At 64.5% G+C, this 222,193-nt stretch carries 210 protein-coding genes, 2 tRNA genes and 1 riboswitch (1 of these 213 cut by a window edge); of the genes, 112 read left to right on the top strand and 100 right to left on the bottom strand.

Annotation, left to right across the window (positions count from 1 at the left end):
- Positions 1-3,265, bottom strand: partial view of a carbamoyl-phosphate synthase large subunit gene (carB, locus tag ACRARG_RS06355; protein WP_432689150.1) — the 5' portion only. The gene continues 11 nt to the left of window position 1, outside the view; the window shows 3,265 of its 3,276 coding nt (coding positions 1-3,265); the start codon lies at positions 3,263-3,265; its stop codon lies beyond the left edge, outside the window.
- 239 nt (positions 3,266-3,504) lie between these two features.
- Between carB and ACRARG_RS06350 the strand changes: the two genes are divergently transcribed.
- Complete coding sequence (locus tag ACRARG_RS06350) at positions 3,505-4,086, top strand: GcrA family cell cycle regulator (protein ID WP_432689149.1); 582 nt, start codon at positions 3,505-3,507, stop codon at positions 4,084-4,086.
- Between the two features lie 34 nt (positions 4,087-4,120).
- Here the strand turns inward: ACRARG_RS06350 and ACRARG_RS06345 are convergent, their stop codons facing one another.
- Entirely contained in the window at positions 4,121-5,041 is a 921-nt protein-coding gene (locus ACRARG_RS06345) for a DUF726 domain-containing protein (RefSeq protein ID WP_432689148.1), read from the bottom strand.
- Positions 5,042-5,160: 119 nt separating this feature from the next.
- Positions 5,161-5,237, top strand: a riboswitch (SAM riboswitch).
- 75 nt (positions 5,238-5,312) lie between these two features.
- On the opposite strand from ACRARG_RS06345, the gene ACRARG_RS06340 reads away from it, so the two are divergent.
- From ACRARG_RS06340 to ACRARG_RS06280, 13 genes are all read left to right on the top strand, one after another.
- Positions 5,313-6,491 (top strand): aminotransferase class V-fold PLP-dependent enzyme, encoded by a 1,179-nt coding sequence (locus ACRARG_RS06340; RefSeq protein ID WP_432689147.1) that lies wholly within the window; start codon positions 5,313-5,315, stop codon positions 6,489-6,491.
- Positions 6,492-6,612: 121 nt separating this feature from the next.
- Positions 6,613-7,704, top strand: coding sequence for a GTP cyclohydrolase FolE2 (folE2, locus tag ACRARG_RS06335; protein WP_432689146.1), 1,092 nt, complete (start codon positions 6,613-6,615; stop codon positions 7,702-7,704).
- A gap of 102 nt (positions 7,705-7,806) precedes the next feature.
- Entirely contained in the window at positions 7,807-8,673 is an 867-nt protein-coding gene (locus ACRARG_RS06330) for an urease accessory protein UreD (RefSeq protein ID WP_511261975.1), read from the top strand.
- A 1-nt stretch (position 8,674) separates the two neighbouring features.
- The gene (locus ACRARG_RS06325) at positions 8,675-8,977 is read left to right on the top strand and encodes an urease subunit gamma (protein ID WP_432689144.1); all 303 of its coding nucleotides are present in this window, start codon (positions 8,675-8,677) and stop codon (positions 8,975-8,977) included.
- A 36-nt stretch (positions 8,978-9,013) separates the two neighbouring features.
- A complete protein-coding gene (locus ACRARG_RS06320; RefSeq protein ID WP_432689143.1) occupies positions 9,014-9,109 on the top strand; it encodes a PA1414 family protein in 96 nt (31 codons plus the stop codon).
- Complete coding sequence (locus ACRARG_RS06315) at positions 9,106-9,411, top strand: urease subunit beta (RefSeq protein ID WP_432689142.1); 306 nt, start codon at positions 9,106-9,108, stop codon at positions 9,409-9,411. The genes ACRARG_RS06320 and ACRARG_RS06315 overlap by 4 nt, the downstream gene beginning before the upstream one ends.
- Positions 9,411-9,782, top strand: a complete 372-nt coding sequence (locus tag ACRARG_RS06310) for a lysozyme inhibitor LprI family protein (protein ID WP_432689141.1) — start codon at positions 9,411-9,413, stop codon at positions 9,780-9,782. The genes ACRARG_RS06315 and ACRARG_RS06310 overlap by 1 nt, the downstream gene beginning before the upstream one ends.
- Before the next feature lie 30 nt (positions 9,783-9,812).
- Entirely contained in the window at positions 9,813-11,555 is a 1,743-nt protein-coding gene (gene ureC, locus ACRARG_RS06305) for an urease subunit alpha (protein ID WP_432689140.1), read from the top strand.
- A gap of 183 nt (positions 11,556-11,738) precedes the next feature.
- Positions 11,739-11,960, top strand: a complete 222-nt coding sequence (locus ACRARG_RS06300) for a hypothetical protein (protein WP_432689139.1) — start codon at positions 11,739-11,741, stop codon at positions 11,958-11,960.
- Positions 11,961-11,994: 34 nt separating this feature from the next.
- Positions 11,995-12,537, top strand: a complete 543-nt coding sequence (locus tag ACRARG_RS06295) for an urease accessory protein UreE (protein ID WP_432689138.1) — start codon at positions 11,995-11,997, stop codon at positions 12,535-12,537.
- On the top strand, positions 12,527-13,165 hold the full coding sequence (locus ACRARG_RS06290; RefSeq protein WP_432691325.1) for an urease accessory protein UreF: 639 nt from the start codon (positions 12,527-12,529) through the stop codon (positions 13,163-13,165). The genes ACRARG_RS06295 and ACRARG_RS06290 overlap by 11 nt, the downstream gene beginning before the upstream one ends.
- Positions 13,166-13,176: 11 nt before the next feature.
- Positions 13,177-13,815 carry an urease accessory protein UreG gene (gene ureG, locus ACRARG_RS06285; protein ID WP_432689137.1) on the top strand — a complete coding sequence of 213 codons (639 nt, stop codon included), beginning with the start codon at positions 13,177-13,179 and terminating at the stop codon, positions 13,813-13,815.
- 154 nt (positions 13,816-13,969) lie between these two features.
- Positions 13,970-15,418, top strand: coding sequence for a TrkH family potassium uptake protein (locus tag ACRARG_RS06280; protein ID WP_432689136.1), 1,449 nt, complete (start codon positions 13,970-13,972; stop codon positions 15,416-15,418).
- Between the two features lie 190 nt (positions 15,419-15,608).
- Here ACRARG_RS06280 and ACRARG_RS06275 read toward each other — a convergent pair whose 3' ends face one another.
- Entirely contained in the window at positions 15,609-17,420 is a 1,812-nt protein-coding gene (locus ACRARG_RS06275) for a trypsin-like peptidase domain-containing protein (RefSeq protein WP_432689135.1), read from the bottom strand.
- Positions 17,421-17,585: 165 nt separating this feature from the next.
- Here ACRARG_RS06275 and ACRARG_RS06270 point away from each other — a divergent pair, with 165 nt between their 5' ends.
- The 10 genes from ACRARG_RS06270 (at position 17,586) to ACRARG_RS06225 (ending at position 29,426) form a co-directional block, all read left to right on the top strand.
- Positions 17,586-18,533, top strand: a complete 948-nt coding sequence (locus ACRARG_RS06270; RefSeq protein ID WP_432689134.1) for a glycine--tRNA ligase subunit alpha — start codon at positions 17,586-17,588, stop codon at positions 18,531-18,533.
- Positions 18,533-19,060: a DUF6446 family protein gene (locus ACRARG_RS06265; protein ID WP_432689133.1), complete on the top strand. Its 528-nt coding sequence runs from the start codon at positions 18,533-18,535 to the stop codon at positions 19,058-19,060. The genes ACRARG_RS06270 and ACRARG_RS06265 overlap by 1 nt, the downstream gene beginning before the upstream one ends.
- Before the next feature lie 96 nt (positions 19,061-19,156).
- On the top strand, positions 19,157-20,014 hold the full coding sequence (locus tag ACRARG_RS06260; RefSeq protein WP_432689132.1) for a DUF1206 domain-containing protein: 858 nt from the start codon (positions 19,157-19,159) through the stop codon (positions 20,012-20,014).
- A gap of 106 nt (positions 20,015-20,120) precedes the next feature.
- The gene (gene glyS, locus ACRARG_RS06255; protein ID WP_432689131.1) at positions 20,121-22,196 is read left to right on the top strand and encodes a glycine--tRNA ligase subunit beta; all 2,076 of its coding nucleotides are present in this window, start codon (positions 20,121-20,123) and stop codon (positions 22,194-22,196) included.
- Between the two features lie 82 nt (positions 22,197-22,278).
- Positions 22,279-24,804, top strand: a complete 2,526-nt coding sequence (locus ACRARG_RS06250; RefSeq protein WP_432689130.1) for a putative PEP-binding protein — start codon at positions 22,279-22,281, stop codon at positions 24,802-24,804.
- 182 nt (positions 24,805-24,986) lie between these two features.
- Positions 24,987-25,628, top strand: coding sequence for a cell wall hydrolase (locus tag ACRARG_RS06245; RefSeq protein ID WP_432689129.1), 642 nt, complete (start codon positions 24,987-24,989; stop codon positions 25,626-25,628).
- A 126-nt stretch (positions 25,629-25,754) separates the two neighbouring features.
- Positions 25,755-26,645 (top strand): dihydroneopterin aldolase, encoded by an 891-nt coding sequence (locus tag ACRARG_RS06240; protein ID WP_432689128.1) that lies wholly within the window; start codon positions 25,755-25,757, stop codon positions 26,643-26,645.
- Positions 26,642-27,658, top strand: coding sequence for a dihydropteroate synthase (gene folP, locus ACRARG_RS06235; RefSeq protein ID WP_432689127.1), 1,017 nt, complete (start codon positions 26,642-26,644; stop codon positions 27,656-27,658). Before ACRARG_RS06240 ends, folP begins: the two co-directional genes overlap by 4 nt.
- Positions 27,658-28,998, top strand: a complete 1,341-nt coding sequence (gene glmM, locus ACRARG_RS06230) for a phosphoglucosamine mutase (RefSeq protein WP_432689126.1) — start codon at positions 27,658-27,660, stop codon at positions 28,996-28,998. Before folP ends, glmM begins: the two co-directional genes overlap by 1 nt.
- 233 nt (positions 28,999-29,231) lie before the next feature.
- Entirely contained in the window at positions 29,232-29,426 is a 195-nt protein-coding gene (locus ACRARG_RS06225) for a hypothetical protein (protein ID WP_432689125.1), read from the top strand.
- A 56-nt stretch (positions 29,427-29,482) separates the two neighbouring features.
- Here the strand turns inward: ACRARG_RS06225 and ACRARG_RS06220 are convergent, their stop codons facing one another.
- On the bottom strand, positions 29,483-30,781 hold the full coding sequence (locus ACRARG_RS06220) for an MFS transporter (RefSeq protein ID WP_432689124.1): 1,299 nt from the start codon (positions 30,779-30,781) through the stop codon (positions 29,483-29,485).
- Between the two features lie 232 nt (positions 30,782-31,013).
- Between ACRARG_RS06220 and ACRARG_RS06215 the strand changes: the two genes are divergently transcribed.
- Positions 31,014-31,505 (top strand): hypothetical protein, encoded by a 492-nt coding sequence (locus ACRARG_RS06215; RefSeq protein WP_432689123.1) that lies wholly within the window; start codon positions 31,014-31,016, stop codon positions 31,503-31,505.
- An 83-nt stretch (positions 31,506-31,588) separates the two neighbouring features.
- Here ACRARG_RS06215 and ilvC read toward each other — a convergent pair whose 3' ends face one another.
- Entirely contained in the window at positions 31,589-32,611 is a 1,023-nt protein-coding gene (gene ilvC, locus ACRARG_RS06210; protein WP_432689122.1) for a ketol-acid reductoisomerase, read from the bottom strand.
- Between the two features lie 152 nt (positions 32,612-32,763).
- Here ilvC and ACRARG_RS06205 point away from each other — a divergent pair, with 152 nt between their 5' ends.
- Complete coding sequence (locus tag ACRARG_RS06205) at positions 32,764-33,219, top strand: Lrp/AsnC family transcriptional regulator (RefSeq protein ID WP_432689121.1); 456 nt, start codon at positions 32,764-32,766, stop codon at positions 33,217-33,219.
- On the top strand, positions 33,216-33,680 hold the full coding sequence (locus ACRARG_RS06200) for an Lrp/AsnC family transcriptional regulator (protein ID WP_432689120.1): 465 nt from the start codon (positions 33,216-33,218) through the stop codon (positions 33,678-33,680). Before ACRARG_RS06205 ends, ACRARG_RS06200 begins: the two co-directional genes overlap by 4 nt.
- Before the next feature lie 108 nt (positions 33,681-33,788).
- Here ACRARG_RS06200 and ACRARG_RS06195 read toward each other — a convergent pair whose 3' ends face one another.
- The 3 genes from ACRARG_RS06195 to ACRARG_RS06185 all read right to left on the bottom strand — a co-directional run bounded on the left by ACRARG_RS06195 (position 33,789) and on the right by ACRARG_RS06185 (position 36,145).
- Positions 33,789-34,991, bottom strand: coding sequence for a UbiH/UbiF family hydroxylase (locus ACRARG_RS06195; protein ID WP_432689119.1), 1,203 nt, complete (start codon positions 34,989-34,991; stop codon positions 33,789-33,791).
- 109 nt (positions 34,992-35,100) lie between these two features.
- Positions 35,101-35,334 carry a hypothetical protein gene (locus ACRARG_RS06190; RefSeq protein ID WP_432689118.1) on the bottom strand — a complete coding sequence of 78 codons (234 nt, stop codon included), beginning with the start codon at positions 35,332-35,334 and terminating at the stop codon, positions 35,101-35,103.
- A 136-nt stretch (positions 35,335-35,470) separates the two neighbouring features.
- On the bottom strand, positions 35,471-36,145 hold the full coding sequence (locus ACRARG_RS06185) for a pyrimidine 5'-nucleotidase (protein WP_432689117.1): 675 nt from the start codon (positions 36,143-36,145) through the stop codon (positions 35,471-35,473).
- 114 nt (positions 36,146-36,259) lie between these two features.
- Between ACRARG_RS06185 and ACRARG_RS06180 the strand changes: the two genes are divergently transcribed.
- Positions 36,260-36,895 carry a GntR family transcriptional regulator gene (locus ACRARG_RS06180; protein ID WP_432689116.1) on the top strand — a complete coding sequence of 212 codons (636 nt, stop codon included), beginning with the start codon at positions 36,260-36,262 and terminating at the stop codon, positions 36,893-36,895.
- Here the strand turns inward: ACRARG_RS06180 and ACRARG_RS06175 are convergent.
- Positions 36,829-38,856, bottom strand: coding sequence for a glycosyltransferase (locus ACRARG_RS06175; RefSeq protein ID WP_432689115.1), 2,028 nt, complete (start codon positions 38,854-38,856; stop codon positions 36,829-36,831). The two genes, ACRARG_RS06180 and ACRARG_RS06175, sit on opposite strands and share 67 nt — an antisense overlap.
- A 176-nt stretch (positions 38,857-39,032) precedes the next feature.
- A complete protein-coding gene (carA, locus tag ACRARG_RS06170; RefSeq protein WP_432689114.1) occupies positions 39,033-40,190 on the bottom strand; it encodes a glutamine-hydrolyzing carbamoyl-phosphate synthase small subunit in 1,158 nt (385 codons plus the stop codon).
- A gap of 179 nt (positions 40,191-40,369) precedes the next feature.
- Between carA and ACRARG_RS06165 the strand changes: the two genes are divergently transcribed.
- Positions 40,370-40,828, top strand: coding sequence for a GatB/YqeY domain-containing protein (locus tag ACRARG_RS06165; RefSeq protein ID WP_432689113.1), 459 nt, complete (start codon positions 40,370-40,372; stop codon positions 40,826-40,828).
- A 58-nt stretch (positions 40,829-40,886) separates the two neighbouring features.
- Here ACRARG_RS06165 and ACRARG_RS06160 read toward each other — a convergent pair whose 3' ends face one another.
- The 4 genes from ACRARG_RS06160 to truA all read right to left on the bottom strand — a co-directional run bounded on the left by ACRARG_RS06160 (position 40,887) and on the right by truA (position 45,347).
- Positions 40,887-42,122 carry an MFS transporter gene (locus tag ACRARG_RS06160; protein WP_432689112.1) on the bottom strand — a complete coding sequence of 412 codons (1,236 nt, stop codon included), beginning with the start codon at positions 42,120-42,122 and terminating at the stop codon, positions 40,887-40,889.
- 57 nt (positions 42,123-42,179) lie between these two features.
- Positions 42,180-43,463, bottom strand: a complete 1,284-nt coding sequence (locus tag ACRARG_RS06155; RefSeq protein WP_432689111.1) for a cobyrinic acid a,c-diamide synthase CobB — start codon at positions 43,461-43,463, stop codon at positions 42,180-42,182.
- Positions 43,460-44,320 carry a uroporphyrinogen-III C-methyltransferase gene (gene cobA, locus ACRARG_RS06150; RefSeq protein ID WP_432689110.1) on the bottom strand — a complete coding sequence of 287 codons (861 nt, stop codon included), beginning with the start codon at positions 44,318-44,320 and terminating at the stop codon, positions 43,460-43,462. Before cobA ends, ACRARG_RS06155 begins: the two co-directional genes overlap by 4 nt.
- A 247-nt stretch (positions 44,321-44,567) precedes the next feature.
- A complete protein-coding gene (gene truA, locus ACRARG_RS06145) occupies positions 44,568-45,347 on the bottom strand; it encodes a tRNA pseudouridine(38-40) synthase TruA (RefSeq protein ID WP_432689109.1) in 780 nt (259 codons plus the stop codon).
- A 279-nt stretch (positions 45,348-45,626) separates the two neighbouring features.
- Here truA and ACRARG_RS06140 point away from each other — a divergent pair, with 279 nt between their 5' ends.
- Genes ACRARG_RS06140 through ACRARG_RS06125 form a run of 4 tightly spaced genes read left to right on the top strand, consistent with a single transcriptional unit; the run spans position 45,627 to position 48,763 of the window.
- Positions 45,627-47,054: a YcjX family GTP-binding protein gene (locus ACRARG_RS06140; RefSeq protein ID WP_432689108.1), complete on the top strand. Its 1,428-nt coding sequence runs from the start codon at positions 45,627-45,629 to the stop codon at positions 47,052-47,054.
- Complete coding sequence (locus ACRARG_RS06135) at positions 47,051-47,512, top strand: GNAT family N-acetyltransferase (protein WP_432689107.1); 462 nt, start codon at positions 47,051-47,053, stop codon at positions 47,510-47,512. The genes ACRARG_RS06140 and ACRARG_RS06135 overlap by 4 nt, the downstream gene beginning before the upstream one ends.
- Positions 47,505-48,527, top strand: a complete 1,023-nt coding sequence (locus ACRARG_RS06130) for a YcjF family protein (RefSeq protein ID WP_432689106.1) — start codon at positions 47,505-47,507, stop codon at positions 48,525-48,527. Before ACRARG_RS06135 ends, ACRARG_RS06130 begins: the two co-directional genes overlap by 8 nt.
- 53 nt (positions 48,528-48,580) lie before the next feature.
- Positions 48,581-48,763: a DUF3008 family protein gene (locus ACRARG_RS06125; RefSeq protein WP_432689105.1), complete on the top strand. Its 183-nt coding sequence runs from the start codon at positions 48,581-48,583 to the stop codon at positions 48,761-48,763.
- Here the strand turns inward: ACRARG_RS06125 and ACRARG_RS06120 are convergent.
- Both ACRARG_RS06120 and ctaD read right to left on the bottom strand, forming a co-directional pair.
- Complete coding sequence (locus ACRARG_RS06120) at positions 48,760-49,239, bottom strand: DUF2244 domain-containing protein (RefSeq protein WP_432689104.1); 480 nt, start codon at positions 49,237-49,239, stop codon at positions 48,760-48,762. The genes ACRARG_RS06125 and ACRARG_RS06120 overlap by 4 nt on opposite strands.
- Positions 49,240-49,327: 88 nt before the next feature.
- Entirely contained in the window at positions 49,328-50,998 is a 1,671-nt protein-coding gene (gene ctaD / locus ACRARG_RS06115) for a cytochrome c oxidase subunit I (protein WP_432689103.1), read from the bottom strand.
- A 336-nt stretch (positions 50,999-51,334) separates the two neighbouring features.
- On the opposite strand from ctaD, the gene ACRARG_RS06110 reads away from it, so the two are divergent.
- A tRNA-Phe gene (locus ACRARG_RS06110) sits at positions 51,335-51,409 on the top strand.
- 90 nt (positions 51,410-51,499) lie between these two features.
- Here the strand turns inward: ACRARG_RS06110 and ACRARG_RS06105 are convergent.
- The 4 genes from ACRARG_RS06105 to ACRARG_RS06090 all read right to left on the bottom strand — a co-directional run bounded on the left by ACRARG_RS06105 (position 51,500) and on the right by ACRARG_RS06090 (position 56,166).
- The gene (locus ACRARG_RS06105; RefSeq protein WP_432689102.1) at positions 51,500-52,549 is read right to left on the bottom strand and encodes a tyrosine-type recombinase/integrase; all 1,050 of its coding nucleotides are present in this window, start codon (positions 52,547-52,549) and stop codon (positions 51,500-51,502) included.
- 350 nt (positions 52,550-52,899) lie between these two features.
- Positions 52,900-54,774 (bottom strand): phage major capsid protein, encoded by a 1,875-nt coding sequence (locus ACRARG_RS06100; protein ID WP_432689101.1) that lies wholly within the window; start codon positions 54,772-54,774, stop codon positions 52,900-52,902.
- Positions 54,775-54,777: 3 nt separating this feature from the next.
- Positions 54,778-55,158, bottom strand: coding sequence for a hypothetical protein (locus ACRARG_RS06095; protein WP_432689100.1), 381 nt, complete (start codon positions 55,156-55,158; stop codon positions 54,778-54,780).
- A gap of 54 nt (positions 55,159-55,212) precedes the next feature.
- Complete coding sequence (locus ACRARG_RS06090) at positions 55,213-56,166, bottom strand: hypothetical protein (protein ID WP_432689099.1); 954 nt, start codon at positions 56,164-56,166, stop codon at positions 55,213-55,215.
- A gap of 1,126 nt (positions 56,167-57,292) precedes the next feature.
- Here ACRARG_RS06090 and ACRARG_RS06085 point away from each other — a divergent pair.
- Genes ACRARG_RS06085 through ACRARG_RS06075 form a run of 3 tightly spaced genes read left to right on the top strand, consistent with a single transcriptional unit; the run spans position 57,293 to position 59,405 of the window.
- Positions 57,293-58,666 (top strand): DUF8370 family protein, encoded by a 1,374-nt coding sequence (locus ACRARG_RS06085; protein ID WP_480381972.1) that lies wholly within the window; start codon positions 57,293-57,295, stop codon positions 58,664-58,666.
- Positions 58,667-58,675: 9 nt separating this feature from the next.
- The gene (locus ACRARG_RS06080; RefSeq protein ID WP_432689097.1) at positions 58,676-59,056 is read left to right on the top strand and encodes a hypothetical protein; all 381 of its coding nucleotides are present in this window, start codon (positions 58,676-58,678) and stop codon (positions 59,054-59,056) included.
- Between the two features lies 1 nt (position 59,057).
- Positions 59,058-59,405, top strand: a complete 348-nt coding sequence (locus ACRARG_RS06075; RefSeq protein WP_432689096.1) for a hypothetical protein — start codon at positions 59,058-59,060, stop codon at positions 59,403-59,405.
- A gap of 448 nt (positions 59,406-59,853) precedes the next feature.
- Here the strand turns inward: ACRARG_RS06075 and pepT are convergent, their stop codons facing one another.
- Both pepT and ACRARG_RS06065 read right to left on the bottom strand, forming a co-directional pair.
- Complete coding sequence (gene pepT, locus ACRARG_RS06070; RefSeq protein ID WP_432689095.1) at positions 59,854-61,095, bottom strand: peptidase T; 1,242 nt, start codon at positions 61,093-61,095, stop codon at positions 59,854-59,856.
- 45 nt (positions 61,096-61,140) lie between these two features.
- A complete protein-coding gene (locus ACRARG_RS06065; RefSeq protein WP_432689094.1) occupies positions 61,141-61,560 on the bottom strand; it encodes a c-type cytochrome in 420 nt (139 codons plus the stop codon).
- Between the two features lie 213 nt (positions 61,561-61,773).
- Between ACRARG_RS06065 and ACRARG_RS06060 the strand changes: the two genes are divergently transcribed.
- The 4 genes from ACRARG_RS06060 to ACRARG_RS06045 all read left to right on the top strand — a co-directional run bounded on the left by ACRARG_RS06060 (position 61,774) and on the right by ACRARG_RS06045 (position 69,815).
- Positions 61,774-65,073, top strand: a complete 3,300-nt coding sequence (locus ACRARG_RS06060; RefSeq protein WP_432689093.1) for a CHAT domain-containing tetratricopeptide repeat protein — start codon at positions 61,774-61,776, stop codon at positions 65,071-65,073.
- A 93-nt stretch (positions 65,074-65,166) separates the two neighbouring features.
- On the top strand, positions 65,167-66,429 hold the full coding sequence (locus tag ACRARG_RS06055; RefSeq protein ID WP_432689092.1) for a peptidoglycan-binding domain-containing protein: 1,263 nt from the start codon (positions 65,167-65,169) through the stop codon (positions 66,427-66,429).
- Positions 66,430-66,594: 165 nt separating this feature from the next.
- On the top strand, positions 66,595-67,965 hold the full coding sequence (locus tag ACRARG_RS06050) for a peptidoglycan-binding domain-containing protein (RefSeq protein WP_432689091.1): 1,371 nt from the start codon (positions 66,595-66,597) through the stop codon (positions 67,963-67,965).
- Positions 67,966-68,339: 374 nt separating this feature from the next.
- Positions 68,340-69,815, top strand: a complete 1,476-nt coding sequence (locus ACRARG_RS06045; protein WP_432689090.1) for a peptidoglycan-binding domain-containing protein — start codon at positions 68,340-68,342, stop codon at positions 69,813-69,815.
- A gap of 94 nt (positions 69,816-69,909) precedes the next feature.
- On the opposite strand, the gene ACRARG_RS06040 is transcribed toward ACRARG_RS06045, so the two are convergent.
- The 5 genes from ACRARG_RS06040 to ACRARG_RS06020 form a co-directional block, all read right to left on the bottom strand.
- Positions 69,910-70,626 carry a hypothetical protein gene (locus tag ACRARG_RS06040; protein ID WP_432689089.1) on the bottom strand — a complete coding sequence of 239 codons (717 nt, stop codon included), beginning with the start codon at positions 70,624-70,626 and terminating at the stop codon, positions 69,910-69,912.
- Positions 70,623-72,695 carry a caspase family protein gene (locus ACRARG_RS06035; RefSeq protein ID WP_432689088.1) on the bottom strand — a complete coding sequence of 691 codons (2,073 nt, stop codon included), beginning with the start codon at positions 72,693-72,695 and terminating at the stop codon, positions 70,623-70,625. The genes ACRARG_RS06040 and ACRARG_RS06035 overlap by 4 nt, the downstream gene beginning before the upstream one ends.
- A gap of 74 nt (positions 72,696-72,769) precedes the next feature.
- Positions 72,770-73,321, bottom strand: a complete 552-nt coding sequence (locus tag ACRARG_RS06030; RefSeq protein WP_432689087.1) for a hypothetical protein — start codon at positions 73,319-73,321, stop codon at positions 72,770-72,772.
- Complete coding sequence (locus ACRARG_RS06025) at positions 73,318-74,784, bottom strand: sensor histidine kinase (protein WP_432689086.1); 1,467 nt, start codon at positions 74,782-74,784, stop codon at positions 73,318-73,320. The genes ACRARG_RS06030 and ACRARG_RS06025 overlap by 4 nt, the downstream gene beginning before the upstream one ends.
- Before the next feature lie 4 nt (positions 74,785-74,788).
- A complete protein-coding gene (locus ACRARG_RS06020) occupies positions 74,789-75,850 on the bottom strand; it encodes a response regulator transcription factor (RefSeq protein ID WP_432689085.1) in 1,062 nt (353 codons plus the stop codon).
- Between the two features lie 195 nt (positions 75,851-76,045).
- Between ACRARG_RS06020 and ACRARG_RS06015 the strand changes: the two genes are divergently transcribed.
- From ACRARG_RS06015 to ACRARG_RS05970, 10 genes are read left to right on the top strand one after another with little or no spacing between them, the layout of a single operon-like run.
- Positions 76,046-76,864 carry a type IV pilus assembly protein FimV gene (locus ACRARG_RS06015; protein WP_432689084.1) on the top strand — a complete coding sequence of 273 codons (819 nt, stop codon included), beginning with the start codon at positions 76,046-76,048 and terminating at the stop codon, positions 76,862-76,864.
- A 1-nt stretch (position 76,865) separates the two neighbouring features.
- Positions 76,866-78,779: a S1C family serine protease gene (locus tag ACRARG_RS06010; RefSeq protein WP_432689083.1), complete on the top strand. Its 1,914-nt coding sequence runs from the start codon at positions 76,866-76,868 to the stop codon at positions 78,777-78,779.
- Between the two features lie 21 nt (positions 78,780-78,800).
- Positions 78,801-81,944, top strand: coding sequence for a virulence factor SrfB (locus ACRARG_RS06005; RefSeq protein ID WP_432689082.1), 3,144 nt, complete (start codon positions 78,801-78,803; stop codon positions 81,942-81,944).
- Positions 81,945-81,957: 13 nt separating this feature from the next.
- Entirely contained in the window at positions 81,958-84,663 is a 2,706-nt protein-coding gene (locus ACRARG_RS06000) for a virulence factor SrfC family protein (RefSeq protein WP_432689081.1), read from the top strand.
- A complete protein-coding gene (locus tag ACRARG_RS05995; RefSeq protein WP_432689080.1) occupies positions 84,663-85,718 on the top strand; it encodes a hypothetical protein in 1,056 nt (351 codons plus the stop codon). Before ACRARG_RS06000 ends, ACRARG_RS05995 begins: the two co-directional genes overlap by 1 nt.
- The gene (locus tag ACRARG_RS05990; protein WP_432689079.1) at positions 85,715-87,670 is read left to right on the top strand and encodes a vWA domain-containing protein; all 1,956 of its coding nucleotides are present in this window, start codon (positions 85,715-85,717) and stop codon (positions 87,668-87,670) included. The genes ACRARG_RS05995 and ACRARG_RS05990 overlap by 4 nt, the downstream gene beginning before the upstream one ends.
- Positions 87,667-88,443 carry an ABC transporter ATP-binding protein gene (locus tag ACRARG_RS05985; protein ID WP_432689078.1) on the top strand — a complete coding sequence of 259 codons (777 nt, stop codon included), beginning with the start codon at positions 87,667-87,669 and terminating at the stop codon, positions 88,441-88,443. Before ACRARG_RS05990 ends, ACRARG_RS05985 begins: the two co-directional genes overlap by 4 nt.
- Entirely contained in the window at positions 88,443-89,636 is a 1,194-nt protein-coding gene (locus ACRARG_RS05980) for an ABC transporter permease (RefSeq protein ID WP_432689077.1), read from the top strand. The genes ACRARG_RS05985 and ACRARG_RS05980 overlap by 1 nt, the downstream gene beginning before the upstream one ends.
- A complete protein-coding gene (locus ACRARG_RS05975) occupies positions 89,636-91,216 on the top strand; it encodes a formylglycine-generating enzyme family protein (protein ID WP_432689076.1) in 1,581 nt (526 codons plus the stop codon). The genes ACRARG_RS05980 and ACRARG_RS05975 overlap by 1 nt, the downstream gene beginning before the upstream one ends.
- A gap of 37 nt (positions 91,217-91,253) precedes the next feature.
- Positions 91,254-92,912, top strand: coding sequence for a vWA domain-containing protein (locus ACRARG_RS05970; protein ID WP_432689075.1), 1,659 nt, complete (start codon positions 91,254-91,256; stop codon positions 92,910-92,912).
- Positions 92,913-92,931: 19 nt separating this feature from the next.
- Here ACRARG_RS05970 and lipB read toward each other — a convergent pair whose 3' ends face one another.
- Entirely contained in the window at positions 92,932-93,588 is a 657-nt protein-coding gene (gene lipB, locus ACRARG_RS05965) for a lipoyl(octanoyl) transferase LipB (RefSeq protein ID WP_432689074.1), read from the bottom strand.
- Positions 93,589-93,768: 180 nt separating this feature from the next.
- Between lipB and ACRARG_RS05960 the strand changes: the two genes are divergently transcribed.
- Positions 93,769-93,855 (top strand) — tRNA-Leu (locus ACRARG_RS05960).
- A gap of 508 nt (positions 93,856-94,363) precedes the next feature.
- On the top strand, positions 94,364-95,335 hold the full coding sequence (locus ACRARG_RS05955; RefSeq protein ID WP_432691324.1) for a UDP-glucuronic acid decarboxylase family protein: 972 nt from the start codon (positions 94,364-94,366) through the stop codon (positions 95,333-95,335).
- Between the two features lie 27 nt (positions 95,336-95,362).
- Here ACRARG_RS05955 and ACRARG_RS05950 read toward each other — a convergent pair whose 3' ends face one another.
- The 6 genes from ACRARG_RS05950 to ACRARG_RS05925 form a co-directional block, all read right to left on the bottom strand.
- Entirely contained in the window at positions 95,363-96,250 is an 888-nt protein-coding gene (locus ACRARG_RS05950) for a hypothetical protein (protein ID WP_432689073.1), read from the bottom strand.
- Positions 96,251-96,422: 172 nt separating this feature from the next.
- Complete coding sequence (locus ACRARG_RS05945; protein ID WP_432689072.1) at positions 96,423-97,154, bottom strand: proteasome-type protease; 732 nt, start codon at positions 97,152-97,154, stop codon at positions 96,423-96,425.
- Positions 97,155-97,163: 9 nt separating this feature from the next.
- Positions 97,164-97,967: a transglutaminase family protein gene (locus ACRARG_RS05940; protein WP_432689071.1), complete on the bottom strand. Its 804-nt coding sequence runs from the start codon at positions 97,965-97,967 to the stop codon at positions 97,164-97,166.
- A complete protein-coding gene (locus ACRARG_RS05935) occupies positions 97,964-98,905 on the bottom strand; it encodes an alpha-E domain-containing protein (RefSeq protein WP_432689070.1) in 942 nt (313 codons plus the stop codon). The genes ACRARG_RS05940 and ACRARG_RS05935 overlap by 4 nt, the downstream gene beginning before the upstream one ends.
- Positions 98,905-100,329, bottom strand: a complete 1,425-nt coding sequence (locus ACRARG_RS05930; protein WP_432689069.1) for a circularly permuted type 2 ATP-grasp protein — start codon at positions 100,327-100,329, stop codon at positions 98,905-98,907. The genes ACRARG_RS05935 and ACRARG_RS05930 overlap by 1 nt, the downstream gene beginning before the upstream one ends.
- A gap of 145 nt (positions 100,330-100,474) precedes the next feature.
- Complete coding sequence (locus ACRARG_RS05925) at positions 100,475-100,639, bottom strand: hypothetical protein (RefSeq protein WP_432689068.1); 165 nt, start codon at positions 100,637-100,639, stop codon at positions 100,475-100,477.
- Positions 100,640-100,669: 30 nt separating this feature from the next.
- Here ACRARG_RS05925 and ACRARG_RS05920 point away from each other — a divergent pair, with 30 nt between their 5' ends.
- On the top strand, positions 100,670-102,739 hold the full coding sequence (locus ACRARG_RS05920; protein ID WP_432689067.1) for a slr1591 family oxidoreductase: 2,070 nt from the start codon (positions 100,670-100,672) through the stop codon (positions 102,737-102,739).
- On the opposite strand, the gene mnmH is transcribed toward ACRARG_RS05920, so the two are convergent.
- On the bottom strand, positions 102,736-103,791 hold the full coding sequence (mnmH, locus tag ACRARG_RS05915) for a tRNA 2-selenouridine(34) synthase MnmH (RefSeq protein WP_432689066.1): 1,056 nt from the start codon (positions 103,789-103,791) through the stop codon (positions 102,736-102,738). The genes ACRARG_RS05920 and mnmH overlap by 4 nt on opposite strands.
- Positions 103,792-103,927: 136 nt before the next feature.
- On the opposite strand from mnmH, the gene modA reads away from it, so the two are divergent.
- The 4 genes from modA (at position 103,928) to ACRARG_RS05895 (ending at position 107,244) form a co-directional block, all read left to right on the top strand.
- Positions 103,928-104,680 (top strand): molybdate ABC transporter substrate-binding protein, encoded by a 753-nt coding sequence (gene modA, locus ACRARG_RS05910; protein WP_432689065.1) that lies wholly within the window; start codon positions 103,928-103,930, stop codon positions 104,678-104,680.
- Complete coding sequence (gene modB / locus ACRARG_RS05905) at positions 104,677-105,366, top strand: molybdate ABC transporter permease subunit (protein WP_432689064.1); 690 nt, start codon at positions 104,677-104,679, stop codon at positions 105,364-105,366. Before modA ends, modB begins: the two co-directional genes overlap by 4 nt.
- Complete coding sequence (gene modC, locus ACRARG_RS05900; RefSeq protein WP_432689063.1) at positions 105,363-106,439, top strand: molybdenum ABC transporter ATP-binding protein; 1,077 nt, start codon at positions 105,363-105,365, stop codon at positions 106,437-106,439. The genes modB and modC overlap by 4 nt, the downstream gene beginning before the upstream one ends.
- Positions 106,440-106,503: 64 nt before the next feature.
- The gene (locus ACRARG_RS05895) at positions 106,504-107,244 is read left to right on the top strand and encodes a tyrosine-protein phosphatase (RefSeq protein WP_432689062.1); all 741 of its coding nucleotides are present in this window, start codon (positions 106,504-106,506) and stop codon (positions 107,242-107,244) included.
- Here ACRARG_RS05895 and ACRARG_RS05890 read toward each other — a convergent pair whose 3' ends face one another.
- Positions 107,245-109,191: an AsmA family protein gene (locus ACRARG_RS05890; RefSeq protein WP_432689061.1), complete on the bottom strand. Its 1,947-nt coding sequence runs from the start codon at positions 109,189-109,191 to the stop codon at positions 107,245-107,247. It abuts the gene before it with no gap.
- Between the two features lie 108 nt (positions 109,192-109,299).
- Between ACRARG_RS05890 and rimO the strand changes: the two genes are divergently transcribed.
- Positions 109,300-110,685 (top strand): 30S ribosomal protein S12 methylthiotransferase RimO, encoded by a 1,386-nt coding sequence (gene rimO, locus ACRARG_RS05885; RefSeq protein ID WP_432689060.1) that lies wholly within the window; start codon positions 109,300-109,302, stop codon positions 110,683-110,685.
- 157 nt (positions 110,686-110,842) lie between these two features.
- On the opposite strand, the gene ACRARG_RS05880 is transcribed toward rimO, so the two are convergent.
- Together ACRARG_RS05880 and ACRARG_RS05875 are read right to left on the bottom strand one after the other, a co-directional pair.
- On the bottom strand, positions 110,843-111,115 hold the full coding sequence (locus ACRARG_RS05880; protein WP_432689059.1) for a DUF6455 family protein: 273 nt from the start codon (positions 111,113-111,115) through the stop codon (positions 110,843-110,845).
- Positions 111,116-111,195: 80 nt separating this feature from the next.
- Positions 111,196-111,918, bottom strand: a complete 723-nt coding sequence (locus ACRARG_RS05875; protein WP_432689058.1) for a M48 family metallopeptidase — start codon at positions 111,916-111,918, stop codon at positions 111,196-111,198.
- A 178-nt stretch (positions 111,919-112,096) separates the two neighbouring features.
- Between ACRARG_RS05875 and ACRARG_RS05870 the strand changes: the two genes are divergently transcribed.
- Positions 112,097-112,339: a DUF8831 family protein gene (locus ACRARG_RS05870; protein WP_432689057.1), complete on the top strand. Its 243-nt coding sequence runs from the start codon at positions 112,097-112,099 to the stop codon at positions 112,337-112,339.
- Positions 112,340-112,342: 3 nt separating this feature from the next.
- Here ACRARG_RS05870 and ACRARG_RS05865 read toward each other — a convergent pair whose 3' ends face one another.
- The gene (locus ACRARG_RS05865) at positions 112,343-112,606 is read right to left on the bottom strand and encodes a DUF167 domain-containing protein (RefSeq protein WP_432689056.1); all 264 of its coding nucleotides are present in this window, start codon (positions 112,604-112,606) and stop codon (positions 112,343-112,345) included.
- A gap of 88 nt (positions 112,607-112,694) precedes the next feature.
- Here ACRARG_RS05865 and ACRARG_RS05860 point away from each other — a divergent pair, with 88 nt between their 5' ends.
- Positions 112,695-113,798 (top strand): histone deacetylase-like amidohydrolase, encoded by a 1,104-nt coding sequence (locus ACRARG_RS05860; RefSeq protein ID WP_432689055.1) that lies wholly within the window; start codon positions 112,695-112,697, stop codon positions 113,796-113,798.
- Here the strand turns inward: ACRARG_RS05860 and ACRARG_RS05855 are convergent, their stop codons facing one another.
- The gene (locus ACRARG_RS05855; protein WP_432689054.1) at positions 113,799-114,713 is read right to left on the bottom strand and encodes an NADP-dependent oxidoreductase; all 915 of its coding nucleotides are present in this window, start codon (positions 114,711-114,713) and stop codon (positions 113,799-113,801) included.
- Between the two features lie 93 nt (positions 114,714-114,806).
- Here ACRARG_RS05855 and ACRARG_RS05850 point away from each other — a divergent pair, with 93 nt between their 5' ends.
- Genes ACRARG_RS05850 through ACRARG_RS05840 form a run of 3 tightly spaced genes read left to right on the top strand, consistent with a single transcriptional unit; the run spans position 114,807 to position 116,541 of the window.
- Positions 114,807-115,220, top strand: coding sequence for a winged helix-turn-helix transcriptional regulator (locus tag ACRARG_RS05850; RefSeq protein ID WP_432689053.1), 414 nt, complete (start codon positions 114,807-114,809; stop codon positions 115,218-115,220).
- A 59-nt stretch (positions 115,221-115,279) separates the two neighbouring features.
- Positions 115,280-115,858, top strand: a complete 579-nt coding sequence (locus tag ACRARG_RS05845; RefSeq protein ID WP_432689052.1) for a nitroreductase family protein — start codon at positions 115,280-115,282, stop codon at positions 115,856-115,858.
- Positions 115,843-116,541 (top strand): EI24 domain-containing protein, encoded by a 699-nt coding sequence (locus ACRARG_RS05840; protein WP_432689051.1) that lies wholly within the window; start codon positions 115,843-115,845, stop codon positions 116,539-116,541. Before ACRARG_RS05845 ends, ACRARG_RS05840 begins: the two co-directional genes overlap by 16 nt.
- A gap of 3 nt (positions 116,542-116,544) precedes the next feature.
- Here the strand turns inward: ACRARG_RS05840 and ACRARG_RS05835 are convergent, their stop codons facing one another.
- The 3 genes from ACRARG_RS05835 to mce form a co-directional block, all read right to left on the bottom strand.
- The gene (locus tag ACRARG_RS05835) at positions 116,545-117,036 is read right to left on the bottom strand and encodes a transglycosylase SLT domain-containing protein (RefSeq protein ID WP_432689050.1); all 492 of its coding nucleotides are present in this window, start codon (positions 117,034-117,036) and stop codon (positions 116,545-116,547) included.
- Between the two features lie 117 nt (positions 117,037-117,153).
- Positions 117,154-117,435, bottom strand: a complete 282-nt coding sequence (locus ACRARG_RS05830) for a DUF1467 family protein (RefSeq protein ID WP_432689049.1) — start codon at positions 117,433-117,435, stop codon at positions 117,154-117,156.
- 11 nt (positions 117,436-117,446) lie between these two features.
- On the bottom strand, positions 117,447-117,851 hold the full coding sequence (gene mce, locus ACRARG_RS05825; protein ID WP_432689048.1) for a methylmalonyl-CoA epimerase: 405 nt from the start codon (positions 117,849-117,851) through the stop codon (positions 117,447-117,449).
- A 220-nt stretch (positions 117,852-118,071) separates the two neighbouring features.
- On the opposite strand from mce, the gene ACRARG_RS05820 reads away from it, so the two are divergent.
- Positions 118,072-118,788 carry a response regulator gene (locus ACRARG_RS05820; RefSeq protein WP_432689047.1) on the top strand — a complete coding sequence of 239 codons (717 nt, stop codon included), beginning with the start codon at positions 118,072-118,074 and terminating at the stop codon, positions 118,786-118,788.
- Between the two features lie 106 nt (positions 118,789-118,894).
- Entirely contained in the window at positions 118,895-119,275 is a 381-nt protein-coding gene (locus ACRARG_RS05815; protein WP_432689046.1) for a metallopeptidase family protein, read from the top strand.
- 46 nt (positions 119,276-119,321) lie between these two features.
- On the opposite strand, the gene ACRARG_RS05810 is transcribed toward ACRARG_RS05815, so the two are convergent.
- The 3 genes from ACRARG_RS05810 to ACRARG_RS05800 form a co-directional block, all read right to left on the bottom strand.
- On the bottom strand, positions 119,322-119,624 hold the full coding sequence (locus ACRARG_RS05810) for a ScoMcrA-related endonuclease (RefSeq protein ID WP_432689045.1): 303 nt from the start codon (positions 119,622-119,624) through the stop codon (positions 119,322-119,324).
- A 156-nt stretch (positions 119,625-119,780) separates the two neighbouring features.
- Positions 119,781-120,266: a flavodoxin family protein gene (locus ACRARG_RS05805; protein WP_432691323.1), complete on the bottom strand. Its 486-nt coding sequence runs from the start codon at positions 120,264-120,266 to the stop codon at positions 119,781-119,783.
- Positions 120,267-120,276: 10 nt separating this feature from the next.
- Positions 120,277-121,935 carry an NAD+ synthase gene (locus ACRARG_RS05800; RefSeq protein WP_432689044.1) on the bottom strand — a complete coding sequence of 553 codons (1,659 nt, stop codon included), beginning with the start codon at positions 121,933-121,935 and terminating at the stop codon, positions 120,277-120,279.
- A 195-nt stretch (positions 121,936-122,130) separates the two neighbouring features.
- On the opposite strand from ACRARG_RS05800, the gene ACRARG_RS05795 reads away from it, so the two are divergent.
- The gene (locus ACRARG_RS05795; protein ID WP_432691322.1) at positions 122,131-123,570 is read left to right on the top strand and encodes an MORN repeat-containing protein; all 1,440 of its coding nucleotides are present in this window, start codon (positions 122,131-122,133) and stop codon (positions 123,568-123,570) included.
- A 19-nt stretch (positions 123,571-123,589) separates the two neighbouring features.
- On the opposite strand, the gene ACRARG_RS05790 is transcribed toward ACRARG_RS05795, so the two are convergent.
- Positions 123,590-124,771 carry an Aq_097 family APC-type transporter gene (locus ACRARG_RS05790; RefSeq protein ID WP_432689043.1) on the bottom strand — a complete coding sequence of 394 codons (1,182 nt, stop codon included), beginning with the start codon at positions 124,769-124,771 and terminating at the stop codon, positions 123,590-123,592.
- A 268-nt stretch (positions 124,772-125,039) separates the two neighbouring features.
- On the opposite strand from ACRARG_RS05790, the gene ACRARG_RS05785 reads away from it, so the two are divergent.
- Positions 125,040-126,218 carry an aspartate aminotransferase family protein gene (locus tag ACRARG_RS05785; protein ID WP_432689042.1) on the top strand — a complete coding sequence of 393 codons (1,179 nt, stop codon included), beginning with the start codon at positions 125,040-125,042 and terminating at the stop codon, positions 126,216-126,218.
- Between the two features lie 217 nt (positions 126,219-126,435).
- Positions 126,436-127,362 carry an ornithine carbamoyltransferase gene (gene argF, locus ACRARG_RS05780; protein ID WP_432689041.1) on the top strand — a complete coding sequence of 309 codons (927 nt, stop codon included), beginning with the start codon at positions 126,436-126,438 and terminating at the stop codon, positions 127,360-127,362.
- A gap of 111 nt (positions 127,363-127,473) precedes the next feature.
- Here the strand turns inward: argF and hrpB are convergent, their stop codons facing one another.
- Positions 127,474-129,909 carry an ATP-dependent helicase HrpB gene (gene hrpB / locus ACRARG_RS05775; protein WP_432689040.1) on the bottom strand — a complete coding sequence of 812 codons (2,436 nt, stop codon included), beginning with the start codon at positions 129,907-129,909 and terminating at the stop codon, positions 127,474-127,476.
- Between the two features lie 492 nt (positions 129,910-130,401).
- Here hrpB and meaB point away from each other — a divergent pair, with 492 nt between their 5' ends.
- The 3 genes from meaB to ACRARG_RS05760 all read left to right on the top strand — a co-directional run bounded on the left by meaB (position 130,402) and on the right by ACRARG_RS05760 (position 132,538).
- On the top strand, positions 130,402-131,382 hold the full coding sequence (meaB, locus tag ACRARG_RS05770; RefSeq protein ID WP_432689039.1) for a methylmalonyl Co-A mutase-associated GTPase MeaB: 981 nt from the start codon (positions 130,402-130,404) through the stop codon (positions 131,380-131,382).
- Positions 131,383-131,635: 253 nt separating this feature from the next.
- On the top strand, positions 131,636-131,923 hold the full coding sequence (gene rpmB / locus ACRARG_RS05765) for a 50S ribosomal protein L28 (protein ID WP_432689038.1): 288 nt from the start codon (positions 131,636-131,638) through the stop codon (positions 131,921-131,923).
- A gap of 132 nt (positions 131,924-132,055) precedes the next feature.
- Positions 132,056-132,538, top strand: a complete 483-nt coding sequence (locus ACRARG_RS05760; RefSeq protein WP_432689037.1) for a copper chaperone PCu(A)C — start codon at positions 132,056-132,058, stop codon at positions 132,536-132,538.
- A gap of 29 nt (positions 132,539-132,567) precedes the next feature.
- Here ACRARG_RS05760 and ACRARG_RS05755 read toward each other — a convergent pair whose 3' ends face one another.
- Complete coding sequence (locus tag ACRARG_RS05755) at positions 132,568-133,257, bottom strand: NAD-dependent deacylase (protein WP_432689036.1); 690 nt, start codon at positions 133,255-133,257, stop codon at positions 132,568-132,570.
- A 37-nt stretch (positions 133,258-133,294) separates the two neighbouring features.
- On the opposite strand from ACRARG_RS05755, the gene ACRARG_RS05750 reads away from it, so the two are divergent.
- On the top strand, positions 133,295-133,738 hold the full coding sequence (locus tag ACRARG_RS05750) for a low molecular weight protein-tyrosine-phosphatase (RefSeq protein ID WP_432689035.1): 444 nt from the start codon (positions 133,295-133,297) through the stop codon (positions 133,736-133,738).
- 4 nt (positions 133,739-133,742) lie between these two features.
- Here the strand turns inward: ACRARG_RS05750 and ACRARG_RS05745 are convergent, their stop codons facing one another.
- The 3 genes from ACRARG_RS05745 to ACRARG_RS05735 all read right to left on the bottom strand — a co-directional run bounded on the left by ACRARG_RS05745 (position 133,743) and on the right by ACRARG_RS05735 (position 135,430).
- Positions 133,743-134,057, bottom strand: coding sequence for a hypothetical protein (locus ACRARG_RS05745; protein ID WP_432689034.1), 315 nt, complete (start codon positions 134,055-134,057; stop codon positions 133,743-133,745).
- 254 nt (positions 134,058-134,311) lie between these two features.
- Entirely contained in the window at positions 134,312-135,094 is a 783-nt protein-coding gene (locus tag ACRARG_RS05740) for an MBL fold metallo-hydrolase (RefSeq protein ID WP_432689033.1), read from the bottom strand.
- Positions 135,095-135,178: 84 nt separating this feature from the next.
- A complete protein-coding gene (locus ACRARG_RS05735; protein ID WP_432689032.1) occupies positions 135,179-135,430 on the bottom strand; it encodes a hypothetical protein in 252 nt (83 codons plus the stop codon).
- Positions 135,431-135,554: 124 nt separating this feature from the next.
- Between ACRARG_RS05735 and lepA the strand changes: the two genes are divergently transcribed.
- The 4 genes from lepA to ACRARG_RS05715 all read left to right on the top strand — a co-directional run bounded on the left by lepA (position 135,555) and on the right by ACRARG_RS05715 (position 139,971).
- Positions 135,555-137,354: a translation elongation factor 4 gene (gene lepA / locus ACRARG_RS05730; RefSeq protein WP_432691321.1), complete on the top strand. Its 1,800-nt coding sequence runs from the start codon at positions 135,555-135,557 to the stop codon at positions 137,352-137,354.
- Positions 137,355-137,376: 22 nt separating this feature from the next.
- Positions 137,377-137,514, top strand: coding sequence for a hypothetical protein (locus ACRARG_RS05725; RefSeq protein ID WP_432689031.1), 138 nt, complete (start codon positions 137,377-137,379; stop codon positions 137,512-137,514).
- A 51-nt stretch (positions 137,515-137,565) separates the two neighbouring features.
- On the top strand, positions 137,566-138,447 hold the full coding sequence (locus tag ACRARG_RS05720; protein WP_432689030.1) for a DUF2971 domain-containing protein: 882 nt from the start codon (positions 137,566-137,568) through the stop codon (positions 138,445-138,447).
- A 603-nt stretch (positions 138,448-139,050) separates the two neighbouring features.
- A complete protein-coding gene (locus ACRARG_RS05715) occupies positions 139,051-139,971 on the top strand; it encodes a DUF1353 domain-containing protein (RefSeq protein ID WP_432689029.1) in 921 nt (306 codons plus the stop codon).
- A gap of 9 nt (positions 139,972-139,980) precedes the next feature.
- Here the strand turns inward: ACRARG_RS05715 and ACRARG_RS05710 are convergent, their stop codons facing one another.
- Entirely contained in the window at positions 139,981-140,760 is a 780-nt protein-coding gene (locus ACRARG_RS05710) for an alpha/beta fold hydrolase (protein ID WP_432689028.1), read from the bottom strand.
- An 89-nt stretch (positions 140,761-140,849) separates the two neighbouring features.
- Here ACRARG_RS05710 and ACRARG_RS05705 point away from each other — a divergent pair, with 89 nt between their 5' ends.
- Positions 140,850-141,224, top strand: a complete 375-nt coding sequence (locus ACRARG_RS05705) for a hypothetical protein (protein WP_432689027.1) — start codon at positions 140,850-140,852, stop codon at positions 141,222-141,224.
- Between the two features lie 168 nt (positions 141,225-141,392).
- Here ACRARG_RS05705 and glyA read toward each other — a convergent pair whose 3' ends face one another.
- Positions 141,393-142,676, bottom strand: coding sequence for a serine hydroxymethyltransferase (gene glyA, locus ACRARG_RS05700; RefSeq protein ID WP_432691320.1), 1,284 nt, complete (start codon positions 142,674-142,676; stop codon positions 141,393-141,395).
- Between the two features lie 231 nt (positions 142,677-142,907).
- Here glyA and ACRARG_RS05695 point away from each other — a divergent pair, with 231 nt between their 5' ends.
- The 3 genes from ACRARG_RS05695 to ACRARG_RS05685 all read left to right on the top strand — a co-directional run bounded on the left by ACRARG_RS05695 (position 142,908) and on the right by ACRARG_RS05685 (position 144,975).
- Complete coding sequence (locus tag ACRARG_RS05695; protein WP_432689026.1) at positions 142,908-143,663, top strand: NAD kinase; 756 nt, start codon at positions 142,908-142,910, stop codon at positions 143,661-143,663.
- 107 nt (positions 143,664-143,770) lie between these two features.
- Complete coding sequence (locus tag ACRARG_RS05690) at positions 143,771-144,709, top strand: bifunctional helix-turn-helix transcriptional regulator/GNAT family N-acetyltransferase (RefSeq protein ID WP_432689025.1); 939 nt, start codon at positions 143,771-143,773, stop codon at positions 144,707-144,709.
- A 68-nt stretch (positions 144,710-144,777) separates the two neighbouring features.
- Complete coding sequence (locus ACRARG_RS05685; protein ID WP_432689024.1) at positions 144,778-144,975, top strand: CsbD family protein; 198 nt, start codon at positions 144,778-144,780, stop codon at positions 144,973-144,975.
- 183 nt (positions 144,976-145,158) lie between these two features.
- Here the strand turns inward: ACRARG_RS05685 and prpE are convergent, their stop codons facing one another.
- Together prpE and ACRARG_RS05675 are read right to left on the bottom strand one after the other, a co-directional pair.
- On the bottom strand, positions 145,159-147,048 hold the full coding sequence (prpE, locus tag ACRARG_RS05680) for a propionate-CoA ligase PrpE (protein ID WP_432689023.1): 1,890 nt from the start codon (positions 147,046-147,048) through the stop codon (positions 145,159-145,161).
- Positions 147,049-147,274: 226 nt separating this feature from the next.
- Positions 147,275-149,566 carry an NADP-dependent malic enzyme gene (locus ACRARG_RS05675; RefSeq protein ID WP_432689022.1) on the bottom strand — a complete coding sequence of 764 codons (2,292 nt, stop codon included), beginning with the start codon at positions 149,564-149,566 and terminating at the stop codon, positions 147,275-147,277.
- A 328-nt stretch (positions 149,567-149,894) separates the two neighbouring features.
- Here ACRARG_RS05675 and ACRARG_RS05670 point away from each other — a divergent pair, with 328 nt between their 5' ends.
- From ACRARG_RS05670 to ACRARG_RS05645, 6 genes are all read left to right on the top strand, one after another.
- Positions 149,895-150,287 carry a cytidine deaminase gene (locus ACRARG_RS05670; RefSeq protein ID WP_432689021.1) on the top strand — a complete coding sequence of 131 codons (393 nt, stop codon included), beginning with the start codon at positions 149,895-149,897 and terminating at the stop codon, positions 150,285-150,287.
- Positions 150,287-151,591 carry a thymidine phosphorylase gene (locus tag ACRARG_RS05665; protein ID WP_432689020.1) on the top strand — a complete coding sequence of 435 codons (1,305 nt, stop codon included), beginning with the start codon at positions 150,287-150,289 and terminating at the stop codon, positions 151,589-151,591. Before ACRARG_RS05670 ends, ACRARG_RS05665 begins: the two co-directional genes overlap by 1 nt.
- Positions 151,591-152,781 (top strand): phosphopentomutase, encoded by a 1,191-nt coding sequence (locus ACRARG_RS05660; protein WP_432689019.1) that lies wholly within the window; start codon positions 151,591-151,593, stop codon positions 152,779-152,781. The genes ACRARG_RS05665 and ACRARG_RS05660 overlap by 1 nt, the downstream gene beginning before the upstream one ends.
- A 180-nt stretch (positions 152,782-152,961) precedes the next feature.
- Positions 152,962-153,954 (top strand): adenosine deaminase, encoded by a 993-nt coding sequence (locus ACRARG_RS05655; protein WP_432689018.1) that lies wholly within the window; start codon positions 152,962-152,964, stop codon positions 153,952-153,954.
- The gene (gene upp, locus ACRARG_RS05650; RefSeq protein WP_432689017.1) at positions 153,951-154,583 is read left to right on the top strand and encodes a uracil phosphoribosyltransferase; all 633 of its coding nucleotides are present in this window, start codon (positions 153,951-153,953) and stop codon (positions 154,581-154,583) included. Before ACRARG_RS05655 ends, upp begins: the two co-directional genes overlap by 4 nt.
- A 76-nt stretch (positions 154,584-154,659) precedes the next feature.
- Positions 154,660-156,108: an SPOR domain-containing protein gene (locus ACRARG_RS05645; protein ID WP_432689016.1), complete on the top strand. Its 1,449-nt coding sequence runs from the start codon at positions 154,660-154,662 to the stop codon at positions 156,106-156,108.
- Positions 156,109-156,203: 95 nt separating this feature from the next.
- On the opposite strand, the gene ACRARG_RS05640 is transcribed toward ACRARG_RS05645, so the two are convergent.
- The 4 genes from ACRARG_RS05640 to ACRARG_RS05625 form a co-directional block, all read right to left on the bottom strand.
- Complete coding sequence (locus ACRARG_RS05640; RefSeq protein ID WP_432689015.1) at positions 156,204-157,280, bottom strand: bifunctional transcriptional activator/DNA repair enzyme AdaA; 1,077 nt, start codon at positions 157,278-157,280, stop codon at positions 156,204-156,206.
- A gap of 68 nt (positions 157,281-157,348) precedes the next feature.
- Complete coding sequence (locus ACRARG_RS05635) at positions 157,349-158,365, bottom strand: hypothetical protein (RefSeq protein ID WP_432689014.1); 1,017 nt, start codon at positions 158,363-158,365, stop codon at positions 157,349-157,351.
- Positions 158,366-158,636: 271 nt separating this feature from the next.
- Positions 158,637-160,265, bottom strand: coding sequence for an AMP-binding protein (locus ACRARG_RS05630; RefSeq protein ID WP_432689013.1), 1,629 nt, complete (start codon positions 160,263-160,265; stop codon positions 158,637-158,639).
- A 63-nt stretch (positions 160,266-160,328) separates the two neighbouring features.
- On the bottom strand, positions 160,329-161,069 hold the full coding sequence (locus tag ACRARG_RS05625) for a sulfite exporter TauE/SafE family protein (RefSeq protein ID WP_432689012.1): 741 nt from the start codon (positions 161,067-161,069) through the stop codon (positions 160,329-160,331).
- Positions 161,070-161,442: 373 nt separating this feature from the next.
- On the opposite strand from ACRARG_RS05625, the gene ACRARG_RS05620 reads away from it, so the two are divergent.
- Together ACRARG_RS05620 and ACRARG_RS05615 are read left to right on the top strand one after the other, a co-directional pair.
- Positions 161,443-162,087 (top strand): sulfotransferase family protein, encoded by a 645-nt coding sequence (locus ACRARG_RS05620; protein ID WP_432689011.1) that lies wholly within the window; start codon positions 161,443-161,445, stop codon positions 162,085-162,087.
- Positions 162,088-162,261: 174 nt separating this feature from the next.
- Positions 162,262-162,894: a Hint domain-containing protein gene (locus ACRARG_RS05615; protein WP_432689010.1), complete on the top strand. Its 633-nt coding sequence runs from the start codon at positions 162,262-162,264 to the stop codon at positions 162,892-162,894.
- A gap of 99 nt (positions 162,895-162,993) precedes the next feature.
- Here the strand turns inward: ACRARG_RS05615 and ACRARG_RS05610 are convergent, their stop codons facing one another.
- Together ACRARG_RS05610 and ACRARG_RS05605 are read right to left on the bottom strand one after the other, a co-directional pair.
- Entirely contained in the window at positions 162,994-163,260 is a 267-nt protein-coding gene (locus ACRARG_RS05610) for a hypothetical protein (protein WP_432689009.1), read from the bottom strand.
- A gap of 121 nt (positions 163,261-163,381) precedes the next feature.
- A complete protein-coding gene (locus tag ACRARG_RS05605) occupies positions 163,382-164,311 on the bottom strand; it encodes a LysR family transcriptional regulator (RefSeq protein ID WP_432689008.1) in 930 nt (309 codons plus the stop codon).
- 104 nt (positions 164,312-164,415) lie between these two features.
- Here ACRARG_RS05605 and ACRARG_RS05600 point away from each other — a divergent pair, with 104 nt between their 5' ends.
- Positions 164,416-164,742 carry a putative quinol monooxygenase gene (locus ACRARG_RS05600; RefSeq protein WP_432689007.1) on the top strand — a complete coding sequence of 109 codons (327 nt, stop codon included), beginning with the start codon at positions 164,416-164,418 and terminating at the stop codon, positions 164,740-164,742.
- A 3-nt stretch (positions 164,743-164,745) separates the two neighbouring features.
- A complete protein-coding gene (locus ACRARG_RS05595) occupies positions 164,746-164,988 on the top strand; it encodes a DUF2798 domain-containing protein (RefSeq protein WP_432689006.1) in 243 nt (80 codons plus the stop codon).
- A gap of 52 nt (positions 164,989-165,040) precedes the next feature.
- On the opposite strand, the gene ACRARG_RS05590 is transcribed toward ACRARG_RS05595, so the two are convergent.
- The 9 genes from ACRARG_RS05590 to ACRARG_RS05550 form a co-directional block, all read right to left on the bottom strand.
- A complete protein-coding gene (locus tag ACRARG_RS05590) occupies positions 165,041-167,230 on the bottom strand; it encodes a 3-hydroxyacyl-CoA dehydrogenase NAD-binding domain-containing protein (RefSeq protein WP_432689005.1) in 2,190 nt (729 codons plus the stop codon).
- A 26-nt stretch (positions 167,231-167,256) separates the two neighbouring features.
- Positions 167,257-167,727 carry a cupin domain-containing protein gene (locus tag ACRARG_RS05585; protein WP_432689004.1) on the bottom strand — a complete coding sequence of 157 codons (471 nt, stop codon included), beginning with the start codon at positions 167,725-167,727 and terminating at the stop codon, positions 167,257-167,259.
- Positions 167,727-168,938: an acetyl-CoA C-acetyltransferase gene (locus ACRARG_RS05580; RefSeq protein ID WP_432689003.1), complete on the bottom strand. Its 1,212-nt coding sequence runs from the start codon at positions 168,936-168,938 to the stop codon at positions 167,727-167,729. Before ACRARG_RS05580 ends, ACRARG_RS05585 begins: the two co-directional genes overlap by 1 nt.
- A 15-nt stretch (positions 168,939-168,953) precedes the next feature.
- Positions 168,954-169,583, bottom strand: coding sequence for a glutathione S-transferase family protein (locus tag ACRARG_RS05575; RefSeq protein WP_432689002.1), 630 nt, complete (start codon positions 169,581-169,583; stop codon positions 168,954-168,956).
- 309 nt (positions 169,584-169,892) lie between these two features.
- Entirely contained in the window at positions 169,893-170,105 is a 213-nt protein-coding gene (locus tag ACRARG_RS05570) for a hypothetical protein (protein WP_432689001.1), read from the bottom strand.
- Positions 170,105-170,548: a GFA family protein gene (locus tag ACRARG_RS05565; protein ID WP_432689000.1), complete on the bottom strand. Its 444-nt coding sequence runs from the start codon at positions 170,546-170,548 to the stop codon at positions 170,105-170,107. Before ACRARG_RS05565 ends, ACRARG_RS05570 begins: the two co-directional genes overlap by 1 nt.
- A 170-nt stretch (positions 170,549-170,718) precedes the next feature.
- Positions 170,719-172,497: an acyl-CoA dehydrogenase C-terminal domain-containing protein gene (locus ACRARG_RS05560; RefSeq protein WP_432688999.1), complete on the bottom strand. Its 1,779-nt coding sequence runs from the start codon at positions 172,495-172,497 to the stop codon at positions 170,719-170,721.
- A 28-nt stretch (positions 172,498-172,525) separates the two neighbouring features.
- Complete coding sequence (locus tag ACRARG_RS05555) at positions 172,526-172,930, bottom strand: MerR family transcriptional regulator (RefSeq protein WP_432688998.1); 405 nt, start codon at positions 172,928-172,930, stop codon at positions 172,526-172,528.
- Positions 172,931-173,159: 229 nt separating this feature from the next.
- Positions 173,160-173,579, bottom strand: a complete 420-nt coding sequence (locus tag ACRARG_RS05550) for a MerR family transcriptional regulator (RefSeq protein WP_432688997.1) — start codon at positions 173,577-173,579, stop codon at positions 173,160-173,162.
- A 225-nt stretch (positions 173,580-173,804) separates the two neighbouring features.
- On the opposite strand from ACRARG_RS05550, the gene ACRARG_RS05545 reads away from it, so the two are divergent.
- From ACRARG_RS05545 to ACRARG_RS05535, 3 genes are read left to right on the top strand one after another with little or no spacing between them, the layout of a single operon-like run.
- Positions 173,805-174,194, top strand: a complete 390-nt coding sequence (locus ACRARG_RS05545) for a PaaI family thioesterase (RefSeq protein WP_432691319.1) — start codon at positions 173,805-173,807, stop codon at positions 174,192-174,194.
- On the top strand, positions 174,191-174,697 hold the full coding sequence (locus tag ACRARG_RS05540) for a PaaI family thioesterase (RefSeq protein WP_432688996.1): 507 nt from the start codon (positions 174,191-174,193) through the stop codon (positions 174,695-174,697). The genes ACRARG_RS05545 and ACRARG_RS05540 overlap by 4 nt, the downstream gene beginning before the upstream one ends.
- The gene (locus ACRARG_RS05535) at positions 174,690-176,012 is read left to right on the top strand and encodes an MATE family efflux transporter (protein WP_432688995.1); all 1,323 of its coding nucleotides are present in this window, start codon (positions 174,690-174,692) and stop codon (positions 176,010-176,012) included. Before ACRARG_RS05540 ends, ACRARG_RS05535 begins: the two co-directional genes overlap by 8 nt.
- 108 nt (positions 176,013-176,120) lie before the next feature.
- Here the strand turns inward: ACRARG_RS05535 and ACRARG_RS05530 are convergent, their stop codons facing one another.
- From ACRARG_RS05530 to ACRARG_RS05435, 20 genes are all read right to left on the bottom strand, one after another.
- Positions 176,121-176,936, bottom strand: a complete 816-nt coding sequence (locus ACRARG_RS05530; protein ID WP_432688994.1) for an alpha/beta fold hydrolase — start codon at positions 176,934-176,936, stop codon at positions 176,121-176,123.
- 10 nt (positions 176,937-176,946) lie between these two features.
- Positions 176,947-177,903, bottom strand: coding sequence for a branched-chain amino acid ABC transporter permease (locus ACRARG_RS05525; protein ID WP_432688993.1), 957 nt, complete (start codon positions 177,901-177,903; stop codon positions 176,947-176,949).
- The gene (locus tag ACRARG_RS05520; protein ID WP_432688992.1) at positions 177,900-178,769 is read right to left on the bottom strand and encodes a branched-chain amino acid ABC transporter permease; all 870 of its coding nucleotides are present in this window, start codon (positions 178,767-178,769) and stop codon (positions 177,900-177,902) included. The genes ACRARG_RS05525 and ACRARG_RS05520 overlap by 4 nt, the downstream gene beginning before the upstream one ends.
- Complete coding sequence (locus ACRARG_RS05515; RefSeq protein ID WP_432688991.1) at positions 178,769-179,491, bottom strand: ABC transporter ATP-binding protein; 723 nt, start codon at positions 179,489-179,491, stop codon at positions 178,769-178,771. Before ACRARG_RS05515 ends, ACRARG_RS05520 begins: the two co-directional genes overlap by 1 nt.
- Complete coding sequence (locus ACRARG_RS05510) at positions 179,488-180,222, bottom strand: ABC transporter ATP-binding protein (RefSeq protein WP_432688990.1); 735 nt, start codon at positions 180,220-180,222, stop codon at positions 179,488-179,490. The genes ACRARG_RS05515 and ACRARG_RS05510 overlap by 4 nt, the downstream gene beginning before the upstream one ends.
- Before the next feature lie 5 nt (positions 180,223-180,227).
- Positions 180,228-181,460, bottom strand: a complete 1,233-nt coding sequence (locus ACRARG_RS05505; protein WP_432688989.1) for an ABC transporter substrate-binding protein — start codon at positions 181,458-181,460, stop codon at positions 180,228-180,230.
- 46 nt (positions 181,461-181,506) lie between these two features.
- Complete coding sequence (locus ACRARG_RS05500) at positions 181,507-182,811, bottom strand: M20 family metallopeptidase (protein ID WP_432688988.1); 1,305 nt, start codon at positions 182,809-182,811, stop codon at positions 181,507-181,509.
- Positions 182,808-183,452 (bottom strand): cysteine hydrolase family protein, encoded by a 645-nt coding sequence (locus ACRARG_RS05495; RefSeq protein ID WP_432688987.1) that lies wholly within the window; start codon positions 183,450-183,452, stop codon positions 182,808-182,810. The genes ACRARG_RS05500 and ACRARG_RS05495 overlap by 4 nt, the downstream gene beginning before the upstream one ends.
- Entirely contained in the window at positions 183,446-184,219 is a 774-nt protein-coding gene (locus ACRARG_RS05490) for an N-formylglutamate amidohydrolase (RefSeq protein WP_432688986.1), read from the bottom strand. Before ACRARG_RS05490 ends, ACRARG_RS05495 begins: the two co-directional genes overlap by 7 nt.
- 179 nt (positions 184,220-184,398) lie before the next feature.
- A complete protein-coding gene (locus ACRARG_RS05485; RefSeq protein WP_432688985.1) occupies positions 184,399-185,337 on the bottom strand; it encodes an acetamidase/formamidase family protein in 939 nt (312 codons plus the stop codon).
- 12 nt (positions 185,338-185,349) lie between these two features.
- Positions 185,350-186,369, bottom strand: coding sequence for a branched-chain amino acid ABC transporter permease (locus ACRARG_RS05480; protein WP_432688984.1), 1,020 nt, complete (start codon positions 186,367-186,369; stop codon positions 185,350-185,352).
- On the bottom strand, positions 186,366-187,262 hold the full coding sequence (locus ACRARG_RS05475) for a branched-chain amino acid ABC transporter permease (RefSeq protein ID WP_432688983.1): 897 nt from the start codon (positions 187,260-187,262) through the stop codon (positions 186,366-186,368). Before ACRARG_RS05475 ends, ACRARG_RS05480 begins: the two co-directional genes overlap by 4 nt.
- The gene (locus tag ACRARG_RS05470) at positions 187,262-187,969 is read right to left on the bottom strand and encodes an ABC transporter ATP-binding protein (protein WP_432688982.1); all 708 of its coding nucleotides are present in this window, start codon (positions 187,967-187,969) and stop codon (positions 187,262-187,264) included. Before ACRARG_RS05470 ends, ACRARG_RS05475 begins: the two co-directional genes overlap by 1 nt.
- Before the next feature lie 51 nt (positions 187,970-188,020).
- On the bottom strand, positions 188,021-189,193 hold the full coding sequence (locus ACRARG_RS05465) for an ABC transporter substrate-binding protein (RefSeq protein ID WP_432688981.1): 1,173 nt from the start codon (positions 189,191-189,193) through the stop codon (positions 188,021-188,023).
- Positions 189,168-189,920 (bottom strand): ABC transporter ATP-binding protein, encoded by a 753-nt coding sequence (locus tag ACRARG_RS05460; RefSeq protein WP_432688980.1) that lies wholly within the window; start codon positions 189,918-189,920, stop codon positions 189,168-189,170. Before ACRARG_RS05460 ends, ACRARG_RS05465 begins: the two co-directional genes overlap by 26 nt.
- Entirely contained in the window at positions 189,920-191,227 is a 1,308-nt protein-coding gene (locus tag ACRARG_RS05455; RefSeq protein ID WP_432688979.1) for a glutamine synthetase family protein, read from the bottom strand. Before ACRARG_RS05455 ends, ACRARG_RS05460 begins: the two co-directional genes overlap by 1 nt.
- On the bottom strand, positions 191,224-192,105 hold the full coding sequence (locus ACRARG_RS05450; protein WP_432688978.1) for a MurR/RpiR family transcriptional regulator: 882 nt from the start codon (positions 192,103-192,105) through the stop codon (positions 191,224-191,226). Before ACRARG_RS05450 ends, ACRARG_RS05455 begins: the two co-directional genes overlap by 4 nt.
- Before the next feature lie 184 nt (positions 192,106-192,289).
- Entirely contained in the window at positions 192,290-192,637 is a 348-nt protein-coding gene (gene arsC, locus ACRARG_RS05445) for an arsenate reductase (glutaredoxin) (RefSeq protein WP_432688977.1), read from the bottom strand.
- A complete protein-coding gene (locus tag ACRARG_RS05440) occupies positions 192,634-193,704 on the bottom strand; it encodes a quinone-dependent dihydroorotate dehydrogenase (RefSeq protein ID WP_432688976.1) in 1,071 nt (356 codons plus the stop codon). The genes arsC and ACRARG_RS05440 overlap by 4 nt, the downstream gene beginning before the upstream one ends.
- On the bottom strand, positions 193,701-194,039 hold the full coding sequence (locus ACRARG_RS05435; protein ID WP_432688975.1) for a DUF952 domain-containing protein: 339 nt from the start codon (positions 194,037-194,039) through the stop codon (positions 193,701-193,703). Before ACRARG_RS05435 ends, ACRARG_RS05440 begins: the two co-directional genes overlap by 4 nt.
- Positions 194,040-194,246: 207 nt before the next feature.
- On the opposite strand from ACRARG_RS05435, the gene ACRARG_RS05430 reads away from it, so the two are divergent.
- Positions 194,247-195,815 carry a bifunctional metallophosphatase/5'-nucleotidase gene (locus ACRARG_RS05430; RefSeq protein ID WP_432688974.1) on the top strand — a complete coding sequence of 523 codons (1,569 nt, stop codon included), beginning with the start codon at positions 194,247-194,249 and terminating at the stop codon, positions 195,813-195,815.
- A 248-nt stretch (positions 195,816-196,063) separates the two neighbouring features.
- On the opposite strand, the gene ACRARG_RS05425 is transcribed toward ACRARG_RS05430, so the two are convergent.
- Entirely contained in the window at positions 196,064-196,738 is a 675-nt protein-coding gene (locus ACRARG_RS05425) for a hypothetical protein (RefSeq protein WP_432688973.1), read from the bottom strand.
- 123 nt (positions 196,739-196,861) lie between these two features.
- On the opposite strand from ACRARG_RS05425, the gene ACRARG_RS05420 reads away from it, so the two are divergent.
- From ACRARG_RS05420 to ACRARG_RS05410, 3 genes are read left to right on the top strand one after another with little or no spacing between them, the layout of a single operon-like run.
- On the top strand, positions 196,862-197,344 hold the full coding sequence (locus tag ACRARG_RS05420; protein ID WP_432688972.1) for a GFA family protein: 483 nt from the start codon (positions 196,862-196,864) through the stop codon (positions 197,342-197,344).
- Positions 197,344-197,652: a DnaJ family domain-containing protein gene (locus ACRARG_RS05415; protein ID WP_432691318.1), complete on the top strand. Its 309-nt coding sequence runs from the start codon at positions 197,344-197,346 to the stop codon at positions 197,650-197,652. The genes ACRARG_RS05420 and ACRARG_RS05415 overlap by 1 nt, the downstream gene beginning before the upstream one ends.
- A 1-nt stretch (position 197,653) precedes the next feature.
- Positions 197,654-198,316: an SOS response-associated peptidase gene (locus ACRARG_RS05410; RefSeq protein ID WP_432688971.1), complete on the top strand. Its 663-nt coding sequence runs from the start codon at positions 197,654-197,656 to the stop codon at positions 198,314-198,316.
- Positions 198,317-198,322: 6 nt separating this feature from the next.
- On the opposite strand, the gene ACRARG_RS05405 is transcribed toward ACRARG_RS05410, so the two are convergent.
- The gene (locus tag ACRARG_RS05405; protein WP_432688970.1) at positions 198,323-199,141 is read right to left on the bottom strand and encodes a hypothetical protein; all 819 of its coding nucleotides are present in this window, start codon (positions 199,139-199,141) and stop codon (positions 198,323-198,325) included.
- On the opposite strand from ACRARG_RS05405, the gene ACRARG_RS05400 reads away from it, so the two are divergent.
- The 5 genes from ACRARG_RS05400 to ACRARG_RS05380 all read left to right on the top strand — a co-directional run bounded on the left by ACRARG_RS05400 (position 199,140) and on the right by ACRARG_RS05380 (position 203,102).
- Positions 199,140-199,472: a glycine zipper domain-containing protein gene (locus ACRARG_RS05400; RefSeq protein ID WP_432688969.1), complete on the top strand. Its 333-nt coding sequence runs from the start codon at positions 199,140-199,142 to the stop codon at positions 199,470-199,472. The two genes, ACRARG_RS05405 and ACRARG_RS05400, sit on opposite strands and share 2 nt — an antisense overlap.
- 12 nt (positions 199,473-199,484) lie before the next feature.
- Positions 199,485-199,802, top strand: coding sequence for a phage holin family protein (locus tag ACRARG_RS05395; protein WP_432688968.1), 318 nt, complete (start codon positions 199,485-199,487; stop codon positions 199,800-199,802).
- Positions 199,803-200,164: 362 nt separating this feature from the next.
- Entirely contained in the window at positions 200,165-200,872 is a 708-nt protein-coding gene (locus ACRARG_RS05390) for a 3-oxoacid CoA-transferase subunit A (protein ID WP_432688967.1), read from the top strand.
- A complete protein-coding gene (locus ACRARG_RS05385) occupies positions 200,869-201,555 on the top strand; it encodes a 3-oxoacid CoA-transferase subunit B (protein WP_432688966.1) in 687 nt (228 codons plus the stop codon). The genes ACRARG_RS05390 and ACRARG_RS05385 overlap by 4 nt, the downstream gene beginning before the upstream one ends.
- A gap of 86 nt (positions 201,556-201,641) precedes the next feature.
- The gene (locus tag ACRARG_RS05380) at positions 201,642-203,102 is read left to right on the top strand and encodes a hypothetical protein (RefSeq protein WP_432688965.1); all 1,461 of its coding nucleotides are present in this window, start codon (positions 201,642-201,644) and stop codon (positions 203,100-203,102) included.
- A gap of 403 nt (positions 203,103-203,505) precedes the next feature.
- Here ACRARG_RS05380 and ACRARG_RS05375 read toward each other — a convergent pair whose 3' ends face one another.
- The 6 genes from ACRARG_RS05375 to ACRARG_RS05350 form a co-directional block, all read right to left on the bottom strand.
- Positions 203,506-204,381, bottom strand: a complete 876-nt coding sequence (locus tag ACRARG_RS05375) for a transglutaminase family protein (protein WP_432688964.1) — start codon at positions 204,379-204,381, stop codon at positions 203,506-203,508.
- A gap of 13 nt (positions 204,382-204,394) precedes the next feature.
- A complete protein-coding gene (locus ACRARG_RS05370) occupies positions 204,395-206,791 on the bottom strand; it encodes a circularly permuted type 2 ATP-grasp protein (RefSeq protein ID WP_432688963.1) in 2,397 nt (798 codons plus the stop codon).
- A gap of 31 nt (positions 206,792-206,822) precedes the next feature.
- A complete protein-coding gene (locus tag ACRARG_RS05365) occupies positions 206,823-210,236 on the bottom strand; it encodes a transglutaminase family protein (RefSeq protein WP_432688962.1) in 3,414 nt (1,137 codons plus the stop codon).
- Between the two features lie 252 nt (positions 210,237-210,488).
- Complete coding sequence (locus ACRARG_RS05360; protein ID WP_432688961.1) at positions 210,489-212,102, bottom strand: alkaline phosphatase family protein; 1,614 nt, start codon at positions 212,100-212,102, stop codon at positions 210,489-210,491.
- A gap of 223 nt (positions 212,103-212,325) precedes the next feature.
- On the bottom strand, positions 212,326-213,135 hold the full coding sequence (gene phnF / locus ACRARG_RS05355; protein ID WP_432688960.1) for a phosphonate metabolism transcriptional regulator PhnF: 810 nt from the start codon (positions 213,133-213,135) through the stop codon (positions 212,326-212,328).
- Positions 213,128-214,255 carry an alpha-D-ribose 1-methylphosphonate 5-triphosphate diphosphatase gene (locus ACRARG_RS05350; RefSeq protein ID WP_432688959.1) on the bottom strand — a complete coding sequence of 376 codons (1,128 nt, stop codon included), beginning with the start codon at positions 214,253-214,255 and terminating at the stop codon, positions 213,128-213,130. The genes phnF and ACRARG_RS05350 overlap by 8 nt, the downstream gene beginning before the upstream one ends.
- A gap of 95 nt (positions 214,256-214,350) precedes the next feature.
- Here ACRARG_RS05350 and ACRARG_RS05345 point away from each other — a divergent pair, with 95 nt between their 5' ends.
- From ACRARG_RS05345 to phnE, 3 genes are all read left to right on the top strand, one after another.
- Positions 214,351-215,202 (top strand): PhnD/SsuA/transferrin family substrate-binding protein, encoded by an 852-nt coding sequence (locus ACRARG_RS05345; RefSeq protein ID WP_432688958.1) that lies wholly within the window; start codon positions 214,351-214,353, stop codon positions 215,200-215,202.
- 315 nt (positions 215,203-215,517) lie between these two features.
- Positions 215,518-216,330: a phosphonate ABC transporter ATP-binding protein gene (locus ACRARG_RS05340; protein WP_432688957.1), complete on the top strand. Its 813-nt coding sequence runs from the start codon at positions 215,518-215,520 to the stop codon at positions 216,328-216,330.
- On the top strand, positions 216,323-217,129 hold the full coding sequence (gene phnE, locus ACRARG_RS05335; protein WP_432688956.1) for a phosphonate ABC transporter, permease protein PhnE: 807 nt from the start codon (positions 216,323-216,325) through the stop codon (positions 217,127-217,129). The genes ACRARG_RS05340 and phnE overlap by 8 nt, the downstream gene beginning before the upstream one ends.
- A gap of 7 nt (positions 217,130-217,136) precedes the next feature.
- Here phnE and ACRARG_RS05330 read toward each other — a convergent pair whose 3' ends face one another.
- Positions 217,137-217,607: an Lrp/AsnC family transcriptional regulator gene (locus tag ACRARG_RS05330; protein ID WP_432688955.1), complete on the bottom strand. Its 471-nt coding sequence runs from the start codon at positions 217,605-217,607 to the stop codon at positions 217,137-217,139.
- Between the two features lie 125 nt (positions 217,608-217,732).
- Between ACRARG_RS05330 and ACRARG_RS05325 the strand changes: the two genes are divergently transcribed.
- The 6 genes from ACRARG_RS05325 (at position 217,733) to ACRARG_RS05300 (ending at position 222,084) form a co-directional block, all read left to right on the top strand.
- On the top strand, positions 217,733-218,203 hold the full coding sequence (locus ACRARG_RS05325) for an RrF2 family transcriptional regulator (RefSeq protein ID WP_432688954.1): 471 nt from the start codon (positions 217,733-217,735) through the stop codon (positions 218,201-218,203).
- Positions 218,204-218,356: 153 nt separating this feature from the next.
- Positions 218,357-219,379 (top strand): sulfate ABC transporter substrate-binding protein, encoded by a 1,023-nt coding sequence (locus ACRARG_RS05320; RefSeq protein WP_432688953.1) that lies wholly within the window; start codon positions 218,357-218,359, stop codon positions 219,377-219,379.
- 4 nt (positions 219,380-219,383) lie between these two features.
- A complete protein-coding gene (gene cysT / locus ACRARG_RS05315) occupies positions 219,384-220,208 on the top strand; it encodes a sulfate ABC transporter permease subunit CysT (protein WP_432688952.1) in 825 nt (274 codons plus the stop codon).
- Positions 220,201-220,479: a hypothetical protein gene (locus ACRARG_RS05310; protein ID WP_432688951.1), complete on the top strand. Its 279-nt coding sequence runs from the start codon at positions 220,201-220,203 to the stop codon at positions 220,477-220,479. The genes cysT and ACRARG_RS05310 overlap by 8 nt, the downstream gene beginning before the upstream one ends.
- Before the next feature lie 10 nt (positions 220,480-220,489).
- The gene (gene cysW / locus ACRARG_RS05305; protein ID WP_432691317.1) at positions 220,490-221,341 is read left to right on the top strand and encodes a sulfate ABC transporter permease subunit CysW; all 852 of its coding nucleotides are present in this window, start codon (positions 220,490-220,492) and stop codon (positions 221,339-221,341) included.
- Between the two features lie 11 nt (positions 221,342-221,352).
- Positions 221,353-222,084, top strand: coding sequence for a sulfate/molybdate ABC transporter ATP-binding protein (locus ACRARG_RS05300; RefSeq protein WP_432688950.1), 732 nt, complete (start codon positions 221,353-221,355; stop codon positions 222,082-222,084).
- Positions 222,085-222,193: the final 109 nt, after the last annotated feature.

Raw genomic sequence — 222,193 nt, 5'->3', positions numbered from 1 at the left:
GCTCCTGCAGGGATGTCACCTTGAGGCTGTCCATATCGCGCGACGCGATGGCCTGTGCCGCCGCCTGGGCGCCTGCCGCCGTCGTGTAATAGGGGATCTTGTCGTAAAGCGCGACGGAGCGGATTTCGCGGCTGTCGGCAATCGACTGGGCGCCTTCGGTCGTGTTCAGCACCAGCGCGATCTGACCGTCCTTGAGCATGTCGACCACATTGGGGCGCCCCTCGTAGACCTTGTTCACGATATCGCAGGAGAGGCCCGCCGATTTCAGCCAGGCGGCCGTGCCGCGGGTGGCGATCAGGGTGAAGCCCCCGTCGACCAGGGATTTTGCAGCCTCCATCATCGCCTCGGTCTTGTCCTCGTCGCGGATGGAGATGAAGACCTTGCCACCCGTCGGCAGGTCTGTGCCCGCGCCCAGCTGCGCCTTGAGGAAGGCGCGGGCGAAGGTGGTGTCCGATCCCATGACCTCCCCGGTCGACCGCATTTCCGGCCCCAGCAGCGTGTCGACGCCCGGGAAACGGGCGAAGGGCAGCACCGCCTCTTTCACCGCGAAACGGTCGATCATCGGGTCGATCAGGGTGAAGTTCGACAGCGGCTCCCCGGCCATGACGCGGGCGGCGATGGTGGCGATGGGGCTGTTCACGGCCTTGGCCACGAAGGGCACGGTGCGGGAGGCGCGGGGGTTCACTTCGATCAGGTAGACCTCGCCATCCTTGACCGCATATTGCACGTTCATCAGGCCGACGACGCCCAGCTCCAGCGCCAGCGCCTCGGTCTGGCGCTTGACCTCGTCGATGATCTCCTGCGCCAGCGAATAGGGGGGCAGGGAGCAGGCGCTATCGCCCGAATGCACGCCGGCCTCTTCGATATGCTGCATGATACCCGCGACATGCACCTGGGTACCGTCGCAGAGCGCATCGACATCCAGTTCCACCGCATTGGCGAGATAGCTGTCGAGCAGCACGGGGCTGTCGCCCGATACCACGACCGCGTCGCGGATGTAGCGTTTCAGCCCGTCCATATCGCGCACGATTTCCATCGCGCGGCCGCCCAGGACGTAGGAGGGGCGGATGACCAGCGGGAAGCCGATGCCGCCCGCGATTTCCAGCGCCTCGGCGTCGGAATGGGCGATGCCGTTGTTGGGCTGCTTGAGGCCAAGGCGGTTGACCAGATCCTGGAACCGCTCGCGGTCCTCGGCCAGGTCGATGGCGTCGGGCGTGGTGCCGAGGATCGGGATGCCCGCAGCCTCCAGCGCATTGGCGAGCTTCAGGGGTGTCTGGCCGCCGAACTGGACGATCACGCCGTGCAGCGTGCCGTTCGACTGTTCGACACGCAGGATTTCCATGACGTGTTCGAAGGTCAGCGGTTCGAAATAGAGCCGGTCGGAGGTGTCGTAATCGGTCGAGACCGTCTCCGGGTTGCAGTTGACCATGATCGTCTCATAGCCCGCGTCGGTCAGCGCGAAACAGGCGTGACAGCAGCAATAGTCGAACTCGATCCCCTGGCCGATCCGGTTGGGACCGCCGCCGAGGATCACGACCTTCTTGCGGTCAGACGGGCGCGCCTCGTCCTCGACCTCGCCCATCATGGGGGCTTCGTAGGTGGAATACATGTAGGGCGTCTGCGCCTCGAATTCGGCGGCGCAGGTGTCGATCCGCTTAAAGACGGCGGTAACGTTCAGGTTGTGGCGGGCGCGGCGGACATTGTCTTCGTCGCGGGCGCAAAGCTTGGCGAGGCGGGCATCGGTAAAGCCCATCATCTTGAGCCGGCGCAACCCGTCCTCCGTCACCGGCAGGCCGTTGGTGGCGACCTCCGCCTCGGCGCGGATGATCTCGCGGATCCGCGACAGGAACCACGGGTCAAAGGAGGTGACGCCCTGAATTTCGTCATCCGAGAGGCCGTGGCGCATGGCCTGGGCGACAACGCGAATGCGGTCCGGGGTCTGCAGGGCCAATGCCTTCGTGATGGCGGCCTTTTCAGGTGCGCCTTCGATTTCGATTTCATCAAGGCCCGAGAGCCCGTTCTCCATCGAGGTCAGCGCCTTTTGCAGTGACTCGTGGAACGACCGGCCGATCGCCATGACCTCGCCCACGGATTTCATCGCGGTGGTCAGGTGCGGCTGGGCGCCCGGGAATTTCTCGAAGGCGAAGCGGGGGATCTTGGTGACGACATAGTCGATGGTCGGCTCGAACGACGCGGGCGTGACCTTGGTGATGTCATTGTCCAGCTCGTCCAGCGTATAGCCGACCGCCAGCTTCGCAGCGATTTTCGCGATGGGGAAGCCGGTGGCCTTCGACGCCAGAGCGGAGGAGCGCGACACCCGCGGGTTCATCTCGATCACCACCATGCGGCCGTCGGCGGGGTTGATCGCCCATTGCACGTTCGACCCGCCGGTTTCCACGCCGATCTCGCGCAGCACGGCGATGGAGCCGTTGCGCATCGCCTGATATTCCTTGTCGGTCAGGGTCAGGGCAGGGGCCACGGTGATCGAGTCGCCCGTGTGCACGCCCATCGGATCGACGTTTTCAATGGAACAGACGATGATCGCGTTGTCGGCCTTGTCGCGCACCACCTCCATCTCGAATTCCTTCCAGCCGAGGAGGGATTCGTCGACGAGGATCTGGGCGACCGGAGAGGCCTCCATGCCCGAGCGGCAGTAATATTCGTAATCGTCACGGTTATAGGCCACGCCGCCGCCGGTGCCGCCAAGGGTGAAGGCGGGGCGGATGATGGCGGGCAGGCCGATCTCTTCCAGCGCGTCCATAGCCTGGGCGAGGCCCGCCTTGATGTCACGCTTGCCATTGTCGAGCTTGGGCGCGGTGATGATGGTGGCCTTGGGGTTTTCCAGGCCGATGCGGTCCATCGCCTCCCGGAAGAGCTTCCGGTCCTCGGCCATCTCGATGGCCTCGCGGTTGGCGCCGATCAGTTCAACGCCGAATTTCTCCAGCACACCCATGTCGGCAAGGGCGAGGGAGGTGTTGAGGCCGGTCTGACCGCCCATCGTAGGCAGCAGCGCATCCGGGCGCTCCTTCTCGATGATCTTGGCGACGACCTCGGGGGTGATCGGCTCGATATAGGTGGCGTCGGCGAGGCCGGGGTCGGTCATGATCGTGGCGGGGTTGGAGTTGACCAGGATGACCCGGTAGCCCTCTTCCCGCAGCGCCTTGCAGGCCTGGGCGCCGGAATAGTCGAATTCGCAGGCCTGGCCGATGACGATAGGACCTGCGCCGATGATCATGATCGATGAGAGATCGGTTCTTTTCGGCATCGTTCTACCCCGGCTGGTCGCAAATTGATGCGGGTTATAGGCATAAGCGGAACGGGCGCAAGGGTGGTCGGCGGGAATCTTCGATCAGAGCCCTGTGGCGAATCACTCCCTTGTATCTGGCGGGCTGGTGATTAGAATAGAGAGCCAACGGGGGGCGGTGCGGATGACGTGCCGCCCTCGACATTCCGGGGGGCGGTTTGCCCCTCAACCGAAAAGACCGCAAGATAAGGATGGCAGGTATGTCCTGGACCGATGAACGCGTCGAACTGCTCAAGAAAATGTGGACGGAAGGCCAGTCCGCAAGCCAGATCGCGAAAGAGCTGGGCGGCGTGACCCGCAATGCGGTGATCGGCAAGGTCCACCGTCTGGGATTGTCCAACCGCTCCGGCGGGGCGGCGCCCGCGGCACCTGCTGCCCCGGGCAAGCCTGAAGCCAAGGCCAAACCGGCTGCGAAACCCGTGCCGCAGACCAAGGCGGAACCGGAGCCTGCCGATGACGAGCCGCGCACGGTTTCCGCCGCGCCGGCCGGCTTGCCGTCCCGCAAGGCCGTTGTGCCTGCTGGCCAGCCCCTGCCGCCGCAGCCCTCGGCCAATGAAATCAGCCCCGAAGCACTGGCCAAGGTCAATGAGATCGAGAAGAAGGCCAAGAAACTGACGCTGATGGAGCTGACGGAACGGACCTGCAAATGGCCCGTGGGCGATCCGGCGACCGAAAAGTTCTGGTTCTGCGGTCTGCCGGTGCAGGCGGGCAAGCCTTATTGCGAGGCGCATGTGGGCGTGGCGTTCCAGCCGATGTCCTCGCGCCGCGACCGCCGGCGCTGAGTTTCGATACGGTGAGACCTGATTGCGGCGTGGCTCAGAAAGAGGCGCGCCGCAATGTCATTTCGGGCAGGCTGAACTGCGGTATGCGCAGCCAGCCGCGGGCCGCCGGGGCAGGCGTGGCGATGCTCTGTCTGAGCTGCTCCAGCGGCATCGGCGCCTGTCGCACCAGAAGGGCGGAATAGAGGTCAAAGACACCGGGCCGCAGGTAGGCCGACCAGTGGCAAACCCAGCGTTCGGCGGGCGGGATGTCGAAGCCCAGCGTGCGCAGCCCTTCAAGCGTTTCCATACAGTCCAGCGGCAGGGTCAGCCAGTTGGGCAGGTCCGGGGCCTGACGGCCGATCGCGGGGCCGTTGGCCCGCCCGAAGGCCTGCTCCAGAAGATGATCGTAGAGCCGGTTCTCCCGGCTGGTCACAGAGATGACCTCCGTCTGCCGGCCGGCATGGGTCATCAGGGCGGTCTGCGCTCGGTCCGAGAGCTCTGCTCCGGCCAGCAATACGGCGCGGCTCAGATCGCCCGGGGCGAGGTGGGGCAGGGCCGACAGGACCACCCGCGCGCCCAGCGAATGGGCCAGCGCATGGACCGGACGGTGCGGCATCAACCGGCGGATTTCGGTGATCATCTGGGCCAGCGCCCGACCGGCCTGCGCGGCCCGGTCATAGGCCTGCCAGATCGACCCGCGCGCGGGCCAGCCAAAAGCAACAGTCAAAACGTCGTCGGCATCCTGGCGGGTCAGCTCCCGCGGCCAGCTCTTGGCCTTCCAGCAGGCGTGCTCGTCATGCAGGGCAAAGATGTGCCGGTGCGGGCAGTGCCGCGGATCGCCGGGGGCGAATTTGAACCCGTGGATCATGATCACCACAGGTCCGGTCGCGGACATGTGGCGGGCGAGCTCCGGTCCGACGGGGGCGCCGGAGCCGTGCAGTGCCAGCCCGCTGTCCTCCAGATTGATCCGTACCAAGGCCATATCCCTAGCCCCCGACCTACGATTTGGGGCTCTTTTACGGCGGACATACGAAATCTGGGTGATGGTTCGGTAACAGATCGGTAACGCTTGACCGGCCATTTTCAGGGGCGTACGAACAGCCCCGTGGCGATTTGTTACCGGATTGCGGGCCACGTTAAACATTCCGCTAAAAGGTCAGTCGGAAGGGACCCCCTTACGCTTGGCCGCGTCTGGGGGTTTTGTTATGGCCGACCCGCCCGAGAGTGGCCGGCCCGGAGAAGAGACCATGAGCAACTGGAAACCACGTACGACCCTGGTGCATGGCGGCGCGCGCCGCTCGCAATATGGCGAGGTGAGCGAGGCGATCTTCCTCACCCAGGGGTTCGTCTATGACAGCGCAGAGGCAGCGGAGGCCCGGTTTCAGGATCTGGGCGATGACGAATTTATCTATGCCCGCTACGGCAATCCGACCGTGCGCATGTTCGAAAACCGGATGGCGCAGATCACCGGCTACGAGGACGGATTCGCCTGTGCGTCGGGCATGGCGGCGGTTACCGGGGCGCTGACGGCGCTCCTGAAGGCCGGCGATCACGTGGTCAGCTCCCGCGCGCTCTTTGGCTCCTGCCTCTATGTGCTGGAGGATGTGCTGGCGCGGTTCGGGGTGGAGGTCACGCTGGTCGACGGCACCGATAATGACGCTTGGACTGCCGCGATCCGGCCGGATACCCGGCTTGTGTTCCTCGAAGGCATCTCAAACCCGACGCTTGAGGTGGTGGATCTGGCCCATGTGGTGAAGGTGGCCCATGCCAATGACGCGCTGGTCATTGTCGACGATGCCATGGCGACGCCGATCTTTTCGTATTCTCAGCGGCTTGGCGCGGATCTCTGCGTCGTGTCGACCACGAAACATGTGGACGGGCAGGGGCGGATGCTGGGCGGGATCATCCTCGGCTCCAAGGAGCTGGTGCGCGGCCCGATCGAGACCTATGTCAAACATACCGGCGGCGCGATGAACCCGTTCACCGCCTGGGTGCAGCTGAAATCGCTGGATACGATGGACCTGCGGGTGCGGGCACAGGCCGCCGCGGCCCTGCAGATCGCAGAGGCGCTGGAAGGACATCCGAAGCTCAGCGCCGTTCGGTATCCGCAGCTGCCAAGCCATCCGGAACATGCCGTGGCGATGTCGCAGGCCCCCTCCGGCGGGACCGTGCTGGCCTATGAGGTGAAGGGCGGGAAAGAGGCCTGCTTCAAGATGCTCAATGCGCTCGAAGTTTTTACCATTTCGAACAATTTTGCCGACAGCAAATCCATCGTGACCCACCCGTCCACGACCACGCACCAGCGCCTCCCGCAGGAACAGAAGGACGTGCTGGGGATCAGCGACGGGCTGGTGCGGCTCTCCGTCGGGCTGGAAGACCCGGAGGACCTGATCGCCGACCTGATGCAGGCTCTGGATAAAATCTGACGGGCCGGTGATCCTGCAGGGGCATTCCGCCGTACCCTATGCAAGAACTGGTAACGGGCCGGGGGCGGCCTATATCAGTCAGGTGTGATGCTGACCGGCCCGCGGGGCCAGAGGGGGCGCGATGAATATCCACCCGAAAGACATGAACCAACCGGATCGGGAGGCGGCGCAGCAGGCGCTGTCCACCCTGCGCCGCTGGGCAGAAAGCGCCAGCAATGCAGAGATCAATGCGCTGGACCCTGCCGTGGGTGCCATGCTGGCCGGCGCGCCGGAGTATCCATTGCTGTCGAATGTCTATCCCTCTGATTTTGCTTCAGATGAGGAATACAGAACGACGCTTCCTGATTTGCAGAACGGTCCGTCCAGTCTGATCCGGGGCTCGCATCGGGCTATCCAGCACGTGGGGATTTCCAATTTCCGGCTGCCGATCCGGTACCGGATGCGCTCGGGCGGAGATATGACGCTGGAAAGCTCTGTCACCGGGACGGTCAGCCTGGAGGCCGACAAGAAGGGCATTAATATGAGCCGCATCATGCGGTCGTTCTACGCCCATTCGGAAAAGACCTTTTCCTTCGAGGTGATCGAGGCGGCGCTGGACGATTACAAGGCGGACCTGGAAAGCCTTGATGCGCGGATCCAGATGCGGCTGTCCTATCCGCTGCGGGTGGAGAGCCTGCGCTCCGGTCTGCAGGGATACCAGTATTACGACCTGGCTTTGGAACTGGTTGAGCGTGCCGGACAGCGCCTGCGTATCCTGCATCTGGACTATGTCTATTCCTCGACCTGTCCGTGCTCACTTGAACTTTCCGAACATGCCCGGCGGGAGCGGGGGCAGCTCGCCACGCCGCATTCGCAACGTTCCGTCGCGCGGATTTCGGTGGTGCTGGAGGGGCGCGGAACGCTCTGGTTCGAGGATCTGATCGACCTTGCGCGGCGGGCCGTGCCGACGGAAACGCAGGTTATGGTCAAGCGCGAGGACGAACAGGCCTTTGCAGAGCTCAACGCCGCCAATCCGATCTTTGTCGAAGATGCCGCACGGCTCTTTGCGGCAGAGCTGGAGGGTGACGTCCGGATCGGCGATTTTCGTGTCGTTGCCAGCCATCAGGAAAGCCTGCACAGCCATGACGCCGTGTCGATCCTGACGGAGGGGGAGACTTTTGCGGCGGCAAGCCTTGATCCCAAGCTCTTCTCTACGTTGCATCACTGCGGGTGAGCCCGCTGAAATTCTGCACTTTTGCCAAGGCTTAGGCGCGGCCCGCGGCTGAAAAACGCTGCGGGCCGAAGATTCCGCTCCCCATCCGGGCTGCAGGCGTTAATGTCTGGGGTGGGAGAGGACCAAGACCCTATTGCCGACGTGACATTTGCCCAGATCACCGCCGAAACGTTACCGCGCCAGCCCCGTGCCCGAGGCAGGCTTGCGGTATCTGCGCGGCTGAAAAACGGGCGCTCCCGGATTGGGGAGCTGCATCAGGCCGGCTCCTTCAAGATGTTGTTTCCTCATGGTTTTGCCCGCACCCTTCAGGCGGTTTCGTTGAATACCGCCGGTGGCGTGACCGGCGGCGACCGGTTTCATATCTCGGCAGAGGCGGAGGCGGGGGCCGCGCTGGTCCTGACCACCCAGGCGGCGGAGCGGATCTACCGCGCCCAACCGGGTGAGGTCGGGCAGGTCCGGTCGGTGCTGACCGTGGGCCCCGGCGCCCGGCTCGACTGGCTGCCGCAGGAGACGATCCTCTACGATCGCGCCGCGCTCGACCGGCGGCTTGAGGCAGAGGTCGCGCCGGACGGCCAGCTTCTGGCCGTGGAGCCGGTGATCTTCGGGCGCCATGCCATGGGGGAGGTTGTGGAATCCGGACATCTGTCGGACCTCTGGCGCATCCGGCGCGGCGGAGAGTTGGTCTTTGCCGACAATTTCCGCCTCTCCGGCGATATCCACACCCAGCTTGGCCGTGTCGCGGGTGGGGCGGGGGCGATGGCCTCTCTCCTGCTGGTGGCGCCGGATGCGGAGCGGCATCTGGACCGGCTTCGTATGGCCATTGGTCTCCAAGGCGGGGCGAGCCTGATCCGGCCCGGCGTGCTGTTCGCGCGGTGTCTTGCCGAGGATGGGTTCCTTCTCCGCCAATCACTTCTTCCCGCCATCCGGACCCTTTCGGGTGAAGACCTTCCCAAGACATGGATGCTTTGACATGCAGCTAACCCCCCGAGAAAAAGACAAACTTCTGATCTCCATGGCCGCGGAGGTCGCGCGCAAGCGGCTGTCGCGCGGGGTGAAGCTGAACCATCCGGAGGCGATCGCGCTGATCACCGATGCGGTGGTGGAGGGCGCGCGGGACGGCAGGTCCGTCGCCACGCTGATGGAGGAGGGGGCGCGGGTCGTAACCGCCGCGCAATGCATGGATGGCATCGCCGAAATGATACACGAGGTCCAGGTCGAAGCCACCTTCCCCGATGGCACCAAACTGGTGACCGTGCACAATCCCATTCGTTAACCCACAGAGTTATCCACAGGAAGAAAGGCGCTGAACATGTCGGAACTGATCGAGAAAATCGCCATCGCTCTGGGCCTGCGCCCGGCGCCGCAGCCTGTTCCGGTCCGGGTCAGCGCAGGACCACGGAAATGATCCCGGGAGAGATCATAACCGCCCCCGGCACGATCGAGCTGAATGGGGACCGGAGCGCCATCACGATCATGGTGGCCAATACCGGCGACCGGCCGGTTCAGGTCGGGTCGCATTACCATTTTGCCGAAGCCAATCCGGCGCTGGATTTCGACCGGGCCGCCGCGCGGGGCATGAGGCTGGATATCGCCGCCGGGACGGCTGTGCGGTTCGAGCCCGGTCAGCGGCGCGAGGTCAATCTGATCCCGGTTTCCGGCGGGCGGGTGATTTACGGCTTCAATCAGCAGGTTATGGGAGAGCTCTGATGTCGGTCCTGCGGCAGATGGCGATGGGCGGGCTGATCGCACTGGCCTGTGCGGGGGCGGCGGCGGCACAGAACTGTGTCAATCCGCAGACCCAGGTCGATATGAACCAATGCGCCAATCTCGCGGCACAGGCGGCAGATGCGGAGCTGAATGCGGCCTATGGCCAGGCGATGGCGGTTGCCCGGCAGGATGGCACGGATGCCCTGCTGCGTGACGCGCAGCGCAAGTGGGTCCCCTATCGCGATGCGGCCTGTCAGGCGGAATCGGCCGGGTTTTCCGGAGGGTCCATTATGCCACTGATGCATTTCAAATGTCTTGAACGACTGACCCGGCAGCGGACCGGCGATCTCTATATTTTCGCTCGTCCCTGACGGTTTTCCGCAGTACGGAAAGGAACTTCGATGCCCACTCAAATCTCCCGCGCCGATTACGCCGCCATGTTCGGGCCGACCACCGGCGACAAGGTGCGGCTGGCCGATACCGACCTGATTATCGAGGTTGAGCGTGACCTGACCGCCGATCTGGCCGGGCGGGGCAGCAATGGCCCGCTTTATGGTGAAGAGGTCAAGTTTGGCGGCGGCAAGGTGATCCGCGACGGCATGGGCCAGTCGCAGAAGACCCGGGCCGAGGGCGCGGTGGATACGGTCATCACCAATGCGCTGATCCTCGACTGGGCGGGGATTTACAAAGCGGATGTGGGGTTGCGGGACGGGCGGATCGATAAAATCGGCAAGGCGGGGAACCCGGACACCCAGCCGGGGGTCGACATCATCGTCGGGCCGGGCACGGAAGTGATTGCCGGTGAAGGAAAAATTCTGACGGCCGGCGGGTTCGACAGCCATATCCATTTCATCTGTCCGCAGCAGATCGAGGATGCCTTGCATTCCGGGCTGACCACAATGCTGGGCGGCGGCACCGGCCCCGCGCATGGCACGCTGGCGACCACCGTGACGCCCGGGCCCTGGCATCTAGGGCGGATGCTGCAGGCCGCCGATGCCTTCCCGATGAACCTCGCCTTTGCGGGCAAGGGCAATGCCTCGCTCGCCGCCGGGCTGGAGGAGCAGATCAAGGCCGGCGCCTGTGCGCTGAAGCTGCATGAGGACTGGGGCACGACGCCCGGTGCCATCGACTGCTGTCTGGGCGTGGCAGATGATTATGACGTGCAGGTGATGATCCATACCGACACGCTGAACGAGTCGGGCTTTGTCGAGAATACGGTTAAGGCCATGAAAGGCCGGACCATTCACGCCTTCCACACCGAAGGCGCGGGCGGCGGACATGCGCCGGATATCATCAAGATCTGCGGAGAGGAGCATGTGCTTCCATCCTCCACCAACCCGACGCGGCCCTTCACGGTCAATACGCTGGACGAGCATCTCGATATGCTCATGGTTTGCCATCACCTCGACAAGTCGATCCCCGAAGATGTGGCCTTTGCCGAAAGCCGCATCCGGCGGGAGACCATCGCGGCCGAGGATATCCTGCATGACATGGGCGCGTTTTCGATCATCGCCTCGGACAGTCAGGCCATGGGCCGGGTAGGGGAGGTGATCATCCGCACCTGGCAGACCGCCGACAAGATGAAGAAGCAGCGCGGGCGGCTGGCCGAAGAGACCGGCGAGAACGACAATTTCCGCGCCAAGCGTTATGTCGCGAAATATACGATTAACCCGGCGATTGCGCATGGTCTGTCGCATCAGATCGGCTCCATCGAAGAGGGCAAGCGGGCCGATCTCGTGCTCTGGTCGCCTGCGTTTTTTGGAGTGAAGCCGGAGATGGTTCTGATCGGCGGTTCTATCGTGGCAGCGCAGATGGGCGACCCCAATGCGTCCATCCCGACGCCGCAGCCGGTCTATACCCGGCCGATGTTCGGGGCCTATGGCCGCGCGGTGGAACGGTCGGCTGTTACCTTCGTCTCGGCCGCCGCGCAGGCAGAGGGAATCGGCCGCAGCCTCGGCCTCGCCAAGGAGACGATCGCGGTGCTGAACACCCGCAATATCGGCAAGAAAGACCTCAAGCTGAACTCCGCCACGCCGAAAGTCGAAGTGAACCCCGAGACTTACGAGGTGCGTGCGGATGGAGAATTGCTGACCTGCGAACCCGCAGAGGTGTTGCCGATGGCGCAGCGCTACTTCCTGTTCTGAGGCCCTTCGCCATGCCCGCCGCCGCCCGCCTGTTTCCCGCCATGCTGCAGTCGCAGCATCGTCATGCCGCATTGCAGCGGGTGCATGGCGGGCTTGCCCCATTGATGGTGGTTAGGGATGCAGTGCTGACTTATTGTCTGACCCAAGGGAGGAAACCGAAACGCACCGAAACAGAGGTTTCCTATGGCACAGGCAACAACACAGATTACCACTTCCGGCTTCCGCGATCGCATCGACGCCTTCTTCACGGCTGTCAGCGTTGGCATGGGCGCCTATATGCACCGTCGTTCGCGCGCCGATCAGATCGCCGCACTGAACGCGAAATCCGACGAAGAGCTGGCCAAGCTGGGCATCACCCGCGATGGTATTCCGGCCTACGTCTTCCGCGATCTCTTCTACGTCTGATCGCGACGACTGACTTTGGCGAAAGGGCAGGCCGTTGACCGACCTGCCCGCCGCATATTCGGTCCTCTTCGCCGCGGACCGGACGGGCGAGACGCCCGCAGAGACAATCACGCTGGACTATGAGGCGCGGTTTCTCCGGCGCAAGGTTCTGACCTCGGATGCGGGGCGTCCCTTTCTTGTCGATCTCTCGGAGACTGTTTCCCTGGAGGAGGGGGATTGTTTCCGGATCGGCGACAATGCTTCCGAGCTGGTCGAAGTGCGTGCCGCTCCCGAAGCGCTCCTCGAAATTCACACCTCCGATCCCGTTCGCATCGCCTGGCATGTCGGCAATCGCCACACGCCCTGCCAACTATCCAAGGGGCGTCTGCTGATCCGCGCCGACGCGGTGATGGAGGACATGCTGCACCGGCTGGGTGCGCATTGCCATGCCGTGACGGAACCTTTCCGGCCCGAGGGCGGCGCCTATGGTATGGGCCGGACCCATGGCCATGATCATTCGCATGTCCACACCCATATCGGGCATAGCCATGGGCCGGATGATGAAGACCATGATCATGAGCATCTGCATGACCATTGAGGCGATGACCTTGCATCAGTGGCTCTCGCCCGCCTTCCCGGTTGGCGCCTATTCCTATTCGCAGGGGCTGGAAACGGCAGTGGCGGAGGGGCAGGTGACGGATGCCGCATCCGCCCGCGACTGGATCGCCATGGTGCTGGAGCAGGGGGCGGGCCAGTCCGATGCCATCCTTCTGTCGGCAGCATGGCAGGCCGCGCCCGATGCGCTGGCGGCGCTCACCGAACTGGCCCGCGCCCTCTGCCCGAGCCTGGAGCGGCTGACGGAGACCGACCGGATGGGTGCGGCCTTTGCCCGGGCCATCCGCGCGCTCTACGGTCACGATCTGCCGGATATGCCCTATCCACTGGCCTTTGGTCGGGCAGCCCGGCTACAGGATCTGCCGCTCGATCTGACACTGACGCTCTTTCTGCAATCCGTGGTGGCCAATCTCGCCTCCGCCGCCGTCCGGCTCATACCTCTGGGCCAGACCGACGGTCAGCGCATCCTGCGTGACCTCTCCACCCGGATCGCGCCCCTTGCAGAGGCCGCAGCGCCCGGCGATACCGACAGGATCGGGACCTCGGCGCTGCTGGCAGACCTCGCGTCGATGCGCCACGAAACCCTGCCCACGCGCCTGTTTCAAAGCTGAAAGGACATCTCATGCCGTCCCCTCATGGTCCCCTCCGCATCGGCCTCGGCGGCCCCGTTGGCGCCGGCAAGACCAGCCTCACCGCAGCCCTCTGCCGCGCGCTCCGCGATCAGCTGTCCATGGCGGTCGTCACCAACGATATCTACACGCAAGAAGATGCGGAGGCGCTGGTGCGCATGCAGGCGCTGCCCTCCGACCGGATTCGCGGCGTCGAAACCGGCGGCTGCCCGCATACGGCGATCCGGGAGGATGCCTCGATCAACCTCGCGGCCATTGCCGATCTCAACACGGCGATCCCCGACCTTGACGTGATCCTGGTGGAATCGGGGGGCGACAACCTCTCCGCCACCTTCTCGCCGGAACTGGTCGATCTCACGATCTACGTCATTGACGTGGCGGCGGGGGAGGAAATCCCGCGCAAGGGCGGGCCTGCCATCTGCAAATCCGACATTCTTGTCATCAACAAGACCGATCTCGCGCCCTATGTCGGCTCCGACCTCTCGGTGATGGATCGTGATGCAAAGGCACAGCGCGGCGCGCGCCCCTTCGTCTTTTCCAACCTGAAGACAGGTACGGGGCTTGAGGAGATCATCACCCATATCGCGGCAATCGGCGGGCTCAACCTCGACCGCGCCCGGGCCAGCGCCTGACGCCGTCACAAATCCCGATGCGCCTTCATCTTGGCAGAAATACTCTCGGGGGGAGCCGCATGGCGGCGTGGGGGGCAGACAGCCCCCCTCGGCCCGCGACCTGCCACAAACACCGCCGCTTGACAGGCTCGCGACCACAGGCCAAGCCTGCGCCATGATCGACCTGCGCCCCGTCGGATATGTCATCGGCCTGCTTGTCGCGGTGCTCGGGTTGACGATGCTGCTGCCGCTTGCCGTGGATATCGCGGAGGGACGGGGGCACTGGCCGGCCTTTGCCGAAAGCGCGCTTCTGTCCTTCTGCATCGGCGGGCTGACCGCTCTGGCCTGTCAGAACGGCACGCGCGAAGGGCTGACACTGCAGCAGACCTTCCTGCTGACCACCGGCATCTGGGCGATTGCGCCGCTTTTCGGGGCGCTGCCCTTTATCCTGGGCGATACCCAGGCCAGCGTCACCGATGCTGTGTTCGAGGCGATGTCGGGCATGACCACCACCGGCTCCACCGTCTTTTCCGGGCTGGACACAATGCCGCGTGGGCTGTTGCTGTGGCGGGGGATGTTGCAGTGGCTCGGCGGCGTCGGGATCATTGTGGTCGCCATGGTCTTCCTGCCGGAGCTCAGGGTGGGCGGCATGCAGATTTTCCGCTCAGAAGCCTTTGAGACGATGGGGAAGATCCTGCCGCGCGCGACGGCTATCGCGGCCCAGATCTCGGTGGTGTACGTGGCGCTCACCGTGGTCTGCGCCCTGACGTACCTCGTGCTTGGCATGAACGCTTTTGACGCGACGGTGCATGCGCTCACCACGATCTCGACCGGGGGGTTCTCGACCCGGGACGCCTCTTTCGGGGCGTTTTCCGGTCCGATGGAATACGCGGCGTCCTTTTATATGATCCTCGCGGCGCTGCCCTTCGTGCGCTACGTGCAACTTCTGAACGGCAATGTCCTTGCGCTGCCAAGGGACGTGCAGGTGCGGGGGTTTGCCCTGACCATCCTTGCCTTTGTCGGGGTCACGTTCATCGGCCTGCTGCACATCTTCCCGCACCATTGGGAGAAGTCGCTGAGAGAGGCGCTGTTCAATATCGTGTCGATCATGTCGGGAACCGGATATGCCTCGGTCGACTACATGTCCTGGGGGTCGTTCCTGATCACGATCTTCTTTTTTGTCGGGCTGGTCGGAGGCTGTGCCGGGTCGACAGCCTGTTCGATCAAGATCTTCCGCTACCAGATCCTGTTTGCCGCAATCCGCAGTCAGATCCGGCGTATCCATATGCCGCACGGCCGGTTCACGCCGCGCTATGACGGGCGTCCGATACCGGTCGATGTCATGGGGTCGGTGATGTCGTTCTTTGTGTTCTTTGTCGTCTCAATGGGGGTGCTGGCCATTGCCCTCGCGCTGACGGGGCTGGATTACGTGACGGCGATCAGCGGGTCCGCCACCGCGCTTGCAAATATCGGGCCGGGATTGGGTGATATCATCGGGCCTGCCGGAAATTTCGGGCCGCTGAACGATACGGCGAAATGGCTGCTGACCATCGGAATGCTGTGCGGGCGGCTCGAATTGATGGCCGTCTATGCCATCCTGACGGTTCAGTTCTGGCGCGCCTGAGCCGGCCAAGCTTCATCCGGCCCTGATCCAATTGAAAAACCCGGCCTGGGCCGGGTTTTGTTTCATTCTTTATCGGCGCTCAGGCGAAAGGACATGTCCGGGTGCCCACAAGGATTGTCCAGACGCGGGGGCCTTGAGGCGCCTATTCGAACCTGAAAACAGACGACTGGCCCGTTTCCAAGGGCGGTCCTCACTCCCAGCAGCTGACGAGGACGGTCATGTCCATGCCGATTTTGGTCAGGTCTTCGGGGGCGAGGTTCTGATCGGGTTCGGCTGCAAGCGCCGACAGGCCGGCCTGTCCCATGAGATTGACCAGATTCTGCGCATCGACTGCAAAGGCAACGCCCGGGGGCAGCTGACGACCGTTGGCCTCATGTGGTGCCAGCATGCCGATCACGGCTCCGCCCGTATCCATGACCGGGCCACCGGCTTCTCCGGGCAGCATATCGAGAGACAGGCGCTCCAGCTCCTGCTCGCCCGACAGGCCCTGAAGCTCTTCGAGTTTGCCAAAGCTGATCGTGGCCGAGGTCAACCGCCCTTCATAGGGGAAGCCTGCGCTGGCCACATCGCTTTGCAGTCGCGGCGGCTGGGTTGCGAATTTCGCGAAGCTCATGGGCGCAATACGGTCGGCAGGGCGCAGAAGGGCGGCACCCGATTGCCCGTCGACCTGCACCAGTTCGGCCGCAATGCCATCGCCGATTGTGATACGGCCGCACTGGCCCACAGCATCGGCCGTGGTCAGGACCGCGCCGTCCTGGCTTATGAAAAAGCCCGAGCGCGACATTTTGGGCGTGCGGATTTCCAGGCCGGAGAGCAGGTCGATGCTCTGTTCGCTATCGGCGCCCATGGCGGCAGGCAGGACGATACCGTCGAGCGGCTGGAAGCTTTTCTGCATTTCGCCCAGAAGGCGGGTCCGGCGCTCTTCGTCGCCGGCGGGCCAGACCAGGCTCCAGCCTTTGATGCGGCCATTGGTCAGCGTCACCTCTGTATGGGAGATCAGGCTGGCGTTTTCGCCGACAATTGTGAACCCGTCGGCGCGGCGCTCGCGGGGGCCGGTTTCGGGGATCACGGCAAGCGTCTGAAGAATGTCGTACAGACCGAAGAGGGTTTTCTGGTCGCCCTGCTGAGAAATCAGAAAGACCCGTGCATCGATATCGCCGGTCGGGGTGTAATGGGCAAAGGGCGCCTCGTACCGGTCAAAGCCAACCACACCCATGGGCAGTTTCATCGTGATCCCGGCGGTGTCATCCGTGACCAGCCGCAGATCCAGCCCGTCAAGTACGGCATTGTACTGCCGCAGAAGTTCCGCACGCTGGCGCGTGGTCAGAATGCCGGTGACGTCCATGCCCTGATATTCCTGCCAGGCCGCCATGGAGGCGCGGGTGCCGCGGCCGTAGGCGCCATCGATGGCGCTGCCGTAGAACCCGGCCCATTTCAGGGCCACCTGAATATCCATCCGCTCCTGCTGGGTCAGCAGGGCTTCGCTGCGGCGGGCCTCGGTCGGGGTTTCGTCGGGCAGGGCAGGCACGGGCTGCGGTTCGGGCGCGGCCGCAATTTCTGGGGCCGCTTCCGGCAGAGGCTGGGTGCCCTGATCCGGTGCGGGGACGGCTTCGGGCGCGGGGGCCGGCTGCGGCGCCACAGGCGCAGGCTGCGCCAGTGCCGCGCCGCCGCGGGGCCAGAACTGGTCGCGGTAGGCTGTCGAAAAGGCGACGTAGCTGTCGCGCGGGATTGTGCCCTCCGCACGCAGAACCTGCAGCACACGATTGGCGTCTTCGGGCGCATAGGGGCCAAGCGCAATCGCATACCAGCCGCCGCCAATTGAAAAGCCGTTCACATCCTGCAGGCGCTGCGCATATCCGCGGATCGCGGCTTCGGCCTGAGCGATGGAGGGTTGCGCTTCGATCTGGACCCAGACCGTTTCTTGCTGCGCGAAGGCCGCAGCGGGTGCCAGAGAGGTGAGGGCGGCTGCGACCGCCACAACGGGAAATGATTTAACGAACATATGTATAGCCTCAGCCCGGACGTTTCTTGTGCTTGCTTTGGGCCATAGCATGACCAAATCCGGCGCGCCATGCATCCAAATAATGCGTGATGCGGCGATTGACCCGCCACCTGTGGCCCCGTAACTAGACCTCGCGCCGATCCGGCCCGAAAGACAGGTGATCACATGGCTCAGACCCAACCGCCCCGTTCCTTTCAGGAGATCATCCTGCGGCTCCAGACTTACTGGGCCTCAAAGGGCTGCGCGATCATGCAACCCTATGACATGGAAGTGGGGGCAGGGACGTTCCACCCGGCGACGACGCTGCGTTCGCTGGGCTCCAGACCCTGGGCGGCGGCCTATGTGCAGCCCTCGCGCCGGCCGACAGACGGGCGCTATGGCGAGAACCCGAACCGGCTGCAGCACTACTATCAGTATCAGGTGCTGATCAAACCCTCGCCGCCGGATCTGCAGGCGCTCTACCTCGGCTCGCTGGAGGCGATCGGGGTGGATATGGAGATGCACGACATCCGCTTTGTCGAGGATGACTGGGAAAGCCCGACGCTCGGCGCCTGGGGCCTGGGCTGGGAGGTCTGGTGCGACGGGATGGAAGTGTCCCAGTTCACCTATTTCCAGCAGGTTGGCGGGCATGACTGTCATCCGGTCTCGGGAGAGCTGACCTACGGGCTGGAGCGTCTGGCGATGTATGTGCTGGGGATCGACCATGTCATGGACATGCCCTTCAACGATCCGCAGGCGCCGATCGCGTTGAAATATGGCGATGTTTTCCGCCAGACGGAGCAGGAATATTCGCGCTGGAATTTCGATGTCGCCAATACCGAGATGCTGCTGAAGCATTTCGAGGAGGCGGAGGCGGAATGCGAGGCGATCCTGTCGCAGGCGTATGACGACCCCAAGACCGGCAAGCGGATCGTGATGGCGCATCCGGCCTATGACCAGTGTATTAAAGCCTCGCACCTTTTTAACCTGCTTGATGCGCGCGGTGTGATCTCTGTTACCGAACGGCAGGCCTATATCGGGCGGGTGCGGGCACTGGCTAAGAAATGCGCCGATGCCTTTGTGATGACGGAGGCCGGGGGCTGGACGGCGGAGGCCGAGGGGGACGCCGCCTGATGGGCAAGTTTCTGGCCGCCGTTATCGTGGTAAGCGCGCTGCTGGCCGGCGCGGGCATCTATTATTTCCAGGTCTACGGCTATTACGACGAGGTCGTGCCCACGGGTGATGATGTATATCTGACCGATAAGGCGGGGGAGGCGGTGCGGATCCCTTACGAGGATTTTGAGGCGATTGACGCCTATTCCTCCCCGATCCGGTACCGCGCCTGTTTCCGCACCTCGCTGTCGCTGGAGGAAATGTCCGAGGGGTTCCAGCCCTATGCCAAGCCCGTGCCGCTTCAGGCGCCCTATTGGTTCGGCTGCTACGAGGCCGACGGGATCGGGGAGGCGCTGGAGGCCGGCAAGGCGCAGGCTTTCCTGTCGGTGGAAAATATTCACTACGGGATCGACCGGGTCGTGGCGATCTTTCCGGATGGGCATGGCTATGCCTGGCACCAGATAAACCATTGTGGCGAAGTGGTCTTTGATGGCCAGCCTGCGCCAGAAGGCTGTCCGCCGCCGCCCGAAGGCACGGCCCGCCAGTAGGCTCGGCCCGGCGGGCCACCCGGAAATCACGGAACCGCGAGGGTGTTTCGCGCGATGATCTGTCAGCCATTGCAGACAGCCATCGAGGAACCCGCCATGTCCGAAAACCGTGCCCCCGCCTGGGTCGTCCCCGTCATGCGCACCGGATATTCGGCGCGGGGAGGCACTTACATCGTGCTGGGTATCCTGACGCTTCTGGCCGCCTGGACCGGGCAGGAGGCCGAGGGTACGAAAGAGGCGCTGGAAAAGCTCCGGTCCGTCCCCTTCGGCTACGCGGCGCTCTGGGGGTTGTCCGTGGGCCTCATGGCCTATTGCATCTGGCGGCTGATCGACGCGGCCATGGACCTCGAAGATTACGGTAGTGGCGCCAAGGGCGTCGTGGCGCGCGGCGGGCAGGTGATCACGGGGCTGATCCATGCCGGTCTGTCGATCTCTGCCGCGCGTCTGGCCATGGGGCGGGGCAATGGCGAGGGCGACTCGGCGCAGAGTGCGGCGTCCTGGGTTCTCCAGCAGCCCTACGGCAAGGTTCTTATTATGATCGTGGGCGCCGTGGTGATCTGTACGGGCGCCTATTACGCCTGGAAGGGGATCGACGAGAAGTACAAGGAACATGTGCGCCAGACCCGCTGGGCGCTGAAGCTCGACCCGGTCATCAAGGCCGGGCTGGTGGCGCATGGGCTGGTCATTGCGCTGATCGGCGTCTTCCTGATCTATGCCGGTCTGAACAGTGATCCAAGCCAGGCAGGCGGCATTGGCAAGGCGTTTCAGACGGTGCGCAGCCAGCCATACGGGCAGGCCCTGCTGGCCGCGCTGGCCGTGGGCATGCTGGGCTTTGCCGTCTACTGTTTTGTCGAGGCGGTCTACCGTGTCCTGCCCGCGCGCAACGGGGGCGATGTGAAGACGCTCGCCACCCATGCCAGGATGAAAGCCGAGCGGCTGGCGCATGGCCATTAGGCCCGGATTTCATCGCATTTGACCGGGGCCTCTGGACGCCCCGGCGGCCCTCCGTTATTCCGGCGGGGATTGCGTCCTCCGGGGCGCTCTTCGCTGGAAGGACGCCATGCCCGATCTCCTCATCGAACTGTTTTCCGAGGAAATTCCTGCGCGGATGCAGGCCCGTGCCGCCGATGACCTGAAGCGTCTGGTCACCGATGGTCTGGTCGAGGCGGGTCTGACCTATTCCGGCGCCGCTGCGTTTCACACGCCCCGACGTCTGGCTCTGGCGGTCGAGGGGCTGCTGGCCCAGTCGCCGACCCTGCGGGAGGAGCGCAAGGGTCCGCGGACGGATGCGCCGGAGAAGGCAATCGAGGGGTTCATGCGCGGGGCGGGTGTCGCCAAGGAAGACCTGAGGGTTCAGGACGACAAGAAGGGCCAGGTCTACGTCGCCGTGATCGAAAAGCCGGGCCGTCCGGCGGCAGAGATCGTGGCGGAGGTACTTTTGTCGGCTATCCGCAATTTTCCCTGGCCTAAATCTATGCGTTGGGGCTCCGGTGATCTGAAATGGGTAAGACCGCTGCATTCCGTGCTCTGCATTCTGACGACGGAAGCCGGGGCCGAAGTGGTGCCGTTCGAGCTGGACGGCGTCACCGTTGGCGACACGACGGAGGGCCATCGCTTCATGGCGCCCGGCCGCTTTAGCGTCACGAATTTCGAAGGTTACGGGGCGGAGTTGAAGCGCCGGTTTGTGGTGCTCGACGCCTCGGAACGGGCCGATCACATCTGGCAGGATGCGACGAACCTTGCCTTTGCCGCCGGGCTGGAGGTGGTCGAGGATCGCGGGCTTCTGGCCGAGGTTGCAGGGCTGGTCGAATGGCCGGTGGTGCTGATGGGCGAGATTGGCAGCGATTTCCTTGGCTTGCCGCCCGAAGTTCTGCAGACCTCGATGAAGGAACATCAAAAATTCTTCTCTGTCCGCAAGCCGAAGACGGGGCGGATCGAACGGTTCATCACCGTGGCGAACCGGGAGACGAAGGATGACGGCGCCACGATCCTTGCGGGCAACCAGAAGGTGCTGGCGGCGCGTCTGTCGGATGCCAAGTTCTTCTGGGAAAACGATCTTCGCGTGGCCAGGCAGGGGATGGAAAGCTGGACGGAGCAGCTCTCCAACGTGACCTTCCACAACAAGCTCGGCTCTCAGGCGGCGCGGATCGACCGGATCGCGGCGCTTGCGCGGGAGATCGCGCCGATGGTCGGGGCGGATCCGGCGCTGGCAGAACAGGCGGCGCGGGTGGCCAAGGCCGATCTGTCCTCCGAAATGGTCTATGAATTCCCCGAATTGCAGGGGCTGATGGGGCGCTATTACGCGGAGGCCGCTGGTTTGCCGTCCGAGGTCGCCGCCGCCTGTCAGGAACATTACTCGCCGCTCGGGCCCACGGATGACGTGCCGGAGGCGGCTGTGTCCCGTGCCGTGGCACTGGCAGACAAGATCGACACGCTGACCGGCTTCTGGGCGATTGACGAGAAACCGACCGGGTCGAAGGACCCGTTTGCGCTGCGCCGGGCGGCTCTGGGGGTGACACGGATCGTGCTGGCGACGGGCATGCGCTTGTCATTGCAGAGCATTTTCCTCTCCGGCCTCGAATTGAACGGCAAGGCCGATCCGGAGGTGGCCGCCGATCTGCTGGCCTTCTTCCACGACCGTCTCAAGGTCTTCCTGCGTGACGAGGGCATCCGGCATGACGTCATCGACGCCTCCATCGACATGCCCGGCGCCGATGATCTGGTCCTGCTGGTGGCGCGTGCCCGCGCGCTGAACGCGGTGCTGGAGACGGAGGATGGCAAGAACCTGGTTCAGGGTTACAAGCGCGCCAACAATATCCTGAGCCAGGCGGAGGAGAAGGACGGGGTGGCCTATGAATTCGGCGCCGATCCGAAGTTCTTCGAGGATGGGTCCGAAACCGCGCTCTACGAGGCGCTGGAGGCGGCAAAACCGCGTATTGTCAAAGCCATGGAGGCGGAGGATTTCGCCACGGCCATGTCGGAGATGGCGGCGCTGCGCACACCCATCGACGCGTTTTTCGAACAGGTGCAGATCAATGCCGACAATCAGGTCGTGCGGCGCAATCGTCTGAACCTGCTCTCGACCATCCGCAGCACCTGCCTGTCGGTGGCCAATCTGACACGGCTGGAGGGCTGACCGGCCCCCAGCTTTTCCTTGCTCCGCGCCACGGCGCGCGTATTCTGCCGGAACCCGGAGGAGCGCTGCGGCGCAGCAAGGCATGAACGACCCGACACTTATTACCCAGACCGCCCCGATCGCCGTGTCCAGCCATGGCGGGCGGGCGAAATGCCTGCAACGTCTTGTCCGGCTGGGTCTGCCCGTGCCCTGCACGATGGCGCTGTCGTTTTCGCAGGTGCATGATATCGCCGCCGGCAAGATGCCTGATATGGCGCTTCTGCTTGCGCCTTTCGGGCCGCATCCTCTGCTCTGCGTCCGGCCCTCGTCGGAGGATCCGGACTGGGGCGGGCCCGGGGCTGTGCTGAACGTCGGGATGAATGACGAGCTGCTTGAGATCCTCGCCGGTAAGATCGGGCGGGAGGCGGCCTGCGCGCTCTATATCCGGTTCGTCATGGGCTATTCGATCCATGTCGCGCGGCTCGACCCGGATATGTTCGACGGGCTGGTGGTGACGGGCGAGGAGGGGCTGAAACAGGTCCTCGACGCTTATGAAGAAGAAATGGATGAGCGGTTCCCGCAGGACCCGGCGGTTCAGCTGAGCGCAGTTCTGCGGTCCATGGCCCGTGCCTGGGAAGGCACAACTGCGCGGCTGTTGCGGCAGGCCAAGGGGGCGCCTGCGGATGCGGGGCTGGGGCTGGTGGTGCAGGAAATGGCGCTTGGCCTTGGCAAGGGCGAATGCGGGTCGGGGGTGATCCAGCTTGTCAGCTCTGCCACCGGGCGGCCGAAAATTACCGGGCGGTATCGCAGCCAGAGTCAGGGGCGGGAAGCGCTTCAGAAAGAGGGCACGTCGATCTTTCTGGCGAAAGACCCGCGCGGGCCCTCGCTGGAGGAGCTGGCGCCCGAGGCGTTCAAGGCGCTGATCGACTGCACCAAGCTGATGCGGGTCAGGTTGCGCGAGGAGATGCAGACCGAATTCACCATAGAGAATGGTGAGGTGCATGTCTTGGACGGCGTGCGTATCCGCCGGTCCTCGCGCGCGGCGGTGCGGATTGCCGTGGCGCTGGCCGAGGACGGGATCATTCCACCGGAGGAGGCGATCCTGCGGGTCGAGCCGCGTGCACTGACGGAGATGCTGCACCGGCAGGTCGATCCGGATGTGCAGCGGGATGTGATCGCGCGCGGGATTGCAGCGAGCCCCGGCGCGGCCTCCGGCAAGATCGTGTTCACGGCGGCGGCGGCGCAGGCGGCGGCTGCGCGAGGGGAGTCGGCTGTGCTGATCCGGCGGGAGACGACGCCGGAGGATATTCGTGGCATGCATGCGGCGGTGGCCGTGCTGACCGAACGTGGCGGGATCACCAGCCATGCGGCGGTGATCGGACGCGGCCTGGGGCTGCCCTGCGTGGTGGGGGCGTCGGACATCCGTTTCAACCTGCGGACCAATAGTATCGTGTCCTTTGACGGCCGGACCTTCCGTGAGGGGGACGAGATCACCGTCGATGGCACCAACGGGCAGGTTCTGGCGGGGGCGGCGAAGCTGCTCGAGTCCGCGCAGGACGAGGCCTTTACCACGCTTATGGGCTGGGCCGACGAGTTCCGCGATATTGGTGTGCGGGCCAATGCCGACACGCCGGCGGATGCGCAGATCGCGCGCGACTTCATGGCCGAGGGGATCGGGCTCTGCCGTACGGAGCATATGTTCTTCGACGCCGGACGCCTGACCGCGATGCGGGAGATGATCTTTGCCGCCCGGGCGGAGGACCGGCGCGCGGCGCTTGACCAGCTTTTGCCGATGCAGCGGGGCGATTTTATCGACCTCTTCCGGATCATGCAGGGCCATCCGGTCTGCATCCGTCTGTTCGACCCGCCTTTGCATGAATTCCTGCCGACAGACCGCGACGGCATCCGGGGGCTGGCGGAGGCGCTGGACCTGCCGGTCTCTGTCGTGTCGCACCGGATCGAGGAGCTGGCAGAGCATAACCCGATGCTGGGTATGCGCGGCGTCCGGCTGGGGATCACCATGCCGGAGATCTACGACATGCAGGCGCGTGCGATCTTTGAGGCGACGCTGGCTGCCAATCGCGACGGTGCCGCGGTGGTGCCGGAGATCATGATCCCGCTGGTCTCGGCCAACCGGGAGGTGGAGCTGGTGAAGACCCGGATCGAGGCCGTAGCGGCAGAAGTGCGCACTGCCACCGGCCGGGATTTCAAATACCGGCTGGGGGTCATGGTGGAAACGCCGCGTGCCGCTCTCAGGGCGGGGGAGATCGCGCCGCATGCGGCCTTTCTTTCCTTCGGGACAAACGACCTGACGCAGATGACCTATGGGCTGTCGCGCGATGACGCCGGGCGGTTCATGAAGACCTATGTCCAGCAGGGGGTCTATCCGGAAGACCCCTTCCATACCCTGGATACGGATGGGGTTGGCGAGCTGCTGCGTATCGGCGCCACGCGCGGGCGGGACGCAAGAAAAGACCTTGTGCTTTCCATTTGTGGTGAACACGGCGGGAACCCCGAATCAATCGCGTTTTGCAGGGCGGCTGGTTTCGATTATGTGTCCTGTTCGCCGTTCCGGGTTCCGGTGGCGAGGCTTGCGGCCGCCCAGCTTGCCGTACGGGACCGTCCATAAGGGGAAACTGGTTTACCCTTCTGAATCAAAGAATTGGTTAACGGTTTTAAACCGACCCGCATTTAAGGGGTAGTCAATCTTCCGCCGACATAAACCCCCCGGACTGGACCGGATGGGCCTCATGGGCTATGCGCCAGTGGATTGCTGATGACGTAAAGCCTTTGGGCCTGGGGTAAGCTGCTATGAAATTCGGAATGATTGCCGGGGCATTTTTGCTCCTTGCTGGCGTGAGCCATGCAGAAGGGACTGTATATGACCTGACGTCCGCTGAAAAATCGGGCATTATGGCCGGAGGGGATACGCGGATCGCGGCCTTTCTCGATACCGATGTGATCCGCGAAGTGCGTCCCAAGGCGCGCCGCCAGAAGATCGAATATACCCGAAAATTCCTGAACGCCCTGCCGCAGCCGAAACTGAGCGAACAGGCCTCCTGTCTGGCAGAAGCTCTCTATTTCGAAGCGCGCGGCGAAAGCGTCAAAGGCCAGTTTGCCGTGGCTGAGGTGATCATGAACCGTGTCGACAGCCCGGCCTTCCCGGACAGCATCTGCGGGGTTATCCATCAGGGCACCGGGCGGAAATATGCCTGCCAGTTCACCTATACCTGCGATGGCTACCCGGAAGTGATGTCGGAGAAATCCGCGCTGCATCAGGTCTCCAAGGTGGCCGGGATCATGGCGCGCGGGGCCGAACGGCCGCTGACACATGGCGCGACCTATTATCATACGCTGCGCGTGCGGCCGGCCTGGGCGCGCAAGTTCTCGCGCACGGCGACGATCGGTGTGCATCATTTCTACAGCCGGCATACGCGACTGTCGTCGAACTGACGCAGGGCGCCGGGCGCCGCGCCGCAAATCCCGCGCATGATGCCGGTCGCGGCTTTGCCATTCCCGCAGCGGCCCGCTACACGGGGGCCAATTGCCCCTGTGAGGGCCCGGCTGCAGGGGCGCAGAATGAACAGCACCATTTCCCAGGCCTTCGGTCATCCGCTTGATCGGTCGGAGGCGATGGCGGGCGCTGCGCCGCGTGACCGGATATCCCTGCGCGACTATATTACGGCAGTCGAGATCGGCGCCTATCAGCTGGAACGCGGCACGACACAGCGCCTGCGGTTCAATGTTGTGGTGGAGGTGCGCCCCTTCGATGACCCGCTCGAGGATGACGTGGACCGCATCCTGTCCTACGATCTGCTGGTCGAGGCGATAGAGGCGGAGCTGGCGTCGCAGCGGCTGAACTTATTGGAAACACTGGCGGAAAACGTCGCGACCCGCATTCTGCGGGAGCCGCAGGCGGAGCGCTGTTTCATGCGGATCGAAAAGCTCGATCGCGGCACCTTTGCCCTGGGGGTGGAGATCGTCCGCAGCAAGGCGGAGGCGCAGCCCCTGGCCGATATTGCCGCCCAACAGGCCACGGCGCCCCGCGTGGTTTTCCTGAACAACGCGGCGATCGGCTCGGCAGGGCTGTCGGCCTGGCTCGACGCGATGCAGGCCGATGCGGTGCCGCTGATCCTGACCTGCGGTCCGTCAGACCTGACCCCGCCACAGGCCGCACAGCCGCTGGCGCAGCGCCGGATCACCCTGCTGGCCATCGAACAGAATGCCTGGGTGCTGGCCGGGCGCGATCCGCGCTGCGTTGTCGTGGACAGCCGGTCAGAGCTCGACTGGGGGATGAAACACGGCCAGATCAGCGTCTGGGCGCCCTCCAAGATGGTGCTGGATGCGGTGACCCCGCCAGCGGTCGCCGCCGGTGCGGAGGCCATGGCACGGTGGCTGGCCGAAGGGCTTGGCGCGCTGGAGTTCCGCGTGCTCACCGGGCCGGACCTGGCGCAGGGCCCTACCGGATGAGCCGCTGGCTCCGCCCGATTGCCCTGCCGGGGAGCGAAGGGCAGGGCGTGCCTCTCGCGGGACAGCGGCATGTCCGGTTCGGCTCGACAGAATTCATCGCGCCCGGATCGCGTGCTCCGGGGCCCGTGGTCTCGGCTTTGCCGGGTGCGGATCGGCAGCGCCTGACGGCCCTCAGGCCCGCGCTCTGCGGTCTGACACTGGACCGGCCCCGCATCATGGGGATCCTCAATGTCACGCCCGACAGCTTCTCTGACGGCGGGCTGCATCATGGGTTCGACGCGGCCGTGGCCCATGCCCGCAGTCTCGCTCTGCAGTCCGACATTCTGGATATCGGCGGTGAATCCACCCGGCCGGGCGCGGCGGAGGTGCCTGTAAAAGAAGAGATCGCGCGCACGGCCCCGGTCATCTGCGCCATCCGCGATGCCGGGCTGACCCTGCCCATCAGCATCGACACCCGCAAGGCCGCGGTGGCCGAGGCGGCGCTCGACGCCGGCGCCGATATGGTCAACGATGTCTCCGCCCTGGCCTATGATCCCGAGATGGCGGCGCTGGTGGCCGAGCGCGGCGTCCCGGTCTGCCTGATGCACAGCCGCAGAACCCCGGCCGATATGCAGAGCGCTGCGGTTTATGAGGATACGCTGGCGGAGGTTCTGGCGGAACTCTCTGCCCGGGCCGGCGAGGCACAGGCCGCCGGGATCGCGGCGTCCCGGATCATTGTCGATCCGGGGATCGGCTTTGCCAAGACGCTTGTACATAATCTGGAGCTGCTCCGGGGCCTCACGGCCTTGCATGATCTGGGCTATCCCGTGCTGCTCGGCGCCTCGCGCAAACGCTTTATCGGAACGATCGGCGGGGCGGAGGAGGCGGCGGCGCGCATGCCCGGCTCCCTTGCCGTTGCCCTGCAAGGCGTGGCACAGGGGATGCAGATCCTCCGTGTACATGATGCGGCGGAGACGGCGCAGGCGGTGCGCCTTTGGCTGGCCATGACCAGCCCGGACGGGGAGACAGGCTGATGCGGGAACTTTTCGGGACGGACGGCATCCGGGGGCGCGCCAATTCACATCCGATGACGGCAGAGATGGCGCTGCGGATCGGCGCGGCGGCCGGCCGCTATTTCCGCCGCGATCAGAGCCGGGCGCATCGGGTGGTGATCGGCAAGGATACCCGGCTGTCCGGCTATATGCTGGAAAATGCCCTGACGGCCGGGCTGACCTCCACCGGGATGAATGTCCTGCTGCTCAGCCCGATCCCGACGCCGGCGGTCGGGCTTCTGACCTCGTCCATGCGGGCCGATCTGGGCATCATGATTTCGGCCAGCCACAACCCGGCCGAGGATAACGGGATCAAATTCTTCGGCCCCGACGGCTTCAAACTGTCCGACGAGGCGGAGACAGAAATCGAACGGCTCGTCCTGGAAGGGGTGGAACCGGCCCAGGCGATGAATATCGGCCGGGCCAAACATATCTACGATGGCCGGTACCGCTATAACGAACGTCTGAAAACGACGCTGCCCTATGGCATGCGGCTCGACGGGATCAAGGTTGTGGTGGACTGTGCCAATGGCGCAGCCTACCGCACCGCGCCCGAAGTGCTGTGGGAGCTGGGCGCAGAAGTCGTGCCCATCGGCGTCACGCCGGACGGGTTCAATATCAACCGCAAATGCGGCTCCACCCATCCCCAGGTCGCGGCCGAGGCCGTGGTGGCGCATGGTGCGGATCTGGGCATCTGCCTGGATGGCGATGCCGACCGGGTGATCCTGATCGACGAGACGGGCACGGTGGCCGATGGCGATCAGATCATGGCCCTCATGGCGCGTCGCTGGTCGGAACAGGGGCGGCTCAAGGGCGGGGCGCTGGTCGCCACGGTGATGTCGAACCTGGGGCTGGAGCATTTCCTGCGCGGCCACGGGCTGCGGCTGGAACGCACCAAGGTGGGGGACCGCTATGTCGTGGAACGCATGCGCGAGGGCGGGTTCAACCTCGGCGGCGAACAGTCGGGCCATATCGTCATGACAGATTACGCGACGACCGGCGACGGGCTCATGGCCGCGCTTCAGGTCGTGGCCGAGATGGTCCAGAGCGGCCAGCCCGCCTCGACCCTTGTCAATCAGTTCGACCGCGTGCCGCAGGTGCTCAAGAATGTGCGCTTCACCGCAGGCGCCGCGCCGCTGGAGACAGAGGCGGTTCAGGCCGTAATTGCCCGCGGCGAGACGCGCCTTGCGGGCCGCGGGCGGTTGGTCATCCGGAAATCGGGCACCGAACCGCTCATCCGCGTGATGGCGGAATGTGATGACGAGGCTCTGATGACCGATGTCGTGGATGAGATCTGCGCCGCCGTGGAGGCCGCCGCCTGACCGCTCTATCTCTGGTCCTGAAATATCCTCGGGGGGCCGTCAAATGCCCCGCATTTGACGGGTGGGGGGCAGACAGCCCCCCCGTCCGCCGCCGCCACCTGCCGCATCGCTGTGCAGTTCTAAGGATAATTGTTGTTGTCCGGGTTGCGGGCGGCCACATCATGTTGACGGTACCTCAGGTGTTATATCACACTAGAGCACATGGGAGGTACGTTCCGAAAGGAGGTGCTCCCATGTGCCTGACAACCGAAGCCCTGCTGCTTTTTCTCAGCCTTCTGCCGCCCGAAATCGTCGAGCACGGCGAAAACCGGATCACGGTCCGGGCCGAAACCCGTGATGCCATCTGGCAGATCAAGGGCGAAAAATGGTGTACCACCGCGCCTCAGATCGACGCCGTGTTCCGTCTGAAACAGGGCGAAGAAGCCTGACATGAAAACAGCGCCGGCGGACCGGCGCTGTCTGATGTTGTCCGTTCTGACCGCGGTCAGATCTTGCTGCGTCCCATCGCGAGGATGCAGAGCATCGTGATCGCGGCTGCCACCAGCATGTAATAGCCGACATAGGCCAGGCCATAGGTGCTCTGCAGCCAGGTGGCGATGTAGGGGGCAAGCGAGGCGCCGAAGATGCCCGCGAAGTTGAAGGTGAGCGACGACCCGGTATAGCGGACATGGGTCGGGAAGGGGGCGGCCAGCGCCGCGCCGATCACGCCATAGGTCAGCCCCATCAGGAACATGCCCAGCGTCACGAAGCCATAGATCCGGCCGATTCCGCCGCCCAGCATGGGCGCCAGCAGGAAGGAAAACACCCCGATCAGCGCGGTGACGACCAGCAGGAAGGCATAGCGCCCGGTCATGTCGGCTGTCTTGCCCGCGATCACGATCGAGATTGCGAAGACGACGGAGCCGTAGATCTGCACCAGCAGCGCGTCGAGGAAGGCGATCTTCACCACCTTGACGTTGTAGGACAAGAGCCAGGCGGAACAGATGTAGAAAAGCACAAAGGTCGCCAGCGCCACGAAGGTGCCAAGCACCAGACTGCGCTTGTGTTCCCGGAAGATCTCGGCCACCGGCACGGCGGCGCGCTCGTCCTTTTCCACAGCCTTGGCGAATTCCGGCGTTTCGGAGATCGAGAGCCGCACCCAGAGGCCCAGCACGATCAGCAGGATCGACGACAGGAAGGGCAGCCGCCATCCCCAGCTCAGCAGCGCGTCCTCGCTGATGAAATGCAGCAGGATCCAGAAAAATCCCGAGGAGAGGAACAGCCCGACAGGCGCGCCCAGCTGCGGGAACATGCCATACCAGGACCGTTTTCCCTCCGGCGCGTTTTCGGTGGCCAGCAGCACCGCGCCGCCCCATTCGCCGCCCAGGCCAAAGCCCTGGCCAAACCGACACAGCGCTAGCAGGGCAGGGGCGAGTATGCCGATCTGGTGATAGGTCGGCAGCAGCCCGATGATGACGGTGGAGATGCCCATGGTCAGCAGCGCCGCCACAAGGGTCGCCTTGCGGCCCACACGGTCGCCGAAATGGCCAAAGACCACGGCACCGAAGGGCCGCGCGAAGAAGGCGATGGAGAAGGTCGCGAAGGAGGCCAGCAGCGCCGTCATCGGGTCGGTGCCCGGAAAGAAGAGCGCGGGGAAGACCAGCACAGCAGCCGTGGCATAGACGTAGAAATCGAAGAATTCGATCGTCGTGCCGATCAGGCTGGCCAGCAGGACGCGGGCGGGAGAGTTCACGGGGCCCGCGGGCGCGTGAGAGAGGTCGGGAGCGGTAAGAGTGTCGGACATGATGCGATCCGCGTAATTTTCTTTCGTTTGTTTTGGTGTTTTTGTCTTTTTGCGTGCGCTATGGGCGCTACGCCTTTGTTTCATGGAAGGAAAGGGGGGCGGGCGGCTTGGGTAGCGGGACTGCAGAAAACGCATGGCTCGGCCCGCGCTCTGGCATCCTCTGTGGCCTTGCGTCTTCGCGGTGACGCGGCCAATCTGGTGTTCCAAAGAAATTCAATTGAAAGTCATAGAGATGAAAAAACAATGTCTTGCAGCTGCCTTCATTATGCTGGCGGGTGCCGCGCAGGCTGAAATTTCCGTGGCCTTGCAGGGCGGCTGGGACGGTCAGAAGGTCCCGGCCGGGCAGCAGTGCACGCTGCACGGCGGAAACGGGGCCACGCCGCCGATGAAGGTCAGCGGCCTGCCGGCGGGGACAGCGGCAGTGCTCGTGGAATATGACGACAAATCCTACTCCAAGCTCGCGACGAAGGGCGGCCACGGCACGCTGCTTTACCCTGCCAAGGCCGGGACAGTGACCCTGCCGTCTGTGCCGGGGCTGACGGACCAGCTGCCGGGCGGTGTCCGGGTGCACAAGAAGGCGCGCGGCACAGGCAAATATGCCTCCAAGGGCTATATGCCGCCCTGTTCCGGCGGAAAGGGAAACCGGTATACCGCAACGCTGTACCCTATCGGCGCCGATGGCAAGAAGATGGACAAGGTGCTGGTTGAGATCGGGCGGTACTAAGGCTTCGGTGCCTTTGACGCTCTTGCCCAAAGAAAAAGGCCCGCGTCGGACGCGGGCCTTTCGGTTTCCGGGGCGTGAAGGCCTCAGTTCTTTTCTTTGTCGACCATCTTGCCGGCAGAGATCCAGGGCATCATCTCACGCAGCTTGGCGCCGACCTGTTCGATCTGGTGCTCGTCGTTCAGGCGGCGGGTGCCTTTGAAGAAGGGCTGACCCACGGCGTTTTCCTGCATGAAGTCACGCACGAACTTGCCGGTCTGAATGTCGCGCAGGATCGCCTTCATCGAGGCCTTGGTCTCGTCATAGGGCAGGACGCGCGGGCCGGAGACGTATTCGCCATATTCGGCCGTGTTGGAGATCGAGTAGTTCATGTTCGCGATGCCGCCTTCGTAGATCAGGTCGACGATCAGCTTCACCTCGTGCAGGCATTCGAAATAGGCCATTTCCGGCGCGTAGCCGGCCTCGACCAGGGTTTCAAAGCCCATGCGGATCAGCTCGACCAGACCACCACACAGAACGGCCTGCTCGCCGAAGAGGTCGGTTTCGCATTCCTCGCGGAAGTTGGTCTCGATGATGCCGGAGCGGCCGCCACCGATGGCGGAGCAATAGGACAGGCCGATTTCCAGCGCCTTGCCGGAGGCATCGTTGTGAACGGCCACGAGGCAGGGCACGCCGCCGCCTTTGGTGTATTCGCCGCGCACGGTGTGGCCGGGGCCCTTGGGGGCCATCATGATGACGTCGACGCCGGCTTTCGGCTCGATCAGGCCGAAATGCACGTTCAGGCCGTGGGCAAAGGCGATCGCCGCGCCTTCGCGCAGGTTGTCGTGGACGTATTTCTTGTAGGTTTCGGCCTGCAGTTCATCGGGCATGGTGAACATGATCAGGTCGGCCCAGGCGGCAGCCTCGGCAATGCCCATGACCTTGAGGCCTTCGCCTTCGGCCTTCTTGGCCGAGGGCGAGCCTTCGCGCAGGGCGACGACGAGGTTCTTGGCGCCAGAGTCGCGCAGGTTGAGGGCATGGGCGTGCCCCTGGGAGCCATAGCCCAGGATCGCGACCTTCATGTCCTTGATCAGGTTGATGTCGCAGTCGCGGTCATAATAAACGCGCATGGATTTTCCTCCGGTTTGTTGCCGCCAGCACGCTGGCAGGGCGGGATGGGCGGCAGCATAGGTCGCGGTACTAAATTTGCAGCACATATCTTGAGAAATTTTGCCCAAATGATAGAAAGTCATTCGTAATCTTTATCTTTCCATAAATACTCATGTTCGACGATACCGACAGGCGCATACTCCGACAGTTGCAGGAGGACCCCTCCATCAGCACCGCGCTGCTGGCGGAACGCGCGCGGCTGAACCCGGCGACCTGCTGGCGGCGCCTGGAGAAGCTGCGCGAAGCGGGCGTGCTCAAGGGCAGCCGGGCAGTGATCGACTGGCGGGTGCTGGGCTATGCGGTGGAGGTCTCGCTGCGCATCACGCTGGACAAGACCAACCCGCGCGCCTTTGACGAATTCGCGGCAGAGGCCCGGAAGATCCCCGAGGTGCTGGAGATCCAGACCTTCCTCGGTCAGGTCGATGTCCGGCTGGGGCTGATCGCGCGCGACATGCCGCATTACCAGACGCTGTACCGCGAGCGGATCCTGACCCTGCCGCATATCACCGATCTTGAGGCGTTGATGCATATCGCGCGGATCAAGACCGATGAGACGGTGCCGCTGTGAGCGGGGTTGTCGACCTGGATGAGCTGGACCGGGCGATCCTGCGGCTGCTGATCGAGGATGCAGGGCTGCCGGCTTCGGCTATTGGCCAGCGGGTGGGGCTGTCGCAGCCGGCGGCCTGGCGACGGATCCAGCGGTTGCGGGCGGCGGGCGTCATCCGGGGGGAGCGGCTGGAGCTTGACCTGGCGAAGCTTGGGTTCGGCGTGACGGTGTTTCTGGGGGTGAAGCTCGGGACCAAGGGTCGCGTCAGCCTGGCGGAATTCGAGCGGGCAGTGAGTGCGATCCCCGAGGTGCAGACGGTGGAGCATGTGCTGGGGCTCTATGATTACCGGTTGCGGGTGTCGGCGCGCGATCTGGCGGATTTCGAGCGGGTGTTGCGTCGGCGGATCATGACCCTGCCCGGGGTCGGCAATGTCGATGCCAATGTGATGCTGAGCGAGGAGCGGCTGGCGGGGCCGATCTGATCGGCGGGGTAGAGTCTTTATTGCGCCCGCCTTCGGCGGTCGCGGTGCGCTCCGCGCGGGAGTATTTTTGCCAAGATGAAGGGGGGCGCTGCGCCCAGGCTTCGGGGCTCAGGTCTCCGTCCGGGCGCCGAGGCCCATCTGCATGAGCATGCGCCGTACGGGGGCGGAGCCGTAGAGGGCCGAAAGACCTGCGGCGCGGAGGTCGCGCAGGGGCTGGGCGGAGATCTGAGACGCGCGATTGAGGGCATCGATACCGGCGGCGCGGAGGCGGATTTCGGGGTGGCGGCGGCGGTGATAGGTGTCGAGCATGGCCGGGCTTCCGAGCGTGTCGGGGCTGGCCGTGGCGAGCTCATGCAACAGCCGCAGATCTCCCAATGACATGTTGAGCCCCTGGGCGCCGATTGGAGGCACGACATGGGCGGCTTCGGCGAGCAGTGCGACACCTGCGCCGGACATGCGGTCGGCCACCTGGGTGATGATGGGCCAGAGACTGCGCCGGGTTGCCAGCGTCAGCGGGCCGAGCAGGCCGCAGGAGCGTACCATCAGGGCGGATTCGAATTCCGGGACCGGCAGGCGGGAGAGGCGGAGCGCGTCCGGTCCGTCCTCCATCCAGACAACGGCGGAGCAGGGGGTGCCGTCCCGGTCCGGCAGGGGGACCAGTGTGAAAGGGCCTCCCGTGCGGTGAATCTCTGTGGAGATATTGTCATGCGGGACAGGGTGGGTGACGGCGAAGGCCAGCGCTTTCTGGCCGTAGCGGGTGGTGGTCACGCCAATTCCGGCGGCCTCCCGCATGGGGGAGTTGCGGCCATCGGAGGCAATCACCAGCCGGGTTCTGACGCGGCTGCGGTCCGAGAGGGTAACGATGGTTTCGGCATCGCGTGCCAGCAGCCCTGTGGTGGCTGTGCCGGGCAGGAAGGTCACGGTGTCGAGATCGTCGAGCCGGGCCAGCATCTCGCGGCGCAGAAGCCAATTGGGCAGGTTCCAGCCAAAGGGGCCGGTGGAGATATCGGCGGCATCGAAGTCGCGGGTGATCCGCGGGGCGGGCTGCGGCCCGCCCGCATCGACGATCCGCATGATCCGGAGCGGGGCAGCATGCGGGGCCAGGCGGGACCAGAGGCCGGCGGTTTCCAGCAGGCTGCGCGCGGGCTGCAGCAGGGCGGTTGTGCGCAGATCGGCCCCGTCTGCATCCTCGGCCGTGACGGGCGGGGCGGGGTCGCACAGCAGGACGCGGAAGCCGGAACTGCCAAACAGGGCGGCGGCGGAGAGCCCCGCCACACCGCCGCCGGAAATCAGGATATCGCAGCTCTTCATCGGTCGTATCTTGGCCTGTGTTGGTGGGTGAGAAACGCGATGCCGGTCGGGCCGGGCGGGGCGCTGGTTGATGTGCCGACGGCCCGGTCCGGACCGTCGCCTCATATGGCTATTTTCCGAGCGTGATCGCAATAAGCAGGGCGAAAATCATGGGAACGAGCGACAGCGCGGTGAGGCCGAGTGCGACCAGGCCCCAGGTCTTTACGGCAAATACCAGCGCGGCGACGGCAATTGTCACGGCATACCAGATATTGCCGTGGAAATCGCGGGCGAGGTCCCGGGCGATCCAGCCCAGAACGGGAATGTGGAAGAGGGCGGAGGTCGGGGGAGCGGTTGTGGACATCGGAGCTTCCTCTGCGGCGGGGTGCTACAGATTTAGGGGGCTGGCGGGGGGTGATCAAAGCGACACGGTGTCCCGGCGCCTGGCATGGGGGCCGGGGCAGGACAAAAGGTAGGGGCATTCGTGGCGGGCACGCGGGCTAGCCACGAAGGCAGGAGAGGAAACCCGCCAGATCGTCGGTATGGTAGTGAATGTGGTCCTGAGGCAGAGCCGTTTCGGCGACATGGACGGTCATCAGCCCCATGGCATGCGGAACCGACAGATTGCGCGGGTCGTCTTCGAACATGGCGGCACGCTGTGGGTCGAGCCCGTCGAGCGCGAAGACGACCTCAAAGGCGCGGCGGTCGGGCTTTGGATGGAATTGCGCATGTTCGACGCCGTAGAAGGCATCGAAGAGCCCTTCCAGCCCGCGGGCGGCGGTGACGCGCTGCGCATAGGGGGCCGAGCCGTTGGTATAGACGATCTTGCGCCCGGGCAGGGCGGCGATGTGATCGGCAAGCCCTCTGTCCGGGACCAGGCCGCCCAGGTCGATTTCATGGACATAAGAGAGGTAGGGGCCGGGGTCGACGCCGTGGTTTCGCATGAGCCCCGCCAGCGTTGTGCCATGGTCACGCCAGTAGAGGGCGCGCAGGCGGTCGGCCTCTTTCCGGTCGACCTTCAGCGCATCCATCACCCAGTCTGTCATCCGCTGTTCGATCTGGTCAAAGAGGCGCGCAGCGGGCGGATAGAGCGTGTTGTCGAGGTCAAAAACCCATGTCGTGACATGGGAAAAGTCGAGCGATATTTCGGCGTGTTCCGGGGCGGGGGGCTGCATGGGCCAGAAGCTAGTGGGGCGCGACAATGGGCGCAAGGGCGTGTGCGCGGCGGGCAGTAGACGGGGCGGGGTGCTGCGGTCTAACCTCTGTCGACCGTAACGGAGAGAGTGCCGGTGCAGAAAGACGCCTATTCCCTTATTCTGGAAGCAATCGATCACGGGACCTATCGGCCCGGCGACCGTCTGGTGGAGAGCGAACTGGCGGACCGGTTCGGCGTCTCGCGGACACCGATCCGCGAGGCATTGCAGCGGCTTGAGACGCAGTCGCTGCTGGCGCGTGACGGGCGATCCCTGATTGTGGCGTCGCTCGATCATAATCAGCTGGCAGAGCTCTATCCCGTGCGGGCGGAGCTGGAGGCGCTGGCGGCAAAGCTGGCGGCACGGCATGCCTCTGTCGAGGAGATGCGGGTGCTGCGCGACATGGTAGAGGCGGATCGTGGGCTGCTGGGCGACCCGAGTGCACTGTCCCGCGCGAACCGGCGGTTTCACAAGCAGATACACCTGGCCTCTCACAACAGGTTTCTGGTGCAGCAGCTGGACCTCGTCCATCGTTCGATGGCGCTGATGGCGCAGACCTCGCTTGCCGCCACGGGACGCGGTGAGCGGGCGCTGGCCGAACATGAGGCGATCGTGCAGGCGATCGAGGCCCGCGATGAAGAGGCCGCGGCGCAGGCGCTGCGCGATCACATATCCAAGGCTTTCGTGACCCGGCTGAAACTGGATTCCGGCGGGACGGCGTCCATCGGGTGAGAGAGCGTGCCATAGCCGCGCGCCTTGAGCGAATGGCCGTGGCTGGTCTTGTCCCAGAAGAACGGATCAAAGATCAGTTCGTAGAGCGCCTTCCACATGGCGAAGCATCCCAGTGGCCAGTAGACGTGCAGTGAAGGCACCCAGAGCCACAGATGACGATGGCTCGGCCGGCGCGTGGCGATGACGCCCAGGATCATCGACAGAAGTTCGACCGAGATCATCATCAGGATCATGAAGCCAAGGACAGGGTCCGGGACTACGTTGTTAAACGGATGCGACATGCCGAAGGCGATTGGCCAGAAGGTCCAGAGCATTGGCGCAAAGGCAAATTGCGACAGGGCCGTGACAAAATGGGCCTGAAATCCCAGAAATTGCCAGGGGCCGAGGTCGCGCAGCAGCTGAACCGGCTGGCGCATATGCACGAGGTAGGTGACCAGATATCCCTTGAGCCAGCGGGATCTCTGTTTGATCCAGGGGTAGGGGCGATTGTTGGCCTCTTCGCCTGTGGTGGTGTCGAGAACGAGGGTCCGGTAGCCGGCCCGGGCTAGCCGGAACCCCAGATCGGCATCTTCGGTCACATTATGGGCGTCCCAGCCGCCCAGTTCCTCCAGCCGGTCGCGGCGCATGAAGAGGGTGGTGCCGCCCAGTGGCAGGGCAAAGCCCAGCTTCGCCATGCCGGGCAGGAGAAGACGGAACCAGGTGTTGTATTCGATAGCAAAGCAGCGCGACATCCAGTTGTCCCGCGCATTGTAGTAATCGAGCGCCCCCTGAACGCAGGCCACATCTTCGTCGGCGCGGTCAAAGCAGTCCGCCACCCTGAGCAGCTGATCGGGGTCGGGCGCATCCTCGGCATCATAGACACCGACGATATCGCCGGTGCAGAAATCCAGCGCATAGTTCATCGCACGCGGTTTTGTGCGTGGCGTGCCGTCCGGGACAATGACCACCCGCATCCATGCCGGCAGATCCGTGCGCCGGACGACGCGCCGGGTGACGCTGTCGCTTTCCTCCAGCACCAGAATGACCTCAAGCCTGGAGGGCGGGTAGATCAGACGGCTCAGCCGCTTGATCAGAACCTCCGCGATCTCTGTCTCTCGGTAGAGCGGCACGAGGATCGAAAACCGGGGGAGCCGGTCTGACTTGATCTTGGCCGGATCGAACTGGTCCTGTTCGGGGCGCAGAAGATGGGCAGCAGCCGCGGAAATTTTCAGCGTGCCGGCAATGGCGAGCGTCATGCAGGCCCAGATGACCAGAACCGCTTGGACCTGGAGCGGGGCCAGCGCGGTGATACAGCCCAGGCAGGCCGTCAGCGCCGAGAGTTTCAGCAAACGTTTGCGGTGATCGGAATTCCATGTCCGAAAGGACAGATGCGGGGCAACCCGGTTGAGCATGCGTTCGCTCAGCCCGGAGCGGAACTGGCGCGCGACATAGTCCTGAATCTGTTCGCGCGGGGCAATGACGGCCGTGACCTTGCCGATATCACCCGGTTCGGACCGGTCGAGTTCGGCCCGCACTGCATCCAGTGCCTCGGGTCGTGAGGTCGCCACCCAGAGCACGCGGCCAAAACGTCGCCAGGGCACACATTCGTGGCGAAGGCAGAAGGCCGGGTCCAGCAGGTCCGACAGGGCAGGGTCGGGCGGCAGCAGGTGGAGCGGCACGCTTTGAAAGGCCGTGGTGCGGGCGAGGTCGCGCAGAAACTTGGTTTCCGAGATCTCTCCGTTTGCATGTTTCTCGCGCAGGCGGTCGGGCGGTTCGTCCGGGCCGGCCAACCGGGGTTTCAGCGATGACAGCGTCGCCAGGGACCGGAGCCGCAGCGATGGCGGCAGCGTCTGAGGGTTGGCAACACCGCTCCGGGCGGGCTCTGCCGCATCGGGACCGGGCATTGGCAAGGGGGGCACGGCCGGCTGATGCACCGGCCCGGCCGTGCCGGTGGCCTGCCCGTCAGTCTGCTGCCGCGCCATTCCGTCCTCCGCAACCCGTTCACGGAGAGCTTTGCCAAAGACAGTTAAGAAAGACTGAACAAGAAGTTAATGCGCGGTCCCGCGCGGCGCCACAGGGGCGGTCATGCCACAGCTTCTGGTCCGGACCATAAGTGCCGGGCCATGACCCTACATCCGGCCGAAGTGGCGGGGCGATTTCAGGCGCGCGCGTCCATCGAGCCGACGAAGCGTTCGAACAGGTAGAAACTGTCCTGCGGGCCGGGGCTCGCCTCCGGGTGATACTGCACGGAAAACACCGGGCGGTCGGTCATCCGGATGCCGCAGTTCGACCCGTCGAAAAGCGAGACATGGGTTTCCTTGACGCCCTGGGGCAGGGTCTGGCTGTCCACGGCGAATCCATGGTTCATCGAGGTGATCTCGACCTTGCCGGTCTCCATGTCCTTCACGGGATGGTTGGCGCCGTGGTGGCCGTGGTTCATCTTGACCGTGCTGGCGCCAAGCGCCAGCGCCAGCATCTGGTGGCCCAGACAGATGCCGAAAATCGGCAGGTCCGTCTTGTCCATCACCTCGCGGATCATGGGCACGGCATAGGCACCGGTGGCCTCCGGATCGCCGGGGCCGTTGGACAAGAAGATACCGTCGGGATTGTGGGCCAGCACCTCCTCCGCCGTGGCGGTGGCCGGCAGGACGGTCACATCGCAGCCGGCGGTCGACAGGCAGCGCAGGATGTTGCGCTTGGCACCGTAATCCAGCGCCACCACCTTGTGGCGCGGCGCGGTCTGAGTGCCGAAGCCCTCGGGCCAGGCCCATTTGGTTTCGTTCCAGCGGTAGGACTGGGCACAGGTCACATCCTTGGCCAGGTCCATCCCGACAAGGCCCCTGAAGCCGCGCGCCTGGGCGACCAGCGCCTCGATGTCGAAATTGCCGTCGGGATCGTGGGCGAGGGCGGCATGCGGCGCGCCCTGGGCCCGGATGGCGCGGGTCAGGCGGCGGGTGTCAATGTCGCCGATGGCGATGCGCCCGCGGGAGGCCAGCCATTGCGATAGCTCGCCCGTGGCGCGCCAGTTCGACGGCTCTGTCGGGTTCCAGCGCACGACCATGCCGTTGGCGACCGGATCGGCGGTTTCGTCATCTTCCGGGGTGACGCCGACATTGCCGATATGGGGGAAGGTGAAGGTCACGATCTGGCCCGCGTAGGACGGGTCCGTCATGATCTCCTGATAGCCGGTCATCGCCGTGTTGAAGCAGAGTTCCGCCACGGTAACGCCAGTGGCGCCGAAGCCGCGCCCCATGAAGATCGTTCCATTGGCAAGGGCGAGGCAGGCGGTCGGTTTCGGCTGATAAGTATGCGGCATCTCCGCCCCCTGCTGATGGCAAATTGGCGGTTAAATAGGAGTGTGAGCGGAGAGGGTCAAGGGGCTTCTGGGGCTGTCTTCGCATCATGTTCCGTGGCGTCTGCTGCAGTGCAGCGGTGGTTGTGCACATGTCGCCGGTGGTCTAGTCTGAGGGACTTGATGATCCAGGGGATGGGACCATGACACTTCGCGAGAAAGTGACCGCCGCGATGAAGCAGGCGATGAAGGACCGCGATTCAGCGCGGCTGAGCACGCTGCGCCTGATCAATGCAGCCATTAAGGACCGTGACATTGCCGCCCGCGGCGAGGGCCGCGAGGATGGTGTGGACGAGTCGGAGGTTCTGGCGATCCTCGGCAAGATGGTCAAACAGCGCCAGGAAAGCGCACGAGTCTATGAAGAGGGCGGCCGGCTCGATCTGGCTGAACAGGAGCGCGGCGAAATCGTCTATATCGAGGAATTCCTGCCGCGCCAGCTGAACGAGGAAGAGGTCGCCTCGGCCGTGGATGCCGCGGTGGCAGAGGTCGGGGCCGGCTCTATCCGTGACATGGGCAAGGTGATGGGCGCTCTCAAGGCCAAGTATACCGGCCAGATGGATTTTGCCGCAGCCGGGCCGCTGGTCAAGGCGCGGCTGAGCTAACAGCAAAAGCGCTGCCATGTCTGCAATTTCAAAGGCCGGTGTCCTGCACCGGCCTTTTTTATATCACGCGCCGGCTGTCCGGGGTCCGGGGCCGCAGGGCCAGCCAGATCAGCGCGCCGCCCGCCAGCACCAGGAACGGCGCCATGGCGAGGTTCACCGCCGTCCAGCCGGTCTGGGCGTCGCCGCCCGAACAGTTCATCAGCCCGCCCGAGGCCAGCGAGGCCATGGTCACGCCGCCAAAGACGATCAGGTCGTTCAGCCCTTGCATCCGGCCACGTTCCTCCGGCCTGTGGGCGCCCGCGAGCATGGTGGTGGCGCCGATGAAACCGAAGTTCCAGCCGATCCCCAGCAGCACCAGCGCGACGAAGAAATTCTCCAGCTGCACGCCCTGAATCGCGACGGCCCCTGCGCCGGCCAGAATCACCAGCCCTGCGCCGAGAATTTTTTCGACCCCGAAACGCGCGATCAGGTGGCCGGTGAAGAAACTTGGCACATACATGGCCAGCACGTGGGAGGTTACGATATCGGCGGCATGGGATTTCTCATAACCGCAGCCGACCACGGCCAGCGGAGTCGAGGTCATCACGAGGTTCATCAGCGCATAGCTCACCATGGCACAGATCACCGCGACGGCGATACGCGGCGTGGTCAACAGTTCCGCGCGAGACCGACCGCGCGGCGCGTCCTTTGCCGGGACCGGCGGGCGTGGAATGTCGAGCAGCGTGAAGAGAAGGGAGCCCAGCACATTCACTGCGATTACGGCGATATAGGTGCCGAGGAAGGGGATCACCATCGCATCGGCCGTCACCTTGACCAGCTGCGGCCCGATGATGGCAGAGGCCAGCCCGCCTGCCATGACATAGGAAATCGCCTTTGGTCGATAGGCATCGGAGGCGGTATCGGCGGCGGCAAAGCGGTAAAAGCCATGCGCCGACATGTAGAGCCCGGTAAAGAGCGAGCCCAGCAGGAACAGCGCAAAGGATTGGTGGTAGAGTCCGATTGCCCCCACGATGCCGCCGATCGTGCCGCCGGTCGCCCCCAGGAAGAACCCGGCGCGGCGGCCGTATTTCTGCATGATGGCCGAGAGCGGCGTGGCCGAGAGCATCGACCCCAGCACAATGAGCGAGATCGGCAGGGTGGCGAAACAGGGGTTCGGCGCCAGCGACTGCCCGGCGAGGCCTCCGATCGTGAAGATCATCGGCATCTGCGCGCCCAGGATTGCCTGGGCCAACACCAGAACGGTCACATTGCGACGGGCCCGGCTGTCGTCGGGGATATATTCAGCACTGCTCATATGTCTCGCCTAGTCGGGCCCTTGGGCTGGCGCAAGGGGCGCTGATGTGCGATCCGGTCAGGCCCGGTCGATGATATGTGCAAAAGAGCCCGCGACGCGCCCCTCGATCAGCCCCATCGGCGGCAGGGCATGGCCCTCGGCATCCTCGGCGTCGAACAGATGCGCGCCGCTCGTGTAGAGCGTGGTGGCATAATGGAATTCATGCGCCTTGTGGGTGCCGGGGAAGGGGCCGTGGTCCGCGGTGACGGTGCGGTAGCCCAGATGCAGCTGGCGCTTCTTGAACGATGTGGCGAGCGGCAGCAGCCCGGCCATGCGGTGCGGCACGCCCTCGGCATCGGTCAGGCTGGCACCCAGCACCATGTAGCCGCCGCATTCGCCATAGATGCCGCGCGTCTCCGCATGGCGCTGCAGGCTTTTGAGGAAGGTCGCAGCATTGGCGATGCGGCCGGCATGCAGCTCCGGATAGCCGCCGGGTAGAAAGACGAAATCCGTCTGCGGCACCGGATCGTCGTTCAGCGGGGAGAAGGTCGAAAGCTCCGCCCCCTGCGCATGCCAGTCCTCCAGCATATGAGGGTAGGCAAAGGCAAAGGCCTCGTCATAGGCCACGGCGATCCGCTGGGCGGGCGGGGCGATCCGCGGCGCCTGCGGCGCGGGCAGCAGCCGCGTGGCGAGGTCTAGGATATCGGACAGCGGCGGATTGGGCCGGTCGGGCACGCCCGCCGCCAAAATGGCCGCGGCATGGTCGAGATAGTCATCGAGCGCCCCCGTCTCTGCCGCCTGCACCAGTCCCAGATGGCGGGAGGGCAGGGCAAGATCGGCGCGGCGCGGCATGGCCGCCAGCACGGGCAGGCCGGTCGGCGCCAGCGCCCGGGTCAGCATGTCGTAATGCCGGGCGCTGCCGACATTGTTCAGAATGACGCCGGCGACCTTTACCTCCGGGTCGTGATGCGCAAAGCCCGCGACCAGTGGTGCGACGGACTGCGCCATCTTCCCCGCATCCACAACCAGCACGACGGGCAGGCCCAACAGCCGCGCCAGATCGGCCACGGCCCCCTTGCCATCGGGCGGGGCGCCATCGAACAGCCCCATGGCGCCTTCGATAATCAGCGGCAGGTCCCCGGCGGCCAGCGCGCGCAGCCGGGCGGGCGACATGGCCCAGGCGTCGAGGTTGACGCAGGGCTGGCCGCAGGCGGCCTCGTGAAAGCGCGGATCGATATAGTCGGGCCCCGATTTCGCCGCCCTGATGCCGATGCCCGCCCGGGCAAGGGCACGCAGCAGCGCGAGCGTGACGGTCGTCTTGCCGCTGCCCGAGGCGGGCGCGGCCAGGATCAGCCCCTTCACGAGACTTCGGCCGGCCGGCCCCGGTTCAGCGGGTCGAGGTTGCGCGGTGCCTCACCGGCCATCAGACCCTGCCAGTCTAGCACCTGCCGCATCAGGACCGAGCGCCCGATGCAAAGGATGGCGGGCGGCTCCAGCTCTGCCGCGGCAATGTCGGCCACCATGCGGCCAAGCGTCGTCTCCAGTACCTTCTGGTCGCGGGTGGTCGCGGCGCAGACCACGGCGGCGGGCTCATCGGCAGGCCGCCCGGCCTCCAGCAGCGCCGTGGCGATCTGGTCCACATGTTTCATGCCCATGTAGATCACCAGAACCTGCGCGCCCTCGGCGATCGCTTTCCAGTTCAGCGATTGCGGCGTGGCGCCGGACTGGTCATGGCCGGTGACAAAGGTCACGGACTGGTTCACGTCGCGATGGGTGACGGGAATCCCGGCATAGGCCAGCCCGCCGATGCCCGCGCTGATGCCCGGGATGATCCGCACCGGCACACCGCGCTGGATCAGCGTCTGCGCCTCTTCGCCGCCCCGACCAAAGACAAAAGGATCGCCGCCCTTCAGACGCAGGACCCGCTTGCCCGCCTTGGCCAGATCGACCAGCCGGAGCGAGATGTCGCGCTGCTTGGCCGAAGGTTTGCCGCCCCGCTTGCCGGCATAGATGCGCTCCGCCTGCGGCGCCCAGTCAAGGATCGCCTCCTCCACCAGCGCATCGTAGACCACAGTATCGGCCTGACGCAGCGCGTTCACCGCATGCAGGGTCAGCAGCCCCGGATCACCCGGACCGGCACCGCAGAGCCAGACCCAGCCGGGCTGCAGCTCGGGCCAGGCCCCCATGGGCCCCGCGGGAAGAGAAAGGGATTCGCTCATGTCTCCTATATGGCGGGTCCCGACAGGTCTGAAAAGATTGCGACCACAGAGAGAGCTACCCCCTGGTCTTTTTCTTGCCGGAAATATCCCGGGGGTGACCGGCAAATGCACCGCATTTGCCGGTAGGGGGCAGCGCCCCCTTTCCACCTCCGTTATTTGTACTTCAACTGGGATAGAGTGCCGAGGTCTCAAGAGGCCGTTACGTTTCGCGCCGGGGGGCACGGCAAATAACGGTCAGACCGGGTCCCTAAAGCCCGTCCTGCCCGAAGGGCGCATCTGGATACAGCACGCCAACAAGATAGAGCCCCTGCGGCGGACAGACCGGCCCGCAGGCGGCCCGCGCGCGCGCCTCCAGCGCGTCCCTTACCCGGTCGGGCGGCCATGCCCCCGAACCCACCCGCTCCAGTGTTCCGACAATCGAACGCACCTGATTATGCAGGAATGACCGCGCGCGCAAATGAAAGCGGATCTCGCTGCCGGACGGGGTTTCGACCTCTTCGATCCGGATCTCGTCCAGCGTCTTGACCGGCGATTTTGACTGGCACATCACCGACCGGAAGGTGGTGAAATCGTGCCGGCCGACAAGATGCGCTGCACCCTGCCGCATCAGATCGGGATCGAGCTGATGCGGAACCTGCCAGACCAGACCGGCATCATGGGTGGCCGGCGCGCGGCGCATGAGCAGCCGGAAAAGATAGCGGCGCTCTTCTGCGGAAAAGCGGGCATGCCAGTCGGTGCTCACCCGGGCGCAGGCCCGGATGGCAATAGGCGCAGGTTTAAGATGGTAGTTCAGCGCCTCTGACAGCCGGAACGGGTCCCAGTCTTTTGTGAGATCGCAATGGGCGACCTGTCCTGTGGCATGAACGCCTGCATCGGTGCGGCCCGCCGCCGCGATTGTATGCGGTCCGGGCTCAAGCTTGCCGAGAGCCGTTTCGATCGCGGCCTGAACGGAGGGGTGGCCGATCTGGCGCTGCCAGCCGGAAAAGGGGGCTCCGTGATATTCGACAAGAAGGGCGTAGCGGGGCATAGGGGCGGTCATATCTCCGGGCTGCGGGCGGGTCCAGTGGGGGAAAGGACGGCGCGCCGTCTATTGTTATGCCCTCGGTGAGACGGCCTGTCGGGGCCTCCGGTCCGCGCGCCGTGTCTGTGCCTCTGGCAGGGCGGGGAGTGTTGCCTCTCAGGGCGCAGTCGGGTCGCTGCCGCGCGCCCCGGCGATAGTCGGATCAAGATGAATCGGGGGCGGGGCTGGCGGGCGGCCGCGGGCGGGCCTATGTTTCAGACGGGGCAAGGGAAAGGTCCGGGCAGGGTGATTATCGGCACGATTGCGGACAGCATGGCACGGCAGGTGGAGGCCGTGGGCGACACGGTGTCGGAGGCGTTTTTCGAGCCGGTCATCCGGCTGGGCGTGACCGGGCTGGCGCGCGCGGGCAAGACCGTCTTCCTGACCTCGCTGGTGGCGAACCTGATGGACCGGGCGCGGATGCCGGGGCTGCTGGCGCAGTCGGAGGGGCGGATCCTCTCGGCCTATCTGCAGCCGCAGCCCGACGATACGGTGCCTCGGTTCGAGTTTGAATCCCATCTGGCGGCGCTGACCGGCGCGGAGCCACACTGGCCCGAAAGCACGCGGGCCATCAGTGAGCTGCGCCTGTCGCTCAGGGTCAAGCCGCATGGGCTGCTCTCGGCCTTTCAGGGGCCGCGTGTCGTGCATCTGGATATCGTCGATTATCCCGGGGAATGGCTGCTTGATCTGGGTCTGCTCGACCGCAGCTACCGCGAATGGTCGGAGGAGATGCTGGGCCGGATCGCGCTGCGACCGGCCGCCGGTGCATTCCTGTCCGCGGCGCGCGGGGCCTCCGGCAAGGACAGCTGGGAGGAGGCGGATGCCCATGCGCTGGCAGAGCTCTATACCCGCTATCTGGAGGCGGCGCGGGAGGAAGGCTATTCCGACCTGACGCCGGGACGGTTCCTGTTGCCCGGCGAAATGGCCGGCTCGCCTGTGCTGACATTCGCGCCGCTGCCGCCGGAGGATCAGCCGGCACGGCGTGGCCTCTGGCGGGAGATGGAGCGGCGGTTCGAGGCCTATAAGTCCCGCGTGGCCAAGCCGTTTTTCCGCGATCACTTCGCGCGGATCGACCGGCAGGTGGTGCTGGTCGATGCCTTGGGGGCCATTCACAAGGGCCCGGCGGCGGTGGAGGATCTGCGTCAGACGCTGGCCGATACGCTGGCGGCCTTCCGGCCCGGGCGGAATTCCTTTCTGTCGCGGCTGCTGATCGGCCAGCGGGTGGAGAAGATCCTGTTCGCCGCAACCAAGGCCGACCATCTGCATCATGTCCAGCACGGCGCCATGACCGCGATCATGGAGGCGCTGGTGCGGGAGGCCGTCGACCGGGCGGAATTCGCGGGGGCGGAGACGGGGGCGATGTCCATCGCCTCCCTCCGCGCGACGGTGGAGGAGACGCTGCAGCATCAGGGCGCGCCGCTGGACTGCGTGCGGGGGACCTTGCTGAATGCCGACGGGACGCGCGGGCGGATGGCGGCGATGTATCCGGGTGAGCTTCCTGCTGATCCTGCCCGGCTGCTCAACCCCGCGCGCGAGGGCCGGCGCGACTGGCTGGATGGCGAGTATGATCTGATGCGCTTTGCGCCCGCCGAGCTGCGGCTGAAGCCGGGCGAGGGGCCGCCGCATATCCGGCTGGACCGGGCAGCGCAGTTCCTGATCGGGGACAAGCTGTGAGCCTGGTTCTGCGGGATGCGGAGGTGCTGGATGCCGGCGGTCTGGGCGCGATCCTCGACCAGTCGATCCGTGACCATGCCTGGATGCCGGTGTTGCACAGCCTGGCGGAGGATATCTCCTTTGTCGGTGACATGATCGAGATGGGCTGGGTCCGGGTCGCGCTGGCGGCAGGCGACGGGCGGACGCTGCGCGGCTTCCTGGCGCGGGAGGGTGAGCTGGTCCATGCGCTTTACGTTGCGCGGGGCGCGCGCGGGCATGGCGTCGGGCGGCAGCTGATGGAGGATGCGATGGCGGCCTGCGAGCGGCTGGAGCTCTGGACCTTCGTGGCCAATATGGGTGCGCGGCGGTTCTATGCGCGGTTGGGCTTTGACGAGGTGGAATTCGGCGATGGCACCACCAATGACGAAGGTCTGCCGGATGTCCGGCTGGAATGGCACCGGGAGGGTCACAATGGCTGAAGAGGGCAAGAGACGCGGTCCGGTCCTGATCGAGCTGGAGGAGGCCGGGCCTTCGCCTGCGGAGGCGCCTCCGGTCCCTGACAGCGGGCCGGGGTTCGAGACGCCGAAGGGGCAGGCGATGCAGGTGGCGGCGACGCTGGCCGCACGTCGTCCGTCACGTCTGGCGCGCTGGTTCTGGCGGCTGCTGACAGCGTTGCTGGGCGTGGTCATCTCGGCGCTGGCCTGGCAATTCGTGACCTCGCTCATCGCCTCAACCCCCTGGCTGGGCTGGGCGGTGGCGGCGCTGATCGCGGCCTTTGTCGCAGTAGCGCTGGCCATCGTGGTCAAGGAGCTGGCGGCCTTTTCCCGGCTAGAGCGGATGGACCGGCTGCATCATCTGGCGGAGGAGGTGCTGGCTTCGGGTGAGCTGAAACAGGCGCGCGACTTTGCCGGGCGGCTGGAGGCGGTCTATCGCGGGCGGGAGGATCTGCGCTGGCAGCGGGCCCGGTTTGCCGAGCGCCGGGACGAGCAGTTCGATGCCGGTGCGCTGATGGCGCTGGCGGAGGCGGAGCTGGTGGCACCGCTCGACGCCGCTGCCCTGCGGGAAGTGGAGGCCGCCGCGCGGCAGGTGGCAACGGTGACGGCGCTGCTGCCGCTGGCCTTTGCCGATGTGGTGGCCGCGCTGACCTCCAACATCCGGATGATCCGGCGGATCGCGGAGGTTTATGGCGGGCGGTCCGGCACGCTGGGCTCGCTCCGGCTGCTGCGGGCGGTGATGACGCATCTGGTGGCGACGGGGGCGGTGGCCGTGGGCGATGACCTTGTCGGGTCGGTTCTGGGCGGGCACATGCTGGCACGGCTGTCGCGGCGCTTTGGCGAGGGCGTGGTAAACGGGGCGCTCACCGCGCGGGTCGGTGTCGCCGCGATGGAGGTCTGCCGTCCGATGCCCTTTGGCGAGGGGCGCAGGCCGCGGGTGACCTCCGTCCTGCGACGGGCGCTGACCGGGCTCTTCGGGGATGATACGCCGAAGGAATAGGGGGGAACCGGGCCGCAGCTCTTTGGGTTTGCCCTGAAACCGGAGGGTAGACCATGAAGGCACAGTCCAAGGCACAGCAGCGCGCCGCAGGAGCGGCGCTGTCGGCCAAGCGCGGCGAGACCAGGGTCAAGGACCTGCAGGGCGCGTCGCGCGAGATGTATGACGATATGACAGAGGCGGAGCTGGAGGAGATGGCCTCCACCGATCATGACGGTCTGCCGGAGCGGGCCGATTAAGCCTTGCGGAGCCTGGCGAACCGGTCGGCGAGATCACCATAGAGTTCGATCCGTTCCTCTTCGGCGAGGAAGGCGCCGATCTCCACCTCCCGGCCATTGCCATTGAGGGTGACGTAATGCGGCACGGGCCCCTCCGTCGCGTATTTCTGCACGCGGACCCAGTACGGATTGCAGGCCCAGTCCTGGGTCTTGCCGTCCGGCGTCTGACGGGTCAGCCGCGCCTCCGTCTCCCCGATCTCCAGGGTCTCCAGGATTTCGCCGTCGCGGTAGCTGCGCTGGAGCGCCCACCAGAGCGCGGCCAGCGCGATCATGGCGAAAGGCAGCAACCCCCAGAGCACCATGGTCCCCACCATCGCCGCCATCGGCACGGAGACCAGCGTGAAGAAGAGCAGGATCACCACGGCAAATCCCTGTTTCGGCAGGGACCTGTGCGGCCGCAGCTCCATCTTGTCGGGGGTGATCCAGCGATAGCTCATTGTCAGCGGAGGGGCAGTGTGAACGGGAAAGGGCCGGAGGTTTCCCTCCGGCCCCTTAGTCTTGTGTCAGGCCGGGATCAGGCCGCGCTTAATGCGCATGGCCCTTGTCCCAGTCTTCCTGCTTCGGCAGCTGCTCGAACGTATGTTCGGGCGGCGGGGAGGGCAGGGTCCATTCCAGCGTATCGGCATATTCGTTCCAGTAGTTGTTCTGGGTGACCTTGGCGCCGCGCATCAGCGAGTAGATCACGATCCCGAAGAACAGGAGGAACGAGGCGAAGGAGATGAACGCACCGATGGAGGAGACGAGGTTCCAGGTGGCAAAAGCCTCCGGGTAGTCGATGTAGCGGCGGGGCATGCCCTGACGGCCCAGGAAGTGCTGGGGGAAGAAGGTCAGGTTGGCACCGATGAACATCATCCAGAAGTGCAGCTTGCCGAGCGCCTCGGGATAAGCGCGGCCGGTCATCTTGCCGAAGTAGAAGTACATACCGGCGAAGATGGCAAAGACGGCGCCCAGCGACATCACGTAGTGGAAATGTGCCACCACATAGTAGGTGTCGTGATAGGCGCGGTCGACGGCAGCCTGGCTCAGCACCACGCCGGTCACGCCGCCCACGGTGAAGAGGAACAGGAAGCCAAAGGCCCAGAGCATCGGCGTCTTGAACTCGATAGAACCGCCCCACATCGTGGCGATCCAGCTGAACACCTTCACGCCCGTCGGTACGGCGATGACCATGGTCGCCAGCATGAAGTAGCTCTGCTGCGACAGGGACATGCCCACCGTGTACATGTGGTGCGCCCAGACGACAAAGCCCAGCACGCCGATCGCGATGATCGCCAGAACCATCGGCAGGTAGCCGAAGATGGGCTTGCGCGAGAAGGTCGCGATCACATGGGAGATGATGCCGAAGCCGGGCAGGATGATGATGTACACTTCCGGGTGGCCGAAGAACCACAGGATGTGCTGGTAGAGGATCGGGTCACCGCCCCCGGCCGGATCGAAGAAGGTCGTGCCGAAGTTGCGGTCGGTCAGCAGCATGGTGATGGCGCCGGCCAGAACGGGCAGGGACAGCAGGATCAGCCATGCAGTGACAAAGATCGACCAGGCGAAAAGTGGCACCTTGAAGAGCGTCATGCCCGGGGTGCGCATGTTCAGGAAGGTGGTGATCATGTTGATCGCGCCCAGGATCGAGGAGGCACCGGAGACGTGCACCGCGAAGATCGCGAGGTCCATGGAATAGCCGCCTTCGGACGTTGAGAGCGGCGGGTACAACACCCAGCCCACACCGGAGCCCATCTGACCATTGCCGCCTGGCGCCAGCAGCGAGGCGACGCCGAGCGCCACACCCGAGGCATACATCCAGAAGCTGAGGTTGTTCATCCGCGGGAAGGCCATGTCCGGAGCGCCGATCTGCAGCGGCATGAAATAGTTGCCGAACCCGCCGAAAAGCGCCGGAATCACAACGAAGAACATCATCAGGACGCCGTGATAGGTGATCATCACGTTCCAGAGGTGCCCGTTCGGCGTACATTCGGCGGAGGAGGGGAAGAAGCGCGCCCCCTCCATACACATGAACTGGACGCCGGGATGCATCAGTTCCATCCGCATATAAACGGTGAACGCGACCGAGATCAGCCCGACAAAAGCCGAGACGATCAGGTAGAGAATCCCGATATCCTTGTGGTTGGTCGACATGAACCAGCGCGTGAAGAACCCGCGATTGTCCTCATGCCCGTGGCCATGAACGGCTGCGTCCGCCATGTGTGCCTCCTGCTAGAGTGGGTGTGCGCCTGATCGTCTCCAGCGCCAAATTATGCGCTTTTTAGAATGATTGGCGGGGCCGGGCAATGGACGCTTTTGACGCAGATCAAATAAATTTGCGCCACAGGGGCTGAGCCCGACGCCATCCCGGCGCCGATAGGGGCCTGACGTGGGAGGAGGGGGGGGCAAATGTTTGAGTGGGACATGCATCTGTTTCGCCGTGTGCTCCGACGGGTGGAATGGGTTTGCAAATTCGTGAAAATCGGTCTGGACAAGCCTTCGCCTGCCGCATAGAACGCCGCAACCCGAGGTCGGCACATGTCGCACTTCACCCGTGCCCGGGTAGCTCAGGGGTAGAGCAGTGGATTGAAAATCCTCGTGTCGGTGGTTCGATTCCGCCCCCGGGCACCACTATAAATTATCTCTAGAGAAAATCAGATACTTAGGTCGCGATTCTGTCCCACTGGCGGAAATGTCGGGAAAAGGTGGGACACTTTTGTCTTAGCTTTGTTCTCCTGACAGGCGGCGAAGGGCGCTTTCGGCGCGGGTCTTTTGGCTCGCCGCTCTAGTGTAGCGCGTCACTTCTTTGCTGGTTCGATGGCCGGTGATCGCCATGATCTCCTGTTCGGTGCATCCCAACTCCGCCAGGCGCGCGGCGGCGGCCTTGCGTAGCCCGTGAACCGAACACTTTTTCAAGCCCGCCTCATCGCACCATTTTCGGAAACGATTGCCGAAGCCGTTTGAGGTGAATGGGCGGTTAAAGGCCGTGACCAGGAACGCAAGGTCACCGGTTTGTGTCTGGTCAATGATCCGCTGCAACTCAGGAATGATCGGAATTTCCATCTGAACGGGGTTGCGATTGCGCCCCTTGTGCTGGGTGAACACAAGCCATCCGTCCCTGACATGCTGGCGGCCGAAAAGAACCAGGTCCGAACGGCGCTGTCCGGTGTAGATCGCCAGGGCAAGGGCAAGCCGCGCCTGGGTCCCAACCGGATGGATTTCCTCGAACCGGGCGATTTCGTCCAGCGTCCAGGAATGGAAGCCGTCCGGGTTGCCCTTAAGGTATTCGACCTTTTCCGCCGGGTTGTCGTCGTGCAGATCATAGCGCAAGGCAAACCGGTAAAGCTGGCGCAGGGCCTTCACCATCCCGTTGGCGGCCTCGGGACGGTCCGACATTTCGTCCCGGCGGATACGGACATGCCTGGGCAACAGAAGCGCAAAAGGCTTGTCCCCGTCGCTCTTGTGCTGGCAAAACCTCTCAAGGATCGCGCGCCGGACCTTCTGGGTCCTGGGGTCCAATTCCTTAAACATCGCGCTCTTGTAATACTGGACGCATAGCCACCGAATGCTGCGCGGTACGACATGCCCAGGTCCTTGCTCTTTTTTGGGGGCCTCGAGGGCACCGGAGGCGGCCGCCTTGTAGTCCGCTAGGAACTCGGGCGACCCGGCCGGGCCGCGCAGCCTGATCTTGCGGCCATGTCGCCGGTAGTACAGGCGGACATTGCCGTGCCTTTCGGTGTCCTCCACCACATATTTCAATCTGAATTTCATGGTCTCCCCCCGCCCCTACTCATCCCAAGGATTGTGGTCCGCGTCTTTACCACCGGGTAAAGCATCAAATGCTCGATCCAAGGACCGGACGTCCCATACCCGACGTCCGTCAATCTTCTTAGGCTTTGGCATCCGCCCATCGGAGACCATTGCGTCGAATTTTGACGCACCAACGCCGATATACTCGGCCGCTTCAACTCTCGATAACCCACGCCGGGTCGGTAACGGCACAGCGTTGATGAAATGTTTGGAAGCGGCGTGCAGCATCGGGACCTCTGGTGCAGAATGTGAATAGTTTGCCCGCCCCAGGTCCGGCGTAGAAGGGGCGAGCGTTTGTCCGTAGGTGCCGATTAGACGGTCTGGGCGTCCTGGATCGCGGCGAAAGATTCCGCGTGGCGGGCGGCAATGTCCCATTCGGAATGCGCCACCAGGCGGACGTTGCCTTTTGCGGCTTCCGTCACATCGTCCACGATCAGGTCGATACCGCCCCACTGGCCGATCAGAAGGTCAGCCCAGGCCCCGAAGATCACGGCCGAAAGCTGGGTCCCGGTCCCCTTGGTGAGGTCGGACGGCACGTTGCCAGAGAACCGGGCCTTGTAACCGGCCAGGCGCAGGTCCTCGGTCGTGGCCGCGGCGTCCGGGTCCAGCATCATGGTATCAGTCCCCGAGATACGGGGCGTGGACATGAGGTGGCCTTTGACCTTGAGGTTGGACAGAAAGCCTAGGGACATGGGATCGACGTTGGCCGACTCCACGGTGCTGACCAGCTCCATGAGCTTGGCCCAGGTGACGAAATCGCCGTTCGTTCCCATCGCCACGTCACCGATACCGGCGATATTCAGAATGCCGGTGGGCTGGGGACCAACGCCGGTCCCGGCAATCGCTGCCTTGTCCAGGGCGACCGCGATCTGGGCGCGCAGGTCATTGGTGAGTATCTGGTCCACAGCGGGCAGGCTTTGCTTGAGCTGGCGGCGTGAAATCCGCGTATGCGCCGAAAGCTGATGCATGGTCAGCGTCACCGCGTCGAAAGCCGGGGCCGATTCGGTCGCCTCGCTGTTTTCCGCGATCCATTCGGCGGAACACCCGGCCGTCTGGCGCGGGATCGACACGTTTTCAACCAAGCCAGGCAGAACGGTCGCGCCCAGCTCCATGACCCGCACCTGCGGTTTCAGGACCTCGACAAAGGCGTCGTGCATCTGCTGGGTGCCGATCAGCGACGGCGCAGTCCCGGTTGTCACCAGGTTGCGTCCGGCCAAAGCGGCCGTGGGAACGTAGGTCCCCGAGGCGCTGCGGCCGATCTGCCCTTTCAGCTCCTGGGACACTTCCAGCTCGAAACCTGCCTGGGACCAGTCATTCGTGACCTGGGCGTGGGCGACACGGGACAGCGAATAGGACCGTTCGGCCGCTGCGATTACGGGCAGGCCCATGCGGCTGCGCGTAGCGCCTACTGTCGCGGTTTCATTGCCCATGCTGTCCAGAATAGATCGCTGGAAGGCGTCCACGGACAGTCCGTCTGCAATGGCGCTTTCCACGTCCTCGGCGGGCACGTTGAAGCTGCGACCCAGGGCAGAAATCTCCGACGCGCGGCGGCGTTCGGCATTGACGGAACCAGACGCCGGGGCGGCCTGGGGTTGCGTCGTGGTGGTGGGTGTCGTCATGTTTGAACCTTTCGGAAAATGAGGGATGGACGCGGAAGAACCGCCCGAGAGCGACCGGCCGACCCCGACCGTGGGGTCTGCCGGGACCGCGACGAGTGACACCTCGACCGCTTCCCATTGCGTGGCGCGCAACACCGGATAGCCCTTGTGTTCGCCCGCCGGTTTCAGCTCATGGACGGCGTAACCCACCGACACCGATTGCACTTCGCCCGCCTTGATGCGGGCAAGCATGGAGCTGCCTTCTGGTGTGTCTGACAGCCGCACAACCGCGCGGCCTCGGCGACCCTCGATCCGGGCGGAAACGACCGTCCCAACCATCGAGTCCACGTTGCGCCGATGATCCTTGAGGACCGGGGCCGATCCGCCGTTGAGCCGTGACAGGTCAACCTCGCTCGGATCATGCCCCAGAATCTCATAGGCCGGTCCCATCGGGCTATCCCGAAGGACTGGAATTTCGCTTGAGAAGGACAGGAGAATCGTACGTTCCCCATCCTCCATCTTCATCTCGGCCGCAACCTGCGGGCCGAAGGCAGGCTTTTTCAAATCCGCAAAACGCTCATGTTTCATGGATCAGGCATCCCTTTTCAGAGACGCTGCGCCCGCGTCGATATGGGCGGCCAGCTCGGCAATCGCGCCGGGGCAGAACCCGAAAAGCGGTGCGCCCTCTTGTTCGGCGGCGACCGTGAAACGCCCCAGGCAGGACTCGCTGTCACTAACCACACCCCGCGCCCCGCGACGGTCTAGGCGGTAAACCACCAGCGCCCCAGGGCCGCGCGTCAGGGCGGCGTCAATCTTGTCCGGCGCATCCCGCAACAGGTCCAAGGCGTCGTGCTTTTCGAGGCCAGCGCCATGAACCTCGCGCGTTAGAACTGCGAGGCAAGCGGCCACGACATGCGCGCGGCCAAGGGGGCCAGTAGCGATCGGGGTTGGGGTGGTGGTTTTGGTATCCATTTAACGGGTTCCTTTGGGGGTTCGTGATCGGCGGGGAAGGATGAGTGGGCAGGATTATTCCTGCCCTAAAGCATCGGATAGCAGGGCCTGCGTGGCCGGGGTTTCGCGCCACTCAATGCCTGCAAAGGTCAGTTTTCCGTTCGATTTCATCTTTCGAACGCCGAGATCGGCCAGCGCCTCGCCCAATACTGAACTGAGGCCCCGGCCGTGTTTTCCTCGATCCGCAATCGGGTCGCCCTTCCAACGGACATACCAGGCAGAAAACGCCAGCCGGAAATCAAGGGCGGAGGTGCGTCCGCGTGGATCGCGATCCACATGCTCCGAAAGGAAAGCCACCACCGGATCGAACAGACGGTCTGGCCAGTCTTGGGCCGGGGTTCCGGGCAGATACTCTACATCGATTGCAACGGAGTTTAGGTCCTCGGCGCCAGCCCGAATTTCCGCGATCAACTCTGACAGATTGACCAAACAAACCGGCGCACTGTCCGCATCCCGTTCGCCCAGCCATTCAGCCAGAAGGTCGGAACTCAGGTCTGGCCCAGGGACAAAGGCGAACCCGTCGCCCGCCCCCTTCACCAGCTTCTCTAGGGTCGAGGCGTCAGAAATCGCGGCGACGATGGTGTCGTGAGGTCCTGGGAAAACCTGCCCAGCAGGTCGAGGATTTCCAGGTGCAAAGGCTCGATCTCGGTTCCCCGTCTCGCCCAGAAAAATGAAAGTTTGCGCTATGCGCAACGCTTGGGCAGATGGGACACCACCTGAAATCAGGCGGAAAAACACCCCCAGGCCGATGGCACCATCCCAAGTGATAAATCGACCACCATCGCGGACAACGCCCGTGCCACGCATAGGGATTGATATTTGAGAGACCAGCGATGTCTCGGTGATCTCTTGCAAGGGGGTGGCCAGAACCCCCTTGTAAACGTGCTGGTGAAAAGCCGCAGGCGTCACCCCCAGAGTTTCCAGGATCGGCTGCAGAGGATACATTTTTTTGGTCTCGTTCGGCTTCATTTTGACTCGCACCCCATTATTGTTGATAACCAATCTAAGGGACTTATGCCGTCATGTCAAGGAAAACGAGGTTTTGACGCCAGCTGCGAGAGGGAAGGAGATGCGGACACCTGGCGCCCTTGGTGACTTGCGACCCGCGCCCGGTCCAAGGAGCTATCTCGGCAAATCCGGGGAGCGTGCGGACAGAAATCGTGGGTCATACTTTGCGGCCGACTCCACCAGACAGTGCCAGTCGCCCCCCGCACCCCTGCAGTACCGTGAGTGCGACACTCCCCAGCCGCTACACTAAGAACAGGACCGAGTGCTTCCTACCATTGGGGCGGGGCAGACGCCTTCCAGTGCAAACGAAATGGCGGTGTATGGCAGCAATCTACTTTCGGCAAAGCGATCAACAACAACCCCAATCGAAAAGCCCATGTCGCCAGCAAGCAACTTCATCCTGAGCAACGGGGCGCGAATATACCCACGTCACAACCAACAGGAAGGACCCAAGACCGCTTAGGCCTTTCGTTAGCCTTCCCGGTCGGGGGAGGCCGGGGCACCCGGGGAGGCTTAGCACCTTCCTCCGAGAAATATGCTGCTACAGGTGCTTTTCTCGTATGCGTTATATACCCCTCCCCATCTCCCCTATATCAAGAGAAGATACTACAAGGTACTGTTGTAAAATGATTTTACCCGACATTACCCCCTCCCCGAACCCCACTTTTGCCTCCCCAGACCTCCCCAGCCCTCCCCAAGATTGTTCATTTTCGCTGTCTCACTTCTCACTGCAGGCACAAGTTATGGGACGGCAGTACCAAACTGGGGGAGGGGCGGGGAAGGACGGGGACACCAGCGGGGCGCGGGGAAGACGCTCGGGGTGCGTCGCTTCAAGTCATTTTTGTCGACTAGGCATCTCGAGATTACGAAAGAAGATAGCACCAAGGGCTCGGACCGTCTCCTTCAGGCAGTTCAGGGCTACCCGTGAACCGGAAGCGTTCAAGGCGCGGATGATAGGTGCCAACGGAACCAAGCGTTTAGCATGCCCACCTACGCCGCAGGGTGCGAATACCAGACCTGCTGGTTGCCAGCGCCTAACCCACAAGATATGCTTTGGGTGGCCTCCACTATGTGAGAAAGAACAAATTTGCTCATATCGCCCCGCTTAACCGATTTTCATGGCATATTGAAACCTCAAGCCGAATTGCCGTTTGCTATCCCGCATTTCAATGAGGACATACCTCTTTATGTCGATCCATTCCTATTGTGGGCCTCTCCCTCACAACCTGATCAAATGGCACATACCGGCATTATCAATGCGTTTAATCACATGGGGTACACCTATAACAGCGGCGATTCAGAAGTCGCAATTGACACGCTAATAAGGGCGACTGAATGTGACGAGGTGGGGTTGGGGTCATCAGCCAAACGCCAAGGCAAGCGTATTGGGCGAGAAAAAGCAATTGAAATTCTTGAGCTTTTCAAGCGTATACCGAATTATCAGAAGAACGGATTCCGGCATTTTGAAGAAATACAATTTTTTGTCGATGGAATCTCCAAGGACCGAATTAGCGATATTGCCTGTAATTTCCTAAAGTCTTTTCTGATCGACTTCACGATTGACGAGTGCAATCGCATCGGGCTGCCGCTGCGGCCATCAACTATTCCAGACCTCTACGACTATAGGAAGAATGCCTTTGAAAGGGCAGAAGGCATTGAGCTGCCTGTCAATCCCGAGACCGGGGAGCCGCTTATCCTAGTTCCGAAACGCTGGCTCCGTTTCACTCCGTGGATCAGCTACGATGACTATTTCCGAGCCCATTGTCCACTTGATGATATATCTCATGATCCCGACAAGATCGAACGAGTGAAGGTCCTGGCTTACAATCGGGAAAATTTTGGCGTTATCGACGCCTACGTAAAAGAGAAAGAGCGGACATTTGCGGACTGCTACAACGACCCATTGTTCTCACAGATTCCGATTGTGTCGGCTCGCAGAAAGCTCAAATTGATTCAGGGTCTGCCAACTGGAAAAACAAACAATGCAGATCGAGACTATGAGGACGCAGTCTGTGAACTTCTCCCATCGCTTCTATATCCACAGCTCGACTTTGCCGCCGCGCAGAGCCGGACTGAGAGCGGTTCACAGATCAGGGACCTAGTTTTCTACAACAATCGGTCGCATCCTTTTTTGGAAGAGCTTCTGCAACTCTACGATGCACGTCAAATCGTATTTGAAATGAAGAATGTGGGCGCGATTAGCCGCGATCACGTCAATCAGATCAATAGATACATGACGGACAGTCTTGGGAAGTTTGGCGTGTTGGTGACGCGGAACCGACTTACCAAGGCTCGACTCCAGAACACGATTGATCTTTGGGCAGGACAGCGGCGCAGTATCATTACCCTTTTGGATGAAGACCTTGCGCAGATGGTCGAGCTGTTTGAGAGTAAGCAACGCCTGCCATTGGATGTGGTGAAGAAAAAGTACGTAGATTTTACGCGGGCGTGCCCGAGTTAGGAGATGCGAATGCAACGCAGTGATGTAGAGACCCTCGAAAAAGTCTCAGGCCAGATACAGGGATTGCATCGAGAAATTTCTCTTTTAGCTAAGAAGTCCAATAACGATGGCTTGAATGTATTTAAGCTAAGAATGCTTAACGCGGCTTTGACCTCTGCCAATGCCATCTTGGCTCAGGGATACAAGCCTATAGATGGTTTCGAGGAATTCGACTTAGACGACGTGCCAAGCAACAGTGATGCTACACTTGTTCTTACCGCATATTTAGAAGAGCTGGAGAGATACAGGGCTGATAATATCGTTCAGGTGATGGGCGATCACTGGAAATATGTTTTGAACGACGGCGAGTATATTCGCGCTGCACCACCTAAGAAAATAAGGGCCAAATGATATGCAAGAATATACGACACAACAAAAAGCACGCGCATATGACGGAGTTGCCTCACCGTTCAATCATCTCGTGAAAGAGGTCAAAGCACTTGGAATGAAGAAGCCCGCGGAAACTTTGAGCGAGAGTAAAGTGAAATTCATCAATCGGATATTGGAAGATATTCAGGGATTCATCAAGGATGAGCCGGAAGCCCGGTATCTTGATCTCTTAGACGACGAGGCTTTACCACAGTATAGCGATGCTATCCTAATACTGTCGCAGTATGAGGGCGCGCTGCACGGCTTTCTTAGCCGATACCACGGCTACCAAGGTAGCACGAAGGGGCATGACTGGTTTGTCAAGGGTTAGGCCTTGCTATCGACACCTTGAGAAACGGAGATTCGCTCCGGGGAACAATGGCGCCATAAGAGGTGGGACATTTTCGGACAATTATCCTGTATTTTTGCGGGAAGTTCGAATGTCCCACTATGAGCTAATCGATTGATATTAAGCCGTTAAGGCAGCCCGCCCCCGGGCACCAAACACTTTCCGAAGGAAAGTGGCCTCCATCTGACAAGCAGACCAGAGCGGCAGCGGTTCTGGAAAAACCGCGAGAGCTGTCCCGGTTCGAGTTTTGTCCGCTTGGGCGCGTCACTTTTTCATGCGCTACCACTTCGTTACTTGAGCGCGACGGCGCTTGCGAACTCTGTCCGCCCAGGTGCACCACTCATATTAATGAAATGCGTATTCCTGCCGAATGGCATGCCGCCGGCCGGCAACTATTCTCTGCCGAATGCCCTTACGGTGCATTTGTGCTTCAAAAGGCCTTGGCGGCGCGCTCCGCGATGCCAAGGCACAGCCGGGTTGCCAAGCCCATATCCTGAACCGACACCCATTCCAGCGGTCCGTGAATGTTCTGCATGCCGGTAAACAGGTTCGGCGTCGGCACGCCCATTTCGGTCAGCCGGGAGCCGTCGGTGCCACCGCGGATCGGGGCCGAGACGGGCTCGACCTCCAGATCGCGGGTGGCGGCGCGGGCCAGGTCGACAGGGGTCATGTCGTTTTCCAGCCAGTACCTCATGTTGCGATACTGGGGGTGGATGTCGCAGGTGATTGTCGCCCGCGGCTCTGTCGCCTGAACGGCGGCGCAGACCTGGCGCAGCAGGGCGCCCTTGGCCTCCAGCCCGTCAAGTTCGAAGTCCCGCAGAATGAGCCGGATCACCATTTCAGAGGAGCCGCCGGTCATCTCTGTGGCATGGATAAAGCCCTCGCGGCCGTCGGTCACTTCGGGCGTCTGGGTCGCCTGGGGCAGGGTGGCGATGATTTTCGAGGCCAGGTGTATGGCATTTACCATCCGGTCCTTGGCATATCCGGGATGGATGGAGACGCCGGTGATGCGCACTTCGGCGCCATCGGCGGAAAAGCTTTCATATTCAATCTCTCCGACCCGGCCACCGTCGAAGGTAAAGGCGAAATCTGCGGCCAGATCGGCCGGCAGCTCAGACCCGACGCCGCGGCCGATTTCCTCGTCCGGGGTAAAGGCGATGCGCAGCGGGCCGTGTTTCAGCCCGGGCGTCGTCAGCATGTGGCGGGCGGCGGTCATGATGATGGACACGCCCGCCTTGTCGTCGGCACCCAGCAGCGTGAGGCCCGAGGCGGTGATGATATCATGCCCCTGCTTTTCCACGAGATAGGGGCTGTCTTCCGGCGAGAGGACCAGGTCGGGATTGTCAGGAAAAGTGATGTCGCCGCCGTTATAGCCCCGGATCACACGGGGCACGACGCCGGAGGCATTGAATTGCGGTGCTGTATCGACATGGGCCAGAAAGCCGATTGTCGGGCCGGGGACCGTCCCCGGAATAGTGGCCAAGACCACACCGTAATCGGTGAGGGTGACATCCTGCGCCCCCATCTCCTCCAGCTCGGATTTCAGCAGCCTCAGCAGATCCAGCTGTTTCGCCGTGCTGGGGGCGGAGGGGGAGAGGGCATCGCTCTGGCTGTCGATGGCGGCATAGCGTGTCAGGCGGTCTTCGAGTTCTGCGTCAAACTGGGTTTTCATCACGCGGTCCGCTGTGGGGGGCGGGGCCGGGCCCCGCCGGAAGGGTCAGTTGCCGAAAGTGGCCAGATAGGCCGCCACATCTTCGGGGTTTTTGCGATGACGATAGGTCATGTTCGATTTTGCCGACCCCTTGTCGAGGACTTTGGCCAGGAACGCCTTGGGGTTTTCCAGATATTCGGCAAGCAGTTCTTCGGTCCAGATCAGTCCGGCTTCGCCGGCGGCCACGGTGTCGGCGCCGTATTTGAAATCGAGACTGCCAGCCTGGCGTCCGATGACCCCGTACAGATTGGGGCCCAGCTTGCCGCCGGGAACCAGGGTTTCCTCCGGGCTGGCGATCATGTGGCAGCCCTTGCAACGGGCAAAATCCTTTTCGCCTTTGGCAGCATCGCCTGCAGAATGGCTGTCGGCCAGGGCCGGCGTGCTGAGGAGCGCCATCAGGGCGGCAACAGTCAGATGTCGTGTCATCAGATATCCTTTGATGGTCAGCGCGCGTTCCGGTTCGACGATAGGCGACCCGGGGGCAGGACAACAGGGGGGGCAGGTCGCTAAATTGTCGCGCCTGTCGTTGTCCTTGACTGCTCCGGGGGCGGTGCGGGTCGGCGAGTGCCTTGGTCTGTGACATGCTCTGTGCGATGTTGCCCCGGGTTGATTTGCGTTTTGTCCGGGACGGGCAAAGTCATGCGGGGGACACACGGGGTGCGCCACTGGATTGCAACGCTGCTGCGGGCGGTCTGCGTCATGCTCACTCTGTGGGCCTGGCCGGCGGTTGCCGTCGCGCAACAGGCCGCCCCACCTCCGGGCCCGCAGGCCAGCCCGGAAGAGATGCGGCCGCAGGACCGCGCGATCGAGCGTCTGGCCAATCAGGGGCAGATCGCGGCGGCGGAAGCCCTGTCGCGGGACGTACTGCGCGATGACGTCGCACAATTGGGCGAAAACGATCCGGTAACGCTGGATAGCGTGGCGCGTCTGGTGACGATTCTGGCGAAGATGAAACGCGGGCAAGAGGCCATTCCCCTGGCGGCTCATGCGCTCCGGGGGATGCGGGCGCAGTTGGGCGATACGCACCCAAAAACCCTTAGCGTTGTGGTCGAACTGGGGGACCTGCTGTTCGCAGCGGGACAGCGCGATACGGCAATCGCCGTGCTGTCCAAAGCCGTGGATGGCTACCGTGAGACAGGTCTTTCCGGCGAAGAACAGTCGATGCGGGCCAAGAACAATCTGGCTCATTTCCTTTTCTTGGAAGGACAGAAAGAAGAGGGCTGGCGGCTGCAGGCCGAGGCCGTGCGCGATGGTTTGTCCGCTCTTGGTCCAGCCGATCAGCTGGTCGTGAGCATGTTGTCTGGATTTGCTGATATGGTTAGAGCAGGTCCCGGCGTCGCGGAGATGCCGGAACCGTGGCTGGTTCAGGCCGAGCTCATGTTAGAGAGCTTCGGTCCAGAACACCCCGATACGCTGCGGGCCATGAGCGCTCTGGCGGATGGATATTTCGAGGCCGGTCAGTTCGGGGCTGCGATACCCTGGCTGCAACGGGTCGTCACGATCAGCGAGACATTGAAGGGTCCGGATGGGACCGACACGCTGGATGCGTTGCAGAAACTGGCCGACAGCTACCGGGAACAGGGCGCGGGGTCGCAACAGCTGGCGGTGCAGACCGAACTGCTGGGGCGGATACAGCGCAAATACGGGCCCGATGCAGATGTCACTCTGATAGCGATGCAGAAATATGCGCTGGCGCTTCAGGCGGTGGGCCGCCCGGCCGAGGCGCGCAGCGTCCTGCAACGGTCCCTCGCCGGGTTCGAAGCGATGGGCGCCGGGGCGGGCATGCTGGCGAAACTGCGCCACGATATCGGCATGACCTACGCGGAAACGGGAGAGACAGAGCAGGCCATTGCGGAGATCGAGCAGGCGCTGGCCGGGTATTTTGACGCGGGCGGGGAAGACTCGCACTTTGTGGACGAGGCGTTTTCCAATCTGGCCACTCTGCTCTTCGAGGCGGGGCAGGAGGACCGGGCCATCGCGCTCATGCGGGTCGTGGCGGAACGTGTGCCCGACCCTGTGCTGCAATTGCGGAGCATGATGAATTTCGCCTCGATGCTTCTCTATGACGGCCAGAACGACGCGGCGGTGCGTCTGCTGCAGCTTCTGCGGCCCGAGGCGGAGCGGCGCTTTGGCCCCGCGTCGTCCCATGCGATCGATATCCTCGACAAGCTCGTGACGGCGCATCTGCTGGAGGCGCCGGATCAGGCGCTGGCCTATGCGCGGGAGGCACGGCGACGGCAGGCCGAGGCCGGGCCGGTGGTCGGGCTGATCGCGGAGGCAGAGCGGCGGCGCCTGCTGCATCAGTCCATGCAGGTGGCCTGGAGCCAGATGGAGGCCGCCTGGCATCTTGACCAGGTGGCGCCCGATCCCGCGCTGCGGGAAGAGGCGTTCGAGGCGGCGCAGGTGCTGGGGCTCGGGCCCTCCAGCGTGGCTTTTGCGCAGGCATCGGGGCGACTTGGTGCAGCCCGGGCCGGTCTGGCGCCCCTGGTGGAGGAATACGAGGAGCTGCGGCGCGCGCTCGACCGGCTGGACCGGCAGGTTGCCGGTGGGCTGTCGGGCGATACCGCCGGCTCTCAGGCTCTGCTCGCCCGGAAATCGGAGCTGGAGCTGCGGCGGCGGGCGGTGCTGAACGATCTGCGGGTGTCGTTTCCTGAATATTTCGACCTGATCAACCCGGGCCCGGTTCCCGCCGGTCAGCTTCAGGGGCGCGGAGGGGGCGCTCCGATGCTGGCGCCGGAAGAGGCGCTGGTTCTGATCACGCCGGGCTATACCGATCCGGGGGTCAATCAGCCCATGGATTTCGTGGGCTTTGTCTTTGTCGTCACGCGGGAGGGGATGAGCTGGTCGCGCCTGCAGGTCACCGACAGGGTGCTGTCAGAGGCTGTTCGGGACTTCCGCACATCGGTTCTGGGTTCAGACGGTGGCGTGTTGCGCGCGCCGGTCAGCGCCCCGCAGGAGGCCGGTGGGGGCGCGCGGCCCTTTGACGGCGAGCTGTCGCATGACATCTTCAAGGCGCTGTTTCCGACGGCGGAGATTCAGTCGGCACTGCTGGGCAAGGAGCGTTTGTTGATCTCGCCCCAGGGGGCGCTGCTCAGCCTGCCGTTTGGCGCGCTGGTCACTGCGCCCGCGCCCGCGGCGGTAAGCCGGCCCGACGACCTGCGCGCCCTGTCCTGGCTGGGGCTGGACAAAGCGATTGCCATCGTGCCGGCGGTCTCGATGTTGTCCGATCGCGGGGGCGCGCGTGACACTGCCGGCGGGACCTATATCGGGTTTGGCGACCCGGATTTTCAATCCGCGCCGGAGCGGTCATCGCTCAGGCTTCTGCCGCAGCTGCCGGGGACGGGGCGCGAGGTCCGGGATGTCGCGGTTTCGCTGGGGGCGGGGCCGGGTTCGGTGTTCCTTGGAGCGGGGGCCAGCGAAAGCCAGCTGATCGCGCTGGACCGTTCCGGGCAGCTGGCCGGGGCGCGCATCCTTCATCTGGCGACACATGGGCTGACCGGCGGGCAGCTGCCCGGGCTGGAGGAGGCCGCGATCGCGCTGGCCGCCGGACCCGGCGGGCCCGATCCGTCACGCGACGGGTTCCTTACGGCGACCGAGGCGGCGGCGCTGTCGCTGGGGGCGGAGCTTGTGATCCTGTCGGCCTGCAACACCGCGGCGGGCCGGGGCATCGGGGGGCAGGGGCTGACGGGGCTGGCGCGCGGGTTCCTTTATGCAGGGGCGCGCGGGCTTTTGGTGACGCATTGGGAGATCCGGGACGATGTCTCCGCCCGGCTGGTGGCCGATATGGTGTCGCCACAAAGCACAAATGGCCCGGTGTCCGAAGCGCTCCGCCGGTCGTTGCAGAAGGTCGTGGCCGATACCTCGGCAGATGGCGGGGCGGTCAGTTTCGCCCATCCTTCGGTCTGGGCGGCATTCCAGGTTGTCGGGCCGGACGGCTGATCCGCCGCGGCGGGGTTCAGGCGGGCCAGCCGGATGACAAAATATGTCGCGTGACCCATTAGGGGGCAGGCGTATAGGTTGAATTTACGAAGTTTGGACGTCGTTCATTGGGGATGGGACCGGATCATGCGTTTTGGTTTTTGTGCATTTGCGGGGCTTCTCGCCTTGACTGTCGGGGTGTCGGGGGCGGCGTCGGAGGAAAAGAAATTCAAACCGGCTATCATCGGGTTAGAAGCCCTAATGCGCATGGAATGCGGCAATTACATCGTCTGCGGGCATTTGTACGGTACTCCCGGTGCTAAGCCCGAAGGTACCAAATCCGATTTAAACAAGAAGCGCCGTGAAGCAAGGAAACAGCTGATCAAGGAACTCAATTTTTTCGGATTTGGGGCCGGGTTGCCGGACGGGGTGATCGGCAGAGAGGCGCGTGCGGTGATATCGGCGTTTCAGACTGCCCTGGGCATGCCGGCAACCGGCCATTTTCGCCCCCATGAACGGGGTTTCCTGAAGTTTTCTTACGAACGCGCGCTCAAGGACGGGGACGCGCCAACTGTCGAAACCCTGACGCGCTATTATCAACAATCCAGCTATGCTTTCCCCCTCAAAGCGGTAAAGCAGCAGGACAAGAACGCCAAATGCACGGCCTCGTCATTTGTCGATCTCTATTCTGGAATGATGGGCATCATTGCGTCGGTGTCGATCCGGGCCACGTTGGAGACAGACCCAAAGTTTTCAACGCGTTTGATAGAACAATGCGACCTTGCCAGGGATATGATCCGCGCCGGTCATGAGATTGAAATCCAACACGGTCTGGCGAAAAGCTCCACGCCGGATGGGCCATATCGGGCAAGGCTTGAGTTCTGCCAGCCGCTGCGGTCGGGGATGGCCCAGCTGGTCGGTCGCCTTGATGAAGCCTCACCCGATGTGGTCCGCGTTGAGGCGAAGGATCTGGCGCAGCGCTTTGGTGTTGAGGATGCCGAAAACGGCCGGCGCATCGGGACCATGTGCATGGGGCTTGGTTACCGGGATCGGGATGGCCGGATGACTTTGGCAGGTGCGCTGATAATGCTGGGCACCGGGGGCGGCGTTCCCGCGGCCGAAGTGATTGCCGCGCATTTGCTCTACGGTTTCCATGGCCAGAAGAACAAGGCCCTCGCCATGGACTGGTACGAATTGGCGGTCACCGCCCTGGAGGGGGAGGTTGCAGCTGAACATCCTGTCCCCCGGGCTGATCGCCGTGTCGCGATGATGCGTGAGCTACTCGATGCGCATCAAGCCAATGCGGCCGGGTTTCCCCCTCCGGACGCTACCCCGGCCAAGCCTGTGGCAGTCACGACCGATACGGACACGGACTGACACGGCAGATATCGCGACCGGGCCGGTCCCATGGGGCCGGCCCGACCTTTTTTGGGGGCAGTCCTGAGCGCCCGACCCGGATGACATTTTTTGTCGCAAGCTATCCGACCGGGCCCGCAGTACTGATTTGGGTATCAAGTTTATCATCCTTCTGGGGGACATCTCATGATCAGGAATTTTACAAAGATCGCCGCTGCCACCGCCGTTCTTGCTGTGCCTGCCAATACGGCTTCGGCCGATATCGGCAGAGCCATCATCGGTGCGGCTGTCACCGGGATCATCGTATGTGCTACGGGTGCAGCGAACTGCAAAGGGCAGAAACGGTCTTCGGGCGGTGGCAAGGTCTACCGCAAGCCGCAGCTCACGCAGGCGCAGATCGCGCAGCGTGCGGAAAACAGGCAGGTCCAGACCGCGCTGAACGGCTTTGGTTATGACGTCGGCACCCCCGATGGCATGTTCGGCAAGAACACCCGTCGCGGCATTCGCGCCTATCAGACGGCCCTGGGTTTTCACGCGACGGGCGATCTGACCGAATATCAGCGCCGGTTCCTGCTGGACAGCCACAACCGCGCTTTGGCGCAGGGCGCTTATATGGGGCAGGACACGCTGCGCCGGTATTATGGCGAAGAGAACCCACAATGGGCTGCGGCCAACGGGCTTGGCGGGGCCTATCCGGGCGGTAACACCTACCCTCCGGTAAACACCTATCCGCCGGTAAATTCCTATCCGCCGGTCGCGCCGCCGCAGGTGCCGCAGACCGCACCGACCGTGCCGGGCTTTAACACCGCCAAAGCCGAAGAGCCGGCCGGCCTGCCGCCGCTGCAGCCCAAGACCAATGCGCTGAGCGCCAGCGCCTCCATGTCCGACCGCTGTGATCTGGTCGACCTGCTGAGCCAGAGCAATGGCGTGATCCAGGCCTCTAATATCACCGATCCCGATCAGGCGCTGAGCGAACAGTTCTGCGGCATGCGTGGCTATGCCATGGGTGTGGGCGATCAGGTCATGCAGGAATATGAACTGGATGCCGCATCGGCAGCGGCGCAGTTCTGCGATCCGATCTCTCAGCAGATGATGACGGTGGCCGAAACTGCCGCCACGGCCAAACCGGAAGAGATCGCGGCGCAGGCCGCTGCCAAGGCACAGGTGCTGAAAGTTACGGATGCGGACACTGCCCGCGCGCTTGGCACCATCTGCATGAGCGTGGGCTACCGGCAGGATGACCCTTCCATGGCGATGGGCGGGGCGCTGATGATGATCGGGCAGGGCGACTATGCCTATTCCGAGGTTCTGGGTCACCACCTGCGCGAAGGCTTCGGCATGCCGGCCAATGCCCAGGCGGCGGATCCTTGGTACCGGGCCGCAATCGCGACCCTGGAACAGGGCGGCACACCGGCCTTCCTGCCGGCACAGTCGGCCAACCGTACGGCCGTGATGCGTGGCGCACTGGACATGGGGGTGACGGCATCCTCCAACGGGTTGCAGGGCGTGGTTCCGGTCGGCGGCGCCCCGGTGCTGCCGGTCCTGAAAAAGAAGTGACAGATACGGGCGGGCCCGCGAAGCCCGCCTGACGACCCGACAAGGACAACGCCTGCAGCGCGGTCGCGGCTGTGGGCGTTCGGGTGGGAGAGGGTCGGGGAGAAGTCTCCCAAACCTTGCCCGCGCACAGGTCGCGGTTTTCTGCCGGAAAGGCGGACCGGGGATGGGCGCGCTTGCGAATCAGTTGCCCGGCGATGTCCCGGTCTTGTGGCTGAAGAGCCGGCCATTCGGTCATTGCGTGGCGAAATAGGCTGTAATCGCCGGAATTCGTAAAAATCAGGCGCCGGATTACAAATTTTGTCGTGTGCCATTTGGCGCGGTCCGATATAGTCTTTTGGATATCAAGAGAGCCATTTCCCTGGGGGACCCATCCTATGATGAATAATTTCACCAAAGTCGTCGCTGCCACCGTCGCACTTTCGGTGCCCGCAAATTCCGCATCTGCCGATATCGGCAAAGTCATCATCGGTGCGGCGGTCGGCGGGATCATCGGATGTGCCACCGGCGCGCTGAACTGCAAAGGGCAGAAGCGGTCTTCGGGCGGCGGGCAGAAGACCTACCGCAAGCCGCAGCTGTCGCAGGCGCAGATCGCTCAGCGGGCTGAAAACAAGCGGGTGCAGAGCGCGCTGAACGCATTTGGCTATAACGTCGGCACCGCCGATGGTGTGTTCGGCAAGAACACCCGCCGTGGCATTGGCGCCTACCAGTCGGCGCTCGGCTTTCCCGGCACCGGCGAGCTGACCGATTACCAGCGCCAGTTCCTGCTGGACAGCCATAACCGCGCTCAGGCGCAGGGCGCCTATATGGGGCAGGACACGCTGCGCGGCTATTACGCTGAACAGAACCCGCAATGGGCCGCGGCCAACGGTTTCGCCGGAAATGGCTATGCCGGAAACGGTTATGCCGGAAATGGCGGTTATACTGGTAATACCGGATATGACGCCAATACCGGCTACGCTGGCAATAATGGCTATACCGGCAATGCGGGCTACACCGGAAATACCGGTTATGCCGGCAATACCGGAAATACCGGCGGCTATGGCACCGTCACGACGCCGCAGGTCCCGCAGACCGCTCCGACCGTGCCGGGCTTTAACACCGCCAAAGCGGAGGCGCCCGCCGGCCTGCCGCCGCTGATGCCCAAGACCAATGCGCTGAGCGCCAGCGCCTCCATGTCCGACCGCTGTGATCTGGTCGACCTGCTGAGCCAGAGCAATGGCGTCATCCAGGCCTCCAATATCACCGACCCCGATCAGGCGCTGAGCGAACAGTTCTGCGGTATGCGTGGCTATGCCATGGGTGTGGGCGATCAGGTCATGACCGAATACGGCCTGGATGCCGCTGCGGCAGAGTCTCAGTTCTGCGGCCCGATCTCCAACGGGATGATGGCTGTCTCGGAAACGGTCGCGACGGCCAAGCCTGAGGAAATCGCCGCAAAAGCCGCCGCCAAAACGCAGGAGCTGGCGGTGACGGATGCGGACACCGCCCGCGCGCTCGGCACCATCTGCATGAGCGTGGGCTACCGGCAGGATGACCCTTCCATGGCGATGGGCGGGGCGCTGATGATGATCGGGCAGGGCGATTATGCCTATTCCGAAGTTCTGGGTCACCACCTGCGCGAAGGCTTCGGCATGCCGGCCAATGCCCAGGCGGCGGATCCCTGGTACCGCGCCGCGATCGCGACGCTGGAACAGGGCGGCACACCGGCCTTCCTGCCGGCACAGTCGGCCAACCGCACGGCTGTGATGCGTGGCGCATTGGACATGGGCGCGACCGCCTCCTCCGGCAGCCTGCCGGGCGTGGTTCCGGTCAGCGGCGCCCCGGTGCTTCCGGTCCTGAAAAAGCAGTAATATCAGTCGGCGGGCCTGGGGGTGACCTGAGGCCCGCGTGACGCACCGACATGGAAAACGCCTGCGACGCGGTCGCGGGCGTTTTTTGTCGCTTTCAGCCGTCGCAGGACTGGCTGCGGCTGGGCGGCGCCATGACAACCGCTTCGACCGCAAAGGCCGAGCGGTTTTCTACACGAATGCTGTAGAGCCCGCAGCTTGCCGGCTGCCAGTTGGTCAAGGCTCCGACACCCGGTCGCCCGGTCATCGGGCCCAGATCCTCGGCCACAGTGGTTCCGGTCGCGTCGAGGATCAGCAAATCGACATCGGCCTCCTGCGGGCCGGGCTTCAGGCGGATCTCAACAAGGGCGGGCTCGCCTGCCGCCATCGTGATTTCAATGTCCTGGCGCGCGCCCGGCGGCAGGGTCAGATCCAGCCGCGTCACGCCCTGCCAGACGCCGCGGGCCTGGGCCGTCACGCTCTCCAGCCCGGCCGCGATCTCGGCGGGAGCCGCGGCGGCGGCGATCCTGTCGCGGAGCGGCGCGGCGCCAAACGGGTCGTCGGGGGCCAGTGAGGCGCCGCCGGCGATCTGCGCGGCAAGCGCCCCCAGTTCGGTGACGGATAGGGTCTGCCCCCGGGCCCAAAGCGCCAGCGTCTCGCCCGCATTGCGGAGCGCGGCTCCGCCGACGATGGTGTCAGGGGCGGCTGACTGGGCCCGGGCGGGTTCTGTCATCCCGGCCAGCTGTGCCAGGGTCAGGCCCGCCACCCCGGTGGCAAATGCCAGAACAGCGACACCGGCACGCGCGGCGCGCAGGGGAGGGGGGGCGCCGGTCATCGGGGTTCTTCCTGCGTGGGGCCGAGCCGAACCGCGGCAAAGGCGAAATCGTCCGGCGCCACGGCCGCGCCCCGGTAAGTGGCGGCCGGTTCCGCGGAGGCGACAAGGCTGTCCAGACGGCTTGGGTCGGCGTCGTCCGGCAGGCGTCCGGCGAGATGCCGGAAATCGCGGACAGGCTCCGGTCCCGGGCGGGCGGGAACGGCAAGCGCAACCAGATCGACGATCTGGCCGGGGGCGGTGCCGGCATCTTCGGTAAAGGCCACGACGCGGCTGGTGCGCGGGGGCAGGCGCAGGCCCTGCCGGTCGCCCCCCGGATAGCCTGTCAGGAAATACACGGCATCCTCCGCGTCGACATAGAAGGGCGACACGTCGAGCGGCGTATCCGCGAGGTTTCTGAGGCGCAGGTAAACGGCATCGCAGGCGGCCAGCGCATTCGCCGTGTCGGCGGGCAGCGGCCGGGCATCCGGCGGTGGCTCCGTCACGATGCTGGCTGGGTTTGCGCAGGGGGTCGACCCGCCGCCGGGCTGACCGGCACGGACCAGAACCTGCATGTCCAATGCATCGGTCATGCCGGAGGCAGAGCCGGGAAGGTCCCGCAGCAGGGCGGCGCGGGCCATCGTCGCCAGCGCGCGGGAGATCGCATCGCCCTGACCGGGGCCGGCCGGAAATGTCCGGGTCAGGGGCGGCGCGCCCCGGCGCGTCAGGACAAGCCCGTCCGGGGATGGCTCAAGCCGGATATCGGCCTCTTCGTCTGTCGACCAGGTGATCCAGCGCTGCGTGAGCCGGCGCAGATCGGCCATCAGCTCTGGGTGAGCGGCATCGGTGTCCGGTGGAGTAAAAAGCGCCAGCCGGGCGCCGGGCCCGGGTTGTTCGAGCCGGACCTGCAGCAGCGGCGCACGGTCGCCGATCCATCGCAGCCGGACCCGGTCGGGATCGAGGTTCTCGGCGCGGATCATCCTGTCCAGACGCAGGTCGGGCGCGCCGTCGGGCGGAAGGAGCAGGCTGAGAACGGCCTCTCCCGGCCCGGCGGTTTCGACCCGTGCCCGCGCCAGGGCCCCGTCGGGGCCGTCCGCATCGGCGGCTTCGATCGTGACAACCGCGCCCTGTCCAATCCCGTCCAGCCGTCCCGCGGCAAGGACAAGTTCGCCATCGCGCAAGGTTAGCCCGTAGGCCGGCTCGGCCAGTTGCGGGGCAGAGACAAAGCTGGCCCGGTTCAGCGCCCCGCTGAACACCGGGCGTTCCTTGCCGGCAGAGAGGCGCCAGGCCTCGGCCGCCGTCGCCTGAGCCAGGTCGGAGAAACTGGGCCCCTTGACCCGCGCCATGGCCCGGCTCAGCGCCAGGGTAAAGACGCCGTGGACCGTCGTGGCGCCGGTCTGCGTGGTGACCGGCCTTTCATAGGCTTTGCCTGACGGGGCTGCGGCATAAAAGGCGATCAGCCGGGGGGCTGCCATGCGGTCCGGCTGCACGGTGGCGCCGGTCTGCGCCGCGGGCAGAACCGGGCGATCCGGGGCCGCGATACTGAGCGGATCGATCGCCCGCGCCACAAGCGGCGCCGACCGGTCGAGAGAGCCGGAATGACAGGCGTCGACGATCAGCCAGACTTCGGCGTCCCGGTCCAGCATCTGGTCCAGCGCCTGTCCGATTTCGTCGTCGCGGATGGCATTGTGAAATTCGGCGCGTCCGTTCTGCCGGATGATTTCGATATCGGAGGGGAGGAAGATTTCGTCCATCCCGTCGGTTTCGGCCAGCGCCTCCGGGGGCGCCGGAATTTGTGCCCCATGGCCAGACAGATAGATCAGGATACGGTCCTGCGCCCCGGCCGCATCGGCCAGCGTGGCAAGTGCGGACAGGATATTGTCACGGGTCGCCGGGCGCTCTGGCTCTCCCAGGGTGGTGGTCGTGGCATCCGGCCAGTACTTCGCCAGCGACTGCTGCATCAGCCTAAGGTCGTTTTTGGGCCCGAGCAGCGGCTGAAAACCCGCGTCGGCCACCAGAGGATAGTCGGTCACGCCGACCAGCAGGGCGCGGTCAGCGGCGCGCAGAGGTAGGCAGAGGAGGGGCAGAAGCAACGCCGCAGCAACGCATCTCTGAACCGGCCCGGCAGGCCGTCTGACAGACATCGGATATCTGGCGTCGCGGCGGATCATGGCCGCGTCTCTGCAACCGGCACAGCGAGGAATACCGTTGCATCGGTCTCGGCCGGATTTTTCAGAACAACATCGCCCTGCGTGTGACACAGCAGGGCCAGCCCCGGTGCCGGCGCGTTGCACTGGCCGGAGCTCGCCTCTATCCCGGGCCCGGGCTCTATCAGGATGGTGTAGGGCGCCGAGGTCGGTGCAATGGATACGGCGCCGCCGGAGGGCACGGGCACCTCCGTGATCGACAGCGCGGCGGCCCCGTCGGCGGCGGTGGCCCTTTCGGGGAGCGCCTGGCCGCGGGTCAGGAACCGCAGTTCATCGTCGAAGGTCGTCAGCCGGTCAGTCCAGCGCTCCGGCGCCCGGGACATGTCCGTCAGTATCTGCAGAGCTTCAAGGCCGCCGTTCAGCATCCAGACATCCTCGCGCTCCATGGCGGCATGGGCGACCAGCCAGGCGGCCGCAACGGCCTCAGCCGGGCCGGGGCGCGCCTGCGCCTGCACAAGCGGCGGTGCGCCGGTCAGAAGGCCAAAAGCGATAGCAGCAAGTTGCATTCTCATGATGAAACCCGTGCCACTGCGCCGGGACCCCCTGCCGGAGCCGCGCAAGCCCCTGTGATTTCAACAATCGCTTTGGTATCGCTGGCCGGCAGGCTGGCGTGAAAATCATGCGCGTCCACGATCGCGGCAATCAGGCTCAGCCCGAGCCCGGCACTGGTCGCCTCGCGCCCATCCGTGCCACGCACGAACCGCCGGAAGGCGCGGTCCCGGACGACCGGGGGGAAACAGGACCCGGTGTTGCTGACCTCAAGCCGGAAGGTGTCATTCTCTGCCGTTAGCGCGACACAGACCTCGCTTCCGGGGGGGGCGTATTTGCCAATATTGGTCAGCAGATTGGTGATCATCAGCTCCAGCAGGGGGCGGTTGCCCGCAACGACAATACCGGGTTGAAGGCGCAGCTCGCACCGTCTGTCCTGATCATTGACGATGCTTTCCAAATCCTCGATCACACTTTCCGTCAGGTCCGACAGGTCTACCGGGTCATCCAGCGTAGCGACCTCGCCTGCGTTAAGCCTGAACAACTGCATCAGATTTTGCAATCTCAGACGGGTCACATCCAGCACCGTTTCGATTTCATTGATCGCGATCTGACGGTCTTCGTCGGTGCTGGCCCGGGACACGCGCGACAGGCCACCGCGGATTTTCTGCAGCGGCGAATTCAGTTCATGCGCCATATGCGCCGAAATGTGGCGCAGGCCGCCCATCAGCTTGTCCAGCTGGTCCATGACATGGTCCAGCCGTGCATGCAGGCGGCGCAGTTCCGGTGTTCGCGGGTCGGCGGGCATGCGCAGGTCGGTTTCGCCGGCGGCAAATCGGTCGAGCCGGTCCGATATCGCATCCAGCCCCGCAGCATGGCGCCGACGGTGGTCCAGGCTGAGGTAGACCAGCGCGGCAAGGAACAGAAGCGTAATGCCCCAGATCAGGATGAGGATGCCGCGCGTTTTCCGGATCTGGTCGGTCGGGCGGGGCTGGGCGATGGCCAGTGCCACGTCGCGATAGGGGGTGCGCCAGTCCTGCGTTGCGGTGGTGGTGTCGATCCAGCGCAGCGACAGACGGCGCCCGTTCAGCGATGCCTGCCCTTCCGGTGACGTGGCGTTGCCCTGATCATCCGTCAGGGCCATGCCCAGCCCGGGCCAGGTCTCGGCCAGCAGAGTGCGCCTGTCGCCGATCACCCGCCATAGTGCGATGCCAACGGGATGGGCGGCGGGGACAAGTGTGGCCCCGCTTTCCTGCACCGCGACGGTCAGACCGGACAGGCCGCCCGACTCCAGCGTGGCCAGCAGACGCCGCTGGGTCTCATCCAGATACTGGCGATCGCTGCGCAGGGCCGAGCCGACCAGCATGGCCGAAAGCGCCGCGACCGCGATCAGCGAGAACACCATCAGAAAAAGCACAAGCAGGTTGGACGAAATGCGGTCGCGTCCGCGCAGGTTGCCTTGGTCGCGCTCTGTCGGGGCAGACATCGGGTCAGGCCCTGTCCGTCAGGCTCAGCAGGGGCGCGGGGTCAAACAGGTAGGCGTCGTTTTCCGACAGCAGGATATCCGGCATAGGTTCATTCCGGTCCTTGAGAAAGGTTTTCAGCGTCTGAACCATGCGATGTTTGGCGGCCGAGACGGGGTTTGAGCCCGGCTCCATATGCACTTTGCCCCAGATGTCGAAATACAGCATGCTCTGCGGGATGCGCATGCCATAGCGTTCGGCCAGATACATCAGGATCGCTGTCTCCTTCGGGCGCATCTCTATCCTGTCACCGCGCCAGCGGATGATCCCGTCCCGCCGCCGCAGTTCCAGCGGGCCGAAGGTCAGGGCCTCGTCCTGCGTGCGGGGGCGCAGCGCGACGCGGACGCGGGCCACCAGCTCTTCGGCATGGACCGGCTTGCAGAGGTAATCGACCGCCCCCGCCGCTTCCAGCCCCTCGATCCGGTCCGACATGCGGTCCATGGCCGTGTAGATCAGGGCAGGCGTGCGGATGCCGTCGCGCTGCAGCTGCGCGACCAGATCAAGCCCGTCGCCGTCGGGCAGATTGCGGTCCACGATCAGGGCATCAACGGGATGTTCGGAAAATGCCGCGCGGGCGGCCTGGAGCGAACTTACCAGCGTGGCAGACATGCCCACAGCCGTCAGTTCCTCGCAGACCCAGCGGCCGATGTTTTCATCATCTTCCAGCACCAGCACGCTGGGGTCTCGCGTCAGCAGAAGCAGCGCCCTGATCCGTGTGATCGCCTCGTCATCGCCGGCGTCCGATTTCAGCACATCCTGTGCGCCACGGGCCAGGAACCTTGCGCGCATGTCCCGGTGATTGGTGCCGTGGCGAAGGGCATAGCGGACAAGTACGGGCCGGTTGTGACCGAGCTGCGCCTGAAGGGCGGCCTCTGCCATGTCCGGCGTCATCCCGACGGTGTCGACCAAAATCACATCGCCCGGCGCACCGGCGTTTTCGGGCATGACGTGGAACTGCTGGCGCTCCAATGCCGCGATCAGGCTGTCGGGCCGGGCGCCCTCGGCGTGGATACAGGTCACTTGCCGCATCATCTTCTCCTGTCGGCCGCCTCACGCGGTCCTTGCAAACTGGTGCCGGCCGCGTGTCGGACGCGCGTCCCTTTTCAGGCGGTCCGCCCGCGGCCTGGCTGCAGCGGTTCTACCCCCGCTGCCGTCGGTTCCGGAAATGACAGCTTCTGTCATCCGCTCCTTGGGCGGCCCGCGCGTTCCGGTGCGGGTCGCGACATGACTATCATGCTGCGCTTCGACCGCTATGCGATTAAGATCACAAAAAATATCGCGCCTTGGCAAGAATGGCGCGTTGACCATGCGGATCCGGTGAAGGTAGGCTTTGCGAGGTTAGGGAACGGGAAATTAATGCGACCTTCGATTTTTTTAATCCTTGCGTCGGGTCTTTTCATCTGCGTCGTCGGGACTTCGGCCTATCTCATTCTGGGTGCCTGCGGTGTCCGACTGCCTTTTGGCCTGGACGGATATTCACATTGTCCCAGAACCAGCGATCAGGCGGTTCTGATGAATATCTCGGCGCTTGATGAGGAACGCGGCGCGCTTGTGACACGCATTTCGCAGCTGGAGGCAGAGCTGGGCAAAATGCAGTGCGAGGCCCGGGTGGAAGAGCCGGCGCCCACGCCTGCACCATCGGGCGGCCTGGACACAGAGGCTTTCCGGAACCGGAACCTGAGCGCGATGCAGGGCTGCTGGAACCTGATCACGGAATTCGATGTGGAGGCGCCGCGCTCCAATAAAATCACGACGTTCAACCGCTGGGATGTCTGCTTTGCCGAAGACGGCACGGGGCAGGAAACGCTGACGGCGACAGATGGGACAACCTGCGAGGGAGAAGTGACCGGGTCATTTGCGACAAACGGGAATTTCGACATCGACAAAACCGGTAATCTCAGCTGCAGCAATGGCACAATTATCTTCCGCACTCTGGCCTCCTGCCATGTGGCGGCAGGTGGTGACGCGGTGTGCGATCTTTATCAGCCGGCAACAGGCGGGCGCGAAAGCGTCGAAATGCGGCGCGGACAGGGGAGCCCATAATATGGCGGATCATTTTCTGACGAAATCTCAGGTCGATCTTTCAGACTGTCTGCCGGCGGGCGATGATCTGATTATCGAAAAATACGAAGCTCTGACCGACTATATTACCGAAGGGGCGGGCCCGTCCGTGGCCAGGCTTTTTGCCGAACCGCTGATCAGCCGGGGCAATGATGTGGCGGCGCCGACCATCGCCTGGTACAGCGATTTCGACGGTCAGGGCGTGCCCTTCAGCCATCTGGATTCCGAGGCGCGGGCCGATCTCTCCGATGTGCTGTCGCGGCGGCTGGCGGCGCTGCCCGATCTGATCAACGATACGCCCGAAGGTCAGCTGGTGGCGTCGGCGCTGCATACGCTGGGGCCGGACAGTGTCTGGTCGGTGGGCGGACGGCCGGTCATCCTGAACTGGGGCATGCTGCCCGAGGCGGCCCGCGGCGACGCCCGCGCGCGGGAGAAACATTATACGGCGGCTCTCGGGCGGTTCCTGCCCGGCGATGCGCCGCCGCTGCCCGGCGAGGGCGATGCGGCGGGATGGTCGGCGGGACGGGCCGGTGCGGTCGCCGCCGCCGGTGCCGCAACCGCTGCCGTTGCCGCAGGTCAGGCGGCTGCGTCGCCGTCGCGGGTGGTGCCGCCGGCCGCTGCGGCATCCGGTGCCAAAGCCGGGGCCGGTGGTGCAGGGGCAGGGGCAGACAGCGCGAACGTACCGCCGCCACCGCCGCCGCCCTCCGGGACGCCGCGCCGCGTGCCGGTCTATGCCTGGCTGCCTTTGGTGGTGCTGCTTGTGCTGTTTTCCGGCGTGCTGATCTGGCTCTTGCTGCCCGGCAACCGGATCGTCGCAGAGGCCCAGCCAGAACCGGCGATCACCGATGAGGCGGCCGTACGCATGGCCGACAGTGTCAACGAGGCCCTGCGCGCCCGTGTGGCCGAGCTGGAAAAAGGACTGGCCGGGGCGATCTGCGAGGCCGACGGGACCCTCGTCATGCCCGAGGGCGTCATGATCGAGGGCATGCTGCCGCCGCGCCCGGAAACGCCGATGCAGGCACAGAAGAAGCGTGTGACGGCGGTCGAACATTCGATCCTGCCCGCCGATCTGACACGGCTCCAGGCCGTCGCGTCGGCGGATGATGAATCCGTGCGTGACATGATCCGTGCCCGCACGGTTCTGGTCATGACCGAGACGCCCAATGGCATCGGGACGGGGACCGGCTTTGTCATCGCTCCCAATACCGTGCTGACCAACAATCACGTCGTGGACGGGGCGCGCCCTGGCAGCGTGAGCGTCACGAACAAGGAGCTGGGCAAGGCCACCATGGCCGATGTGGTCAAATCGAGCGGCGCTTTCGAGGTCTCGGGGTCGGATTTTGCGCTGCTGTCGGTGCCCGGTCTGAACCTGCCGGCCTTTCCCATCTATCTGGGCGATGTCGATCTGGAGCGGCAGGCCGTCTTTGCGGCCGGCTATCCGGGGGATGTGCTGCTGTCGGACAGCGAATTCACCGCGCTCAGGGCAGGGGACCGCGAGGCGGTGCCGACGCTGACCATTACGGATGGCAAGGTCCTGACCGAGGAAACCGTCGCGGCGACGACGCATGTGGTGGTGCATTCCGCCCCCATTTCTCAGGGCAATTCGGGTGGTCCGCTGGTTGATGCCTGTGGTCGCGTGGTCGGGGTCAATACCTTTGTGCGGCGCGGCACTCTGATGGATCAGAACTTTGCCCTGTCATCGCGCGATCTGCTGGGGTTTCTGGAGCAGACCCAGGCGGTTCCGACCGTTGTCAGCCAGGTCTGCAAGCCAGAGCTGCTGCGCCCGTCTGTCCGGACGGTGCAATCCGGCAGCGCACCCGCTCCGGAGACGCCGGCCCCCGGGGGCGCACCCTCCGCAAAACCCGGGCTGCCCGCCCTGGTCAAGCCCAAGCCCTGATTTACGGAGCGCAAGAAGCGAATGCCGAATACCAAGCTCGAACACCTGCGCAAGCTGATCCAGTGGCGGGAAGAGACGACGCTCGTGCCATTTTCCGGCATCCAGATGCTGGATTTCGGATTTTCCCTGCACGACATTGCCACCAAGCCGTCAAAATTTGTCGAACGCACCGTGAACTCCGGTGGCGAGGAGGTCGAGCGCACCCTTCTGCCCTATACCGGCAATGAGGAGATCGACAACAAGATCGACGAAGGCACATTGCCGGACGACGACAATTACGCCATTCGCCCGCATGCCGCGTTGGAGCCGTTTCTGGAGAAATGGGTGCCGGTGCCGGTTCTGCGGCTCAAGCCGGAACGCGGTGCGGACGGGTCCGAACGGTATGATGCGGGGCCGTCCAGTTGGGCCCGGATGCGCACCGTGGAACTGCCAGAGCCTGACCCGGTGACCGGGCATACGCACCGTGTCCAGCTGGCGCTCGAGACCTCGCTCATCGCGCAGAATTCCCCCAATCACTATGTCGCGCCAGAGCTGTCGGATGCCGAAAAGCCGCGCGAATTCCGGCTTGTCAGCGATCCCGCGCATATGGACTGGTTCCTGCGCCGGCTGGAGGTGGATGAGGATGGCAACGTCAATGACCTGCAGCTCTGGGTGTCGGACTGGCTCAAGGCCATTTTCCTGGCGTTCAAACGGGCCGAACGGCCGGGGCGGCGGATCCTTGAAGAAGACCTGCTGTACCAGTTCGAGCATTGGGCACGGTATCTGGCCTATCTCAAACTGATCACCACGGTCTGTCAGCCGCCCAAGATCCGCTTTGTCGATATCGTCTCCAAGGACGATCCGGTGACGCCTGTGGATGTCGATCTTGTGCTGGACGTGGGCAACAGTCGCAGCTGCGGTATCCTGATCGAACGGTTCCCGGGCGAGGCGCGCGTCGATCTGGCGCGGTCCTTTCCGCTGCAGGTGCGCGATCTGTCGCGTCCGGAATTCTATTACTCCGGCCTGTTCGAAAGTCGTGTCGAATTCGCCGAATTCCGGATGGGCGACGAACATTTCGCGTCGCGGTCCGGCCGGCGCAATGCGTTCCTCTGGCCGTCTTTCGTCCGTATCGGGCCAGAGGCCGTGTCGAAGGTGCAGCAGGAAGAGGGGACAGAGACCGCCTCCGGCCTGTCATCGCCGAAACGGTATCTGTGGGACGATGGGGCGACCCAGCAGGACTGGCGGTTCCACAATCATTTCGATCCGACGAACCTGCCGAAATCCGTCCGGTCGGCCATGCGGCACATGACCGAGAGCGGCGATGTCATCAAGCAGCTGCAATATGAGATCGAGCACCGCCTGCGGCCCGCCAAGGGCACCAATATGAATGGTGCGATCCGGCCGCGGTTCTCGCGGTCGTCGATGTTCGGGTTCATGCTGGCCGAGATTTTCGCCCATGCGCTGGTGCAGATCAATGATCCGGCGTCGCGGTCGCGGCGGCCGCAGTCGGATCTGCCGCGGCGTCTGAACCGAATTATCCTGTCGCTGCCAACGGCGACCTCGATGCAGGAACAGGCCATCATGCAGTCGCGTGCCTCGGGCGCGCTGCGGCTGGTCTGGTCCATGCTGGGGATCAAGGAAAAGGACAGTTCGATCGCGCAGCTGCCTGCGCTGAAGGTCGAATTCGACGAGGCGAGCTGTACGCAGCTGGTCTATCTTTACAGCGAGGTGACGCAGAAATTCGACGGTCGCATCGACCAGTTCCTGTCGCTGAAGGGGAAATTGCGCCCGCCGCCCGGTGGCGGCACGCCCGCGCCGTCGCTGCGCGTGGCCTGCATCGATATCGGGGGCGGGACGACCGACCTGATGATCACCACCTACCGCGGCGAATCCAACCGGGTGCTGCACCCCGAACAGAATTTCCGGGAAGGGTTCCGGCTTGCCGGGGACGATCTGGTCCAGCGGGTCATTTCCGGGATCATCCTGCCGTTGTTGCAACGGTCGATCGAAGCCGGCGGCGGACGGTATGTCGGCGAGAAATTCCGCGAGATTTTTGGCGGTGATGTCGGGGGGCAGGACCAGCAGACCGTGCAGAAACGCCGCGTCTTTGCGCTTCGGGTCCTTGTGCCGCTGGCAGAGGCGATCCTGGCGCATTGCGAAACCGCCGAGGAGTTCGACAGGTTCGATCTGAGCGTGGCGGAGGTCCTGGGACTGACGCCGACGCCTCAGGAGACGGAAGAGAGCAGCGACGAGGAGACGCCGCAGGACGATATCGCGCCGCCCCCCGCTGTCGATGCAGACACGACTGATTTCCTTGAAGCGCGGGCAGATGAACTGGGGGCGATCGGCTGGCGACTGGCCGATGTCATCCTGTCGACCAGCCGGGAAGATGTCGATGCGATCTCTCGCGAGACGTTCCAGAAGGTGCTGGGTAATATGTGCGAGGTGATCGACCACCTGGGCGTCGATATCGTTCTTCTGACGGGACGTCCGTCGCGCCTGCCTGCGGTACGGTCGATTGTGGAAGAGCTTCAGATCGTGCCGCCGCATCGCATGATCGCCATGCACAGCTACAAATGCGGGCGCTGGTATCCGTTCCGCGATCCGGTCACGCAGCGGATCGGCGATCCCAAATCGACCGTGGCGGTCGGGGGGATGCTGATCGCGCTGTCGGAAAACCGCATTCCCAACTTCAAGGTCTCGACCGATGCGTTCCGGATGCGCTCAACGGCGCGCTATATCGGCGAGATGGACAGCAATGGCCAGATCGTGAAGGACCGCGTGCTGTTTTCCGACATCGATCTGGACAAGGCGAAATCGGGCGGTGCGCAGATGGCGGAGGTGCAGATGTTTTCGCCCGTCCATATCGGCAGCCGTCAGCTGCCGCTGGAGCGGTGGACAACGACGCCTCTGTACCGGCTGGATTTCGCGAATTCCGGCGCGCAGCAGCGGCCGACCCCGATCCGGGTCATGCTGGAACGGGTGGAATCGGACGATGACGGTGGGGATGAGACGCAGAGCGCCGAACAGGTCCTGCGCCGGGAGGCCGTTCGCGAAGCCTTCCGGATCGAAGAAGTGGAAGATGGAAATCAGACGCCGATGAAACCGACAGATCTTGTCCTGCGCCTGCATACGCTGGGCTTTGAGGATGAGTATTGGATGGATTCCGGGGTCTTCCGGCTGTGATGGGGAAAGTAAGATGATCGATCAGGATGCCGTGAGCGCCCGTTGCCGCGATGTAGCGAACCTCTCTGCCCAGGCACTGGAGTGGATGTCCGATCCGGAAGCGGCGGAGATGGTAGGCCCTGACCGCAAGGGCCTGACCAAGATGCTGCGCCGGGCCCGCCGGCGGGCCGCAAAGCTGGGCAAATCGGCAGAAACCAAGGTCTCCGTCAGCGTCTTCGGGCCCAGCCAGGCGGGCAAGTCGTTCCTCGTGTCGGTGCTGGCACGGCCTTCGGATGGCCGGTTGGTGGCCGATTTTCCGGGGCCGGGCGGGGTTCTGGATTACCTGAACGAAATCAACCCGGCGGGGGACGGGGAATCGACCGGGCTCGTGACGCGCTTCACCATGAGCAAGGACGCCGCGCCGGACGGGTTCCCGATCAAGCTGCAACTGCTGAGCGAGGCGGATATCGCCCGCACGATCCTCAACAGTTTTTATATGGACGGCGACCAGTCGGAGGAACCGCCGTCGCCGGAGGACCTCGCGGCCCATTTCGACGCGTTCAAATCGCGGGCAGGTTCTGCCGGGGGCGGGCTGAGCGAGGACGATGTCTACGACATCTCCGAATATGTGGAATCGAACTTTAAGAAAACCGCTTACGCGGCTGCGCTGCGCGGGTTCTGGGACGACGCGGCGCAGCTGGTCCCGCGGCTGTCCCTCTCGGATCGGGCGCAGTTTCTGGCAATCCTCTGGGGGCATCATCAGGCTTTCAGCGACCTGTTCCTGCGCCTTGCGACCGCGAGCGGCAAGATCGACAATTCCGAGGTGGTGCATGTGCCGCTCGCCGCGCTGACACCGCGCGAGTCGTCGATCATCGACGTGGGCACGCTGCGTGACCTGCTGAACGACAACAGCACGGATATGCTTCAGGTGCGTACGCCTTCGGGCAAAACCGTGGACCTGCCGCGCGCCGTCGTCTGCGCGCTGGCGGCAGAGCTGGTGTTTCCGATGCAGACGCAGCCGTCGGAGTTTCTGGGAGAAACCGACCTGCTGGATTTCCCCGGCGCGCGGAACCGGTTCGATCAGCCGCTGAAAAAGACCCTCGCCGATCCGGAGAGCACAATCGCCGGGATCTTGCTGCGGGGTAAGGTGGCCTATCTCTTTGACCGCTATGTCGAAAATCAGGAAATCAGCTCCATGCTGCTGTGCGTTCCCGACAGCAATATGGACACGGTCGATCTGCCGAAGCTGGTCGAGAACTGGATCGCGCGCACCCATGGCGCCACGCCGGAGGAGCGGGCAAAAAACGACTGTATCCTGTTCTTTGTCCTGACCAAGTTTGACAAGCATCTGGGCAAGAGCGCCAGCGGCGCCAAACCGTCCGAACGGTTTCAGCGGCGGATGTATTTCTCGCTTCAGGAGAAGTTCGGCAAGGACGATCCCTGGGTCGACAACTGGACGCCAACGGCGCCGTTCCGGAACTGCTTCTGGTTGCGAAACCCGAACTTCCCGATGGAAGGGATGATCGAGTACGAAGGCGACCGCGAGGTGCGCATCCTTCCCAATATGGAGGAACGCGTCGAGGAACTGCGCGAGGGCTGTGTCACCGAACCTTCCGTCGTGAAGCATTTCTCCGATCCGGATGCGGCCTGGAAAGCGGCGCTGGCGATGAATGACGGCGGTGTCAGCTACCTGACCGATGCGCTGACCAAGGTCTGCACGCCGGATAACAAGATGAACCAGATTCAGGCTCAGATCGAAAAGACGGCTGCTGAGATGGGTGCGGCCCTGTCACCCTATTACGTATCCGACGATATCGAGAAACGCATTGAGGAGAAGCAGCTGGCGGCTGCCGATATTATCGACGGCATGGAGCTGACGCTGGAGAACCATCGCTTCGGGGCCTTTCTGAGGTCGCTGAGCGTCGACCAGGAAGTTATTCGCGACCAGATTGCGAATGTGCCCAGCCGCATTCGTATCTCCAGCGCAATTTCGACAGCGGCTGTGACAACATCGGCGCCGGGTGCACCGGTGGCGGCTGCTACGGCTGCGGCACGACCGGGGCGTCCCGGTCGACCGGGACGGCCGGGGCGCCCTGGTCGCCCTGACAGTCCGGCATCCGAGGCACCTCAGGAAAACGGCGATAGCACTGCCGCCGAGGAGCAGAATGGCATCCGCACGATGACGCTGACCAGTTTTCAGGCGGAACAGGCCATTCAGGTCTGGGCGGACCGGTTGAATGATCTGCGCGAAGACGAGGCGCAGCTGCGGATCTTCAATCTGACGCCTGCCTCTGCGTCCGATCTGGTCAGCGAATTGTTGCACGGGGTGCGGCGGACCGGCGTGACCAAGGCCATCATGGAGGAGCTGGACTCCATCAGCTTCGGCCATACCGTTGACAAGCAGGCGCCGCCCGCCGCGATCGTCTGTGCCGAGCGGATCAATGACTTCGTCAATACGCTGGGCTATTCCTCCGTCCCGGAAGCCGAACGGCCCGTTGCCACCGACGGCGCGGGGCTGGAACGGCCGATCTTCACCTCTCGGAAAGTCTTTGACGATGCCACGGCGCTGCCGGCGGTTCAGCGGGCCTCGGCTCAGGACAAATGGACGGACTGGGTGTTCGGCATGGAGGCCATGTTCGTCGAGAATGCCAAGGACAGCGGCGGTGGCTCGACCGTGAATATCGAGCTGAACGGCCGCATCGGTCGGATACTCAAGGAAATTGAGGGCGGGGCGGCGTGATGCAGATTGAGATCGAAGCAGATCGCGACCATCCGCGCGGCGGCTTTGCCCGCGTGAGCCTGATGCCGGCACCCGCGGCGGAGGGGCCGCTTGCGGTTGAGGTGAAGAACAGTTTCAACGGCCAGTTTCTGGGCGAGGATGGCTGGCAGCCGACGCGCGTGGCTTTTGGTCCCTATCCGCTCCAGTCGGATGAGGATGGCAGTTACCTGGTTCTCGGGCCCGAGATCGTCGATCAGATCGAGGAATATACCCAGCTGGAACTGATCATCGCCGGGTCCAGTGCCACGACGAGCTGGCCGGATGACATCGCCAAGGCGCCGGCCTCGGCGCGGCGCGGTGGTATTGCAAGCTTTTCGGCCCAGGGTCAGGAGAAGAAAGAAGACCGTCTGAAAGCGCCGGTTGTGGCGCCTCCGCCTCCACCTCCGCCTGGCCAAGGGATGGATGATCCGAAGACCGGAGGCGATGAGACGGCGGACGGTTCCGGTCAGGAGCCGGTCGAGGGAACTGACGAAACCGATGAAACCTCTGGCAAGTCCCGCAAGGCGATGTTTGCCGTGGGCGGCATCCTTCTTCTGCTGGCCGCGCTGGCGGCGGCCTATTTCCTGTTGTTCAAGCCCGAGCCGGAGCCGGAACCAACGCCGGAGCCTGAGCCGGTGGCCGCGGTGGAGCCCGCGCCGGACCCCTGCGGGGCGGAGGCGATCGAGGCCCTGCGCGGTGGCGCCTTTGCGGAAAGCCGTCAGGTGCTGGCGCAGTGCGGCGGGGCCGTGACCCCGGATATGGCTCTGTCGATTGTCGATGCGGCGGCCGAAGGCTCCGATGCCGAGGCGCTGACGCTATACGGCAAGCTCTATGACGGAACGGTGGAAGATGCCGATTTCGAAGCGGGCATCGGCCTGACCTTCCCGGCAGCGGATTATAGCGCTGCGGAATATTATTCGCGGGCTGTCGCGGCCGGCTCGACAGAGGCGGCGGGTCTGCTTGAGCAAACCTGTACCCGGCTGGCCGATGACACAGCGTCGCTGGCCCAGAATGCGCTGGAGGAATATTGTCCATGAGGTTTTCGATGATCCGCCCGCGCGTCCGTGCAGGGCTGCGGGTTATGGCGCTGGTGACTGTTGCGCTCGGGCTTGGCGGCGCGGGTGGGCCTGCGATGGCTCAGGACGTCCGGCCGATGCTGGTGGAGGGCAAGTCGACCGTCTATCAGCGTGTTCTGACCCGACCGGGGGCCAAGCTCTATTCCATGCCGAACGGCCCGGTGGAGGATATGATCCCGGCCTTTCAGCCGCTCTATGTGTTCGAACGCAGGGGGGAATGGATCAGCGCCGGACCGTCATCGACGCGGGTGCCGCAGGGATGGGTCAAACAGGACGAGGTGCTGCCCTGGAAGCAAAATATCGTTGGTGCCTTTACCAATTCCGCGGGACGCAAGCGCCAGCTCTTCTTTGATACCGACGCGAACCTGATGCAGCTGATGTCGGATGAGCGGCTGACGGCCACGCAGGACCGGATGCTGGCCGAGGCATCGGCCGGAATATCAGAAGGCAAAGGTGGCGTCGTGGCGGTCGAGCCTGAGGAATTCGTGAATATCCGCGACAACCTCTACATTATGCCGATCCTCGACTTTCGGCAGGAACTGTCGCCGATCAATTATGACACCGTCCTGATGATGGAACTGGCCTCGGTTCCGCTCAAGGTATCGGCGCCGCAGGTCCAGCAGGCGACGGGGCCTGCCAGCGATCCGTTTGATGTGGGCATTGTCTTTGTGCTCGACACGACGAAGTCGATGGACCGCTATATCGCGCGCACCCAGAAATCCCTGGCCAATGTGATTGCCCGGATCGAGGGCACCGATATCGGCGATCTGGTGAATTTCGGCGTCTGGGGCTTCCGGGACAATGTGGACGCGGCGCCGGGGCTGGAATATCGCACGAAGGAACTGGTGCCACTCACGCGGCGGGATGACCAGACGCCGGTTCTGGATGCGATCGGTCAGGCGACCAATGTCGCGACGGTCAGCTCGCCGGGGTTTAACGAGGACAGCCTCGCCGGTGTCGAGGATGCGATCGACAAGAGCGACTGGGCCCAGGGCGACAACCCGTTTAATGCGCGCTATGTCATCCTTGTGACGGATGCAGGACCGAAGGATCCGCGCGATCCCAATGCCCGGTCACAGATCGGCGCGGCGGAGCTTCAGCTGGATGCGGAAGGGCGGCAGATTGTTGTCATGACGCTGCATCTGGAAACGGATGCGGGCGGGTCGGCGAACCATAGCTATGCGGCGGATCAGTACCGGGCCCTGTCGCGCTTTGGCAATGGCACCTTCTATTTCCCGATCGAAAACGGCTCTGAAGAAGCGTTCGAGGATGTCGTGACCCGTCTGGTCACCGCGTTGACGGATCACGTTCATGTCGCGCGCGGCGAGGCGTCGAGCCTGACGGAAGAAGAGGCCGGCGAAGAGCTGGTGGAGCTGGGCCGCGCCATGCGGCTGGCCTATCTGGGCGATCAGAGCGGCACGGCCGCGCCCGATGTCATCCGGGGCTGGGTGTCGAACCGCGCGGTCGAGAACCCGCGCCGCCTGGCGATCGAGCCGCGGCTTCTGGTGACCAAAAACGAACTGGCCACCATGGCGGATCTGGTGCGGGCGCTGGTGCAGGCGGCCGAGTCGATCAGCAGCTCCGAGGATGCGGTGAACTTTCTCAGCGATGCGCGTGAGATCATTGCCCGCATGGCGCAGGATCCCAAAATGCTGGTTGATGCCGGGGCCACCGATCTGGGCGGGGCGCTGGAGTTCCTTGAGGACCTGCCATACCAGAGCCAGCTGATGCAGATGACGGAACAGCGCTGGACACAGAGCGCAATGTTCCGCAAGCCCGTGACCGATACGCTGTCACAGAAACTGACGCAGTATATGAAATGGCTGCGTGACCCGACGGTCTGGACGGCGCTGTGGGACGATTCTCCGGACGGGGAATATGTGTTTGCCATGCCGTTCGACATTCTGCCGTGACAGGGCCGGGCGCGCATAGTCCATCCGCGGATCCGGGGCTCTGCCTGCAGGCGGACAGCCTTGCCGTCACCCTGCGGTCGCCGGAGCGGAGCTTTCGCCTGGAAATCGAGGGGCTGAGGCTTGTCGCGGGCGAAGCGACCGGCCTGACCGGGGGGAGCGGCACCGGCAAGACGCTTCTGCTGGAGCTGCTGGGCCTGCTGCGACGCCCGGACCGGGGGGCACAATATCAGGCGCGCACCGCCGAGGGGGTGATCGATCTGGCCGCAGCCTGGGACAGTCGCGCGGCCCGGTCTGATCTGACGGCGCTGCGCGGTATGCTCTTTGGCTTCGTGCCGCAGGCGGGGGGGCTTCTGCCATTCCTCACCGTGTTGGAAAATGTCACGCTGGGCCAGAAGATTACGGGCCGGGAGGACGCGGAGCATGCCGCCGCTCTGATGGAGCGGCTGGGTATCGCGCCCCTGGCCGCGCTCTATCCTGGATCGCTGTCGATCGGTCAGCGGCAGCGGGTGGCCATCGCCCGGGCCCTGGCACACCGTCCGCCTTTTGTCATTGCAGACGAGCCGACGGCGGCGCTGGACCCCGATACGGCGGCAGAGGCGATGTCGCTGCTGGTGGGCGCGGCGCGGGATGACGGCGCGGCGCTTCTGGTCTCTTCGCATGATCTGGGGCTGCTGGACCGGTTTCCGCTCCGGCGGCTGCACCTGAGCGTGCCCGTTGTCACGCCGGAGGCCGTCGTGAGCCGGCTGTCCGAACTGCAACCGGATGCCGCGTGATGCTGGTGGTGCACCTGGCCCTGCGCGATCTGCTGCGCGAACGGATCCAGTTGATCTGCAATGCGGCAGTTATTGCCGGGGTTCTGGTTCCGCTGATGGTTCTTTTCGGCGTCAAGAACGGGGTCTATGACGCGCTGATCGGCCGATTGCTGAGCGATCCGGCCAATCTTCAGATCGACACATCCGGCAATCTGTCCTTTTCGACCGAGGATGCGGCCGAGGTCGCGGGCTGGGCGGAAAGCGGGTTCGTGACGCTGAAAACCCGCAGCTTGTTCGATTTTGTGAATGTGCGTGCTGTGGAGGGCGGGCCTTTGCGCGATGCCGTCATCTCTCCCTCCGGGCCGGGCGATCCGTTTCTGCCCGAAGGCACGCAGCTGGGCGGAGAGGATGTAGCGCTCAGCTTTCAGCTGGCGCGGCAGCTTGAGCTGTCGGAGGGCGACGAGGTTCTGCTGGTCACACAGTCGGACATGCCCAAGCAGCTGGTGTTCCGGATGACCGTCGCGGCGATTGTTCCGGCAGACCGGCTGACGGGGCGGTCGGTGCTGGCCGGGATCGACAAGATGGACCTGATCGAGGCGTTCTACGACGGGTTCGCGCTGCCCGAGTATGGCGTGACGGCGGGCCGGCCGCTGTCGTCCCGCGTGCCGGCCTTTGAGGGCATCCGGGCCTATGCCCGGACGCTGGAAGACCTGGCCCCGCTGCAGGACCGGATCGAGGCGCGGTTCGGTGTCTCGACAGAGGCGCGGACGCGGCAGGTTCAGGCCACGCTCAGCCTGGGGCGGAACCTCAATCTCGCGCTGCTGCTGACGGCGGTGGTGGCCAGTCTGGGGCTGGCAGCGGCGCTGCTGTTCGGGTTCTGGGGCGCGGTCCAGCGCAAGGCCCGGGTCATGGCGATGCTGTCGCTGATGGGGATCGGGGGGAACCGGCTGTCGCTTTTTCCCATCACACAGGCGGTGACATCGGCATTGGTGGCGCTGGCGGCGTCTTTTGTCCTGCTTGGGCTGGCAAGTCTGGCCATCACGGCGATGTTCGAATCCGGTCTGACCGAGGGCTCGCTGGTGAGCCTGACGGCGGGGCAGATCGTGACCATCGTGGTGGCGGTGCTGGTCTTTGTCGTGGCCACGTCGCTCGCCGCGGCCCGGGCGGCACAGAAGATCGACCCGGCCGCCATCCTGCGGGAGGAGGGGAGCTGATGCGCCTGCTGTCTCCTGCCTTCGTCGGGGCCGCCGCTTTGGCTGTCCTGTCCACGACATCGGTTTTCGCGCAGGAAGCTCCGGCTGAGATCAGCTGGCCGGACAAGATGATTGACCCCGCCGCAGAGGCCGGCGCGCCTGCGGATCTGATGCTGCCGATGCCCTGCGGGGCCGGCATGGCATTTCAGCGGGTCGACATCCCGGTCGACTCCGCCGATCCGCTGTCGGACATGCGGGTGCGGCTTGGCCAGTCCAATCCGGACACCGGGTTTTCGGATTATCTGCGGACCGAATTCCTGCGCGGGCCTTTTGTCGATGAAGCGCAGGCGCAGACCTATTTCTATATTGCACGGTATGAATTGTCGGTCGGTCAGTACCGGGCCCTGAGCGGCGATTGCGCGGCTCCGTCGGGGCCGGACCGTCTGGCCAAAGGCGGGCTCAGCTGGTTCGACGCCGTGGCCCTGTCGCGAGACTATTCCGAATGGCTGATCGCCAATGCCGCCGAGGCGCTGCCCAGCCAGGGCGGGCGGCGCGGGTTCGTCCGGCTGCCCACTGAAACGGAATGGGAATTTGCGACCCGGGGCGGATCACGGATCGATCCGGCGCGCTATCCGGGCCGGCGGTTTTTTGAAGAGGGCGAACTGGCGGATTATGCCCTGTTCGCGGATGGCCGGCGCGGGGCACCGGGGCCTATCGGGATCCGCAAAGCCAATCCGCTTGGCCTGTTCGATGTCTACGGAAATGCCGAAGAGCTGATGCTGGAGCCGTTCCGCATGAATGCCCTGGGGCGGCAACATGGCCAGGCCGGCGGGCTGGTGACGCGGGGCGGATCGCTGGACGCGTCGGAGGCGCAGATTTATTCGGCCCAGCGAACGGAATACCCGATGTATTCTCCGGGGGGCTCTCAGGCGCTGGCGGGCGACTATTTCGGCGTTCGTTTGGTGCTGTCGACACATGTCGTGTCGGAAGAAGTCTTTGACACCCTTCAGCAAAGCTGGATCGCTCAGTCCGAAGAGGGCAATGCGGCGACCGGCGATGCGATGACGCAGCTGACCGCTTTGGTGAAGTCAGAGCTGGACCCGCGCCGCCAGACGGCGCTGAGCGGCGTCCAGCTTCAGTTTCGCCGCGCGCAGGAAGACGCCAGCCTTGCGCAGGTGGAAAGTGCGCGCGCCACGATGCTGAGCGTCGGCGCCTTTATGGATGTGTTGCGCAAGGACGCCGGTGAGATCGACCGCCTGCAGCGCTACAATCTGGAACTGGCGGACCGGATCCGGATCAGTTCGGGGCAGGAGAGGGGAGTTCTGCTGTCGACCATGCGGCAGTCCGTCGACAGTATTACCGGGCTGCGCGGCGTGCAGGAAACCTATCTGCTGGTCCTGCGGACGGCGCTGACGACGCTGGCCTCTGACATTACGCCCGATCAGCTGCAGTCGGCCTATGACGGGCTGGTGCAGCGATTGGAAAATGCCAAGCAGAGCGTGGTTGTCGCGCAGGTGAATTCTGCCTGGCAGCTGCTGGATAAGTTCAAATCGGCGCCCGATATCGGGCAGCCGGAACTGCTGACGCTGGTCCTGGGCTGAGCGGAGGGTAGGGGAATATGGGACAAGGGGACAAGAAGTGAGCGGAAACCTGATCGCCACGACCAGTTCTGAAGGGATGAAGCCGCTGGGCTCTCAGGCCCAGAGGTCATTCGAACTGATACAATCCGTCGTGTCCTCCCGTTTCGGAGAGGATCACGCAGCCCTGTTTTCGGAACCCGTCAGCACGGATTTCGGGGATCAGACCGACTGGTACGCCGAACGCGAGGGCCGGATCGAAAAGCTCTCGGATCTGAGCGAGGAGGAGCAGGCAGAGCTTCGCGCCACGCTGGAACGGCTGGTCGGCGATATCCGGGCCGGCGCGACAGAGCTGTCGGCAAGTTCGGAGATGGACGATCAGCGCCTGTCCGAAGCGCTGATGAATGCGGTCGAGGTCCCGGACGAATCCGCAATCTACGCGGTGCGCGGGCCGGAGGGGCTCTCTCCGGTTCTGGTCAACTGGGCCCGGGTCGCGGATGTTCAGGCGCCGGTCCGTGGCGTTCTGTCGGGCCAGTCGCGTGCCTCCCAGAAGGCCGCTGCGGGGGCTGCGGCCGCTGCCGCGACCGCTTCTGTCGCCGGGGCAGGGGCGGATGCTGCGGAGGCGGAGGCGTTGCGCGACAGGCCGGGTATATTGCGGCGGTTCGCGGGGCTTTTCATCGGGCTGGGCTGGCTGCTTCTGGCTGCCATCTGTACCGCCATTCTGGTGTTGATGATTGAACCCTGCCGCCTGAACCTGCCGATACTGGGGTCGTGGTGCCCCGTCGCGGTGATCGAGCCTGAACCGGAGCCGGCCCTGTCGGAATCCAATGTGTTGCGGAACCGGATCGCTCAGCTTGAACGTCAGATCGCCATCGCGGACCGCGTCTGTCAGCCGGAGATCGAGGAAAAGGCCGAGATCGTGCCGCCCGTTGTGCCGCCCGCCGCGCCGCCCGCCCTGCCGCCGATCCCCGAGATGACGCCGTCGCAGACGGCCCAGCTCTGCGGGCCCGACGGGCTTGCCTTGCAGACGGAGGAGCTTGTGATCCTCGTCGATGCCTCTGGCAGTATGGAATTGCCGGCGGATTTCCCCCCGGGTCTGGGAGAGCGCTATTATTCGGTGGCGGAGCAGATGCAGTCTGCTTCGAGCAGTTATGAGAAAAACCGGCTCGGTCGGGAGTTGGACCTGCTGGTGTCGCAGCTGGAGCGGGTTCCGGGCCCGGACCGGATGTGGCGGACGCGCGATGTGCTGTCACAGACCGTGCAGCGGGCACCGGCAAACATCGGGATCTCGATGCTGGTGTTTGAAAATTGCGGACGCGTACGCGATGCCGGGTCCTATGGACCGGCACAGCGTGGTCAGCTGCAGAATGCCATCAATTCCCTGCGGCCGGTCGGACGGACAGCGCTGGCCGAGGCGATCCGGCAGGCGGGCGGGAAGATCCGCGGTGGCCGGTCCGTCGAACAGCCCGCAAACGTTCTGCTTATTTCGGACGGGCTCGACAATTGCAGCGGCGATCCCTGCGCCGCGGCGCAGCAGCTGAAGCGGCAGCGCCCGGGTGTTTCGGTGAATATCCTCGACCTCGGGCGCAGCTCTGCGCTGCGCTGCGTGGCCGATGCAACCGGCGGATTTTACGTTCAGGCCGATCAGGTCGGCCGGACCGATCTGGCCACGGTTGTACGCGAAGCAGCCGGGTTCGAAGGGCGCGGGCTCTGCCGTTAGGCGCGGCTGGCCATCGCCCTTAGGCGGGGTCGGGGAAGACCTGTCCGAATGTCTGGGCCAGCGCGACATCCAGATCCTGCATGGTGACCGGCAGTCCCAGATCGACCAGGCTGGTCACACCGTGACCGGAGATCCCGCAGGGGACGATCCCGTCGTAATGTGACAGGTCGGGTTCCACATTGATGGAAATGCCGTGAAAGCTGATCCAGCGCCGCAGGCGAATGCCGATGGCTGCGATCTTGTCCTCTCGCGGCGTGCCGTCCGGCAGGCGGTGCAGGTCCGGACGGTTGACCCAGACACCGACGCGGCCATCGCGGATCTCGCCCCGGATATTGAACGTGGCGAGCGTTTCGATCACCCAACGTTCGAGGTCCTGCACAAACCGGCGTACGTCCCGGCCGCGACCGCGCAGGTCCAGCATCACATAGACAACCCGCTGGCCCGGTCCGTGATAGGTGTATTGCCCGCCCCGGCCGGTGGCAAAGACCGGGAATTTGTCCGGCGCGGTGAGGTCAGCCGGTCTGGCGGAGGTGCCTGCGGTATAAAGCGGCGGATGCTCGACCAGCCAGATCGCCTCGCGGGCTGTGCCGGCATAGATGGCTGCCGCACGGTCTTCCATGCGGGCCACCGCGTCTTCATATCCGGTCAGGCCCGGTGTGACGATCCATTCCGGCATCGGCGGCTCCGTGTGCTTTGTGTCTGCTCCGGGAGATATTCCCGGTTCGCCCGTTCCGCAATGGGGGAGGCCCGTCGCATCGGGACGCTGGAGAATTTCCCGCAAAGCGCGCCGGGACGTACATTTTCCGCTTCACATTGGTTCAGCGCGTCGCTATACGCCCGCTACCAACATGACAGTGCGGTCGTGGCGGAATTGGTAGACGCGCAGCGTTGAGGTCGCTGTTCCTTAACCGGAGTGGAAGTTCGAGTCTTCTCGACCGCACCAACTTACTTTCGCAAAGCGAAAGTAAGACGCCGATTTCCACGCAGAAACAAGCGGCAGCGGTTTTGGAAAAACCGCGAGAGCTGTCACGGTTCGAGCTCTGTCCGCTCGGTCGCACCACAACACTTTCCGCAGGAAAGTGATTGCACTCCGATCAGCAGACCAGAGCGGCAGCGGTTTCGGAGAAACCGCGAGAGCTGTCACGGTTCGAGCTCTGTCCGCTCGGTCGCACCAAATATCCCCATTTTCGATATGATTTTGCAGGATATTTTATGCCGGTAATTTTCCAGCCCGCCGGTGAGCCCGGCCAGCTTTTCAACGAAATCTTGCAGGCCCGAAACCCGCCAGCGCGTGGATTAATTCGGCCTGGTTCAAGGACGATAGGAGCGGATCTTGCAAAGCCGATCCGTTTGCATAACCCGGGGCAGGGCGGTAGGGTCCACTGCGGTCCGGCCCATGCCTGAACAGGTGAGGGACCGTAACACCATCAGCCCGTGGCAGGAGAACGACCATCGCAAGACTACGCGAAAGCCGCTTACGCATCCTGGTGACCGGAGGCGCGGGGTTTCTTGGATCCCATCTGATCGACCGGCTGTTGGCAGAGGGGCATGACGTGCTCTGCGTCGACAATCTATTTACCGGAAGCAAGCAGAATATCGAACATCTGAACCTGCATCCCAGGTTCGAATTCATGCGCCACGATGTGACATTCCCGCTCTATGTCGAAGTGGACGAGATCTATAATCTGGCCTGCCCTGCCTCGCCGTTTCACTATCAGCATGATCCGGTTCAGACGACGAAAACCAGCGTGCACGGCGCCATCAATATGCTTGGGCTGGCCAAACGGCTGCGCTGCCGGATACTTCAGGCGTCCACCAGCGAAGTGTACGGCGATCCGGCACAGCATCCTCAGACGGAAAGTTATTGGGGGAACGTGAATCCCATCGGCCCCCGGTCCTGCTACGACGAGGGCAAGCGCTGTGCGGAGACCCTGTTTTTCGACTACCACCGGCAGCATGACCTGCAGATCAAGGTGGCCCGTATCTTCAATACCTACGGCCCACGGATGCACCATGCCGATGGCCGGGTGGTCTCCAATTTTGTCGTTCAGGCCCTCAAGGGCGACCCCTTGACCATCTATGGCGACGGTCAGCAAAGCAGGTCCTTCTGTTATGTTGACGATCTGATAGACGGTCTGATCCGGCTGATGCGCAGCGACGACAGCGTCACCGGGCCGGTGAACCTTGGAAATCCCGAAGAATTCACGATCAAGGAACTGGCGGAAAAAATCATTTCCCGGACAGGCGCGGCCTCTGGTTTGATCCGGTCGCCCAGCCCGGTGGACGATCCGATGCAACGGCGGCCCGATATCAGCCTGGCGGGGTCGCTGCTGGGATGGCGTCCGGAGGTCCGGCTGGACGATGGTCTGGACCGGACCATCGCCTATTTCCGCAGCCGTATGGACGAGATCCTGGCGATCTGACCAACCGGCCGGCGGACCGGTCGGGCTTTAGTCCGCTCCGGCGCGGGCGTAGAGCGCCGCGATGTCGGGGTAGTCCTTGTACGTGCCGCCCGCAAAATGCAGCATCACCCCGGCATTGGTGGCGCGGGGCCATGTCACCTTGATCCGGGTCAGATCGTCGCCTTCAAGTGCAAAGGAATAGAGGGTCGTCGCCGGGGGATTTGTGATCGCGATATCGGTCGGGCTGAGGATGTTCAGGTTCAGGTCCGGGTTGATTGCAAAGTAGCAGCGGAAAAAGTCCTGATCATGCCAGCCGAAGCCAAAGTCGTTTGTGTCCTTGTTCGCATTGAACGGCTCTGACAGCATGAAGCCGGTCCATGCCTGCAGCAGGTCCATGAAAGGCCCGCGTTCGGCCAGAAAAAAGCCGGTGCAGACTTCGGGCTTGATCCGGGAAATCAGCAGGTCGCTGATCTGACCGGCATCCACGGCCTTTTGCAGGCGCCGGACGCAATGATGGGCGATGGTGGGCAGCAGAGATTGCGATACGGTGACCTGTCCGGGGCGATGCAGGGCCAGCAGCCGGGACATGCCCGCGACCATAAGCGAGTCCGGATCGGCGTAGATGTAAAGCGGCCCCTCCGGCATCTGTTCGAGGGCCCACTGCAGGAAAAACGGTTTCGCCACCTTGCCGAGGGCATGCGCATTCGAGGCAATCGACCCGTTAAGCCGATCCAGGACATCATCGGGCAGGATATCCACGCGTATGTCCATGCCGGTCAGCTGCGCTATGGCCGGATCGGACAGATGGTCGGAGACGACAACAAATTCCAGCGCCGCGTCGATATCCCAGAACGCCCGGAATGACCGGACCATGACCGAAATCAAGGGCACCTGATCGTCATTCCCGTTGGTGATTACCACGACTTTGTCCGTCATACTGATGTGCGCCTTTGTCTCTTGTATGTCTGATCCGGGCGGCGATCTGTTTCTGCTGCACCTCCGGGCCACGGCTCCTGCCGCGCGCAGACCCTAACGCCGGCCCGGGCGAAGGGAAAGCGGTGCCCTCAGCGGATGTGGCATCGAAAGCTGCGGCCGCGAAGGGACGGGCTCAGCCCTCAAACACCGGAAGGCTCTGCAGGGCCGATTTCAGCGCATCGCCCCAGCCTTGCGAGACGGTCTCGAAATAGGGGTCGTCCTTTTCGATCCGGCCATGGGTGCCGACCTTGAAGCTGTCCGTCTCATAGAAATGGTAATCGAAGGGCAGGCCGACCGTCAGGTTGGCTTTCAGCGTCGAGTCAAAGCTCACCAGAAGCAGGCGCATCGCCTCGGCAAAGCTCATGCCCTTCTCATAGGCGCGCACGAGGATCGGGCGGCCGTATTTCATTTCACCGATCTGGAAAAAGGGCGTGTCCTCTCCGGCTTCGATGAAATTGCCTTCGGGGTAGATCAGGAAAAGCCGGACCGGGCCGCCCTTGATCTGACCGCCAAGGATGACCGTGGCGTTGAAGGCCGAAGACGCCTCCTGTCCGGCCTGATCATGTTCGCGGATCACGTCGCGCAACGTGTCTGCCACGATGCGGGCGGTCTGGAACATGGAGGGTGCGGAGAGCAGGGAGGGCTTGCGGTCGTCCGGCGCCTTGGAGCGTTCGTCCAGCAGGCTGACCACGGCCTGTGTGGTGGCAAGGTTGCCCGCGGTCATCAGGGTGATGGAGCGTTCGCCCTCCACCTCCCAATGATGCATCTTGCGGAAGGTCGAAATATTATCGAGCCCCGCATTGGTGCGGGTGTCGGACATGAAAACCAGTCCGCGGTCCAGAACCATCCCGACGCAATAGGTCATTTCCGCCTGCTACTGCTGTGCAACCTCGATCTGAACAGAGAGGGATTCTGCCTCTCCGCCCATTCGTGTTCCAGTTACAGGGGCGGCGTCCGAATAGTCCAGACCCGTTGCTACACGAACATATCTTGGATCGGGACAGATGCCGTTCGACACGTCGAAGCCGACCCATCCGATATTGTCCAGATAGACCTCTGCCCAGGCGTGCATGGCGTCCTGTTCGATGGTGTCATCCATCATCAGATAGCCCGAGACATAGCGGGCGGGCAGGTCCAGTTCGCGGGCGCAGGCGATGAAGATATGGGCATGGTCCTGGCAGACGCCCTTGCCCTCCGTCAGCGCTTCTTCGGCGGACCAGGTGGGTTCGGAGGCGCCAACCTCATAGCTCACCGTTTCGCCGATGATCGCCATCAGCGAATGCATGCGGGCGATGGAGGTCTCGCCCTCCGCCTGACGGGCCAGTTTCTTGATGCCCGAACCAGCACGGGTGCGCTTGGTCGGACGTTTGAAAAGCCACAGCGGCGCAGGGCCCAGATGTTTGCCGGTCACGCCATTGGTGTCGGTCACCTCGACCTCGCCATGAGAGGTGATCGACAGCTCTGTCGTGCCGCGGTCATAGGTGATCATCTCAACCGTGTTGAGGAAATGATCCTCAAACGACAGCTGGCGAATTCCGCCGGTGATATCGGTCTGCCAGTTCAACACCTTCTGGGCGTCGCGGGACTTGGGCGTTTCGCGCAGCTGCTGCATGCCGAAAAAAACCGGCTCATCAAAGGTGTAGTGGGTCGTATGACGTATCTTCAGGCGCATGGTCATTCATAGAATCGGTAATCGATTTCGATCTGACGTCCTAGCTCACCCAGTTTGATCAGAACATCCTGAATATACTCGTGCAGACCTTCTTCGAAAACCGCCTCGATATCGTGGTTTTTCAGCCGCGCCGCCAGTGTCTCTGCCAGCCCCATGCTGTCGGGCGTGGTACCATAACTCTGGTTCAGATGGCCGAGGTTCAACCGGATCTTTTCCACGCAGAAGGACAGGGAGCGTGGCATGCGCCCGTCGAGAATGAGGAAATAGGCGATGTCGCGCGGGTCATAATCATTGCCATAAGCCATCCGGAAGCCGCCACGGGCAGAGACGGAGCGCAGGATCGTTTCCCATTGCACATTGTCGATGGAGGACCCAACCGACCGCACGGAGGGCAGCAGCACGTAATATTTCGTATCGAGGATCCGGGCGGTGTTGTCGGCGCGTTCGAGGAAGGTGCCGATGCGCGCGAAATTGTAGATATCGTTGCGCAGCATGGTGCCATGGGTGGCGCCCCGGACCAGGGCGGCGCGCTGACGGATCGTGCCGAGGATATTGGGCAGATCACGTTCCGACACCTTGCGGGCCAGCAGGTCGCGGGTCTTCATGTAGCTGCCGTTCATCGCCTCCCAGACGTCATGGGTCAGGGCGGTTCTCACCATGCGGGCGTTCTGGCGCGCACCAGCGATGGAGGTCATGACGGAGGAAAAATTCTCCTTGGACCGCAGCATCCAGTCGATGGCGGTTTCCTTGGTGATCTCTTCCTCGGTCGCCTCGAACCCGCCGAGGACACCGGCGGTTTCAAGGATGGATTTCCATTCGCCGTCGGCCGGTCCAAGCCGGGTAAGGGCCATACGCTGGCCGGTTTCGACGAGGCGGGCGGTATTCTCGGCGCGTTCCAGATAGCGGTACATCCAGAACAGGCCATTTGCAGTCTTGCCGAGCATCAGTCCTCCAGAACCCATGTATCCTTAGTGCCGCCACCCTGCGAGGAGTTGACGACGAGCGAGCCCTTCTTCAGCGCGACGCGCGTCAGGCCGCCGGGGGTGATATTGATCCCCTCCGGGCTGACCAGCACGAAGGGCCGGAGGTCGACATGGCGGGGCGAGAGGCCCTTCTGGCTGAACACGGGCACGGTCGACAGCGCCAGCGTGGGCTGGGCGATGTAATTGCCGGGCTTGGCTTCCAGCTTCTTGCGGAATTCGGCGATGTCCTTCTTGGTCGCGGTCGGGCCGATCAGCATGCCGTAGCCGCCAGAGCCGTGCACCTCTTTGACGACAAGGTCCTTGAGGTTGTCGAGCACATAGGCCAGCGCGTCCTTTTCCGAACAGCGCCAGGTCGGCACGTTTTCCAGAAGGGCCTTTTCGCCGGTGTAGAACTCAACAATCTCAGGCATATAGCTGTAGATTGCCTTGTCGTCCGCGATGCCGGTGCCGGGGGCATTGGCAATGGTGACGCCGCCCGCACGGTAGACATCCATGATGCCCGGCACGCCAAGCGCGCTTTCGGGATTGAAGTTCAGCGGGTCGAGGAAATCGTCGTCCACACGGCGGTAGATGACATCGACAGGCTTGTAGCCTTCGGTCGAGCGCATGGCGACGCGGCCGTCGATCACCCGCAGGTCATGCCCTTCGACCAGTTCGACGCCCATCTGATCGGCAAGGAAGCTGTGTTCGAAATAGGCGGAGTTGAAGATGCCGGGCGTCAGCACCGCGACCGTCGGGTTGGACCCGGCGATATCGGGGGCGCAGGCGGCGAGAGAGCGGTGCAGGTCGGAAGGGTAGGTTTCCACCCGTTTCACCCGGTTGCGGGCAAACAATTCGGGGAACATCTGCAGCATCGTCTCCCGGTTTTCCAGCATGTAGCTGACACCGGAGGGCGTTCTGGCGTTGTCCTCTAGGACATAGAACTGGTTGTCATCGGTACGGACGAGGTCGATCCCGACGATATGGGTATAGACGCCACCCGGCGGGTTCACCCCGATCATATGGGGCAGGAAGGCCTCGTTCTGGGCGATCATATGCTCGGGCAGGCGGCCTGCCTTCACGATCTCCTGCTTATGATAGATGTCATAGAGGAACATGTTGATCGCGCGGACGCGCTGTTCGATCCCCTTGGACAGGCGCTGCCATTCAAGGCCGGAGATGATCCGCGGCACGATGTCAAAAGGGATGAGCCTCTCCTCTGCGGCGGCCTGCCCGTAGACATTAAAGGTGATGCCGGTCAGGCGGAAGAGGTCCTCCGCCTCCCGTTGCTTGGCGCGCAGGTCCTTGGGCTGTTCGCCGTCAAACCATTGTTTGAAAAGCTCATATGGCTGTCGGAGCGTATCGGACCGGCCATACATTTCGTCGAAGATTCGATTCTCATCCATGAGCAAAGCCTAGAGCGGGATTTCATTTAATCAAAATCTACTTCTGACCGAGTGGTCAAAGACCAGTATATTTCTGCCGAATGTCGGGCTATCGTCAGGGCATCGCAACATTCTTAATCAGGCGGGTCGCTTTGCCCCCTGGCCGTCACGGCTGTGCCGTTATGGCCGCCGGTGCAATGTCCAGTTTCCCGGCGATATTGGCACGGACATGTCCCGGCGGTAGGTCTGGCTCTGTCACCGCACCGGGAGATTGCCGATGATCAGCCAGCCCCCGCTTACCAGAGACCTCGTCCTTGTCGGGGGCGGTCATGCGCATGCGCTGGTGCTTAGGAAATGGGGCATGCGACCGCTTGCCGGTGTGCGGGTCACGCTGATCGATCCGGGGGCGGTCGCGCCCTATACCGGGATGCTGCCGGGCTATGTCGAAGGCCTCTACCGGCAGGAGGATATCGGGATCGATCTTGTCCGGCTGTGTCGCTTTGCGGGGGCCGCTTATGTGCAGGGTCGGGTCTCGGCCATCGACCCGGAGGCCCGTGTGCTGCGGCTGGGCGATCGGGAGATCGAATATGATGTCGCCTCTCTCGACATCGGGCTGACGACCGAACCCGGCGGCGCGGCAGAGGGGGAGGATACCGCCGTTCCCGTCAAACCATTCGCGCGGTTCATCGAGGGGTGGCACGCCTATCTCGCCGCCGGGGCGCGGGACCCGATTGTGGTGATCGGCGCCGGGGTGGGCGGCGTGGAGCTCGCCCTGGCCATGCGGCGGCGGATCGGGCCGGGCGGTCAGGTGACGCTTGTTGGCGCGGGGGGCATTGCGGGGGTCGGTCCGGCGATGCGCGCGCGGCTCAGCCGGGCTCTGGCAGAGGCGGGGGTGCAGCTTGTAGGCGGGCGGGTCGTGTCGGTCCGTGCCGACGGGCTGAGGCTGGAGGATGGGCGCGAGCTGCCGGGCGGCTTTGTCGTGCGGGCCGGCGGCGGTCGGGGGCAGGTCTGGCCCGGTGCCGGGGGGCTTGAGGGGGTGAATGGCTTTGTTAAGGTTAATAACGCCCTGCAATCTGTTGACTATGATAATTTATTCGCTGTTGGAGACTGTGCATTCCAATTTCAGAATGTACGTTCTAAGGCCGGAGTCTTTGCCGTTCGGGCCGCGCCGGTGCTGTTTCACAACCTTCGGGCACGGCTGACGGGCGGTGCTTTGCGTCCCTTCCGGCCGCAGCGGCGGTACCTGCGTCTGGTTGCGCTTGGTGGCGGAACTGCGGCGGCCGAACGCTATGAGAGGCTGCCGGCGGTGCTCTCGGGTCGGCTGATCTGGCAGTGGAAGGATCGGATCGACCGCCGGTTCATCGACCGGCTGACCACCCTGCCGCCCATGCCCGAGCCGGCGCGACCCAAGGAGCTGGCAGATGGCGCGGCAGAGATCATGTCCGCCGCGCCGCTCTGTGCCGGGTGCGGCGCAAAGGTTGGGGCCGGCGTGTTGACGGATGTCCTGACCGGGCTGCGGCAGCCCGACAGGCCGGATGTTCTGACCGGGCCCGGCGATGATGCGGGCATCCTGAGGATGGGAGAGGTCCAGCAGGTTCTGACCACGGACCATCTGCGCGGGTTCACCGGCGATGTGGCGCTGATGGCCCGGATCGCGGCGCAGCATGCGCTTGGCGATATCCGTGCCATGGGGGCTGAGCCGCAGTCGGCGCTGGCGCAGATCATTCTGCCGCGCGCTTCCGAACCGCTGCAGCGGCGGATGATGCAACAGATCATGACCGCGGCCACCGCGGTCTTTGCGGAGGACGGGGCAGTGATCCTTGGCGGCCATTCGACCATGGGCGCAGAGCTGACGATCGGATTTTCCGTGACCGGGCTGTGCCGGGGGCGGCCGGTGACGCTGGGCGGGGCGCGCGCCGGGGACGTGCTGCTGATGACCGGGGCCATTGGAAGCGGCGTGCTGCTTGCGGCGGAGATGCAGTTGAAGGCGCGGGGCCTGGACATCGCGGCGTTGCTGACGCAGATGGCGCGCGGCCAGCGTCGCCAGGCGGCGCATCTGAAAACGGCGCGGGCCATGACGGATGTCACCGGATTTGGCCTGGCCGGGCATCTCATGGCGATGTGCCGGGCCTCGGGTCTGGGCGCAGAGCTCGGACTGGCGGATGTGCCGCTTTATGACGGTGCGCTCGACCTCGCACAGGGGGGGGGGCGGTCGACCCTCTATTCGGCGAATGCCGCGAATGCGCCCCTGTTCGGGCCGACGGGGCCGCGCGTGGAGCTCATGCATGATCCGCAGACAGCCGGCGGATTGCTGGCGGCCGTCGATCCGGCCGATGCCCAGCGGATTATCCGCGACATGCGGTCCGAGGGGCTGGCGGTGGCCGTGATCGGGCGGATGACCGACGGACCGGTTGCCATCACCCTGATCTAACGGCTGTGGGTGGCAATCAGCTCTGAAATCCGGGTGGCCGTCATGGCGAGGTCATCGGGTGAGAAACCGTCGATCTGCAGCGTGGCCATGTCGTTGGCGGTACGGGCAGAGCTCTTTTCGTACCTCGGGTCGTAGTGATCCTCCATCAGCGACCGGGCGAGGGCCGCAAAGTCGCCCTGCCGCGCCTGATCCTGCCAGAGCGTGATCCGGTCGGCTGCATGGTAGGGGCGGAGCTTGTCGATAAGGTCCAAAAGCTGGTCTGGGTGGGATGTCAGCTCTTCATAGGTGTCGATCAGATGCCGGGCCCGCGCGGCGGCGGGCGCCCGCAGACGAATGCGGGGGGCGGCAAGCATCGCTTTCCAGAGTGTCGGCGGGATCATCAGATCGCCGATCTTGTTGCTTTCGGCTTCCAGGAAAACAGGGGCGGCGGGGTCGATCCGGCGCAGCTCGGCCGCCAGCCGGCTTTCGAACATCTTCTGCGCGGGCTGGGGTCCGGCAAGCCCGCCAAAAAGAGACCCACGGTGCTGTGCCAGGCCTTCGAGGTCGATCACCTGCGCGCCCTGCCGGGACAGGTGGTGCAGGATCTCCGTCTTGGCGGTGCCGGTATAGCCGTCGATCAGGATCGCATTCAGCGCGAGAGGCTGATCATGCAACCGTTGTACCACAAGCCTGCGATAGGATTTGTAGCCGCCCTGCACCGTGTCGGCCCGCCATCCGATCTGCTGCAGGATGGAGGTGAAGGACCCCGACCTTTGCCCGCCGCGCCAGCAATAGACCAGTGGCTGCCAGCCGCCGGGCCGGTCGGCCAGCGGCCCCTCAAGATGGCGGGCGGCATTCCGGGCCACCAGCGCCGCACCGATCTTTCGCGCCAGAAACGGGTCCTGCTGGGTGTAGATCGTGCCGACGCGGGCGCGTTCGGCATTGTCCAGCGCGGGAAGCGAGATCGACCCGGGTATGTGATCTTCGGCAAATTCGGCGGGGGAGCGGACGTCGATGACCTCATCGAAGGGCAGGGTTTCAAGGGCGGCGAGGGTCGTGAGGGCGTAGGGCATTCTGGCTCTGGCTGGCTGCAACTGAGACGCGATACTGCGTCGGGGGTGACGCCGTCGCAAGGGTTGCGCCCGGTTGCGAACCACTTTAGCGATTTGTCCAATCCTGAGAACGTTTTGAACTGGTTGACCTATGCGGATGATCCTGCTGATTTTGAGTGTCCTGTTCGGCACCTGCGCGCCAGCCTCGGCAGAGCGGGTTCTGGTCTTTGCGGCCGCCAGCCTGGCCGGTCCGCTGGACCGTGCGGCAGAGATGTGGTGGCGCGAAACCGGCCATGAGGTCGTGATCTCTTACGCGGGCTCTTCGGCGCTGGCGCGGCAGATCGAGCAGGGGGCGCCCGCAGATGTTTTCCTGTCGGCCAACACCGCCTGGATGGACCATCTTGAGGCCGCCGGTCTGCTGGAGGATGCGTCGCGTCAGGACCTCTGGCGCAACAACCTGGTTCTGATCTCGGCCGAAGCGGGACCAGAGATTGCGATCGACCGCGATCTGGACCTGATGGGGCTTCTGTCGGGTGGCCGTCTGTCGGTGGCGCTGACCGGGTCTGTTCCGGCCGGGATCTACGCGCGCCAGGCGCTCGGCTATCTGGGGCTGTGGGAGGCGGTTGAGCCGATGCTGGCAGAGGCCGACAATGTGCGCGCCGCGCTGGCGCTTGTTGCGACGGGGGCGGCGCCCTATGGCGTGGTATATGCCACGGATGCCATGGCCGAACCCCGGGTACATCTGCGCGGACAATTTCCGGACGGCAGCCATGATCCGATTGTCTATCCCGGCGCCGTAATCAAGGCCGGCAGTGCCACTGCCGCTGACGATTTTCTGGAATATCTGCGCACTGTCGATATCGTCGCCATCTTCCGCGAGGCCGGTTTCGGAACCGGCCGGGACGAGTGACGGCCGGGCTCGGCCCTGCTGAATGGGAGGCGGTGCGGCTCTCGCTCCGCGTGGCCTTCTGGGCGACGCTGATGTCCCTGCCGCTTGGGATCGCCGTGGCCATGGCGCTGGCCCGGGGGCAGTTCCGGGGGCGGGAATTGCTGGGCATCGTGGTGCATCTGCCGCTGGTTCTGCCGCCGGTCGTGATCGGCTTTCTGCTGCTTGAAACCTTTTCCCCGGCGGCCCCGGTTGGCGGGTTTCTGCAGCGGCTGGGCATTGTCTTTGCCTTTCGCTGGACCGGGGCGGCGTTGGCGGCGGCGGTCATGGGGTTTCCCCTGATGGTCCGGGCGATCCGCCTGGCCGTAGAGGCGGTGGACCCCCGGCTGGAGGCCGCGGCGGCGACGCTGGGCGCCAGCCGATTGCGCGTGTTCATGACCGTGACCCTGCCGCTGATCCTGCCGGGTGTCCTGGCGGGCGCGGTGCTGGCCTTTGCCAAGTCGATGGGGGAATTTGGCGCGACGATCACCTTCGTCTCCAACATTCCGGGCGAAACGCGAACGCTGCCGTCGGCGATCTACGCCTTCCTTCAGCAACCCGGCGGGGAACCGGCGGCGCTACGGCTTGTGGGCGTGTCAGTCGGTGTCGGTGCGCTGGCGCTTGTGGCGTCAGAGGCGCTGGCGCGGCGTGTGGCGCGGCGGCTGGGATGAGCCTGCTGGTGGATATCCGCCATCGCCTCGGTGCGATGGAGCTGGTGGCCGGTTTCGAGGCGCCGGGGGGTGTGACGGCGCTTTTCGGGCGGTCGGGTGCGGGCAAAACCTCCGTGGTGAATGCGGTTGCGGGGCTGCTGCGCCCCGACGCAGGGCGGATCGTACTGGGCGGCCGGGTGCTTTTCGATGCGCCATCCGGAGTGAATATGCCGGTGCCGCGCCGGCGGGTGGGCTATGTGTTTCAGGACCACCGGCTGTTTCCGCATATGAGCGTCCGGACAAACCTGCTCTACGGGGCGCCGGGCGACACACGTCTGGGCGAGATTGCCGAGATGCTGGGGATCGGTGCGCTGCTGGACCGTCGCCCCCGCGCGCTCTCCGGCGGGGAAAAGGCGCGCGTGGCGATCGGTCGGGCGCTGCTGTCTGCGCCCGACCTGCTGCTGATGGACGAGCCGCTGGCCTCTCTCGATCAGGCGCGGAAGGAGGAGATCCTGCCCTATCTCGAACGGCTGCGGGATGCGGCGGGGCTGCCGATCCTGTATGTCTCGCATTCGGTGGAGGAGGTGGCGCGGCTGGCCAATACGCTGGTTCTGCTAGAGCAGGGGCAGGTGGTGCGGGCGGGCGATGCCGCGACGCTTTTTGCCGATCCTGATCTGGCGCCGGTGTTTGGCCCGCGCCATGCGGGGGCGCTGCTGACAGGCCGGATCGTGACCCATCACGCGGACGGGTTGACGGAGGTAGAGGTCGCCGGCGGGCGGCTTTGGCTGCCGCGTGTCGACAGCGCGCCGGGCCAGCCGCTTCGCGTGCGGATCGCGGCGCAGGATGTGATGATTGCGCTCACGCGGCCGGAGGGGATTTCGGCGCTCAACATCCTGCCCGTTACGGTGGCAGAGGTGCGGCCGGGGCAGGGGCCGGGCGTCATGGTGCAGCTCATGGCCGGGGGGGAGCCGCTGCTGGCGCGCATCACACGCCGCTCGGCAGAGGCTCTGTCGCTGGCGCCGGGGCTGAGCTGTTTCGCCGTGCTCAAATCGGTGGCCGTGGCGCGCGGCGATGTGGGTCAGGGGCCCGGCTGAACCTGCACTTGTCATCGCGGCCCCTGCAGACCAAAGTGCGCGCGAGTGAGGAGAGGAGAGGCCGATGACGCTGACGACCAAGGCGCTGCCCTATGCGGGCGTGCACAACATCCGGTCGCTGGGCGGCTATGAGACAGCCATGGGACCGACGCGCGCCGATGCGATGTGGCGCGGCTGTGCGCTGAACGGCATCAGCGTGGAGGACCGGGAGGATCTGCTGGGCCGGGGCCTGTCGACCATCATCGACCTGCGCCGGGATGACGAGATCGCAAGCGCGCCCAATCCGCTGGCCGACGATCCCCGGGTGATCTACCTCAACATCCCGCTCTTTGACGGTCTGGCGCCACTCGATCAGATGGCGGAGGAGGTTGGCGGCAAGTTCGACATGGGCATCCGCTACCGCCGGGCGCTGGATGAATGCCAGGACAATATGGCCCGCGTCATGCGCGCCATCGCCGCGGCGGGCGAGGGCGGGGTCTATTTCCACTGCACCGCCGGCAAGGACCGGACCGGGCTGATCGCGGCGCTGCTGCTGTCGAATGCCGGGGTCGCGCGGGAGGTCGTCGTGGCCGAATATGCGCTGACCGCCGATCTGGGGCGGCCGCTTATGGATCAGCTGCGGGTGGCCATCGGTGCGCGCGGGGCGACGCCGGAACGGGTGGAACAGATCATCGCCTCCGCCGCAGAGACGATGGAGGCGACGCTGGCCTATCTCGACGTCGAATACGGTGGGCCGGTCGATTACCTCGACCGGATCGGCATCGGGACGGAGATGCGCCGCCAGCTGGCCGCGCGGCTACTCTGATCACTTGTTGAAGAGCTTCAGGAGGCCCTTGGCGGCCTCCTCCCCGATCGTGCGTTTCACCGCGTCCTCGGCGGTCTCGCCCTCCTGCTGGGTGATGCCCAGCTTTTCGCTGACCTCGTCCTTGACCTTCTGCTTCACCTTCTCCTCAAGCTGCTTCTTCTCTTCGGCGGCATTGAGTTGAATGGCTTTTTCCACGTCGAGACTGATCTTCGGGCTGGCCCAGGCGCCCCGGATGCGCACGGGAATTGCGATGCCGCGCCCGTCACGCGCCTTGAGGCTGACCGGCGTGAAAAGGTAGTCGAGCGATTGCTGGCCGAGGTCGATCCTGCCTTCGCCGCGCGCCTCGATCCCCGCGAGCTTCATCAGCAGGTCTGAGTTTGAGACGACGCCCTGCGCGATTGAATAGCTCAGCGCGGTGCTGTCAAAGATCGTCGTGCCGCCGGAGACGTCGCCGGTGCGGAACATCCGGTCAAGGTCGATGCCTTCGATCGTGCCGGAGCCGGTGTTGATGCTGCCCTCGCCCGAGAGGGAGGACATGATCGCGGCCAGCGTCTGCCCGGCGCCCAGGAATTTCAGCTTTGCGCCAGCCTCGCCGGTGAAGCGGGTGATGCCCGCAAGGTCGGTCAGCGCGTTTTTCAGCGCGATGCTCTGGGCGGTCAGGTCGCCGGCAACCGAAAGGCCGTTGCGATTGTTGGCCACCAGCTCGCCGGAGAGCGTTCCGCCAAAGGCCTGAACCTCCCTGATCGTGGCAACTGCGCGGGCGCGGTCCACCGTCAGGACCAGGCGGGTGGTGCCCAGCTTTGTCAGGCCAAGATCAATCGACGGCGCGACGAGCGAGATTTCGGCATCGGCAAGTCCCAGGGCCGAGGCGTCGATGGGGGCGGGGGACCAGCCCGTCTCGGCCGGTGCCGGGCTGCCGCCGGAATTGAGCGCGGTGAGATCCAGCGCCTCGGCCGATATCTGGGCGTTGATGCGGGGCCTGTCGCCTGTGGTCACGACATCGGCGGCGATGGTCCCGGCATTGGGGCCGGACCGGAACGCGCCCTGCCGCAGAGAGAGCCGGCCGTCGCTGGTATAGGTGATCTGACCCGAGACCCGGGCATCGCGGCCCAGTCCTGCAGGCAGGGCCGGGTCGGGACGGCCCAGGGCCGCCGCAAAGCGGGCGGTGTCCGACAGGTCCAGCACCAGATCGCCCTGCGCCTCGGGCTTGAGAGAGGCACGTCCGTCGAAACTGGCTGTGCCGCCCGGGGCTTCGATGTTCAGGTGGAGCGTGCTGATCTTGGTCGCGACCAGCGCCATCGGGTCGGCAATTTCGCCGGTCAGGCGGATCGGCTGGCCGACCGGGCGCAGGGTCAGGTCGATATCGGCAGGGCCTTTGACATCGGGAAAGGTCAGGACCAGGTCGATGTCGCGTTGCGTAATCTCTGTCCCGGACTGGCGGTCGATATAGAAGATCGAGGCGCCGGTGATCTCTGCCCGGTCCAGCGTGAATGCGGTTGGGGTGGTGGATGCTGCGGGGGCCGATGCTTCGGGCTGCGCGGTTTGGGAGGGGGCGGGCGACGACAGGCTCAGCTCCCAGTTGGGCGTTCCGTCCTTGCGCCGTTCCAGCAGGATCTGAGGGGCGTCGGCCCGCAGGGCCCGGATGTGAATATCGCGGTTGATCAGGCCCCTGGCATCCACACCGATGGTGACGGATTTCGCCTGGAACATCGGCCCGTTCTCGGACCAGTCCGCATTGGCGATGGAGAGCGCGTCGACCGTGACGCCCAGTTCCGGCCAGAAACTGATATGCGCGTCGCCGCCGACGGTGACCGCGCGTCCGGTCCGCCGCGACAGCTCATCGGCCGCCAGCTGCGCGATACGGTCCCCGGGCAGCAGGAAGAGCCCCGCCGCCAGAACCGCGACAAAGACGATGACCATGCCGATAAGCAACCGGATCAGCCGCATGATGCCCCCATATGTTTTGCCGTCAGACTATCACGCGGCCATGGCGCGGCAAGTATCGCGGGGCTCTGGACCATTGCAAATTTCCCCGGCGGGCGTATAGGGCGCAGCATGTCCCAGAATCCGCCGAACCTCCGCCCCGACCTGGCGCCGCTGCCGCGCTTCGATGATACCCGCCGCGCGGGGCAGCCCGCCATCGGGATGGTCTCGCTTGGCTGTCCGAAGGCGCTGGTGGACAGCGAACGCATCCTGACGCGGCTCCGGGCGGAGGGATATGCGATCTCTCCCGATTATGCCGGGGCGGATGCGGTGATCGTGAACACCTGCGGATTTCTTGACAGCGCCAAGGCGGAAAGCCTTGAGGCCATCGGGGAGGCGCTGGCCTCCAACGGCAAGGTCATCGTGACCGGCTGCCTGGGGGCGGAGCCGGAGTTCATCACCGGCACCCATCCCAAGGTTCTGGCCGTCACCGGCCCGCATCAGTACGAACAGGTGCTGGATGCGGTGCATGGCGCGGTGCCGCCCGCGCCCGATCCGTTTATCGACCTGCTGCCGGCCTCGGGCGTGACGCTGACGCCGCGCCACTACAGCTACCTCAAGATCGCAGAGGGCTGTAACCACAAGTGCAAGTTCTGCATCATTCCCGACATGCGCGGGCGGCTGGTGTCGCGCCCCGCCAATGCCGTGCTGCGGGAGGCGGAGAAACTGGTGGAGGCCGGGGTGAAGGAACTGCTGGTCATCAGCCAGGATACCTCCGCCTACGGGCTCGACCGCAAGCATGACCTGTCGATGTGGAAAGAGCGGGAGGTGCGGGCCCATATCACCGACCTGGCGCGGGAGATGGGGCAGCTGGGCGCCTGGGTGCGGCTGCACTACGTCTATCCATATCCGTACGTAAAAGACCTCATTCCCCTGATGTCTGAGGGGCTGATCTTACCATATCTCGACATTCCGTTCCAACATGCCCATCCGGAGACACTGCGCCGGATGGCCCGTCCCGCGGCCGCTGAACGGACGCTGGATCGCATTGCCGAATGGCGGTCGATCTGCCCGGAGATCACCCTGCGGTCGACCTTCATCGTGGGATATCCCGGCGAGACGGAGGAAGAGTTCCAAGTGCTGCTCGACTGGCTGGAGGAGGCGCAGCTCGACCGGGTCGGGTGCTTTCAGTACGAGAATGTCGCCGGGGCGCGGTCGAACGATCTGCCGGATCATGTGCCCGAAGAGGTCAAGCAGGAGCGGTGGGACCGGTTCATGGAAAAGGCGCAGGCCATTTCAGAGGCCAAGCTTGCCGCCAAGATCGGCAGCCTGCAGCAGGTCATCGTCGACGAGATCGACGCCGACGGTATTGCCACCTGCCGCACCAAGGCCGATGCGCCGGAGATCGACGGCAACCTCTTTATCGACGAGGGGACGGAGGCGCTGAGCCCCGGCGATATCGTCACGGTCGAGGTGGACGAGGCCAGCGAATATGACCTCTGGGGGCGGCTGGTCTGAGGCTGCCTGACGGCTGACGGACGGGCGCCACCAAAAAGCGACGCCGGCCGGGCCCCTCTGCCCGACCGGCGTCCTACCGATCCTGAACTATGCGAGGCCGCCTGCTCCCGTAGGCTTTCCCGCGCCCGGATCGATAACCCCTGCTGCTCGGCCTGCCTCAGGCCGGACGTCGGGCGAGGAGGTCGAAGCTCGCCCGGTTTTCGCAATAGTCGGGGGCTGTGGCGTGATCCTCTCCCTGCAGTTCCGCCTGCTGGAGCCAGCCTGTGCAGGCCCCAGGGCAGCTGCAGCCCCGGCAGTTGGTGACCATCTGCGACCAGTCCTGCTGATCAAGCTGACCGTCCATCATCGCCTCGCCCAGATCGACGCCCGTGGCACGGGCCATGCGGTGCACGAGCTTCAGATGGTCCGCGATGTCGCCCAGAACTTTCATACCCGTCTCCGGCTGTTGCTGGGACGGGTATAGGGCCCGAATCGAGGTCCCACCTTGATCGGGATCAAATGACGTTAAGGTCAGCCGCCGGCGAGGGCGCGCCGCACGGCCTCGACCCGGTCGCCATTGGGCGGATGGGTCCCAAGGAAGCGGTTGCCGGGATCGGGGGCGCGTTCGAAATACCGCGCGCCGTTGATCGCGTCGAACCCGGCATCACGCGCGATCAGCGCCCCAAGCGCGTCGGCCTCCAGCTCATATTCCTTCGCGTAGGTGCGCGATCCCACGAGGGCGCCCAGACGCGCCGCGGTCGAGACACCGACATTGCCGCCAGACGCGGCCGCGATCTGGGCGAAGATAAGAGAGGTGGCCTCGGTGCTCTGCCGGCGCCGGTCGAGATGGCGCGATATGTGATGCGCGGCCTCATGCGACAGGATAAAGGCCATTTCGTCGACATTCCGGACATAGGCGATCAGCGGCACGGTGACCGCGATGACCGGGTTGCCGGCGTCATCGCGCATCTGAAAGGCGTTGATCGGCGCATCCGGCCGGTCATCGATCACGATCCGGAAGTCGCAGCGCAGATCGGGCGTCCGGCGGCGGCAGGTGCGTTCGGCCACCGGCTCTACCCGTTCGGCTGCGGTGACAAACCGCCGGGCGGCCTGACGGATCGCGTCATCGGGCAGGGGGGTGGCGGTCGCAGTTCCGGCGGCGGGCGTAGGCAGGGGCGTGGTCGGCACATCGCATCCCGCAAGGGCAAGGCAGGCCGGGATCAGCCAGATAATGCTGCGAAACGTCAAAAACATGCGCGCCTGCTCTCCCCTCGTCCTCTTGTGCGCCGGGCCGGGATGGCAGGCGGCGCGAGGTCTTTGACGCAGTCTATCGTGAAGATCGGGTGGGCTTGCAACCGTGCAAACGTGACCTTGTGGCGCAGATGCCGCACATGTGTTGCGCGGTGCTCTGCAGCGGGCCTAACCTGATCCCATGTTCACGATCGAGCACGAATTTGATTCGACCCTCATTACCATCGTCGATGACGGGCCCAGCCCGCTCCAGGAAGACGTGGTGATCAATGCCTTCGCGGAATGCGTGACGGTGGAGCAATATGATCTGCGCGAGGATGCCGTGCACAAGATCACCCTGTCGATGGCGCAGCTGCGCGATCTGGCGGCGGCGCTGAACCTGCCCGAGGGCAGCTATTCGCTGGCCAAATCCAAACAGGACTGATCCTTAGCGCGTGATGCGGAAGGTCTTGTCGCGGGCGGTCTGTCCGCGCAGCAGGGTCAGCTGCGAGGGCGCCAGGCCCAGGGCCTTTGCCAGCAGTTTCGTCACCGCCGCATTGGCCTTGCCATCCTCCGGCGGGGTGGTGACGTAGACGCGGATCTGATCGCCCTCGCGGGTGATGCGGTCGCGGGCGGCCTTCGGGGTGACGCGGACGGTCAGCTCTTCAGCCATAATGTCGCTGAGATCGGGCAGATCGGCGGCACGGGCCATGCGGGTCTTTCCTATTGGCGAGCGGGGTCTTGAAGCCCGGACCTGCGAGGGCCAAGCTCTGCTTCAGAAATCTGGAAAGGATGGAATGATGTCAACGGGGTTTTACTGGGACGAACGCTGCTTCTGGCATGCGGGCGGGAATTACGCGCTGACGCTGCCGCTGGGCGGGCTGGTGCAGCCGCTGGCCGCCGGTGGCCTGCCGGAAAACCCGGAGACGAAGCGCCGTCTGAAGAACCTGATGGAGGCGACGGGGCTGGTGAAGGACCTGTCCGTGCGCGGCGCCGAACCCGCCACGCGGCAGGTGCTGGAGCGGGTGCATCCGGCCTCCTACCTCGATGCGTTCAAAGAAATGTCGGATGCGGGCGGGGGGGAGCTGGGGCTGCGGACGCCCTTTGCCAAGGGCGGGTATGAGATCGCCTGTCTGTCGGCCGGGCTGGCCGTGCAGGCCGTGGCCGATGTCATGGCGGGTGAGGTGCAGAACGCCTATGCGCTGTCGCGTCCGCCGGGGCATCACTGCCTGCCGGACTGGCCCAACGGCTTCTGCCTGATGGCCAATATCGCGATCGCGATTGAGGCGGCTAAGGCCAAGGGCCTCGGCCGGGTCGCGGTGATCGACTGGGACGTGCACCACGGCAACGGGACGGAGCATATCTTTTACGAGCGCGACGATGTGCTGACGATCTCCCTGCATCAGGAGCATAACTATCCGCTGGATAGCGGCGATGTAGGCGATACGGGGCGCAGCGCGGGGGAGGGGTTCAATATGAACATCCCGCTGCCGCCCGGCACCGGGCATGAGAGCTATGTCGAGGCGATGGCGCGGATCGTCCTGCCCGCGCTCGACCGGTTTCAGCCCGATCTGATCATCGTGGCCTGCGGGTTCGACGCGGGGATCTACGATCCGATTGCCCAGATGCTCTGCACGGTGGAGACCTTCGGAGAGATGACGCGGCAGGTGATGGGCGCCGCCGACCGTCTGTGTGATGGCCGGGTCGTCATGGTTCATGAGGGCGGCTATTCGGAGGTCTATGTGCCCTTCTGCGGCCACCGGGTGATCCAGGAACTGTCCGGGTCGGACTGCGATGCGCCCGACCCGATGGCCCCGACTGTCAAGGCGCGGCAGCCCAATGCCCGCGCCATCGCCTTTACCAGCGGGCTGATCGAGGAGATGGCAGCGGGGTTTGGCCTCTGATCAGGGGGTGAGGATCACCTTGCCGACGGGCTTCCCGGCCAGCGCGGCAAAGGCCTCCGCCGCACGGGAGAGCGGGAAGCTGGCGGCAACCTTCACGTCGAGCTTGCCCCGGGTGGCGAGATCGGCGAGCGCCGTCAGCCCCTCCGCATCCGGTTCGACGACGATCCGGGTGAGGGTGACACCTTTGGCGGCGGCGGCGTCGGTATCCGCCTCCTCGACCGGCAGCAGGGCGATCACCCGACCACCGGCTTTGACCCGGGCGAGGCTGTCGGCGATCTGTCCGAACCGGGTGTCGAAGATTAGATCAAAGGGCCCCTCGGGCTCTGCCTCTGCGTAATCCACCGTCACATCGGCCCCAAGCGCCTGCATAGCTGCCTGCTTCCCGGCGCTGCCCGTGGCCGTGACATGGGCGCCAAGGGCCTTGGCAATCTGCACCGCCAGATGGCCGACACCGCCTGCGCCGCCATGGACCAGCACCTTTTCCCCGGCCTTCAGCCCACCATGGCGGACCAGCCCCTGCCAGGCGGTCAGCCCGGCCAGCGGCAGGGCACCGGCCTGCGCGTCGCTCAGCGCGTCAGGCGTTTTTGCCATCTCTGCCGCCGGGGCAAGGACATAGTCCGCAAATGCGGCGGCCTGTTTCGGGAAGAACGGCATGCCGAAGGCACGGTCAACTGTGGCCCAGCCCGTGACGCCGGACCCCACGGCCTCCACCGTGCCGGCGACGTCCCAGCCCACGGAGAATGGCGGTTCGCCCAGAATGGGGAACATGCCGGAACTGACGCCGGGATCGACCGGGTTCACTCCGGCGGCGGCCATACGTATCAGCAGCTCTCCCGGTCCCGGCTGCGGCGTGGCGACCTCTGCCAACTGGAGAACATCGGGGGTGCCAATGGCGGTCTGTGTGATCTGTTTCATGTCAAAGCTCCTGTCGATTTGCGTGACTGGAGCCAAGTTTTGCTCTAAACTAACTTTTGTGAAGTAGGCACTATTTTGGAAAGTAGTTACGAAATGGATAGTAATGCGCTCCGCAGCATCAGCTATGATGTGTTCCGCAAGACCTGCGCCTCTCATACGGTCCTTGAAATGCTGGCGGGAAAGTGGACCTACCTGATCGTCTGCGCCCTGCTGCCGGGCCGTCTGCGCAATTCCGAGCTTGCAAAAAAGATCGAGGGGATTTCGCCCAAGATGCTGTCCCAGACCCTGCGGGAGCTGGAGCGGGACGGGCTGCTGACGCGCACCGTGCATCCCGAGGTGCCGCCGCGCGTCGAATATGAGCTGACGCCGCTGGGGGAGGAGCTGGGGCGGCTTATGCGCACGATCTGCAGCTGGGCCGAAGCGCATGTGCCGGACATTCTTGAGGCGCGGATCGCCAATGGCGTGGCGGTTGACCAGTGTCTGCAGCCGGGGCGGCTGGGGCGCTGAGCCGCCCTTGACCCCGCGCGGGGGAGGGCCGACATAGGGGACGACAGACAGGAGGCCCGATGCCCGAGAAGAACTTGCCCGCGCTGGAATTTCTGGCGAAACGCCGATCCCATTCCCCCAAGGTCCTGACCACCCCCGTCCCCTCCCGCGAGGAGCTGGAGGAGCTGCTGGTCTACGCCGCCCGTTCGCCCGACCACGGTGCCCTCGTGCCCTGGCGTTTTGTCGTGATCGAAAAGCCCGCCATGCCGCGCCTTGCCGATCTGGCCGAAGCGCGGGCGAAATCGCTGGGCCGGGATCCGGAGGCCACGGCCAAGGCGCGCGGTCAGTTCGATCGGGGGCATCTGGCGGTGGTCGTGGTGGAATGCCTGACAGAGTCGGAAAAGGTGCCGGGCCGGGAACAGACACTATCGGCCGGGGCGGTCTGCCTCAGCCTCGTGAATGCCGCGCTGGCCTCTGGCTGGGGGGCGGGCTGGGTGACCGGCTGGATCTCCTTCGACCGGGGGTTTGTAGAGCAGGGGCTGGGCCTCTCGTCTCATGAACAGGTGGCCGGCATCGTGCATATCGGCAGCTTCGGTTCCGCGCCGACCGAGCGGCCGCGCCCGGACATCACGGGGATCACCACGTGGCTGTCGGAGTAATCCTCAGCTCCTTCTTCGCGGCCCTCGGCCAGATCGGCGATCCGCGGTTCCGACGGGTTCTGCTGATGGGCGTCGGGCTGACGATTGCGCTGCTGTTTGGTGTTTATGCGCTGTTCCTCTGGGTGCTCCAGTGGCTGACCGGCGACACCGCGACCATTCCGCTGATCGGAGAGGTGACCTGGGTCGATGACCTGCTCACCTGGTCCAGCATCGGGGTCATGCTGGTGCTCTCGGTCTTCCTGATGGTGCCGGTGGCCTCTGCCATCACCTCGCTCTTCCTCGAAGATGTGGCAGAGGCGGTGGAGGACCGGCATTATCCGCATCTGCCGGCGGTGCCCCGCATCCCGTTCATGGAAGGGCTGCGGGATACCTTTGCTTTTCTTGGCGTGCTGATCGTCGCGAATATCGTGGCGCTTGTCCTGTATGTTTTCTTTCCGCCCTTTGCGCCCTTCATCTTCTGGGGGATGAACGGGTTTCTGCTGGGGCGTGAATATTACACGCTGGCGGCGATGCGCCGGGTCGGGCGCGACAGGGCGCGCGACCTCAGGGGCAAGCATGTCGGCACGATCTGGGCGGCCGGTATCCTGATGGCCGTGCCGCTGTCGGTGCCGCTCCTCAATCTGGTGATCCCGATCATCGGGGCGGCCACCTTTACCCACATCTTCAACAGGCTGGAGCGGTAAGGGTCAGCAGCTCTTGCTGATTTCGCGGTCAAGAAGTCCGGTTTCGACCAGCATGCAGCGGTTGCGGGCCTCGTAGTAATAGCCCTTGGCATACCAGCCGACGGCCTCCGGTTCCGTCTCCGACAGGAGCCAGGCACCGCGCAGGTATTTGACCGCCCATTTCAGGTTGGTCTCCGCATCCAGAAGATCATGCGCCTCGCCCTGAAATCCCATGCCGCGCGCCGTGGCGGGCAGGATCTGCATCAGGCCGAAATAGGGGCCGTTGCGGGCCTCCGGCCGGTAGTCGCTTTCGCGCTGGATGACGCGGTGCACGAGGGTGCGGGGCACCTCGTATTCATCGGCGTATTTGTTGACGAGAACCCGCAGTTCAGCGGTTTCTCCGGGATAGAGGGGAGGGGCCGCGCGGCTGACCTCCATGTCCTTTTCGGGGGCGGCGCAGGCCGCGAGTGACAGACATGTGACAGCGCAAAGCGACCGTATCACCCGATTTACCATTTTGAGGAGCTCATATCCCGTTAACCCTGATCCGCATTGGCATTTGGACAGGCCTTCAGGCAAGCGTTTCGTCACCGCATGCGCGGATAGTTGCCGCAGGGGAACTGGTGCCCCGGATCAGCCCGCCGCACCGGGGCCCATGCGGTGGAACATGTCGAGGTCTTCGATCGTGATCCAGCCCGACAGGATCACCCCTGCGATGATCGCAAAAAGCACGGCGGAAATGCCTGTGGTGATCCAGAGTTTCGCCTTCAGATGATGCACCTCGGGCGCGCCCGACTGGGTGCCCGGGGTCACCTCTCCCATGTCCTGCTGCGTTTTCATGCGCAGCGGCACGACGCAGAGCAGGGTCAGCCACCAGATGACGGCGAACAAGACGATGGCTGAGGTGATGCCCATGATGGCCTCCGTTAAACCTGTTCCAGCTCTACCAGGCAGCCGTTGAAATCCTTGGGATGCAGGAAGAGCACGGGCTTGCCATGGGCGCCGATCTTGGGCTCCCCGTCGCCCAGCACGCGGGCGCCGGTGGATTTCAGATGATCGCGGGCGGCAAGGATATCTTCGACCTCGTAGCAGACATGGTGAATGCCGCCGGAGGGGTTCTTGTCGAGAAACCCCTGGATCGGGGATCCTTCGCCCAGCGGATAAAGCAGTTCGATCTTGGTATTGGGCAGTTCGATGAAGATGACGGTGACGCCGTGGTCGGGCTCGTCCTGCGGGGCGCCGACCTTGGCGCCAAGCGCGTTGCGGTACTGGTCCGCTGCGGCTTCCAGGTCTGGCACGGCAATGGCCACGTGGTTCAGGCGTCCGATCATCTGTTTCTCCTCCTGCTCGGGTGATGCAGTTATGAGATGTGAGGGCGTGTCTGACAAGCGTGGCAGGGCGACGCGGGGCGGGGAGGCGTCTTGTCGTAAAGGAAATATGTGCCAGGCGGCGGGCGCGTTAATCAAAGTTTCAGAATGCTGTCCGACTCTATACCGGCAGAGTCGGCGCCCCGGGCGGGTGGTCGACCCCATGACCAGAAGGATGCGGATAATGGACGACCAGGACTATCTGATCCGGGAACGTGTCGCGACGGCGCAGCAGCCATTGCTCGGCATGACGATCCTGCTTGTAGAAGACAGCGTTTACGCGAGCGAGGCGATGCGCATGCTCTGTCTGCGGTCGGGGGCGCGGATCCGACGGGCGGACTGTCTCAGATCGGCGCGACGGCATCTGCAGGTCTACCGGCCGTCTGCCGCAATCGTGGACCTGGGTTTGCCGGACGGATCCGGGATTGAACTGATCACCGAAATGGCGGCTGTCCGGCCCCGCGTGCCGGTGATCCTGGCCATTTCCGGGGACGAGGCCGGCGGCGGGCAGGCCGTCGCTGCGGGTGCGGACGAATTTCTTGAGAAACCGGTCAGAACTCTGGGCGTGTTTCAGAACGCTTTGCTGAAACATCTGCCGGAGGAGCATCAGCCGTTGGGCCCGCGGTCCATCGATCCTGAGGAGATCCGGCCCGATGCGCTGTCTTACCGGGATGATCTGACACTGATGTCAGAGATCCTCGGTCCCGGCATGACGGCGCAGGATCTGACCTATGCGGCCCGTTTTCTGTACGGGATCGCGAAATCCGCCGGTGATGACCGGCTGCGCGATGCGGCGGACAAGGTTCTGTCCGACATGCGGGGTGCCGGAGACTGCCTTGCCCGTGCTGCCGTGCTGAAAGGGCTGATCGCGGATCGGATGGCGTCGGCGGCCCCGATCTGATTTTGCCCGGGCATTTGCCGCCTGATGCGGAACTGTCCGGGCTTTCCCGGGCCAAGCGGCGCCCCATATTCTGCCAGGGACAGCCATACCGTAAAGGCCCAGGAATATGTCGCCGGATGAAATGCTTGCCGTCATGAGGCGGGTCGTGGAGGGATTTCCGCCGCCGCTGCGTGATCTTGCGCGTGAGGTCCGGCTGTGTGTTTCAGACGTCGCCGCGAAAGAGGTTCTGAGTGATCTCGGCATTTCGGACCCGCTGGACCTTACGGGTCTTTATGAGGGGGTTCCGCTGACGGAAAAGAGCATCTGGGACGGAGCGCTGCCGCCGGATACCGTCTGGCTGTTCCGCCAGGCCATTTTGCAGGAATGGCAGGACAGGGGCGATATCGATCTTGAGCGGCTGGTTGTGCATGTCACGGTGCATGAATTCGCCCACCATTTCGGCTGGTCGGATGACGATATTGCACGTGTCGACACATGGTGGCTGTGACCGGGCAGGTGCACTGGCCTTTGGTCGGGCCGCCGGATGCCGCTGGTCACGTCACCTCATAGCCCAGCTTGCAGAAACAGGTGATCACCCGTTCGACATTGACGGGGCTGCCGTCGGTCCGGTCGATATTGCCCGCGATCTGCGCGGCAAGGTAGCCGGTTGCCTTCAGCGGATAGCTGCGGCCCTGCACATTCAGATATCGCGTCGCTTTCCGCCGGCGTCCGGTCTTGTGCTGCACCCAGTCTTCGCCGTGGCGGTCGATCAGAGCCAGTGCGGCATCGACGTGATCCCGCGTGAGGTGACGAAAGGCCAGTTCGATTGGATCTTTTGTATCGACATTAAGGGTCATGACGCATTCTCCCTGCCATGCCCGCTCCCGCTATTGAGTATGCCCGAACGTGCGATTCTGGTCATCGCGGCTTTGAACAACAGGCGGAGAATGACCGATTTCTGCAGTGGCCCGGTGAAAATTTATGCGGTGCCGGGCAGGGACATGGCAGCTGAGTCAGAACGCCCCGATCGCCAGGCCCGCGGCCAGCGCGGCGCCCAGATCCCGGCATCCGGTCAGATCGGTTTCGGATATCGTCTTCTGCGCGAGAATGGCCTCCGGGCTGTCGGTATGGGTGCGGAGGATCAGCGCCTCCTGCACCTGCCGCAGACGCCAGCCCGTGGCAATGCGCGCGGTCTGGCGGGCAGCATTTTCGCCGTCGGTGCCGGCGCAGACCATCTGGGCATAGGGGCGGCCTTCGATCCGGCCCAGAACGGGGTAATAGCTGCGGTCGAAGAATTCCTTCATCTCGCCGGAGATCGCGGCGAGGTTTTCCGGCGCGCAGAAGAGGTAGCCGTCATGGGCCAGCATGTCGTCGGGCCCGGCGTCGCGGGCGCGCAGCAGGGTGGTGTCACATTCCGCCCGGGCGGCCTCATATGCCGCCTCTGCCATCTGGCGGGCGCCGCCGGTGCGGGAATGCCAGACTATCAGCAGCCGGGGCATCTGGGCTGCGTCACTGGCCATCCCGCCAGCGGTTCACGATGGGGTAACGCCGGTCGAGCCAGAAGGCGCGTTTGGTCAGCCGTGTCCCGGGCGCAGACTGGAAGCGTTTGTATTCGCTGAGGTAAATCAGCCGCTCGACCTTTTTGGCATCCTCACGGGTATAGCCCGCCGCGACGCAATCCTCGATAGAGGCTTCGCGATCCACCAGCATCTCCAGAATACCGTCGAGCACCGGGTAATCGGGCAGGGAGTCGCTGTCCTTCTGATCCTCGCGCAGTTCGGCCGAGGGGGGCTTGGTGATGATCCGTTCGGGGATCACCGTGCCCTCGGGGCCCATCATCCAGCTGCGGTGATTGGCATTGCGCCAGCGGCACTGTTCGAACACGCGGGTCTTGTAGAGGTCCTTGATCGGATTGTAGCCGCCTGCCATGTCGCCGTAGATCGTGGCATAGCCCACGGCGACCTCGGATTTGTTGCCGGTGGTCAGCAGCATCTCGCCAAACTTGTTCGACAGCGCCATCAGCAGCAGGCCACGCAGGCGGGACTGGATGTTTTCCTCGGTCAGGTCGGGCTTGGTGCCTTCGAAGAGGGGGGCCAGCGTATTGGTGATGGCCTGCCGCCCCTCGCTGATCGGCACGAAATCGTAACGGCAGCCGAGCGCTTCGGCACAGGCCTTGGCATCCTCCAGCGAATGGTCGGAGGTGTATTCGGAGGGCAGCATGACACAACGCACATTCTCCGGCCCAAGCGCATCGGCCGCGATGGTGGCGACGATGGCGCTGTCGATGCCGCCCGAGAGACCCAGCAGGACCTTCTTGAACCCGGTCTTGCCGCAATAGTCGCGCAGGCTTTCCACCATGCAGCGGTAATCCTGTTCCCATTCGTCGGGCATATGCGCTTTCTCGCCCGGCGCGATCCGCCAGCCTTCTGGTGTGCGGGAGAGGTCGATATCGGCATAGGCTTCGTCAAAGACGGGCATGTGAAAAGCCATGGCGCCGCCCGGGTTGATGCCGAAGGTGCCGCCGTCAAAGACCTGATCGTCCTGACCGCCAACCATGTTGAGGTAGATCAGCGGCAGCCCGGTTTCGACCACGCGGGACACCATATGGCTGAACCTCGTGTCCATCTTGTTTCGGTAATAGGGCGACCCGTTGGGGACCAGCAGGAATTCCGCGCCGGTTTCGGCCAGGGTTTCGGGCACTTCGGGGTGCCAGGCATCCTCGCAGATGGGCGAGCCGATGCGGGTATTGCCCACCGAATAGGGCCCGCCCAGCGGCCCGCTGTCGTAAAGGCGCACCTCGTCAAACACGGTCTCGTTGGGCAGGTTGTGCTTCAGGACACGGCTCATGATCTTGCCCTTCGACAGGATGTAGTAGCCATTATACAGGCCGGTCCCTTCGAGGGCCGGGCCGCCGATGGCGAGCGCGGGCCCATCGGCGCAGTCGCGGGCCAGCGCCTCGATCGCGGCGATGGCGGTCTGGTGAAAGACGGGCTTTTCGATCAGGTCCTGGGTCTGGTAGCCGGTGATGAACATCTCGGGCAGGGCGACGAGGTCGGCCGCGGCGTCCTTGCCGCGCGCCCAAGCGGCACGGGCCTTGGCGGCATTGCCCTCGATATCGCCCACCGTCGGGTTGAGCTGTGCCAGAGTGATGCGGAAGCGGTCGGTCATGGGGGCCTCTTGCGTCGTCCTTGCGTCTGATTACCGGCACGAGTTCGTGAGGGAAAGGCGATTTGCCGGAAAGGCATTGCGGGGCGCCGGGCCGGGGGCTAGGTTTTGCGCACTTCGCCAGACCCTAACGCGGTCAAGCCATGGGGCGGAAAAGGCAAGCAGGGGGAAGACATGCGCCTGAAACTGACCACATTCATGGGCACGGCCGCGACGCTGGCGCTTTTCGCTGCGTCCATGGCCTCTGCACAGGATGGCGAGGTTCTGACCAAGCAGTATGACGATGGCGGTGTCTATGAGGGCACGTTCAAGGACGGGCTGCAGCATGGCACCGGCACCTACCGTCTGCCCAATGGCTATGAATATACCGGCGACTGGGTCGAGGGCGAGATCCGCGGCCGCGGCATTGCCAAATTCCCCAATGGCTCGGTCTATGAGGGCGAATTCTCCAAGGGCAAGCCGGACGGGGTGGGCAAGATCATCTTCTCCGACGGGGGCACCTATGAGGGCGACTGGTCCGAGGGCAAGATCGTCGGTCAGGGGATCGCGAATTACGCAAATGGCACCCGCTACGAGGGTGGCTTCCGCAATGCGATGCATGACGGCAAGGGCGTGATGACCGCACCGGGCGGCTATGTCTATGACGGCGACTGGGTCAATGGCGTGAAGGAGGGGCAGGGCAAGATCACCTATCCCGATGGTGCGATCTACGACGGCCAGATCGTGCGCGGCGCGCGCGAGGGGCAGGGCAAGCTGACCATGCCGGACGGTCTGATCTACGAAGGCACCTGGGCCAATGGCCAGATCGACGGCACCGGCCAGCTGGTCCAGCCCAATGGCGACGTCTATGAGGGCGAGCTGGTCGAGGGCAAGCGACAGGGCCAGGGCAAGGTCACCTATGAGAATGGCGATGTCTACGAGGGCCAGTTTGCCGATGACCTGCGCGACGGGACGGGGACGTTCACCGGGTCCGACGGTTATGTCTACACCGGCCAGTGGGTGAAGGGAAAGATCGAGGGGCAGGGGCGTGTCACCTATCCCGATGGCTCTGTCTACGAAGGCGCCTTTGCCGATGATCTGGCCAATGGCACCGGCAAGATCACCTATCCCGATGGCGCGACCTATGAGGGCGACTGGAAGGACGGCGTGATCCACGGTCAGGGCACGGCGACCTACCCCAATGGCGTGACCTATGTCGGCGGGTTCCGCAATGCACTCAACCACGGCAAGGGCGTCATGACCTATGCCGATGGCTATCGTTATGACGGCGACTGGGTCGATGGCGAACGGCAGGGGCAGGGTGTGGCTACCTATCCAGACGGCACTGTCTATGAGGGCGGTTTCGTCGCCGGGGAGCGTGAAGGCGAAGGCAAGATCACCATGGCGGACGGGTTTGTCTACGAAGGTGCCTGGTCCGGCGGAGAGATCACCGGCAAGGGTGTTGCGACCTATGCCAATGGCGATATCTACGAGGGCCTCTTCCTCGAAGGTCGGCGTCAGGGTCAGGGCACGATGAAATATGCCTCGGGCGAGCAGGAGGCGGGCGAATGGAAGAATGGCGCGCTTCAGGCCAAGCCCGGCGAAGAGGTCGCGACGCCCGTGGATGCGGACGGGGCGGAGGCGACGGTCAGCGAGTAGGGGCTGGCCGCCTGGCCTGTCATCCCGCCTCCACCGGCGTTCCGAAGACCGTCACGGCGAGGCTCAGGAGCGCCAGCAGCCCGTAGCCTGTCCGCGCGCCCCCCAATGTCCCCTTTGCCGCGATCGCGCTTTGCACCGCGTAGTAAAAGGCAAAGGCCCGGGAGGCATAGCTGACGATCTCAAACACGTCAGAGGTCCAGGTCAGCCCGATCCCCGCCACGGCCAGCACCACATAGCCATGACGCGGGGCGAGGCGCCGCGCGCTTAGCTCCTCAAGCAGCCCGCCCGCGCCGCCGGTATCGGCCACGGCTGCGCTGAACTGTGCTGTCAGGGCGGCGAGGATCAGGAGGGCAGGCAACAGCGGCGCGACATCTTCCATCAGGCGGATGATGCCGGTCTCGCTGCTGGTGAACTCCTCGGCCGGGAAGGCATATGTCAGCAGCAGGATATAGCCCATGTAGATCGCCGTGGCCGTCAGCTGTGCCACCCGCATCGACCGGATCCGCAGCGGCGCCTTGTATTCGTCGTCAAGGTAGCGGGAGGTCTCGAACCCCTGCACCGTCACGATCAGCCCCATGCCGAGGGTCAGCGCCGCCCAGCCCGTGGTGGCGGAGGGGCTGACGACCAGCCCGCCCGAGGCGCCAAGGTCGCCGAAATGCACGGCAAGCCCCGCCAGCAGCCCGCCGATCACCGCAAGCTTCAGGGTGACGGAGAGTTGTTCAAGCCGTTCCAGCGCCCCGAACCCCTTCAGCCAGCCGGTTGCAGCAATCGCCAGATAGACCGCCGTCGTCAGGACCCGCCGCGCGACGGGGGAGGTGATCCCCGTCTTCTCCAGCGCGAAGGCCCCGAAAAGATTGAGGTAATAGGCGACGGAGATGACATAGGCGAAGGTCAGCGCCGCGGAGGCGAGCGTGTCGAGCCGCTGCTCCACGACCGTGCGCGGCCCGGCCGCGATCCGGGCGATATTGCTGCGGATCGCCCGCCCCAGCAGCCAGGCCAGCCCGCAGAGCGCCGCCATGGCCAGCGGCGCCCAGCCGCCAAAGGCATGGCCCAGCACGGGGCCGAGGATCAGAAAGCCCGAGCCGATGATCGACGCCAGCGGCGTGATCGCCGCCCGCCACAGCGGCGCGCGGGCCAGCCGCGGCCAGCTCAGCACCAGCCCCGTGGCCACGAGGCCCAGCATCACGATCGCATTCATCATGGCGCGCAAGAGACACCTGCCGCCGCCGGGGTTCAAGGCCCGCGCAATCCCTCTTCACAAATGTCGCAGTTGGGCGTATGTCCGCGCCCATGACAACCACGCTGCATATCGCCCCGACCCGACGCCGACGCACCCGCGCCTGACGTCCCGTCCCCCTTGGCATCTGCCTGCTTGTCTCTCCGCGCCGCATCGGCGCAGTATCCCACCAAAACTTGACATGGCCCGTGGCGCATTGTTTCGTCCGGGCTTCCTTACAGAGGATATCGCGATGATCCCGTCCGTTCTGCCGACCTATTCCCGCGCCCCGCTTCATTTCGTGAAGGGCGAAGGCTCCTGGCTGATCGAGGAGGACGGGCGCCGATTCCTCGATCTCGGCTCCGGCATCGCGGTGGCGGCGCTTGGCCATTCAAACCCGGTTGTGGTGAATGCGCTGATCGATCAGGCGCAGAAGCTCTGGCATGTGTCGAACCTCTACGAGATTCCGCAGCAGGAGGCGCTGGCCCGGAAACTTGTCGACAGCACCTTTGCCGATACGGTCTTTTTCACCAATTCCGGCACGGAGGCGACGGAGCTTGGCGTCAAGATGTGCCGCAAATACTGGTACGAGAAAGGCCAGCCGGAACGGGTGGAGATCATCACCTTCACCGGCGCCTTCCACGGCCGCTCCACCGCCGCCATCGCCGCCGCGCCGACGGAGAAGATGGTCAAGGGCTTCGGGCCCCTGCTGCCGGGGTTCGTCAATCTGAAATGGCGGGACATGGAGGCGCTGAAGGCCGCCGTGACCGACAAGACCGCCGCCATCCTGATCGAGCCGATCCAGGGCGAGGGCGGCATCAACGTGCTGCCCGATGAGGAGCTGAAGGCGATCCGCCAGCTCTGCGACGAGACCGGCACGCTGCTCATCTGCGACGAGATCCAATGCGGCATGGGCCGGTCCGGGCGGCTCTTTGCCCATGAATGGGCGGGGGTGACGCCGGATATCATGCTGGTGGCCAAGGGCATCGGCGGTGGCTTCCCGCTGGGCGCGGTTCTGGCGACCGAGGATGCGGCTTCGGGCATGGTGGCGGGCACGCATGGCTCCACCTATGGCGGCAATCCGCTGGGCTGTGCCGTGGGCCTCGCCGTGGTCACTGCGATCACGGAGCCGGGGTTCCTCGATGAGGTGCGCCGCAAGGCCTCGCTCTTCCGGCAGAAGCTGGAGGGGCTGGTGGCCGACAATCCGGAGGTTTTTGATAGCGTGCGCGGGACCGGCTTCATGATCGGTCTGAAATGCAAGGTCGCGCCCGGCGATTTCGTCAAGAAAGGCTATGAGAACCTGCTGATCACCGTGCCGGCCGCCGATAATGTCGTGCGCCTGCTGCCCGCGCTCACCCTCTCCGAGGAGGAGATCGCAGAGGCGATCGACAAGCTCGACGCCACGGCCAAGGCCATGGTGGCCCATGGCTGATGCGACGCGGGCGATCCGGACCGGGGACTGCGGTCAGGCGGGCGCCACCCGGCGCCGGACCTGCCGCGCCTTCGTCCCCTATCCGGGCCAGAGGGGCTGACCCCTTGCGACGCCCTGAGCTTCATCTTTCTAAAAATACTCCGGGGAGGCCGTCGCCTGCGCAGCATGCGACGGTGAGGGGCAGCGCCCCTCTCCATCCCCGCCACAAGGACTGACCATGAACCATTTTCTCGACATTCACACGACCGAGACAGCCGCGTTGCGGCAGATCATCGACCATGCCCGCAGCATGAAGGACGCGCGTGCGGGCCGTCCGCGCGGTGCGGCCGATGATGAGCAGCCGCTCAGCGGGCATATGGTTGCGCTAATCTTCGAAAAGCCATCGACCCGGACCCGCGTTTCATTCGATGTGGGCGTGCGGCAGATGGGAGGGCAGAGCATGGTTCTGTCGGGCCAGGACATGCAGCTGGGTCATGGCGAAACCATTGCCGATACGGCCCGTGTCCTGTCACGCTATGTCGATCTGATCATGATCCGGACCTTTGACGAGTCGGTGCTGCAGGAAATGGCGGAATATGCCAGCGTGCCGGTCATCAACGGGCTGACCGACCGCAGCCACCCCTGTCAGATCATGGCTGATGTGATGACCTTCGAGGAGCATCGCGGGCCGATCAAGGGGCGCAATGTGACCTGGATGGGGGACGGCAACAATGTCTTTGCCTCGTTCCTGCATGCGGCTCAGAAGTTCGATTTCAATCTGACGTTCTGCGGCCCGCAGCAGTTGGATCCGGACCGGGAATATGTCGATTTGGCCCGCGACGCGGGGGTAAATTTCACGGTTCAGCGTGACCCCTGGAAGGGCGTGGAAGGCGCGGATCTGGTGGTCGCCGATACCTGGGTGTCGATGCATGATGCGCAGTCGTCGCGCGAACGTCGGCACAATATGCTTCGTGCCTATCAGGTGAATGATGCATTGATGGCCGCCGCTGGCAAGGATGCATTGTTCATGCACTGTCTGCCGGCGCATCGCGAGGAAGAGGTGACCTCTTCGGTCATGGATGGTCCGCAGTCGGTCATCTTTGACGAGGCGGAGAACAGGCTGCATGCACAGAAGGCGATCATGCGCTGGTGTCTGGGGGTCTGACCTCCGGTTGCGCGGACTTTCGTCCGCGCGGGGGAAGGGAGGGCGCTGCCCTCCCTCGTCGCCTCCGGCGCCTCACCCTCCCGAGATATTTTAGGCAAGAAAAAGCTATAGTCAGGATCTTGGCTTGGCGCGCAGGGTCGGGTCGGCCCTGGTCGGGTCCTCGGGCCAGGGATGTTTGGGATATTGGGCGCGCATGTCCTTGCGGACATCGGCATAGGAGCCGGCCCAGAAGCCGGGCAGGTCGGAGGTGGTCTGGATTGGGCGGCCGGCCGGGGAGAGGAGTGTGACTTTGAGCGGGGTGTCTCCGATCATCGGGTGGGTCGTCTGGCCGAACATTTCCTGTAGGCGGAGCGCAATTTCCGGCGGCGTGCTGTCGTAGTCGATGGGGATGGAGCGCCCGAGCGGCGTTGTGAAATCTGGCGGGGCCAGGCTGTCCAGCCGCTGTTGCTGGGACCAGTCGAGACGGGCGCGGAGCGCCGGAAGGATATCGAACCGGCGCCATGCTGCGGCGTCCCGGGTGCCGCCGAGATAGGGCAGGAGCCAGTCTTCGATTTCGGTCTCCAGCGCGGCGTCGGAGAAATCCGGCAGGCCGGCCTGTCCTTCGAGAAGTCTTGCGCGGGCGAGAAAGCGGCGGGCCTTGTCGGAGATCGTCAGCCCGATCTCGCGGACACCGTCGAGCATGGCAAGGGCGACGACATCATCGGGTGCGTCTTTCCAGGCGCGGTCGTCAAGCACCGCCGCGCCCAGCCTTTCCTGCAGGCGCGTCTCCACGCGGCGGTTGCGCCGGGACCATTCACAGGTCTCTGTCTGTCGGATCCGATCCCTGAGGGCGTCGCGCAGATCTGCCAGGCTGATGGAAAGGGCCTGTCGGATCGTGGCCTCGCGCGGGTTGCCGTCGGTATCGGTGATGACGAGGAACTTGTCCGTGGCCAGCGGATCGCCATCGGGCAGAATCGCGCCTTTGCCTCCGGAGAGCAGATAGCGCGGACGGTCGCCGGGGCGGCGCTGACCGATGCGGTCGGGGTAGGCCAGTGCCGCCATCTCTGCCGGAGGCATGGGCGGTGCGTCAGGGGCAAGGCGGGCGAGGCGTTTTGCCTCCTCCCGAATGCGGGCGAGGGCGCCGTGGTCCGGCGTCCAGGGGTGGCGGGCGGCAAAGCGGCGGGGATCGGCCAGCGCCTCAAGTCGCAGGGAGAGGTCGACGGGGGCGGCACGCGGCAGCGGGTCACGCTCCCCCAAGAGGGCGGCGAGGGGGGCGGCTGACTGCCCCGCCCGCAACAGCATATTGGCCAGGCGGGGATGGGCGGGCAGGCGGGCCAGAGCGCGGCCGTGGTCGGTAATGCGGCCGTTCTTCAGAGCACCGAGATCGTCCAGAAGGGCGCAGCCTTCAGCATAGATGCCGGGGCTGGGCTGGGTCAGAAGCGGAATGTCCTGTGGTCCGGCGCCCCAGTTGGCAAGCTCCAGCGCCAGCGGCGCAAGGTCGGCCGTTTCGATTTCGGGCGGGGCAAAGGCGGGCAGGGCGCCATCCTCTCCGCGGGTCCAGAGGCGATAGCAGATGCCCTCTGCCACCCGTCCGGCGCGGCCGGCGCGTTGCGCGGCCTCCGCGCGGGAGACGCGTTCGGTGACAAGCCGGGACATGCCCGAGCCCGGGTCGAAGCGGGCGCGCCGGGCGAGGCCCGCGTCGATGACCACGCGCACATCCTCGATCGTGAGAGAGGTTTCGGCGATGGAGGTGGCAAGCACGATCTTGCGACCGGCCTCTGCCGGGCGAATGGCGGCTCGCTGCGCGGGCAGCGGCATGGCACCAAACAGCGTGTGCAACTGGCAGTCCGGTGGCAGGCCGGGTTTCAGGAGCGCTTCGGTGCGGCGGATCTCGCCTTCGCCGGGCAGGAAGACAAGCAGCCCGCCCCGGGTCTCTTCCAGCGCGGCGCGGACGGCGGCGGAGACGGTCAGTTCGATCCGCTCGCCCCGGGGCGCAGGCCGGTCGAGATGGCGGATATCGACGGGAAAGGCGCGGCCCTGCGAGGTAATGATCGGCGCCTGCATCAGTTCGGCAACCGGGGCGGCGTCGAGAGTTGCGGACATGGCGATCAGGATCAGGTCGTCGCGCAGGGCACCGGCAATTTCCAGACAGAGGGCGAGGCCGAGGTCGGCATTGAGCGAGCGTTCGTGAAACTCATCGAAGATCACGGCGCCGATGCCGGGGAGTTCCGGGTCAGACTGGATCAGGCGGGTCAGGATGCCCTCGGTCACCACCTCGATCCGGGTGGCGGCAGAGGTCTTCGCCTCACCCCGGATGCGGTAGCCCACGGTCTGGCCGGTCTCCTCGCCGCGTTCTGACGCCATACGGTCGGCGGCGGCGCGGGCGGCGAGGCGGCGGGGCTCCAGCATCAGGATGCGGCCCTCCGTCAACCCGGCGTCGAGCAGGGCCGGGGGGACGCGGGTGGTTTTGCCCGCGCCCGGCGGCGCCTGCAGCACGGCGCGCCCCCGGTCGCGCAGGGCGGCGATCAGCTCTGGCAGGGCGGCATCGATGGGCAGGGCAGACAGCATTTCCGCCTTATCTGACAAAGCCGCGACGGGCGCCAGCCCCGTGCCCGCTCTTCGCTTCTTCGGGCTGCAAATATCCCGGGGGTGAGGCGCAAGGCGCAGCCTTGCGACGAGGGGGCAGCGCCCCCTTCCTAGGCCGATATTTGCACTTTCAAGGGACAATGGGAGCGATGTTGCACCAGGCCGCCGCGTCTCGCGCCGGGGGGCACTGCAAACAACGGTAAGACTGGGCCCGCTTCCTCCTCTGTCATGTGCACTTTCATCGGAGAAAGAGGCCGAGGCCTCAAAAGGCTGCCCCGTCCCACGTAGGAGGCTCAATAACAAAACGATTAGACTGGGCCCCACCCGGATCGGATGCAAAGCATCCGACCCTGCCATTCACGTTGCGCTGCAGGGGGCGCCCGGGCACAGCGCCCGCACCGTACCCGTGGTCAGTTCGGGTTGCCCGGACCGCCGTCGCGGGGCATACCGGGCCGAGGCAGCACGGAGACGACGATGGACATCCTCAGCATGGCGGAAAAGATCGCCGCGGGCGACCGCCGCAGCCTGTCTCGCGCCATTACGCTGATCGAAAGCGGCCGGGCCGATCACCGGCAGGATGCGCTGGCGCTGATGGAGGCGCTGGCGCAGCGTCCCGAGCGGCGCCAGGCGATCCGGATCGGGCTGTCGGGCACGCCGGGGGTGGGCAAGTCCACCTTCATCGAGGCCTTTGGCATGTTCCTGACCGGGCTGGGCAAGCGGGTAGCGGTGCTGGCGGTCGATCCGTCTTCGGCGCGGTCGGGCGGGTCGATCCTGGGCGACAAGACCCGGATGGAACGGCTGTCGCGCGATCCTGCGGCCTTCATCCGGCCCTCGCCCTCGCAGTCGCAGCTGGGCGGCGTGGCGCGGCGCTCGCGGGAGGCGGTGACGCTCTGCGAGGCGGCCGGGTTCGACGTGGTGCTGATCGAGACGGTGGGCGTGGGCCAGTCGGAGACGATGGTGGCGGAGATGGCCGATCTCTTTCTGCTGCTGCTGGCGCCTGCGGGTGGGGACGAGCTGCAGGGGGTGAAGCGCGGGATCATGGAGATGGCGGATATCATCCTCGTGAACAAGGCCGACGGAGAGCTGAAATCGGCCGCCACCCGGACCTGCGCGGATTATGCGGGGGCGCTGCGGCTGCTGCGGAAACGGCCGCAGGATCCGGAGGGGTTCCCCAAGGCGATGACCGTCTCGGCGGTGGAGGAGACCGGGCTGGAGACAGCCTGGTCGGAGATGATGACCCTCATCGGCTGGCGGCAGGAGACCGGCCATTTCGAAGGCCGCCGCGCGGAGCAGGCGCGCTACTGGTTCCGGGAGGATGTGCGCAATGGTTTGTTGGCCCAGCTGGAGACGCCGGAGGCCCGGGCGGAGATGGTGCGGCTGGCCGAGGAGGTGGGTGCGGGGGTGATTCCCGCCTCGGCCGGGGCAGAGGCGATGCTGGGCTGGCTGCGCGGCTGATTTCGGTCTGTAGCGGCGGATGGTGGGGCTGCCTCCGGCGGGAGTATTTTTGCCAAGATGAAGGGGGGGCGGGCGCCTTTCGGGGCTTTCCGCACGGGGATGAGAGGAATTCTACCGGCGGACTTGACTGAGGGGGGGAAGGCGCGTATCAGGCCCGAACTGAATTTTGGGCACGCTTGCCAAGGCTGTGCCCGTTTGTTTTCCGAGAGTGGGCGCGACCCGTTGCCCCGAGAGATGAGACGAGGAGTGACCCATGTCGCGCCGCTGCGAACTGACCGGTAAAGGCCCGATGACTGGCAACAATGTCAGCCATGCGAACAACAAGACCCGTCGCCGGTTTCTACCGAACCTGAATGACGTTTCCCTGCGCTCCGAAGTGCTGGGCCGGAACATCAAGCTGCGGATCTCCGCTGCTGCGCTCCGCACCGTGGATCACCGCGGTGGGCTGGACAAGTTCCTGGCCAAGGCGAAGGATGCCGAGCTTTCCGCCGCTGCGCTGAAAGTGAAGAAAGAGATCGAAAAGGCACAGGCCACCGCCTGATCCTTTTCGGATTTCGATCCGGGACAGTGAATGTCTTGCCCCGCCCGCTACAGCTGGCGGGGTTTGACGTTTTGGGTGGTGGCTGTTGCGTGCCTGCGTTAAGCGGGGCGCGTGGATCATGGAGGATGCGGTATGTGGCAGGGTCTGATCGCGGGTGTGGCTCTGGCCGTCGCGTTGGCGGGGGCGACAAGGGCGGAGATCGTGTTCGGCGATCCCTATGCGCTGTCCTCAGGCCCCGGGGCCGTGGCCGGGGCGGCCTTCATGGAGATCACCAATACCGGATCGGAGGATGACCGGCTGGTCGCGGTGAGCACCGCAGCCGCGCGGAAAGTTGCGCTTCATACGCATATCGCAGGCGACGACGGGGTGATGCGGATGCGGCCGGTTGCGGATGGGATCGTTGTTCCGGCCGGGGGGCATGTTCTGCTGGAGCGGGGCGGATATCATGTCATGCTGATGGGGCTGACCGCCCCGCTGGAGCAGGGCGCGATGGTCGAGATGGTGCTGCGTTTTGAGAAGGCCGGGGACATTACCTTGCAGGTTCCAGTCGATCTGGACCACGCGCCGGGCGCGCATGGGGATCACGGCAGCATGGGGCATGGCAGCGGCGGATAAGGGCCTGACCCGTGCTCAGGGCTTAGGTCTCAGGGCAGCAGGTCGGCCACCCATTGCGGCACGGTCTGCGTGGCCGGGCCAAAACGTGTTTCCGCAAAAGCCGACACGACGGCGGAGGGTTCGAGATTGATCTCCACCGTATGGGCGCCGGCGGCATAGGCTTGCTGGACGAAGCCCGCGGCCGGATAGACCTGGCCTGAGGTGCCGATGGCGGCGAAGAGGGTGCAGGTGGAGAGCGCCTCGAATATCTCGTCCATCTGGTAGGGCATCTCCCCGAACCAGACGACATCGGGCCGGGCGGCGGGGGCGGCGCAGTGAGGGCAGGGATGGCCGGGGTGCATTTCCGCAGGCGCTTCCCATTGATGGCCGCAGGCAGCGCAGAGCGCCCCGGCGAGGCGGCCGTGCATATGAATGACCTGCGGCGAGCCGCCCTTTTCATGCAGGGCGTCGACATTCTGGGTGATCAGGGTGACGGCGCCCGGATAGTCGCGCTGCAGGCGGGCGATGGCGCGATGGGCCTCGTTGGCCTCGACCGTGGCGGCCTTCTGGCGGCGGGCGTTGTAGAAGGCGTGGACGAGGGCCGGGTCGCGGGCGAAACCTTCGGGGGTGGCGACCTCTTCCACCCGCTTGTTCTCCCAGAGGCCCCCGGCACCGCGAAACGTGCCCATGCCGCTTTCGGCAGAGATGCCGGCGCCGGTCAGGATGACGATGCGGTCCATGTTTGCCCCCTTTGGCTGGTCAGGCTAAGGATAGGGCATGAGCACGCCTGAACGCATCCTCTTTGTCTGTCTCGGCAATATCTGCCGCTCTCCGGCCGCGGAGGGGGTGGTGCGTGCCCTGGCGCCGGGGCTGGAGCTGGACAGCTGCGGCACAGGCGGCTGGCATGTGGGGGAGGCGCCCTACGGGCCGATGCAGGCGGCGGCGCAGGCGCGGGGCTATGATCTGTCCCGGCTCCGTGCGCGACAGTTTTCTGTGAGCGATTTCAGTCTGTTCGACCTGATCCTTTGTATGGACGGGCAGAACCTCGCGGATGTGGAGGTGCTGCGGCCCGAGGGGGCCCATGTGCCAGTGCGGCTGTTCACGGATTATGCGCCGGAGGCGGGGGCGGATGCCGTGCCCGACCCCTATTACACCAGGGATTTTGACGGGGCGCTGGACCTGATCGAGGTCTGCGCCCGCGGTCTGCTGGCCAAAGCCTGAGCGATCAGGACGAGCAGGTCTTGGTCGCGGTCGCGCCGAAGACCTGATAGCGTTCCCAGAAGACGTCATTGGCAGTGGTCTTGGACATCTTAATGTCCTGCGCCAGCTGCGGCTCCTTAAAGATTTTCGCGACCGTGCGCTGGTCGCGCCGGGTCAGCGTCTTGTTCGCCACCTGCTGCAGGCAAGAGCAGAGCGCGTAGCTGCTGCTGGCGCGGTCAGACGCGATGCAGGCGCGGCTGACGGGCCCTGCGGCCATGGCGGAGGTGGATGTCAGAATAAGAGCGGCCGTCGCCGCGAAAATCGGAAAGCGCGTGTTCACTGCCTTATGTCCCAAGTTCTTTGTCCGGCTCTGTTCCCGGGTTCCGCTGACCGGCCGGGGTCGTTTTACGCCCCGGTTTGCCCCGATTTCAGATGCCCGGATTTACAGTGTTGTTGGTGCTATTTTGCCGAATCGGTGGTAATTTTTCAATTGACGGGAAGATGCAAAAATCCTGTCGGCGGATTTTTGCTCATGTCGCCCGGGCCGCGGAGGTTCCGTCGCGGCCCGGGCGCGAATTACAGCCAGACCTGTAGTCAGGTGCTGGTGCCGTAGAAGGATCCGATCCGTACCTCCGATCCGCTGCCGCCATCGGCGACGAGCTTTGCAAAAAGCTCGGGATCGCTGTCCCGATAGTGGTAGGGATAGACGACTTTCGGCGCGAATTCGGTGACGGCGGAGGCGGCCTGTTCTTCGTTCATCGTATAGGGGAGATTGAAGGGGACAAAGGCGATGTCGATATCGGTCAGCGCGCGCATTTCGGGGATATCTTCGGTATCGCCGGCGACGTAGACGCTCAGCCCGTCGATCGACAGGACATAGCCGTTGTCGCGGCCCTGTGGGTGGTACTGAAGCCGGTCCTCGGTGGTGTTGTAGGCCGGGATCGCGCGGATCGGCAGGCCCATGGCCGTGATGCTGTCGCCATTTGATACGGACTGGGTTCTGGCCTTCATCTCTTCGGGGAGCTGTTCAAACACCGTGGGGTTGGCGATCATCTCGACTTTGTCGTTCCAGAGCGCCTGCAACGTCTCTGGGTCGAAATGGTCGCCATGATGGTGGGTCAGCACGATCAGGTCGGGGGCAGGGTAATCGTCATAAAGCGCCGCGCCGCCGACGGGGTCGTTGTAGATCACGCCTGAGGGCGTCTCCATCACGAAGGAGGCGTGGGATACGGGGTGGATCGTGATCTCTCCGCTCTGGGTTTTGAACATGTCACCGCCCATCTCACCGTGGCTTTCGGCCATGGCGGCATAGGGGCGGATGAGGGTTGCACCGGCCACGGCGGCGCCGGTCATCAAGAGGCTGCGTCGGGTCTGCATGAGGATCTCCCTGGATGTGATGGCGGAAAGGTAGCGCAAGGGTCCGGCATGGCGGTTCACGAATGCGTCAGCGGGCGGAAGGCCTCAGTCCCCATCCGGCCCATCGGGCCCGTCCGGGCCATCGTCGGGCGGGCCGCCGTCCAGCCTGTCTGTGATGTCGCGACCATGGTCGGGGCCGGGGCTGGGAAAGCGGTCGGGATTGCCTTGTCCCAAGGCCGCCCCTGCGAGCATGCCGACACCAAGTCCAAGGATGGCACCTATTGTGACGCTGCCCGTCAGCGCGCCCAGGGCCGCGCCCAGGACAAGGCCGCCGATCAGGGGGATGCCGCGTTTCATATCCATTGCTCCTTGTTCGTCCCGGCAAGGTAATGCCTGCCCGCGTGGCGTCCAGAAATAAAGGCGCCGGGGCGTGATCAAGCCATCTTCCAAGGGCACGAAAGCTCTGGTATCTGACCGCGCTATGACCGACCTCGCACATATCCGCAACTTCTCCATCGTTGCCCATATCGACCACGGGAAATCCACCCTGGCCGATCGTCTGATTCAATCGACCAACACCGTGTCGGAGCGCGAAATGAAGGCGCAGCTCCTCGATGCGATGGATATCGAGCGGGAGCGCGGGATCACCATCAAGGCCAACACGGTCCGCATCGATTACGTCGCCCAGAATGGCGAGACATACGTGCTGAACCTGATCGACACGCCTGGCCATGTCGACTTTGCCTATGAGGTCAGCCGGTCCATGCGCGCGGTTGAGGGGTCTTTGCTGGTTGTCGACGCCACCCAGGGGGTTGAGGCGCAGACACTGGCCAATGTCTATACCGCCATCGACGCCGATCATGAGATCGTGCCGGTGCTGAACAAGATCGACCTGCCGGCGGCGGAGCCGCAGCAGGTGAAGGACCAGATCGAGGATGTGATCGGCATCGACGCGTCCGAGGCCTGCCTGATCTCTGCCAAGACCGGCCTCGGGATCCCCGATGTGCTGGAGGCGATCGTGCACCGTCTGCCCGCGCCCACGGGCGAGCGCGATGCACCCCTCAAGGCCATGCTGGTGGACAGCTGGTACGACGCCTATCTCGGCGTGGTCGTGCTGGTCCGGATCATGGATGGCGTGCTGAAGAAGGGCGACCAGATCCGCATGATGCAGACCGGCGCGAAATACGCGGTCGACCGGATCGGCGTCTTCCGCCCCGCGATGCAGGTGGTGGATGAGCTCGGGCCGGGGGAGATCGGCTTTCTCACCGCCCAGATCAAACAGGTGCGCGACACCAAGGTCGGCGATACGATCACGACCGAGAAGAAGGGGACCGATAAGCCTCTGCCGGGCTTCAAACCGTCGATCCCGGTGGTGTTCTGTGGTCTCTTCCCGGTGGACAGCGCTGAATTCGAGGATCTGCGCGACGCGATCGAGAAGCTGGCGCTGAACGACGCCTCGTTTTCCTATGAGATGGAGACCTCCGCCGCGCTTGGCTTCGGCTTCCGCTGCGGCTTCCTGGGGCTCTTGCACCTTGAGGTGATCCGCGACCGGATCGAGCGGGAATATGATATCGAACTGATCACCACCGCTCCTTCGGTGATCTACCATGTCTATATGCGGGACGGCACGAAGATCGACCTGCACAACCCCGCCGACATGCCCGACATGACCCATGTCGATCATATCGAGGAGCCGCGGATCCGCGCGACGATCATGGTGCCCGACGATTATCTGGGCGATGTGCTCAAGCTCTGCCAGGACCGGCGGGGCATTCAGCTGGATCTGACCTATGTGGGCGGGCGGGCGATGGCGGTCTATGACCTGCCGCTGAACGAGGTGGTCTTTGACTTCTACGACCGTCTGAAATCGGTGACGAAGGGCTATGCCTCGTTCGATTATCAGCTGGAGGGCTATCGCGAGGACAGCCTGGTCAAGATGCAGATCCTGGTGAATGACGAGCCGGTCGATGCCCTGTCGATGATGGTGCACCGCGACCGGGCGGAGATGCGGGGCAGGGCGATGTGCGAAAAGCTCAAGGACCTGATCCCGCGTCATATGTTCAAGATCCCGATCCAGGCGGCGATTGGCGGGAAAGTTATTGCGCGGGAGACCTTGGCGGCATTGCGCAAGGACGTGACGGCCAAGTGTTACGGCGGCGATGCGACGCGGAAGCGGAAGCTTCTGGACAAGCAGAAGGCCGGTAAGAAGAAGATGCGTCAGTTCGGGAAGGTGGATATCCCGCAGGAAGCGTTTATTAGCGCCCTAAAGATGGACAGCTGAGGGCTGTCCATCTTTAGGGTGAGTGCGCGAAAGCGAATTGCCGGAAGGCAAATCGCGTGCGGCACCCGGTTGGGGTGCCAAAAATCTTCGAAAGAATTTCCTCAAGGTGAGTGATATCGAAGCGGGAGATTTTCCTGAGTGGATCGAAACCTTTTCTTGACTTTGAAGGCGCTTTTTTAGAATTTTCTATTACGATTTTGTGAGGTGGTACATGAGTGGAAATGCATTGGCTGGTTACTTGAATATGAGTCAGCCGGTTTGCTACTACCACTACTGCGATGCGCACGCATTCTTGCAGATCATTCAAAACAAAGCTATTTGGGCTAGCGATTTAAAGTATATGAACGATCCACGTGAGGTTGGGGAGAGTTTTCGTATTGTTGCGGAGTTTCTTGAAGGGATGGATTTTGATGCCCGGTCGCCAAACGGAAATTTCCTAAGTGGGCTTCGTGATCATTTCAATGGGCTTCGGGAAAGCACTCGGATATTTGGTTGCTCCTTTAGCAAGAAGGCTGATGATTTATATTCATGGCTAAATTATGGCTCGAAAGGGGTCGGTTTTTCGCTGGGGCTCGATCGAGATTATTTCATGAACTTGTGGACTGATGTAGTTTACGACACTAAGGACTTTCAAGACAAGATTGAGAAAATTTGGCAGGATGGCGTTCTCAAATTCTCTGGTGCCGCTGAAGATGAGGAGCGTAGGGTCGCTGTATATACAACCAGTTACCGTTTGCAGGAGGCGAGTGCGGCCTTCAAGCATACCTCTTGGCGTGCGGAAGACGAGGTAAGATTGACTTCTCTCGTTTGGGGGCCGGAGAATTCAGATTCTCCTATGTCTATCCTCGGCGGAGGAGTCTACGAAATAAATGGAACTGTAAAATACCGTTCTTCGAAACGTGGTATAGTGCCGTTTGTAAATTTGCGCCTCGATGCCGAAGATTATGGTGGTCAAAAATTATCTCAATCGATTGCTGAGGTGATTGTGGGGCCGAACAACAAAACTGATATTGGTGTCCTGCGGTCTCTTTTGGTTGAGAATGGTTTTACCGGAGTAAGAATTCGTAAGTCAAATTGTGAATTTGAAGACTGAAATGATTCTACTAGATTTCGCCCGGCACCGCCGGGCTGCGCCTGCCTGCCCTCCGGCAGGCGCATTCGCGCCCGCCCAGGCAGGCGCAGCCCTCATCTCTGACGTGCAACCGTTAAGCTGGAGGTCGTGACGCACGTCAGAAGCGCCTGCCGTTCGACGGGCTTACGCCGCGCCACTGGCGCGACGGTCCCGTCTCACCCCGGCAGGTGCAGTCGCGCCCGCCCAGGCAGGCGCAGCCCTCATCTCTGACGTGCAACCATTAAGCTGGGGGGCGTGACACCCGACAGATGCACCTGCCGTTCGACGGGCTTACGCCGCGCCACAGGCGCGACGGTCCCGTCTCACCCCGGCAGGCGCAGTCGCGCCCGCCCAGACAGGCGCAGCCCTCATCTCTGACGTACAACCGTTAAGCTGGGGGCGTGACGCCCGACAGATGCGCCTGCCGTTCGACGCTCCCGCCTCAACCAGCTCAGACCTCCGCTGCCCGATATTCGACCGCCGGAACAACCTCGCTGCCCGGAACTGCGCAAAATCCTTGCGTCCGACCGTCGATCCATGAAACAATCACGGCATTAAATTAACACTTTTTCGAAAATCGGACCAATGCGAGGCATTTTCCTCTCTCTCCCGGTCCTGACGGCTTTGTCAGCCTGTGCGGGACCCACCACTCACGGAACATACTCTGCGCCCGCCGCCGGGTTCTGCTCTGGCAGCGATACGACGCTCTGCACCTTTGTGAACGCGCCGCTGCAACTGGCCGCGCAGATCGTTCGCCTGCCGCGGCGGGCCTATCCTTTCCGGCCGCTCGCGTCGGATCTGAGCTTTGTCGATGCGGGCGGGCGGCGATGGGTTGCGCCGAAGGGCATTCTGACAGACGGGGCGTCGATCCCGCCGGCCTTTGCGGATATGATCGGCGCGCCGACCACCCGGCAATTTGCCGGGGCCGCCGCCATTCACGACAGCTACTGCGGCGTGGGCAACGAAGGCTCGACCTATTATCACACCCGGCCCTGGCGCGACACGCATCGTATGTTCTACGAGGCGCTGCGGGTCGGGGGCACGGCCGAGCGCAAGGCCAAGACCATGTTTGCCGCCGTCTACCTTGGCGGGCCCCGCTGGCCATTTGTCCGGCCCGATCCGCTGGCGGAGGGGGAGGTTCTGTCGTCCCAGGGTCAGGTCGATCCGCTGGAGCGCGACGATCTGACCGGCATTCCACTGGCAGAGCTGCGCGCCCTTCTGGCCAGCGTTCAGGCGGAGATTTCAGCGTCCAACCCCACGATCCCGCAGATCGAGCGGTTTCTGGACCGGGGGCTTTCGGACCTGCGGCGGGCCTATCTGCGCCCGGAACCTCCGGGGGAGGGGGAGCCGGAGGGGCAAGCTCAGGCGGAGCCGGAACCCTCGGTAGAGGAACCCTCCGTCGAAGAGCCATCGGTGGAAGAGCCGTCGGTCGAGGAGCCTGCGGTTGAGGAGCCTGCGGTTGAGGAGCCGGCGGTGGTCGACCCGGAGGCTCCGGTCGCGGAATAGGGGAGAGCCTCAGGCCATGATCTGGCGCTGATCCACGGCAGACAGAAACGCGTCCACTGCGGCGACAAATTCGCGCGGCTTGTCGGCATGCAGCCAGTGGCCTGCGCCGGGGATCTTGGCAAACCGGGCGGCGGGAAACAGGTCTTGGATCTTCGGCCTGGCCTCCCGCGTGACGTAGTCGCTGTCGGCGCCGGCGAGGAAGAGGGCGGGGCGCGCAAACTGCCCGGCGAGATCGGGGAAGCCGATGATCTTGTCCATCTCATCCCGCAGGACGGGCAGGTTGAACCGCCAGCGTCGGTTCTGGATATCCAGCGACTGCGTGAAAAAGCTTTGAAGGGCGGGGTCTATGCCCTGGCCGGCCAGAGCCTCGGCCGCCTCGGAGCGACGGGAAATGGTGCCCAGGTCCACTGCCTCCATCGCGTCGATCTTGTCAGACTGGCTGTGGGCATATCCAACCGGCGCGATGTCGGCGACGATCAGGCTTTCAATGCCGGCGGGATGCAGCAGGGCGGCAGCCATGGCCGCCTTGCCCCCCATGGAATGGCCCAGCAGATGGGCCGGGCCTGTGGCTGCGATGACCTCGGCAAGATCGCCTGCCATGTCGGTGTAGCTGTTGGTGTCGAACCGGGGGCTTTCGCCATGATTGCGCATGTCAACGGCGATTACCTTGCGGGTCCCCGAGAGGCGTTTTGCAATGACGCCCCAGTTGCGCCCGGACCCGAAGAGGCCATGGGCGATGATAAGGGGCGGCTGGTCTGTCGGGCCATCATGGCGGATCATTCTGAGCATGTCGGGACAGTAGTCGTGACGCGGGACAGTTACCAGTATGGTTGAGGCTTTGCGCCGGGCGCAGTATGAGGCGTTCTGCGAGGTGCATAGTGATCGACGAAGCCGAATTTAACACCAGGGCCGAAACAGCCCGGAAGGCGCTGGCGGCGCGGTTTGGCGGCCGGCCGGACACGCTGCGCGAGGCGCTGAACCGGGCCGGGCGGCGGCTTCCGGCGCGGGCCCGCGCGGCCGGTCAGGAGGTGCTGCAGGCCCAGGCCCGGATGTCGCATCCCGATCTGCGCCTGCAGGTCGAGGAGAAGCCCATTCTGGACGCTTTCGACCGGCTGATGGCCGGGATCGAGACGACGGCGCCGGGTGAGCTGCGGAAGACAAAGCTCGTTGGGGCGCTGGCCTCGCTGGCGTTCAATTTTATTCTGTTTGGCATTCTTGCCCTGGTCGTGCTGCGCTGGCGCGGGCTGATCTGATCGGGCTGATCGGTGGCGCTGCTCTGATGGAGAGCGCCGGGGGCTTTGCCCCCGGACCCCCAGGATATTTCCGGCAAGAAAAAGGGGGGGGGCTTGTTCTTCGGGGCGGTCGTTGGTCAATAAAAAGGGCCGCACGAGGCGGCCCTTGGATGGGTCTGTCCGGAGGTATCACATCTCGGCGTAGAGCGGGAATTTGGCGCAGAGGGCGGAGACCTCGGATTTCACCTTTTCCTCGACCTCGCTGTTGCCTTCGGGGCCGTTGGCCGCCAGCCCGTCGACCACTTCGACGATCCAGTCGGCGATCTGTCGGAACTCTGCCTCGCCAAAGCCGCGGGTGGTGCCTGCGGGGGCGCCGAGGCGGATGCCGGAGGTGACGAAGGGCGTTTCGGGGTCAAAGGGCACGCCGTTCTTGTTGCAGGTGATATGGGCGCGGCCAAGCGCGGCCTCTGCCGCCTTGCCGGTCACCTTCTTGGGGCGCAGGTCGGCGAGGCAGAGGTGATTGTCGGTGCCGCCGGAGACGACGTTGATCCCGCCCTTCATCAGCTGGTCTGCCATGGCCTGAGCGTTCTTGACGACCTGGGCGGCGTAATCCTTGAACTCGGGGCGCAGCGCCTCGCCAAAGGCCACGGCCTTGGCGGCGATGACATGCATCAGCGGACCGCCCTGCAGGCCGGGGAAGACGGCGGAGTTGATCTTTTTCGCTATGGTTTCGTCATTGGTCAGCACCATGCCGCCGCGCGGGCCGCGGAGCGACTTGTGCGTGGTGGTGGTGACAACATCGGCGATGCCGATGGGCGAAGGGTGCACGCCGCCAGCCACGAGGCCCGCGATATGGGCCATGTCGACCATCAGGTAGGCGCCGACCTCGTCTGCGATATCCTTGAATGCCTGCCAGTCCCAGACGCGGGAATAGGCGGTGCCGCCGGCGACGATCAGCTTGGGTTTGTGTTCCAGCGCCTTTTCGCGGATGTCTTCCATATCGAGGAGCTCATCCTGCTGGCGCACGCCGTAGGAGACGACGTTGAACCATTTGCCCGACATGTTGACGGGGGAGCCGTGGGTCAGGTGACCGCCGGAGTTCAGATCGAGGCCCATGAAGGTGTCGCCGGGCTGCAGCAGAGCGAGGAAGACCGCCTGGTTCATCTGGCTGCCGGAGTTGGGCTGAACGTTGGCGAATTTGCAGCCGAAGAGCTCTTTGGCGCGTTCGATGGCCAGCGTCTCGGCCACGTCGACATACTGGCAGCCGCCATAGTAACGCTTGCCCGGATAGCCTTCTGCATATTTGTTGGTCATGACCGAGCCCTGCGCTTCGAGCACGGCGGCGGAGACGATGTTCTCGGAGGCGATCAGCTCGATCTCGTCGCGCTGGCGACCAAGTTCGTTGCGGATGGCGCCGAAAATTTCGGGGTCGCGGGATTCGAGGGCTTCGGTAAAGAAGCCGCTGTCCGTCATGGCGTCTTTCATGGCCGATCTCCTTCAGAGCTGGGTCCGGGGTTGCGGGTCATGTATCGCATCGTGGGGCGCGGAGGAAGGGTCGAATGTGACGCTTTGATGTTGGATTGCGGCAATGGGCGGGGTGCGGGTGCCGGGGCGGTGCCGGACGGGGCTGGTCCCTGCGCCGGGATTATGCTTGTTTCCGAATGCGATGGATCGGAATGGCCCCGGGCGGGGCGGGGAGTGCAGATGAAACTGGCCTTTGTCGCCAGCCGGGGCCCCAGGGCGCGCGAGGCGAAAGATGTGCTTGTGGCGCGCTTTGGCCAGATGCCCGAGGCGGAAGCGGATGTGATCGTGGCCCTTGGCGGCGACGGGTTCATGCTGGCCACGCTGCACCGCACCCAGCATCTGCATGCGCCGGTCTACGGTATGAACCGGGGCACGGTCGGCTTCCTGATGAACGAATATCACGAGGAGGATCTGCTGGAGCGGGTGATGGCGGCCGAGAAGGCGCTGATCAATCCGCTGCTGATGCGGGCGACGCGGGCCGATGGCAAGATGCAGGATGCGCTGGCGATCAACGAGGTGTCGCTGCTGAGGGCAGGGCCGCAGGCGGCAAAGCTGCGGATCACCGTGGATGGCAAGGTGCGGATGGAGGAGCTGGTCTGCGACGGGGCGCTTCTGGCGACGCCTGCGGGGTCGACCGCGTATAATTATTCGGCGCATGGGCCGATCCTGCCAATTGATTCCGATGTGCTGGCGCTGACGGCGATTGCGCCTTTCCGGCCGCGGCGGTGGCGGGGGGCATTGATCCCCGTGGCGTCGTCGGTGCGGTTCGACGTGCTGGAGCCGGAGAAGCGGCCGGTGATGGCGGATGCGGATTCGCGGTCGGTACCGAATGTGATTTCGGTCGATATCCGGTCGGAGCCCAAGGTGGTGCATCGGCTGCTGTTCGATCCGGGGCATGGGCTGGAAGAGCGGCTGATCCGGGAGCAGTTTGTCTGAATGTGGTGCGGGGGCAGCTTTGGGCGCTGACCGACGCAACCCTCCAGAGTTGACTGACGCAACATTATAGTGTTGACTGGCGCAACATAAGTGTTGCGAGGGTCATCATGCCGGGTCAGTTGCCAGAAATTCCTGTCGCGCAGGTCGATGCGGTGCGCCGGTTCAACCGGTTTTACACGCAGTTTGTAGGTGCTCTGGGGGAGCAGTTCCTCGGCTCCGGCTTCGGGCTGACGCCGATGCGGGTGCTGTTTCAGGTGGGTATTGCCGGGGCCGCCGCGCCGACGGCGGCGGAGCTGGCGCGGGAGATCGGGCTCGACAAAGGGCAGATCAGCCGGGCCGTCGCGGAGCTGGAGGCGGGCGGGCTGATTGTCCGGGAGGTCGACCCGGAGCACGGGCGGCGCCAGCCGCTGGTGCTGACGGAGGCGGGGCGGGCGCTCTATGCGGAGAACGTGACGCGGCAGCGCGGGCAGATTGCGGATTATCTGGCGGGGATGCCGCCAGAGATGCAGGCGCGGCTGACCGGTGCCATGGCGGAGATCGAGGGGCTTCTGGGCGCCGCGACGGAGCGGGCGGTTGCTTTGCGGGAGGTGCGGCCGGGCGATCTTGGCTGGGTGGTCTCGGAGCAGACGCGGCTTTACGTCCGGGAATATGGCTGGAACGGAGAATATGAGACGCTGGTGCTGAAGATCCTCGGCGAGTTCGCGGCGCGACAGCCGGCAGAGCGGGAGCGGGGATGGATTGCGGAGGTGGATGGCGTGGCCTCCGGCGCGGTCTTCGTGATGGAGAAGAGCCTCGATGTGGCGCAGCTGCGATTGCTGCATGTGGGCGCGCGGGCGCGCGGGCTGGGGATCGGGGGTAAACTGGTTGATCAATGCCTCACATTCTCGGCGCAGGCAGGATATGCGCGGATCGATCTCTGGACCAATGATGTGCTCTCGGATGCGCGGAAACTTTATCAATCCCGGGGGTTTATGTTGGTGGAAGAGGAGCGGCACCGGTCATTTGGCGCCGATCTGAACGGCCAGATCTGGCGCAGGATGCTGTGAGGTGGCGGGAACCCTTCGGGTGGGCTGCCAGTTGATCCCGCGAATGGCAACCCAAGGAGGACAGAGCCATGAACTGGGATCAAATCGAAGGCAACTGGAAGCAGTTCAAAGGGGAAGCGCAGGCCCAATGGGGCAAGCTGACCCATGACGACTGGGACGTGGTGCAGGGCAACCACCAGAAGCTGGTGGGCAAGCTGCAGGAGCGTTACGGCTATGCCAAGGAAGAGGCGGAACGTGAAGTGGACGCCTTTGTTCAGAAGCACTGAGCTGTAGGGTCGCTGAGCGGTCGGGACCGCAGAGGTCCGACCCATCCGACCCAAAGGAAACGGGCGGGGCCGATGGCCCCGCCCGTTGTTCTATCTCAGGCGCCTGCGGCGCGGATCGGGGGCTTTGCCCCCGGGCGCTGGCCGCGCCTCCCCCAGGATATTTGGGGACCAAAGAAGCTGGGGTCAGGTCGCGTAGCCGATGGTTTTCAGCACCTCGCGGATTTCATCGAGGATGGCCGGGTCATCGATCGTGGCGGGGAGCTTGAAATCTTCGCCATCGGCAATCTTGACCATTGTGGCGCGGAGGATCTTGCCGGAGCGGGTCTTGGGCAGGCGGTCGACGATGACCGCAAGCTTGAAGGCGGCGACCGGGCCGATCCTGTCGCGCACCAGTTTGACGGCTTCGGCGGTGATGTCGTCATGCGGGCGGTTCACGCCCTTGGTCAGGCAGAGGAAGCCTATGGGCAGCTGGCCCTTGAGCGTATCGGTTACACCGATGACCGCGCATTCCGCGACATCGGGGTGGGAGGCCAGCACCTCCTCCATTCCGCCGGTAGAGAGGCGGTGGCCCGCGACATTGATGACGTCATCGGTGCGGGCCATGATGTAGAGATAGCCATCCTCGTCGATCATGCCGGCATCGCCGGTCTCGTAATAGCCGGGGAATGTCGTGAGATAGCTCTTTTTGAAGCGTGCCTCGGCGTTCCAGAGTGTGGGCAGGGTGCCGGGCGGCAGCGGCAGTTTGATGGCAATCGCGCCGAGCTCGCCGGGGTTCATCGGGTGGCCGGCCTCGTCCAGGATGCAGACGTCATAGCCGGGCATGGCGACGGAGGGGGAGCCGAGCTTGACCGGCAGTTCCTCGATCCCCATCGGGTTGGCCGCGATGGCCCAGCCGGTTTCGGTCTGCCACCAGTGGTCGATAATGGGCAGTCCGGTGTGGTCGCGGGCCCAGGTGATCGTGTCCGGATCGGCGCGTTCGCCGGCCAGATAGATCTGTTTCAGGCAGGAGATGTCGTATTTCTTGAGGAATCCGCCCTTGGGGTCGTCACGCTTTACGGCGCGGAACGCGGTGGGGGCGGTGAAGAAGCTGCGCACCTTATGTTCGGAAATGACGCGCCAGAAGGTGCCGGCATCGGGGGTGCCGACGGGCTTGCCCTCGAACACAATGGTGGTGTTGCCGTGGATCAGCGGCCCGTAGCAGATATAGCTGTGACCGACCACCCAGCCGACGTCGGAGGCGGCCCAGAACACCTCTCCCGGATCGACGTTGTAGATATTCTTCATCGACCAGTTGAGGGCCACGAGATGGCCGGCGGTGGGGCGGACGACGCCCTTGGGCTGGCCGGTGGTGCCGGAGGTGTAGAGGATATAGGCCGGATGGTTGCCCTCCACGGGTACGCATTCTGCGGGTTCGACGCCATACTGAAAGCCGTGCCAGTTGACATCGCGGCCGGGGGTGAGTTCGGCAACTTCTTGTTCGCGCTGGAAGATCACGCAGAAGTCGGGCTTGTGGTCTGCCAGCTCAATGGCGCCGTCGAGCAGCGGTTTGTAATGCACAACCCGGCCCGGTTCGAGGCCGCAGGAGGCGGCGATGATGGCCTTGGGTGTGCAATCGTCGATGCGCACGGCCAGTTCGTTGGCGGCAAAGCCGCCGAAGACCACGGAATGCACCGCGCCGAGGCGGGCGCAGGCGAGCATGGCCTCCAGCGCCTCCGGGATCATCGGCATGTAGATGATGACGCGGTCGCCTTTTTCGACCCCTTTCTTGCGCAGCGCGCCGGCCAGGCTGGCGACACGGTTGCGCAGCTCCACATATGAAATTTCGCGCTTGGTGTGGGTGATCGGGCTGTCGTAGATGATGGCGGTCTGTTCGCCCCGGCCATTTTCGACATGGCGGTCGACGGCGTTCCAGCAGGTATTGACCATGCCGTCGGAGAACCATTCGTAGAGGGGCGCCTTGCTGTCATCGAGCGCTTTCGATGGTTTGCGATCCCAGTCGATGGCCTCTGCCGCCTGCATCCAGAAGCGTTCGGGATCCTGCTGCCAGTCGCCGTAGATGTCCTTGTATGCCATTTGGTCCTCCTCCTCGTCGCCTATGGAGTAGGGGATGGGCGGGCCATGGGGCAAGAAAATCGGTGGCAGGCGCGGCGCTTTGGCGCGGAAAATTTGCAATTTTTGCCGTTAGCGCACTGCAAAATTTTGCAAAGTTATGCTGTCGGCGGGGTATCGGCGCGAAATCTGGCCGGATTTGCAAATTCCGCACTGCGGATAAGCAAATCCGACCGTCACAGCAAAGGGGTCACCCGTAGGCGGCCACCGGCGTGCCGGCAATGGCCGCCATGTTCAGCAATCCGCGCGGCGTGATCGAGGGCGTGACGATATGGGCGCGGTTGCCAAGACCCATCAGGATCGGGCCGACCTCCAGCCCGCCGCCCTTCATCTTCAGGATGTTCCGCACCCCAGAGGCCGCATCGGGATTGGCGAAGATCAGCACATTGGCCGCGCCTTGCATCCGGCTTCCGGGGAAGACACGTTCGCGCAGCGCCGGGTCCAGCGCGCTGTCGATGTTCATCTCGCCTTCATAGGTGAAGTCGCGAGGCGCGCTGTCGAGGATTTCCAGCGCGCCGCGCAGCCTGCGGGCGGATTCCGTATCCTGGTTGCCGAACTGGGACCGGCCGCAGAGCGCCACGTTAGGGTGCAGGCCAAACCGTTTCACATGCCGGGCGGCGCCAATGGCGGCTTCTGCGATCTGTTCTGCCGTGGGGTCGGAATGCACATGGGTATCGGCCAGGAAGAGCGGCCCGTCCTCCAGGATCATCAGCGACAGCGCGCCATGGGGGTGCATCTTCTCCGTCCCCAGAACCTGGGTGATGTAGTTGAGATGCCAGCGATATTCGCCAAATGTGCCGCAGATCATGCTGTCGGCCTCGTCACGATGCACCATGACCGCGCCGATGGCGGTGGAATTGGTGCGCATGATGGCACGGGCAAGGTCGGGGGTGACGCCGCGCCGGGCCATGATCTCATGATAGGTGCCCCAGTAGTCGCGGTAGCGGGGGTCGTTTTCCGGGTTTACGATGGTGAAATCGGTGTCCGGGCGGATTTTCAGCCCGGCCCGTTCGCAGCGTGCCTCGATCACCTCGGGGCGGCCGATCAGGATGGGCTGTTCGGTGGTCTCCTCCAGGATCGCCTGGGCGGCACGCAGCACGCGTTCATCCTCGCCTTCGGTAAAGACCAGCCGGCGGGACGCGGTGCGGGCTGCTTCAAACACGGGCCGCATGAGCAGGGCGGATTTGAAGACGGAGCCGCGGAGTTTCTCCTTATAGGCCGCCAGATCCTCGATCGGTCGTGTTGCCACGCCCGACTCCATCGCAGCCTTGGCCACGGCGCTGGAGACGGTGGCCGACAGGCGCGGATCAAAGGGTTTCGGGATCAGGTAGTCGGCCCCGAAGGTCAGCTTTTCGCCCTGATAGGCGGCGGCGGCCTCGGCCGAGGTCGTGGCCCGGGCCAGCGCCGCGATGCCTTCGATACAGGCCAGCTCCATCTCGTCGTTGATCTCCGTCGCGCCGACGTCCAGCGCGCCACGGAAGATGAAGGGGAAACAGAGCACGTTATTGACCTGATTGGGGAAATCCGAGCGGCCCGTGGCGATGATCGCATCGGGCGCAACCTCCCGCGCCTCGTCCGGCATGATCTCCGGCGTCGGGTTGGCCAGCGCAAAGATGATGGGCTTTGCGGCCATGCGCGCCACCTGCTCGGGCTTCAAAACGCCCGGGCCAGAGAGGCCCAGGAACAGATCGGCCCCCTCGATCACATCCTCCAGCGTCCGCTTGTCCGAAGCCTGGGCAAACTCGGCCTTCTGCGGGTTCATATCCTCCGCCCGGCCCTCGTAGACCAGCCCGTGGATATCGCAGAGCCAGACATTCTCCCGCTTCACCCCGAGCTTCAGCAGCATGTTGAGGCAGGCGATGCCCGCCGCGCCGCCGCCGGTCGACACGACCTTGATCTCCCCCCAGTCCTTGCCCGCGACATGCAGCGCATTGGTTGCCGCCGCGCCCACCACGATGGCCGTGCCATGCTGGTCGTCATGGAAGACAGGGATGTTCATCCGCTCGCGGCAGAGCTGTTCGACGATGAAACAGTCCGGCGCCTTGATATCTTCAAGGTTCACGGCGCCAAAGGTTGGCTCCAGCGCGCAGACGATCTCGGCCAGCTTGACCGGATCGCTCTCGTTCACCTCGATGTCGAAACAGTCGATGCCGGCGAATTTCTTGAAGAGGACGGCCTTGCCCTCCATCACCGGTTTCGACGCCAGCGCGCCGATATTGCCGAGGCCAAGCACGGCGGTCCCGTTGGACACGACCGCCACCAGATTGCCGCGGGCGGTGTAGCGCGAGGCATTCGCGGGATCATCCTTGATCTCAAGGCAGGCCTCGGCCACGCCCGGCGAATAGGCCAGCGACAGGTCGCGCCCGTTGGCCAGGGGCTTTGTCGCCCGGATCTCCAACTTCCCGGGGCGCGGCGTCTCGTGATAGGTCAGCGCCGCCTGTCGCAGAAGGGTGCGGCTGTCGGGCTTGGCATCATCGGGCATCATCGGGCTCCTTCACAAAATCGCGCGGGCAGGGGATGGTTCAGCGTTAAACCGTTTGTTCCCGGGGCGGAAGCCCCGCCTCGCGCTGCCGCCCATAAACCACGCCGGTGGAAACGGCCATATGACAGCCCTCCTGATCCTAACCGCTGATCAAGGTTAATCCCTATCAAGGTTTATGCGCCCCCCCCCCTTCATCTTGGCAAAAATACTCCCGCGCGGAGCGCATCCGCCCCCGACACCCGCACCCCGTCCGGCTGACCCCGCGTCCTGCCCACTTGCATTGCGCGCCCGCCCGACCAAGACTGCGACTCCCGGTAAGGAGCACGATATGGACCTGATGCAAGCCGCCCGCGAGGTATGGGACAATGCCTATGCCCCCTATTCCAACTTCAAGGTGGGTGCGGCGATCCGCACATCCTCGGGCGCGATCTTCACCGGGGTGAATGTCGAAAATGTCGCCTATCCCGAAGGCACCTGCGCGGAGGCCGGCGCCATCGCCGCCATGTGCGCCGCCGGAGAGCGGGAGATCGCGGAGGTCGCCGTCATCGCCGACAGCCCCGCGCCTGTGCCCTGCTGCGGCGGCTGCCGGCAGAAGCTGGCGGAATTCGCCGGGCCGGATGTCATGGTCACCCTCGGCACGCTCGGCGGAGAACGGCTGCAGCTGACCGTGGCCCAGATCTTGCCGGGCAAATTCGACGCCGGGTTCATGGAGAAAAGCTGATGGATGCCCGCCGCATCATTGCGCGGCTGCGCGACGGCGACACGCCCTCCCGAGCCGAACTTGCCTGGTTCGCCCAGGGGCTTGCGGATCAGAGCGTGACGGATGCCCAGGCCGGGGCCTTTGCCATGGCGGCGCTGCTCAACGGCCTGTCCGACGAGGGGCGGGTGGCGCTGACGCTCGCGATGCGCGACAGCGGCGAGGTGCTCTCCTGGTCGCTGCCGGGTCCGGTGCTCGACAAGCATTCGACGGGCGGGGTGGGTGATTGCGTCTCGCTCGTGCTGGCCCCGGCGCTGGCGGCCTGCGGGGCCTATGTGCCGATGATCTCCGGCCGGGGGCTGGGCCATACCGGCGGCACGCTCGACAAGCTGGAGGCGATCCCGGGGCTGATCACCGGGCTGGACGAGGGCCGGCTCCGCGCCGTTGTCGAAAAGGCCGGCTGCGCCATCGTCTCCGCCACCGCTGAAATCGCACCCGCCGACAAACGACTCTATGGGATCCGGGATGTGACCTCGACCGTGGAAAGCCTCGACCTGATCACCGCGTCGATCCTGTCCAAGAAACTGGCGGCGGGGCTGGACGGGCTGGTGCTTGACGTAAAGATCGGCTCCGGCGCCTTCATGAAGAATATGGACGAGGCAAAATCGCTGGCGGAGGCGCTGGTGACCACCGCCAATGAGGCGGGCTGCCGGACCTCCGCCGTGATCTCCGACATGAGCCAGCCGCTGGCACCCGCTCTTGGCAATGCGCTGGAGGTGGCCGCCTCCTGCGCTGTGCTGACCGGGGAGGCGGAGGGGCCGTTGCTGGAACTCACCGCCATGCTGGGCGGCGTGGTGCTCGCCGGGGCGGAAATGGCCAAGGATGTGGGGCGGGGCCACAGGATGATCCTCGACGCGATCGCCTCCGGCAAGGCTGCAGAGCATATGGGCCGCATGGTCGCCGCCATGGGCGGGCCGGTGCAGTTCATGGAAAACTACGCCCGTTTCCTGCCCGAGGCGACCGTGATCCGCGAGATCCCCGCGCCGCAGGATGGCTATATCGGCGCGATGGACGGGCAGGCGCTTGGCCTCGCCGTGGTCGACCTTGGCGGCGGCCGCAAGGTGGAGACGGACCATATCGACCATGCCGTGGGCCTGTCGGACATGCTGCCGCTGGGCACTCCGGTGAAGAAGGGGCAGGCGCTGGGCCGCGTCCATGCCTCCCGCATGGATCAGGCCAGCCAGACGGTGAAGGCCGTGCAGGCCGCGATTACCATCACGGAGGCCGAACCAGATGTGCCGGAGCTCATCCGCGAGGGGATCGGCTGATGGCCCGCGTCTTCCTTGTCGTCATGGACAGCGTCGGCATCGGCGGGGCGCCGGATGCGGACCGGTTCTTCAACGGCGACCTGCCCGATACCGGCGCCAATACGCTGGCCCATATCGCGCAGGCCTGCGCGGAGGGCCGGGCGGAGGAAGGACGCTCCGGCCCGCTGCACCTGCCGCATCTCGACGCGCTCGGCCTCGGGGCAGCGGTACGGCTGGCCAGCGGCGATGCGGTGCCGGGTCTCTCCGCCACGCCCACCGGCACATGGGGGGCGGCAACGGAGGTCAGCCCGGGCAAGGATACGCCCTCGGGCCACTGGGAACTGGCGGGCGTGCCGGTGCCATGGGACTGGCATTATTTCAAAGATACGCAGAACAGCTTCCCCGAAGAGCTGATCGCCGCCGCCTGCCGGGCCGGCAATAGTGACGGCATCCTCGGCAATTGCCACGCCTCCGGCACCGCCATTATCGCGGAGCTGGGGATGGAGCATATCCGAACCGGCCGCCCGATCTGCTATACCTCCGCCGACAGCGTCTTCCAGATCGCCGCGCATGAAGTGCATTTCGGCCTCGACGCGCTGATGGAGATGTGCCGGAAGCTGGCGCCCACGTTGCATGCGATGAAGGTGGGGCGGGTCATCGCCCGGCCCTTTACCGGCGAGACGCCGGAGACCTTTGCGCGCACCAAGAACCGCCGCGATTTCGCGATCGAACCCCCGGCGCCCACGCTGCTCGACCGGGTGCAGCAGGCCGGTCATCCGACCCATGCGATCGGCAAGATCGGGGACATCTTTTCGATGCGCGGGATTGATGATGTGGTGAAAGGCACGGATGACGAGCTGATGGAGCATCTTGCCCGCGCGGTGGCAGAGGCGGAGGACGGCTCGCTCACCTTCGCCAATTTCGTCGAATTCGACAGCCTCTACGGGCATCGCCGCGATATCTCCGGCTACGCCCGGGCGTTGGAATGGTTCGATGCAGAAATCGGGGCGCTTCTGCCGCGCCTGCGCCCGGAGGACATGCTGATCCTGACCGCGGATCATGGCAATGACCCGAGCTGGAGCGGCACGGATCATACGCGGGAACGCGTGCCCGTGCTGGTCGCCGGACAGGGGGCTGGGGAACTCGGGCTGATCCCCTTTACCGGGGTGGCGCAGCTGGCCGCAGGGCATCTGGGCGTCACATGGGCCTGAACGCGGACATGCGGACGGGCCGGGAAGGGGGCGCTGCCCCCGCCGGCCTGCGGCCGACACCCCCGGAGTATTTTAGGAAAGATGAAGACGGGCCGCGCGTTCCGGCTTCATCTTTCCTAAAATACTCCCGCCGGAGGCATCGTGCCGCCGGAGGCGGCGCGAACAATTCAGAGAGACCCCATGAGCCTGCGTGACCTGCCGAAGCTGGAGCTGCATCTGCATCTGGAAGGGGCGGCGCCGCCTACTTTCATCCGGGGGCTGGCGAAGGAGAAATCCATCGATATCTCGGGTGTCTTCCGGGAGGATGGCAGCTATGCCTTTCGGGATTTCGTGCATTTCCTATCCGTTTATGAGGCCGCAACCTCCGTCCTGAAGACGCCGGAGGATTACGCCCGGCTGGTTACGGCGGTGCTGGAGGAAAGCGCGGCGCAGGGGGTGATCTATGCCGAGACCTTCGTCTCGCCGGATTTCTGCGGCGGATCGGATGTCGGGGCCTGGCGGGAGTATCTGCTGGCCATGCAGGAGGCGGCGGCCCGGGCGGAGGCGCGGGACGGGATCATCCTGCGCGGCATTGTCACCTGCATCCGTCATTTCGGACCGGAGAAGGCGCGGGCCTCCGCGCTCTGCGCGGCGGAGACGGTGGGGGATTTCATCACCGGTTTCGGGATTGCCGGGGATGAGGGGCGCGGGGCTCTGCGCGATTTCACCTGGTCCTTCGATCTGGCGCGGGAGGCGGGGTTGCGCCTGACCGCCCATGCCGGCGAATGGGGCGGGCCGCAGTCGGTGCGCGATGCGCTGGACGTGCTGCGGGTCGAGCGGATTGGGCATGGGGTGCGCGCCATTGAGGATCTGGCGCTGGTCGACCGGCTGGCCGAGGACGGGGTTGTACTGGAGGTCTGCCCGGGCTCCAATGTCATGCTTGGGCTCTATCCCCGCTGGGACCGCCATCCGATTCAGCGCCTGCGGGAGCGGGGGGTGAAGGTCACCGTCTCGACCGATGATCCGCCGTTCTTTCACACGACGATGACGCGGGAATATGAGGAACTGGCGCGCGCTTTCGGCTGGGGGGCGGAGGATTTTCTGGAAATCTCCCGCAATGCTCTGGACGCGGCCTTCTGTGACGGGGATACCAGAGACAAGATCGCCGAAAAGCTGAAGGACCACCCGCAATGACCGAACATCTGACCGTCGTCGACCATCCGCTGGTCCAGCACAAGCTGACGATCATGCGGGATCAGGCCACGTCCACGGCTGTGTTCCGGCAGCTGCTGCGCGAGATATCGCAGCTTTTGGCCTATGAGATCACGCGCGGGCTGCCGATGACCACGCAGCGGATCCAGACGCCCTTGGAGGAGATGGATGCGCCGGTGCTGGAGGGCAAGAAGCTGGCGCTGATTTCGATCCTCAGGGCCGGGAACGGGCTGCTCGACGGGGTGCTGGAGCTGATTCCCTCCGCCCGGGTCGGGTTTGTCGGGCTCTACCGGGACGAGAAAACGCTGCAGCCGGTTCAGTATTACTTCAAGGTGCCCGACAGTCTGGAGGACCGGCTGGTGATCGCGGTCGATCCGATGCTGGCCACCGGCAATTCCTCTGCCGCCGCCGTGGACCTTCTGAAGAACGCAGGCGCGACGAACATCCGCTTTCTGTGCCTGCTTGCGGCGCCGGAAGGGGTGGCGCGGATGAAGGAGGCGCATCCCGATGTGCCCATCGTCACGGCATCGCTCGACAGTCACCTGAATGACAAAGGATATATCGTTCCGGGACTAGGGGATGCGGGTGATCGGATGTTTGGCACCAAATAGGCCGTTTTTTCCGCTTGTCCCGCTTTACTCGCCTCGGGGTTTGATGCAGGATCGGCGGAGCAACCCGGGGGGGCAGATGTCCAGGTTCACACGCAACGTCACCACGTATTTTCTGCTTGCCGCCCTGGCGGCCGGCGGCGCAGCGGCGCAAAGCCGCAAGGATGGCCCGGCAGAATATCCGCCCGCCTCATTTTCCGGCAAGCAATATGTCGACAGCCGTGGCTGCGTCTATATCCGCGCCGGCGTGAATGGCGCGACGCAATGGATCCCCCGGATGACGCGGGCCCGGCAAGTGGTCTGTGGCTTTCAACCCACGCAGGTGGCGGGCACCACCTCGACGCCGCAGCAGACGGCTGGCAGGGTAACCGTGATCACGGCGGCCGATCCGGAGCCGCAGAGCGTGGCGAAACCGGCTCCGGCCCCGGTGGCAGCGCCGGCCCGGGTGGCGCAGGCTGCGCCCAAGCGCAAACCGGTTCCGGCCAATCTGAAACCGGCGCGGTCGGCAGCGCCTGTCACCACATCGCCCGTTGTCATTCGTCCTGCCAGTGCCGTGACCGGCCCTGCGACCCAGCCCGTGCGCCCCTATGCTGCGGCCCCGGTCATCACCGCGCCTGTCCAGCCGGTGCGAGAGGCGCGTCCGGTTGTGGTGGCGCCGTCGCGCGCGCCTGTTGCGGCGACCCGGGTCACCGGTGGCTGCCCGGGCATGTCCGCGATGGCGCAGCGGTATATGACGGGCGCGGGGCTGCGCTGCGGCCCGCAGGATGTTGATTATGCGACCGGTGCACCGCGGGTCATGGCCCGCACCACGGTCGCGGGCACGGCACCTGTCTCTCCTGCACCGACCTTTGCCGCCCCCCTTGCGCCGTCCTATGACGGGTCGGTGCCGCGCCGTGTTGTGGCTGTCGCCCCGGCGCCTGTGCGGTCCACCGGGCCCAAGGTGTTCACGCCGCCGGCCCAGACCCGCCAGGCCGCAGTCAGCGTCCGGCGCGTGGACCCGGCCACGATCCATCCCGATGCCCGGATCATGCCGCGCGCCGCATACGAGAATCGGGTTCAGACCGCAGGGGTCATCACGGTGCCGAAGGGATACCGTCGTGTCTGGGAAGACGACCGGCTGAACCCGCACCGGGCCGAGGGGACGCTGCGCGGCAAACAGCAGATGGAAATGGTCTGGACCAAGACCCTGCCGCGCCGGCTTGTGCCGGTGACTCTGGTCGACCAGACGGCGGGTGTGGCGCCGGCACCGGCGCCGGTTGTCCGGTCCACTGTGTCGAGCCGCAACGTCGCGCCGGCCCCCAAGCCTGCGCGCGGCGAGGCCAGCTATGTTCAGGTCGGGACCTTTTCGCCGGAAAGCGCGCAGAAGGTGGCGCAGCAGATGGCGGCGCGCGGTCTTCCCGTGCGGATCCGTGACACGGGCATGGCGCATGTGGTTCTGACGGGGCCGTTTGGATCTGCGAAGGATGTCGGGCTTGCGCTGAGAACGGCGCAGAGCGCGGGCTATCGCGGCGCCTTTCCCCGGCGTTAATCGTTAAGACCTTCCGGCAGCAGTCTGATCTGCCGCCGGGCATGGCCCCGCGCGCCCCGGGGCCGCTGTCGGGCCTGGCCAGGGCTGGAGCCGTTCTAGCCGGTTCCGGCCATCCGGTAGCTGCCTTCGATCGCGAGCAGTTTTTCCTTGCGCCAGAGGCCGCCGCCGTAGCCGGTCAGCGATCCGTCCGCGCCGATGACCCTGTGGCAGGGGATCAAGACAGCGATCTGATTGGCGCCGTTGGCCCGGGCGACCGCACGGGTGGCCTCGGGCCGGTTCAGACGGCGGGCGAGAGTGGAGTAGCTGATCGTGTCGCCGGCCGGGATCTGGCGCAGCGCCTGCCAGACCGCCCGGGTAAACGGCGTGCCGTGCAGCGTGAGCGGTGTGTCGAAGCGGGGGCTGCGGCCGGCCAGATAGGCGTCAAGCTCTGCCGCGGCCTGATCCATGGGGGCAGTGCGCCCGATCCCGAGCCGACCTTTGACGGCGGCGCGCAGCCGGGCCAGTTCGCGGGGCAGGGCGGGGCGGTCAGCAAATTCCAGCAGATGCAGGCTGCGGTCATCGGCAACGACGATCAGCGGACCGAGGGAGGTTTCTATCCAGTCGGCCCGCAGCAGCGCCTCTGCGCCGGCGCGGGCCAGGGTTTCGGGGGAAGTGCCCATCAGGCGCGCAAAGGCGTCACGGAAGCCCGAACCGCTGTCGAAACCGGCTTCAAGCTGCGCGTCGATCACCCGACCGCCCCTGCCCAGCTGGCTGAACCCGGCCTGCAACCGGCGCATCCGCGCGAGGTCGAGGAAGGTCATGCCAATCGCCCGCTTGAAGGCGCGCCGTATGGTGGAGGGGTCATGGCCCATGGCAACCAGATCGCTTTCGGTCCAGCGCCGTGCCGGGTCGGCTTGAAGCTCTGCCATCAGGGCGGCGACGATGGGGTCGGCGCCGCGCGCCTCCAGCGGGTGGCAACGTTTGCAGGGGCGGAACCCGGCTTCGACACAGTGCTGCACGGAGCCGAACCACTGGCAGTTTTCGAATTTCGGCTGCCGTGCCGGACAGCCGGGGCGGCAGAAGATGCCGGTTGAGGTCACGCCGACCCAGAGCCGGTCGTGCATGTCCTCACGCGTGGCCGGGTCGAAAAAGGCCTGATAACAGGTCCGGGGGATGTCCAGATCAAAGCTCATGCCGGCAGTTTAGCCGACCCGTCCGGGGCCGCCGCCGGAAATCGGGCAGGACATAGAATTTCGGGCTGTTATCCGCCGCAGATGTTCTGAAGCCGAAGCCAGTCTGCATCCCGGATCAGGATCGGAGCAGTGGAGCTTCCATAGGGGTCGGATTCGATCAGGCGCAGGGTGGTTTCGCCCGTCATATCAAGAGCGTAGGCGAAGGGGGTCGCGCGAAGTTCGGAGCGGCGGAAGCGTTCCAGCAGCGGCTCTACCGGCAGGCGGCTGCGCGGGGCGGTGACGATCTGGCGTGCGTAGCGGCGCAAAGTGGCCCGCGGCAGTTCGCCCGTTGTCACCAGATGCAGCGTCGCGGCAATGCTGATATTGTCCAGCACCTCGCCCAGCGGATCGACCAGATCGGCCCGCAGCGATTCGGCGACGGCAAATCCGGCCGCGACATCCGGCTCTTCGTAATCCTCGATCACGGTATGGCTGAGAAGCAGCAGGCGCCCCGGCAGCATCAGGGCATGTGTAACGCCGTCCGGCACCACCCGGATCGTCACCGGGGTGTAGCCGCCCGAAATCCGCTCTGCCAGCCGGTCGAGGATGACCTGACCCTGCCCCTGGTTGCAGGGCGGGCCCGAGACGCGGGTGATTTCCTCCATCAGCGCCATGCCGATCTCCTGCCGTTTGACGGCGGGCATGACGGCCAGAAGATGTGTCTTCAGCGCGCCGGGCAGCCAGAACACCGCACCGCCGAGCACGGCCAGGATCACCACGACAAATACAAACAGACGAAGGCGGCCCGGCCGGGGCCGGCGTCGGGTCACGGCGTGCCGGAGCTTGTCCAGCGCCTGGATCATCTCCTGTTCCGAGGCATCCAGCTCCAATGTCTCTTCGGGATCGCCATCGGGGTGGTAGATGGCCGGTGTCCGGCCGGGGTTGACGCGGGTGATGGCGGGGATTGACCAATGCGCGACGGGCCGGTCGGCCGTGTCGCGCAGCGTGAGTGTGGCCTCACCGATGGTGACGGAAACATCGCGCCGCTGAGCGTCCGGCGTCTCCCGCCACAGACCTGCGGCGACGAGCTGCTGATAGTTCTTCATGACCGGCATACGGGGCCTGCTCCGCCTCTTTTGGCGACGATATCATGGGGCTTGGATCGGGGCAATTCCGCCGATTGCGATGGCCGGGCAGCGGGATTTTGCCGGCGGGATGTGGGTTTCGGGATTTGGGTTTCGGGATTCCGGTTTCGGGCCGCTGGCGCGGCCCGACCGGGGGCCGGCCCCGCCTGCGGCGGGCCCGGCCTGCCTCCGGCGGGAGTATTTGGGGAAAGATGAAGGGGGGCGGTCCCGGCTTCGGGCCGGGCGGCCCGGGTCAGAGGGCGCGGGCGGCGGCGCGGAGTTCGAACTTCTGGATCTTGCCGGTGGAGGTTTTGGGAAGTTCCCGGAAGACAATCGTCTTGGGGGTTTTGAAACCTGCCAGCCGTTCGCGGGCAAATGCGATCAGCGCGGCGGCGTCGCCGGTGCGGCCGTCCTTCAGTTCGACAAAGGCGCAGGGCACCTCGCCCCATTTGTCGTCCGGCCTGGCGACGACGGCGCAGAGCAGGACGTCCGGATGGGCCATGAGTACGCCCTCGACCTCGACCGAGGAGATATTCTCGCCGCCGGAGATGATGATATCCTTGGCGCGGTCGGCAATCTGCAGGTAGCCGTCGGGATGCTGCAGGGCGATGTCGCCGGTGTGGAAATAGCCGCCGGCAAAGGCTTCTTCGGTGGCTTTGGGGTTTTTGTAATAGCCCTTCATCACGCCGTTGCCGCGCATCATGATCTCTCCGGTCGCGACCCCGTCCATCGGGATTTGTTCCATCTGCGGGGTCATCGCGGTGATATGGTCATAGGCGGGCATGGCGACGCCCTGACGGGCCTTGATGGCGGCGCGGTCGTCGCCTTTGAGATCGCCCCAGAGGGCATCATCCCAGGTGCATTCGGTGGCGGGGCCGTAGACCTCGGTCAGGCCGTAGACCTGGGTGACGTTGAAGCCCATCGGCTCGATCTTGGCGAGGGTGGCCGGGGCGGGCGGGGCGCCGGCGGTAAAGACCTCGACCGTCTGGGGGAAGCTGCGTTTCTGGTCGTCGGGGGCGTTGACCAGCATGTTGAGCACGATGGGCGCACCGCCGAAATGGGTGACGCCTTCATCGGCAAAGGCGGAAAAGAGCGCCGGCGCGGTGATGTCGCGGCAGCAGACAACCGTGCCGCCGAGCAGCGGGATCATCCAGGTGTGGCACCAGCCGTTGCAGTGAAAGAGCGGCACGATGGTCAGGTAGCGCGGGTAATGTGTCATCTGCCAGGACAGGATTTGCCCCATGCCGTTCTGATGCGCGCCGCGGTGGTGATAGACGACACCTTTGGGCCGGCCGGTGGTGCCGGAGGTGTAATTGAGCGCGATGCTTTCCCATTCGTCCTGGGGCATGATCCAGTCGAAATCCGGATCGCCCCTGGTCAGCAGGTCCTCATAGGTGAGGTGATCGGTCTGGGCATGGACGCCCGCCTGATCGTCGGGGCATTCGATGATGATGGGGGCGGGGCCGTCCATCCGTTCGACCGCTTCGGCGAGGCTATGGATGAACTGGCTGTCGCAGAGCACCATCTTTGCGCCGCCATGGTCGAGGATATAGGCGATCGTGTCCGGCTCCAGCCGCGTGTTGATCGCGTTGAGCACCGCCCCGCAGGCCGGCACGCCGAAATGCGCTTCGGCATGGGGGGGCAGGTTGGGCAGGATGGTGGCGACAACATCGCCGGGCTGGATCCCCATCTTGTGGAGCGCCGAGGCCAGGCGCGTGACGCGGTCGTGATATTCGGCGTAGGTCTTGCGGAAGCTGCCGTAGACCAGCGCCTCACGGTCGGGCCAGATGCGCCGGGCGCGGGTCAGGTTCGACAGGGGGGTCAGCGGGACGTAATTCGCCGCGTTCTTCTCCAGTCCGGTTTCGTCAGCCATCCAGCCCATAGGTTCCTCCCTTGGAATTCCGCAGACCGGATTACCCCAGATCGGGGCGCGAGGGAATTGCCGTCAGGTCAGGAGCGCTGTCGTGCCGCGGATCAGAAGGATGACCGACAGGGCGAGGAGCAGGATTTCGATGACACGGACATAAAGCGCCTGAGGCAGGACCTCTGTCAGCCAGCGTCCGGCCAGGGTGCCGAGCACACCGGTGCCGATGAGCCAGGGGGTCTGGGTCCAGTCCAGCCCGTTAAACTGGCCGGCGAGGGCATAGCCCGGCAGTTTCGACAGGTTCACCACGGCGAAGATGATGGCGATTGTACCGGCATAGATCAGCTTGGGCATCTGCTGTGGCAGAAGATAGGCCTGGGTGGGCGGGCCGGCCGAATGGGTGAGGTAGGAGGCGATGCCCGCCAGCGTGCCCCAGAAGAGGGCCGGGCGCGGCGCGGGGTCTGTTTTCCGGGCCGGGGTGCGGCGCAGCCAGGCGCGCAGGCAGTACCAGAGGCCGATCAGCCCGGTGACGATCAGCAGAAGCGCTTCGGGCGCGACGGTGACAATCATCGTGGCGATGGCCACGCCCAGCAGCATGGCGGGCAGGAGATAGGTAATGTTCGCCCGGGAATAATTGCGCCGGTAAAGCCAGACGCTGACCCAGTCGGTGACGATATAGACGGGCAGCAGGGTGGCGGCGGCCTCGACCGGGTTCATGGTCAGGGCGAGCAGCGGCACGGCGAGCGAGCCCACGGTCGCGAGCCCGCCCTTGGCGGTGCCGACCATAAACGCGGCGAGGAACAGGAGCGGTGTGGGGTCCATGGAGTGCCTGTGACGGTTGCGGATTGGTAGGCCAGCGGGGAGAGGAGGGCAAGACGGGGCGGGCTTGATGCGGCGGATGTCACGGGGCTGATGCGAGGGGGCTGATGTGACGGGGCTGATGTAGTGGGGCGGGGGCTGCGGCGCGTCTCGGGCGGGGGATAGCAGGCGGGAGGCAGACTGTGGGCGGCGGGGGGGGGGGGGGGGGGGGGGGGGGGGGGGGGGGGGGGGGGGCCCGGGGGGGGGGGGGGGGGGGGGCTTTGCCCCCCACGGCCTTTGGCCTCCCCCCCAGGATATTTCGGGCAAGAGGAAGCAGGGGGCAGGTGCCTGAGACCACCGGCTTGCCAGGCGGGGCGGGTTGGGCCTAATTCGTCGTATGATCCTGTCGTCTGGCCGTCGCTATTTATTCATTCATATCCCCAAGACCGGGGGGACCTCGCTGGCGCTGGCGCTGGAAAGCCGCGCGATGAAGGATGACATCATGCTGGGCGATACGCCCAAGGCGCGCAAACGGCGGGGGCGGCTGAAGGATGTGCAGACGCGCGGGCGGCTCTGGAAACATTCGACGGTGGCGGATCTGGACGGGCTGGTCAGCCCGGCGGAGCTGGACGAACTGCTGATCTTTGCTCTGGTCCGCAATCCCTGGGCCCGGGCGGTCAGCTATTACCACTGGCTGAGGCAGCAGAGTTTTGATCATCCGGCCGTCAGGATCGCCAAGGCAGAAGCGTTCAGCCCCTTTCTCAACCATCCGCTGGTCGGGCGCAGTTTCCGGGCCAGCCCCGCGCGCCATTACGTGACCGATGCCAGCGGTGCTGAACGGCCGGCGCTTTTCCTGCGGTTGGAGCAGTTTGGCGAAGATGCAGCCCCACTCTGGCGTCATCTGGGGTTCGAGCTGGCGCTGCCGGAGGAGAACAAGACCGGCACCGGCGCCGGATACCGCGATTTTTATTCAAAAGCCGATTCGAATCTGCTGGCGGAGCTCTGCGCGGAGGATATCGCGCGCTTTGGCTACCGCTTCTGAGGGCGCGATTGTCGCCGGAGCTGCGACAAAGCGGGGTTCTGACCCCGGCTGTGTCTCTGAAATGGCGACAGCATCTTATTATTGCCACATTTCGAACCTGATTCCGTCCATTCCCGCTGGCAGGTTGGACCCTGTCACCAATCCGGCACGAAGCCGAGGACGGGAGTTAAAGAAATGACCAAAGCATTCGACAAGGCCGCACAGATCGCACGCCGCATGTCCGACGCCTCCGGCGCCTATAACGGGGCAGGCACGGGTGCGAACACCGGCCTCATGGAAGGCACCAAGGTCATGACCGCCATGGGCTACCAGATGATCGAGGACCTCGAACCCGGGGCCCGCATGATCACGGCCGACAACGGCATCCAGTTCGTGCGCTCCGTGCGCCGCGAACCGCTGTGGTTCTCCACCGCCGAATGCCCGAAGTCGCGCCAGCCGCTTTTCATTCCGGCCGAGGCGATCGGCAATGCGCAGGATATCACCCTGTTGCCGCACCAGGCTGTCATGGTCGAAAGCGACATGGCCGAGAAGGTGCTGGGCGACCGCAATGTGCTGATGCTGGCACAGGACCTCGAAGGGGTCTGCGGTATCCATCGTGTGGCCCCTGAGGGCCCCGCAACCGTGGTGACGCTGGAATTCGACAATGACGAGGTGATCTTCGCCGGCTCCGGTGCCATGTGCATCTGCGAGGCCCGCGAGAGCGCCGATGGCAAGGAATACCGTACGCTGGAAACCTTCCGCGATGCCGCCCTCGTGGCCGCGATCCGGGGTGAGCTGAACGGTGGCCGCGCCACCGTCGCCGCCTGATCCCACAAGTTTATCCCCCCGCACCTGTCCCGGTGCGAACCTGTCTCTACTGAGCCTGTAGAGTGACTGGCCCCGGTTCTCCCGGGGCCAATTTTTGGCTCAGAGGATCCCCGCTGCCTGCAACCGCCAGCCCAGCAGCGCCAGCGCCGCCATGCCGGCGATGAAGCCGCGCGGCCCGAACAGGATGCGCATCAGCCACATCGACAGCACCATAAATACCATCACTCCGGCGATGATCAGGGCCGTGCGTTCATCCTCGCCCGCAGCGCGGAGGATGATGAAGGTGATCAGCGGCATGACAATCGCCATGGCGGGCATCAGCTGGTTGAGGCGGGCGCGCTGTTCCTCTTCCGTCAGTCGTTTCATCGGTAACCTCCCGGGCACTGTTGATCTGGCGCCCGCATAGCATCGGCGCGGCCTGTCAAGAACGGGGGGCGGTGCCGTGGCCGCTCCGGCGGTGTGCGGAAGCTGGCGGGATTATAGCACATCACATGGCATCCGGGGACGGGTCGCATTGCGGCAGACCGCCCTGCAGCCACGGATCGGCGGATATATGCGCCCGGGTGTAGTCGCGGAAGAGCCGCGCCCGGGCGCTCAGCAGTCGTCCGGCAGGCCAGACCAAGTGAATGATCCGATCCGGACCGCGCCAGCCGGGCAGCACATGGACAAGGCGTCCGTCCCGGATTTGCGGCCCAATTTCGGAGACGGGCAGCAGGAGGATGCCCAGGCCGTCCTCTGCCAGCTGCGCGGCAAAGCCGATATCATCGGCCACGGCGGCGGTGACCGGTTTCAGCGGCAGGCTCTCGCCCCTTATGTCATGGGTCAGGTCCCAGTGGGGCAGGGTGGTGACGCCAATGATCCGGTGATGCGCCAGATCCGCAGGGGTGTCGGGGGTGCCGTGACGATCCAGATAGGCGGGCGCGGCCGACAGGATTGTGCTGACCCGGCCCACCCGCTGCTGGAGAAAGCCGGAATCGGGCATGGGGCCCACCCGCAGGGCGATATCGACATGGTCGGCCTGGAGATCGGCAAAGCTGTTGGACAGCCGGATATCCAGCCGCACCTCCGGATAGTCCCGCAGGAAGCCGGACCAGAGGTCGCGCAGCGCGGTCACGGCAAGGTTCGTGGGCGCCGCCACGGTCAGATTGCCGCCTATGCGATGGATATCCTCGCCCAGCCCGCGCAGGCGGCCCTGCATCTGATCGACGAGCTCTGCCATTTCGCGGTAGTAGCTTTCGCCTTCGGTCGTCAGCTCGAACCGCCGGGCGGAGCGGTGGATCAGGCGGCAGCCGAGGTGATCCTCCAGCCGGCTGAGATGCCGTGTGACTGTGGCCGCGGACATGTCGAGATGGGTCGCGGCGGCGGCGAGGCCATTGCTGCGGACAATCTGGATAAAGAGGGCGATTTCGTCGAGCATTTCAATTCTGCAATTATAGACGCCATTTCTGTCTATATATTCCGGATATGTGTCTGGCTAGATGTCATTCCGGGATCAATCCCGGTCCCGGAGAGCGAGGGAACATGTCGTATTTTGTCAGCGCAGGAATTGAAGCGGTCGAGGGCACGGACCTCGCCCATGTGGAACGGGAGCTGGCCATTCTGGTCGCGGCGACGGTGAAAGAGCCCGGCTGCATCCGCTTCGAGATCCGCCAGAACCTTGAAAACCTGCGCCGCTTTGTGCTGTGGGAGGAATGGACCGGGCCGGAGGCCCTGGCGGACCATTTCCGTTATGCCCATACGGAACGGGTGATCGGGGCGCAGATCACCCGGGTGATCTACAATGAAAAGCTGGGCGAGATCGGCGCGCGGGCAGATACCGCGACGCTGGCCGCCGTGCCGGAGCACTGAGCCATGCGCAGACGTCTGATTTTTGCCGTGCTGCTGTCGAGCATGTTGTCGTTTCTGATGACGCTCTGGATCTGCTGGCTGACCCTCGGGTTCGGGCCGCAGTTCCTGGGGCAGTGGATGCATGCCTATGTCGTGGCCTGGCCCTCGGCTGCGCTGATCTCCTTTGCATTGGGTCCGGTGGTGCTGCGCTGGACGGCGGCGATCGAGGCGCGGCTGGATGGGATCGAGCTGGCCCGCCAGTCGTGAAACGCAAACGGGCCGCCCGGAGGGGAGGCCCGTTCTGGTCTCTGCTCTGGTCTCAGGCGGCTTTCTTGCCCTCGCCGAAACGGCCGTAGAAGCTCTGCCCCTTGTCGGCCATCTCCCGCAGGAGATCGGGGCAGGAGAAGCGCGGCCCGAATTTCTCGGCCAGCTGGTCGCAGCGTTCGGCGGCATATTCGGCGCCGATGATATCGAGCCAGCTGAACGGCCCGCCGGACCAGGGCGCAAAGCCCCAGCCGAGGATCGCGCCGACATCGCCTTCGCGGATGTCTTCCAGCACGCCGGATTCCAGCGCGCGCACGGCCTCCAGCACCTGGGCGAACATGAGGCGATGCTGAACCTCGATCAGGTCGGGCTGTTCCTCGAGCGTGGGGGTCAGACCGTCCAGACCGTCCCAGAAGCCCTGCCGCTTGCCGGCCTCGTCATAGCTGTAGAAGCCCGCCTTGGCCTTGCGCCCCAGACGCCCCTGATCGTAGAGCGCGAACATCAGGTCATCGACCGGCTTCGCATCGGCCGGGTATTTGTCGCCAAGCGCCTGTTTCGTGGCCTTGGCGATCTTCACCGCGAGGTCGATGGAGGTCTCGTCGATCAGCTGCAGCGGACCCACGGGCATGCCCAGCAGGCGGGCGGCATTGTCGACCAGCGCCGGCGCGACCCCTTCGGCCACCATCCGCGCCCCTTCGTTCAGATAGGGGATGATGCAGCGGTTGGCATAGAAGAAGCGTTCGTCATTGACGACGATCGGCGTCTTGCGGATCTGGCGCACATAGTCGAGCGCCTTGGCCACGGCGCGATCGCCGGTTTCCTTGCCCTTGATGATCTCCACCAGTGCCATCTTTTCAACCGGAGAGAAGAAGTGGATGCCGATGAACTGCTCCTGCCGGGCGCTCGCCTTGGCCAGCTCCGTGATCGGCAGGGTGGAGGTGTTGGAGGCATAGATGCAGTCGGCGGGCACCACGGCCTCCACGTTCTTGGTCACCTCGGCCTTGACGCCGACATCCTCAAAGACCGCCTCGATGATGAGGTCGGCATCAGACAGCAGGGAATAGTCGGTGGTCGCGGTGATGCGGCCCAGGATCTCCGCCTTCTTCTCCGGCGTGGACTTGCCGCGCTTGATGCCCTTATCGAGGTAATCCTCGGTATAGGCTTTGCCCTTGTCCGCGCTCTCCTGCTTCTGGTCGATCAGCACAACCTCGATCCCGGCCTGTGCCGAGACCAGCGCGATGCCCGCGCCCATCATGCCCGCGCCCATGACGCCCAGTTTTTTCACGCGCTGGTCGGGGGCTTCGGGCCGGTTCGCGCCCTTCTCCAGCGCTTCCTTGTTCAGGAAGAGCGACCGGATCATCGCCCCGGAGGAGGGGTTCATGATGACGGAGGTGAACCAGCGCGCCTCGATCTTCAGCGCGGTGTCGAAGGGCACCATGAGCCCTTCGTAAACGGCCGAAAGCATCGCCTTGGGCGCAGGATAGGCGCCCCAGGTCTGGCCCATGATCATGGCATTGGCGCCGACGAAGGTCTGGAAACCGGCGGGGTGATAGGGCGCGCCGCCCGGCACCTTGAAGCCTTTCACATCCCAGGGTTTGACGATATCCGCATCCTTGGCATTCAGCACCCAGTTCCTGGCGGCGGCGACCGGATCGGCCACGACCTCATCGATCAGCCCGGCCTTCATCGCGCCTTTGGGATCAACCGATTTGCCCTGCAGCAGGAAGGGAGAGGCGGTCATCACACCCAGCTTGCGGACAAGGCGGGTTGTGCCGCCGGAGCCGGGGAAGATGCCGACCATGATCTCCGGCAGGCCGATCTTGGCCTTGGGATTTTCGGCCACAAAGATCCGGTGGCAGGCCAGCGGCAGCTCCAGACCGATGCCCATGGCGGTGCCGGGCAGGGCGGCGGCAATCGGTTTGCCGCCCTTGTTGGTCTTGGCGTCCATCCCGGCGCGTTCGATCTTGCGCAGCATCTGGTGCAGCGACATGACGCCGGCAAAGACACCCTCCGCGCCCTCTTCCTTCATTGCGGCCAGGACGTTCAGGTCCATGCCGCCGGCGAAGCTGTCCTTGCCGGAGGTGATGACGATACCCTTGACGGCCTCGTCCGCCAGCGCGTCGGTCACCGCCGCATCCAGCTCCTCCGCGCCCTGGAGGGTCAGCACGTTCATGGATTTTCCGGGCAGGTCCCAGGTGATGATCGCGACGCCATCGGCGCCTTTTTCCATCGTGAATTCAGTCATTTGATATCTCCTTGTCCGAAGGGATCTCAGGAATTTGTCGGATAGGGGGTGCCATCGAGATGCTGGTAGGCAAAGCCATCCGGCCCGGCCTCCACCTTCATGTCGATCCCCGGATAATAGGCGGTCTCCTCCGGCGTGCGGGTGCCGATGCAGAGGAAGGTGGCGGGGCTGTCGGTCCGGTTGACCATGCAATGGCCATCCTCGACGCCGGCCGGGAAGGCGGCACAGTCGCCGGGACCCATCAGGGTCTCGCCGCTGTCCATCTCCAGCACCAGCTCACCCTCCAGCACGAGGATGAACTCGTCCTGATTGACGTGCCAGTGGCGCAGGGACGACGCGGACTGCGGCGCAACCTCTGTCCGGGTCACGCCGAACTGGGTCAGTCCGCCGGCATCACCCAGCCGCCAGTTGGTACGGCCGGCGAACTGTGCGCCCCAGGGCGCCGGATAGCCGGAGCCCGTCTTGCCCGGAACGGAGGCGAGGTCGATCTTGCCCATCACACCCGCTCGATGATCGTGGCGGCGCCCATGCCGGAGGCCACGCAGAGGGTGGCCAGGCCGGTGCCCTTGCCGGTCCGCTCCAGCTCGTCCAGCAGCGTGCCGATGATGATCGCGCCGGAGGCCCCCAGCGGGTGGCCCATGGCAATCGCGCCGCCGTTCACATTGACCTTGGAATGGTCCACGTCAAAGGCCTGCATGAAGCGAAGGACCACGGCGGAAAACGCCTCGTTCACCTCGAACAGGTCGATGTCGGAGATCGACATGCCCGACTGTTCAAGGATGCGCTGCGTCGCCGGAACCGGCCCGGTCAGCATGATCGTCGGATCGGTGCCGATCTTGGCCGTGGCGCGGATGCGGGCGCGGGGCTTCAGCCCGTATTTCTCGCCGAATTCCTTGTTGCCCACCAGCACGGCGGCCGAACCATCCACGATGCCGGAGGAGTTCCCGGCATGGTGCACATGGTTGATCTTCTCCAGATGCGGGTATTTCAGCAGGGCGACCTTGTCGAAGCCTGGCATGACCTCGCCCATATCCTTGAACGAGGCCTTCAGGCTGCCAAGCGCCTGCATGTCGGTGCCGGGGCGCATGTATTCATCCGTGGCGAGGATCGGCAGACCGTTCACGTCGCGGATCGTCACGATGGACTTGTCGAACCGCTTGTCCTCCCAGGCCTCGGCGGCCCGTTTCTGGCTCTCGACGGCCAGCGCATCCACGTCATCTCGGGAAAACCCGTATTCCGTTGCGATGATATCGGCAGAGATGCCCTGGGGGACGAAATAGCTCTCCATCGCCACGGTCGGATCGACGGCCACGGCCGCCCCGTCGGATCCCATCGGCACGCGCGACATGCATTCCACACCGCCTGCGATATAGGCCATGCCGGCGCCACCCTTCACCTGATTGGCGGCAAGGTTGACGGCCTCCATGCCGGAGGCGCAGAAGCGGTTGATCGAAAGGCCGGGGATATGTTCGTCCAGATCGGAGGCCAGCACGGTCGTGCGCGCCAGGCAGCCGCCCTGTTCCATGGCCTGGGTCGCATTGCCCCAGATCACGTCCTCCACAGCATGGCCCTCAAGGCCGGAGCGGTCCTTGATCGCGTTCAGCATCTGCTTACCAAGCGCGACCGAAGTCACCTCGTGCAGGGAACCGTCGGCGCGGCCCTTGCCGCGCGGGCTGCGCACGGCGTCGTAGATATAGGCGTCAGACATAATGCCTCCTTGGTATTAAAGGCCGCGGTCGGAGGGCCGACCGGGCATCAGATCATAGGGGTGTTTCCAGCCGGGCAGGGCCGCGATGCGGTCAAGCCAGGCGTCGATGGCGGGGAACTCCTTGCGGTCAAAGCCGAAGGGTTCGGGATAGAAAAGGTAACCGCAGCAGGCAAAATCGGCGAGGGTGACGGCATCGCCCACCATCCAGTCGCGGCCGGTCAGGTGTTTCTCAAGCGTCTTGAGCGCGGCCATGACCCGGCCGTTGACAAAGCCGATGGCCTCTTTGGGGCGCTTGTCCTCGGGGATGAAGTTCAGCAGGAAGCGCAGTGTGCCCTGCTGGCCGGAGCCCTTCTGCCCGTCCCAGAACAGCCAGCGCAGGATTTCGTTGCGGTCGCCCTCCATGAACTTGCCGGTCTTTTCGGCGACATGCAGCATGATCACGCAGGACTGGGTCAGGGTCAGATCGCCCTCGACCAGCACCGGCGCCTCGCCCATTTCGTTGATGGCGAGGAATTCCGGTGTGCGGCTGCCGCCGTTGAAGAAATCAACAAAGACCGGTTCCCAGTCGTAGCCCGCCAGCTCCATCGTCAGCGCCGCCTTGTAGGCATTGCCGCTTTCACCGAAGCAGTAGAATTTCGCCGTCATTGGTGTCCTCCCTTGGACCGTTTCGCGGCGGGGGCCAGCCCCCGCACCCCCGGAGTATTTTTGCCAAGATGAAGGGGGGGCTTCATTTGGCGTTAAGGTTAACGCGCCTAATCTGTCCCGGCGTCACAGGCTGGAGAGCCGATGGACGTCCAAGGTGAAGCCCCGTCCTGACATATCCGGTAGCCAATCCGGTGGAGCAGGATGGGGTGGAACTGTACCGAGCATGTTTCTTCATCTTGGCAAAAATACTCCCGCCGGAGGCGTCCGCACTCCAAACCTGGGGCTGATGCCAGAGGGGCCAGGCTGCCGTCATCTCTTGCGGTCCTCCAGTTCGGAATTGAACAGCCGCAGGCGGTGGGTGAGGTTGTCCTCATCCGTCACACTGTCGAAATTCTCGAAGAGGAAGGACAGGGCCTCGCCTTCGTCGAGCCCGCCGTCCTGCGCGAATTTGCGCAGGCGGCGCCAGGCGTCTTCCGTCAGGGCCAGGTTTACGCGGCGGGTCATGCGGAAGCGTTTGGGCATCAGACCTCCGGTGCCTGACGGGAGGCAGATGGTGGCGAGCCTTCGGCAGGCCGGCGGGGCAGGGCGCCCATGGCAAGCGACCAGGCCGGGAGGTGTTCGCCACGGACCATGTGGGACGGGGTGTAGGGCGTGCCCTCGCCCAGTGTTGCGGCCAGCAGTTCGATCGTGCTGCCATTTGTCTCCCGGAAGAAGAGCGGCGTGCCGCAGCTGGCGCAGAAGCCGCGTTCGGCCACGTCTGAGGAGCGCCAGACCTGGGGCGCTTCGATCCAGCTCACCCGGGTTTCCTCCACTTCCCGAAAAGCGACCACAAAATTGCCTGTCGCGCGCTGGCACATGCGGCAGCCGCAGAGCGTGTCGCGCACCGGTCCGGCGGCAATCGAGTAGCGGGCAGCACCGCATTGGCACATGCCGTGGCTTGCCGGGCGGTCGATCCAGTCTGACATGGCTGCTCCTCTCCCAGTTAGCACATCCACGCCTCCCTATGTGGGGCGGTGTCGGGGGGCCGTGCAACCCCTTGCACGGCCCCGCCAGCCTCGAACGGCGGGAAATCCGCCGGTTCCGTGAGTGGAGGCAGGACGCCCCCTGTCGGCGTTAGGGCCGGGTTGATCCCGGCTCAGAAATTGGCTGCGTCAAGCGCCATGACGGGCGCGGCGCCGGAGGTGATCCGGGCCACATGCATGGCGCAGGCGGGCAGGCGACGGGCCATGTAGTAGCGGCCTGTCGCGAGTTTGCTTTCGTAGAAGTCGCGGTCGCCTTCGCCGGTGGCCAGTGCAGCCTTGGCCGCGACCGCCATACGCGCCCACATATAGCCCAGGCAGACATGGCCGAAGAGGTGCATGAAGTCATAGGACCCGGCCAGCGCCTCGTTCGGGTTCTTCATGCCATTCTGCATGAAGAACATTGCCGCTTCCTGCAGCTGTTTGGAGGCGGTTTTGAGCGGCTCCATGAAGCCGTTCTTGAGGTCCTCATCCTCGGAGTTGGCCTTGATGAAGCCTTTGATCTCCTCGAAGAAGGCCATGGCGGGCTTGCCGCCGCCGGCGGCAAGTTTGCGGCCGACAAGGTCCAGCGCCTGCACGCCATTGGCGCCTTCGTAGATCATGGCGATCCGGGCGTCGCGGGCGAACTGGGACATGCCCCATTCCTCGATATAGCCGTGGCCGCCGTAGATCTGCTGGGCCAGCACGGTCATGTCGAAGCCCTGATCGGTCAGGAATCCCTTCAGCACCGGGGTCATCAGCGACACCAGCCCTTCGGCCTCGGCATCGTTCGAGCGATGGCCGCGGTCGAGCAGGTTGGCCGCCCAGAGGCCGAAGGCGCGAGCGCCCTCTACAAAAGACTTCTGGTCCATCAGGGAGCGGCGGATATCGGGATGCACAATCAGCGGATCGGCCGGGCCGTCGGGGTTTTCGGCGCCGGTGACGGCGCGGCCCTGCAGGCGGTCCTTGGCGTAGACCAGCGCGTTTTCATAGGCGACGGTGGCCTGGCTGAGGCCCTGCATGGCGACGCCCAGACGTGCCTCGTTCATCATGGTGAACATGGCGCGCATGCCCTTGTGGGCCTCGCCCAGCAGGTAGCCGGTGGCGCCGTCGTAGTTCATGACGCAGGTGGCATTGCCGTGAATGCCCATCTTCTCTTCGATCTTGCCGACCGAGACGGCATTGCGTTCGCCGGGGGTATTGTCGTCCTTCACCAGAAACTTGGGCACGATGAAGAGCGAGACGCCCTTGATGCCCTCGGGGCCGCCGGGGATCTTGGCCAGCACGAGGTGGATCACGTTGTCGGACATGTCGTGATCACCGGCGGAGATGAAGATCTTCTGGCCGGTTACACTGTAAGTTCCGTCGCCCTGCGGTTCGGCCTTGGTGCGCATGAGGCCCAGATCGGTGCCGCAATGCGGCTCCGTCAGGTTCATGGTGCCGGTCCATTCGCAGGTGACCATCTTGGGCAGGAAGGTCTGCTTCTGCTCGTCCGTGCCATGGGCATGGATGGCGGAATAGGCGCCGTGGGTCAGGCCCGGATACATCATGAAGGCCATGTTGGCGGCGGAGAAAATCTCGCCCGTGGCCGTGGACATGAGGGCAGGCAGGCCCTGACCGCCGTAGTCCGGATCGCAGTCGAGGCCCGGCCACCCGCCTTCGCGGAACTGATCGAAAGCTTCCTTGAAGCCCTTCGGCGTACGGACCACACCGTTTTCCAGAACCACGCCCTCGCGGTCGCCCACGGCATTGAGCGGGGCAAACACGTCAGAGGAGATCTTGCCGGCCTCTTCCAGAATGGCCGCGGTGAAATCGCGGTCCAGCTCGTCATATCCGGGCACATCCTGTTCCGAGGCTTTCAGAACCTCGTGCAGGACGAACTGCATGTCTTTGACGGGTGCGGTAAAGGTCGGCATCGCTCTCTCCTCCTTCGGGGCGGAGGGGTTACTCCGCCGCTTTCTGTTCCTGCCCGAGGTTGGCGATCATCTTCGCACCCCAGGCCATCTGGTCCTTGAGCTCCTGAATCGCGGCGTCCAGTTCGGCACGGCGCGATTCCATTTCCGCCAGGCGGTCCTCTGCGATGGCATAGGTCCGGACAAGCTGCGTGTGCTGCTGGTCGCCCATGTCGTAGAGTTCCAGAAGCTGGCGGATATCCTCAAGGCTGAACCCGAAACGCTTGCCGCGCAGGATCAGTTTCAGCCGGGCTCTATCACGCCGCGTAAAAAGACGCTTCTGGCCTTCGCGGATCGGAAACAGGAGCTCCTTTGCTTCGTAAAACCGCAGGGTGCGCGGGGTCAGCTCGAAAGCATCGCACATCTCGCGGATGGTCATCGTACGGTCGGTATCCATCATTTTATCCGTCAGATCGTAAAACAAGAATTTGATCGGACGGTCAAAAACAGATCCTATTCATCATTACAACTGTGGGTGACGTTAACGTAAGCGGAACGTTGCGTAATTTTGCGGATGACGTAAGATCAAGCAAAGTGACGGTAGGTAAGGCGCAACATTCGTTCTGGCCAAACTTGTTTGTGTGCTAACAATTTGAGCAGTGCTTTTCGGGGCCTATCCTAAAGTATTAGCCTTGGTCCTGTACGATGTCCTGAACCGCATCGGGTGATTCGTCATAGACGGCGAGGGAGGCCGCCGTGCGGTCGCGCAGTTTCTGCAATTCGGCCAGGGTTTCGTCGATCTGGTCGCGCTGCTCGCGCAGTTCAGACAGTTGCGCATCGGCGCTTTCGATCCAGCTTGTCATCTGTGCGGCAGAGCCCTGCTCGTCATAGATATCCAGCCACTGGCGGATCGCCTCAAGTGAAAAGCCATATTTCCGGCCACGCAGGATCAGGCGCATCCGGGCGCAGTCGCGATTGCCGTAATAGCGAGAGCGTCCCTGTCGTTCCGGGTGCAGAAGTTCAATATATTCGTAATATCGCAATGTGCGTGGGGTCACATCGAACCTTTCGCACATCTCCTTGAAGCTGAGGCGCATCTCGCCCATCCTCCAAGCCTCCACCTTACCCGAAGCCAATTTGTGACGTTAGGTCATTTTTACCGGGCGAATGCGCCTGTGCAAGCCCCGCTTCCGGTCATCCCCTTGCCGGTGCGCGACTTTGTCGCTCATATGCGGGCGAAAGGACATTCCATGACGACCGAAGACGCCCTGCCGCCCGATCCCGATCAGCCCCATGCGCCGGAGGAGTCGGACAAGATCGCCCGCCAGTTCATGGATGCGCTACCACATGCGCGGGCGCTCGGGCTTGAGGCGGTTTCGATGGGGCGCGGCGTGGCGGAATTTGCACTTCCCTATGCCGAGCAGCTGATTGGCGATCCGGCGACCGGGGTGCTGCATGGGGGCGCAGTCTCGGCGCTGCTCGATACGACATGCGGCGCGGCGGTGGTGTCGCATCCCGAAAGCGCGGGGGGGACGGCGACGCTCGATCTGCGGATCGATTACATGCGGCCTGCGACGCCCGGCCAGACGGTGCGGGCACGGGCGGAATGCTACCATGTCACCCGCTCTGTCGCCTTTGTGCGGGCAGAGGCGCTGGATGACGATGCGGCGCGGCCCGTGGCCTCGGCCACCGGGGCCTTTACCTTCACGATGCGCAAATGAGCGCGGGACGGTCCCGGCCGGAACCGGTTCAGGTCATCAAGCAGCGGCGCGACGCGGCCCTGCGAACCTTGGTGGAGGGGGTGCCCTATATCGGCTTCCTCGGCATCACCTTCGACCGGCGCGGCGATGAGCTGACCGCCGTTCTGCCGTATGACGAGAAACTGATTGGCAATCCCATTTTGCCGGCCTTGCACGGCGGGGCCACGGCCGGATTTCTGGAGACGACGGCGCTGGTCGGCCTCGCCTGGTCGATGCTCTGGGACGAGGTGGAAAGCGGCGAGGAGATCGCGCCGCCGCGCCTGCCCAAGACCATCGACCTGACGGTGGATTACCTGCGCTCCGGCCTGCCGCGTGATGCCTATGCGCGGGCCGAGATCACCCGCGCCGGGCGGCGCTATGCCTCCGTCCGGGTGGAGGCCTGGCAGGACAACCGGCTGCGCCCCTTCGCGCAGGCCACGGGGCATTTCCTGATGCCGGCGCGGGGCGAGGGCGCGGATGGCTGAGCCGATCACGCACCGGCGCGTCGTCCGGATCGCGCTGCCCATTGTGCTGTCGAATGCCACCGTGCCGCTGCTGGCGGCGGTGGATACCGGCGTCGTGGGTCAGCTGGGGGAGGCCGCGCCGATTGGCGCTGTGGCCATTGGCGGCATCACCCTGACGGCGATCTACTGGATCTTCGGCTTTCTCCGGATGGGGACGACGGGGCTGACCGCCAATGCGCTTGGCGCCGGACATCATTACGAAGTGGCGGCGCTGCTGACACGGGCGCTGCTGATCGCCGGGGCCGGGGGGCTGGCGATCATCGCGCTTCAATGGCCGCTCTTTGCCGGGGCCTTTCTGCTGTCGCCGGCCACGCCGGAGGTGGAGGCGCTGGCGCGCGACTACATGTCGATCCGCATCTGGTCGGCGCCGGGGGCCATTGCCGTCTTTGGCATGACCGGATGGCTCATCGCGCAGGAACGGACGCGGGCGGTGCTGGGCATCCAGCTGGTGATGAACGGGCTGAACATGGGGCTCGACGTGCTGTTTGTGCTGGGGTTCGACTGGGGCGTGGCGGGGGTGGGCTTTGCCACCTTCCTGTCGGAATGGGCGGGCTGCCTGCTGGGGCTGTGGTTCTGCCGGGCGGCATTTGGCGTGCCGGCCTGGCGGGACTGGGCACGGGTCTTTGACCGGGCGCGGCTGGTGCGGATGGCGGTGGTGAACCGCGACATCCTGATCCGGTCGCTGCTGCTGGAAGTGATCCTGGTGTCGTTTGTCTATTTCGGGTCGGATTTCGGCGATGTGCAGCTGGCCGCCAATCAGGTGCTGACGCAGTTCCTGTTCATCACGGCCTATGGGATGGACGGCTTTGCCTTCGCGGCGGAGGCGATTGTCGGCCAGGCGCTTGGCCGCCGCGACCGGGCGGCGCTCAGGCGCGGGGCGGTGCTGACCTCTGTCTGGGGGTTCGGCGTCTGCGTGGTGCTGTCGCTGGCCTTTGCTGTGGCCGGGGGCGCGATCGTGGATCTGATGGCCAAGGATCCGGGAGTGCAGCAGGCGGCACGGGTCTTTCTGCCGTGGATGGTGGCGGCGCCGGTGATCGGTTGCGCGTCGTGGATGTTCGACGGGATCTTCATCGGCGCAGCGCGGTCCAGGGACATGCGCAATATGATGGCGGTGAGCTTTGTGATCTATTTCGCGGCTGTCTATGCGCTGGTGCCGGTGATGGGCAATCACGGGCTCTGGGCCGCTTTGCTGATCTCCTTTGCCGCGCGCGGGGTGACCCTTGGGCTGCGCTATCCGGCGCTGGAGGCCTCGGCCGACCTCCCGGCGGAGGCGTGAGGCGGAGAGGGTGGCGGGGGGCTGTCTGCCCCCCGAACGGCAAGGCGGGGCCTTGCCGCCCCCCCGAGGATATTTTCCGACCAGAGAAGGGGGGCGGGGTTTCCGGCGTCAGAGGCTTTGCATAAAACGGCTGAGGTAGGGGTCGAAGAGGTCCGGGACCTCCCAGAAGGGGGCGTGGCCGATGCCGGGCAGGCGGTAGACGGTGTCTTCCCAGAGGTTTTCATAGGGGATTGCAGCGATGTAGTCGTTGTTGATGAAGACGTCCTCCTCGCCGTTGACGATGGCCAGCGGCACCTTGGCGTGGATGGCGATTTCCTGCTGGTTGCAGCCCTCGGGCGCCAGGATGCGGGAGAACATCAGGGCGCGGGCCCGTCCGTCCGTGCGGGCGACTGCCTCCAGCAGGAAGGGTTCGAACGGGGCGTTCACGCCGCAGGTGGAATGCGCGTAATCCGACACGTTCTGTTCGGTGAAATCCTGTTGCCCGGCGAGGCCCATGTGTTCGCTGGGTTTGAACCCGGCGCCGAGGCTTTCCTCCTTGGGCTCGACCGGCGGGGTGCCGGTGATCATCAGGCCGGTCATCGCATCGGTGCGGGCCAGCATCTCAAGCCCGATATGACCACCGAGCGACCAGCCGAGCACGGCATAATTCGGGATGCCCAGTTCCTTCATCACCTCGATGGCCGTATCGGCATAGCCGGGCATCCAGTAGGTCTTGTCCGGGCTGAAAGCATTGGAGCTTTCGCCATGGCCCGGCAGGTCGAAGGCGATGCAGCGGTAGACCTTGCCGATCTCGCCCTCCAGCTGGTTGCGGAAGACCTGACGGCAGGAAGAATTGCCGTGGATCATCAGCAGGACAGGACCGTCGCCGCCAGTGTCGGTCAGGGCGATATTGGCGTGGGAGGTCTTGATGGTCTGGGTTGTCATGGCAGGGCCCTCAGCTTTTGCGTGGTCTGGTGAGAAGTCGTCCGAAGATGTCGATGGCGCCGCTGGGCGCGATGCGCAGCACGAGGATCATGGCGACGGCGACAACGATGAAGCGCGCCTCCTCCAGCCCGCGCATGCCGGCCATGGCCTCTGTCGCGAAGGTGAGTGCGAGGGCGGCGAAGACCGGGCCAAGGATGGAGCCGGCGCCGCCGATCAGGACCATGGAGAGCACCAGCGTGGCGACAGAGAAGCCGAAGACCTCGGGCGAGGCGACGCGCAGGTAGATGGCGTAGAAGCCGCCTGCGATGCCGGTGCAGACGGCGGAGGCCACAAGCACCAGCACCCGCTGCCGCGCGACGGAGATGCCGCGCGCGGCCGCGTAATCGGGGTTGTCGCGCACGGCGCGCAGGGATTTGCCAAAGGGCGAATGGGCGACAAGCAGCATGGCGATGGTCGACAGCGTCAGGATGATGAGACCGACGTAGTAATAGGCCAGCTTGAAGTCGCGTATGAACTTGTAGTCGCCGATCGACAGATAGGGCAGGCGGACCAGCCCCTCTGCCCCGCCGGTGAGGTCGCCCTGCGACAGGACGATCTGAAGGCAGAGCTGGCCAAAGGCAAAGGTGACCAGCACGACATAGATGCCCTGCAACTTGGCCACCGGCAGGGCGATCAGCAGCGCCGCCAGCGCCGCCGTGATGCCGCCTGCAAGGATGGCGAGCCAGGGCGAGAGGTCGAGCGAGGTGGTCAGGATCGCCGCCGTGTAGACGCCGATGCCGAAGAAAGCCAAATGGCCGAAGTTGAAGAGGCCGGCGAGGCCGAGGCTGAGGTCCCAGTTCACCGCAACGGTGGCGTAGATGAAGGCCACGATGAAGACATGCCTTGTGTAGCTGTCGGTGACAACGATCGGGACCAGCGCCAGCAGGACCAGCGCGATCAGGGCGGAGAGGCGTTGCTTGTGCGTCATGAGGCTCTCCCGAAGAGGCCGTTGGGCCGGAAGATGAGGACAAGGATCAGGGCGAGGAACAGCACCGAGGGTGTCCAGTAGAGGCCGAGCCAGAGCACCAGAAGCGCCTCCAGCATGCCAATGACATAGGCCGCGCCCGCCGTGGCGCCAAGCGATCCGAGCCCGCCGAAGATCACCACGATCATCGCATTGACCAGCGGGTCATTGCCCAGCCCCGGTGTGACGAAACGGATGGAACCCAGCAGCACGCCCGTCAGCCCCGCCAGCGCCGCCGAGAGGCCGAAGGCCAGCGAGAAGGTGCGCGGCACGTCGATGCCGATCAGCGCGGCACTGTCCTGGTTCTGGCCCACGGCCCGCAGCGACCGGCCCGACCGGGTGCGCCCGGTGTACCACCAGAGCGCCAGCAGCACTGCCGGGGCCAGCACGATGATCAGCGCCTCATGGGTAGAGACGGGGGCGCCCAAAATCGACACCTGACCGTCGATCACCCGGGGCAGTTGTTTCAGCCGCGGCCCCCAGATGATGGAAATGCCGCGTTCAAGGATGGTGGAGGCCGCCAGCGTGGTCATCACCGTGATCAGCATCATGTTGCGGCTTTCGTAGAAGGGGCGGACGAGCAGCAGCTCGATCAGCACCCCCGCGATCACCGCCGCCCCGATCCCCGCCACGAAGCCAAGCGCGAGGCCGAGGCCCAGCTGGTCCGTTACGGTCCAGGCGATATAGGCCCCGAGCGTCATCAGCGCGCCATGGGCAAAGTTGAAGACGCCGAGCGTCGACCAGATGAGGCTCAGGCCGGAGGCCATCAGCGCGTAAAGCGATCCGAGCAGCAGGCCGGATACGAGCGTGGGGATTAAGACGCCGTCCATCAGTGTGCCTGTTCTCCGAAATACATGTCCATGATCTCCTGATGGTCGGGGGCGTTGGCCTTGTCGATTTCGCTGGCCACCTCGCCCTGTTCAACGAGGTAGAGCCGGTCCGACAGGGCCAGCAAGAACTCCACATCCTGTTCAACGACGATGAGGGGGACGCCCTTCTTGGCGATCTCTCCGATGGCCTCCCGCAGCTCGCCCTTGAGGCGGGGGGACAGGCCCAGCGTCGGCTCGTCCAGGATCAGCAGGCGCGGGTTGCACATCATGGCGCAACCGATGGACAGCATCTGCCGCTCGCCGCCCGAGAGCGTCTTTGCCCGCTGGCGGCGGCGTTCGGCGAGGCGGGGAAAGAGGGTGTGCACCTCCTCCAGCCGCTGTTTCCAGCCGTCGCGGGCGCGGGGGGAGAAGGCCGAGAGCTCCAGCGTCTCCTCGACGCCCATATCGCCGAAGAGCGTGTTGCCCTGTTGCGCCTGCACCAGCCCCGCCGCCACGATGGCGGAGGGTTTGGCGCCGGTGATGTCCTGCCCGTCAAAACTGATCTTGCCGGTGGAGGGGCGCAGCAGGCCGGAGATCGTATGCAGCAGCGTCGTCTTGCCATGCCCGTTGGGACCGAAAAGCCCGATGGCCTCGCCCGCGTCGAGATGGATGTCGATGCCATGCAGCACCGGCACGGTGCCATAGCCCGCCCGAAGGTCCGTGACGTCGAGAAGGCGGCTCATGCGGCGGCCCCCCCGAGATAGGCCTCGACCACGCGCGGGTCGCGGATGACGGTCTGCGGGTCGCCCTCGGTCAGGACGGCGCCGTGGTTCAGCACCAGCAGGCGCTGACTGACCGACAGCAGCAGGCCAAGGACATGTTCGATGATCAGGATGGTGACGCCGGTCTGGTTGACCTTGATCAGCAGCGCGTCCAGCGCCGCGATCTCCGGCCGGGTCAGGCCGGAGGCAGGCTCGTCCAGCATCAGGATATCGGGTTTCGACACCAGTGCGGAGGCGATCATCAGCTGTTTCTTTCCGTAGACCGACAGATCGGCCGTGGCCATGTCGCGGCGGGCCTCGTCGAACTGCACGAGCTCCAGCGCCTCTTCGGTGGCGTCCTTCAGGGCCGTGCCGCGCAGGGCGCCGCCGTAATGGCCACCAAGCGCCACGGTTTCGCGTGCGGTCAGGTCGGGGAATTCGGCATCCTTCTGGAAGGTGCGGCTCAGCCCCTGACGGAAAATCTGATGAGGACGCGCACCGTCGATGCGCGCCCCCTTGAACCGGATTTCTCCGGCCGTCGGGCCGAAGGGAATGCCCGTAATGCAGTTGAAAAGGGTCGATTTGCCGGACCCGTTCGGCCCCGCGACGCCGTAGATCTCTCCGGGCGTGACGGTAAAGCTGACGTCGTTCACGGCGGTCAGGCCACCGAACTTCTTGGTGACGCCCCGCAGGTCGAGGATCGGGTCCGGCATCTGGATCACTCCATCCAGGGCGGCGTCATGAACTCGCCGTCCTTGTAGCCCTCGGGGGCGAAGAGCACGCGCTTGCCGTCCTGGATCTGGTAGAACTGGAGCGGGATGTTCTCGTTGCCCTGCAGTGCGAGGTGGGTTTCCGGGTCAAAGGCCATCAGGCCCGCAGCGGTGTCCTTTTCGGCCTTGCCGATCCATTCGCCGATGGCGACGCGGTCCGACGGATCACCCACGGCGGCGAGGCCGTCGGCATACATCATCACCTCTTCATAAAGCGCCGGACCATAGGCGCCGGGCTCATTTCCGAAGGCCGCGACGTATTTGCCGATCACCTCCTTGGAGCGTTCGGAGGCGGAGGTCGGCAGCGTGCCGCCCAGCAGGTTATAAAGCACGCCGGAGGAGGCATCCTTCGTCAGCTCCAGGAATTCCGGCACGGAGGGCGCGTACTGGATGAAGACGAGGCTGTCGGTCGGCTGTTCCATGAACTGCGACATGAAGGCGGCCGCATTGCCGGGCAGGTAGTCGGTGTTGATGACAACCGCGGGCGGGTTCTGCCGCACCTTGGCGAGGAAGCCGCGCCAGTCGCCCACTTCGCCGAAGGGGACGAGGTCGTTGACGGTCACTTCCCAGCCGCCGGCCTCGAAGCTTTCCACCAGACCGTCTGCGATGGTCTTGGAATAGGGGTTGTCGGAGGAGATCAGCGCCAGCGTCTTTTCCGGCAGGTCCAGCGCGCCGCTTTCGGCCAGGCCTTCGATCACCGGCAGAACGCCGGTGTTGTAGGCGTCGAAGGACGGGGTGAAGGACCAGATCGTCGGGAAGGCCGAGGGGTCTTCGGAGATGATGTCGCGCGTCTGGGCGGAGTTGGCGGAGACGAGGTAAATCATCTCCTGTTCCGCCATCATCTCGATCTCGAAGTTCGACCCGGAGGCATAGCCGGTGACGATCGCGCCCATGTCGCGGTCGCCCAGCAGACGCTCGGCGGCGGTGGCGACGGCGGCGGCGGACTGGTCAGCCGCATCGCCCACGACCAGCTCGAACGTGTAGCCGGCGATGCCGCCGCCCGCGTTCAGCTCATCGACGGCCATCTGGGCGCCGTTGACCATTTCCTGACCGTCTGCGGCAGCAGGGCCGGAGACGGGGGCGAGCACGCCGATCTTGACGACATCGGCCTGGGCCAGGACCGGAAGGCCCAGACCCGTGACAAGCGCCGTGGTGGCGAGGAACATCCTTCTGTTCAGCATTTTTTCACTCCAGGTTGGTAAGAGGTTGGGTGTTGTTATTGTTGGGTTATTTCGTGCCGCAGATATCGAGGACGGCAGCCGCGATCACCTTGGTCGTCAGGTGGAGGGAGGCGGTATCGACATATTCGTTGTCGCCGTGGAACCCGTCGCCCGAGGGGCCGTAGATACAGGCGTCGACGCCCGCACCGGCGTAATGGGCGGCATCGGTCACGGCGTCGAAGCCGCGCACCTCGGGTTCGGATTTCAGCCGGGTGTGATGGCCCACCAGCGACTTGACCAGCGGGTGGTCAACCGGCGTATCCATCGGCGGGAAGTGCAGCCCGCCCAGTTCCCACTGCACCACCGGCGGATGCGCCTTGGTCCACGGGTCGAGGCCCGCGAAGGACATCACGAATTCCTCGAATTCCTTGCGGATATTGGCAGAGGTCTCATGCGGCAGGAACTTCAGGTCCAGATCCAGCGTCACCCGGTCGGGTGTCATCGCCGGGTTCGTGCGGATCAGCGGCAGCCCGTCCTCATCCGTGCCGACGCCGCCGTGGATGACGCCCGGGTTGATCGTCGACAGGCCGGGCGGGCAGAGCGGGTGGTAATTGGTGCGGCAGCGCGCGGCTTCGAATTCCTTCAGCGCCATGAGGAACCGCGTGGCGATCTCGATGGCATTGACCGCCGGTTGCAGGCGGCCCTCCACATCGGGCTGGGGGAAGATGTCGTTGTAGCGGAACCCGGCATGGCCCGACCGCCCGATCAGCGTGACACGGACCCATTCAAGACCGCCCTCGGCGGGCACGACCTTGTCCCACGTGGGTTCGGCGACGATGGCGTTTTTGGCCAGATGTCCGCGCTTCACCGCATCCATCGCGCCAAAACCGCCCGCTTCTTCGTCCACCACGCCGTGGATCGACAGCCGGCCGTCGAGAGTAATACCGGCGGCCTTGATCGCCTCATAGGCCGCGATGCAGGCGGCGAGGCCTGCCTTCATATCGACCGATCCACGGCCAAAAAGCTTGCCGTCCTTGATCTCTCCACCGAAGGGATCGACCACCCAGTTGGCCTGATTGCCGACCGGCACAGTGTCCATGTGGCCGCAAAGGATCAGGCTGCGCTCTTCATTGCCGGGGATGGTGCCCACGACATTGGGACGGTCGGGGAAGGTCTCGAACGTCTCGGTCGAGAACCCGTTGGATTTCAGCCGGTCCTCGACCAGGGCGCACATCAGCGGCTCGTTATTCAGCCCCTGCTTTTTCTCGAATTTCGGATTGACGGAGGGGATGCGCACCATCTCCTGCGTCAGGGACAGGACACGGTCCTGATTGGCGTCGATATTGTCGAATACCTTGTCGAGGGCGGTCATGCGGCGGCTCCTTTCAACTCGTCGACGATCTGGTCGGTGGTCACCTGGCGGCAGTAGCCCTTGATCGCGTTGATGGAGGCCGCCTGGCGTTCGGGCGAATAGGTGAGGCAGGCATCGGTGACCTGCGTCACCAGATAGCCAAGGTCGCAGGCATCGCGGATCGCGCCTTCGACGCACTGGTCGGTGACGAGGCCGCAGATCACGACCTGCCGGGTGCCGAGGCAGCGCAGGATGTAGTCGATATTGGTCGAGACGAAGACCGAAGACGAGTTCTTGGGCAGCCAGATCTCGTCCTCGCCCGGCGCCAGCGCGTCCAGCGGTTTGCCGTCCCAGGACCCCTTGGGCACGTTGAAGCCGGTGATCTTGTAATCGAGGCTGCGGTCGCGGCCGTCTTTGGTCAGGCTTTCGATGGTGGTGTAGATGACCTCAACCCCGGCGGCGCGGCAGGCGTCGCGCAGGCGCTGCATGGCGGGCAGGGTGTTGGCCTCAAACTCATCGAAGAAGGCGCCGTATTTCGCCTCGAATTCCTCAGGGGAGAGATGGGCGAACTCACCGCCGTCGCGGCGGGCAGAGAAGTTCTGCACATCGATGATGATCAGCGCAGAGACGGCAGGGTCGAGGGGGACGTCACGGGTCAGCATGGGGTCTTCTCCAGTAGGTGGCGCACGGCGCGGGAGAGCAGGCCGGCATATTCGGACTGCCCCTCGGGCGTGCGGATCAGGTCATGGCGGATTTCGATGAGGCTGTGCGGCAGGCCCGAGGGCTCGCCATGGGCCGGGACGAACCAGTCCGACTCGTCGTCAACCTGGTAAGGTTCGTTCAGCGCGAGGCTCAGGTCCGGCCGTTCAGAAGCCACGGCATCCATCAGCGCCTCGGAGGTCGCCATATCGCGGCGGCCCAGAAAGCCGACGTGCCAGGGGCGCGGGCCGGGGCGGGAGGCCATTTCGGGCGTGAAGCTGTGAATGGCGAGGATCATCTGCGGGCCTGCCGCCCGCGCGGCAAGAACCGCAGCGTGGAAGGGGGCAAAGATCGCCTCGATCCGGCGGGACCGGTCGGCCGCATTCAGCCCCATGTTGCCCGGAACCGCCACCCCGTCGGATACGGGCGGAATGGCATCGGGCGCCTGCGTCGGACGATTGCAGTCGATCACCAGCCGGGAATAGCGCTGCAGGACCGCGGTGCAGCCAAGCTCTGCCGCCATCAGGCGGGTTACGGCGGCCGCGCCGATATCCCAGCCGATATGCAGATCGAAGACATCGGGGGCGAGGCCGAGGGAGGTGAGCCCCTCTGGCACGGCCTGTCCGGCATGTTCGCAGACCAGCAGGGCAGGCAGTCCGCCTGTGCCTTCGATCCGTTCGACCGGGGCCGGGTCAGCCTTGCTGAGGAGGGGCGATCCGACTGTCGTCATGGGCGCGTGGCCCGTGGCGGGAGGCAGGATCGGGTCTGTGAAATTTCAAGGGCCGTCATGGCTTCAGAATTGATCAGATAATTTCAGAGTCAACGTTGTGAGTGCATCTGACACAATTTGTTCGGTCTTGCCGGGGCGATTTCGCCCCGGTCGATGAATAAAAGTGCAGCCCGCGCAAGCTAGCCCAGCACCGATTTCGGGAAGTAGAAGGAGACGGTCCAGTTCGGCATGTCCACGATCTCTGAAATCCGCAGGTCGCCGGCGACGCTGCAAAGCATATAGGCCTCCACGGCGGACATTTTCGTGGCCTGACAGATCCAGTCGATCATACCGCTGACGGCATCTTTTGAGGCCTGCATCAAGTCCGGCCCGATGCCCGTGGTCACCTGATAGCCCATGCCGTCGATATGGTTGGTAACGGGCCCGGAGGTCTCCAGCCGGGGGACGGGGTAGTTGGCATCCTTAACAAGGTCGATCTTCACCTGTACCGACATCGGGCTTTCGATGGCGGTGCCGCAGATCTCCCCATCTCCCTGCGCGGCATGGGTGTCACCCAGCGACAGCAGGCCGCCGGCGACTTCGACGGGCAGGTAGAGCGTGGTGCCCTTGGAATTGTCGCGGATGTCGAGGTTGCCGCCAACCCGGCGCGGCGGCACGACGCTGTGCAGGCCGGGTTCGGCCAGCGCCAGACCCACAGTACCGACGAAGGGTTTCATTGCCACCGCGCCCATTGGCGAAAAGGCCGCCGGTTTGCCGAGTGAGGTGTCATAGGTCCAGATGTGCAGCGCCGGGTCGGGAAAGGCATCTGCCAGCAGGCCGAAGCCGGGGATATTGGCGGTCCAGCCCCAGCCGGAGGGCGCGAAATCAAGGAAGGTGATGGCGACGGCATCGCCGGGTTCCGCGCCGTCGATATGGATCGGGCCGGTGACCGGGTTCACCTTGCCGAAATCCAGCGCCTTGAGGTCGTCGAGCGTGGCCGTGGCCGAGAGTTGCCCGCCGGAGCTGTCGACCGTGTCGATCTCCACCGTCTCACCGGGTTTGACCGTCAGGGCAGGGGCGATGGAATTGTCCCAGCCATGATGGTGGTGGTGCTTGTGGATCGTGTGGTTGCAGCTCATGTCCGGTCTCCCTCAGGGTTTCTTGACGACGATATCCTCGATTTCCCGGTTGCCCATGATGCCGTTGGGCAGAAAGGCCATCACCGCCACGATTACGACGCCCAGCATCAGGCCCGAGAGGCCCAGCATCTGCGGCAGCTTCACCCCCACCAGCTCCGGCCCGGTCTCCAGCCAGCGCACCGTCTCCAGCCCGATGGAGATCAGCAGCGTGCCGAAGACCGCGCCTGTGACGCTGCGCAGCCCGCCAAGGATCAACATGGCGACGGTCAGGAAGACGAAGTTGAAATAGAAGGGCCGGGCCGAGATCGTGCCGAGGAAGAAGGCATAGGCGATGCCCGCCACCGCAAAGAACAGGGTGCCCAGCACCCAGGCGATCAGGCGGGTGCGGAAGACCGACACGCCCATGGCCCGCGCCCCGATCTCGTCATCCGCGCAGGCACGGAGCTGCACGCCCCAGCGGCTTTCGCGAAACCAGCGGGCGAGGAAGATCGCGCCGATGACCATCGCGGTCAGCTGCGGCAGGTCCAGCACCTTGGGGATGCCAAAGAGCGCCTGATTGCCTTTGAAGATATCGGTCCGGTGCAGAAAGATCGAATGCACGATCACTAGGATCGCGATGCTGACGATGGTGACGCCCACGCCGGTCAGGCGGACGACGAACAGCCCGGTCAGCAGGCCCAGAATGCCGGTGATCGCCAGCGCCATGCCGGCGGCGGCCCAGGGCGACATCTCAAACGCGTTCAGCCCCCAGGGCGCATCGGGGAGAGAGATCGCCTTCATCGCCGCGGGCGTCACGCAGATCGCGGCGGCATAGGCGGCGATGCCCATAAAGGCGGCGTGGGAGAACCCCGTGAGATTGGCATTGCCGGTAAAGACCTGAAGCCCCACGACGACCAGCATGTTCACGAATGTGGCATAGAGGATCCGCGCCTGCCAGCTTTCACCCCAGAGGTAATAGGCGCCCACGATCAGCAGGATCAGCAGGCTGAGGAGGGCGGAGCCGATGAGGCCGCGGCGCTGGCTGTCGCTCATATCTTGTCCCCCTTTTCCTTGGCGGGCGAGAGGATGCCGTCCGGTCGCCAGAGCAGGATCAGCGCGACCAGCGCAAAGACCACCGCATGGGCGAGCCCGCCGTAGCTCTGCGGCAGAAGGACCAGCACCGCGACTTCGACCGCGCCCAGCAGGAAGCCCCCCAGCACCGCGCCGGGCAGGGAGCCGAAGCCGCCTATGACACAGGCGACAAAGGCCGTCAGAACCGGGTCGAACCCCATATGCGGAGAGACGGAGCCGCGTCGCGCCATGATGAAGATGCAAGCCAGCCCCGCCAGCAGGCCCGAGACGGCGAAGGCCGCCGCGATCACCCGGTTGGCGCGCAGCCCGCAGAGGCGCACCATCTCGAAATCCAGCGCCGCCGCCCGCATGGCGAGGCCAAGCGTGGTGCGGCGCAGGAAGAACAGCAGGAAACCGATGGCCGCCGCCGTGGCGACGGTCTCGTAGATCTGGAGGGAGGACACCCGGACCGACCCCAGCGACACCGTCTGATCAAGGAAGATGAACTGCGTGGCCGGGATGGGCCGCGGCGATCCCAGCAGCAGGAAGAGGTTCTGCAGGATGATCGACACGCCAAAGGCCGTCAGCAAACCCGTCGTCAGGTCGGCCTTGCGGACAGTCGAAAAGGCCACCCGTTCCAGCAGGAGGGAGACCAGAACGCAGGCCACCAGCACGCCCAGCATCAGGATATAGGGGTTGCGGGTTATGAGCGTGCCCATCACCACCATGGCATAGCCGCCAAATGCGATGACCTCGCCATGGGCGAAGTTCACCAGCCCCATGATCGAAAAGACGATGGCAAGGCCAAGCGCGATCAGCGCATATTCCGCGCCAAAGCTCAGCGCGTTGAGGATCTGCTGGATCGCATAGTCCATCAGCGGTGTACCCCCGTGATTTCATCCATCAGGGCGGCGCCGTCGCCGAACTGTGCCGCGGGCCCCTCGCTGGAGATCAGCCCGTTGTTCAGGACGTAGACATAGTCCGACAGGCCGATGGCCTCCGCCGCGTTCTGTTCGACCAGCAGGATGGTGATGCCCTCTGCCTTGAGCTTGCGGATGATGTCGAAGATGCGGGCGGTGATCTGCGGGGCGAGGCCCAGCGACGGCTCGTCCAGTAGCAGGATGCGGGGGCGGGACATCAGCGCACGGGCGATGGCCAGCATCTGCTGCTCCCCGCCCGAAAGGGTCCCGGCGGGCTGGTCGCGACGTTCGCCGAGGATCGGGAACTGTTCGAACCAGCCTTTGATTTCCTTCGATATTCCGCCCTTGTCCCGGCGTCCGGCCGCGCCCATCAGCAGGTTTTCCCGCACCGTGAGGTTGGAGAAGACGCGCCGCCCCTCGGGCGAGATGGCGATGCCCTGCTTGCAGCGGTCCTCCACCGACAGGCGGGTGATGTCCTGTCCGGACAGGCGCAGCGACCCGGTGGCGCGGGCGACGCCGGTGATGGCCGACAGGGTAGAGGTCTTGCCGGCGCCATTGGGGCCCAGAAGGGTCACGCAGGCGCCCTCTGCCACCGTCAGGTCGATGCCGTGCACCGCCTCGATCGGTCCGTGAAAGACCTTGAGTTGCTGGATCTCGAGCATGGGATTTCTCGTGAAAGGGCCGCGCCGGGGAGGGCGCGGCCCGGGGTCAGGTTACGGCCAGGCTGGCACGTTGTCGGGGATCTCCTCGGTCAGGATGACACGGGTGCCGTCCTTGAAGCCGATGACGGGGATATCGCGCAGCGCATAGCTTTTCGTATCCTTGAAGGAGATCGCATCGACGGACATCACCGGAATGCTGTCGGCGGCGCGGATCGCGTCACGCACGGCGGTCGGGTCAACTGATCCGGCGGCCTTCACACCATATTCGATGATCTTGATCGTGTCGGCGCCAAGCGCGGGGAAGAGGCCGTTCACCTCCATCCCCATTTCCGCGCATTCCTTCTGGAAGGCGTCGATCTTGCTGTCGGGCACGGCGGGGGCCAGCGTGCCAAAGAAGACCTTGTCGAGGATCGTCGGGTCTTCCTCTGCCAGCGAGTCGAGCGAGGGGTCGTCGAACCCGTCGGAGCCGACGACATAGGCGTCGAGCCCGGCCGACCGCATCTGGCGGATCAGGATGCCGATATCCGGCATGGCCCAGGAGATGAAGACGGCATCCGGGGCCGGGTCCAGCGCCTTGAGCTCCGCGATCTGCGGCGACCAGTCGGTGGTGCCGGAGGTGTAGTTCAGCGTGGCCTGCAACGTGCCGCCGTTTTCGGTGATGACCTCGGCGAACCATTCGGGCAGTTTCGCGGACCACGATCCGCCCTCGTCAGAGGTGAAAATCGCGACGTTCTTCACGCCCTGCGACAGGGCATAGTTGGCCGCCGCGGTCGCGGTATAAGGGTCGGGCGCGACGTTGGTCAGGAAGTTGTCGACAACGCCGGAATGCATCTCGACCTGAGTAGATTGCGCCTGAATGACCGACACGCCCTGCGCGCCCGCAATCTGCGCCACCGGGATCATCGTGTCCGAAAACGGGATGGTGGCAAGCGCCACGATGCCTTCACCCAGGTAGCGTTCGGTCAGGGAGATCGCGGTCTGGGTGTCGGCCCCGGTATCCTGGATCAGCAGTTCGAACATCTTGCCGTCGACACCGCCGGCCTTGTTGATCATCTCGGCCATGCAGCGGGCGCCGTCGACCTCGTTATAGGCGGCGTAATCGCCGGTCAGCGGGACCGGGAAGGCCACCTTGATGACATCTTCGGCCGCAGCCGCCTGTCCCAGCACGGCAAGGCTGGCTGCCGTGCCGAGCAAGAGGTTACGCATGTGCTTCATCTTGTTCATTTTCCGTACTCCCGTTGGTTGAAGGTCCCTGACCGAGGTAGGCCTTGATGACCTCCTGATTTTTCGTGATCTCGTCAGGATTGCCGGTCGCCAGAAGGCGACCCATGTTCATCACCGTCAGCTTTTCGCAGGCGGCCATGATGAATTTCAGGTCATGTTCGATCAGCAGGATCGAACAGGGGTGACGCTGGCGCAGCCAGGTCAGGTTGTGGAAGAGCTCATCCGTCTCCGTGTGGTTCATGCCCGCCGCCGGTTCGTCCAGCATCAGGACGCGGGGCCGCAGGGCCAGGGCGCGCACGATCTCCAGCCGCCGCATCTGGCCGTAGGGCAGGCTGTCGGGTGTCTGGTCCAGCACCGGGGCCAGGCCGAAGCGTTCGATCGCCTCCGGGATCAGACCGGGGTCGCTGTCGCCGCGCCGGTGAATCTCTCCGATCTCGATATTGCGCCGCACCGTCAGGTTGCGGAAAAGCCGCAGGTTCTGGAAGGTCCGCGCCAGCCCCAGCCGCGCCCGCTGTTCGGCGGGAAGCTTGTGAACCGGGGCGCCGTCCAGCACGATCTCGCCCCCGGTCACGCTCAGCAGGCCGGAGATCAGGTTGATCATCGTGGTCTTGCCCGCGCCGTTTGGTCCGATCAGCCCGTGGATCTCATTCTCTCCGACAGTGAAACTGACATCGTCCACCGCCTGCACGCCGCCGAAATTCTTGGAGAGGCCGCGGCTCTCCAGCATCAGTAGACCTCACCGTAGCGGGCGCATTTCTCCGCCCAGTCGAGGCCCGCGATCTGTGCCATCTCGCCCGTCTTGTGGGCCACGAAGAGGTCGACAAAATCATCGCCGAACCAGGACCTTACGGCCGCCGATCCTGACATGACCTCCAGCGCCTCCTCCAGGCTGGTCGGAAGGCGTTTGAACCCTTTCTCCGCCAGCGCTTCGGGCGAGAGCAGCGACAGATCCTCCTGCGTGGGGGCAGGCGGGTCGATCCTGTCGCGGACGCCCTGGGTGCCCGCAAAGACGATGGCGGCCAGCACCAGATGCGGGCTTGCCGCCGCATCGCAGGCGCGGACCTCGAAGTTGAACTGTTTCGCGATGCTCTCGGGGTCCTTGGCCGTCACCGGGCAAATCCGGACGGAGGCCTCCCTGTCCCGGAAGCCCAGATTGTTGAAGGCCGCCGACCAGCGATGCGGGGTCAGCCGCAGATAGCTCACCTCGGACGGCGCCAGCAGGGCGAGGATCTGGTCGAGGTATGTCAGCACCCCGCCGATGAAATGCTTGGTCAGCTGGCTGGTGCCATAAGGGTCATCGGCGTCATAGGTCAGCGGCTCCCCCGCATCGTCGAGAAAGCTGAAATGCACATGCACCCCGTTGCCGACCGAGGCCGGATCGAGGATCGGCGCAAAGCTCGGGCGCAGCCCGAACCGGCCCAGCACGTCATGGGCCAGCAGCCGCAGCACGGCGGCATTGTCGGCAGAGGTCACGCCGGTGGCAGGTTTGTTGGTGATCTCGTACTGGCCGGGCCCGTATTCCTTCATGAAGGTGTCGGGCGCGCAGCCGGCGGTGGCCAGCGCATCGATATAGGCCTCCGCCCAGTCCTGACCGTCGCGGAACCCCCTGAAGCCGTAGCTGTCGCCCTTGCGGGGCGGCTGACCCACCAGCTGAAATTCATGCTCGAAGGCCGAGAGCACCTTGGCCCCCGCCACCTCATGCAGCCCCGCCATGGCGCGCCGCGCCAGCGACCGGGTGCAGAAGGGCCAGGGCTCCCCCTCCAGCGACTGGATATCGCCGAGGGAGAAATCGAGCCGCTGGCCATCCTCCAGCACAAACCGCGTCTCCGGGTCGGGCACCAGCACCAGATCGCCCAGCGACCCGAAGGGCGTCTCGGAGATGCTGTCGAAACAGGTGATCTGCACATTGGTCGGCGTCCAGCCGACCCCGCGCTTGGACCGTTTCGGCCATTCACTGTCGGGAAAGGATTTGCCGCGCAGCATGCCGGCAATGTCTGAGGTGCCCACAAAGGCAAGTTTGGTCTTGGTCGTCATGTCTTCATTCCGGCCGCAGGTTCATCCCGCAGCTTGTCCCATTCAGAGATACGCTGTTCGGTCGCGCTCCAGTCCCGCTCCGCCATCGGCACCAGCAACGCCTCGATCAGCGCAAAGGCGGGGGCGTAGCTGTCCCAGATCGTGCCGGATTCGATGGGGACAGAGATCAGCTCCGTCGCCCCCTTGGCCGCCGGGCTGATCCATTTGTCGGTGATGACGATGGTCTGCGCCTTGCGGTTGCGCGCCCGGTCCGACAGGCTCGCCAGATTGGCCTGGTAGCGACGGAAATCGATCACCAGAAGGATATCCCGCGGCTTCATCCTGAGGATATATTCGGGCCAGAGCTCGGGGTCGGAGGGCACATGCGTCACGCCCGCCCGGATCTGGCGCAGATGGCGCACGAAAAACTCGGCGATCGTGTCGCTCATCCGCCCGCCAATCATGTAGATCTGGCGCTTGGGATCGGTCAGCAGATCGCAGAGCCGTTCGATCTGGCCCGTCGTCACCGTCTCCACCAGCTCCTTGTTCAGCGCATCGATCCGCGCGAAATAGCTGGCCAGCGGGGCAGAGCTGTCGAAGGTCGAGCCGGAGCGCAGGTCGATGGGCGATTGCTGCCCCTCCTTCAGCTCCTGCACCAGCTTCTGCTGAAACTCCTGAAACCCCGCGCAGCCCAGCTTGGTCACAAAGCGAGAGATCGACGGGGCAGAAATATGCGCCCGTTTCGACAGATCCTGAATCGGCTCCAGCCCGGCAAAGGGATAATCGGCCAGCAGAACAGAGGTCAGCTGCCGCTCTGCCGGCGTGAACTGGTCCGACATGGCTTCAAGTTTCTGGCGGATATGCATCTTGCCCCTGTCATCACGCGTCTTGCCGATCACGATAGGGGTGATGAAAATAATCCGTCAAACACAATCAAACGATACTGATTGATGAAAGTCTTGCGGCTGAGAATTTCAGCATCCGGCTGAGGTCCAGCCCGCCGCCCCCCTTCATCTTGGCGAAAATACTCCGGAGGTCCGGAGGCAGAGCCTCCGGCGCCCGCCGCCAGAACTGCCGCCGGGCTCAGGCCTCTTCCAGCAGCGGCACAACGTTCTCGGGCGGCCGCCCGATGGCCGCCCGGTCGCCGGCGATCAGGATCGGCCGTTCGATCAGTACCGGCGCCGCCGCCATGGCGGCAAACAGCGCATCGTTGGAGGCATTGATCGTCAGCCCCATCTCCTTAAAGGCCTTCTCCTTGGTGCGCATCATGCCCAGCGGGCCGACGCCCAGCTTCTCGGCCACCTCGCGCAGCTCTGCCTCGCTTGGTGGGTCCAGCAGGTAGGGGCGGATTTTCGGCCGGATGCCGTAGTCCTCAAGCAGGTTCAGGGTTTGCCGCGACTTGGTGCAGCGGGGGTTGTGCCACAGGATCATAGCCAGTCCTTTCGTCCGCTGCCGACGGCCTCGGACAGGGTTTTGTAGCCTTCGCGTTTGAGGCGCTCATCCAGCCCCTGCGCAATCCGCGCAGCGAGTGAGAGCCCGCCATAAACCAGGGCCGAATAGAGCTGCACGGCCGAGGCGCCGGCGCGTATCTTCTCATAAGCCTGCTCCGGGGTGGAGATGCCGCCAACGCCGATCAGCGGAACCTTGCCCTCTGTCAGCTCCGACAGCTGCGCCAGCACGCGGGTCGATTTCTCGAAAAGCGGCGCGCCCGACAGACCGCCCCTTTCGTCGCGATGACGGGAGGACAGCCCCTCCCGGTCCAGCGTTGTATTGGTCGCGATGATACCGTCGATGCCGCGGTTCATCACGATGCGGGCAATATCGGCCAGTTCGGACCGGGTCAGGTCGGGCGCGATCTTGAGGAAGACGGGAATGCGGCGGGGCAGCCAGTTGCGCGCCTCGATCACGCCGGCCAGCAGCGCTTCCAAAGCGGCGGCACCCTGCAGATCGCGCAGGTTCTCGGTGTTGGGAGAACTCACGTTGACCGTGGCGAAATCCAGATGCGCGCCGCAATGCGACAGGACGCGGGCGAAATCTTCGGCCCGGTCGGCGCTGTCCTTGTTGGCGCCGAGGTTCAGACCGATCACAGCGTCACGGGGGCGGGCCTCCAGCCTTTTGCCGATCGCCTCCATCCCCTCGTTGTTGAAGCCAAAGCGGTTGATGACCGCGCGGTCTTCGGTCAGCCGGAACAGGCGGGGGCGGGGATTGCCGGGCTGGGGCCGGGGGGTGGCCGCGCCGACCTCGACAAAGCCGAAGCCGGCGCGCGACAGCGGCGCCAGGCATTCGGCATTCTTGTCGAAGCCTGCGGCAAGGCCCACGGGATTGGCCAGTTTCAGCCCCGCGATCTCTGTCACCAGCCGTGGCGAGGTGACCAGACCGGCCAGCGGCACCGCGCCCGCGCGCAGGCCAAGGAGCGCGATCTTATGCGCCGTTTCCGGGTCGATCCGGCGCAGCGCGGCAAGGCCGATATCTTCGACGAGGGTGGTGCCGAGGCTCATATCATGCGGTCCGGGAAAAGATGAGTGCCACCGGCCAGAGGCAGGTCGTCCTGCCAGGCCACGTCCTTAATACGCAGGTTTCGGTAAAGATGCGGGAAATCCGCGCCCCCGCGCGACACTTCCCATTTCAGTGCATCGCCCAGGGGTGCCGCCTCGACCGCAACGAGGATCAGCCCGTCTTCGCCCGCGAAATGTTTCGCCGCCGTCTCCCGCGCCTGTTGAGCGGTGGAGAAATGGATGAACCCGTCGGCCAGGTCCACAGGCGCGCCTGCGGTCTCTCCGGCGGAGACAAGCGCCTGCCATTCGGCGGCGCGGAATATCTTGTAGATCAGCATGGGCGGGAGATGCCCCGCCGCCCGGTCTCCGTCAAGCCTCCCTGAGAGGCGGTGGCGATCAAAGCAGGTTTATCGCCGCCGCCCAAGGCGGCGACGGCTGACCTGCCGTCATCCGCCCGTCATGCCCGCGCTTTACGTTTGTGCTTTGACAGCCCTGCATTTGCGTTGCAGCATCGTCACATAACTTTCACATAACAGGGGACGTCAATGTCTGTCCGTTTGCTTTCCGCCTCTGCCGCGCTCGCGCTGACCGCCGGCACGGCCATGGCCGATTATTCGCTGACCATTCTGCATACCAACGATTTCCATGCCCGGTTCGAGCCGATCTCGAAATACGACAGCGGCTGTTCCGCGGAAGACAATACCGAAGGCAAATGCTTCGGCGGCTCTGCACGTCTGGTCACCGCGATCGAGGACGCCCGCGCCCGTTCCGCCAATTCCATCCTCGTGGATGGCGGCGACCAGTTCCAGGGCACGCTCTTTTACACCTACTATAAGGGCAAGCTCGCCGCCGAGATGATGAACAAGATGGGCTATGACGCGATGACCGTGGGCAACCACGAGTTTGACGACGGTCCAGAAGTGCTGCGCGGCTTTATGGATGCGCTCGATTTCCCGATCCTGATGTCCAATGCCGATGTCTCGGGCGAGCCGCTGCTGGCGGATGTGCTGATGAAATCGACCGTCATCGAAAAAGAGGGCGAAAAGATCGGCCTGATCGGCCTGACGCCGCAGGATACGGATGAACTGGCCTCGCCCGGGCCGAATGTCATTTTCACCGACCCCTCCGACGCTGTGCAGGGTGAGGTCGACAAGCTGACCGAAGAGGGCGTGAACAAGATCATCGTGCTGTCGCATTCGGGCTACGGCGTCGATCAGAAGGTGGCGGAAAACACCACCGGCGTCGACGTGATCGTCGGTGGCCATTCCAACACCCTTCTGGGCGATATGGACGGGGCAGAGGGGCCCTATCCGACCATGGTCAACGGCGTTGCCATCGTCTCGGCCTATGCCTACGGCAAGTTTCTGGGCGAACTGAACGTGACCTTTGACGATGCCGGGGTGATCACGGAGGCAAGCGGGGCGCCCATCATCATGGACGCCGCCGTGGCCGAGGACGCGCCGACCGTGTCGCGGATCGCCGAAGCCGCCGTTCCGCTGGAGGAAATCCGTTCCAAGGTCGTGGCCCAAACTGCCGAGGCGATTGACGGCGAACGCGGGTCCTGCCGGGCGATGGAATGCACGATGGGCAATCTGGTGGCCGATGCCATGCTGGACCGTGTGGCGGATCAGGGCGTGACCATCGCGATTGCAAATGGCGGCGGTCTGCGGGCCTCGATCGACGCGGGCGAGGTCACGATGGGGGAGGTTCTGACGGTGCTGCCGTTCCAGAACACGCTCTCCACCTTCGAGGCGACCGGCGAAACCATCGTCGCGGCACTTGAGAACGGCGTCAGCCAGTATGAAGAGGGCGCCGGGCGTTTTGCGCAGGTGGCCGGTCTGAAATACACCTTCGATCCGGCGGCCGAGGTCGGATCGCGCGTGTCGGATGTCATGGTCAAATCCGGCGACGACTGGGCGCCGATCGACCCGGCCGCCACCTACCTTGCCGTGACGAATAACTACGTCCGGGGCGGGGGCGACGGTTTCAAGATGTTCGCGGATGCCGCGAATGCCTATGACTTCGGACCCGATCTGGCCGATGTGACCGCCGAATATCTGGCCGCGCACGCGCCCTATACGCCTTATCTCGACGGGCGTATCACCAAGAAGTAAGCCGCTATTCGGCTGACCTCTCAAGGTTCCGACCCCCGCCGGCGCGATCCGGCGGGGGTTATTGTTGTCTGGGGAAAAGTGTCAGCAGTTGGGCCATTAATTCTAGGGCGCGACCGTCTGGATGTAGAGATTTTTTCAACTGATTTGGTCCCACTATCTGGTATATCTCCTCTAGAATAACTATCGCCTTGTCGGGCTTTTTGGTTGATAAGGATATTTCCCCAAGAAAGTCTGCGACTAGACACTGGTCAAAAAAAATTTGGGTCCTCAGCGTAATCTTCATTTGAGTCTTTCGCGCTAAACATGAGTCGTCGAGCGCCCTTATCGAATTCAAGTGATCTCTTGCCCGGTGGTGAAGTGTATAAAGCGGACAGGAAGCCTGTTTGCAGTGCTGGGAACGGAATCTTGGTAAACAATATGTCTACCGAGAAAATTTGTCCTGGTATTGAGTGCTTCAGATACAGGTTTTCATTTTTGATCAATGCTTTGGAAGACGTTCGTCGGGCAAAGACGTGGGCCATTAGACACTCTAGGCGCGGATCCGTACTGCATGTAACTAAAGATTTCTTGTGGGCGGGCGTCAAATATTTTGCACTTGCGAAATCGGAGAATCGTTTGGAAAGAAGGTGTTTGTGTTTTCCGTCTCTTAGCCGTCTTGATCCAATATTGTGTGATTGTTCCATGTTCTGACCATTCTGAGTTATGTGAATGGTGCATTCGTGCTCCGATGCGTTGCTGGGGTGAATTGATATCTTTTGATATTTAATGGTGTCTTCCGAGGCTGCTGCAGTTCCATCTCTGCGAAATCCTCCAGAAATCACTTCCAGACAAAATTTTCCATCCGTCATCTCAAATTGTCTAAACAAACTCTTTTCACCAGTCGGTGTTTGGACCGTTATCCTCTGAGTTTTTTGGGTCGGCATTTATTTTCCTTCATGGAGGGCGGTTGGAGTAAGCTTGGCTTGAGATCCGGGATTGATAAACAATAGCCTGTCTTAGCATAGTACATCGGCTATTGTGGTAGTTATTAACAGGGGAACAACGCCATGCAGGGACAATGCAACTGCGGTGCCGTGCGCTATACGCTGACCGTTGCGCCGATCGTCACCCATGCCTGCCACTGCACATGGTGTCAGCGCGAAACCGGCGCCGCGTTTGCGGTCAACGCGGTTGTCGAACGCAGCGCTATCACGCTGGATGCGGGGGCGCCCGTCGCGACAACTCTCGCCTCGCAGAGCGGCAGGGGACAGATCGTACAGCGCTGCGCCGCCTGTGGCGTGACGCTCTGGTCGCATTATGCGCAATCCGGCCCGGCGATTGCCTTTCTCAGGGTCGGCACGCTTGATCCGGATCATGACATCGTGCCGGATGTGCATATATATACCTCGACCCGTCGGCCCTGGCTGCCCCTGCCGGAAGCTACGCGGGTGTTTGAGGAATTCTACAACCCGCGCGAGGTCTGGGGGGAGGAGGGCCTGTCCCGTTTTGCCGACGCGCGGGAGGCGTATAAGGCAGAAGGGTGTGCATGATGGACCATCCCCTGATCGACCTCATCAGCGCAAAGATCGCCGAGGCGGAACGCAATGGCGAATTCGACAACCTGCCGGGCGCGGGCAAACCCTTGCCGCGGCTGGAGGATCCGGAGAATGCGCTGCTGCGCCGGGTGATGGAGGAAAACGGGGCGGAACCGGAATTCGTCACCCTGTCGCGCCAGCTTCGCGCGCTGCGCGCCGAATTGCTGGAGGAGTCGGACCGCGACCGCCGTCATGTGCTCATGAAAGACATGTCGATGATGGAGGCGCGGATCGCGCTGGCGCGGAAAGGCTGGACCGGCTGAGATGTGTGGCCGCTTTGCCGTCACCCTGCCTCCCGATGCGATGGCGCAGCTGTTTGCGGCTGTGCCGGACAATGACCTTGCCGCCGTGCCGAATTACAATGTCTGTCCGACAGTTCAGATCAATGTGATCCGCGCCGGTGCGGATCGCCGGCGGCTGGTTGTGATGCGGTGGGGGTTCCTGCCGCACTGGTACAAGACCAAGTCAGACGGGCCGCTGCTGATCAATGCGCGGGCCGAAACGATTGCAGAGAAGCCGGCCTTCAGGGCCGCCGCGCGGGATCGCCGCTGCCTGATCGTGTCGGATGGGTTTTACGAATGGGACCGGTCGGGCAAGGACAAGCTGCCGTGGTTCATCCACAGGGCTGACGGCGCGCCGCTTGTCATGGCGGGGATCTGGCAGGACTGGGCGCAGGGAGAGGATCAGATGACGACCTGCGCCATCGTCACGACCGAGTCCACCGGCCGGATGGCCGAAATTCATCACAGGATTCCGGTGATTCTGGACAGTCAGGACTGGGCCAAATGGCTGGGCGAGGAGGGGCCGGGGGCGGCCCGGCTTATGACCGCCGCGTCCGACGAGACCATCGCCATGTACCGGGTCGGTCAGGAGGTCAATTCCAACCGGGCCACAGGAGCGTCGCTGATGCAGCCGCTTGGGACCTGACCGCGGTCAGTTGGTGTTGTTGCCGTCGCCGTAATCGTTGGTCAGGCCGTTGGCATTGCCGTTGCCGTTGCCATTACCGCTGGTGCCGCCGGTCAGTCCGCCAACCAGATCCTGAACGACACCGCCAACGGCGGCCAGGGTATACCCCAGCCCGGTGGCGACTCCGACGACCACGCCGTCCTTGCCGATGATATTGCCGTTGCTATCGATGAGCTCTCCATAGTCGAACTCGTCGGGGACGCTCTCCATCAGGATCTTGCCGGTCATGGATGTGTTTCCATAGGTCGACTTACGGAATTCGATATCATTCGTGCCTGACACCATCACGGTATAGGACTGGTTGCGGTACAGCGTGGTGCTGGACCAGTCATTGTTCTTTTCTTTGACCTTCAGGCCGTTGCTGGAGAGGTTGTAGAATTTCACCTCATCCCCTGCGGCCGCGAAGACGCGGTCGGGCATGAAGGCACCGCCGACGCCATAGACCACATGTACCACGCCGGTCGCTTCGACGTCTTCGTCATCATCGTCGTCGCAGGTGTTGAAGAGCGCGCAAAGCAGAGAGGCCGCAGAAGCGGGAGAGGGGGCGGCGGGCGTCAGGGCCAGTGCCACCAGAATCGCGGGCAGCAGGCGCATCCAAAGGGAATTTTGCTTGATATGCAGCATTTCAAGTATCTTCTCAAACGGGTGTCTTGCGATTTTTACAAATGAAATGCGGCCGATTTGCGGTTGTTCTGCGGCAAAATCTTTGCGATGTGGCCATGGAACCATGAGCGGGCGGTCGCCGTTTAGCTTCTGAAGGTTTTGAACTGACAGGAGATAAGACATGGCTTCGAACGGAACCGCCGCCGCCAAAAAAACCGAGATCGGCGCTGATGACGTAAAGGCTCAGATCGCGACTCTGCAGGCGGATGTGGCTGAACTGACGCGGACGATGTCCGCCTATGGGAAAAATCGCGGCAATGAGGCCCGCGCTGCGGCCTCGCGCCGTGCGGAAGAGGTGCGCGTCCGGGCCGAAGCGCTGGGCCACGATGCCGAGGCGCAGCTGCGTCAGGGCTATGCGCAGGCCGAAACCGCCGTGCGCGACAATCCTGCCGCTGCCGTCGGGATCGCCGCTGGCGTCGGCTTCCTGCTCGGGCTGATTTCGGCACGTCGGTAAGAGGGGCGTCAGGTGCTCGCATCACTCAGATTGTCGCTGCGCCGGGCCGGTTTTGGCCTGGCCGGTCTCTGCCTGTTTTGCATCGGTCTGGCCTTTCTGACCGTCGCGGCATGGATTGCGCTCAGCGATCTGCGTGACGCGCTTTTCGCGGCCACCGTGATCGGATGCAGCTACGCCGGGCTCGGCCTGATCATTGCTGTGCTGGGCATGCGGCGACCGCGCCGGATGCCACCGCCACAGCCCGTATCGCTTGCCGGTCTGGGCGCAGCCTTTGCGCAGGGGTTTGGTGCCGGGGCGGCGACAAGGTCATCGATGCGGCACCGGAGTTGACGGAGGGCCGCAAGCCACCGGGCCGCTCCGGCTTTCGTGATCACTTGATGGGAACAGCTTGTTCCCGCAGGTCGGGTCTGCCTCAGAAAGTTGTGCGTTTTAACGCGACGGTAGGGTTGGTCTGAGATTGTGGTCCTACCGGACGGGGCGACCTGTTCGGCACGTAATAGGTCCGTTAATCGGAAAATTCATTTAACGAAGACCCCGGGGGCGCTTGCGCCTCCGGGTATTTTCTTTGGTCCTGATCGGAGCTGTGTTTTGCGTTTTGCCAGCGGTGTCGCTTTGGCGAACCCGGGTTTGCACTGGACAAGCGGGCCGCTCTCCTTAACGTTCGGCGCTGGAACAGGCGACGGAGAATTTCCTTGGACAAGACGACAGGCAGCCTGGCAGAGGCCGTTTCGGTCCTGCAGGACGGGATGACGGTCATGATCGGCGGCTTTGGCGGCTCCGGTGCTCCGGTTGAGCTGCTGCATGCGGCAGTGGACCATGGCGCAAAAGATCTGACGATCATCTACAACAATGCCGGCAATGGCCGTGTGGGCGTGGCCGCGCTGATCGAGGCGGGGCTGGTGCGGAAACTGATCTGTTCCTTCCCGCGATCGTCGGACAGCTCCGCCTTCAGCTCCCGCTGGCTGGAGGGCAAGATCGAGCTTGAGCTGGTGCCACAGGGCACGCTGGCAGAACGCATCCGCGCGGCAGGCGCCGGTATCCCGGCCTTCTACACGCCGACCTCCTACGGGACGGAACTGGCAGAGGGCAAACCCGTGGCCGAATTCGACGGCAAACCCTATGTGCAGGAACGCTGGCTCAGGGCCGATGTCGCGCTGATCAAGGCCGAAGAGGCCGACCGGCACGGCAATCTGACCTACCGGCTGGCGGGCCGCAACTTCAACCCGATCATGGCCATGGCGGCGGATGTCACCGTGGCGCAGGCCCGCAAGATCGTGCCGCTGGGCGGGATCGAACCGGACCATGTCATCACCCCCGGCATCTTTGTCGACCATGTCGTCGAAGTGCCCGATGCCCAGCAGGAAGAGGCGCTGATCCGCGCCGGAGCGACCTACCCATGACCGATATCGCCAAGATCAAGCTCAGCAATGCCCAGATCGCCTGGCGCGCCGCGCAGGATATTCAGGACGGGGCCTATGTGAACCTCGGCATCGGCTTTCCGGAGATGGTCGCGCGGTTCCAGCCCGAAGGCCGGACGGTGATTTTCCATACGGAGAACGGCGTGCTCGATTTCGGCGCCGCGCCGCCCGAGGGCGAGGAAGACTGGGACCTGATCAATGCCGGCAAGAAGCCGATCACGATCAAGCCCGGCACGTCCTTTTTCCACCATGCCGACAGTTTCTCGATGGTGCGGGGCGGGCATCTGGATGTGGCGATCCTCGGTGCCTTCCAGGTGGCGCAGAACGGCGATCTGGCGAACTGGTCGACGGGCAAGGGCGGTGTTCCGGCCGTCGGCGGGGCGATGGACCTTGTGCACGGGGCGAAACGCGTGGCCGTGGTGACGGATCACGTGACCAAGGATGGCAAGCCGAAGCTGGTGGATACCTGCACCATGCCGCTGACCGGCGTGGGCTGTGTGACGCGGGTCTATTCCTCGCTCGCGGTGGTCGATGTCGTGGACGGGCATTTCGTGCTGATCGAAAAGCTGCCCGATCTGTCGATGGACGATCTGCAGTCCGTGACCGGCGCGCCGCTTCATACCGATGGCGGCGTGGGCGATCTGATCGTGCCGGATCTCGGCTGATCGTCATCGCGCGCAAAACCTCCTGACAGCCGGGGACGGGGCCGCTACCCTGTCCCGGGTGGTGGCCCGGGCCAAGGGAGTGTGCGATGGACAGGAAACAGGCGGTTGTGGTCATTCATGGCATGGGCGAGCAGATGCCCATGCAGACGCTCAATGACCTCGTCAATGCGGTCTGGACCACCGATGCCACGCTGACCGATCCCGAGGCGCCGGACCCGGAAACTGGCGGGCCGCGGATCGAGAATGTCTCCTGGACCAAGCCCGACGACCGGAATTTCACCACCGAGGTCAGGCGCATCACGACAGAGCCCGATATCGAGGGCGATCGCACCGATTTCTACGAATTCTACTGGGCGCATCTCATGCACGGCACCACGCTGGAGCATGTGAAGGCCTGGCTGGTCGGTCTGCTCTGGCGCAATCCGTTCAAACGGGTGCCGCGCAATGTGCTGACGATCTGGGTGCTGCTCTGGGTCTTTGTCATCGTCGGTGGCGCGGGGCTGATCTATTCCTGGTGGCCCAAGGAGGATCCGTCGCCCGTCTCGCCCTTCATTGCCGTGGGTTCGGGGCTTGCGGGGCTGATCGCGGCGGGCTTTGTCTCCAACGTCATGCTGAAACGGTTTGGCGATGTGGCGCGCTATGTCCGCGCCGCGCCGCCCAATGTCGCGCGGCGGATGGAGATCCGGAAGGAGGGCGTCGCGCTGCTGCATCGCCTGACCGAAAGCGGCGATTACGACCGGATCGTCGTGGTGGCGCATTCGCTGGGCACGATCGTGGCCTATGACGTGCTCAACATGCTCTTCGACGATTACAACAAGGATCTGAAGGGCGGGCGCGCCTCTGCGCTGAAACAGCCGGAGCGGGTGAAGCTGGAGGATATGATCCGCGCCGCCGCCGGTCTGCCGGTGTCTTCGGGTGACTATATGGAGGGTGGCGAGCTCGACCTCGACGCCTATCAGGCCCAGCAGGCCAGGGCGCTGGCCGAATTGCAGGGGCAGGGGTTCAAATGGCTGGTGACGGATTTCGTGACGCTTGGTGCGCCGCTGACCCATGCCGAGTTTCTGCTGGCCGAGGATCGCGCCGGGCTGCGCCGCCGCCAGCTGCACAGGGAGCTGCCGACCTGTCCGCCCGCGCTGATGTACGATCTGGTCACGCAGATGTGGCACATCGGCTATGACCCGGAGGAGACGAAGGGCCGCAAGCATGACTGGCGCCGGGTGCCGCATCATGCGGCGGTCTTTGGCTATACCCGCTGGACCAACCTCTATTCGGAGGCGAAGGCGATTGTGCTGGGCGATGTGATCTCCGGCCCGGTGGGAGAGGTCTTTGGCCATGAGCTGGGAGAGAAGGCGATGGTCGGGATCCGCGATGTGGCGGTGATGCCCAAGCTGACGCCCTTCGGCCGGGTGGATGAGGGGCATGTGCGGCGGCTCATCACCCACAACAATTACTGGCTGGTGGGCAAGGGGACGGACAAGTCCTCGGACAAGGGCGAGCACCATATCGACGCGCTGCGCAAGGCCGTGGGGCTGCGGCGGAAGATGTGACTTTACCGGCACCGGTGGACCGGTGCCCCTGCGCGGAATCACGGCCGCAGGCCGCCGCGCCAGCGCCGTCCCGCCCCCCGGGGCGGCGCTTGGTTGCCGTTATCGATGACCGCAGAGGTCAGAGGGATGTGTCACGATAAAGCGCACCCGCTCAGGCGTTTCAGCGCCGCCCCGCGGGACGGCGCTTGCGCGGCTGGAGCTCTATTCGGAGGGTAGAAGGAGCGGGGGGCGAGCCACCCGCGCGGAATCAAGGCCGAAGGCCGCCGCGCCAGCGCCGTCCCGCCCCCCGGGGCGGCGCTTGGTTGCCGTTATCGATGACTGCAGAGGTCGGAGGGATGTGTGAAGATAAAGCGCACCCGCTCAGGCGTTTAAGCGCCACCCCGCGGGACGGCGCTCGCACGGCTCACTCCACCGGCACCACATCCACCGCATGTTCGGTCTCATGCTCTCCGGCGGTCCGGAACGACCCCTTGACCGGCGCCACGTCCGAATAATCCCGCCCGATCGCCACGATCACGTGGTCGCGCCCCGCCGGCATGTCATTGGTCGGGTCGATCTGGACCCAGCCGATTTCATGCCCGCACCAGGCGCGCACCCAGGCGTGCATGGCATCGGCCCCCTCAAGCCGCGCCTGACCTTCCGGCGGCACCGTCCGCAGGAAACCCGAGACATAGCCCGCAGGTATCCCCAGCGACCGCAGCCCGGCGATCATCACATGGCTGATGTCCTGACAGACGCCCTTGCGGTTCTCAAACGCCACCTCCGGGTCGGTGGTCACATCCGTGGCGCTCGGGTCGAAGTCAAATTCCTTGTGCAGCCGGGCCGAGATCGCCTGCACGGCCGAGAGCACCGACATCTGCGGCGCTGTCGTCTCCCGCGCAAAGGCTTCCACCGCCGGAAAGGGCCGGACCCGTTCCGATGCGCCCAGGAAATGATGCGGGGAGAAGGGGCCGATGGAATTGACCTCTGCCAGCTCCTTCGCCAGCACCGAGAGCGGGCAGGACAGATCCATGCCCATCGGCGCCTCATACCGTTCCACCCGGCCCTGAAAGCGCACGGTCAATTCGCGCAGGGGGGCGTCAAAGGCGACCTCCGTCATGGCATTGCCGAAGAAGTCATAGCCGTCGCGGCGATCGTCGGGGCGCGGGTCGATCTCCAGCAGGCCGGTGATCAGGCGCTGGCCGGTCATGGTCTGGGGCAGCATGCGCAGCACCATCCGCGCCGCGCCCGCCGGGCTGGCATAGTGATAATCGACCGCAAGGGTGATGTCGTAGATCATCGGATCAGCCCCCTCAGCCCATATATTGCGCCGACAGATCGTCGGAAATGCGCATCAGCTGCTGGCTGAGACCGTAGAGCGCCTTGGTCTGCATATCCTCCGGCGCGGCAATGGCCAGCTGGGTGTGCAGGCGCAGGATGCGGCGGGCGGCGGGGCGCATCTGGGTGCTCAGGCTTTCGCGCGGCAGTTCCTCCTGCTGGGCCATCAGGATCGCGGCCTGGGAGATCACCGAGCGCGGGTTCTCCGGGTCGAGCGCCAGCAGGTCGATCACCGTGTTGCGGTTGGTCTCCACATTGTAGCGGCGGCGGTGGGACATGACGCTGTCGCCGATCTCGATCGCCACGTCGAAACTGCCCGACGGCGCGTCGGGATCGGCGAAATCCGCCAGCAGTTGAGAGATCTGGATGCCCCGTTCCAGCGCCCGCCCCATGGTCATGAAGCGCCAGCCGGAAGAGCGGAACATATTGTCGCTGACCAGACCCGAAAACCCGGCGAGCTTCTGCAGGAGGAGGCTCATCACGGCAGAGGTTTCGTCCCCGTCCATCTCCAGCGTCGAATAATGCCGGGCGGTGCGGGCCAGATCATCAAGCGCATGCAGACCATCGTCGGAGAACCGGTCGCGGACCTTGCCAGCGCAGCCCTGCGCCAGTTCGAACATCTGTAAAAGGCCTGTCGGCACGGCGGTCTTCATGTCGATGCCGCGCGGCTTGAGGTGCCCGCGCAGGTGGTCGAGGACGGGCAGGGGCCGGTTGCCGCTTTCGTCCTTGCGCAGGTGATAGGCCCGCAGGGTCCGCACGGTCGATTGCGCCCGTTCGATATTCCGCCCCAGCCAGAAAAGGTTATCGGCGGCCCGTGCCGGAAGGCGGCCCGGACGGCGGCGCAGGAAGGCGCTGTCGGTCTGGCCGGAGATCGTCTCATAGGCCACCGGTCGGGGGCTGGCGACCCAGACATCCGCAACCGACCCGCCGTTCTGCATGGCCAGCGCCGTCGGGTCCTCGGTCCGGCCGATCCGGGCATAGCCGCCGGGCATGACGGTCCAGCCCTGCGGCGTGCGCACGGCAAAGGCGCGGATGACCATGGGGCGGGGGACCAGCTTGCCCTTGATCATGGCGGGGGTGGTCGACAGCGTCACCGCCTCCTGACCGACCAGATCGGCGCCGTTTTCCTGCAGCCAGTCCATCACGGGGCGTTCGGCGGCATCGCGGAAGCGGCCGCCAAGGGCCGTGGCGCTGTCCAGCTCAAACGGCAGCTGGGTGGACATGGCCGGGCCGATCATCATCCGTTCGAGATTGTCGCGGACATAGGCCATTTCGCTGCCCTGACCGCACCACCAGGTTGCGATATTGGGCAGCTTCAGCTCTTCGCCCAGCAGGGTACGGGAAATCCGGGGCAGGAAGGCCATGAGCGCCCGCGCCTCCAGCACGCCGGAGCCCAAAGCGTTCATCATCGTGACCGTGCCCGCGCGGATCGCCTCCACCATGCCGGGCGTGCCGAGGGCGGAGTTCTCGTCCAGTTCCAGCGGATCGGCAAAGCGGGAATCGAGCCGGCGCCAGAGGACCGAGACCGGCTCAAGCCCGTTGATCGTGCGCACCATGAGCCGGCCCTTGACGACCCGCAGATCCTCGCATTCCAGCAGCAGATAGCCGAGGTAGCGCGCGATATAGGCATGTTCGAAATAGGTGGAGGTATGCTGCCCCGGCGTCAGGATCGCCACGCGGCCCTCGCCCTCGGGGCGCAGCGCATTCAGCGCCTCGCGGAATTCGCGGTAAAAGCCTGCCAGCCGTTCGACATTCGCCTCTGCAAAGACGTCCGGAAAGACGCGGCTGGTGGCCATGCGGTTTTCCAGCGCAAAGCCATTGCCCGAGGGCGCCTGCGTCCGGTCGCCCAGCACCAGCCATGACCCGTCCGGGGAGCGCCCGACCTCAAAGGCCAGCACATGCAGGAAATGGCCCGAGCGGGGGTGAATGCCCACCAATGGCCGCAGCCATTCCGGGTTGCGCGCCACCAGCTGCGCGGGCAGCAGCCCGCCGGACACCAGCGCGCCGGAGCCGTAGAGGTCAGCCATGACCCGTTCCAGCAGGTCGGCCCGCTGAATGAGCCCCTCCGCCAGCTGATCCCATTCCTCCTGCGCGATGACGACAGGCACATGGCTCAGCGGCCAGTCGCGGGGGGTGGAGCCTTCGGCGGTGTAGTGGCGGAAATAGACCCCGGCATCATGCAGATACTGGTCGCCACGGGCAAAGCTCTGGTCGATCTCGCCGCGCTTCATCTCCGACAGGTGACGGATCAGCGGCTCCCAGACCTCGCGCAGGCTGCCGTCTGCACGCAGAAGCTCGTCCGCCACGCCGTCAGGCGGGCGATATCCGTCCAGCAGAGGGAAGCGGTGCGGCACAGGCTTCGCTTTTTCCATGTCATCCGTTCCGACCCGAGGTACCCCCGGGTCAGATACCGGGCGACCGCCGCAGGTCGAGCGTCATCGGAAACTCGGGATGCGGGGTTTCTGGCGCGGGCCAATAAGAGCCGATGGTATGACCAGTTTTCTCGAACCGGGCAAGACGGCGGGCGTCGGCCTCGTTGCCATTTACCGGGAATGTGTCGTAGTTGCGTCCCCCCGGATGCGCCACATGGTAGGTGCAGCCGCCAAGCGCGCGACCGGTCCAGGTGTCGAAGATATCAAAGGTCAGCGGCGCGTTGACGGGCAGCACCGGGTGCAGCGCATCGGCCGGTTGCCAGGCCTTGAAGCGCACGCCGCCGACCTTGACGCCAGAGGTCTCCGTTTCCGCCAGCGGGATCGCCCGCTTGTTGCAGGTCACGATGTATCGGCCCGGATCGGTGGCGGTCAGCTGCACCTGCATCCGCTCGACCGAGCTGTCGGTATAGCGGACGGTGCCGCCGATGGCGCCGCGTTCGCCCAGCACATGCCAGGGTTCCAGCGCCTGCCGCAGCTCCAGATGCACGCCCTCGTAATCAACCTCGCCCGAGAAGGGGAAGCGGAATTCCTTCTGCGCCTCGTACCATTCGGGGCGCATCTTGAAGCCGTGATCGTCCAGTTCGCGCAGCACGCCCAGGAAATCCTGCCAGACGAAATAGGGCAGCATGAAACGGTCGTGCAGGGTGGTGCCCCAGCGGACCGGCTTGCCCTTGATGGGCTTGTCCCAGAACCGCGCCAGAAGCGCCCGGATCAGCACCTGCTGGGCAAGGCTCATCTTGGCATCCGGCGGCATCTCGAACCCGCGGAATTCGACAAGGCCCAGACGCCCGGTCGGCCCGTCGGGGGAGAAGAGCTTGTCGATGCAGATCTCCGCCCGGTGGGTATTGCCGGTGACGTCGATCAGCATATTGCGCAGCAGCCGGTCGACCAGCCAGGGCTGCGGCTGCGGATAGTCGTCCGTGGGATCGGGGATCTGGGCCAGCGCGATCTCCAGCTCGTAGAGCGTATCGTGCCGCGCCTCGTCGATCCGGGGCGCCTGGGAGGTCGGCCCGATGAACAGCCCGCTGAAGAGGTAGGACATCGAGGGATGCCGCTGCCAGTGCAGCACGAGGGAGCGCAGAAGGTCGGGCCGCCGCAGGAAGGGGCTGTCGCCCGGCGTGGCACCGCCCACCACCACATGGTTGCCGCCGCCGGTGCCGGTGTGCCGCCCGTCGATCATGAACTTGTCGGCGCCAAGGCGGGACTGCCGCGCCTCCTCATAGATGCCGGTGGTGATATCGACGCAATCCTGCCAGTTATGCGCCGGATGCACGTTGACCTCGATCACGCCCGGATCGGGGGCGACGCGGATCACGTTCAGGCGCGGATCATCGGGCGGCGCATAGCCTTCGATATGGATCGGCAGGCCCAGCTCCTCTGCCGTGGATTCGGCGGTGGTGAGCAGCTCAAGGTAATCCTCCAGCGTCTCCACCGGCGGCATGAAGAGGCAGAGCCGCCCGTCGCGCGGCTCGATGGCAATCGCGGTGCGGACCTCGCCGCCCACAGGCTCCAGCGATTGCTCGTTGATATCCTGCCGTTCGGTTGTATCGGCCTTGAGGGAGGAGACGGGCTGCTGGCGGTCGGTGGCGACGTCCGGCGTGGCGGCGTTTTCCTCCTTCGCGATCCGCTCCAGCTCTTCCAGGATGGCGCGGCGACGCTCCGCCAGATCGGCGTGGAAGTCGGGCAGGGGCATGCGCGGAATCGTTGGATCGGCCTGATAGGTGTAGGGGTAGTTCGACGCCGGGATATAGGGCAATTTGCCCAGCGGCAGGCGGAATCCGACAGGGCTGTCACCCGGAATCAGGAAGAGATGACCGCGCCGCGTCTTCCACTTTTCCGACTTCCAGCGGGTCGAAGGCTGCGCTTTTGACTGCCATCGTTGCACAGGTAAGATAAATCCGCTGGGTTCGGTCAATCCGCGATTGAACACGCGGGCGATCCGCGCGCGCGCCTCCGGATCCTTCAGCTTGGGGTCGTCGGGGGTGACATTGGCGGGCAGGTCGGCCTCTTTCAGGATCCATTCCGCCGGGTCCTCATAGGCGGCCTGGGCATTGTCCGCAGGCAGGCCCAGCGTCTCCGCAAAGGTCCGCATGAAATTGCCCGCATCCTCGGCCGTGGCGCCTTTCGCGGTCTCCTTCGCCACCAGATCAGCGTTCTTCCAGACCGGCTGCCCGTCGCGCCGCCAGAAGAGCGAGAAGGTCCAGCGCGGCAGCGTCTCGCCCGGATACCATTTACCCTGACCGTAATGCAGGAAGCCGCCCGGCGCGAAACGGTCCCGCAGCTTGCGGATCAGCTCATCGGCCAGCGCCCGTTTCTGCGGCCCGACGGCGGCGGTGTTCCATTCCGGGCTCTCGAAATCGTCGATCGACACGAAGGTCGGCTCGCCCCCCATGGTCAGCCGCATGTCGGCCTTTTCGATCGCCGCATCGACCTTCTTGCCGAGCGCATCCAGCGCCTCCCAGGCCTCGTCGGAGAAGGGCTTGGTGATGCGCGGATGTTCGGCCGTCCGGATCACCTCCATGTCGAAATCAAAGGTGGTCTGGGTGTCCGGATCGCCAGAAAACCCGCCGACAATTGGCGCGGCATTGGCGTAATGCGGGGTGGCGGCCAGCGGAATATGCGACTCGCCCGTCAGCAGGCCGGAGGTCGGGTCGAGCCCGATCCAGCCCGCGCCCGGCAGGTAGACTTCGCACCAGGCATGCAGGTCGGTGAAATCGTGATCCGTGCCCGAAGGCCCGTCGAGCGAGACCAGATCGGGCTTCAACTGGATCAGGTAGCCGGAGACGAACCGCGTCGCGAACCCCAGATGCCGCAGCAGATGCGCCAGCAGCCAGGAGGTGTCGCGGCAGGAGCCCTTCTTCAGCCGCAGCGTCTCCTCCGGCGTCTGCACGCCGGGCTCCATCCGCACGATATAGTCGATATGCTGCTGCAGGCTGGCGTTGATCTCGACGAGGAAATCCACCGTGGTCGTGGTCTGGCGCGGGATCTTCGACAGGTATTCGAGGAAGAGCGGACCAAAATCCTCGGTCTTGCGATATTGCACCAGATCGTCGGTGATCTCGGCCGGATAGGTGAAGGGCCATTCCTTGGCCGTGTCATCCACGAAGAAATCGAACGGGTTGTAGACCGTCATATCGGCCACCAAGTCGACCTCGATCTTCAGCTCCCGTACCGGCTCGGGAAAGACAAACCGCGCCAGCCAGTTGCCGTAAATATCCTGCTGATGGTTCACGAAATGCCCCTCGGGGCTTACCTTCAGCGCATGAGAGATCACACGGGTGCGCGAATGCGGCGCGGGCCTGAGCCGGATGATCTGAGGCGTCAGCATGACCGGCTTGTCATACATGTAATGCGTCAGATGGCGGATGCTCGCGGTGATGGCCATGGTCTGTCCCCGTTCCTTGCTGGTCCGGCCTCTAATGGGCCAGCCCTTCTCTAACATGTAAAGGGGGGGTGTTGCGCGTAAAGGGGGGGAGCGTACGGTGGCTCGCTCTCGGCGGCGCCCTGCGGATTTAGCAGGCATATCCGGTGCTTCGCGCCCGCGCCCCTGCTTTTTCTTGCCAAAAATATCCTGGGGAGCCCGAGGGGTGAAACCCCTCGGCCCCTCCGTATCGCGGGGCTCCGGGCTTCCGGGCGCTCAGTTGCCGCTGCGCCCTTCGGCGCGGGCCGCATCCAGCTCCGCCTGATCCCAGAAGCCGATCACATAGCCGCGCCGCAGCTCCCCGTCGGAGCGTTGCGCAATCACCTCGTCTGAAATCGTCACCCGGTTATGATGCTGCAGCGACCAGCGTAGCATCATCTTCTCCAGCCGGTCCCGTTCGGCTGCATGGGCCGGATCGGCGCCCAGATCCCGCAGCTCCTCCGGATCGCTCTTCAGATCGTAGAGCATGGGGCGGAAGCCCTCCGCATGGACATATTTCCAGCGCCCGTCAAACACCATGACCAGCCGGCAGTCTCCGATCGGCTGGTCCAGCAGCCCCCGCGCCCGCCGCACCGAATAGTCGTATTCGGATATCACGGCCGGCCGCAGCGGCGCGGTCTCTCCCGCCAGAAGGGGCAACAGCGACCGGCCTTCCAGAATATGCGGCACCGCCTTGCCACCCGCCCAGTCGAGGAAGCTCGGCACCAGGTCAATCGCTTCCACCAGCGCGTCGCAGACCGTCCCCCGCGTCGCATCCGCCTCCGCGCCGGGATCGACCACGATCAGCGGGATGCGGACGGAAGGCTCATGAAACAGCTCCTTCTCCCCCAGCCAGTGATCGCCCAGATAATCGCCATGGTCGGAGGTGAAGACGATCAGCGTCTCCTCGGCCCGGCCCGTCTCGTCCAGCCATGCCATGAGCCGCCCGATCTGGTCGTCAATCTGGCTGATCAGCCCCATATAGGCCGGGATCACCCGATCGCGCACCTCGTCCCGGGCAAAGACACGGGAAAAACGGTGCTGGTAATAGGCCTCCAGCACCGGATGGGCGCCCTCGCGCTCGGCCTCCGACCGCACGGCGGGGATCACATCTTCAGGCCCGTACATGTCGTGATAGGGGGCGGGCACGATATAGGGCCAGTGCGGCTTGATATAGCTCAGGTGCAGGCACCAGGGGGTCTCCCCGGCCTCCTCGATGAACGCCATGGCGCGGGTGGTGGTATAGGGCGTCTCCGCCTCCGCCTCCGTGACGCGCGCGGGCTTGTCGGCATGTTCCATCAGCCAGCCCGAGAGGATCTCCCCCGCATCACCTTCGGCGGAATTGGCCCATTGTTCCCAGGGGTTGGGCCCGTCGAACCCGAGGCTCCGCAGGTGGTCATTGTAATGGCTGGGCTCTTCCACCCCGTCCGGATGCAGCCCGTCCAGCCGGTCCCAGACCTCGAACCCGCATTCGGATATCCGCGCCCCGATCCCGGAGCCCGGATCGATGCCCAGCCGCTTCATCCCCTCGATATCCGCCGACATATGGGTCTTGCCACAAAGCGCCGTCCGCACCCCCAGCGGCTCCAGATGATCGCCCAGCGTCATCTCGCCCACCCGCAGCGGAAAGTTGTTCCAGCTTGATCCATGCGACCGGACATAGCGCCCGGTATAAAACGACATGCGGGACGGGCCGCAGATCGGCGACTGGACATAGGCCCGGTCGAACCGCACCCCGCGCGCGGCCAGCGCATCGATATGCGGCGTCCGGATGGTGGGATGACCGGCGCAGCCCAGGTAGTCGTACCTCAGCTGGTCGCACATGATGAAGAGGATGTTCTTCCGGGCCAATGCAGCCTCCCGGTCTGCCGCAATCAGGGGCCAAGCAAAACGCGCCCCGCGCCGAAGCGCAAGGCCCCATTTCGGTCATGGCAGGCCCAATCCCGGCCAGGCCCGCGCCACGCCCGCCCCTTCATCTTGGCAGAAATACTCCCGCGCGGAGCGCGCCCGATGTCCGCAGGACATCGCAATCATGGCGTGCGCCGCAGGCGCTCCTCCGGATCAGACCACCGGATTAATCGGCGTCCAAACTTGCCCGGCCAAAGACCAGCTCCACCGCCGTCAGCGGCCAGCGGCCGATGCTGAATTCCACCGGGACCCCCTCCGGGTCGCAATTCACCGATTTGACGATGATCAGCGGGGTGCGCGGGGTCAGCTGCAGGGCCTCGGCCTCCTCCCGGCTGGCAAATCCGCCGGTGACCCGGGTTTCGGTGCGGGCATAGGCAGCGATCCCGTGACCGGCATAGACATCGGCGATGGACTGGCGCGGGCGGTAGCGGGCGTCGAATTCGGGAAAGCGCGCGGCGGGCAGGTCCTTGGTGGTCAGGTAGGCGGGTGCCCCGTCGACGATACGGACACGGTGCAGCCGGATCACCGGGGCGCCGGGTTTGAGACCAAGCGCCCGCGCGGCTTCGATACCGGCAGTGGCGGGGCCCAGCGACAGGGTCCGCGTCTCGATCCGCGCCTGTGCTGCGTCGAGGCTCTGGGAGAAGCGCAGGTTGTCGGCCACGGTATAGCGGGCGGGGATGTTGCGCACGAAAATGCCCACCCCCTTGCGCGCCTGCAGCTGGCCTTCCTGCTGCAGTTTCGACAGGGCCTTGCGGATGGTCAGGCGGCTGACGTCGAACATCTCCGCCAGGTCGTTCTCGCCGGGCAGGCGGGTGCCGGCCTGCAGGGGGCCCGTGGTGCAGGCCTCGCCCAGACGGTCGCAGATTTGCAGCCAGACCGCGCGCTCCCCCCGCGACCCATAGGGTTTGCAGGCCAGCGCCCGGATCTGGTCCAGCGTCGCCGGGTCCACGCTGTCGATATTGAGGCGTTTATTCACGGTCCAGCACTTTCCGGCCCGCCACAAAAACCGCGCGGAGGCGGCGGCTGGCCCTGTCGACCACGATCATATCCGCCCTTTGCCCCATGCCAAGGGTGCCGCGATCCGTCAGCCCCGCCGCCCGCGCCGGGCCGGAGGAGACAAGCGCCCAGGCCCCGGCCAGCGGTAGTGTGCCCCTGTCCGCCAGGGTAAAGGCGGCGTGGAAGAGGGCGGGGTAGTAATAGTCGGAGGTGAGCGCGGTGCAGAGGCCCTCTGCAATGCTCTCCTCCGCGCCGATGGCATTGTTCTGGGAGCCGCCGCGCACGACATTGGGCGCGCCGAGGATCACGGGCTCGCCAGCCGCGATGGCCTCTGCCGCCGTGTCCCGGCTCATCGGGAATTCGGAGGTGGTGACGCCGAGGGCGCGGTTTGTCCGCCGCTCTTCGGGCGTCATCTCGTCATGGGCAAAGATCATGCGTCCTGCATTTAGCGCCGCTTCAGTCATTCGGGCGATGGCGGCGGGCACCTCGCCGCGGCGGGCATTCTGGCGATGCACGGCGGCGATGCAGTCTGCGCGCGACAGGCCGGTGCGGTCGGCCATGCGGGCGATCTTCTTGCTGGTCTCGTCATGCTTGAGATAGGCCGACAGGTGGTCGTTCAGCGACAGCAGGATATCGGGGCGGGTTTCGACCCAGCCCGCGATCTCCTCAAGGTCGTCGAGGCAGAAGGCTTCCCACCTGAGATTCACGCGGGTATCGCAGTCGAGCCGGGGCCGGGCCGTGTCGAGCCCTGCGAGGAAGGCGCGGGCGGCCCCCACGCTGCGCTCGCCCGGCTCCCACGAGGCCGTCAGCCCGTGATAGGCGGTGGTGATGCCGTTGGCGATCATCTGGCGGTCGGCTTCCTCCAGCGCGAGGGGCAGGGCGAAGCTGACGCCGGGGCGGGGGTTCACCACCCGTTCGAACCCGTCGCCATGCACATCGACGATGCCGGGCAGGACATAGCAGCCCGTGGCGTCGAACCGGCGGGCGGTGGCGGGTGACATATCGGTGACATGACCCGCCTCTATAGACAGCGGGGTCTGCGTCATCTCGCCGTCCCGCAGGACCGACCCGTTTTCGATCACCCAGTCATTCAAGCGCATTCACAGGCCTTTCCGTCATCAACGCGTCACAGGAATCACCTATCGCAGGCTTGTGTGACATTGCTGTATATACAGCAGATACCAAGGGGGACCACATGCTTCGCACGATCATGACTGCCGCCGTACTTGCCGCGGCCACGCCGCTTGCCGCCGAGCCCATCAAGTTCGCGGTCACCGATATCGAGGGGCTGGAGGCGCTCCAGCAGGAATTCGCGGCCTTCGAGGCCAGCCTTGAAGAGATCACCGGGCTCGATGTCGAGCTCTTCCCGGTGTCGTCGCGCACCGCCGCCGTCGAGGCGATCAACCAGGGCGCTGTCGATCTGGTTCTGACCGGTCCCGCCGAATACGTGGTGATCAAGGAGCTGACGGATGCCGAGATCGTCGTCGCCTGGCAGCGTCCGAACTATTACGCCCAGATCGTGACCCTGTCCGAAGGCGATATCGGCTCGGTCGCCGATCTGAAGGGCAAGGTCGTGACCTTCGGCTCTGTCGGCTCCACCTCCCAGCATCTGGGACCGGCACAGGCTCTGGCAGATTTCGGTCTGACCTATGGCACGGATTACCAGCCGCAGATCCTGTCCCGCAACGTCGCCATCGAGGCGCTGATCCGGGGTGACGTTCAGGCCGTGGGCATGAACGAGGGCCATCTGCGCCGTATCCGGGAGGCCTTTCCGGAGCAGTCCTTTACCGTGATCGCCCGTGGACGCGACCTGCCGAACGATATCCTCGTGGCGCGCAAGGACATGGATGGCGCGGCCAAGCAGAAGATCGCGGATGCCTTTGTCAATGACGGTGCCAAGCTGATGGCGGCGGTGATCCAGGGCGAGGACAACAAGAAATACGAGGGCGGGTTCTTCCTGACCAAGGTGAAGGACGCGAATTACGATTATGTGCGCGACATGTACCGCACGATCGGCGTCGATACCTCGGCCTTTGTGGGCGATTGAGCCGGTTTTGTCCGGACGGCGTTGGGGGCTGCTGCGGTGGCCCCCGGGGCTGTTTGGGGATGTTCCTGGGAAATGGGCAGGCTGGTGCTTTGATGTCTCTTTGCGCGGCTAACATCAGGCCGATTTCGCGGGACGCAGATTTTAGGTCCCGCCCGGCGTTCACGCCGGGCAGCGCCGACCCGCCCCCCTGGGGCGGCGCTCATGCGCCACCCCGCGGGACGGCGCTGCCCTTATTTCTAATGCCACATCTTGGTGGCACGCCGTCAGCTTATCTGCGCAAGCCAAGAAGCCACATATCCCGAAAGGCCAATCAGTTTGACTGACGTCATCGAAACCCTTCGCGAGGTCACCGCGCCTGCCGCCCCGGCGCCAGTCTTTGGCCCGCCCGTCATCACGCTCCGCGACGTCCGGAAATCCTATGACCGTCGCCGCACCATCCTGCAGGGCGTCGATCTGGAGGTCTGCGAGGGCGAGCGGGTGGCGCTGATCGGGGCCAATGGGTCCGGCAAGTCGACCCTGCTGAAATCGCTGATCGGGCTGCATCCGATCTCAGGCGGAGAGGTCACGATGCTGGGGGAAAGCTTTGCCAGCCAGCCGACGGCGGCGCAGCGGGCGCGGATGCGGAAGATGACCGGGTTTGTCTTTCAGAAACATTGCCTTGTGCGGCGCCGGACCGTGCTGTCGAATGTCGTGCATGGCATGCTGGGAGAGGGCGGCAGCTGGCGCGCCTTTTCGCAGGCTCTGGCGCCGGAGGGTTGGCGCCATGCCGCGCTCGATGCGCTTTCGGAGGTCAATCTGGCGGAATTCGCGGCCTCCCGCGCCGATGCGCTGTCGGGCGGGCAGCAGCAGCGCGTGGCGGTGGCCCGCGCCATCATCCGCAGGCCGCGCCTGCTCATTGCGGATGAGCCGGCGGCGAGCCTCGATCCGGTGGCGGGGCGGGATGTGATGGAGCTCTTCACCCGGCTCTGCCGCGATCATGGGATCACACTGCTCTTCACCTCGCATGACATGGCGCATGCACGGGAGTTTTCGGACCGCGTGGTGGCGCTGCGGCGGGGGCGCATCTTCCTCGACCGGCCAAGCGGAGAGGTGACCGACCGCGATCTTGAGGAGACATTCGATGGCTGACACACCCGCATCCCGCAGCCTGCCGGGCCGGTTCGAAGGGCTGTCGCCGGTCAGCTTTGTGCTGATGGTCGCGGCGGGGGCGGTGATCCTTGCCTCCATGGGGCAGGTGGCCCCTTCGCCACAGCGGCTGATCGACGGCGCGCCGGGCATGGTGCGGCTGATGGACCGGATGATGCCGCCCAATACCGATCCGGATTTCCTGATCCGCATGGGCTGGCGCATCGTGGAGACCTTTCAGATCGCGCTGGTGGGGGCCGCCATCGGCATCGTGCTGAGCCTGCCCATCGGCTGGCTTTCGGCGCGGGGGATCACGCCGCTTGGGCGGGGCGGTTTCCTGATGAAGGCTTTCGTGTCGCTGATGCGGACGGTGCCGGATCTGGTCTGGGCGCTGCTTTTCGTGGCGACGGTGGGTCTGGGCGCGGTGGCGGGGACCATGACCATCGTCGTCGACACGATCGGGTTCTGCGGCCGGTTCTTTGCCGAAGCGATGGAGGATTCGGACAAGGAACCGCAGGAGGCGCTGGCGGCCATCGGGGCCAGCCGCGTCTCCATCCTGCTGGGGGCGATCCTGCCGGATGCGGCGCCGTCGATGATCAATACGGCGCTTTTCGCGCTGGAAAAGGCGGTTCGGTCCTCGGTCGTGCTGGGGCTGGTGGGCGCAGGTGGCATCGGGCAGGAGCTGAAGGTGGCGTTTGACCTCTTCCAGTACCGGAATGCGTCGATGATCATCCTGGCGATCTTTGTCATCGTGCTGGTGATGGAATATCTGACCGACCGGCTTCGGGCGCGGTTGCAGTGAGGCGGCCCTAGGCCGTCAGCGTGTCGATGGGCAGGACGGTTTCCGATTTCAGCCGTCTGAGGGCAAAGCTGGCCGTCAGCCCGCGTACCGGCACGGCCGAGACCAGCCGCTGCCGGACGCGTTCGAAATCCGGCATGTCCCGGGCGACGATACGCAGGACATAATCCTCGGTCCCGGCCATCTGATAGGCTTCCATCACCTCGGGTATCGCGGCGAGAGCTTCGGCAAAGCTTGTGTGCCATTGCGCCGATTGTTCCGGGGCAGACACGCCGACAAAGGCCACCATGCCCAGACCAATGCGTTCGGGGTCGACGATGGCGACGCGGGCCCGGATGATGCCGCTGTCGGTCAGCCGGCGCACACGTTTCCAGCAGGGTGTCACCGTCAGGCCCACACGATCCGCAAGCCGCGCCAGCGGGATCGTCGCATCCGTCATCAACGCGGTGACAATCTTTCGGTCTATCCGGTCCAGCGTCATCCGATCCTCCTGTCGAGTCGGTCACGGGCTAAGGGTGACGCAAAAAAACTATAAGTCTACCGATTTTATCGTGATTTGATGAAAGACGACTTTTCCTGCCGATAAAACGGTGATTAACTTCTCATATGATCACTCAGAAAACCAAATACGCGCTGAAGGCGCTGATGGCTCTTGGCGGGCTGGAGCAGGGCGAGGCGCTGACCATCGAAGAGATCTCGCAACGCTCCGGGGCGCCGAAACGGTTTCTTGAACATATCCTGCTCGACCTGCGCAAGGCGGGGTATCTGGGGGCAAAACGGGGCCGGTCGGGCGGGTATTTCCTGATCCGGGATCCGGCCTCTGTTTCGCTGGGCGGGCTCTTGCAGCAGATCGACGGGCCGATTGCACCGCTGGGCTGTCTGTCGCGCCGGGCGTACCGGCGCTGCGACGATTGCACCGATGAGGCCACCTGTCAGCTGCGACGCGTCTTTGGCGAGGTCTTCTGGAATTATCTGATCCTGATCGAGTCGCTGACCCTGCGGGATTTGCTTCAGGACCCTGATAATAATCAGATATTTTCTGAAGGCATGGCGGGGCGCAGCGGCGGCGCAGTCTGAATTTTTTCCGGTCTGACGGCGGGAGAGAATAATTTTCCCTCTGCCGGAGCGAGAAGGCAAAGAGGTTTCTCTTTATACACGACTTAATCGGTGGATATTTTGATGATAAGCCCGGGCCGCCCTGAGCCGCGGGTCATCAGAGGAGCAACCGATATGACACAGACCCCCGCCGGCATGCTGCGCCGGAGCTTTCTCGCCGGGCTTCTGGCCGGCACCTGCCTGATCAGCCCGGCTGCCGCCGAGGCAGAGATCACTTTGCTGAACGTGTCCTATGACCCGACCCGCGAATTCTACCGCGCCTATAACGCCCTGTTTGCAGAGTGGTGGGCGGGGCAGGGCAAGCCGCCGGTCAGGATCGAACAGAGCCATGGCGGCTCGGGCGCGCAGGCGCGGGCCGTGATCGACGGCCTGCCTGCCCAGATCGTCACGCTGGCGCTGGCGTCTGACATCGATGCGATCGCGGCTCGCAGCGGCGATGTGTCGGAGGGCTGGCAGGACCGGCTGCCGCACAATGCCTCCCCCTATACTTCGACAATTGTGTTCCTCGTGCGGGAGGGCAATCCGAAGGGGATCAAGGACTGGGACGATCTGGTGCGCGACGGGGTTCAGGTGATTACGCCCAACCCAAAGACATCGGGCGGGGCGCGCTGGAATTTTCTGGCGGCCTGGGGCTGGGCCATGCGGCAGCCCGGCGGTGACGCGGCATCGGCGACCGACTTCCTCCGCCGGCTGTTTGCGCAGGTGCCGGTGCTCGACACCGGCGCGCGGGGGGCGACGACCACCTTCGCGCAGCGGGGTGTGGGCGATGTGCTGCTGGCATGGGAGAACGAAGCCTTCCTCGCGCTGGAGGAAATCGGCGAGGACAGGTTCGACATCGTTGTGCCGTCGGTCTCCATCCTGGCGGAGCCGCCGGTCGCTCTGGTCGACGCGCATCTGGATGACGCGCAGCGGGAGGCGGCCACCGCCTATCTTGAGTATCTCTACAGTCCCGAGGCACAGGCGCTTGCGCTGAAGAACTATTACCGGGCCTGGGATCTGTCCGGCGCGCGACCCGAAGATGTGGCGCGGTTTCCGGATCTGGAATTGGTGACGATCGAAGATTTTGGCGGCTGGTCCAAGGCGCAGCCGGAGTTCTTTGGCGAGGGCGGCGTGTTTGACCGCATCTATTCGGAGTAGGGCGATGCGACACGGATCCACTCTGCCGGGGTTTGGCCTGAGCCTGTCGATCCTGATCGCCGCGCTGTCGGTCGTGGTGCTGCTGCCGCTGGGCGCGTTGCTGGGGCGCGGTGTGATCATGGGCCCGGCCGAGGTGTTGGGCCATCTCGGGTCAACCCGGGTCATGTCGGCGCTGGCGCTGTCGTTCCGGGCGGCTTTCGTGGCCTCTGTCATCAATCTGGTCTTCGGGGTGATCCTGGCCTGGGTTCTGACGCGCTACCGCTTTCCCGGCCGCCGGCTGATCGATGCGGCTGTCGATCTGCCCTTTGCCCTGCCGACGGCCGTCGCGGGCATCGCGCTGACGGCGCTTTATGCGCCCAACGGCGCCTTTGGCCGGATGCTGGAGCCGCTTGGCATCCGCGTGGCCTATACGGAAACCGGGATCTGGCTGGCGCTGATCTTTGTCGGCCTGCCCTTTGTGGTGCGGACCGTGCAGCCGGTGATCGAGGAAATCGACCCGGAATGGGAAGAGGCATCGGCAACGCTCGGGGCGTCGCGGGTCCGCACGCTGCGGCGGGTGGTGCTGCCGGTGCTGTCACCGGCGCTGCTGACCGGGTTCGCGCTGGCCCTGGCGCGATCGGTGGGAGAGTACGGATCGGTCATCTTCATCGCCGGCAATCTGCCACGTCAGACGGAGATCGCGCCGCTGCTGATCGTGATCCGGCTGGAGGAATACAATTACGACGGGGCGGCGGCGATCGGGCTGGCGATGCTGGCGATCTCTTTCGCGATGCTGGTTGTCATTAACTCGGCCCAGGTCTGGAGCCGCAGGAGGATCGGACATGTCTGACGTTTCGGCAAAACATTCTTATCGCGTGGCATCCGGCGCGGCGCTGATCATCGCGCTGGTGGCCGGGGGCGCGGGGGCGGTCACGGCAGCGGTGCTGTGGCTTGGCGGCGCGACATTCTGGGCCGGGCTGCTGGTCTGGCTGGGGCTGCCCAATCTGCTCTTTGGTCTGTGGCTGGCCCGGCTCTTGCTGGCGCGCCACGTCCCGGGCTGTCCGGCGGCGGAACGCCGGGCCCGGCGGATCACATGGAAGGAGGGCCGCAGCCATGGCTGAGGTCGGATTGATGTCGCGCGCGGCGCCCGGTGTGCGCACCGAAACGGCGGCGGTACGGGCCGGGCTGATCCTGGTGGCGGTCGCGGGGGCGGCGATCCTGCTCTTTGCACCGCTGGCGGTTGTCTTCGCCGAGGCGCTGAGAGAGGGGGGGCGCGCGGCTGTTGCGGCCCTGTCGGAGCCGGACGCCCTGGCGGCGATCCGTCTGACGCTGATCGTCGCCGCCGTGGCCGTCCCGCTGAATACGGTCGCGGGGTTGGCCGCCGCCTGGGCGATTGCGAAGTTCGATTTCCGCGGCAAGGCGATGCTGATCAGTCTGATCGATCTGCCGTTTTCCGTGTCGCCGGTGGTGGCGGGGCTGGCGCTGGTGCTGGTTTATGGAACCGGCGGGCTGTTCGGGGCCTGGCTTGTGGCGCATGGGCTGACTGTGGTGTTTGCCCTGCCGGGGATCGTGCTGGCCACCATGTTCATCACCTTTCCCTTTGTCGCGAGAGAGCTGATCCCGGTGATGATGGAACAGGGCCGGTCCGAAGAAGAGGCGGCGCTGACGCTGGGGGCCTCCGGCTGGCATATGTTCCGCACCGTGACGCTGCCCAATGTCCGCTGGGCGCTGCTGTATGGTGTCCTGCTGAGCAATGCGCGCGCCATGGGTGAATTTGGGGCGGTGGCCGTGATCTCGGGCAAGATCCGGGGGCAGACCACGACCATGCCGATCATGATCGAGATGCTTTACAACGAATATCTTTCGGTCGCGGCGTTCAGCATGGCGGCCCTGCTGGGCGGGCTGGCCCTGATCACCCTGCTTTTGAAAACCCTGCTGGAATGGCGGCATGCCGATCTGCTGTCGGCCATGCGGCGCCATTGACGGAGAGCATGATGCATATCGAAATCGAAGAGATTACCAAGTCGTTCAAGGGCGTTCCCGCGCTGTCCCCGGTGTCGCTTGCGATCCCGTCGGGCGCGATGGTGTCGCTTCTCGGGCCGTCGGGGTCGGGCAAGACGACCTTGCTGCGGATCATCGCAGGGCTGGAACGGCCAAGCTCGGGCCGGGTCCTGCTGGACGGGGTCGATGCGACGGGCGTCCCGGTTCAGGACCGGCGGGCGGGATTTGTGTTCCAGAGCTACGCGCTGTTCCGGCACATGACGGTGGCCGAGAATATCGCCTACGGATTGCGGGCGCGGCGGCGCAGGGACCGGCCGCCGGCGGCAGAGATCGCGCGCCGGGTCGCCGGGCTTCTCGATCTGATCCGGCTGCCGGATATCGGGGGCCGGTATCCGTCGCAGCTGTCCGGCGGGCAGCGTCAGCGGGTGGCGTTGGCGCGGGCGCTTGCGACAGAGCCGCGGATCCTGCTGCTGGACGAGCCGTTCGGGGCGCTGGATGCGCAGGTCCGTCAGGAATTGCGGGCAGGGCTGCGGGATATCCACGATGCCACCGGCCTGACCACGGTTTTTGTGACCCACGATCAGGACGAGGCGCTGAGCCTTGCCGACCGGGTTGTCGTCATGTCGATGGGGCGGATCGAACAGGTTGGCACGCCGGCGGATATCCGGACCCGCCCGGCGCCCGGGTTTGTGGCGCAGTTTGTGGGGCTTGGCGCGGTGGGATGAGGCCGGCCTCCGCCGCGCGGGCCGCGATGTCGCGCGCCCCGGGGGCCGGCCCCGCGCGCGGCGCAGGCATCGGGAAAGGTCCGGCCGGGTGGATCGGGCGGAGACGGAC

Origin of the sequence: Pseudooceanicola profundi (assembly GCF_050897955.1) — a bacterium.
Classification (GTDB): domain Bacteria; phylum Pseudomonadota; class Alphaproteobacteria; order Rhodobacterales; family Rhodobacteraceae; genus Pseudooceanicola.
This window is presented reverse-complemented; position numbering and strand designations above follow the sequence as displayed.

Excerpts from the sequence above, each read along its gene's own strand:
- modA (WP_432689065.1), top strand. The coding sequence starts at position 103,928 with ATGATCCTGCTGATTTTGAGTGTCCTGTTCGGCACCTGCGCGCCAGCC.
- ACRARG_RS05835 (WP_432689050.1), bottom strand. The coding sequence starts at position 117,036 with ATGGTAAATCGGGTGATACGGTCGCTTTGCGCTGTCACATGTCTGTCA.
- ACRARG_RS05505 (WP_432688989.1), bottom strand. The coding sequence starts at position 181,460 with ATGCTGAACAGAAGGATGTTCCTCGCCACCACGGCGCTTGTCACGGGT.
- ACRARG_RS06100 (WP_432689101.1), bottom strand. The coding sequence starts at position 54,774 with ATGAAACATGAGCGTTTTGCGGATTTGAAAAAGCCTGCCTTCGGCCCG.
- ACRARG_RS06005 (WP_432689082.1), top strand. The coding sequence starts at position 78,801 with ATGCCGAATACCAAGCTCGAACACCTGCGCAAGCTGATCCAGTGGCGG.
- ACRARG_RS05605 (WP_432689008.1), bottom strand. The coding sequence starts at position 164,311 with ATGCTCGACGAAATCGCCCTCTTTATCCAGATTGTCCGCAGCAATGGC.
- ACRARG_RS05550 (WP_432688997.1), bottom strand. The coding sequence starts at position 173,579 with ATGGGCGAGATGCGCCTCAGCTTCAAGGAGATGTGCGAAAGGTTCGAT.
- ACRARG_RS05470 (WP_432688982.1), bottom strand. The coding sequence starts at position 187,969 with ATGCTCGAGATCCAGCAACTCAAGGTCTTTCACGGACCGATCGAGGCG.
- cysW (WP_432691317.1), top strand. The coding sequence starts at position 220,490 with ATGTCGCGCGCGGCGCCCGGTGTGCGCACCGAAACGGCGGCGGTACGG.
- ACRARG_RS06220 (WP_432689124.1), bottom strand. The coding sequence starts at position 30,781 with ATGTCCGACACTCTTACCGCTCCCGACCTCTCTCACGCGCCCGCGGGC.
- ACRARG_RS06280 (WP_432689136.1), top strand. The coding sequence starts at position 13,970 with ATGATCGACCTGCGCCCCGTCGGATATGTCATCGGCCTGCTTGTCGCG.
- ACRARG_RS05500 (WP_432688988.1), bottom strand. The coding sequence starts at position 182,811 with ATGACCGCCCTCGACAAGGTATTCGACAATATCGACGCCAATCAGGAC.
- ACRARG_RS05425 (WP_432688973.1), bottom strand. The coding sequence starts at position 196,738 with ATGCCGACCCAAAAAACTCAGAGGATAACGGTCCAAACACCGACTGGT.
- ACRARG_RS06195 (WP_432689119.1), bottom strand. The coding sequence starts at position 34,991 with ATGAAGAGCTGCGATATCCTGATTTCCGGCGGCGGTGTGGCGGGGCTC.
- ACRARG_RS05495 (WP_432688987.1), bottom strand. The coding sequence starts at position 183,452 with ATGCTGACCCGTGACGTCCCCCTCGACCCTGCCGTCTCTGCGCTGATC.
- lepA (WP_432691321.1), top strand. The coding sequence starts at position 135,555 with ATGACCGACCTCGCACATATCCGCAACTTCTCCATCGTTGCCCATATC.
- ACRARG_RS06040 (WP_432689089.1), bottom strand. The coding sequence starts at position 70,626 with ATGACCGGCGCCCCCCCTCCCCTGCGCGCCGCGCGTGCCGGTGTCGCT.
- hrpB (WP_432689040.1), bottom strand. The coding sequence starts at position 129,909 with ATGCTGTCTGCCCTGCCCATCGATGCCGCCCTGCCAGAGCTGATCGCC.
- ACRARG_RS05950 (WP_432689073.1), bottom strand. The coding sequence starts at position 96,250 with ATGACGGACAAAGTCGTGGTAATCACCAACGGGAATGACGATCAGGTG.
- ACRARG_RS05925 (WP_432689068.1), bottom strand. The coding sequence starts at position 100,639 with ATGACCGCCCCCGACAAGGACGAGGTCTCTGGTAAGCGGGGGCTGGCT.
- ACRARG_RS05535 (WP_432688995.1), top strand. The coding sequence starts at position 174,690 with ATGGCTGAGCCGATCACGCACCGGCGCGTCGTCCGGATCGCGCTGCCC.
- ACRARG_RS05405 (WP_432688970.1), bottom strand. The coding sequence starts at position 199,141 with ATGTCTTATCTCCTGTCAGTTCAAAACCTTCAGAAGCTAAACGGCGAC.
- ACRARG_RS05800 (WP_432689044.1), bottom strand. The coding sequence starts at position 121,935 with ATGACCGACCGCTTCCGCATCACTCTGGCACAGCTCAACCCGACGGTG.
- glyA (WP_432691320.1), bottom strand. The coding sequence starts at position 142,676 with ATGACGGACAGCGGCTTCTTTACCGAAGCCCTCGAATCCCGCGACCCC.
- ACRARG_RS06225 (WP_432689125.1), top strand. The coding sequence starts at position 29,232 with ATGTGCCTGACAACCGAAGCCCTGCTGCTTTTTCTCAGCCTTCTGCCG.
- ACRARG_RS05660 (WP_432689019.1), top strand. The coding sequence starts at position 151,591 with ATGGCCCGCGTCTTCCTTGTCGTCATGGACAGCGTCGGCATCGGCGGG.
- ACRARG_RS05760 (WP_432689037.1), top strand. The coding sequence starts at position 132,056 with ATGTGGCAGGGTCTGATCGCGGGTGTGGCTCTGGCCGTCGCGTTGGCG.
- ACRARG_RS05620 (WP_432689011.1), top strand. The coding sequence starts at position 161,443 with ATGATCCTGTCGTCTGGCCGTCGCTATTTATTCATTCATATCCCCAAG.
- ACRARG_RS05685 (WP_432689024.1), top strand. The coding sequence starts at position 144,778 with ATGAACTGGGATCAAATCGAAGGCAACTGGAAGCAGTTCAAAGGGGAA.
- ureG (WP_432689137.1), top strand. The coding sequence starts at position 13,177 with ATGCCGTCCCCTCATGGTCCCCTCCGCATCGGCCTCGGCGGCCCCGTT.
- ACRARG_RS05430 (WP_432688974.1), top strand. The coding sequence starts at position 194,247 with ATGTCTGTCCGTTTGCTTTCCGCCTCTGCCGCGCTCGCGCTGACCGCC.
- ACRARG_RS06300 (WP_432689139.1), top strand. The coding sequence starts at position 11,739 with ATGGCACAGGCAACAACACAGATTACCACTTCCGGCTTCCGCGATCGC.
- ACRARG_RS05310 (WP_432688951.1), top strand. The coding sequence starts at position 220,201 with ATGTCTGACGTTTCGGCAAAACATTCTTATCGCGTGGCATCCGGCGCG.
- ACRARG_RS05475 (WP_432688983.1), bottom strand. The coding sequence starts at position 187,262 with ATGGACTATGCGATCCAGCAGATCCTCAACGCGCTGAGCTTTGGCGCG.
- ureC (WP_432689140.1), top strand. The coding sequence starts at position 9,813 with ATGCCCACTCAAATCTCCCGCGCCGATTACGCCGCCATGTTCGGGCCG.
- ACRARG_RS06245 (WP_432689129.1), top strand. The coding sequence starts at position 24,987 with ATGAAATTCGGAATGATTGCCGGGGCATTTTTGCTCCTTGCTGGCGTG.
- ACRARG_RS05520 (WP_432688992.1), bottom strand. The coding sequence starts at position 178,769 with ATGGACGGCGTCTTAATCCCCACGCTCGTATCCGGCCTGCTGCTCGGA.
- ACRARG_RS05735 (WP_432689032.1), bottom strand. The coding sequence starts at position 135,430 with ATGAAACGCGGCATCCCCCTGATCGGCGGCCTTGTCCTGGGCGCGGCC.
- ACRARG_RS05420 (WP_432688972.1), top strand. The coding sequence starts at position 196,862 with ATGCAGGGACAATGCAACTGCGGTGCCGTGCGCTATACGCTGACCGTT.
- prpE (WP_432689023.1), bottom strand. The coding sequence starts at position 147,048 with ATGGCATACAAGGACATCTACGGCGACTGGCAGCAGGATCCCGAACGC.
- ACRARG_RS05565 (WP_432689000.1), bottom strand. The coding sequence starts at position 170,548 with ATGTCAGACTGGATCGACCGCCCGGCAAGCCACGGCATGTGCCAATGC.
- ACRARG_RS05625 (WP_432689012.1), bottom strand. The coding sequence starts at position 161,069 with ATGGACCCCACACCGCTCCTGTTCCTCGCCGCGTTTATGGTCGGCACC.
- ACRARG_RS06065 (WP_432689094.1), bottom strand. The coding sequence starts at position 61,560 with ATGACACGACATCTGACTGTTGCCGCCCTGATGGCGCTCCTCAGCACG.
- ACRARG_RS05890 (WP_432689061.1), bottom strand. The coding sequence starts at position 109,191 with ATGCGGCTGATCCGGTTGCTTATCGGCATGGTCATCGTCTTTGTCGCG.
- ACRARG_RS06320 (WP_432689143.1), top strand. The coding sequence starts at position 9,014 with ATGTCGGAACTGATCGAGAAAATCGCCATCGCTCTGGGCCTGCGCCCG.
- ACRARG_RS05670 (WP_432689021.1), top strand. The coding sequence starts at position 149,895 with ATGGACCTGATGCAAGCCGCCCGCGAGGTATGGGACAATGCCTATGCC.
- ACRARG_RS05645 (WP_432689016.1), top strand. The coding sequence starts at position 154,660 with ATGTCCAGGTTCACACGCAACGTCACCACGTATTTTCTGCTTGCCGCC.
- ACRARG_RS06205 (WP_432689121.1), top strand. The coding sequence starts at position 32,764 with ATGTTCGACGATACCGACAGGCGCATACTCCGACAGTTGCAGGAGGAC.
- ACRARG_RS06010 (WP_432689083.1), top strand. The coding sequence starts at position 76,866 with ATGGCGGATCATTTTCTGACGAAATCTCAGGTCGATCTTTCAGACTGT.
- ACRARG_RS05490 (WP_432688986.1), bottom strand. The coding sequence starts at position 184,219 with ATGACGACAGTCGGATCGCCCCTCCTCAGCAAGGCTGACCCGGCCCCG.
- ACRARG_RS06105 (WP_432689102.1), bottom strand. The coding sequence starts at position 52,549 with ATGAAATTCAGATTGAAATATGTGGTGGAGGACACCGAAAGGCACGGC.
- ACRARG_RS06260 (WP_432689132.1), top strand. The coding sequence starts at position 19,157 with ATGTCCGAAAACCGTGCCCCCGCCTGGGTCGTCCCCGTCATGCGCACC.
- ACRARG_RS05455 (WP_432688979.1), bottom strand. The coding sequence starts at position 191,227 with ATGACGACCAAGACCAAACTTGCCTTTGTGGGCACCTCAGACATTGCC.
- ACRARG_RS05675 (WP_432689022.1), bottom strand. The coding sequence starts at position 149,566 with ATGCCCGATGATGCCAAGCCCGACAGCCGCACCCTTCTGCGACAGGCG.
- ACRARG_RS05750 (WP_432689035.1), top strand. The coding sequence starts at position 133,295 with ATGAGCACGCCTGAACGCATCCTCTTTGTCTGTCTCGGCAATATCTGC.
- folP (WP_432689127.1), top strand. The coding sequence starts at position 26,642 with ATGAGCCGCTGGCTCCGCCCGATTGCCCTGCCGGGGAGCGAAGGGCAG.
- modC (WP_432689063.1), top strand. The coding sequence starts at position 105,363 with ATGAGCCTGCTGGTGGATATCCGCCATCGCCTCGGTGCGATGGAGCTG.
- ACRARG_RS05860 (WP_432689055.1), top strand. The coding sequence starts at position 112,695 with ATGTCAACGGGGTTTTACTGGGACGAACGCTGCTTCTGGCATGCGGGC.
- ACRARG_RS06175 (WP_432689115.1), bottom strand. The coding sequence starts at position 38,856 with ATGGCGCGGCAGCAGACTGACGGGCAGGCCACCGGCACGGCCGGGCCG.
- ACRARG_RS05935 (WP_432689070.1), bottom strand. The coding sequence starts at position 98,905 with ATGCTCGGCAAGACTGCAAATGGCCTGTTCTGGATGTACCGCTATCTG.
- cysT (WP_432688952.1), top strand. The coding sequence starts at position 219,384 with ATGCGACACGGATCCACTCTGCCGGGGTTTGGCCTGAGCCTGTCGATC.
- ACRARG_RS05325 (WP_432688954.1), top strand. The coding sequence starts at position 217,733 with ATGATCACTCAGAAAACCAAATACGCGCTGAAGGCGCTGATGGCTCTT.
- ACRARG_RS05330 (WP_432688955.1), bottom strand. The coding sequence starts at position 217,607 with ATGACGCTGGACCGGATAGACCGAAAGATTGTCACCGCGTTGATGACG.
- ACRARG_RS05720 (WP_432689030.1), top strand. The coding sequence starts at position 137,566 with ATGAGTGGAAATGCATTGGCTGGTTACTTGAATATGAGTCAGCCGGTT.
- ACRARG_RS06250 (WP_432689130.1), top strand. The coding sequence starts at position 22,279 with ATGAACGACCCGACACTTATTACCCAGACCGCCCCGATCGCCGTGTCC.
- ACRARG_RS06340 (WP_432689147.1), top strand. The coding sequence starts at position 5,313 with ATGAGCAACTGGAAACCACGTACGACCCTGGTGCATGGCGGCGCGCGC.
- ACRARG_RS05560 (WP_432688999.1), bottom strand. The coding sequence starts at position 172,497 with ATGCCGACCTTTACCGCACCCGTCAAAGACATGCAGTTCGTCCTGCAC.
- ACRARG_RS05855 (WP_432689054.1), bottom strand. The coding sequence starts at position 114,713 with ATGAAACAGATCACACAGACCGCCATTGGCACCCCCGATGTTCTCCAG.
- ACRARG_RS05665 (WP_432689020.1), top strand. The coding sequence starts at position 150,287 with ATGGATGCCCGCCGCATCATTGCGCGGCTGCGCGACGGCGACACGCCC.
- phnE (WP_432688956.1), top strand. The coding sequence starts at position 216,323 with ATGGCTGACACACCCGCATCCCGCAGCCTGCCGGGCCGGTTCGAAGGG.
- ACRARG_RS06330 (WP_511261975.1), top strand. The coding sequence starts at position 7,807 with ATGTCTGGGGTGGGAGAGGACCAAGACCCTATTGCCGACGTGACATTT.
- ACRARG_RS06000 (WP_432689081.1), top strand. The coding sequence starts at position 81,958 with ATGATCGATCAGGATGCCGTGAGCGCCCGTTGCCGCGATGTAGCGAAC.
- ACRARG_RS05465 (WP_432688981.1), bottom strand. The coding sequence starts at position 189,193 with ATGAACAAGATGAAGCACATGCGTAACCTCTTGCTCGGCACGGCAGCC.
- ACRARG_RS06025 (WP_432689086.1), bottom strand. The coding sequence starts at position 74,784 with ATGTCTGCCCCGACAGAGCGCGACCAAGGCAACCTGCGCGGACGCGAC.
- ACRARG_RS05575 (WP_432689002.1), bottom strand. The coding sequence starts at position 169,583 with ATGACGGCGAAATTCTACTGCTTCGGTGAAAGCGGCAATGCCTACAAG.
- ACRARG_RS06120 (WP_432689104.1), bottom strand. The coding sequence starts at position 49,239 with ATGAGCTATCGCTGGATCACCCCCGACAAGATGGAGCTGCGGCCGCAC.
- rpmB (WP_432689038.1), top strand. The coding sequence starts at position 131,636 with ATGTCGCGCCGCTGCGAACTGACCGGTAAAGGCCCGATGACTGGCAAC.
- ACRARG_RS05655 (WP_432689018.1), top strand. The coding sequence starts at position 152,962 with ATGAGCCTGCGTGACCTGCCGAAGCTGGAGCTGCATCTGCATCTGGAA.
- ACRARG_RS05880 (WP_432689059.1), bottom strand. The coding sequence starts at position 111,115 with ATGAAAGTTCTGGGCGACATCGCGGACCATCTGAAGCTCGTGCACCGC.
- ACRARG_RS05975 (WP_432689076.1), top strand. The coding sequence starts at position 89,636 with ATGCGCCTGCTGTCTCCTGCCTTCGTCGGGGCCGCCGCTTTGGCTGTC.
- ACRARG_RS05930 (WP_432689069.1), bottom strand. The coding sequence starts at position 100,329 with ATGGATGAGAATCGAATCTTCGACGAAATGTATGGCCGGTCCGATACG.
- ACRARG_RS06015 (WP_432689084.1), top strand. The coding sequence starts at position 76,046 with ATGACTATCATGCTGCGCTTCGACCGCTATGCGATTAAGATCACAAAA.
- ACRARG_RS05810 (WP_432689045.1), bottom strand. The coding sequence starts at position 119,624 with ATGACCCTTAATGTCGATACAAAAGATCCAATCGAACTGGCCTTTCGT.
- ACRARG_RS06060 (WP_432689093.1), top strand. The coding sequence starts at position 61,774 with ATGCGGGGGACACACGGGGTGCGCCACTGGATTGCAACGCTGCTGCGG.
- ACRARG_RS05690 (WP_432689025.1), top strand. The coding sequence starts at position 143,771 with ATGCCGGGTCAGTTGCCAGAAATTCCTGTCGCGCAGGTCGATGCGGTG.
- ACRARG_RS05600 (WP_432689007.1), top strand. The coding sequence starts at position 164,416 with ATGTCGTATTTTGTCAGCGCAGGAATTGAAGCGGTCGAGGGCACGGAC.
- ACRARG_RS05485 (WP_432688985.1), bottom strand. The coding sequence starts at position 185,337 with ATGAGCTGCAACCACACGATCCACAAGCACCACCACCATCATGGCTGG.
- ACRARG_RS05785 (WP_432689042.1), top strand. The coding sequence starts at position 125,040 with ATGATCCCGTCCGTTCTGCCGACCTATTCCCGCGCCCCGCTTCATTTC.
- ACRARG_RS05585 (WP_432689004.1), bottom strand. The coding sequence starts at position 167,727 with ATGGGCAAGATCGACCTCGCCTCCGTTCCGGGCAAGACGGGCTCCGGC.
- ACRARG_RS06160 (WP_432689112.1), bottom strand. The coding sequence starts at position 42,122 with ATGAGCAGTGCTGAATATATCCCCGACGACAGCCGGGCCCGTCGCAAT.
- ACRARG_RS05555 (WP_432688998.1), bottom strand. The coding sequence starts at position 172,930 with ATGGATACCGACCGTACGATGACCATCCGCGAGATGTGCGATGCTTTC.
- ACRARG_RS05365 (WP_432688962.1), bottom strand. The coding sequence starts at position 210,236 with ATGGCCATCACCGCGAGCATCCGCCATCTGACGCATTACATGTATGAC.
- ACRARG_RS05525 (WP_432688993.1), bottom strand. The coding sequence starts at position 177,903 with ATGACGCACAAGCAACGCCTCTCCGCCCTGATCGCGCTGGTCCTGCTG.
- ACRARG_RS06185 (WP_432689117.1), bottom strand. The coding sequence starts at position 36,145 with ATGCAGCCCCCCGCCCCGGAACACGCCGAAATATCGCTCGACTTTTCC.
- ACRARG_RS05510 (WP_432688990.1), bottom strand. The coding sequence starts at position 180,222 with ATGCCGGACCCGATCCTCGACCTGCGGGGCGTCACCAAGAAGTTCGGT.
- upp (WP_432689017.1), top strand. The coding sequence starts at position 153,951 with ATGACCGAACATCTGACCGTCGTCGACCATCCGCTGGTCCAGCACAAG.
- ACRARG_RS05790 (WP_432689043.1), bottom strand. The coding sequence starts at position 124,771 with ATGATGAATGCGATCGTGATGCTGGGCCTCGTGGCCACGGGGCTGGTG.
- ACRARG_RS05870 (WP_432689057.1), top strand. The coding sequence starts at position 112,097 with ATGTTCACGATCGAGCACGAATTTGATTCGACCCTCATTACCATCGTC.
- ACRARG_RS05630 (WP_432689013.1), bottom strand. The coding sequence starts at position 160,265 with ATGGGCTGGATGGCTGACGAAACCGGACTGGAGAAGAACGCGGCGAAT.
- glmM (WP_432689126.1), top strand. The coding sequence starts at position 27,658 with ATGCGGGAACTTTTCGGGACGGACGGCATCCGGGGGCGCGCCAATTCA.
- ACRARG_RS05610 (WP_432689009.1), bottom strand. The coding sequence starts at position 163,260 with ATGAAACGACTGACGGAAGAGGAACAGCGCGCCCGCCTCAACCAGCTG.
- ctaD (WP_432689103.1), bottom strand. The coding sequence starts at position 50,998 with ATGGCGGACGCAGCCGTTCATGGCCACGGGCATGAGGACAATCGCGGG.
- ACRARG_RS05345 (WP_432688958.1), top strand. The coding sequence starts at position 214,351 with ATGCTTCGCACGATCATGACTGCCGCCGTACTTGCCGCGGCCACGCCG.
- carA (WP_432689114.1), bottom strand. The coding sequence starts at position 40,190 with ATGCCGCATACTTATCAGCCGAAACCGACCGCCTGCCTCGCCCTTGCC.
- ACRARG_RS05480 (WP_432688984.1), bottom strand. The coding sequence starts at position 186,369 with ATGAGCGACAGCCAGCGCCGCGGCCTCATCGGCTCCGCCCTCCTCAGC.
- ACRARG_RS06350 (WP_432689149.1), top strand. The coding sequence starts at position 3,505 with ATGTCCTGGACCGATGAACGCGTCGAACTGCTCAAGAAAATGTGGACG.
- ACRARG_RS05695 (WP_432689026.1), top strand. The coding sequence starts at position 142,908 with ATGAAACTGGCCTTTGTCGCCAGCCGGGGCCCCAGGGCGCGCGAGGCG.
- ACRARG_RS05995 (WP_432689080.1), top strand. The coding sequence starts at position 84,663 with ATGCAGATTGAGATCGAAGCAGATCGCGACCATCCGCGCGGCGGCTTT.
- ACRARG_RS05865 (WP_432689056.1), bottom strand. The coding sequence starts at position 112,606 with ATGGCCCGTGCCGCCGATCTGCCCGATCTCAGCGACATTATGGCTGAA.
- ACRARG_RS05320 (WP_432688953.1), top strand. The coding sequence starts at position 218,357 with ATGACACAGACCCCCGCCGGCATGCTGCGCCGGAGCTTTCTCGCCGGG.
- ACRARG_RS06315 (WP_432689142.1), top strand. The coding sequence starts at position 9,106 with ATGATCCCGGGAGAGATCATAACCGCCCCCGGCACGATCGAGCTGAAT.
- ACRARG_RS05580 (WP_432689003.1), bottom strand. The coding sequence starts at position 168,938 with ATGTCTGACGCCTATATCTACGACGCCGTGCGCAGCCCGCGCGGCAAG.
- ACRARG_RS05515 (WP_432688991.1), bottom strand. The coding sequence starts at position 179,491 with ATGAGCCGCCTTCTCGACGTCACGGACCTTCGGGCGGGCTATGGCACC.
- ACRARG_RS05435 (WP_432688975.1), bottom strand. The coding sequence starts at position 194,039 with ATGCTGATCTACAAGATATTCCGCGCCGCCGAATGGCAGGCGCTTGTC.
- ACRARG_RS06165 (WP_432689113.1), top strand. The coding sequence starts at position 40,370 with ATGACACTTCGCGAGAAAGTGACCGCCGCGATGAAGCAGGCGATGAAG.
- ACRARG_RS05410 (WP_432688971.1), top strand. The coding sequence starts at position 197,654 with ATGTGTGGCCGCTTTGCCGTCACCCTGCCTCCCGATGCGATGGCGCAG.
- ACRARG_RS05615 (WP_432689010.1), top strand. The coding sequence starts at position 162,262 with ATGACCAAAGCATTCGACAAGGCCGCACAGATCGCACGCCGCATGTCC.
- ACRARG_RS05715 (WP_432689029.1), top strand. The coding sequence starts at position 139,051 with ATGCGAGGCATTTTCCTCTCTCTCCCGGTCCTGACGGCTTTGTCAGCC.
- argF (WP_432689041.1), top strand. The coding sequence starts at position 126,436 with ATGAACCATTTTCTCGACATTCACACGACCGAGACAGCCGCGTTGCGG.
- ACRARG_RS06275 (WP_432689135.1), bottom strand. The coding sequence starts at position 17,420 with ATGTTCGTTAAATCATTTCCCGTTGTGGCGGTCGCAGCCGCCCTCACC.
- ACRARG_RS05990 (WP_432689079.1), top strand. The coding sequence starts at position 85,715 with ATGAGGTTTTCGATGATCCGCCCGCGCGTCCGTGCAGGGCTGCGGGTT.
- ACRARG_RS06090 (WP_432689099.1), bottom strand. The coding sequence starts at position 56,166 with ATGAAGCCGAACGAGACCAAAAAAATGTATCCTCTGCAGCCGATCCTG.
- ACRARG_RS05795 (WP_432691322.1), top strand. The coding sequence starts at position 122,131 with ATGGGCACGGCCGCGACGCTGGCGCTTTTCGCTGCGTCCATGGCCTCT.
- ACRARG_RS05530 (WP_432688994.1), bottom strand. The coding sequence starts at position 176,936 with ATGACAACCCAGACCATCAAGACCTCCCACGCCAATATCGCCCTGACC.
- ACRARG_RS05945 (WP_432689072.1), bottom strand. The coding sequence starts at position 97,154 with ATGACCTATTGCGTCGGGATGGTTCTGGACCGCGGACTGGTTTTCATG.
- glyS (WP_432689131.1), top strand. The coding sequence starts at position 20,121 with ATGCCCGATCTCCTCATCGAACTGTTTTCCGAGGAAATTCCTGCGCGG.
- meaB (WP_432689039.1), top strand. The coding sequence starts at position 130,402 with ATGGACATCCTCAGCATGGCGGAAAAGATCGCCGCGGGCGACCGCCGC.
- ACRARG_RS05980 (WP_432689077.1), top strand. The coding sequence starts at position 88,443 with ATGCTGGTGGTGCACCTGGCCCTGCGCGATCTGCTGCGCGAACGGATC.
- ACRARG_RS05845 (WP_432689052.1), top strand. The coding sequence starts at position 115,280 with ATGCCCGAGAAGAACTTGCCCGCGCTGGAATTTCTGGCGAAACGCCGA.
- ACRARG_RS05375 (WP_432688964.1), bottom strand. The coding sequence starts at position 204,381 with ATGATCTACGACATCACCCTTGCGGTCGATTATCACTATGCCAGCCCG.
- arsC (WP_432688977.1), bottom strand. The coding sequence starts at position 192,637 with ATGATCCTGTGGCACAACCCCCGCTGCACCAAGTCGCGGCAAACCCTG.
- ACRARG_RS05850 (WP_432689053.1), top strand. The coding sequence starts at position 114,807 with ATGGATAGTAATGCGCTCCGCAGCATCAGCTATGATGTGTTCCGCAAG.
- ACRARG_RS05740 (WP_432689033.1), bottom strand. The coding sequence starts at position 135,094 with ATGCAGACCCGACGCAGCCTCTTGATGACCGGCGCCGCCGTGGCCGGT.
- ACRARG_RS05595 (WP_432689006.1), top strand. The coding sequence starts at position 164,746 with ATGCGCAGACGTCTGATTTTTGCCGTGCTGCTGTCGAGCATGTTGTCG.
- ACRARG_RS06080 (WP_432689097.1), top strand. The coding sequence starts at position 58,676 with ATGCAACGCAGTGATGTAGAGACCCTCGAAAAAGTCTCAGGCCAGATA.
- ACRARG_RS05635 (WP_432689014.1), bottom strand. The coding sequence starts at position 158,365 with ATGAAGAACTATCAGCAGCTCGTCGCCGCAGGTCTGTGGCGGGAGACG.
- cobA (WP_432689110.1), bottom strand. The coding sequence starts at position 44,320 with ATGAGCGAATCCCTTTCTCTTCCCGCGGGGCCCATGGGGGCCTGGCCC.
- ACRARG_RS05640 (WP_432689015.1), bottom strand. The coding sequence starts at position 157,280 with ATGAGCTTTGATCTGGACATCCCCCGGACCTGTTATCAGGCCTTTTTC.
- ACRARG_RS06030 (WP_432689087.1), bottom strand. The coding sequence starts at position 73,321 with ATGAGAATGCAACTTGCTGCTATCGCTTTTGGCCTTCTGACCGGCGCA.
- ACRARG_RS05300 (WP_432688950.1), top strand. The coding sequence starts at position 221,353 with ATGCATATCGAAATCGAAGAGATTACCAAGTCGTTCAAGGGCGTTCCC.
- ACRARG_RS05415 (WP_432691318.1), top strand. The coding sequence starts at position 197,344 with ATGGACCATCCCCTGATCGACCTCATCAGCGCAAAGATCGCCGAGGCG.
- ACRARG_RS06290 (WP_432691325.1), top strand. The coding sequence starts at position 12,527 with ATGACCATTGAGGCGATGACCTTGCATCAGTGGCTCTCGCCCGCCTTC.
- ACRARG_RS05895 (WP_432689062.1), top strand. The coding sequence starts at position 106,504 with ATGACGCTGACGACCAAGGCGCTGCCCTATGCGGGCGTGCACAACATC.
- ACRARG_RS05815 (WP_432689046.1), top strand. The coding sequence starts at position 118,895 with ATGTCGCCGGATGAAATGCTTGCCGTCATGAGGCGGGTCGTGGAGGGA.
- ACRARG_RS05830 (WP_432689049.1), bottom strand. The coding sequence starts at position 117,435 with ATGGGCATCACCTCAGCCATCGTCTTGTTCGCCGTCATCTGGTGGCTG.
- ACRARG_RS06270 (WP_432689134.1), top strand. The coding sequence starts at position 17,586 with ATGGCTCAGACCCAACCGCCCCGTTCCTTTCAGGAGATCATCCTGCGG.
- lipB (WP_432689074.1), bottom strand. The coding sequence starts at position 93,588 with ATGCCGGAATGGATCGTCACACCGGGCCTGACCGGATATGAAGACGCG.
- ACRARG_RS05710 (WP_432689028.1), bottom strand. The coding sequence starts at position 140,760 with ATGCTCAGAATGATCCGCCATGATGGCCCGACAGACCAGCCGCCCCTT.
- ACRARG_RS05540 (WP_432688996.1), top strand. The coding sequence starts at position 174,191 with ATGAGCGCGGGACGGTCCCGGCCGGAACCGGTTCAGGTCATCAAGCAG.
- ACRARG_RS05350 (WP_432688959.1), bottom strand. The coding sequence starts at position 214,255 with ATGCGCTTGAATGACTGGGTGATCGAAAACGGGTCGGTCCTGCGGGAC.
- rimO (WP_432689060.1), top strand. The coding sequence starts at position 109,300 with ATGTCCCAGAATCCGCCGAACCTCCGCCCCGACCTGGCGCCGCTGCCG.
- folE2 (WP_432689146.1), top strand. The coding sequence starts at position 6,613 with ATGAATATCCACCCGAAAGACATGAACCAACCGGATCGGGAGGCGGCG.
- ACRARG_RS06075 (WP_432689096.1), top strand. The coding sequence starts at position 59,058 with ATGCAAGAATATACGACACAACAAAAAGCACGCGCATATGACGGAGTT.
- ACRARG_RS06130 (WP_432689106.1), top strand. The coding sequence starts at position 47,505 with ATGGCTGAAGAGGGCAAGAGACGCGGTCCGGTCCTGATCGAGCTGGAG.
- ACRARG_RS05570 (WP_432689001.1), bottom strand. The coding sequence starts at position 170,105 with ATGCCCAAACGCTTCCGCATGACCCGCCGCGTAAACCTGGCCCTGACG.
- ACRARG_RS06125 (WP_432689105.1), top strand. The coding sequence starts at position 48,581 with ATGAAGGCACAGTCCAAGGCACAGCAGCGCGCCGCAGGAGCGGCGCTG.
- ACRARG_RS05370 (WP_432688963.1), bottom strand. The coding sequence starts at position 206,791 with ATGGAAAAAGCGAAGCCTGTGCCGCACCGCTTCCCTCTGCTGGACGGA.
- ACRARG_RS06020 (WP_432689085.1), bottom strand. The coding sequence starts at position 75,850 with ATGCGGCAAGTGACCTGTATCCACGCCGAGGGCGCCCGGCCCGACAGC.
- ACRARG_RS06095 (WP_432689100.1), bottom strand. The coding sequence starts at position 55,158 with ATGGATACCAAAACCACCACCCCAACCCCGATCGCTACTGGCCCCCTT.
- ilvC (WP_432689122.1), bottom strand. The coding sequence starts at position 32,611 with ATGCGCGTTTATTATGACCGCGACTGCGACATCAACCTGATCAAGGAC.
- ACRARG_RS05805 (WP_432691323.1), bottom strand. The coding sequence starts at position 120,266 with ATGCCCCGGCTGCTGATAGTCTGGCATTCCCGCACCGGCGGCGCCCGC.
- ACRARG_RS05385 (WP_432688966.1), top strand. The coding sequence starts at position 200,869 with ATGACCGATATCGCCAAGATCAAGCTCAGCAATGCCCAGATCGCCTGG.
- ACRARG_RS06045 (WP_432689090.1), top strand. The coding sequence starts at position 68,340 with ATGATGAATAATTTCACCAAAGTCGTCGCTGCCACCGTCGCACTTTCG.
- ACRARG_RS05545 (WP_432691319.1), top strand. The coding sequence starts at position 173,805 with ATGGATGCGCTACCACATGCGCGGGCGCTCGGGCTTGAGGCGGTTTCG.
- ACRARG_RS05820 (WP_432689047.1), top strand. The coding sequence starts at position 118,072 with ATGGACGACCAGGACTATCTGATCCGGGAACGTGTCGCGACGGCGCAG.
- ACRARG_RS06215 (WP_432689123.1), top strand. The coding sequence starts at position 31,014 with ATGAAAAAACAATGTCTTGCAGCTGCCTTCATTATGCTGGCGGGTGCC.
- ACRARG_RS06325 (WP_432689144.1), top strand. The coding sequence starts at position 8,675 with ATGCAGCTAACCCCCCGAGAAAAAGACAAACTTCTGATCTCCATGGCC.
- ACRARG_RS05460 (WP_432688980.1), bottom strand. The coding sequence starts at position 189,920 with ATGCTGGAGAGCCGCGGCCTCTCCAAGAATTTCGGCGGCGTGCAGGCG.
- ACRARG_RS05920 (WP_432689067.1), top strand. The coding sequence starts at position 100,670 with ATGCGACCGCTTGCCGGTGTGCGGGTCACGCTGATCGATCCGGGGGCG.
- ACRARG_RS05440 (WP_432688976.1), bottom strand. The coding sequence starts at position 193,704 with ATGAGCCTCGGCACCACCCTCGTCGAAGATATCGGCCTTGCCGCGCTG.
- ACRARG_RS05400 (WP_432688969.1), top strand. The coding sequence starts at position 199,140 with ATGGCTTCGAACGGAACCGCCGCCGCCAAAAAAACCGAGATCGGCGCT.
- ACRARG_RS06190 (WP_432689118.1), bottom strand. The coding sequence starts at position 35,334 with ATGTCCACAACCGCTCCCCCGACCTCCGCCCTCTTCCACATTCCCGTT.
- ACRARG_RS06240 (WP_432689128.1), top strand. The coding sequence starts at position 25,755 with ATGAACAGCACCATTTCCCAGGCCTTCGGTCATCCGCTTGATCGGTCG.
- truA (WP_432689109.1), bottom strand. The coding sequence starts at position 45,347 with ATGCCCCGCTACGCCCTTCTTGTCGAATATCACGGAGCCCCCTTTTCC.
- mnmH (WP_432689066.1), bottom strand. The coding sequence starts at position 103,791 with ATGCCCTACGCCCTCACGACCCTCGCCGCCCTTGAAACCCTGCCCTTC.
- ACRARG_RS05755 (WP_432689036.1), bottom strand. The coding sequence starts at position 133,257 with ATGGACCGCATCGTCATCCTGACCGGCGCCGGCATCTCTGCCGAAAGC.
- ACRARG_RS06265 (WP_432689133.1), top strand. The coding sequence starts at position 18,533 with ATGGGCAAGTTTCTGGCCGCCGTTATCGTGGTAAGCGCGCTGCTGGCC.
- pepT (WP_432689095.1), bottom strand. The coding sequence starts at position 61,095 with ATGAAAACCCAGTTTGACGCAGAACTCGAAGACCGCCTGACACGCTAT.
- ACRARG_RS06310 (WP_432689141.1), top strand. The coding sequence starts at position 9,411 with ATGTCGGTCCTGCGGCAGATGGCGATGGGCGGGCTGATCGCACTGGCC.
- ACRARG_RS05380 (WP_432688965.1), top strand. The coding sequence starts at position 201,642 with ATGGACAGGAAACAGGCGGTTGTGGTCATTCATGGCATGGGCGAGCAG.
- ACRARG_RS05875 (WP_432689058.1), bottom strand. The coding sequence starts at position 111,918 with ATGTTTTTGACGTTTCGCAGCATTATCTGGCTGATCCCGGCCTGCCTT.
- ACRARG_RS05940 (WP_432689071.1), bottom strand. The coding sequence starts at position 97,967 with ATGACCATGCGCCTGAAGATACGTCATACGACCCACTACACCTTTGAT.
- ACRARG_RS05590 (WP_432689005.1), bottom strand. The coding sequence starts at position 167,230 with ATGACTGAATTCACGATGGAAAAAGGCGCCGATGGCGTCGCGATCATC.
- ACRARG_RS06050 (WP_432689091.1), top strand. The coding sequence starts at position 66,595 with ATGATCAGGAATTTTACAAAGATCGCCGCTGCCACCGCCGTTCTTGCT.
- mce (WP_432689048.1), bottom strand. The coding sequence starts at position 117,851 with ATGATCGGACGCCTGAACCACGTGGCCATTGCCGTGCCAGACCTGGAA.